182 protein-coding genes and 1 other annotated feature (2 of these 183 running past the window's edge) are annotated in these 230,686 nt (G+C 63.4%); of the genes, 107 read left to right on the forward strand and 75 right to left on the reverse strand.

Features of this window, described 5'->3' with window-relative positions; translation table 11 throughout:
* The 5 genes from M1P90_RS26870 to M1P90_RS26890 form a co-directional block, all read left to right on the forward strand.
* A protein-coding gene (locus tag M1P90_RS26870) for a CehA/McbA family metallohydrolase (RefSeq protein ID WP_483698695.1) crosses the window boundary here: on the forward strand, positions 1-45 show its 3' end. It extends 993 nt beyond the left edge of the window; 45 of the gene's 1,038 nt are visible here — the last part of the coding sequence; its start codon lies beyond the left edge, outside the window; it ends in the stop codon at positions 43-45.
* Between the two features lie 237 nt (positions 46-282).
* The gene (locus M1P90_RS26875) at positions 283-627 is read left to right on the forward strand and encodes a hypothetical protein (protein WP_483698696.1); all 345 of its coding nucleotides are present in this window, start codon (positions 283-285) and stop codon (positions 625-627) included.
* Between the two features lie 15 nt (positions 628-642).
* A complete protein-coding gene (locus M1P90_RS26880) occupies positions 643-1,725 on the forward strand; it encodes a M20 family metallopeptidase (RefSeq protein WP_483698697.1) in 1,083 nt (360 codons plus the stop codon).
* Positions 1,726-2,063: 338 nt separating this feature from the next.
* Positions 2,064-2,480: a hypothetical protein gene (locus M1P90_RS26885; protein ID WP_483698699.1), complete on the forward strand. Its 417-nt coding sequence runs from the start codon at positions 2,064-2,066 to the stop codon at positions 2,478-2,480.
* A 304-nt stretch (positions 2,481-2,784) separates the two neighbouring features.
* Positions 2,785-3,723 (forward strand): DMT family transporter, encoded by a 939-nt coding sequence (locus M1P90_RS26890; RefSeq protein WP_483698700.1) that lies wholly within the window; start codon positions 2,785-2,787, stop codon positions 3,721-3,723.
* Between the two features lie 108 nt (positions 3,724-3,831).
* Here M1P90_RS26890 and M1P90_RS26895 read toward each other — a convergent pair whose 3' ends face one another.
* Positions 3,832-4,743, reverse strand: a complete 912-nt coding sequence (locus M1P90_RS26895; protein ID WP_483698701.1) for a GNAT family N-acetyltransferase — start codon at positions 4,741-4,743, stop codon at positions 3,832-3,834.
* A gap of 246 nt (positions 4,744-4,989) precedes the next feature.
* On the opposite strand from M1P90_RS26895, the gene M1P90_RS26900 reads away from it, so the two are divergent.
* The 4 genes from M1P90_RS26900 (at position 4,990) to M1P90_RS26915 (ending at position 10,937) form a co-directional block, all read left to right on the forward strand.
* Entirely contained in the window at positions 4,990-6,546 is a 1,557-nt protein-coding gene (locus M1P90_RS26900; RefSeq protein ID WP_483698702.1) for a hypothetical protein, read from the forward strand.
* Between the two features lie 244 nt (positions 6,547-6,790).
* Positions 6,791-8,209: an FAD-binding oxidoreductase gene (locus M1P90_RS26905; protein WP_483698703.1), complete on the forward strand. Its 1,419-nt coding sequence runs from the start codon at positions 6,791-6,793 to the stop codon at positions 8,207-8,209.
* Positions 8,210-8,463: 254 nt separating this feature from the next.
* Positions 8,464-8,796, forward strand: a complete 333-nt coding sequence (locus M1P90_RS26910) for a hypothetical protein (RefSeq protein ID WP_483698704.1) — start codon at positions 8,464-8,466, stop codon at positions 8,794-8,796.
* Between the two features lie 95 nt (positions 8,797-8,891).
* A complete protein-coding gene (locus tag M1P90_RS26915) occupies positions 8,892-10,937 on the forward strand; it encodes a monovalent cation:proton antiporter family protein (protein WP_483698705.1) in 2,046 nt (681 codons plus the stop codon).
* A gap of 245 nt (positions 10,938-11,182) precedes the next feature.
* On the opposite strand, the gene M1P90_RS26920 is transcribed toward M1P90_RS26915, so the two are convergent.
* Positions 11,183-12,127 carry an NAD-dependent epimerase/dehydratase family protein gene (locus M1P90_RS26920; RefSeq protein WP_483698706.1) on the reverse strand — a complete coding sequence of 315 codons (945 nt, stop codon included), beginning with the start codon at positions 12,125-12,127 and terminating at the stop codon, positions 11,183-11,185.
* A 205-nt stretch (positions 12,128-12,332) separates the two neighbouring features.
* On the opposite strand from M1P90_RS26920, the gene M1P90_RS26925 reads away from it, so the two are divergent.
* The gene (locus M1P90_RS26925) at positions 12,333-14,789 is read left to right on the forward strand and encodes a GcvT family protein (protein ID WP_483698708.1); all 2,457 of its coding nucleotides are present in this window, start codon (positions 12,333-12,335) and stop codon (positions 14,787-14,789) included.
* Between the two features lie 327 nt (positions 14,790-15,116).
* Here the strand turns inward: M1P90_RS26925 and M1P90_RS26930 are convergent, their stop codons facing one another.
* The 3 genes from M1P90_RS26930 to M1P90_RS26940 form a co-directional block, all read right to left on the reverse strand.
* Complete coding sequence (locus tag M1P90_RS26930) at positions 15,117-16,463, reverse strand: MATE family efflux transporter (RefSeq protein WP_483698709.1); 1,347 nt, start codon at positions 16,461-16,463, stop codon at positions 15,117-15,119.
* Positions 16,464-16,681: 218 nt separating this feature from the next.
* Positions 16,682-18,046, reverse strand: coding sequence for a cytochrome P450 (locus tag M1P90_RS26935; RefSeq protein ID WP_483698711.1), 1,365 nt, complete (start codon positions 18,044-18,046; stop codon positions 16,682-16,684).
* Positions 18,043-18,669 (reverse strand): TetR/AcrR family transcriptional regulator, encoded by a 627-nt coding sequence (locus M1P90_RS26940; RefSeq protein WP_483698712.1) that lies wholly within the window; start codon positions 18,667-18,669, stop codon positions 18,043-18,045. The genes M1P90_RS26935 and M1P90_RS26940 overlap by 4 nt, the downstream gene beginning before the upstream one ends.
* Positions 18,670-18,879: 210 nt before the next feature.
* Between M1P90_RS26940 and M1P90_RS26945 the strand changes: the two genes are divergently transcribed.
* The 4 genes from M1P90_RS26945 to M1P90_RS26960 all read left to right on the forward strand — a co-directional run bounded on the left by M1P90_RS26945 (position 18,880) and on the right by M1P90_RS26960 (position 22,057).
* The gene (locus tag M1P90_RS26945) at positions 18,880-20,166 is read left to right on the forward strand and encodes an MFS transporter (RefSeq protein ID WP_483698713.1); all 1,287 of its coding nucleotides are present in this window, start codon (positions 18,880-18,882) and stop codon (positions 20,164-20,166) included.
* A 193-nt stretch (positions 20,167-20,359) separates the two neighbouring features.
* Positions 20,360-20,620, forward strand: coding sequence for a glutaredoxin family protein (locus tag M1P90_RS26950; RefSeq protein WP_483698714.1), 261 nt, complete (start codon positions 20,360-20,362; stop codon positions 20,618-20,620).
* On the forward strand, positions 20,617-21,186 hold the full coding sequence (locus tag M1P90_RS26955) for a TlpA family protein disulfide reductase (protein ID WP_483698715.1): 570 nt from the start codon (positions 20,617-20,619) through the stop codon (positions 21,184-21,186). Before M1P90_RS26950 ends, M1P90_RS26955 begins: the two co-directional genes overlap by 4 nt.
* Position 21,187: 1 nt before the next feature.
* A complete protein-coding gene (locus M1P90_RS26960) occupies positions 21,188-22,057 on the forward strand; it encodes a DUF2085 domain-containing protein (RefSeq protein WP_483698716.1) in 870 nt (289 codons plus the stop codon).
* A 275-nt stretch (positions 22,058-22,332) separates the two neighbouring features.
* Here M1P90_RS26960 and M1P90_RS26965 read toward each other — a convergent pair whose 3' ends face one another.
* From M1P90_RS26965 to M1P90_RS26980, 4 genes are all read right to left on the reverse strand, one after another.
* Positions 22,333-22,773, reverse strand: a complete 441-nt coding sequence (locus M1P90_RS26965; protein WP_483698717.1) for an RrF2 family transcriptional regulator — start codon at positions 22,771-22,773, stop codon at positions 22,333-22,335.
* Positions 22,774-22,808: 35 nt separating this feature from the next.
* Entirely contained in the window at positions 22,809-23,189 is a 381-nt protein-coding gene (locus tag M1P90_RS26970; RefSeq protein WP_483698718.1) for a response regulator, read from the reverse strand.
* Positions 23,190-23,586: 397 nt separating this feature from the next.
* A complete protein-coding gene (locus M1P90_RS26975; protein ID WP_483698719.1) occupies positions 23,587-24,852 on the reverse strand; it encodes a Glu/Leu/Phe/Val family dehydrogenase in 1,266 nt (421 codons plus the stop codon).
* Positions 24,853-24,988: 136 nt separating this feature from the next.
* A complete protein-coding gene (locus M1P90_RS26980; RefSeq protein WP_483698720.1) occupies positions 24,989-25,636 on the reverse strand; it encodes a GNAT family N-acetyltransferase in 648 nt (215 codons plus the stop codon).
* A gap of 218 nt (positions 25,637-25,854) precedes the next feature.
* Between M1P90_RS26980 and M1P90_RS26985 the strand changes: the two genes are divergently transcribed.
* Complete coding sequence (locus M1P90_RS26985; RefSeq protein ID WP_483698721.1) at positions 25,855-26,712, forward strand: DUF5656 family protein; 858 nt, start codon at positions 25,855-25,857, stop codon at positions 26,710-26,712.
* Positions 26,713-26,882: 170 nt separating this feature from the next.
* Here the strand turns inward: M1P90_RS26985 and M1P90_RS26990 are convergent, their stop codons facing one another.
* From M1P90_RS26990 to ileS, 6 genes are all read right to left on the reverse strand, one after another.
* On the reverse strand, positions 26,883-28,151 hold the full coding sequence (locus M1P90_RS26990) for an MFS transporter (RefSeq protein WP_483698722.1): 1,269 nt from the start codon (positions 28,149-28,151) through the stop codon (positions 26,883-26,885).
* 121 nt (positions 28,152-28,272) lie between these two features.
* Entirely contained in the window at positions 28,273-29,139 is an 867-nt protein-coding gene (locus M1P90_RS26995; protein WP_483698723.1) for an FAD binding domain-containing protein, read from the reverse strand.
* Between the two features lie 83 nt (positions 29,140-29,222).
* Complete coding sequence (locus M1P90_RS27000) at positions 29,223-31,586, reverse strand: xanthine dehydrogenase family protein molybdopterin-binding subunit (protein WP_483698724.1); 2,364 nt, start codon at positions 31,584-31,586, stop codon at positions 29,223-29,225.
* Between the two features lie 62 nt (positions 31,587-31,648).
* Positions 31,649-32,263, reverse strand: a complete 615-nt coding sequence (locus M1P90_RS27005) for a (2Fe-2S)-binding protein (protein WP_483698725.1) — start codon at positions 32,261-32,263, stop codon at positions 31,649-31,651.
* Between the two features lie 143 nt (positions 32,264-32,406).
* Positions 32,407-33,219 carry an SRPBCC family protein gene (locus tag M1P90_RS27010; protein WP_483698726.1) on the reverse strand — a complete coding sequence of 271 codons (813 nt, stop codon included), beginning with the start codon at positions 33,217-33,219 and terminating at the stop codon, positions 32,407-32,409.
* A gap of 466 nt (positions 33,220-33,685) precedes the next feature.
* A complete protein-coding gene (ileS, locus tag M1P90_RS27015) occupies positions 33,686-36,949 on the reverse strand; it encodes an isoleucine--tRNA ligase (protein WP_483698727.1) in 3,264 nt (1,087 codons plus the stop codon).
* An 86-nt stretch (positions 36,950-37,035) separates the two neighbouring features.
* Positions 37,036-37,310: a binding site (T-box leader), on the reverse strand.
* 149 nt (positions 37,311-37,459) lie between these two features.
* Here ileS and M1P90_RS27020 point away from each other — a divergent pair.
* The 3 genes from M1P90_RS27020 (at position 37,460) to M1P90_RS27030 (ending at position 41,140) form a co-directional block, all read left to right on the forward strand.
* Positions 37,460-37,954, forward strand: coding sequence for a single-stranded DNA-binding protein (locus M1P90_RS27020; RefSeq protein ID WP_483698728.1), 495 nt, complete (start codon positions 37,460-37,462; stop codon positions 37,952-37,954).
* Positions 37,955-38,247: 293 nt separating this feature from the next.
* On the forward strand, positions 38,248-38,928 hold the full coding sequence (locus M1P90_RS27025) for a response regulator transcription factor (protein ID WP_483698729.1): 681 nt from the start codon (positions 38,248-38,250) through the stop codon (positions 38,926-38,928).
* 49 nt (positions 38,929-38,977) lie between these two features.
* Positions 38,978-41,140 carry an ATP-binding protein gene (locus M1P90_RS27030; RefSeq protein WP_483698730.1) on the forward strand — a complete coding sequence of 721 codons (2,163 nt, stop codon included), beginning with the start codon at positions 38,978-38,980 and terminating at the stop codon, positions 41,138-41,140.
* A gap of 52 nt (positions 41,141-41,192) precedes the next feature.
* Here the strand turns inward: M1P90_RS27030 and rsmA are convergent, their stop codons facing one another.
* From rsmA to M1P90_RS27075, 9 genes are all read right to left on the reverse strand, one after another.
* Positions 41,193-42,074 carry a 16S rRNA (adenine(1518)-N(6)/adenine(1519)-N(6))-dimethyltransferase RsmA gene (gene rsmA, locus M1P90_RS27035; RefSeq protein ID WP_483698731.1) on the reverse strand — a complete coding sequence of 294 codons (882 nt, stop codon included), beginning with the start codon at positions 42,072-42,074 and terminating at the stop codon, positions 41,193-41,195.
* A gap of 12 nt (positions 42,075-42,086) precedes the next feature.
* Positions 42,087-43,862 (reverse strand): GAF domain-containing sensor histidine kinase, encoded by a 1,776-nt coding sequence (locus tag M1P90_RS27040; protein WP_483698732.1) that lies wholly within the window; start codon positions 43,860-43,862, stop codon positions 42,087-42,089.
* Positions 43,859-44,458 (reverse strand): RNA polymerase sigma factor, encoded by a 600-nt coding sequence (locus M1P90_RS27045; protein ID WP_483698733.1) that lies wholly within the window; start codon positions 44,456-44,458, stop codon positions 43,859-43,861. The genes M1P90_RS27040 and M1P90_RS27045 overlap by 4 nt, the downstream gene beginning before the upstream one ends.
* A 92-nt stretch (positions 44,459-44,550) precedes the next feature.
* Positions 44,551-45,480, reverse strand: coding sequence for a malate dehydrogenase (gene mdh / locus M1P90_RS27050; RefSeq protein ID WP_483698734.1), 930 nt, complete (start codon positions 45,478-45,480; stop codon positions 44,551-44,553).
* Positions 45,481-45,625: 145 nt separating this feature from the next.
* Positions 45,626-46,615: an RluA family pseudouridine synthase gene (locus M1P90_RS27055; protein ID WP_483698736.1), complete on the reverse strand. Its 990-nt coding sequence runs from the start codon at positions 46,613-46,615 to the stop codon at positions 45,626-45,628.
* Between the two features lie 9 nt (positions 46,616-46,624).
* Positions 46,625-47,197 carry a signal peptidase II gene (gene lspA / locus M1P90_RS27060; RefSeq protein ID WP_483698737.1) on the reverse strand — a complete coding sequence of 191 codons (573 nt, stop codon included), beginning with the start codon at positions 47,195-47,197 and terminating at the stop codon, positions 46,625-46,627.
* A gap of 36 nt (positions 47,198-47,233) precedes the next feature.
* Entirely contained in the window at positions 47,234-47,590 is a 357-nt protein-coding gene (locus M1P90_RS27065) for a TraR/DksA family transcriptional regulator (protein WP_483698738.1), read from the reverse strand.
* 161 nt (positions 47,591-47,751) lie between these two features.
* Positions 47,752-48,255, reverse strand: coding sequence for a hypothetical protein (locus M1P90_RS27070; protein WP_483698739.1), 504 nt, complete (start codon positions 48,253-48,255; stop codon positions 47,752-47,754).
* Between the two features lie 145 nt (positions 48,256-48,400).
* Positions 48,401-49,027: a hypothetical protein gene (locus M1P90_RS27075; RefSeq protein WP_483698740.1), complete on the reverse strand. Its 627-nt coding sequence runs from the start codon at positions 49,025-49,027 to the stop codon at positions 48,401-48,403.
* Positions 49,028-49,183: 156 nt separating this feature from the next.
* Between M1P90_RS27075 and M1P90_RS27080 the strand changes: the two genes are divergently transcribed.
* Positions 49,184-51,124 (forward strand): hypothetical protein, encoded by a 1,941-nt coding sequence (locus M1P90_RS27080; protein ID WP_483698742.1) that lies wholly within the window; start codon positions 49,184-49,186, stop codon positions 51,122-51,124.
* A 207-nt stretch (positions 51,125-51,331) separates the two neighbouring features.
* Here the strand turns inward: M1P90_RS27080 and M1P90_RS27085 are convergent, their stop codons facing one another.
* The 5 genes from M1P90_RS27085 to M1P90_RS27105 all read right to left on the reverse strand — a co-directional run bounded on the left by M1P90_RS27085 (position 51,332) and on the right by M1P90_RS27105 (position 57,109).
* Positions 51,332-52,426 carry a lysylphosphatidylglycerol synthase transmembrane domain-containing protein gene (locus M1P90_RS27085; protein ID WP_483698743.1) on the reverse strand — a complete coding sequence of 365 codons (1,095 nt, stop codon included), beginning with the start codon at positions 52,424-52,426 and terminating at the stop codon, positions 51,332-51,334.
* Positions 52,423-53,610 carry an MGDG synthase family glycosyltransferase gene (locus tag M1P90_RS27090; RefSeq protein ID WP_483698744.1) on the reverse strand — a complete coding sequence of 396 codons (1,188 nt, stop codon included), beginning with the start codon at positions 53,608-53,610 and terminating at the stop codon, positions 52,423-52,425. Before M1P90_RS27090 ends, M1P90_RS27085 begins: the two co-directional genes overlap by 4 nt.
* Positions 53,611-53,720: 110 nt before the next feature.
* Entirely contained in the window at positions 53,721-54,467 is a 747-nt protein-coding gene (locus tag M1P90_RS27095) for a CehA/McbA family metallohydrolase (RefSeq protein ID WP_483698745.1), read from the reverse strand.
* 463 nt (positions 54,468-54,930) lie between these two features.
* Positions 54,931-55,782, reverse strand: coding sequence for an exonuclease domain-containing protein (locus M1P90_RS27100; RefSeq protein WP_483698746.1), 852 nt, complete (start codon positions 55,780-55,782; stop codon positions 54,931-54,933).
* 76 nt (positions 55,783-55,858) lie between these two features.
* A complete protein-coding gene (locus tag M1P90_RS27105; protein ID WP_483698747.1) occupies positions 55,859-57,109 on the reverse strand; it encodes an SH3 domain-containing protein in 1,251 nt (416 codons plus the stop codon).
* Positions 57,110-57,383: 274 nt separating this feature from the next.
* Here M1P90_RS27105 and accD point away from each other — a divergent pair, with 274 nt between their 5' ends.
* The 10 genes from accD to M1P90_RS27155 all read left to right on the forward strand — a co-directional run bounded on the left by accD (position 57,384) and on the right by M1P90_RS27155 (position 69,342).
* Positions 57,384-58,283 carry an acetyl-CoA carboxylase, carboxyltransferase subunit beta gene (gene accD / locus M1P90_RS27110; protein ID WP_483698748.1) on the forward strand — a complete coding sequence of 300 codons (900 nt, stop codon included), beginning with the start codon at positions 57,384-57,386 and terminating at the stop codon, positions 58,281-58,283.
* Between the two features lie 56 nt (positions 58,284-58,339).
* Positions 58,340-59,203: an acetyl-CoA carboxylase carboxyltransferase subunit alpha gene (locus tag M1P90_RS27115; protein WP_483698749.1), complete on the forward strand. Its 864-nt coding sequence runs from the start codon at positions 58,340-58,342 to the stop codon at positions 59,201-59,203.
* Positions 59,204-59,783: 580 nt separating this feature from the next.
* The gene (locus M1P90_RS27120) at positions 59,784-61,856 is read left to right on the forward strand and encodes a PrkA family serine protein kinase (RefSeq protein WP_483698750.1); all 2,073 of its coding nucleotides are present in this window, start codon (positions 59,784-59,786) and stop codon (positions 61,854-61,856) included.
* A 93-nt stretch (positions 61,857-61,949) separates the two neighbouring features.
* Positions 61,950-63,059: a DUF444 family protein gene (locus M1P90_RS27125; protein WP_483698751.1), complete on the forward strand. Its 1,110-nt coding sequence runs from the start codon at positions 61,950-61,952 to the stop codon at positions 63,057-63,059.
* Positions 63,060-63,108: 49 nt separating this feature from the next.
* Positions 63,109-64,605 carry a SpoVR family protein gene (locus M1P90_RS27130; RefSeq protein WP_483698752.1) on the forward strand — a complete coding sequence of 499 codons (1,497 nt, stop codon included), beginning with the start codon at positions 63,109-63,111 and terminating at the stop codon, positions 64,603-64,605.
* A gap of 76 nt (positions 64,606-64,681) precedes the next feature.
* Positions 64,682-65,176: a hypothetical protein gene (locus tag M1P90_RS27135; RefSeq protein ID WP_483698753.1), complete on the forward strand. Its 495-nt coding sequence runs from the start codon at positions 64,682-64,684 to the stop codon at positions 65,174-65,176.
* Between the two features lie 199 nt (positions 65,177-65,375).
* Positions 65,376-66,881 (forward strand): serine/threonine-protein kinase, encoded by a 1,506-nt coding sequence (locus M1P90_RS27140; RefSeq protein WP_483698754.1) that lies wholly within the window; start codon positions 65,376-65,378, stop codon positions 66,879-66,881.
* An 85-nt stretch (positions 66,882-66,966) separates the two neighbouring features.
* Positions 66,967-67,314 (forward strand): DUF5335 family protein, encoded by a 348-nt coding sequence (locus tag M1P90_RS27145; protein WP_483698756.1) that lies wholly within the window; start codon positions 66,967-66,969, stop codon positions 67,312-67,314.
* A 238-nt stretch (positions 67,315-67,552) separates the two neighbouring features.
* Positions 67,553-68,443, forward strand: a complete 891-nt coding sequence (prmC, locus tag M1P90_RS27150; protein ID WP_483698757.1) for a peptide chain release factor N(5)-glutamine methyltransferase — start codon at positions 67,553-67,555, stop codon at positions 68,441-68,443.
* 11 nt (positions 68,444-68,454) lie between these two features.
* On the forward strand, positions 68,455-69,342 hold the full coding sequence (locus tag M1P90_RS27155; RefSeq protein ID WP_483698758.1) for a Cof-type HAD-IIB family hydrolase: 888 nt from the start codon (positions 68,455-68,457) through the stop codon (positions 69,340-69,342).
* A 135-nt stretch (positions 69,343-69,477) separates the two neighbouring features.
* Here M1P90_RS27155 and rpmB read toward each other — a convergent pair whose 3' ends face one another.
* Positions 69,478-69,663: a 50S ribosomal protein L28 gene (rpmB, locus tag M1P90_RS27160; protein WP_483698759.1), complete on the reverse strand. Its 186-nt coding sequence runs from the start codon at positions 69,661-69,663 to the stop codon at positions 69,478-69,480.
* A 113-nt stretch (positions 69,664-69,776) separates the two neighbouring features.
* On the opposite strand from rpmB, the gene M1P90_RS27165 reads away from it, so the two are divergent.
* The 7 genes from M1P90_RS27165 (at position 69,777) to M1P90_RS27195 (ending at position 79,906) form a co-directional block, all read left to right on the forward strand.
* The gene (locus tag M1P90_RS27165) at positions 69,777-70,151 is read left to right on the forward strand and encodes an Asp23/Gls24 family envelope stress response protein (RefSeq protein WP_483698760.1); all 375 of its coding nucleotides are present in this window, start codon (positions 69,777-69,779) and stop codon (positions 70,149-70,151) included.
* 82 nt (positions 70,152-70,233) lie between these two features.
* Positions 70,234-71,856, forward strand: coding sequence for a DAK2 domain-containing protein (locus tag M1P90_RS27170; protein WP_483698761.1), 1,623 nt, complete (start codon positions 70,234-70,236; stop codon positions 71,854-71,856).
* Positions 71,857-71,941: 85 nt separating this feature from the next.
* Complete coding sequence (locus M1P90_RS27175; RefSeq protein ID WP_483698762.1) at positions 71,942-72,790, forward strand: DegV family protein; 849 nt, start codon at positions 71,942-71,944, stop codon at positions 72,788-72,790.
* A 22-nt stretch (positions 72,791-72,812) separates the two neighbouring features.
* Positions 72,813-73,649, forward strand: coding sequence for a DegV family protein (locus M1P90_RS27180; protein WP_483698763.1), 837 nt, complete (start codon positions 72,813-72,815; stop codon positions 73,647-73,649).
* A gap of 136 nt (positions 73,650-73,785) precedes the next feature.
* Complete coding sequence (gene recG, locus M1P90_RS27185) at positions 73,786-76,302, forward strand: ATP-dependent DNA helicase RecG (protein ID WP_483698764.1); 2,517 nt, start codon at positions 73,786-73,788, stop codon at positions 76,300-76,302.
* A 321-nt stretch (positions 76,303-76,623) separates the two neighbouring features.
* Positions 76,624-78,900, forward strand: coding sequence for an ATP-binding protein (locus M1P90_RS27190; protein WP_483698765.1), 2,277 nt, complete (start codon positions 76,624-76,626; stop codon positions 78,898-78,900).
* A gap of 151 nt (positions 78,901-79,051) precedes the next feature.
* On the forward strand, positions 79,052-79,906 hold the full coding sequence (locus tag M1P90_RS27195; RefSeq protein WP_483698766.1) for a DUF7282 domain-containing protein: 855 nt from the start codon (positions 79,052-79,054) through the stop codon (positions 79,904-79,906).
* 294 nt (positions 79,907-80,200) lie between these two features.
* Here M1P90_RS27195 and M1P90_RS27200 read toward each other — a convergent pair whose 3' ends face one another.
* The 4 genes from M1P90_RS27200 to M1P90_RS27215 form a co-directional block, all read right to left on the reverse strand.
* Entirely contained in the window at positions 80,201-81,478 is a 1,278-nt protein-coding gene (locus tag M1P90_RS27200; protein WP_483698767.1) for a glycosyltransferase family 4 protein, read from the reverse strand.
* A gap of 9 nt (positions 81,479-81,487) precedes the next feature.
* The gene (locus tag M1P90_RS27205) at positions 81,488-83,188 is read right to left on the reverse strand and encodes a S8 family serine peptidase (protein WP_483698768.1); all 1,701 of its coding nucleotides are present in this window, start codon (positions 83,186-83,188) and stop codon (positions 81,488-81,490) included.
* A gap of 123 nt (positions 83,189-83,311) precedes the next feature.
* Positions 83,312-84,514 (reverse strand): glycosyltransferase, encoded by a 1,203-nt coding sequence (locus M1P90_RS27210; RefSeq protein WP_483698769.1) that lies wholly within the window; start codon positions 84,512-84,514, stop codon positions 83,312-83,314.
* The gene (locus tag M1P90_RS27215) at positions 84,511-84,753 is read right to left on the reverse strand and encodes a cyclic-di-AMP receptor (RefSeq protein ID WP_483698770.1); all 243 of its coding nucleotides are present in this window, start codon (positions 84,751-84,753) and stop codon (positions 84,511-84,513) included. The genes M1P90_RS27210 and M1P90_RS27215 overlap by 4 nt, the downstream gene beginning before the upstream one ends.
* 200 nt (positions 84,754-84,953) lie before the next feature.
* Here M1P90_RS27215 and M1P90_RS27220 point away from each other — a divergent pair, with 200 nt between their 5' ends.
* Positions 84,954-88,727, forward strand: a complete 3,774-nt coding sequence (locus tag M1P90_RS27220) for a BTAD domain-containing putative transcriptional regulator (protein ID WP_483698771.1) — start codon at positions 84,954-84,956, stop codon at positions 88,725-88,727.
* Between the two features lie 452 nt (positions 88,728-89,179).
* Positions 89,180-91,246: a ribosomal protection-like ABC-F family protein gene (gene abc-f, locus M1P90_RS27225; RefSeq protein WP_483698772.1), complete on the forward strand. Its 2,067-nt coding sequence runs from the start codon at positions 89,180-89,182 to the stop codon at positions 91,244-91,246.
* A 79-nt stretch (positions 91,247-91,325) separates the two neighbouring features.
* Here the strand turns inward: abc-f and M1P90_RS27230 are convergent, their stop codons facing one another.
* Complete coding sequence (locus M1P90_RS27230; RefSeq protein WP_483698773.1) at positions 91,326-91,751, reverse strand: DUF6069 family protein; 426 nt, start codon at positions 91,749-91,751, stop codon at positions 91,326-91,328.
* Between the two features lie 894 nt (positions 91,752-92,645).
* On the opposite strand from M1P90_RS27230, the gene M1P90_RS27235 reads away from it, so the two are divergent.
* Positions 92,646-95,771, forward strand: a complete 3,126-nt coding sequence (locus M1P90_RS27235; protein WP_483698774.1) for a GAF domain-containing protein — start codon at positions 92,646-92,648, stop codon at positions 95,769-95,771.
* Between the two features lie 87 nt (positions 95,772-95,858).
* On the opposite strand, the gene M1P90_RS27240 is transcribed toward M1P90_RS27235, so the two are convergent.
* Positions 95,859-96,641 carry an HAD-IIA family hydrolase gene (locus M1P90_RS27240; RefSeq protein WP_483698775.1) on the reverse strand — a complete coding sequence of 261 codons (783 nt, stop codon included), beginning with the start codon at positions 96,639-96,641 and terminating at the stop codon, positions 95,859-95,861.
* A gap of 839 nt (positions 96,642-97,480) precedes the next feature.
* Between M1P90_RS27240 and M1P90_RS27245 the strand changes: the two genes are divergently transcribed.
* Positions 97,481-98,716 carry a DEAD/DEAH box helicase gene (locus M1P90_RS27245; protein WP_483698776.1) on the forward strand — a complete coding sequence of 412 codons (1,236 nt, stop codon included), beginning with the start codon at positions 97,481-97,483 and terminating at the stop codon, positions 98,714-98,716.
* A gap of 180 nt (positions 98,717-98,896) precedes the next feature.
* On the opposite strand, the gene M1P90_RS27250 is transcribed toward M1P90_RS27245, so the two are convergent.
* On the reverse strand, positions 98,897-100,576 hold the full coding sequence (locus M1P90_RS27250) for a long-chain-fatty-acid--CoA ligase (RefSeq protein ID WP_483698777.1): 1,680 nt from the start codon (positions 100,574-100,576) through the stop codon (positions 98,897-98,899).
* A gap of 338 nt (positions 100,577-100,914) precedes the next feature.
* Here M1P90_RS27250 and M1P90_RS27255 point away from each other — a divergent pair, with 338 nt between their 5' ends.
* Together M1P90_RS27255 and M1P90_RS27260 are read left to right on the forward strand one after the other, a co-directional pair.
* Positions 100,915-101,679 (forward strand): SAM-dependent methyltransferase, encoded by a 765-nt coding sequence (locus M1P90_RS27255; protein ID WP_483698778.1) that lies wholly within the window; start codon positions 100,915-100,917, stop codon positions 101,677-101,679.
* Positions 101,680-101,681: 2 nt separating this feature from the next.
* Positions 101,682-102,578, forward strand: coding sequence for an STAS domain-containing protein (locus M1P90_RS27260; protein WP_483698779.1), 897 nt, complete (start codon positions 101,682-101,684; stop codon positions 102,576-102,578).
* 126 nt (positions 102,579-102,704) lie between these two features.
* Here M1P90_RS27260 and M1P90_RS27265 read toward each other — a convergent pair whose 3' ends face one another.
* On the reverse strand, positions 102,705-104,108 hold the full coding sequence (locus tag M1P90_RS27265; protein WP_483698780.1) for a cystathionine beta-synthase: 1,404 nt from the start codon (positions 104,106-104,108) through the stop codon (positions 102,705-102,707).
* A 345-nt stretch (positions 104,109-104,453) separates the two neighbouring features.
* Here M1P90_RS27265 and M1P90_RS27270 point away from each other — a divergent pair, with 345 nt between their 5' ends.
* The 6 genes from M1P90_RS27270 to M1P90_RS27295 all read left to right on the forward strand — a co-directional run bounded on the left by M1P90_RS27270 (position 104,454) and on the right by M1P90_RS27295 (position 109,854).
* Positions 104,454-105,815 carry a tetratricopeptide repeat protein gene (locus tag M1P90_RS27270; RefSeq protein WP_483698781.1) on the forward strand — a complete coding sequence of 454 codons (1,362 nt, stop codon included), beginning with the start codon at positions 104,454-104,456 and terminating at the stop codon, positions 105,813-105,815.
* A 109-nt stretch (positions 105,816-105,924) separates the two neighbouring features.
* A complete protein-coding gene (locus tag M1P90_RS27275) occupies positions 105,925-107,055 on the forward strand; it encodes a hypothetical protein (RefSeq protein WP_483698782.1) in 1,131 nt (376 codons plus the stop codon).
* A 17-nt stretch (positions 107,056-107,072) separates the two neighbouring features.
* Positions 107,073-107,513: a universal stress protein gene (locus M1P90_RS27280; protein ID WP_483698784.1), complete on the forward strand. Its 441-nt coding sequence runs from the start codon at positions 107,073-107,075 to the stop codon at positions 107,511-107,513.
* A 10-nt stretch (positions 107,514-107,523) separates the two neighbouring features.
* Positions 107,524-108,372, forward strand: a complete 849-nt coding sequence (locus M1P90_RS27285) for an alpha/beta fold hydrolase (RefSeq protein WP_483698785.1) — start codon at positions 107,524-107,526, stop codon at positions 108,370-108,372.
* A gap of 241 nt (positions 108,373-108,613) precedes the next feature.
* A complete protein-coding gene (locus M1P90_RS27290) occupies positions 108,614-109,423 on the forward strand; it encodes an alpha/beta fold hydrolase (protein WP_483698786.1) in 810 nt (269 codons plus the stop codon).
* Complete coding sequence (locus M1P90_RS27295; protein ID WP_483698788.1) at positions 109,420-109,854, forward strand: ACT domain-containing protein; 435 nt, start codon at positions 109,420-109,422, stop codon at positions 109,852-109,854. The genes M1P90_RS27290 and M1P90_RS27295 overlap by 4 nt, the downstream gene beginning before the upstream one ends.
* Positions 109,855-109,980: 126 nt before the next feature.
* Here the strand turns inward: M1P90_RS27295 and M1P90_RS27300 are convergent, their stop codons facing one another.
* Both M1P90_RS27300 and M1P90_RS27305 read right to left on the reverse strand, forming a co-directional pair.
* Positions 109,981-111,375 carry a hypothetical protein gene (locus M1P90_RS27300; RefSeq protein WP_483698790.1) on the reverse strand — a complete coding sequence of 465 codons (1,395 nt, stop codon included), beginning with the start codon at positions 111,373-111,375 and terminating at the stop codon, positions 109,981-109,983.
* A gap of 118 nt (positions 111,376-111,493) precedes the next feature.
* Positions 111,494-111,787 (reverse strand): hypothetical protein, encoded by a 294-nt coding sequence (locus M1P90_RS27305; RefSeq protein ID WP_483698791.1) that lies wholly within the window; start codon positions 111,785-111,787, stop codon positions 111,494-111,496.
* 272 nt (positions 111,788-112,059) lie between these two features.
* On the opposite strand from M1P90_RS27305, the gene M1P90_RS27310 reads away from it, so the two are divergent.
* The gene (locus M1P90_RS27310; RefSeq protein WP_483698792.1) at positions 112,060-113,331 is read left to right on the forward strand and encodes a hypothetical protein; all 1,272 of its coding nucleotides are present in this window, start codon (positions 112,060-112,062) and stop codon (positions 113,329-113,331) included.
* Positions 113,332-113,473: 142 nt separating this feature from the next.
* On the opposite strand, the gene pdeM is transcribed toward M1P90_RS27310, so the two are convergent.
* The 5 genes from pdeM to M1P90_RS27335 all read right to left on the reverse strand — a co-directional run bounded on the left by pdeM (position 113,474) and on the right by M1P90_RS27335 (position 121,269).
* Positions 113,474-114,130: a ligase-associated DNA damage response endonuclease PdeM gene (gene pdeM, locus M1P90_RS27315; RefSeq protein ID WP_483698794.1), complete on the reverse strand. Its 657-nt coding sequence runs from the start codon at positions 114,128-114,130 to the stop codon at positions 113,474-113,476.
* Between the two features lie 203 nt (positions 114,131-114,333).
* A complete protein-coding gene (locus M1P90_RS27320) occupies positions 114,334-116,847 on the reverse strand; it encodes a ligase-associated DNA damage response DEXH box helicase (RefSeq protein WP_483698795.1) in 2,514 nt (837 codons plus the stop codon).
* A gap of 49 nt (positions 116,848-116,896) precedes the next feature.
* Entirely contained in the window at positions 116,897-117,877 is a 981-nt protein-coding gene (locus M1P90_RS27325) for an IS110 family RNA-guided transposase (protein WP_483698797.1), read from the reverse strand.
* 471 nt (positions 117,878-118,348) lie between these two features.
* Positions 118,349-120,130, reverse strand: a complete 1,782-nt coding sequence (locus M1P90_RS27330) for an ATP-dependent DNA ligase (RefSeq protein ID WP_483698799.1) — start codon at positions 120,128-120,130, stop codon at positions 118,349-118,351.
* Positions 120,127-121,269, reverse strand: coding sequence for a ligase-associated DNA damage response exonuclease (locus M1P90_RS27335; RefSeq protein WP_483698800.1), 1,143 nt, complete (start codon positions 121,267-121,269; stop codon positions 120,127-120,129). Before M1P90_RS27335 ends, M1P90_RS27330 begins: the two co-directional genes overlap by 4 nt.
* Positions 121,270-121,459: 190 nt before the next feature.
* Here M1P90_RS27335 and M1P90_RS27340 point away from each other — a divergent pair, with 190 nt between their 5' ends.
* The 10 genes from M1P90_RS27340 to M1P90_RS27385 all read left to right on the forward strand — a co-directional run bounded on the left by M1P90_RS27340 (position 121,460) and on the right by M1P90_RS27385 (position 132,814).
* Entirely contained in the window at positions 121,460-121,777 is a 318-nt protein-coding gene (locus tag M1P90_RS27340; RefSeq protein ID WP_483698802.1) for a lycopene cyclase domain-containing protein, read from the forward strand.
* Between the two features lie 140 nt (positions 121,778-121,917).
* Positions 121,918-122,247 (forward strand): hypothetical protein, encoded by a 330-nt coding sequence (locus tag M1P90_RS27345; RefSeq protein ID WP_483698804.1) that lies wholly within the window; start codon positions 121,918-121,920, stop codon positions 122,245-122,247.
* An 80-nt stretch (positions 122,248-122,327) separates the two neighbouring features.
* Positions 122,328-123,374, forward strand: a complete 1,047-nt coding sequence (ruvB, locus tag M1P90_RS27350; protein ID WP_483698805.1) for a Holliday junction branch migration DNA helicase RuvB — start codon at positions 122,328-122,330, stop codon at positions 123,372-123,374.
* A 213-nt stretch (positions 123,375-123,587) separates the two neighbouring features.
* Complete coding sequence (locus M1P90_RS27355; protein WP_483698807.1) at positions 123,588-125,420, forward strand: histidine kinase N-terminal 7TM domain-containing protein; 1,833 nt, start codon at positions 123,588-123,590, stop codon at positions 125,418-125,420.
* A 375-nt stretch (positions 125,421-125,795) separates the two neighbouring features.
* A complete protein-coding gene (gene polX / locus M1P90_RS27360) occupies positions 125,796-127,550 on the forward strand; it encodes a DNA polymerase/3'-5' exonuclease PolX (RefSeq protein ID WP_483698809.1) in 1,755 nt (584 codons plus the stop codon).
* Positions 127,551-127,698: 148 nt separating this feature from the next.
* Positions 127,699-128,118, forward strand: a complete 420-nt coding sequence (locus M1P90_RS27365) for an HIT family protein (protein WP_483698810.1) — start codon at positions 127,699-127,701, stop codon at positions 128,116-128,118.
* Positions 128,119-128,152: 34 nt separating this feature from the next.
* The gene (locus tag M1P90_RS27370) at positions 128,153-129,172 is read left to right on the forward strand and encodes an LGFP repeat-containing protein (protein ID WP_483698811.1); all 1,020 of its coding nucleotides are present in this window, start codon (positions 128,153-128,155) and stop codon (positions 129,170-129,172) included.
* Positions 129,173-129,228: 56 nt separating this feature from the next.
* Positions 129,229-129,660: a hypothetical protein gene (locus tag M1P90_RS27375; protein ID WP_483698813.1), complete on the forward strand. Its 432-nt coding sequence runs from the start codon at positions 129,229-129,231 to the stop codon at positions 129,658-129,660.
* 275 nt (positions 129,661-129,935) lie between these two features.
* Positions 129,936-130,925: a ribose-phosphate diphosphokinase gene (locus M1P90_RS27380; RefSeq protein WP_483698815.1), complete on the forward strand. Its 990-nt coding sequence runs from the start codon at positions 129,936-129,938 to the stop codon at positions 130,923-130,925.
* Positions 130,926-131,221: 296 nt separating this feature from the next.
* Positions 131,222-132,814, forward strand: coding sequence for a helix-turn-helix domain-containing protein (locus M1P90_RS27385; protein WP_483698817.1), 1,593 nt, complete (start codon positions 131,222-131,224; stop codon positions 132,812-132,814).
* A gap of 159 nt (positions 132,815-132,973) precedes the next feature.
* Here the strand turns inward: M1P90_RS27385 and pheT are convergent, their stop codons facing one another.
* The 7 genes from pheT to infC form a co-directional block, all read right to left on the reverse strand.
* Positions 132,974-135,508 (reverse strand): phenylalanine--tRNA ligase subunit beta, encoded by a 2,535-nt coding sequence (gene pheT / locus M1P90_RS27390; RefSeq protein WP_483698818.1) that lies wholly within the window; start codon positions 135,506-135,508, stop codon positions 132,974-132,976.
* Positions 135,509-135,541: 33 nt separating this feature from the next.
* Positions 135,542-137,446 (reverse strand): glycosyltransferase family 39 protein, encoded by a 1,905-nt coding sequence (locus M1P90_RS27395; protein ID WP_483698821.1) that lies wholly within the window; start codon positions 137,444-137,446, stop codon positions 135,542-135,544.
* A gap of 50 nt (positions 137,447-137,496) precedes the next feature.
* Positions 137,497-138,543, reverse strand: a complete 1,047-nt coding sequence (gene pheS, locus M1P90_RS27400; protein WP_483698823.1) for a phenylalanine--tRNA ligase subunit alpha — start codon at positions 138,541-138,543, stop codon at positions 137,497-137,499.
* A 443-nt stretch (positions 138,544-138,986) separates the two neighbouring features.
* Positions 138,987-139,775, reverse strand: a complete 789-nt coding sequence (locus M1P90_RS27405) for a TrmH family RNA methyltransferase (RefSeq protein ID WP_483698825.1) — start codon at positions 139,773-139,775, stop codon at positions 138,987-138,989.
* Positions 139,772-140,125: a 50S ribosomal protein L20 gene (gene rplT / locus M1P90_RS27410; RefSeq protein ID WP_483698827.1), complete on the reverse strand. Its 354-nt coding sequence runs from the start codon at positions 140,123-140,125 to the stop codon at positions 139,772-139,774. The genes M1P90_RS27405 and rplT overlap by 4 nt, the downstream gene beginning before the upstream one ends.
* A 73-nt stretch (positions 140,126-140,198) precedes the next feature.
* Positions 140,199-140,411 carry a 50S ribosomal protein L35 gene (gene rpmI, locus M1P90_RS27415; RefSeq protein WP_483698828.1) on the reverse strand — a complete coding sequence of 71 codons (213 nt, stop codon included), beginning with the start codon at positions 140,409-140,411 and terminating at the stop codon, positions 140,199-140,201.
* Positions 140,412-140,414: 3 nt separating this feature from the next.
* Complete coding sequence (infC, locus tag M1P90_RS27420) at positions 140,415-141,041, reverse strand: translation initiation factor IF-3 (RefSeq protein ID WP_483698830.1); 627 nt, start codon at positions 141,039-141,041, stop codon at positions 140,415-140,417.
* A gap of 303 nt (positions 141,042-141,344) precedes the next feature.
* On the opposite strand from infC, the gene groES reads away from it, so the two are divergent.
* Positions 141,345-141,650: a co-chaperone GroES gene (gene groES / locus M1P90_RS27425; protein WP_483698832.1), complete on the forward strand. Its 306-nt coding sequence runs from the start codon at positions 141,345-141,347 to the stop codon at positions 141,648-141,650.
* A 93-nt stretch (positions 141,651-141,743) separates the two neighbouring features.
* Entirely contained in the window at positions 141,744-143,375 is a 1,632-nt protein-coding gene (groL, locus tag M1P90_RS27430) for a chaperonin GroEL (RefSeq protein ID WP_483698833.1), read from the forward strand.
* 32 nt (positions 143,376-143,407) lie between these two features.
* On the opposite strand, the gene M1P90_RS27435 is transcribed toward groL, so the two are convergent.
* Positions 143,408-143,701 (reverse strand): hypothetical protein, encoded by a 294-nt coding sequence (locus tag M1P90_RS27435; protein WP_483698834.1) that lies wholly within the window; start codon positions 143,699-143,701, stop codon positions 143,408-143,410.
* A 246-nt stretch (positions 143,702-143,947) separates the two neighbouring features.
* Between M1P90_RS27435 and M1P90_RS27440 the strand changes: the two genes are divergently transcribed.
* The 7 genes from M1P90_RS27440 (at position 143,948) to M1P90_RS27470 (ending at position 151,116) form a co-directional block, all read left to right on the forward strand.
* Positions 143,948-144,946, forward strand: a complete 999-nt coding sequence (locus M1P90_RS27440; protein WP_483698835.1) for a Gfo/Idh/MocA family protein — start codon at positions 143,948-143,950, stop codon at positions 144,944-144,946.
* 85 nt (positions 144,947-145,031) lie between these two features.
* Positions 145,032-145,865 carry a sugar phosphate isomerase/epimerase family protein gene (locus tag M1P90_RS27445; RefSeq protein WP_483698836.1) on the forward strand — a complete coding sequence of 278 codons (834 nt, stop codon included), beginning with the start codon at positions 145,032-145,034 and terminating at the stop codon, positions 145,863-145,865.
* Between the two features lie 222 nt (positions 145,866-146,087).
* Positions 146,088-147,032 carry a class I SAM-dependent methyltransferase gene (locus M1P90_RS27450; protein WP_483698837.1) on the forward strand — a complete coding sequence of 315 codons (945 nt, stop codon included), beginning with the start codon at positions 146,088-146,090 and terminating at the stop codon, positions 147,030-147,032.
* A gap of 158 nt (positions 147,033-147,190) precedes the next feature.
* Entirely contained in the window at positions 147,191-147,697 is a 507-nt protein-coding gene (locus tag M1P90_RS27455; RefSeq protein ID WP_483698839.1) for a 3-isopropylmalate dehydratase small subunit, read from the forward strand.
* Positions 147,698-147,706: 9 nt separating this feature from the next.
* Positions 147,707-148,585, forward strand: coding sequence for a sulfotransferase domain-containing protein (locus tag M1P90_RS27460; protein ID WP_483698840.1), 879 nt, complete (start codon positions 147,707-147,709; stop codon positions 148,583-148,585).
* On the forward strand, positions 148,569-149,816 hold the full coding sequence (locus M1P90_RS27465) for a class I SAM-dependent RNA methyltransferase (RefSeq protein WP_483698841.1): 1,248 nt from the start codon (positions 148,569-148,571) through the stop codon (positions 149,814-149,816). Before M1P90_RS27460 ends, M1P90_RS27465 begins: the two co-directional genes overlap by 17 nt.
* A gap of 529 nt (positions 149,817-150,345) precedes the next feature.
* Positions 150,346-151,116, forward strand: a complete 771-nt coding sequence (locus tag M1P90_RS27470; RefSeq protein WP_483698842.1) for a PadR family transcriptional regulator — start codon at positions 150,346-150,348, stop codon at positions 151,114-151,116.
* Positions 151,117-151,269: 153 nt separating this feature from the next.
* Here M1P90_RS27470 and M1P90_RS27475 read toward each other — a convergent pair whose 3' ends face one another.
* Entirely contained in the window at positions 151,270-152,781 is a 1,512-nt protein-coding gene (locus tag M1P90_RS27475) for a phenylacetate--CoA ligase family protein (RefSeq protein ID WP_483698843.1), read from the reverse strand.
* A gap of 367 nt (positions 152,782-153,148) precedes the next feature.
* Here M1P90_RS27475 and M1P90_RS27480 point away from each other — a divergent pair, with 367 nt between their 5' ends.
* Positions 153,149-153,451, forward strand: a complete 303-nt coding sequence (locus M1P90_RS27480) for a hypothetical protein (RefSeq protein WP_483698844.1) — start codon at positions 153,149-153,151, stop codon at positions 153,449-153,451.
* A 77-nt stretch (positions 153,452-153,528) separates the two neighbouring features.
* Here the strand turns inward: M1P90_RS27480 and M1P90_RS27485 are convergent, their stop codons facing one another.
* Positions 153,529-155,709, reverse strand: a complete 2,181-nt coding sequence (locus M1P90_RS27485; RefSeq protein ID WP_483698845.1) for a heavy metal translocating P-type ATPase — start codon at positions 155,707-155,709, stop codon at positions 153,529-153,531.
* 475 nt (positions 155,710-156,184) lie between these two features.
* On the opposite strand from M1P90_RS27485, the gene M1P90_RS27490 reads away from it, so the two are divergent.
* The 3 genes from M1P90_RS27490 to M1P90_RS27500 all read left to right on the forward strand — a co-directional run bounded on the left by M1P90_RS27490 (position 156,185) and on the right by M1P90_RS27500 (position 158,264).
* On the forward strand, positions 156,185-157,186 hold the full coding sequence (locus tag M1P90_RS27490; protein ID WP_483698846.1) for a sensor histidine kinase: 1,002 nt from the start codon (positions 156,185-156,187) through the stop codon (positions 157,184-157,186).
* Positions 157,179-157,823: a response regulator gene (locus M1P90_RS27495; RefSeq protein ID WP_483698847.1), complete on the forward strand. Its 645-nt coding sequence runs from the start codon at positions 157,179-157,181 to the stop codon at positions 157,821-157,823. Before M1P90_RS27490 ends, M1P90_RS27495 begins: the two co-directional genes overlap by 8 nt.
* A gap of 174 nt (positions 157,824-157,997) precedes the next feature.
* The gene (locus M1P90_RS27500; RefSeq protein ID WP_483698849.1) at positions 157,998-158,264 is read left to right on the forward strand and encodes a hypothetical protein; all 267 of its coding nucleotides are present in this window, start codon (positions 157,998-158,000) and stop codon (positions 158,262-158,264) included.
* Here the strand turns inward: M1P90_RS27500 and M1P90_RS27505 are convergent.
* The 10 genes from M1P90_RS27505 to topA all read right to left on the reverse strand — a co-directional run bounded on the left by M1P90_RS27505 (position 158,261) and on the right by topA (position 171,819).
* On the reverse strand, positions 158,261-159,250 hold the full coding sequence (locus tag M1P90_RS27505) for a phosphoribulokinase (protein WP_483698851.1): 990 nt from the start codon (positions 159,248-159,250) through the stop codon (positions 158,261-158,263). The two genes, M1P90_RS27500 and M1P90_RS27505, sit on opposite strands and share 4 nt — an antisense overlap.
* 151 nt (positions 159,251-159,401) lie before the next feature.
* Entirely contained in the window at positions 159,402-160,301 is a 900-nt protein-coding gene (cbbX, locus tag M1P90_RS27510) for a CbbX protein (RefSeq protein ID WP_483698853.1), read from the reverse strand.
* A gap of 86 nt (positions 160,302-160,387) precedes the next feature.
* Entirely contained in the window at positions 160,388-160,813 is a 426-nt protein-coding gene (locus M1P90_RS27515; RefSeq protein WP_483698855.1) for a RuBisCO small subunit-like domain-containing protein, read from the reverse strand.
* An 83-nt stretch (positions 160,814-160,896) separates the two neighbouring features.
* A complete protein-coding gene (locus M1P90_RS27520) occupies positions 160,897-162,348 on the reverse strand; it encodes a form I ribulose bisphosphate carboxylase large subunit (RefSeq protein ID WP_483698856.1) in 1,452 nt (483 codons plus the stop codon).
* A gap of 196 nt (positions 162,349-162,544) precedes the next feature.
* Positions 162,545-164,404 carry a protein O-mannosyl-transferase family gene (locus M1P90_RS27525; protein ID WP_483698858.1) on the reverse strand — a complete coding sequence of 620 codons (1,860 nt, stop codon included), beginning with the start codon at positions 164,402-164,404 and terminating at the stop codon, positions 162,545-162,547.
* The gene (locus M1P90_RS27530; RefSeq protein ID WP_483698859.1) at positions 164,401-166,428 is read right to left on the reverse strand and encodes a hypothetical protein; all 2,028 of its coding nucleotides are present in this window, start codon (positions 166,426-166,428) and stop codon (positions 164,401-164,403) included. The genes M1P90_RS27525 and M1P90_RS27530 overlap by 4 nt, the downstream gene beginning before the upstream one ends.
* A gap of 124 nt (positions 166,429-166,552) precedes the next feature.
* Positions 166,553-166,720 (reverse strand): Sec-independent protein translocase subunit TatA/TatB, encoded by a 168-nt coding sequence (locus M1P90_RS27535; protein ID WP_483698860.1) that lies wholly within the window; start codon positions 166,718-166,720, stop codon positions 166,553-166,555.
* A gap of 100 nt (positions 166,721-166,820) precedes the next feature.
* On the reverse strand, positions 166,821-168,248 hold the full coding sequence (pyk, locus tag M1P90_RS27540) for a pyruvate kinase (RefSeq protein ID WP_483698861.1): 1,428 nt from the start codon (positions 168,246-168,248) through the stop codon (positions 166,821-166,823).
* A gap of 291 nt (positions 168,249-168,539) precedes the next feature.
* A complete protein-coding gene (locus tag M1P90_RS27545; RefSeq protein WP_483698862.1) occupies positions 168,540-169,184 on the reverse strand; it encodes a helix-hairpin-helix domain-containing protein in 645 nt (214 codons plus the stop codon).
* A gap of 154 nt (positions 169,185-169,338) precedes the next feature.
* On the reverse strand, positions 169,339-171,819 hold the full coding sequence (topA, locus tag M1P90_RS27550) for a type I DNA topoisomerase (RefSeq protein ID WP_483698863.1): 2,481 nt from the start codon (positions 171,817-171,819) through the stop codon (positions 169,339-169,341).
* A 493-nt stretch (positions 171,820-172,312) separates the two neighbouring features.
* Between topA and M1P90_RS27555 the strand changes: the two genes are divergently transcribed.
* From M1P90_RS27555 to M1P90_RS27600, 10 genes are all read left to right on the forward strand, one after another.
* Positions 172,313-172,828, forward strand: a complete 516-nt coding sequence (locus M1P90_RS27555) for a TadE family protein (protein ID WP_483698864.1) — start codon at positions 172,313-172,315, stop codon at positions 172,826-172,828.
* Positions 172,829-172,836: 8 nt separating this feature from the next.
* Entirely contained in the window at positions 172,837-173,625 is a 789-nt protein-coding gene (locus tag M1P90_RS27560; RefSeq protein WP_483698865.1) for a TadE/TadG family type IV pilus assembly protein, read from the forward strand.
* A gap of 67 nt (positions 173,626-173,692) precedes the next feature.
* A complete protein-coding gene (locus tag M1P90_RS27565; RefSeq protein WP_483698867.1) occupies positions 173,693-176,239 on the forward strand; it encodes a pilus assembly protein TadG-related protein in 2,547 nt (848 codons plus the stop codon).
* Positions 176,240-176,352: 113 nt separating this feature from the next.
* Complete coding sequence (locus tag M1P90_RS27570; protein WP_483698868.1) at positions 176,353-178,767, forward strand: Kelch repeat-containing protein; 2,415 nt, start codon at positions 176,353-176,355, stop codon at positions 178,765-178,767.
* A gap of 172 nt (positions 178,768-178,939) precedes the next feature.
* Entirely contained in the window at positions 178,940-180,001 is a 1,062-nt protein-coding gene (cpaB, locus tag M1P90_RS27575) for a Flp pilus assembly protein CpaB (RefSeq protein WP_483698869.1), read from the forward strand.
* Positions 180,002-180,027: 26 nt separating this feature from the next.
* Positions 180,028-181,296 carry a CpaE/TadZ family protein gene (locus tag M1P90_RS27580; protein WP_483698870.1) on the forward strand — a complete coding sequence of 423 codons (1,269 nt, stop codon included), beginning with the start codon at positions 180,028-180,030 and terminating at the stop codon, positions 181,294-181,296.
* 48 nt (positions 181,297-181,344) lie between these two features.
* Positions 181,345-182,745: a TadA family conjugal transfer-associated ATPase gene (locus M1P90_RS27585; RefSeq protein WP_483698871.1), complete on the forward strand. Its 1,401-nt coding sequence runs from the start codon at positions 181,345-181,347 to the stop codon at positions 182,743-182,745.
* Positions 182,746-182,829: 84 nt separating this feature from the next.
* A complete protein-coding gene (locus M1P90_RS27590; RefSeq protein ID WP_483698872.1) occupies positions 182,830-183,801 on the forward strand; it encodes a type II secretion system F family protein in 972 nt (323 codons plus the stop codon).
* An 8-nt stretch (positions 183,802-183,809) separates the two neighbouring features.
* Positions 183,810-184,733, forward strand: a complete 924-nt coding sequence (locus tag M1P90_RS27595; protein ID WP_483698874.1) for a type II secretion system F family protein — start codon at positions 183,810-183,812, stop codon at positions 184,731-184,733.
* 80 nt (positions 184,734-184,813) lie between these two features.
* Positions 184,814-185,191: a DUF192 domain-containing protein gene (locus tag M1P90_RS27600; protein WP_483698876.1), complete on the forward strand. Its 378-nt coding sequence runs from the start codon at positions 184,814-184,816 to the stop codon at positions 185,189-185,191.
* Positions 185,192-185,299: 108 nt separating this feature from the next.
* On the opposite strand, the gene M1P90_RS27605 is transcribed toward M1P90_RS27600, so the two are convergent.
* Together M1P90_RS27605 and M1P90_RS27610 are read right to left on the reverse strand one after the other, a co-directional pair.
* On the reverse strand, positions 185,300-186,274 hold the full coding sequence (locus tag M1P90_RS27605) for a stage II sporulation protein M (RefSeq protein ID WP_483698878.1): 975 nt from the start codon (positions 186,272-186,274) through the stop codon (positions 185,300-185,302).
* A gap of 18 nt (positions 186,275-186,292) precedes the next feature.
* On the reverse strand, positions 186,293-186,874 hold the full coding sequence (locus tag M1P90_RS27610; protein ID WP_483698880.1) for a thymidine kinase: 582 nt from the start codon (positions 186,872-186,874) through the stop codon (positions 186,293-186,295).
* A 351-nt stretch (positions 186,875-187,225) separates the two neighbouring features.
* Here M1P90_RS27610 and M1P90_RS27615 point away from each other — a divergent pair, with 351 nt between their 5' ends.
* The 13 genes from M1P90_RS27615 (at position 187,226) to xylA (ending at position 204,478) form a co-directional block, all read left to right on the forward strand.
* Entirely contained in the window at positions 187,226-188,239 is a 1,014-nt protein-coding gene (locus M1P90_RS27615; RefSeq protein ID WP_483698882.1) for a LacI family DNA-binding transcriptional regulator, read from the forward strand.
* Positions 188,240-188,419: 180 nt separating this feature from the next.
* Positions 188,420-189,763, forward strand: a complete 1,344-nt coding sequence (locus tag M1P90_RS27620) for an ABC transporter substrate-binding protein (protein ID WP_483698883.1) — start codon at positions 188,420-188,422, stop codon at positions 189,761-189,763.
* A 66-nt stretch (positions 189,764-189,829) separates the two neighbouring features.
* Positions 189,830-190,777, forward strand: a complete 948-nt coding sequence (locus M1P90_RS27625; RefSeq protein WP_483698884.1) for a carbohydrate ABC transporter permease — start codon at positions 189,830-189,832, stop codon at positions 190,775-190,777.
* Between the two features lie 9 nt (positions 190,778-190,786).
* The gene (locus M1P90_RS27630; protein WP_483698886.1) at positions 190,787-191,626 is read left to right on the forward strand and encodes a carbohydrate ABC transporter permease; all 840 of its coding nucleotides are present in this window, start codon (positions 190,787-190,789) and stop codon (positions 191,624-191,626) included.
* 232 nt (positions 191,627-191,858) lie between these two features.
* Complete coding sequence (locus tag M1P90_RS27635; protein ID WP_483698887.1) at positions 191,859-192,116, forward strand: GlsB/YeaQ/YmgE family stress response membrane protein; 258 nt, start codon at positions 191,859-191,861, stop codon at positions 192,114-192,116.
* A 368-nt stretch (positions 192,117-192,484) separates the two neighbouring features.
* Positions 192,485-194,014 carry a replication-associated recombination protein A gene (locus M1P90_RS27640; protein ID WP_483698888.1) on the forward strand — a complete coding sequence of 510 codons (1,530 nt, stop codon included), beginning with the start codon at positions 192,485-192,487 and terminating at the stop codon, positions 194,012-194,014.
* 128 nt (positions 194,015-194,142) lie between these two features.
* A complete protein-coding gene (locus tag M1P90_RS27645; protein ID WP_483698889.1) occupies positions 194,143-195,420 on the forward strand; it encodes a threonine/serine exporter family protein in 1,278 nt (425 codons plus the stop codon).
* Positions 195,421-195,915: 495 nt separating this feature from the next.
* Entirely contained in the window at positions 195,916-196,962 is a 1,047-nt protein-coding gene (locus tag M1P90_RS27650; protein ID WP_483698890.1) for a LacI family DNA-binding transcriptional regulator, read from the forward strand.
* A 226-nt stretch (positions 196,963-197,188) separates the two neighbouring features.
* On the forward strand, positions 197,189-198,658 hold the full coding sequence (locus tag M1P90_RS27655; RefSeq protein ID WP_483698891.1) for an extracellular solute-binding protein: 1,470 nt from the start codon (positions 197,189-197,191) through the stop codon (positions 198,656-198,658).
* Between the two features lie 111 nt (positions 198,659-198,769).
* Positions 198,770-199,702 carry a carbohydrate ABC transporter permease gene (locus tag M1P90_RS27660; RefSeq protein WP_483698892.1) on the forward strand — a complete coding sequence of 311 codons (933 nt, stop codon included), beginning with the start codon at positions 198,770-198,772 and terminating at the stop codon, positions 199,700-199,702.
* Positions 199,703-199,716: 14 nt separating this feature from the next.
* Positions 199,717-200,574, forward strand: coding sequence for a carbohydrate ABC transporter permease (locus M1P90_RS27665; RefSeq protein WP_483698893.1), 858 nt, complete (start codon positions 199,717-199,719; stop codon positions 200,572-200,574).
* A gap of 188 nt (positions 200,575-200,762) precedes the next feature.
* Entirely contained in the window at positions 200,763-203,132 is a 2,370-nt protein-coding gene (locus M1P90_RS27670) for a glycoside hydrolase family 3 N-terminal domain-containing protein (protein WP_483698894.1), read from the forward strand.
* Positions 203,133-203,308: 176 nt separating this feature from the next.
* Positions 203,309-204,478 (forward strand): xylose isomerase, encoded by a 1,170-nt coding sequence (xylA, locus tag M1P90_RS27675; protein ID WP_483698896.1) that lies wholly within the window; start codon positions 203,309-203,311, stop codon positions 204,476-204,478.
* A gap of 164 nt (positions 204,479-204,642) precedes the next feature.
* Here xylA and M1P90_RS27680 read toward each other — a convergent pair whose 3' ends face one another.
* Positions 204,643-205,125 carry a hypothetical protein gene (locus tag M1P90_RS27680; RefSeq protein ID WP_483698897.1) on the reverse strand — a complete coding sequence of 161 codons (483 nt, stop codon included), beginning with the start codon at positions 205,123-205,125 and terminating at the stop codon, positions 204,643-204,645.
* A 304-nt stretch (positions 205,126-205,429) separates the two neighbouring features.
* Between M1P90_RS27680 and M1P90_RS27685 the strand changes: the two genes are divergently transcribed.
* From M1P90_RS27685 to M1P90_RS27695, 3 genes are all read left to right on the forward strand, one after another.
* The gene (locus tag M1P90_RS27685) at positions 205,430-206,590 is read left to right on the forward strand and encodes an NAD(P)/FAD-dependent oxidoreductase (protein WP_483698898.1); all 1,161 of its coding nucleotides are present in this window, start codon (positions 205,430-205,432) and stop codon (positions 206,588-206,590) included.
* Positions 206,591-206,594: 4 nt separating this feature from the next.
* A complete protein-coding gene (locus M1P90_RS27690) occupies positions 206,595-207,521 on the forward strand; it encodes a hypothetical protein (RefSeq protein WP_483698899.1) in 927 nt (308 codons plus the stop codon).
* 327 nt (positions 207,522-207,848) lie between these two features.
* Positions 207,849-210,851 (forward strand): tetratricopeptide repeat protein, encoded by a 3,003-nt coding sequence (locus tag M1P90_RS27695; protein ID WP_483698900.1) that lies wholly within the window; start codon positions 207,849-207,851, stop codon positions 210,849-210,851.
* Between the two features lie 3 nt (positions 210,852-210,854).
* On the opposite strand, the gene plsY is transcribed toward M1P90_RS27695, so the two are convergent.
* Complete coding sequence (gene plsY / locus M1P90_RS27700) at positions 210,855-211,475, reverse strand: glycerol-3-phosphate 1-O-acyltransferase PlsY (RefSeq protein ID WP_483698901.1); 621 nt, start codon at positions 211,473-211,475, stop codon at positions 210,855-210,857.
* 26 nt (positions 211,476-211,501) lie between these two features.
* Positions 211,502-212,551: a ketopantoate reductase family protein gene (locus tag M1P90_RS27705; protein WP_483698903.1), complete on the reverse strand. Its 1,050-nt coding sequence runs from the start codon at positions 212,549-212,551 to the stop codon at positions 211,502-211,504.
* Positions 212,552-212,874: 323 nt separating this feature from the next.
* Between M1P90_RS27705 and M1P90_RS27710 the strand changes: the two genes are divergently transcribed.
* Positions 212,875-214,968, forward strand: coding sequence for a S8 family serine peptidase (locus M1P90_RS27710; protein ID WP_483698905.1), 2,094 nt, complete (start codon positions 212,875-212,877; stop codon positions 214,966-214,968).
* 314 nt (positions 214,969-215,282) lie between these two features.
* The gene (locus tag M1P90_RS27715; RefSeq protein ID WP_483698906.1) at positions 215,283-216,299 is read left to right on the forward strand and encodes a hypothetical protein; all 1,017 of its coding nucleotides are present in this window, start codon (positions 215,283-215,285) and stop codon (positions 216,297-216,299) included.
* A 132-nt stretch (positions 216,300-216,431) separates the two neighbouring features.
* Here M1P90_RS27715 and M1P90_RS27720 read toward each other — a convergent pair whose 3' ends face one another.
* The 3 genes from M1P90_RS27720 to M1P90_RS27730 form a co-directional block, all read right to left on the reverse strand.
* The gene (locus M1P90_RS27720; protein WP_483698907.1) at positions 216,432-216,836 is read right to left on the reverse strand and encodes a DUF1801 domain-containing protein; all 405 of its coding nucleotides are present in this window, start codon (positions 216,834-216,836) and stop codon (positions 216,432-216,434) included.
* Positions 216,837-216,956: 120 nt separating this feature from the next.
* Positions 216,957-217,649 carry a J domain-containing protein gene (locus tag M1P90_RS27725; protein ID WP_483698908.1) on the reverse strand — a complete coding sequence of 231 codons (693 nt, stop codon included), beginning with the start codon at positions 217,647-217,649 and terminating at the stop codon, positions 216,957-216,959.
* A gap of 215 nt (positions 217,650-217,864) precedes the next feature.
* Positions 217,865-218,455, reverse strand: a complete 591-nt coding sequence (locus M1P90_RS27730; protein ID WP_483698909.1) for a sigma-70 RNA polymerase sigma factor region 4 domain-containing protein — start codon at positions 218,453-218,455, stop codon at positions 217,865-217,867.
* Positions 218,456-218,643: 188 nt separating this feature from the next.
* Between M1P90_RS27730 and M1P90_RS27735 the strand changes: the two genes are divergently transcribed.
* The 3 genes from M1P90_RS27735 to M1P90_RS27745 all read left to right on the forward strand — a co-directional run bounded on the left by M1P90_RS27735 (position 218,644) and on the right by M1P90_RS27745 (position 225,141).
* Positions 218,644-219,792, forward strand: a complete 1,149-nt coding sequence (locus M1P90_RS27735) for an ATP-binding protein (RefSeq protein WP_483698910.1) — start codon at positions 218,644-218,646, stop codon at positions 219,790-219,792.
* Between the two features lie 3 nt (positions 219,793-219,795).
* Positions 219,796-222,603, forward strand: coding sequence for an AAA family ATPase (locus tag M1P90_RS27740; RefSeq protein WP_483698911.1), 2,808 nt, complete (start codon positions 219,796-219,798; stop codon positions 222,601-222,603).
* 135 nt (positions 222,604-222,738) lie between these two features.
* Positions 222,739-225,141 carry a GMC oxidoreductase gene (locus M1P90_RS27745; protein ID WP_483698912.1) on the forward strand — a complete coding sequence of 801 codons (2,403 nt, stop codon included), beginning with the start codon at positions 222,739-222,741 and terminating at the stop codon, positions 225,139-225,141.
* 437 nt (positions 225,142-225,578) lie between these two features.
* On the opposite strand, the gene M1P90_RS27750 is transcribed toward M1P90_RS27745, so the two are convergent.
* Entirely contained in the window at positions 225,579-226,928 is a 1,350-nt protein-coding gene (locus M1P90_RS27750; protein WP_483698913.1) for a phosphoribosylamine--glycine ligase, read from the reverse strand.
* Between the two features lie 281 nt (positions 226,929-227,209).
* Here M1P90_RS27750 and M1P90_RS27755 point away from each other — a divergent pair, with 281 nt between their 5' ends.
* Positions 227,210-228,253 carry a M42 family metallopeptidase gene (locus M1P90_RS27755; protein WP_483698914.1) on the forward strand — a complete coding sequence of 348 codons (1,044 nt, stop codon included), beginning with the start codon at positions 227,210-227,212 and terminating at the stop codon, positions 228,251-228,253.
* A gap of 241 nt (positions 228,254-228,494) precedes the next feature.
* Here the strand turns inward: M1P90_RS27755 and M1P90_RS27760 are convergent, their stop codons facing one another.
* A complete protein-coding gene (locus M1P90_RS27760) occupies positions 228,495-228,644 on the reverse strand; it encodes a hypothetical protein (RefSeq protein WP_483698915.1) in 150 nt (49 codons plus the stop codon).
* A 47-nt stretch (positions 228,645-228,691) separates the two neighbouring features.
* Here M1P90_RS27760 and M1P90_RS27765 point away from each other — a divergent pair, with 47 nt between their 5' ends.
* The 3 genes from M1P90_RS27765 to M1P90_RS27775 all read left to right on the forward strand — a co-directional run.
* Positions 228,692-229,171 (forward strand): MarR family winged helix-turn-helix transcriptional regulator, encoded by a 480-nt coding sequence (locus M1P90_RS27765; protein ID WP_483698916.1) that lies wholly within the window; start codon positions 228,692-228,694, stop codon positions 229,169-229,171.
* Complete coding sequence (locus tag M1P90_RS27770) at positions 229,128-230,429, forward strand: MFS transporter (RefSeq protein WP_483698918.1); 1,302 nt, start codon at positions 229,128-229,130, stop codon at positions 230,427-230,429. Before M1P90_RS27765 ends, M1P90_RS27770 begins: the two co-directional genes overlap by 44 nt.
* Before the next feature lie 181 nt (positions 230,430-230,610).
* On the forward strand, positions 230,611-230,686 hold the 5' portion of the coding sequence (locus tag M1P90_RS27775) for an ABC transporter ATP-binding protein (RefSeq protein ID WP_483698919.1). Its footprint extends 1,724 nt past the window's final position; the window shows 76 of its 1,800 coding nt (coding positions 1-76); it begins with the start codon at positions 230,611-230,613; the stop codon falls past the right edge of the window.

The following is a 230,686-nucleotide window of genomic DNA, read 5'->3' on the forward strand; positions in this document are numbered from 1 at the left end:
GGCCGGCAGTGGCTGTTCAGCAACCCAATCTATGTGGAGAAATGAGGCCAGGAGTCAGGAGACAGGAGTCAGAATAGGATTCCCATTCCGAGGTCTTCGCGAAAAATTATAATCAGCTCCCCTGTGTGTATTTTTCCGCGCGTAGCGTGGAAAAATACACAATAATAATAAAATACCTTGCTGCCGCAGGCTAAAGGCCATAAACCGCGTCAGGCCTGGCCTGAGGTGACACAAAAACACTAACCCACGTAATCGACGCCGATTGCAACAGCGGAGCAGCTGATGGACAACGAACGTCCCCGCGCACGCCGGCCGCGCTCCATGCGCGCCGCGATGGTGTTCGCAAGCATTGTGCTGATGGGCAGTCTGGGGCTGTGCATGGCTGGTGGCATGGCCCTGCGCCTGCGCAGCGCGCCGCTGCCAAACATCGCCCGCCAGCTTGGCCCGGTGCGCGTGGTGGCGCACGAAACCGTGCTGCCGCAGTGCGCGTTCGGCATGCCCTGCGCCTCGCCGCTGCGCTCGTTCCGCCCAGCCGAGCAGCGCTACTATGTCGTGTGGCTGATGGTGCGCTGGCCCGGCTCGCCGCCGCTAATACACCGGCTGCTGGCCCAGCCACTTCGTAGCTGAGAGAAAGATAGCCCCATGAGTGATGCCTCGCTTCGCGATGACCTTGTTCGCCTGACCTCGGAGCTGATCGCCATCCCTTCCACCGACGACCGGCCCGACCAGCTGCAGGCGGTAATCGACTATGCCGAGCGCTACGCGCAGGCGCTGCCGGGCGTGTTTGTGCACCGCGTCGAGCACGAAGGCAAGCCCAGCCTGATCGCTACACTGCGCGACACGCGCGCGCCGAAATTTATGTTCAACGCACACCTCGACGTCGTGGCCGCGCGGCCCGAGCAGTTCACGCCCACCGTGCGCGAGGGCCGCATCTATGGGCGCGCCAGCCAGGACATGAAAGGCTCGGGCGCGGTGCTGCTGCGCCTGATGCGCGACCTGGCCGCCCAGCCCGCGCCGCCCGATGTGGGCTTTATGTTTGTGAGCGACGAAGAAATTGGCGGCGAGCGCGGCACCGGCTACCTGGCCGAGCAGGGCTGGAGCTGCCAGTTCTTCCTGGCTGCCGAGCCAACCGACATGCAAATTTGCTATGCGCAGAAGGGCGTGCTGTGGGTCGAAGCGACGCTGGCAGGCAAGCCCGCGCACGGCTCGCGCCCGTGGGATGGCACGAATGCGATTGCCGCGCTGCGCGACGGGCTGGTTGCGCTGGAGCAGCGTTTCCCCACACCCGACGAGCCGGCCTGGCTTACGACGGTGGTGCCAACCGTGGTGCAGGGCGGCGCAACCAGCAACCGTCTGCCTGAAGACGTACATATTATCTTCGATGTGCGCCACGTGCCCGACGAGCAGCCCGACCAGATTATTGCCGCCATGCAGGAGTGCTTCGCCGGCCCGGTGAAACTGGTGCGTGGCGGCTCGCCGCTCAACACCGACCCGGCCGACGGCTTTGTGCAGCAGCTCGCCGCCGCATACGAAGCCGTGGCCGGCCAGCCTGCGCAGCTCTACCGCGAGCACTTCGCCTCGGATGCACGTTTCTACAGCGACTTGCAAATCCCAGCGGTGTGCTTTGGGCCGGTGGGCGCGGGGCTGCACTCCGATGAAGAATGGGTGTCGATCGACAGCCTGGTGGAGCTGTACAATGTGCTGGCGCGCTTTGTGGCAGGTTAAACGAGTTTGCAGGTTGCAAGTTTTGAATGTTGAATGTTGAGTTTTGAGTTTGCACCAACCTACAACCGCGTAGGGGCTTTGGGATTATGCCTGCAACCGGTCAGCTGCAACCTTGTAGGGGTTTAGGGTCTGGGGTTTTGGGATTAGACCTGTAACCTACAACCTGCCAACCTGTAACCTGCAACTCTCTGTGGCGAACTTTTCGGTCGTCGCCGTTTAACCTGCGAACCTGTGAACCTGCAAACCTGCAACACATTGGAACCTGCGCCGCCCGCGCTGCGTCTGATTGCATAGGCGCGCAAGCGCCGTGATATTCGTACATAAAGGAACAGAGCACTATGCAATCGCAAACGTCCGCCACGCGCCCGCTGGGCATACAGATCGTTCTTGAGGCGCTGGCCGGCTGCGCGGCTGGGATTGTGTGCGGCGCGGCGCTGGGCTTTGTCGCCGCGCGCCTGTTTGCGGGCGGCAGCGGCGGCTGGGGCGACCTGATCGGCGCGGTGCTTGGCTCGATTGTGGGCTACACCCTCGGCGCATCGCTGGGCGTGTGGGCGGCAGGCCGGCGCCTCGGCGGGCGCTCGACTTACTGGCTGAGCCTGCTTGGCAGCATTGCTGGCGCTGCAATTGTGTTGCTGCTGGCCGAGCCGCTCCAATTGAACGCAACGCCCCTGCTGCTGCAAACTGCCCTCGCGCTAATCGTCCCGCTCGCCGCCGCGCTAACCATGAACATGGCCCCGGCGCGGCCTTCGCGCTGATTGCGCAACGCGCGACTTGTGGTATCATACGGCACGGCGCGCACCGAGCACGCCATGCCGTTTTTGATAGAGATAGCGATCATGCCGCACACACACTGCAGCATTCTGCCCCCTCCGGCCGCCCGCTAACTGGCGGGCAGGTTTCCCGTTGCCGCTTCAGGCCCTCCCCGGCCTGCGTTTGGCGTTCCCGCGATCCTGCCTTTTGTTCGCCCTGTTGCTGAAACGAACCGGGCTCTGGCCGCGCCTCTGTGCGCCGGCCCTGCGCTGCTACGCGCACGCCCCGAACAAAAAGGATCGAACTTCCATGCAAGGTAATCAAGCGTCTCGCGGGCTGATTCTGATTCTGCTCGCCGCGATTATGTGGGGCACCGTCGGTGTCGCCACCAAATATATCTACCAGGTGTCGGGCACGAACGCGCTCTCGATTGGCTTTTTCCGCCTGCTGATCGCCACGCCGGTGCTGGTGGCATTCTGCTGGTTCACGCTCGGGCGGCGCGCCTTCCAAATCGCCCGCCGCGACCTGTTCTTTATGATCATCCTGGGCGGCGCGATGGCGCAGTACCAGGTGTGCTACTTTGCGGCGATTGCGCGCGTTGGCGTGGCGATTGCCGTGCTGATCACGCTTTGTACCGCGCCAGTGATGGTGGCGCTGTTTAGTGCGGTTATGCTGCGCGAGCGGCTAAGCGGGCCGGTGTGGCTGGCGCTGGGCGCGGCGCTGCTCGGCACGCTGTTGCTGATTTTGAGCGGCGGCGGCACGAATGTGGCGATTGTGCCGGGGCAAACGCTTGTTGGTGTGCTGCTCGCGCTGGCCTCGGCGCTGGGCTATTCCACCATTGCGCTGTGCACGCGCACGCTGGCGGGGCGCTACCATCCGCTCCAGCCGATTACGGTGGGCTTTGCGGCTGGCGCGCTGATGCTGCTGCCCTTTGCGCTAGCCAGCGGGCTGGTCGTTTCTTACCCGCTGGGCGGCTGGCTGGCGCTGCTGCACCTGGGGCTGGTGCCAACCGCGCTCGCGTATGCGTTTTTCTTCGCCGGCATGCGCCACACGCCCGCCACCGTCGCCACGATTGCCACGCTGATCGAGCCGCTAACCTCGACCGGGCTGGCGTGGATTTTGTTTGGCGAGCAGCTTGGCGCGCTGAGCATCCTGGGCGGGCTGATGCTGCTCGGCGCGATTGGCTTGCTGTACCTGGCTTCGGCGCGGCGCACGCCAATTGCCGCGCAGCCCGTGCCGGCCGATTAGCGAGCGCGTTCTTGCTGCGACGACAGACGAAAGACGAAGGACGAATGGCCAGGCTGTGCTTCGTCCTTCGTCTTTCGTCATAACCCGCAACGGATTTCCAAAGCGCAGTTAGCGCACAGGCGCAACCCGCCGCCAGCCACGGCGCGAGCGCACCAGCGGGTGCCAGCCGCAGCGCTCGTAGAAGCGCCCCGCGCCGGCTGCCTCGTCGTCGGCGGCGACGGACAGCACCACGCGATTGCAGCCCGCCAGCCGCAACCAGGCGACCGCCTGCTGCATGAGCCACATCCCCACGCCACGATTCCGCCATTCCGCATCGACCGCAAACTCAGACAATTGCGCCCAGCCCTGCAAGGCTGGCAGCGCGCCGCCCTGCGTCATGTCGGCAATGCACTCGCACGCGCCAATTGCCTGGCCGGCCAGCACCGCGGTGAAGCGCACGCCAAACACGCCAGCGCTGCGCTGCACGTCGAGATCGCGCAGCGGCGGTGCCAGGCGCGCTGGCAGGTCGCCCAACCAGCCGCCAAACACCGCTTCGTCCTGCGCCGGGTCGGGCTGGTAGCCTGCCGCCGCCAGCAGCGCCGCAAGGTGCGGCCAGGTGTCGGGAATGCCCGCAAACGGCCCCAGCAGTGCGCCGCCTTCGAGCCAGACCGCCGAAGGCTGCCATACGCCGATCTGCTGCTCCGCAACCGTGAGCAGGCGCTTGGCAGCCTCGGAATTGGCTGGCAGGCTGTACAGCCAGTTGATCTCGGCGGCGGCGCGATATGCTTGCCCAACCTCGGCAGCCTCGCCGTAGCGCAGCAGGTGTGCCGCCGCCACCAGCCGCCCGCCCTCCAGCGCGCACAGGGTCGCGCGCTCGCGCACCCACGGGTCGACAACATATTCGCCGGGGTTGCGCACCAGCAGCGCGGCCAGCACTGGCGCGGGCACGGCCCAGCCGGGCGCAAGCGCGCCCAGATGCAGATTGACCAGGCTGGTGAGCTGGGGCAGGTGTTCGTCCCGAAAGCGCTCGATCACGATCATGGCGGCTTGCTCCATATCTGTGACAGCGGACAGCCTACTATACCAGTATTCAGAAGTCAGGTTTCAGAAATCAGCATAAGCGCGACGTGCCAAAGCCTGCTCAACCATTCCGGCAGCGCCAGCGCATCTCGGTCGTTGGGCTGATTTTTGCGCACCATGCAACGAAATGCTCCTGCCGATTCGTTGATGAAACAGAGTGCCGCCGCTGGTGCTGGCACACTGAATATTTGAAAGGTTCTCTTTTCGATGAATAGATCACGTTTGCTTGTGGCCTTGCTCTGCACCGTGGCCTTGCTGCTGACAAGCTGCGGCCTTGTGCCGGGCTCGGCTGCGCCAACTGCTGCGCCCGCCCCAAGCGAATCTCCGGCTCCTACAGCTGCGCCGGTCCCAAGCGAAGCGCCCGCGCCAACGCCGCCGCCACTGCCGATGCCCAGCCCGGAAGATACCGTGCGCGCGTTTCTTGGCAGCTTTGTGGGCGTCGCTGGCGCGGCCGACCCGGCATTGTTCCTGACGGCCAATCTGCGCGGCCAGATCCACCCCGACTACCCGCTGAACTACCTGATGGGTATGCAGAACCTGTTCTCGGCTTTCGAGATTCAGAGCAGTGACGGCGGCCCCGAGCGCGTGAATGTGCATGCCACCCTTACGTTCGGCCAGCCGCTGCCGTACACATTCGAACTCATTCAGGAAGATGGCCGCTGGGCGATCGACCGCATTGTGCTGCCGCCCAGCCCTGCGACGCCCACGGATGTGCCCGGCTCGGACACTGGCAGCGGCATCTACTACATCGCCCCGGGCGGCGAAACAATCATGCGCGTGCAGCCCGACGGCAGCGGCATGGAGGAAGCCTTCACCGGCCTGAACCATATTCTGGGTGGCCCGCTCACCTACCTTGGCCCGATTGCCGCCCACCCCATGCAGGTCATGATCGCGGGCGCGGGCACGCACTACGCGGCGATTTCTGGCGGCGTCAGCATCGACATGGGCGCGTTTGCTGCCCCGCCGCGCTGGAGCGCCGACGGCTGGCGCGCGGTTGGCGCCCTTCCCGCCGACACTGGTTTAGCTGGCACAATCGTAATGTTCGACCTGCGCAGCCAACAGCGCAGCGAGCTGCCAATCAGTGGCCGGCCCGACTGGTTCCCCGACGGTCAGCGGCTGGTGTATGTGCGCTGCGGCCCTGAAGATGTGGAGAAGGGCTGCAATGTGTGGACCTACGACCTGGCGAGCGGCGCAAGCGCGCAGATTTCCAGGCTGGTGAGCACGGTCGATGACCGCTGGTATGTGCAGGAAGCGCATGTGCTGCCCGATGGCAACACCGTTATTTTCTACGGCAACCACACCACCGAAGTGGGCGCGAGCGGCAATGGCTTGCAGTGGTGGGCCATCCCGGCCAGCGGCGGCGATGCGCAACTCTTCAGCGAATCGTATGGCAATGGCGTGAACGAAGTCCAGTTTTCGCCCAACGGCGCGCAGCTGGCCTATATCACGCGCGCGCACGTGAGCGCCTGCGCCAGCAGTGGCGACCTGCTGGTGCGCGATTCGAGCCCGGCCGGCGACCCGGCACGCGGCGCGCACCCGGCCCTGCCCGGCGTGGACGAAGCGAATGAGCGCTATGCCATGGCGCGGGGCCTGAGCTGGGACCCGGCCGGCAGTGCGCAGATTGTGTTCGGCAGCCAATCGTACCGCTGCACCGACAATGGCCGCGAAATGGACCCGGCGGCGCTCTACCTGTGGGATAGTGCAGCATCTGACGCGGCCCCGCGCATGCTGGCTGAAGGTACTTTCCCGGTGTGGATTCCCTAAGCGACTAGTCACAGAACCGCATTACAACGCAGCAACCGGGCGCTGGCACGCGTTGGCGCTCGGTTGCTTTTGTTTCTCGCCACAATTCTGCCGTTCTGCGAAACAATTGCCGAAATCGTGAAACCTCGCGCCGTCCTTATTCGCCATATAGATGTGAACTCGAAAACTTCGGCGGGCTGGCTGCTGAACCAACGCAGCCAGCGCTATTTCCATCACAGTAAATATATACAGGGAGTGACATACAATGGCTATGCCTTACACAACTGCGCCTAACGAAACTATTATCGACGAGTTGGCGCTTGCGGCGCTGCACATTGCCTTGCCCGGGCGCGTGTATACCCCGGCCCACGAACACTATGCTGCTTCGGTTGCCGGCTTTGGCCTGGCCGACGCGATCACGCCCGACGTGGTTGTTATGGCCGAATCGGCTGCGGACGTTGTGGCGGCGGTGAACTTCGCGCGTGTGCAGGGCCTGCCGGTTGGCGTGCATGCTACCGGCCATAACTTCGGCGCGTCCTTCGAGGGCGGGCTGCGGGTCAACACCAGCCGCATGCAGGGCTTCGCAATCGACCCGGCTGCGCAGACGGCCCGTGTCGAGGCGGGCGTGCGCTGGGGCGCGGTGGTGCAAGCCGCCCACCAGCACGGCCTGGCCCCGCTGAACGGCTCGTCGCCGCTGGTGGGCGTGGTTGGCTACAGCCTGTTTGGCGGCTTTGGCTGGCTGCTGCGCAAGTTTGGCGCGGCCGTCGATAGCGTGACCGCCGTGGAGCTGGTAACCGCCGACGGCCAGCAGCTGCGCGCCAGCGCCGACGAGCATGCCGACCTGTTCTGGGCGCTGCGTGGCGCAAGCGGCAACTTTGGCATTGTCACCGCGCTGGAGTTCAAGCTCCACCCGGTCAGCCACATCTATGGCGGCGCGCTGTTCTTCCCGGTCGAGCAGGCGCGCGACGTGTTCGACGCCTATCGCACCCTCACCGAAACCGCGCCCGATGAGCTGACGACCTCGATTGTGATGGCGCGCGTGCCGCCGCTGCCCGAGCTGCCGCCTTTCCTGCGTGGCCGGGCGATCATCACCGTGCGCGGCGCGTTTGTGGGCGGGCCAGAAGAAGGCGCGCGCCTGATGCAGCCGCTGCGCAACGTCGAGGGTCTGCTTGCCGACACCTTCCAGATGATGCCCTACAGCCAGAGCGCAAGCATTTCGAACGACCCAACCACGCCAACGCCCGTGTGGCGGCGCACTGCAATGCTGCGCGATATTTCGCCCGAGCTGGTTGAAACCCTGATCGCGGCGAATGGCGCCGACAGCGCGACCCCGGTGACGGTGCTGGAAATTCGCCACCTCGGCGGCGCGATGACACGCGTGCCCGACGACGCGGCCTCGTTCAGCCAGCGCCACGCGCCCTTCCTGATGCAAACGCTGTGCGTGATGATGTCGCCCGAGCACGCGGTTGTGGCGAAGCACAACACTCAGCGTGTGAATGAGGCGATTCAGCCCTTCACCACCGGCGGCGTGCTGCCAAGCTGGCTGGGCGATGGCGACCACGGCGCCGAGCGCGTGCGCGCGGGTTTCTCGCCCGAACACTACGCGCGCCTGGCCGAGCTGAAGCGCCGCTACGACCCGGAGAATATGTTCTGCCAGAACCACAACGTGCCGCCGAAGGCGTAGGCCGGAATTCTTGAGCCACGGAGAACACAGAGGCCACTGAGTTTATATCAGTATGCAATCGGCAGGATGCAGTCGGCGTCTGTAGCTCAATCGGCTGACCGTCTACTACAACGAAAATGATTTGTACGGCGGGCATGGGGCGCAAGCTCCATGCCCGCTTCTTTTTGCTCTTGCAAACTTACCCAACATCGGCTATACTGTTGTTGGGTAAGTTTTAACCATTGATTGAGAGCACTGGAGCTATCACCACCGCAATGTCGGCAAAAACACCAAGTGTCGAAGCGGGCGCGCTGCACCTGCACGGCGCAGACGCGATTGCGCTCGGCAGCCCGGAATGGTTTGCCTGGCTGGCCGAAGACGCACACCACAGTTTTCATTTCGTTGGCGCGGCGGGTGGCTTTACCGCCCGCAAGGAACGCAAGCAGCGCGGACAGTGGTACTGGGTGGCCTACCGCCAGGCCCACTGCAGGCTGCACAAGCTCTACCTCGGCAAAACCGAAACGCTGAGCGAAGCGCACTTGCACGCCGCCGACCTCGCGCTGGGCGCGGCCTGCGCGCCGCCCGCCGAAGCCGAGGGCAGCCCGTAGCAGTTTGCAGCGGGCAGACCGCGCTCACGCCTAAACCCCACGAATGACGCGCCAGCGAGCGCACCTGAATACGAGCAAACACAAGGAGGGGGAGCATGCATCATAACCTCGCATTACTCACCAATATCACCGCCGCGCTGCTCGCGGCCTTTGCCGGCGGCTACCTTGCGCGCAAGCTGGGCCTGCCCTCGCTGGTGGGCTACCTGCTGGGCGGCCTGGCGATTGGCCCGTTCACGCCCGGCTTTATTGGCGACAGCGAAGACATCAGCCAGCTTGCCGAGATGGGCGTGATCTTCATGATGTTTGGCGTCGGCCTGCATTTCTCGCTGAAAGACCTGTGGAACGTGCGGCGGATCGCCATCCCCGGCGCGCTGCTGCAAATGCTGATCGCCACTGGCCTCGGGCTGGGGCTGGCGCTGCTGTGGGGCTGGTCGCTTGGCGCGGGGCTGGTGCTGGGCCTGGCAGTCTCGATCGCCAGCACCGTCGTGCTGCTGCGCGGGCTGGTCGACCAGGGCCTGCTGAATAGCTCGCACGGCCAGGTTGCGGTGGGCTGGCTGGTGCTGGAAGACCTGGCGACGATTGCGATTCTGGTGCTGCTGCCAGCCTTGCTGGGCGGCGGCGCGGGCAACCCCTGGCTGAATGCTGGCTGGGCCATTCTGCAAACGGCCTTGTTCGTCGGCCTGATGCTGCTCATCGGCGCGAAGCTCATGCCCTGGCTGCTGATGCGGATTGCGCACACCCGCTCGCGCGAGCTGTTCATTCTGGCGGTGGTGGCGCTGGCGCTTGGCACCGCCCTGGCCGCGACTGAGTTCTTTGGCGTGTCGCTGGCGCTGGGCGCGTTTCTGGCCGGCATGGTGATTGGCGAGTCGGAAGTAAGCCACCAGGTTGGCGCGGAAGTGATCCCTTTCCGCGATATTTTTGCGGTGCTGTTCTTTGTGTCGGTGGGCATGCTGGTGAACCCGGCCGCGCTGTGGGCGAATATCGGGCAGGTGCTGGCGCTCACGGCGCTGATTGTGGTGGGCAAGGCGCTGTTCACGCTGCTGCTGGGCTTCGTGCTGCCCGCGCCCGCGCATACCATGCTGGTGGTGGCGGCTGGCCTGAGCCAGATCGGTGAGTTCTCGTTTATTGTCGGGCAGTCGGGCGTGGCGCTGGGTGTGCTTTCGCAGGAGCAGTATGGCTTGATCCTCGCGAGCGCGCTGCTGGCGATTGTGCTGAACCCGCTCTTGTTCCGCGCCATCCCCTGGGCCGAGCGCCAGCTTCGGCGCGCGCCAGCCCTGTGGCGGCGGCTCGACCACAGCGTGCCGACGCCCGCGCCAAGCACGCATGGCCTGGAAGATCATGTTGTGGTGGTGGGCTATGGCCGCGTCGGCGAGCATATTGTGCATGTCTTGCAGGAGCTAAAAGTGCCGCATCTGGTGGTCGAGCGCGACGCGGCGCGGGCTGCCGAATTCCAGCGCGCCGGCATGCCCACGCTGTTTGGCGACGCGGCAAATTCCGAGCTGCTGACACACGCTGGGCTGGAGCGCGCCCGTGCCCTGGTGGTGACGACGCCCGACGAGGCGGCGGCCGAGCTGGTGGTGGCGGCTGCCCGCGACCTTGCGCCGCAGCTGCCGATTGTGGCCCGCGCTGCCACGCGCGACGGTGTGCGGCGGCTGGCCGGCCATGGCGCGCAGAATGTGATTCAGCCCGAGCTGGAAGGTGGGCTCGAAGTGCTGCGCCATACGCTGCTGGCGCTTGGCTACCCACAGCTGCACGTCCAGCGCTACGCCGACGCGGTGCGCAACGACGCCTACGACATTACCGTCACCACGCCGGCCGAGCGACAGACGCTCGACGACCTGATGGCGGCGGTGCGCGGCATGGAAATTGTGTGGCACTCGCTGCTGGCGAACAGCCCGCTGGTTGGGCGCACGCTGGCCGAAATCAACCTGCGCGCCCACACCGGCGCTTCGGTGGTGGGGCTCGTGCGCGAAGGGCGCGTGCTGGCCAACCCAAAGTCGAGCACGGTGTTTGCGGCGGGCGATTTGCTCGGCTTGCTGGGCGATGCTGCGCAGGTTGCGGCGGCGACGCAGGTTCTGCTGCCTGCGCCGCCCGCAGCATTCCATCCAGTTGAAAGCGCGCCGCTGGTTGCCCCGGCGTAGTGCGCTTTCAGCGCAGGGGTGAGGGGTTAGGGAATGGGGTTTGTTTCTTCCTGATAACGCACCTGCACAAAATCATCCACAGATGACGCAGATGTCGCAGATTTGGAATGCCGCTTTGACATCTACTCAGGATGTGCATTTAGCGCATCCTGAGTAGGCCGCAGGCCGTATCGAAGGGTGCGCGTGCATAGTATTTACCCCGGGCCGCCTGTTATCTGCGTCATCTGTGGATTATCGATCCCCTTTTACCCCGCCCGTTCCGCGTATGTGCCCGTCAGGCTTGGATGCTTTGGCACCCAGCCAAGCTCGCGCCTGGCTTTGGCGTTGGAAGCGCCACGCACCTCAGTCATCATAAGCGTCACGGCCTCGCCGCCGAGCAGCCGCCCCAGCCAGCGTGGCACGTGCCGGGGTGGCTTCGCGCCAATTGCCCGTGCCAGCTCCGGCAGCCATTCCGCCGCGCGGGCCGGCTCGTCGTCCACAATGTTGTAGATGCCGCGCCGCCCATGTTCCAGCGCGGCCACCGTCGCCTCGGCCGCGTCGGCGATATGGATGAACGACCAGACCCCGCCGCCGTCGCCAATCAGCGGGAACATGCGCTTGCGAATTGCCTCCATGTGTTCGCTGCCCGGCCCGTCGAGCGAGGTGCCCGGCCCGTAGAAGCCACCATAGCGCAGCACAATCCCCTCGGTCCACTCTGCGCCGGTAACGGCATCTTCAAGGTGGCGCAGGGCGGCCAGTCCGTCGCGCACCGCCGCAGGCGGGTTCGGATCGAAGGGTTCGTCTTCGCCCTTAACGAGCGTTCCCACGCGGGCGTAGGGCCAGCCGGCGTAGCTTTGCGCAAGAAAGCGGCGCACGCCGGCCGCACGCGCAGCGGCTAGCAGGTTGTCGGTGCCCTCGGTGCGCAGCCGGTTGGTCTGCGCAAAGGCGCGGTCGAAGTGGCGCATGTCGAGCTGGCCCGCAAGCGCGGTCAGCTCGTGGATGATCGCGTCAGGACGCGCTTCGGCGACGGCGCGCATCACCTGCTCGCGGTCGAGCGCGTCGGCAAGCACCGGCGTCGCGCCCATGGCGCGCAGGGCCTCGCGCTTCGCCTCGGTGCGCGTCATTCCAACCACGCTGTGCCCGGCGGCAACCAGGCGCGGCACAAGCTGTTTCCCAAGCGCGCCCGTGGCGCCGGCAACAAACACATTCATGGTTCGCTCCTTTCAATTGGCTTGCACAATTGACGAGACAGCATGCGCGCCTGTGACATGAAGCAGCGCAATTGGCACTCGGCTGCTGATGATGGGCGCGATGCTCTGTGCACTGGTGGCGTTTTCTAACCAGCCCGGCTGACGCGCCTTTCCGCAAACTTGGTATCATAGGGCCATCGAACGCGGCCACGAAAGGAGCGAACTTGTGGACAATGGAGCGGGCGCGCGGCTTCCCAGCGCGGCGCGGGTAGTCATTATCGGCGGCGGCGTGATCGGCACCAGCGTCGCGTATCATTTGGCGAAGGCTGGCTGGAAGGATGTGGTGCTGCTTGAGCAGCACAGCCTCGCCGCCGGCACAAGCTGGCACGCCGCCGGGCTGATTGGCCGGCTGCGCACCAGCAACAGCATGACCAAAATCAACAAGTACAGCGCCGAGCTGTACGCCGGGCTCGAAGCCGAAACCGGCCACCCGATCGGCTGGAAGCAAGTCGGCAGCCTGATCGTCGGCAAATCGGCCGAGCGCATGACGCAGTTGCGCCGCACCGCCGCCATGGCGGGGATCATGGGCGTGGAAGCGCACCTGATCAGCCCGCGCGAGGCGTATGAGAAATGGCCGCTCCTGCGCATCGACGATGTGCTGGGCGCGGTCTGGCTGCCCAGCGACGGCAAGCTGGTTCCCAAAGAGCTGGCGCTGGCACTGGGAAAAGGTGCTGAGCAGCACGGCGCGCAGGTGCGCGAAAGCGCGCGCGTGCTCGACATCCTGCACCAGAATGGTCGCGCCGTGGGCGTGCGCACTGCGGCGGGCGACATCGCCGCCGACGTGGTGGTGCTGTGCGGCGGCATGTGGTCGCGCCAGCTTGCGCAGCGCTGCGGCGTCAGCCTGCCGCTCTACCCGGTCGAGCATCACTATGTCGTCAGCAAGCCAATCGACGGCGCGTTCGACGAGCTGCCGGTCGGGCGCGACCCCGACCTGTGCATTTATTTCCGTGGCGAAGGCAATGCCGTGATGCTGGGCGCCTTCCAGGCGCGCTCGAAGCCGTGGGATGTGCCGGTGCCCGATGATTTTGCCTTCCAGCTGATTGGCGACGACTGGGAGAAATTCGCCGAGCCGCTGGCGAACGGCCAGTGGCGCATTCCTGCGCTCCACAGCAGCGGCTTCGAGCGCTTTGTAAACGGGCCGGAAAGCTTCACGCCCGACAACAACTTCCTCATGGGCGAAACGCCCGAGCTGCGCGGCCTGTTTGTGGCGGCGGGCTTCAACTCGGTGGGCATCGCCTCGGCCGGCGGCGCGGGGCGCTACCTGGCCGAATGGATCATCGGCGGCCACATGCCAATCGACCTGTGGTCGGTCGATGTACGGCGCTTTGGGGCGTATGCGAACAACACCGCCTTTCTGCGCGAGCGCTCGGCCGAAATTCTGGGCCTGCACTACCAGATGGCCTGGCCCAACCGCGAGTTCGAAACCGCGCGCAACATCCGCCTCAGCCCGCTCCACGAGCGGCTGGCCGCGCAGGGCGCAAGTTTTGGCGTCAAGGCGGGCTGGGAGCGACCCAACTGGTTTGCGCGCGATGGCATGCGCGCTGAGATGGAATATTCGTTTGGCCGCCAGAACTGGTTCGAATGCCACGCCGCCGAGCACCGCGCCGCGCGCGAAGCCGTAGCCGTGTTCGACCAGACTGGCTTTGGCAAGCTGGAACTGCGCGGGCGCGACGCGCTGGCGGTTTTGCAGCGGCTGTGCGGCAATAACATCGACGTGCCGGTCGGCCATGTTGTGTATACCGGCATGTTCAACGCGCGCGGCGGCTTCGAAAGCGACCTGACCGTGATTCGCACTGGCCTTGAGTGCTTCCTGCTAATCACCGGCACCGCCCAGGCCACCCACGACGCCGACTGGATCACGCGCAACCTCGCCCCCAACGAGCACGCCGAGCTGCGCGATGTGACGCTCGCCAGCAGCGTGATTGGCGTGATGGGGCCGCGCTCGCGCGAGCTGCTGGCCCGCCTCGGCCCGGCCGATCTTTCCAGCGTAGCCTTTCCCTTCGGCACCGCGCAGGTAATTGAGCTGGGAATGACAACCGTGCGCGCCGTTCGCATTACCTACGTGGGCGAGCTGGGCTGGGAATTGCACGTGCCAACGCCACAGGCCGCGCCGCTCTACGACGCGCTGATGGCGGCCGGGCGCGATCTGGGCGTGGCGAACGCTGGTCACTATGCGATCAACTCCTTGCGCATGGAGAAGGGCTACCGCGCCTGGGGTGCTGAGATCTCGCCCGACGACACGCCGCTTGAGGCCGGGCTGGGCTTTGCAGTGGCGTGGGACAAGCCGGGCGGTTTTCTTGGCCGCGAGGCGCTGCTGCGCCAGCGCGAAACCGGCCTTGCGCGCATGCTGGCGACCTTTGTGCTGGAAGACCCTGCGCCGGTGCTGTGGGGTGCCGAGCCAATCGAGCGCGACGGCGTGACGGTGGGCTACACGACCTCGGGCAGCTACGCGCACACACTTGGCGCGGCCATTGGCCTGGGCTATGTGAGCAACCCCGCAGGCGTGAATGCCGAATTCGTGCGCGCGGGCAGCTACGCGATTGTGATCGACGGCGAGCGCTACGCGGCGCGTGCCTACCTGCGCCCGCCCTACGACCCGTCGCGTGCGCGCATTCTGGCATGAGGTAAACCTGCAGTGCGTGGTGCGTGGTACGTAGTGCGTAGTGCGTAGTGCGTAGTTGTGAGTGTTGAATGTTGAGTTATCGCAGCGGCAGGTGGCAGATGGCAGGTGGCAGGAAGCAGTGAGCAGTTGGCAGTCGGCACAATGTACGAACATTCAACTCGCAAACCTTCAACTCGCAAACCTTCAACCTGCAACCCCCAACCTGCAACCTCAAACACCTTTGCGTTCTTTGCGCTCTTTGCCGTGCATAATCTGGCAGCCCTTCATCGGGCAACAAAAACGGTGGAGACGAAACCCGCCCCCACCGTTTTCGTTTGTGCTGGCTGTTTACGCGGCCACGCCCTCAGCAACCGTGCGCTGGAAGCGCCGCCACATCAGGAAGGCCATGAACGGCGCGACGGCCAGGAATGCCGCCCACACCGACGCCAGCCCGCCACCAATCGTGTGGATCAGCACATAGCCCAGCGCCACCGAGATCCAGATGCCAATGCCGGTGATCAACAGCGGGAACGTGGTGTTGCCCGAGCCACGCAGCGCGCCCGCCTGCACGAACAGCACGCCCCAGAAAGGCTGGAGCAGCGCCACCACGCGCAGACCGTTTGCGCCCGCATTCACCACTGCCATGTCGCTGGTAAACAGGTGCAGCACCTGCGGCGCAAACACAAACAGCAGCGCCGCGATTGCGCTCATCCACGCCACCGCCCAGGTGGTTGCCACCCGTGCCGCCGCGCCGCCCTCGGCAATCTTGCGCGCGCCAACGCTCTGGCCCACCAGCGCCGTTGCGGCAATGCCAAAGCCAATGCCCGGCAGGAACGAGAGCGAAAGGGCGTTGAACGCCACACGGTGCGCGGCCAGCACCTCGGTGCCAAGATGCGCCACCACCACCGACATCGCCAGGAACGCGCTGGATACCAGCACCTGCTCAAGCGCAGCCGGGATGCCAATGCGCAGCACCTGCATCGCCACCTTGAAGTCGGGCAGCCAGCCGCCCCGGCCACGGATCGTGACGCCGTTGCGACCGCGCCACAATGCTGCCACCAGCAGCACCAGTGCGAGGGTGCGCGCCAGGAAGGTTGCCCAGGCGCTGCCGACCGCGCCCATTTGCGGGAAACCGAAATGGCCGTAGATCATGCCATAGGCCAGGCCGACATTCACCAGATTCGCCAGCGCCGTTACCAGCATGGGGGTGCGCGAATCGCCCGCGCCGCGCAGCACGCCGCCGCCAATAAACAGCGCCACCAGCACCACCACCGTGCCCATCGTGACCTGAAGATATTGCGTGCCAATCTCGGCCACTGCCGGCTCGACGCCAAAGATGCTGATGATCGGCCGCGACAGCAGCAGGCCGCCCAGCGCCAGCGGGATCGAAAACAGCCCGCTCCAAATCAGCGACTGGCGGCCAAGCCGGCCAGCCTGCGCCAGGTCGCTCGCGCCCACGGCCTGCGCCACCAGCACCGAACTGCCGATCGCCAGCGCGCTCAGCGCCGAGATCAGGAAAAACATTACCTGCAGGCCTGTGCCCACACCGGCGATCGCCACTGCGCCCAAACCAGCCACCAGCAGCGTATCGACGATACCAAGCATGGTTTCCAGAAAGTTCTCGCCAATCACCGGCCAGGCCAGCCCAAACACGCGCCGCCGCATTGCGCTCGGTGCAAGGGGTTCACTCGTCATCTCGGGCGACTCTGCCCCACTGTGCATGTTCAATTTCTCTTCCATTGTCGCCACGCTTTGTTCTCCTGTTCCGGCCCATTGCCCTTGCATTCCACGGTCTTTCGCCCGGACATGCTATCCCTTATGGCCCAATTTGCCAACGCCCACATGGGCAAAGTAGCTCAGTCGTTCGACTGATCTTTTTTGAAGGAATGCGTTCTGTTGCGCAAACCCGCTGATTACAACTCACCTTCTCTTTTCACTGCCTTCTGACCCCTGACTCCTGACCCCTGCCGCTCACGCGGCGCAACTCGCATCCGAACTCCCGCCAGCGGCGCGCCGGTCGGGCGGTAGACCTGCACCAGCGGCTGGCCCGGCGCGAGTTCCAGGCGGTAGCGTCGTAGCACGTGCGATGCCAGTGCTTTGATCTCGACCTGCGCGAAATTAATGCCGATGCAGATGCGCGGCCCGCCGCCAAAGCCCACCAGCGCATACGGCGTGCGCTTGTGCTCCTCGCGCGGCGCCGCAAAGCGGTCGGGGTCGAAGCGCGCCGGCTCGGCAAACACGCTTGGCAGCATATGCGACGCCACAATCGAGTACATAGCGTACACGCCGGCCGGCACCTGGTAGCCCGCAAACTCAAACGGCTCCAGCACGCCACGCGGCCCTTCGGCAACGGGCGGGAACAGGCGCTCGGCCTCGCTCAGCGCGTTTTCCAGCACCTTCATGCGCTTGATCTCGTCGAGGGCGGGCTCGTTGCGCGTGCCCAGCAGCGCATCCTGTTCGGCCAGCACGCGCGCCATGTAGTCGGGATGTTGCGCCAGCAGCGCCAGCAGCCACGCGCTCAGGCTGGTCGAGGTTTCGTGGCCGGCGACCAGCAGAATATTCGTGTGCGCGATCAGCTGCGCATCGCTCAGCGCCTGGCCATGCTCGTCGCGCGCCTGCACCAGCAGCCCCAGCACATCGTTGGTTGGTTGGGCGCGGCGCTCGCGGATTTTCGGCAGCAGCATGCCATGCAGTTCGCCCTGAAGCGCCGTCATCCGCTCCATATATTCCTGCTCGCTGGCAACATTCTCGCCCAGCGTCAGCAGCCTGAAAAACAGATCGCGGAACTGATCGACCTCGGGGCCGGTGCGGAAGCCCACCAGCGCCTCGGCCGCCACGTCAAAGGTGATCTTGCGCGCTTCTTCGTAAATATCGACCTCGCCGCGCCCGAGCCAATCGGCCGTGCGCTCGCGAATAATCCGCTGCATCAGCGGCAGGTAGCTGTCCATGTAGCTGATTGCAAAGGCCGGGTTCATCACGCGGCGATGCTCGTCGTGGCGCGGGCCGTCCATCGTCAGCAGCCCGTCGCCATACACGTCGATCACGCCAAGCAGCTGCCCCCAGCCCACCCGGTGCGAAAATTTCTGCCGCTGGCCCGCCAGCATCAAGCGGTTCGCTTCGGGTCCGACCATATAGACCAGGTCGTTGCCATCCATGGTTTTGGTGCGGAAAATCGGGCCGTAGCGTTCGTAGCGCTCAATCATCACCCGCGCATAGCTGGTGGCCATGTCGGCGCTCGGCTCGATTAACGGTATGTCGTGGAAGGGACGCGCGCTCATAGGGTTGCTCCTTTCAGGTGCGCCGCCAGCACGCCGCGCACCGCCCGCTCGACCAGTGGCGCGGCGCATGCCCGCCCGCCGTCGATCCGGTCGGCCATGGTCAGCGCCACCAGGCCGTGCAGCGTGGCCCAGAGGATAATCACCACATTCTCAAGCTCATTCATGCCCGGCGGTGCCACATCGCGCAGCGCGTCGAGCGTAAACGTGTATACGCCGTCGGCTTCAGCCAGCGCGCCTTCGGGCAGCGGCACCTTGCTGTCGGAGCAGAACGGCACGCCGCCCAAGCCGTGCATCACCTGATACATTTCGGGATGCTCCCAGGCGAAATCCCAGTAGGCTTGCGCCAGCGCCAGCACACGCGCCTCGGGGTTGGAGGCGTGTGCGGAAACACGCTGCATGGCTTCCAGCAGCGAAGCGAAGCCCGCGCGCATCAGCTCCAGCAGCATCGCGTCCTTGCTGGCGAAATGCTCGTAGATTGTTGGCGGGCTGTACTCCACGCTGTCGGCCACGCGGCGGATGGTCACGGCCTGCCAGCCTTCTTCGCCGGCAATCGTGCGCGCGGCCTGCAAAATGGCCTGGCGTCGTTCTTCTCGCTCACGCTCGCGGCGTTCTTTTGTGCCCATCGAAACACCTGTGAAATAATCTAACAATGTTAGAAAATATACGCCGATTCGAACGAAGAGTCAAGTTGTATTCGCAGCACTCCGACTTTTGACGGAGCAAGATCAGACTTTCGGCGGAGGGCGCGCAGGCCAATGCCCGCGAAAGGCGCGAGTATAATGCCCCGCACGCGGCGCGCCATTGTTGGCGGCCCCTAGCGGTCGGCGGTGATCATGCGCAACTTTCGCACTGTGTTGCGACCCACCACGCTTGAGCAGCGCAACATCCGCAACGTGCTGATCGACGGCATTGGGGTGGGGATTGTTTCGGGGGTGGCGACGTTTTTGTCGGTGTTTCTGGTGCGTCTGGGCGCATCGTCGTTTCTGGTGGGCCTGCTTACGGCCATGCCCGCGCTCACCGGCATTATTCTGGCGCTTCCGGCGGGCCAGCTGCTCGAACGCCAGCGCAACGTCGTGCCGTGGTACTCGCGCGCGCGGGTGTGGGTGCTCGGTTCCTACGCCATCACTGGCCTGATGCCGTTTCTTTTCCCGCTCGAACTGGTGCCCGTGCCGATCATTGCCATCTGGGCGATTGCGACCGTGCCGCAAACAATTGTGAACGTGGCGTTTACGATTGTGATGGGCGCGGTGGCCGGCCCCGACCGGCGCTACTACCTGATGAGCCGGCGCTGGTCGATCCTGGGCCTGACGACCGCTGGCACGGTTGCGCTGGCCGGCTGGGCGCTCGATCAGGTGGTGTTTCCGCTGAACTACCAGCTGGTGTTTATTGGCTCATTCGCGGGTGGCCTGCTGAGCTTCATCTTCTCCAGCCGTATCGACATCCCCGACAACGACCCGGCCGAAGCCGCCGAGGCCGCTGGTGCGGGCCACAGTCGCCGCGAGCGCCTGCGCGAAGGTTGGGCGGCGCTGCGCGAGAACGCGCTGTTCAGCCGCTTTCTGATCAGCCAGTTTGTGTTCCGCTGCGGAATCACGCTGGCGCTGCCGATCTTCCCGCTCTACTGGGTGCGCGAGCTGAACGCCAGCGACGCCTGGATCGGCCTGATCAACACCGTCAACAGTGGCGTGCTGCTCGGCGCATACTTCATCTGGTCGACCCTGTCGCGGCAGCGCGGAGCGACGCTGGTGCTGCGGGTGTGCGCGTTTGGCCTGGTGCTCTACCCGCTGCTGGCCGGCCTGACGCGCAGCGTCGCGCCGCAGCCGGTGTACGCGGGCATGGGCGGCATCTTCATGGCCGGCATCGACCTGGTGCTGTTCGATATGCTGCTGCGCACCTGCCCGCCGCGCCACACGGCCTCGTATATCGCGCTCTACCAGCTCACCACCTACGTGGCGACGTTTATTTCGCCGCTGGTGGGCACGCTGATTGCCGACACGCTGGGCGCGGCGCCGGCGCTGTTTGTGGCGGCCGGGCTGCGGCTGGTCGGCGCGGCGCTGTTTGTGCTGCTGCGCGTGGGCGAAACGGCGCAGCCGGATGCGGGCGTGGTGCGGCAGGGCGTGTGAACGGCCAGGATTTCGACCACGAAGGCCCGAGAATAATCCACAGATGACGCAGATCACACAGATGCTGTTTGGGAATGCCACCAAGACACCAAGATTCTAAAGCATTCTGAAAACCTTGGTGTCTTGGTGTCTTGGTGGTTATTTACGCTAAACGCAGACGCCGTTCTCCGCGCTGGTCTGGTATAATAGCGCCATGCAAACGCGCCAGATCACCCTCTACAGCCGCCCCGGCTGCCACCTGTGCGAAGACGCCGCCGACCTGCTGGAAGCGCTGGCCCAGCGCTTCGCGCTCGCGGTGCGTGAAGTGAACATCCTGAGCGACATCGATCTGTACGAGCGCTACAAACACAGCATTCCTGTTGTTGCAATTGCGGGCGGCCCAACGCTCTTTGCGCCCATCCGCGCAGCCGAGCTGACGCAGGCGCTGGCGGCCCTGGCGGAGGTTGAAGCATGACCACGCGGCGCAGTTCTTTTCTTGTACTTGTTCTGCTGGCGTTCGCGCTGGCCGCCTGTGGCGGCGACGCAATGCCTGCCCCGGCTGCAAATGCTGGCGCGCAAAGCATCGCCACCGACTCGCGCATCCTGCCCGACAGCGGGCAATCGGCCATTCCCTCGCAGGGCGAAAGCGCGCCCGATTTCAGCTATACTATGCCCGACGGCAGCACGCGCCAGCTCAGCCAGCTGCGCGGCAAAAAAGTGCTGCTGAACTTCTGGGCGACATGGTGCGCGCCCTGCCGCAGCGAGATGCCCGATCTCCAGCATACCCTGGCGAAATACAAAGACGTGGTGGTGCTGGGCGTGAACAAGGCGCAAACGCTCGATCAGCTCGGGCCCTTCGCCAACGAGCTGGGCGTGACCTTCCCGCTGATTGCCAACCCCAAGGGCGATATTGCCGAGCGCTACGCCGCGCAGTTGCTGCCCACCACCTACTTCATCAACAGCGACGGCACGATTGCGCTGCGCAAAACCGGCGTGATGGATGCCACCTTTATCAGCAATCATATCGACGAGCTGAAATAATATGAACGAGCGTACCAGCGACGAAATAATCGAGATGGCTCGCGGCGAAATGACTGCGCGCCGCGTACAGCAGGCCGAAACGCGCGGCCTGCGCGAGCTTCCCTGGCGCTACGCCCTGTTTGGGCTGGCGGGAGTGCTGCTGCTGGGCTTGCTGGCCTGGCCGGGCATGCCGCTGGAATGGAAGATGTACGCAGTGGTGCATGGCGTCTGCGCCCAGGCCCACACGGTCGATATGGCCGGCCTGCGCTTGCCGCTCTGCGCGCGCAACACCGGCATCTACAGCGGCTTCCTGGTCACGGTGCTGTTTCTGCTGGCGCTGGGCCGGGCGCGCGCCGCCAAGCTGCCGCCCATCCCCATTCTCGCCACGCTGATCGCCTTTGTGGTGGTGATGGGCGTCGATGGCTTCAATTCCATGCTGGTCGACCTGTTTATGCCGCACCTGTACACACCGCAGAACGAACTGCGCACACTCACTGGCATGGGCATGGGCGTGGCAATCGCCGTGCTGATGTTCCTGATCATCAATTTGTCGCTGCGCCAGAACCCCGACACGAATCAGCGCATTATGAACGGCTGGCTGGAGCTTGGCGGCGCGCTGCTGCTGAACCTGCTGGTGCTGGCGGCGATGTACGGCAATGTCGCGCTGATGTTCTGGCCGATTGCTATTACGGCATGGCTGGGCATCACCGGCATTCTGTATGCGATTAATGTGCTGCTCACCGCGCTGTTTATGGGCTACGAGGGCCGCGTCACGCGCATGATCCAGCTTGCCAAACCGGCTACCTGGGCGCTTCTGTTCACGCTGGTCGAATTGGGGTCGCTGGCGGCGGCGCGCTTCTGGCTCGAAGCGCAGGGCCTTATTGTGAATTAGGGGATGGGGGAGAGTAGCAGTAGGCAGCGGGCAGGCGGCAGTTTTTTTGGCACATAAGAACGCAGGAGGCACTACAAACTTGGCTTTGTAGTGCCTCCTGCGTGTTTGCTGCTATTTGCCTGACGCAAAAAGGTAAGCTTTCTCTTATTACCTTCGCGCCTTCGCGTCTTCGTCGTAAATAAAATTGCGCTTCGGTCTGGATATGCTTGTGCTTCTTCCGCATTGATATGCGGTTGCGTACAATCGTAAATCCAAAATCGTAAATCTAAAATGCGCTAGATATAATACATGACCTCGCCCGAGCGGCGGCGCTTGTTCTGGCACAGGTCGTCGAGCGACTGGTTGCGCAGGTTGCTTTCCAGCGCCTCGCGCGCGCCCGCCCACACATCCCGCACAATATCCAGATCGAGCGCGTTTTCGGGCTGCAGGCTGTCGCGGCCGGCTTCGGGCGGCAGCAGCGGCCCTTCCAGTGCCACCAGTGCCTCCAGCAGCGAGATTTGCGCGGGCGGGCGGGCCAGGCGGTGGCCACCCTGCGGGCCGCGCACACTTTCGATCAGGCCGGCCTTGCGCAGCAGGATCAAAATCTGGTTCAGGTAATTCTCGTCAATCCCCTGGCGCGCATGAATATCGTGGCTCTGGATCGGCCCTTCGCCGTAGCGCTGCGCCAGATCGAACAAAGCCCGCAAGCCATACTCGCCTTTACTTGAAATTCGCATAATTCGCTCAATTCCACACAGAGCGCAGTGATACCTTACCCCACGCTGCGCGCAAGATTTGGGCCAAGATAGCGCGCCACCGTCGCATAGAGCATATCGAGATCGACCGGCTTCACCAAGTATTCGTTGAAGTCGTGCATTTCCATATGGCGCATTTCTTCCTCGGCCAGCCCGCTGATTGCAATGGCGGGCGTGTCGGCGCAGCCAGGCAGCTTGCGCAATGCGGCCAGCGCGTCGGGGCCATCCAGGTCGGGCAGGTGCATATCGATCATCAGCAGGGCCGGCGGCGATTTTCGGGCCAGCGCCACAGCTTCCGAAGCCAGGCCCGCCACCGCGACCTGATAGCCAAATTCCCCCAGGAAACGCGCAATAAGCTGTTGCATAAGAACGTTGTCATCCACAAGCAGAACATCCACGACGGTACCTCCCCATCTGCGGGTCGCATACGCCGATTGCGTATTACCGTGCGCGAAATACGCTGCACAGTAATACGCAATCGGTGAGGCTATCTACCACGTGAGCCTGATCATGGTATGCTATTGTACCACAGCCAAAGTAAAGCGGTAACGTGTATTTCACATCCCTTGGTGCTGCAAAACGAACACAGCTCGGTTGAAGTTCGTTTTTCCTGGCTGAGACGAAGGACGAATGGGCAATCTGGCTTCGTCCTTCGTCCTTCATCAAATCAATAGCGGATTTCCAAATTACTCTGGGCAATTCCAGGTGAGGTTTCAGGGTCAGGAAAGGCCTTGTTGGGCATTGCAATCCCCAAACCCTATCCTCCATTTCCTAGCCCCTGCGCGTTCACGCGCACTAGGGGTAAATGCCGCGGGTGGCGTTTGCGTCGGCGACGCGGCGCACCGCCAGCAGGTAGGCCGCCAGCCGCATCGAAATGCGGCGTTGCTCGGCTACGGCGCGCACCTGCTCGAACGAGTTGACCATGATGCGCTCAAGCTTGGCGTTCACATCCATTTCGTCCCAGAAGAACGACTGCAAGCCCTGCACCCACTCGAAGTAGCTCACCGTCACGCCACCGGCGTTGGCCAGAATGTCGGGCACGACGGTGATGCCGCGCTCTTCGAAAATGGCGTCGGCGTCGGGCGTGGTTGGGCCGTTGGCGCCTTCCACAATTACTTTGGCGCGGATGCGTGGCGCATTCAGCTCGGTGAACTGGTTTTCCAGCGCGGCGGGAACAAGCACGTCGCAGGGCAGTTCCAGCAGCTCGGTGTTGGTCAGCTGCTCGACGCCGGGCGCGGTGTAGCCTTCCAGCAGGCGGCGCGGGTGGCGCGCGGCATACTCGCGCATGGCCTTGATATCGAGCCCGCCACGGCGCACATAGCCGCCGGTCGCGTCGCTGACGGCAATCACGCGACAGCCCATCTCGGTCAGCAATTCGGCCGCAACACCGCCCACATTGCCGAAGCCCTGCACCACGACATTAAGCTGCTCGACATTCTGGTTGTTGTTGCGCGCCCACTCGCGCACCATCAGGCTCACGCCGCGCCCGGTGGCGTCGTTGCGGCCCAGCGAGCCGCCGACCTGCACCGGCTTGCCAGTGATAACGGCGTTGACGGTGTGGCCCTGATGCATCGAGATCGTGTCCATGATCCAGGCCATGATCTGCGGGGTGGTGTTCACATCGGGCGCGGGGATGTCTTTGTCGGGGCCGATCAGAATGCTAATCTCGGTGGCGAAGCGGCGGGTCAGCCGCTCCAGCTCGCCCAACGAGAGATTCGCCGGGTCGACCACGACGCCGCCTTTCGCGCCGCCATAGGGAATATTCACCAGCGCGCACTTCCATGTCATCCACATGGCCAGCGCGCGTACTTCGTCAATATCGACATTGGGGTGGTAGCGAATGCCGCCCTTGACAGGGCCGCGCCCGAGGTTGTGCTGCACGCGGTAGCCGGTGAAGACTTTGGTCGAGCCGTTGTCGAATTTCACTGGGAAGTTGACGGTAAGCTCGCGCTGGGGAACGCGCAAGATCTCGCGTACATCGTCGGGCAAGTCGAGCAGATCGGCTGCTTTGTCGAACTGCTGCTGCGCGATACGGAAGGGGTTTTCGCGCTCAGACGTCATTGTCGTCGCCTCCTAATGAATTGATAGTTTTGTTTGCACATAGCCCAAGCGCCCGTTGCTGTGCGGCTTCATCGCCGCCGGGCGCTTGCGCGCTACCCGAGTACAGTAGCACACATTGCCTTGCCGCGCAATGCTGCTACATCCCCAGATCCTTGCGCATCAGCAGCCATACGCGCTGTCGCAAAATCCAGCCGGCCATGAGCGAGCGGCGCGTGCGCCATTTGGTGAAGCCAGTGCGATGGTAGAGGTCGATTGCGCCGCGATTGCGGGCGCTGACGTAGAGGGCCAGGTAGCGCTTGCGGCGGATGCGCGCTTCTTCTTCGGCGCGCGCCAGCATGGCCTGGGCCACGCCGCGCCGCCGGTAGGCGCTCAGCACCGCCACGTCGGTGATATAGCCCTCGGCGCGGTCGATCTGGTGGTCGAGCAGCGAAAGCGCGAAGATCGAGCGCATGGCGCGCCAGGTGCCAAGCACCTGATGAAATGCCATTTCGGCCGCGCCAGTGTTGTCGCCACCCATCTCCCAGGTGCGCAGTGTGATCGTCCCAATCACCTGCTCGCCGGCCTCGGCCACGAACATGCCGCGCAGCGCGCTTGTGCCCTGCCGCCGCCAGGCTTCGGCCATGGCCTCCAGCCCGCGCGCCGCGCCATTCGTGCCAAAGGCAGCCCCGAATTTATCGGCAAAGGCTTCGCGGTGGAGGTTGAGCACCGGGTAGATATCGCGCATCTGGGCGGGCCGAATACTGAGCTGCAGCGGCTCGGTGGATTGCGGAGAGGAAACCAGCATGGATGGTGCGCTTTGTTGCCTGAGCTGCTGCGTGAACTACCAGGAACAGCAGGAACCCGGGCGCAAATATGGGCTATCGTGCATAGCGGTGCCATTCTAACACCCTCACAGGGGCGGCGCAACCGTGCGCAAGGTTGACATCCCCGGCAAGTGCGGCTAGAATCCCAGGCCGGCTGGCAATCGCGTGCCGGGCACGCGTCGCAAGGAGAACAAGCACGGTGAGCCCTTCCGCAACACCCCGCTACGACCGCATTGTGTCACTGGTTTTGCTGGTGCTGGTTGGTCTGGCGGTTGTGTTCCTGATCGATATTAACCCGAATAATTTTCGCGCGCGCCTGGGCGGCGACCTGCCGCTGATCACGCTTTCGTGGGTGCTGGTGGCGTCGCTGGTGGTGATTACCAGCACCGGGGCCGACCTGTTTATTCGCAGCCACCCGCAGATGCAGAACCGCGCGCTGCCAAGCCTGAACCTGGGCGTGGCGCGGCTGGAGCTTGCGCCGGGCTTCTGGATTCTGCCCTCGTTTGCAATCGTCGCGCCCTTCGCGTTTTTCCGCCTGTTCAGCCCGCTGCTCGAAATGACGGCGGCGATCATTGCGCTGGCCGCCACGGGAGGCTTGCTGCTGGCTGCCCTGCTGGGCCAGCACTACGCCCTCGACCGGCGGCCCGAGGTGCGCCACACTGCCCGCCTGATCCTCCAGACCATCACGCTGCTGCTGGCGTTTACGCTGTTCAGTGCCACCTACTACGCGCGCCTGCGCTTTCTGTACTCGGGCGTGCTGATTGGGGCCACTGCCGCGCTGCTGGCCTATGCGCTGATGCAGTGGGCACCGCCGCGCAAGGGCTTGTTTGTGCTGGCGGGCATGATAGGCATCGCGCTGGCCGAGGCGACCTGGGCGCTGAATTACTGGGCGGCCTCGTTTTTGCTCGGCGGCGCGCTGCTGCTGGTGCTGTTCTATGTGGCGATTGGCCTGGTGCAGCACCACCTGGAAGGCACACTTTCGCAGCGCGTGTTCTGGGAATATGGCCTGCTCGGTAGTGGCCTGCTGGCGGCCGTGGTGGTTGCGACCTTCCGCTAGTTCGCAAGGGTCTTATTTTAACCACGAAGACACGAAGACGCGAATATGTGAAGTACTGGACGCAGATGCACGCGGACTACGCAGATAGGGGCATTTGTCCGCATTCGTCAGCGTAGCTCCGCGTTCAATTTCTAGCGATCTCATTTTGTCTGTGGCCCGCATATAGACGCTTATTCCTGCGCGCCAAGCGCATTTCGTGCCGGCAAAGTCACGCGCCAGTGCAGCGCGATTAACCCCACCCCGCCAATCACCAGCAGCGCCACGAACAAGGCATTATAGCCAACTGCCGCCGCAAAACTGCCGGCCAGTAGCGGCCCCAGCGTCGCAACCGGCGCGAGCGTGGTGTTTGCCACGCCAATGTAGGTTGGGCGCTCGGCCGGCGTGCTGAAGCTCAGCACCACCGTGTAGCCCGAAATCTGGTAGCCGGCCTGCGCCGCGCCAACCAGCGCAAAAATCACGTAGAACCAGATGGCAGTTGGCGCGAGCACCGTCAGCAGGAGCGCCGCGAGACCCAGCGCGGTCGCCAATTCCAGCACCTGCTTGTGGCCCCAGCGGTCGCCCAGCGCGCCCAGCCCAATATGCCCGATCGCCTGCGAGGCCAGCAGCACGGCGGTAAACACGCCAACCTCGGCATTCCCGATGCCAAAGCGCTCCAGCGCCGCTGCCGTAACGAAGCTGTGGCCGAGCAGCCCGAGCGCAATCGCCGCGCGGCAGAACAGGTAGCTGCGAAAGGGCGGGTTGTTGCGCAGCAGCGGGCCTAGCCCGCGCAAAAAGGCGCGCATCGGCTGGCGCGGCTGTACCGGCTGCGGCGGCTCGACCGTCAGCCCCAGAAAGGTGTAGGAAAGCATCATTGCGGCGAAGCAAATGAGTGAGAGCGTGCCAATGCTCTGCGGGAATGGCTGCGTCGCCAGGATCTCGCCCGCAATTGCTGCGCTGGCAATGCCCAGCACCGCGCCCAGGCCATTCTGCAAGCCGAAAAACGTGCCCCAGCGCCGCTCGGGGATGATGCGCGCAATGAAATCCTGCCACGCCGTCGCGGTAAAGCCACCGCTGAATGACTGAAATGCGTACAGCACAAAGAAGATCGTCAGCAGCGTGGCGGGCGCAAGGCCGGGCCTGAGCAGCAGCACCGCGCCGAGCACCAGAAACGGCAGGCGCTCGCCCAGGGTTGCCGCCATGACCAGTGGCTTGCGGCGCGGCATGCTCGCGACCAGCGGGGCCATAAAGAGCGTGGGCAGCACCCAGCCGGCCTGCGTCAGCGTGGGCAGCAGGCCCTGCACCCAGCGCTCGCTCGACAGGCGCGCGATAAATAATGGCAGCACGGTCAGGCGCGAAACCAGGCTGATCCCAAACACAAACGCCATGCCATCCAGCACATTCACCACGAAGTTGCGGTTGGCATAGCGTTTGAGAATTGTGTCGGCAGAGACGTTTTCCATACGGCTTCTTTGCTGTTCAGGTTGATGTCGAGGCGCTATCTTACCACGCTTTGCATGCCTGCCCGCGCCAACGAAGAAGCCCCCGTTCCCTGCGCAGGGAACGGGGGCTGCCGCAAAATCGCTAGCCGCGTGCGCGTGCAATCGCCTTGGCGAGCGCCCGCTTGGTGTACACCTTCACCATGGCGCGGCGATACTCCTCCGAGGCGTGGATGTCGCCCAGGTAGTCCATATCTTCGCCGGCCTTGTCGGCCGCCGCCGCGACGGCTGCGTCGTCGCCGTTGCTGCCCACCACCGCGCTCTCGGTGTCGCTCTGGCGGGTCGCCTTCGGGCCAGCGCCCGTCACGGCCACACGCGCCTCGGCCACATTGCCGTCGCCGCCGAGCTTGACATAGGCGGCCAAGCCGACGATGGCGTAGCGCGAAGCCGGCTGGCGCATTTTCTCATACGCCGCGCCTTCGCCCGCGCCGAGCGTCGGGAAGGTCACGCTGGTGATGATTTCGTTCGGCTCGATTGCGGTGGTCAACATCTCGACGAACATGTCGTCGGCGTTGATTGTGCGCTCGCCGCCCGGCCCCTTCACCGTGATGGTGGAACCGAGCGCCAGCGCCAGCGCCGGCAGGTCGGCTGCCGGGTCGGCGTGCGCGAGCGAGCCGCCGATCGTGCCACGGTTGCGTACCTGCGTGTCGCCAATCTGCGCCACGCACTCGACCAGCACGCCGCACGCGCTTTGCACGGCATCGTTCGAAGCCACTGCGTGGTAGGTCGCGCCGCCGCCCACCGTGACATTGCCGTTCACCGACACGCCCTTGATGCCGTCGATCTTGCTGACATCGATCAGCACGGTCGGGGCCGTCAGGCGCAGCTTCATGGCCGGCAGCAGCGAGTGGCCGCCCGCAATCAGCTTGGCGTCTTCGCCATGCTCTTGTAGCAAGCTCACTGCTTCGTCGACCGTCGTGGGCGAGAAATATTGGAACTCGCTCGGGATCATACTATTCTCCTCGAAAGTTTTGAGTTTTGAGTGCAGAGTTTTAAGTTGCGCCAGAAGTCAACTCAAACTTCAAAACTCAAAACTTAGCCTTTACTATTCATCGCCCGCCACACGCGCTCCGCCGTCGCCGGCATTTGCATGTGCTTCACGCCAAACGGTTGCAGCGCGTCGATCACCGCGTTCATAATCGCCTGCGCGCTGCCGATGGTGCCGGCCTCGCCCGCGCCCTTCACGCCCATCGGGTTGACGGGGCTGGGCGTTACGGTGCGATCCAGCTCGTAGTTGGGCAGCATGGCCGCGTTCGGAACGGCGTAGTCCATCAGCGTGCCGCTGACGAGCTGGCCGTTTTCGTCGTACACGCCATTTTCATAGAGTGCCTGCGCGATGCCCTGGGCAATACCGCCGTGGAGCTGGCCGTCGATGATCAGCGGGTTGATCGGGTTGCCGACATCGTCGACGCCGACGTAGCGCTTGATTTCGACCATGCCCGTCGCGCCATCGACCTCGACAATCGCGATGTGCGTGCCGAAGGGGAAGGTGCAGTTCGGCGGATCGTAGTAGGTCGTCTCGTCCAGGAAGGGCTCGACGCCTTCGGGCAGGCTGTAGGCCACAGAAGCTTGCAGCGCAATTTCACCCAGCGTCTTGGCCTGGTCGGGCGAACCCTTCACATAGGCCTTGCCGTCGGCATACTCGATATCGGCCGGGTTGGCTTCAAGCATGTGCGCGGCGATCTTCTTGGCCTTTTCCTTGATCTTGGCAACACTCTTGTACATGGCCGTGCCACCCACCGTCAGCGAGCGGCTGCCGTAGGTGCCGTAGCCGAAGGGCGTGCCGGCGGTGTCGGAGTGCTCGATCAGCACGCTCTCGTAGGGCACGCCCAGCTCGTCGGCCACAATCTGCGCGAAGGTGGTTTCGACGCCCTGGCCGTGCGGCAGCGCGCCCGTGGTAACAACGACCTGGCCGGTCAGGTGCACGCGGATGTTCGCGCTTTCCCACAGGCCCGCGCCCCACCCTTCGCCGGGGAGACCGATCCAGGCGCTGGGCGCAACGCCGCAGATCTCGACGTAGGAGCTGATGCCCAGGCCCAGGTATTTGCCGTTCTTGCGCGCCTCGGCCTGCTCATTGCGGAAGTCGGCGTAGCCCGCCATCTGCAGCGCGCGGTCGAGCGCCGGCTCGTAGTTGCCGCTGTCGTAGGGCAGCAGGCCCATGCCATTGTCGTAGGGAAAATCGCCGGGCTGAATAAAGTTCTTGCGTCGCACCTCGGCCGGGTCCATGCCGATCTCGGCGGCAAAGCGGTCGACCATGCGCTCGATCAGGTACGACGCTTCGGGGCGGCCCGCGCCGCGATAGGCATCGACCATGGCGGTGTTGGTGTAGACGCCATAGACCTTGCAGTAGGCCGCCGGGATCTTATACACACCGGTGGTGATGCGGCCATACAGCGTGGTGGGGATGCCCGGGGCAATCGTGCTCAGGTACGCGCCCAGGTTCGCCCAAGTCTCGATCCGCAGGCCGGTGATCGTGCCATCCTTGTTGCCGGCAATCTCCGCATCGGTGATGTGGTCGCGGCCGTGGGTGGACGAGCGATAGTTCTCCGAGCGATCCTCGACGAACTTGATTGGCACGCCGAGCTTGCGCGATGCCCACATGGTAAACACCATATCGGCGTAGCAGAAGATCTTCTGGCCGAAGCCGCCGCCCACGTTCGGGGCGATGCAGCGCAGCTTGGTTTCGGGGATGCCGAACACAAAGGCTGTGAGCAGCAGGCGCATGACGTGCGGGGCCTGCGAGGTCATCCACACCGTAAACTCGCCAGTCGCTTCGTCGTAGCGGGCAAGCGAGCCGCGCGTTTCCATCGGCGTGGGGATCAGGCGCTGGTTGATGATCTGCTCTTTGACGGTCACTTCGGCGCTGCTGAACGCGGCGTCGGCCTTGCCCTTGTCGCCGCAGTCCCAGGTCATGCAGATGTTGTTGGGCGCATTGTCGTGCAGCTGCGGCGCGCCGGCCTCGGTGGCCTTTTTCGCGTCGACCACCACCGGCAGCGGCTCATAATCGACCTCAATCAGGTCGAGCGCGTCGCGGGCGATGTAGCGATTTTCCGCCACCACCATGGCAATGCCGTCGCCGGCAAACAGCGCCTTGCCGGGCGAAATCGCGCGCGGCGTGTTGGCGTTGTTCTGCACGCGGCCAGCCTGCCATGCGCAGGGCAGCGGGTTAATGTCCATCATGTCTTCGCCGGTGAACACGGCGATGACGCCGGGGAGCGCCTTGGCCTTCGAGGTGTCGATGCTGTTGAGTTTGGCGTGGGCGTAGGGGCTGCGCAGAATCGCTGCGTGGGCCATCCCCTGGAGCTTGATATCGTCGAGGAAGTTGCCCTTCCCGGTGATGAGCTTGGGGTCTTCGCGCCGTTTGAGCGCCTGACCAACCATCTTGGTTACCGTGGTCATACCTGCTCCTTCCAGCACTGCATTGTGAAGCGGCGGGGCACGGAGCGCCGCCACCTGGCCTGTTACGAACCGGCGACCGGGGCTTCGTCGGAGCCAACAACGGTTTCAGGCGAACGCTCGCCACCCTTGTCGCTCGCAACGTCTTCGATATACTCTTCGCCCGGGCTGTCGCCGCTGGTTTGGGCCGTGGGGTCCTGGCCCTTTTCGCCGCTGCCGCCCATCTTGCCGGCCGCATACTGCACAGCCTTGACAATGTTCTGGTAGCCGGTGCAGCGGCACAGGTTACCTTCCAGGCCGTGGCGAATTTCGTCTTCGGTGGGGTTGGGGTTTTGCTGGAGCAGGTCGTAGGCCGACATAATCATGCCGGGGGTGCAGAAGCCGCACTGCAGGCCGTGCTTCTCCCAGAAGCCTTCCTGAAGCGCATGGAGCTGGCCGTTTTTCGCCAGTCCTTCGATGGTTGTTATCTGCGCGCCATCGGCCTGAACGGCCAGCATGGTGCACGATTTGACGCTTTCGCCATTCACATGAACGACGCACGCGCCACACTGGCTGGTGTCGCAGCCAATATGCGTGCCGGTGAGGTTGAGCTGTTCGCGCAGATAGTGGACAAGCAGTGTACGTGGCTCGACATCGCTCTGGTAGGTCCGCCCATTGACCGTGACTGAGATCGTACTCACGTCATATTCCTCCTGATAACTCCCAGGATCCATTCCAACGCCGGCGTATGTATGGAAACAGCAAATGAGCTATGGGTGAGCCGAGGCTCCTTTCTAGCCAGGCTGGCTAAGAACGAGATGCACAAATCGTTTGGGGCGGCGCGCTACTTGCGGCCAGCGCGGCCAAACAATATGCCAAGCAAGAAGGCGATGACCACCCACGGCACCCACGGCCGCTCCTGAAGCGCATCCTCAACCATGCCGCGCACAATCGACTCAGGCTTGAGCTGCTCGTCGGAAGGCACTACAACCGTGCGCCGCTCGAAGCTGGGCGGGGCGGCTTTGGCAGGCGCTGCAGGTGTTTCGGTGGTGGTGGGTGTGCTAGCCTCGGGCGCAGCTGCGGGCGCGGCCTGCTCGGCTTCGGCAACGGCGCTGGGCGCGCTGCTGGCGGCCGGCGCGGAAGCAGCGGTGGCGGGTTCGGGCGCGGGCGCTGCGTCGGCCGGCGCAGGGGCAGCCGCTTCGGCGGGTGGTGCATTGCGCTGCTTGATCTGCTCGGCAAGCGCCTTGAGCGACTGATTGATCAGCTGCTTCGACGCGCCCTCGATCAGGCGCTGGCCAACACTTGCCAGCGTGCCGCCGATCTGGGCATCGCCGCCGTAATTCAGCAGCGTTTTGCCGTCTTCCAGCTCTTCCAGATCGACTGTGCCAGTGCCATCGACCACGCCATTGGCGCTGCGGCCGGCGGCAACCAGCTTGTAGTGGCGGGGCGGCTCAATATCTTCGAGCCGAATTTTTCCGCTGTAGGTACCTTTGATCGACTGAATGCCGATCTTGACGGTGCCTTCGTATTCGTTGTCTCCGACCTGTTCCAGGCGCTCGCAGCCGGGAACAATGCGCGCCAGCACTTCCATGTTGTTGAGGGCTTCCCAAACCTGGTCGCGTGGCGCATCAATCGTTGATTTGCCGGATATCTTCAAGCACTGCTCCTTTCAGAACGATGATGCGATCCATAAGTTAAGTTTATAGATACACGAAGTTACAAAGGCGCCGAAAGCGTGTGCGCAGTGTGGAATGGCGCTTGCTGAAAAAGGCACAAACACAACTAGGGCTGAGAGGTGCTGCGTGAATGCAAACCTTTCAGACCCGCGACATGGCCCGGCTTCGGCACAGCCCCGCCAAACCTTTCGCGGATGCGATGGGGTGTGGGCCGTGGCTTGGCTCGGTGGTTGTTTGTGTAGAGACGCTACTATGCTATGCGCTGCGATGCCAGAAATGGGTTGGTATGAGTGCTTGGCCCTGAGTGGCGTGCATGGTACCTACAGCCCTGCGTTTTGTCAAGCGCGGCGCATGGAGTCAGTAATTCTGCTGGGTATGACCAAAGACGAAGGACGAAGGACGAAACGCATCTTGGTCATTCGTCCTTCGTTCTTCGTCCGAGCTGCGCTAGTCGTCCTTGCTGATGCCGAGCGTCAGCGCCTGCCCGTCGAGATCGAGCGTGGCGACATGCGCACCCGCCGCCGGCTGGCCCTGCTCCAGCGAGTTCGCCAGCGTTTCGGTGCGCAGGTACGCGCCCCAGGCCGCCAGCGTCGCGGCCAGCGCGGCGTCGGCGCCCGCCACCGTCACGGCGATGCGGTCGGAGATCGCCAGCCCAGCGGCCTTGCGCGCATCCTGGATGCTGCGCACCAACTCACGCGCCTGGCCCTCGGCGCGCAGCTCGGGCGTCAGCGCCGTGTCGAGCGCCACCAGCACGCCATTGTGCTCGGCCACCGCGTAGCCCTCGGGCGAAGAGCTTTCGACCAGCACGGCCTCGGGCGCAAGCTGCAGCGTTTCGCCGTTCACGGCGAGCGCCAGCGGCTGGCCCGCTTCCAGCGTGTGCGCGGCTGCGCGCGCCGCCTCGCCCGCCAGCTCGCGCAGCGCCTGGGTGAGCGCTGGCACCAGCTTACCGTACTGCTTGCCAACCACGCGCAGGTTCGGCTTGAAGCGATACTCGACCAGATCGGTCGCCGCGTCGAGGTAGCGCACCTCCTTGACGTTCAGCTCGTCGCGCAGCTCGCTTTCGAAGCGCTGCAGCCCGGCCACGGCACTGGCCGGCACGCGCACCCACAGCGCGCCCAGCGGCTGGCGCACCTTCACGCCCGCGCTGCGCCGCGCCGCCCGCCCCAGGCTGATGGCCTCCAGCAGCGTCGCCGTGTCGGCCAGCAGCGCCGGGTCGATCAGCGCAGTGTCGGCCTGCGGCCACGCGGCCAGGTGCACGCTCAGCGCCACGCCTTCGGTCTGCTGCGCCACCAGGTTCTGGTAAAGCGCCTCGCTCAGGAATGGCATGAACGGCGCGAGCAGGCGCGTCACCGTCGTCAGGCAGGTGTAGAGCGTGCTGTAGGCTGCCTGCTTGTCGGCGTCGCTGTCGGCCTTCCAGAAGCGGCGGCGATTGCGGCGCACATACCAGTTCGAAAGGTCGTCGACAAACGCCTCGATCGCCTTGGCCGGCGCGTGGATGTCGTAGTCGTCGAGTGAGGCCGTCACCTCCTGCACCAGCGCGTTGAGTCGCGCCAGCGCCCAGCGGTCGATCGGCTGCAGCTCGGCTGGTGTGCTGCTGTTGGCGGGCGTCCAGCCATCGAGCTTGGCGTAGGTCACAAAGAAGCTGTAGGTGTTCCACAGCGTCAGTATGAACTGCCGCAGCATCTCATTCACCTGCTCGGGCCCGAAGCGGCGCGCGTTATAGGGCGGCGCGCTGGCGAACATATACCAGCGTACCGCGTCGGCGCCAAACTCGTCGATCAGCTCGAACGGGTTGACGACATTGCCGCGCGATTTCGACATTTTCTCGCCCTTGGCGTCGAGGATGTGGCCCAGGCAGATCACGTTTTTGAAGGCTGGCCGATCGAACAGAAGCGTGCTGACGGCGTGCAGCGTGTAGAACCAGCCACGCGTCTGGTCGATCGCTTCCGAGATATAGTCGGCCTGCCCGGCGATTTCGAACAGCTCCTTGTTCTCGAATGGGTAGTGCCACTGCGCCACCGGCATCGAGCCGCTGTCGAACCAGGCATCTGCCACGTCGGGGATGCGCCGCATCGCGCCATGCCCGTCGGGCGCTTCCCACGTCAGCTCGTCCACAAACGGCCGGTGCAGATCAAGGTCTTTCAGGCTGCGCCCGACCTTCTGCTCAAGCTCGGCCACCGAGCCGATGCACTCCATGTGCTTGCCGTCTTCCGAGACCCAGATCGGCAGCGGCGTGCCCCAGAAGCGCTCGCGCGAGATCGCCCAGTCGATGTTGTTGGCCAGCCAGTTGCCGAAGCGCCCGTTCTTGATGTGCTCGGGCACCCAGTGCACTTCCTGGTTGTGCGCCACCAGCCGCTCTTTTTTGGCGGTGGTGCGGATGTACCACGAGGGCTTGGCATAGTACAGCAGCGGGTTCTTGCAGCGCCAGCAGAACGGGTAGGAGTGCTTCACCCGCGCGCTGCGGAACAAAAGCCCGCGCTCCTTCAGGTTGCGCGTGATCACCGGGTCGGCCTGCTTGAAGAACATACCGCCGAAGCCCAGCGCGTCGTAGGCCGGGTAGGCATGCCCGCTCAGATCGACCGAGAACAGCGTGGGCAGGTTGTATTTGCGGCCGACCTCAAGGTCGCCATAGGCCGGCGCGATATGCACGATGCCGGTGCCATCTTCCAGCGACACAAAGTCGTCGGCGATTGCCATGTAGGCGCGCTCAAGGTCGGGCTTGTCGCCCGCGCCGGGCACGCCGTCGTACAGGCGCTGGTAGCGCACGCCCCACAGCGCGTCGCCCTTGAAGCGGTCGAGCACGGTGTAGTTGCCCTCGCCCAGCACCTGATCGGCCAGCGCCTCGGCCAGCACCAGCCGTTCGGGCGAAGCATGTGCGCCCGACGCTGTGTCTGTTTCGCCACTGGCAGCCGGCGAATTTTTCGCCCCAACAAATTCCACCAGCACATAGTCGGCGTCGGGCTTGAGCGCGACGGCTACGTTTGCCGGCAAGGTCCAGGGCGTGGTCGTCCAGGCCAGAAAGGCCGCGCCCGCCAGCGCCGCGTCGTGCGGGTGCCCGCTCGGCTCGTGGCGGAAGCGGATCCACACGCTTGGGTCATCGACATTATCTTCAAAGCCCAGCGCAACCTCGGCATCGGCCAGGGTCGTGCCGCAGCGCGGGCAATGCATGGTGACCTTATAGTCGCGGAACAGCAGGTCTTTGTCCCAGAACTGGCGCAAGATCCACCACAGCGACTCGATGTAGCTGTTGTCGTAGGTGGTGTATGGGTTGTCCAGATCGAGCCAGAACGCGATCCGATCGGTCAGCCGCTCGAACTCGTCGACATAGCGGTTGACGCTTTCCTTACACTTCGCGTTGAACTCCTTGATGCCATACTTCTCGATGTCGGGCTTGCCGCTGAAGCCCAGCTCCTTCTCCACCTCGACCTCGACCGGCAGTCCGTGCGTATCCCAGCCGCCACGCGCACCGATCACATAGCGCCCGCGCATGCGCTGGTAGCGCACGATCAGGTCTTTGGTGACACGCGCCTCAACGTGGTGCACGCCCGGCCGGCCATTCGCCGTGGGCGGCCCTTCGAAGAAGATAAACGGGCGCGCGCGATCCCCGGCCGCCAGCGCCTGCTTGACGATATTCTGCTCGGCCCACCATTGTGCAACTGTTTGCTCAAGCTTGGGAAAAGCCAGCTTGGCGTCGACATCTTGAAATGGCATAGTTCCTCCAGCGGGGCGCAGGTAGCGAACTGTTCGCCACTCGTCGCCCTGATCCGTTCTACGGACAACAAAAAACCCCGTCCCTGTACAGGGACGAGGCATCATCTACCCCGCGGTACCACCCCGCTTGGCGCATATGCGCCCGCTTCGTGAAGGTGCTAACACACCTCCGCCCGGGTAACGTCGGGCGAGACCGGAAACCTTTACTCTGCGCCGGGTGACTGCGAGATAGCAACGCCCGGTGCGGTTCGAGGCTCGGCTCGGGAGGGATTTTTGCTGGCCCGCCAGGCACGCCTTTCACCAACCGCGTGCTCGCTGAACTGCGCTACAACCAGCTACTTGTCTCCGTCAGTGCCTGTTGCTCATATTGTACCATATTCGCGCAAGCCGCGTGCAAGGGCCAAAAGTCGGAGTTTGGTTTTCTTCCCGCGCCAAAAATGCTTGACACTTCAAGAACAAATGTGCTATAGTGCGGGCAGAGCAGCTACCGGCATTGAGAGGAGCACAGCAATGAGCAAAGATTTGAACAAAGTGCAACTTACCGGCCGATTAGGTGCCGACCCCGAGCTGCGCCAAACGCCCCAGGGCCATGCCGTCACGACATTTCGCGTTGCGTCCAACCGCTCGTGGCGCACTGCCGAAGGCGAAGCGCATGAAGACACCGAGTGGTTTCGCGTGGTGGCGTGGAACAAGCTCGCCGATATTTGCGCGCAATGGATGATGAAAGGCTCGCGCGTGTATGTCGAAGGCCGCCTGCAAACCCGACAGTGGGAAGATCAGGATGGGCAAACGCGCTACCTCAGCGAAGTGATCGCCAATGACATCATCATCCTCGATGCCCGGCGCGATCAATTGGCAGCGCCTGCCGAGCCAGTTGGGGCAAGCGCCGCACCTGCCGCTACAGTTCCTGCCGCCGCTGCCCCTGCCCGCCCGGCGCGCGCCGCAAAAGTCGCTGCCCTGCCGCGCGGCACCAACACCTTCGACGAAGAAGATTTGCCGTTTTAGCTCTGCATATATTGCGCTTTGGGATGCATGCCCAGTTTTCAGGCTGGCAGGCATCTCTTTTTATGTTGGCGCACATCATAGTGGCGCTACCTGTTGTAGTGTGAGCAAACTTTTAACAGAAACACAACCAAAATCGGGTATGATGAGGCGTAACTTTTTCATCATCGCAGCAGTTTATATGATTAGAGATATTTTGAACAAGCCACCGTGCATCAGACAAAGAACACACAACAGCATGGCCCTAGGCCACTGCTGTGGTTGCTGCTGATACGCGCTACAAGGAGAGCCCGCAGATGCATATTTTAGTTGCTGACGATGATCTGCCCAGTGTGAAATTGACTTCATTCCTGCTTGAAGAGGCCGGCTATCGCGTTTTCAAGGCATACGACGGCCCCAGCATTTTACAGGTTATCGAACAATATAACCCTGATCTTGTTCTTCTTGATGTTTCCATGCCCAAGTCGAACGGCTTTGATATCTGCCGCCAGATCCGCCGCACCTCGGACGTTCCGATTATTTTTCTTTCGGCGCGCTCGCAGCTGCAAGATCGCGTCATGGGCTTGCAGATCGGCGGCGACGATTACCTCGTGAAGCCGTTTGAGCCTTCCGAACTGCTCGCGCGCGTTGAAGCGGTGCTGCGCCGCCGCAACAGCGACATGCTGAACCCGTCGGCGCGGCTGAGCCAGGGTGGCATCACGCTCGACCCAGTTGAGCACAAAGTGCTGTTTGAAGACGGCCGCACGATTGAGTTGACGCCACTAGAATTTCGTTTGCTGTACTACCTCATGAAAAATGCCGGCCGGGTGCTCAACACCAGCCAGATTCTTAGCAAGGTTTGGGGCTACGATTACGAAGGCGAAAGCAACCTGGTGGCGGTGTATATTCGCCGCCTGCGCACCAAGATCGAAAAGGACGCCGAGCATCCGCACCACGTACTGACGGTTCGCAATCTTGGGTATAAATTCGAAGTCTAGCGACGCACTTGTTCAACGTAAGGACTAGGTGAGGAGAGCAGCGGCAAGTATGGCAGCCGGCGAAGCAATAACTACCCGCACGAAGCATTGGGCCGCGCTTGAGCGGCGCGATCTGCTACGTGCCGCTGCTCCACTTTTGAGTTTTACATACGCCTGGTGGCTTTTGAATATGCCACTCGCGCCAGTTATCGGTGGGTTTCTCGTCCTCTATGGTACTGCTCAGCTCAGCCTAATCTTCATCCGCCGACGCCCTCGCTCCACGGTCTATACATCGACCCTTCCTACAACCTCCTGGTTAGCGGTTGGCATTGATTTGCTTTTTGCAATGCTGCTGCTCAGTCAGGCACAAACCCTCGGGCCTGCCATCTACCCACTGTACATCTTGCTTGCGATCCGCGCGCTTGCCAGCTTTCGGCGCCTGCCGCTTGCTATGATTTTGCCGTTTCTTTTTGGGCCAATCTATATCTATGTGGCGTCGGTTGGCGGGGGCTACGCATCGCTCGATCCAATGTCGGAATGGGCTTTGCTGGCAAACAGTCTTGGTATTGGCGTCATTGCTATCTGGGCGATGTCGTTTCAGCAGCGCGTGAATACCACCCTTCGGCACGAACTGCGGGCCGAGCGCATGGGCCGCGAAGCGCGGATTGGCGACCTCGAACGGAGCGCAAACGATCTGCGCGCACGCATGCGTCAGCTCCACGCGCTTGAAGAAGGTTTGCGCGTTATCACCAGCACGCTGAGCCTCGACGAAGTGCTGAGCCAGATTGTCGATAGCACGGTGCAAATGCTTGGCACGAGTCGTATCCACGGAATAGTGCTGTCGCTGCAGCAAGGCACCGGCTATGAACACCGCACGTTTATGCTGGACGAACTGCGCGGCGATGCATGGGCAAGCTCGCTGACTCGCCGCGCAATTATGCAGGAAGTTCCAATCATTATTACCAACGCGGCGCAGGATGCTGAGCTTGCCGATACCATTCCGCAGGGCATGGTCTCGGTGCTGTGTGTGCCGCTGTTTGTTGGCGATGGTCCAGCGCAAGGCGCGCTTACGGTTGTCAGTCGTAGTTTGGCTGCCTATTCGAGCAGCGACGCCCGCCACCTGACCGCGCTTTCGATGCAGGCGGGTATTGCAATAAATAATGCCGAATTGCACAGCCGACTGCGCCAGCAGCAGCAGCTGTTGCACGCAGTAGTGCGCGATATCAACGACGGGCTGGTTGTTCTCGATGAATCCTCGCAGGTCGTGGTTACCAACCCACTCGGTCAGGCGATGCTTGAGGATGCGGTTCGCGGGCCGGCTTTGACGCGGCAGCTTGACGCAATGGCTGCGCGCCTGCGTGCCGAGCATAAACCAACTCTGATGAGCAACCTGCATTTTCGTCAAGAAGAAGATGAGATCGGCCAATACTACCAGGCATACGCCTCGCAGGTGCGCTACAACGACACCGATGCTCCGTTGGTAGCGATTGTGCTGCATGACATTACCGAGCAGAAAATCGAAGAAAAATCGCGCAGCGAGTTTATTTCAATGGTGGCGCACGAACTGCGCAATCCTCTTAATTCACTGAATGGCTTTATTAAAGTTGTGCTGCGCGGGCAGGCTGGCGCGCTCACCGCCTTGCAGAATGAGTTTCTGACAATTGCTGACGGCCAGGTTGAGTTGCTGAAAAGTCGTATTTCTGAATTCCTCGAATATAATCGCGTGGAAGCAGGCCGATTGGTGCTCGACCCGAAACTGAATGATTTATCGCTTCTGGTTACTGCTACAGCCACGCGCTTGAGCCTTCAGGCAGAGCAAAATGGTCTCAAGCTGGTCAATGATGTCAGTACCCACCTGCCAGAGTTTGTGTTTGACAGCGAGCGTATTGGGCAGGTGTTGAATAATTTGATCGAAAATGCAATTAAGGCTACGCCTCCGGGCGGCGCAATTACCCTTTTCTCAGAGCTGCAGGCCGATGAGGTGGTAATGCACGTCTGTGATACGGGCGTAGGCATTCCGAAAGAAGAGCAGGCGAAGATCTTCCAGCGCTTCTACCGGGCGCACAACCGCTCGTCGAGCAAGGGCAACCATCTTGGGCTGGGTTTGACGATCTGCCAGCAAATTGTTGAGGGCCATCAGGGGCGAATGTGGGTGGAGAGCGAAGAAGGCGAGGGAAGCTGCTTTAGTTTTGCGCTGCCACTGGCTCAACAGGAGATCTCGATCAACAACTAAACTTTTTGCTGCTCGGTCCCCAACTATGCTGTGAAGCATGGCTGGGGATTTTTTATGTCTTTCGGTTGCTCGGGTTTGGGTCAAAGCCAAATGCTTGGTATAGCTTGGCCCATTCATCAAGCGTCAGAGTTTCTGCACGGCGGCCCGCGTCGATTTGGGCTGCCGCAAGCGCAGCAAGCGCCTGTTCTTTGGGTATCTGAACACCTAGAGATGCCAGGCCGGACGGGAGCGCATTCCCAAGCTTTTTTCGCGCTTGCAGAAAGCCAGCCTTGATCAGGCGCATCAGTGCTTCGGGTGGCACGCTCACTCGCGGGCCGGCATGGATGCGCAGCCGCAAAATCGCTGAGTCGACGGCGGGGGCGGGGAAGAAGCTGCTGGCTGGCACACGCGCCACGATCTCGGGCTGGGCGTAGAGCTGCACCGAGTGTGCCAGCACGCTGTAATCGCCCGGCCCTGCGCAGATGCGCACGGCCACCTCCCACTGCACCAGCACGACAATTGTTGCGGGTTTGTGCGGTGCCTCGAGAAAGTGGCGCAGCGCGGCTGATGTGATCTGGTAGGGCAGATTTGCGACGACTTTGTACGCTTCGTCTTCGCCAATTAGTGCGCTGAATGGCGTGCGCAGAATGTCGCCCTGCACCAGCGTGAAATGCGGCTCGGCTGCCAATTCTTCCGCGAGGCGCTCGGCCAGTCGGCGGTCGAGCTCAACGCTCACCACGCGGCTAGCCTGCTGGAGAAGCTCCCAGGTGAGGACGCCGAGGCCAGGGCCAACCTCAACCACGGTATCGTTTGGTGCAAGCTCGGCAGCGGAAACGATTGCGGCGAGCGCGTGAGCGTCGATCAGGAAGTTCTGACCCATGTCGCGCGAGGGCCGGACGCCAAGGGCGCGCAGCGCTGCATGAACACGCGAAGGCTGAATGTAGGGATTTGTCATTGGCGAGAAAATTTACGCAAGCGGGACGGTTACGCGCACGGTTGTGCCTTGCCCGGGCGCAGACATGAGTTCGGCAGCTCCGCCGATCAGTTTTGCGCGCTCTTCGATATTCAGCAGGCCAAACGAGCCACGCTTCTCATACGACTCGAGCACTTTCTGAAGATCGAAACCGCTGCCATTGTCCTGAATCGTGACTTCAAGCGCGGTTGGTGTTTCTTTCAGCCGAACCCAGATCTGCGACGCCTTGGCGTATTTCAGCGCATTGTTGATGGCTTCCTGAATAATGTTGAACAAAGTTCCTTCAAGCTTGGTGTCAAGATCGACGGTGATTTCGTTCGACTCCAGTGAGATCGTCGTGGTGGGGTTCTGGAAACGCTCAAGATACTGTCGCAGCGTGACATCAAGGCCCTGTGTTTCGAGCGCGAGCGGCCGCAGCTCGAAGAGCATGGTGCGCACTTCATGGGTGGTACGCTTCGCAAGGCCGCCAAGCTTGTCGAGCTCGGTGAGCACACGCTTGGGGTCGCGCTCCAGCAGGCGCTTGATGAATTCGACATTCATGGTAATGGCGGCAAGCGCCTGAGCCGGGCCGTCGTGGAGGTCGCGCGCGAGCTGGTGGCGCACTTCTTCTTCTTTCGAAAGGAGCTTGGTGCGCTCCTGGCGCAGATCGTACACAAGCTGCGCATTGTGAAGCGCAATAATGGCATAGTTCGCCAGCGCCGTGAGCATGCCAAGCTGCTCCTGGTTGAATGCGCGCGGCTGGTCGCTGGCGATGACGAGTAAGCCATAGGTGCGCAGCGCGGCGCGCAATGGGACGAGGCAAGCCGATTGGCATGCGGCCAGCGCAGTGATCGGTGCAGCCTCGGGCTCGCGGCCGATTGTTTCGGTGATTGAGGCGTCGGATGCGCGTAATGCCTGGCCGATGGTGCCAGTGCCAAGCTGAATGCGCTTCTGCCGGTCGGTTTCGCCAATTCCGTAGGCGGCGGCGATATACAGCTCGTCGGTTTGGCCGGTGGAAAGCAGCACCAGCCCGCAGGTGTGTGGCACCAGCTTGCGACTCTCGGCAAGGGTTGTGTCAAGCACACTCTGGTAGTTCATGGTCGTCGAGAGCGTGTAGGCGACTTCATAGAGCGAGCGCATCTGGTCGCGGTAGGCGTTCGCTTCTGCCAGCGAATGCTGTTGCTTCTGCTCGGCCAGCTCGACGCTCAGGCGGTTGTTCTGCGTCCAGCGCTCGGCCAGGCCACTGGTAAGCCAGGGAATGCATACCAGCGCGACTGCGCGCAGCAGCAAGCCCACCAGCACCACAATCTCGGTTGGCGCGGGGCCGTTGTTTGGCCCAATGCGCGACAGCAGGTAGGCGATGACATACACGCCAGCCGCGAACAAGCCGGCCAGGAAGCTGCCGCGCGGCGAGAGGCGGAAGGCCGCGCTGACCAGCGGGAGCAGGTAGAGCGGATAGTAGAGATCGCGTGGGTCGTGGCTGAAGTAGGTAAACAGCGAAATAAAAAGAATGTCGACAATAAAGGCATTATTGAGCACGCCGGTAAACGCCGGTACCAGCAGCGCAACCGTCATTATCAGGTTGAAGATGCCATACACCCAGACGAGCAGCAGAAGCGGTGGCATGCCTGGCATGGGCGGCCAGATTGGCTGCCCAACCAGTAGCCAGCCAATCAGCAGGAGCAGGCCGAAAACGCCCCAGCGGGCAGTGATGTAGAAACGATCACCGCCGAGCAATTGCCAGCGTATGTTTGTCGCTTGTTTCGGTGTTGGGCTGGTGGTTGCGCTCATAGTTGATCTGGCTGAATAGCCCCGCCGCCATAGCGACGCTGGAGCTGATCCTTGACGAGTTTGCGGGCGTGGTACAGCCGCGATTTGACGGTACCTTCCGGGCAATCGAGAATCGCCGCGATCTCTGGGATCGAATAATCTTCCAGATAGTGTAGCACCAAAACCGCGCGATGGTTAGGCGGCAGGTCGTCGAGTACGGCACGAAGAATCGCCTGGAGTTCGTGTTGCTCGGCAATTTGTTCGGGCGAGCGCCGTGCTGGCGCAAACAAACGCTCGGCAAGCGCGTGGAATGGTTCGGTCCACAATCGCCGCCGCCGCGCGCAATTATACGAAAGATTGGCGGCGACGCGGTAGAGCCAGGGCAAAAGCGGCTGTGAGCCATCGAGTGAGCCTGCGTTTGCATGCAGGCGGTAGAACGTGTCTTGCAGCACTTCTTCGGCGGTTTCGGCCTCGCGGGTAATGCCGAGCGCGAGCTGGTACACTTGCCGCTGATAGCGCACGAAGAGAACCTCCAGCGCATCGCGGTGCCCTTCGGCAATGCCCCGCAGGAGTGTTTCGTCGTCGCTGGATGTGGAATACCGCCCTGTCGCCTTCATCGTGCGTCGCGATCAGGTCGCCGCAGCTTCCTGTGTGCGAAGCGCTGGGCGCGCATGCTAAAATGGTGCGCGCCCAGCACTTCGCAGCCGAACTACATGGCTTTCAGCGCCTCGATAGAAGATTTTACCACGTCGGCGCTCTTCTTTACCAATGCCATCTCATCGTCGTTGAGCGGCAGTTCCAGCACCTTCTCCACGCCGCCCGCGCCAAGCACGCATGGCACGCCGAAGTACATATCGTTCAGGCCATACTCGCCCTCAAGAAAGGCGGCGCAGGGCAGCACGCGCTTTTTGTCGCGCAGCACTGCTTCGACCATCTGAACGGTGGCTGAGCTAGGTGCGTAGTAAGCGCTGCCGGTCTTCAGCAGGTTGACGATCTCGCCGCCGCCTTTGCGCGCCCGGTCGACGATTGCGTTCAGGCGCTCGTCGCCAATGAACTCGCTGACGGGAATGCCGCCAATGGTGGTGAAGCGCGGCAGCGGCACCATTTCGTCGCCGTGGCCGCCCATGAGCATGGCCTGAACATCTTCCACCGAAACGCCCGCTTCCATCGCAATGAACGTGCGGTAGCGCGCGCTGTCGAGCACGCCGGCCTGGCCGATCACGCGATTTTTGGGGAAGCCGCTGACCTGCCTGGCCAGGTAGGCCATGGTGTCGAGCGGGTTGTTCACCATAATGATCACGGCATTGGGCGAAAGTGGCGCGGCCTTCGAGATGCAGTCGCGGGTGATGTTGGCGTTGATCTTGATCAGGTCTTCGCGGCTCATGCCGGGCTTGCGTGGCGCGCCCGAGGTCACCACAATCACATCCGAGTTGGCAGTGTCGGCGTAGTCGTTCGTGCCTTTGACATGCAGGTCGAACCCTTCGATCGGGCCGGACTCAAGCAGGTCGAGCCCTTTGCCCTGCGGCACGCCTTCGACAATGTCGACAAGAACGATATCGCCCAGCTCTTTGGCGGCGATCCAGTGCGCGGCGGTGGAACCAACGAAACCAGCGCCGACGATAGTAATTTTCGGTCGCATGCGCTTCTCCTTAATCTACGATACGAATGGCCTGTTTGAATCGAACCATGGCCCCGTATCGCTTTAGTTACATCAGCGCCCTTAGTATAGCACCAGTCGCCGCCCTCACTGTCAGCATTCTTTGTGCCAGCGCGCACAAACCCGCCTAGCGCGTGCTGCTGGCCCGCGCGCGCAATGCCTCGAGCGCGGCCTGAAGATCATCCGGCAGCGGCGATTGAAACTCGACGCGCTCGCCAGTCGAAGGCAAGGCAAAGCCCAGCCGGTAGGCATGCAGAAACTGGCGCGCCAGCCCGAATGTCGCGCGGGGCTTACGCGGGCCGTACAGCGGGTCGCCCAGCAGCGGCCGGCTTTTGTGGCTGAAATGCACGCGGATCTGGTGGGTGCGGCCGGTTTCCAGGCGCGCCTCGATTAGCGTGTAGTCACCAAGTTCTTCGATTACCTGCCAGTGTGTGCGGGCGACGCGGCCATTTGCCACAATCGCCTGGCGCAGCCGGTCGGTGGGGTGGCGGCCAATCGGCGCGTCGATCACGCCGCTTGGCTCTTTGAAGCGCCCTTCGACGACGGCCAGATAGGCTTTGAGCATGGTGCGGGCCAGCTGCTGGGCCTGAATGGCGTGGCGCGCCGGGTCGTTGCGCGTGACAACCAGCAAGCCCGAGGTGTCGCGGTCGAGCCGGTGCACAATGCCGGGCCGCAGATCGCTGCCGACGGTAATGTCGGGGTAGCGGGCCAGCAGGGCATTGACGAGCGTGCCGTCGAGGTGGCCGGGCGCGGGATGAACGACCATGCCGGCTGGCTTGTCGATCACCACAACGTCGGCGTCTTCGTAGACGACCGTGAGCGGAATGTCTTGCGCTACAAGGTCGGTTGGGCGGGCGAGCGGGCGGCGCACCAGCACCATGTCGCCGGCACGCAGCTGTGCGCTTGGGCGCGCGTCAGCGCCATTCAGGGTGATATGGCCGTCTTCGAGCAGCTGGTGCGCGTAGCTGCGCGAAAGGTCGGGCACGTTCGCGGCCACGTAGCGATCGATGCGGGTGCCAGCGTCGGCAGGTTCGACCAGCAAACGAATCTCGGGGTTTTCAGAAGGATTCAGCAGCGCCAGGTCGCGTATCTCGGCTTCGCCCTCGTCATCGGCCATGGTGGCTTCCTACCCTTGCTCCCGCCGGTCGCCGCGATGCTGCCACTGATCATTGCTGAGCAGGTCGCCAAGCAGGGCATCGTCGCCGGGGGGAGCGACGCCATTGTGCCCCTCGCCAAAGAGCAGCAGATAGCCGGCGAGCATAATCACGCCCACGGTGATGGCGCTATCGGCCAGATTGAAGATGCCAGGGAACCAGCTGACATGCACGAAATCGACCACATAGCGGTAGCGAATGCGGTCGATGATATTGCCGATTGCACCGCCAACGATCAGGCCGATGCAGATTTGAACCCAGGGCTGGGCGTGAGGCAGCTGGAAGCGATAAAACAGCAATGCGCCGACGCTGATCAGGATCGAGGTGATGGTGAAGAAGCCTGGAATATTCTGGAACATGCCGAAGGCAACGCCAGTGTTTTGCACATACGTGAAGCTGAGCCACGAGCCGAGCAACGGGCGCGAGGTGCCCGGCGTGGGGCCGAGGGTTCGCACGATCCAGGCTTTTGTGATCTGGTCAAGAATGATAACAACGACGACCACGGCAAGAGGGATCGCCCACCGCCGCCGAAACTCCTCGCGCACGTCGATCTCCCATTCACCCTTACAAAATGCGGCGCGCTAACGCTCGCGCTCGACCTCGGCCTGGCAGGTAATGCAGTAGGTTGCGTAGGGCAATGCTTCCAGCCGCTCGGGGTTGATTGGCTTGCCACAGCGTTCGCAGGTGCCATAGGTGCCGGCGTCGATGCGCTCAAGCGCAGCGCCAACCTGGGCTAGCAGATCGTTTGCGTTATTGCGCAGCGCTGCGTTGCGCTCGCGATTCATCACGTCGGTGGCGTCGTCGGCGAGGTGATTGCCAATGCCCGCATCATCTGAGGGCTGCTGATCTTCAGCATCTAGCGCAACAATATCGCCCTGCAAGCGTTCGCGCTCGGCTTCGAGGCGGCTGCGCATTGCGGTAAATTCGTGCTTTGCCATGCTTATGTCTTCTTTCTATCCCACGCCGCAACCGGCAGCATTGCTAGGAAGCGCACGTGGACGGCAAAATTATACCATACTGTGAAGTTTGGCCGGGCGAACCACGCACAAACCGGCTGCGCGCCCGCAGGCGCGCAGCCGGAAAAAAGCCCATGCCGGTTCTAGCGTGTCACGCGCGGCGCGTACATGAGCTCGATGATGCGGGAAATGCCATAGGCCAGCAGCATGTAGATGGCGATCGCAATCAGCGAGGCCCATTCAAACACGCTTGCGCCAAGCGATGGCTCGCCAAAGATGCCCAGGAATGGCATCACAAAGGGCTGGCTGAGCCCATAGATCAGGCGGATGAAACCGCTTGCCTCGCTGGCGCCCAGCGCAAGAAAGACAAAGCGCATGAGCAGCATGACGTTGATCACGCCCACAACGAAGTAGACAATCTGCTTGATGCGCGCAATCCGGGCCGTTTCGACCGAGGCCGCGCTTGGTACGCGCACATGCTCGGAGCGAACGACGCGCTCGCCTTCCGGGCCGGCAATTTGCTCGCTGTAGATTTCGCGGGTGGGGGTTGCATTCATGTCGGCATCCTCCGACACCACCGTGCGCCGAAGCTCCTGCCGCTGTGGCGCGGCGGAGGTATAGGGTGTTGTTGTATGTTCAGTGGTCATAGAAATACCTCCCTGGTGTTTCTGGCGTTGCCGCCGTTCTGCCTGGCTGTATTGCAAGGCGCGTGCCATGCGCGATTTAGGTGATTGCAACGCAAAAAAAAAGCCCGCCGCCTAAAGGCGACGGGCCGAAGGAGTCAGAAGCCAATTACGCAGTATCGACCGAGCGGTAGCCGCCCAGCCCGCCCGGCGTGAAGGCCTCGCCCAGCGAGTGCAGCAGCGCGGCGACGATCCCCAGCTCTTCGCGCAGGGCATCGCGCAGGCCGTTGATTGTGCGATCTTCCCACAGATCGGCCAGATCGGTGACGTTGGTGCCAACCAGTTGCACATACGAAAGGGTTGGGCGCTCGCCACTGGTGCGGTAGCCACGGCGCACTTCGACGGCAATATATTCTGCCGGCGTCGGCAGGTCGGGCGCGGCGCGGCGCAGCGCGGCACGAACCGCTGCCGTGAACGCTCGCGTCAGGTCGATGTCGGTGCGGTCGCTCTGGTTGCGCACATCGACAGTGTACGTCCAGGCCAGCTCAAGCAGGCCGGGTGCGGTGTCGCGGCCTTCGGAATGCAGCTGGTGCGCCGCCGTCCAGGTAAAACTCAGCTCGACCCAGGGCGGCGAAATGCCGTCGGTCAGCGGCTCGGGGTGCTCGGGAAAAAGCTCGACACGATACACGCGTTCGAGCAAATCGGGGTGCACGCTTTCCGCGATCAGGTGATCGTGCAGGCCGGCCAGCAGCCACGCATCTTCCAGCCCCGAGGCAAGTTCTTCGTAGGTTATCACGATTGCCCTCTTATTGCTACGCCTGCTGCGTATTGTACCGCTATGCGCGCCTGCCAGCAACAAGCAAATAGCGCGCTGGTTGCGTGGAAGGAGTTGTTCGGGTAGGATAACGCTCGCTCCCGGCTTGGAATGGACAAGGCGCGTTGCAGCGCGGCGATGGCACACAACCCGGCACAACCTCAGAGCAGCGCGCACCTGGCCTGGCGGGCCGGGCTGCCAGCGCGTGCCCGCTGGGCGGCGGCCTGCTTTGCGCTGGCAGTGGTTGTGCTGCTGGCCGCCGACACTCTGCTGCTGAACCTGCATTCCCCGCGCTACACCCTCGACGTCGGCACTTACCGCGCTGGCTATTTCTTTAATGGCATGTATGAACCTGAAAGCGGCGGTGATGGCACCAGCTACCGCTGGACCAGCCCGCGCACAGTTCTGCTGCTCGAACAGGCACGCCTCACCCCCGGCGCGCTGCTGGTGCTGGCGCTGGGCGGCCGGCCCGCGCCGGTGGATGTGCAGCTAACACTCGACGACCAGCCCTGGCTCATCTTCCCCGCCGATGCGCAGGCGCGCACCTACACCTTTGTGCTGCCGCCCACAGCCGCGCACACGCTGCGCCTGGGCATCACGAGCGCGACCTTCACGCCCGGCGGTGATGATACGCGCCAGCTTGGTATCAAGATCGAGCGCGTGGCGCTGGAAACGCCTGGCGCGGGCCTGCGCCTGCCGCCATTGCCCACGCTGCTGGCGCAAATCGGGCTGCTTGGCGCAATTCTGCTCCTGTTGCTGCGGCTCGGCTGGGGCTGGCGCGTCGCCGCCGCCACGCTGACGCTGAGCGCGTGCATTCTGGCCGGCCTGCTCGCTGCCGACGTGTTTTCGGCCTACCCGTTTGCGGTGCGCCTGCTGGGCGCGGCGGCTGTGCTGCTGCTTGTGACGCTGCTGGGCCTGCCGCTGGCCCTGCGCTTGAGCGATTGGGTTGGCGGCGCGGGCGAAATGACGCTGCTCTGGTCGCTGATGCTGCTGGCCTGTGCGGTGCGCTTTGCTGGCGCGCTCAACCCAACCTTTGGCGGGCAGGATCAGTTTCTGCACCTCAAGCTGCTGCGCGAAGTGACCGAAGGCCAGCTGATCCACGCGATTGTGGCGAGCGAATTTGGCGGCGGGCTGGCGCTCTACCCGCCCACCACCTACCTCGCGCTGGCGCCCGGGCGGCTGCTGATCTTCGGTCCGGTGGCGCTGCTGCAAGGCGGCCTGGCGCTGCTCGACGGCTTTCAGGCGCTGCTGGTGGCCTTGCTGGCGCGGCGGCTGGGCGGCAGCCGCCAGGCAGGGCGCATGGCACTGGTGCTCTATGCCGGCAGCCAGACGGCCTTCACGGCGATGAGCTATGGCTTTGCGGCGCAGGTATTTGGGCAGTGCCTGGTTGCACCCGTGGCGCTGGCGCTCATGGCCAACGAGCCGCCACTTTCGCGGCGGGCCTGGCTGGCGGCATCGCTGATTCTGCTGCTTGCCGTTGCTTCGCATGTGGGCGTTGCGCTGCTGGCCTCGGTATGGGTCGGCATTGCCCTGCTGCTGATGCTGGGTCGGCCGCACCGCAACATGCTGTGGGGCTTTGGTGTGCTCGTGGCGTGCGCGGTGTTCGCCTTCCTCACGCTCTACATCGATGGCATTGGCATTATGCTGGGCAATTTTGGGCGCGTGGGCACGGGTGGCGGTTCCGGCCCGCTGCCGGGCGCAACGCCGCTGCTGTGGGTGGGCTTCGTTACGGCCTACAGCCCGCTTGGGGTGATGTTGCTGCCGTTCGGCCTCTGGCGCATCGGGCGGGCGCGCGAATGGCCGCAGGCGCGGCTGGTTGCGCTGGCGTGGCTGGCAACGACCTTGCTGTTTCTGGCGGTGGATCTGCTGCTGGCCTTGCAGGTGCGCTATTTCTATTTCTTCCTGCCGCTGGCGCTGGCGGCAATGGCGCTGGCGCTGGGCACGCTGGCCGAACGGGGGCGCTGGTGGGCGCGAATAGCGTGGGCGCTGGCGGCAGTTGTTGCGCTGCAAGGCACGGTGCTGTGGCTCGCCGCAACATTTGGCGATGGCAAGCTCTCGCTCACCCCGCTGACGCATTAGCACAAACAACTATAGCCGAAAAACACAGGACGAATGACCGGATTACGCTTGGTCCTTCGTCCTGTGTTTACCCCCGACCACCAACTCCTGCGCTGAAAGCGCGCTAGTGCAATTTCAAACGATCCATGCGGATTTCGGTTGCGCTCATTCAGTATCAGTGTGCGCCTCAACACAATCGTAAATCCAAAATCGTAAATCGAAAATGCGCTAGGGCGTTGGTTCTTTGCTGTAATCGCCTGCGGCTGATTGCTCGGCACCAACGGGCGTGCCGTGGTGCATCAGCCACGCATAGGCGAGCGCAACGGCGGGCAGCAGCAGCCAGAAGTTCAGCAGGCGGAAAATCACCGCTGCGGGCACCGCGGCCGGCCCGACCGCCAGGAAACCCAGCACCGCCGCCAGAATCGTTTCGATCGTGCCGCCGCCGCCCGGCAGAACATTGAACAGGCTGGTGACCAGCGCCGCGCCAAAGGCGGCCAGCACCACTGCAAACGAGGTTTGTACGCCCAGGCTCAGCAAGATCAGCAGCATTGCCAGGCTGTGGCCACACAGCGCCGTGAGCTGAATGAGCACCAGCAGGGCCAGCGTTTTGCGGTTGGCGATGATCAGCGCGCGACCAGCGGCAATGCGCTCGGCCGCCTGCTCGGCCCAGGCGCGGTTGCTGGGGCGGCGGCGCACGGCGGCAACCACCCGGTTCGCCGTGTGCAGCAGCCGGGTCATCGTGCCGACGTGGCCGGTCAGCGCAAGCGCCACGCCCACCAGCACGCCAATAATCACCAGGCCGATCAGCAGCGGCATCACAAACGTCGTGCCCGAAACGTCGTTGCTGGTTGCGTAGTGAACCAGATAGAGCAGACTGAAAACGGCGATCAGCACCATTGCGCTGGAGTAGCTGATCAGCTCCAGCGTCGCCACCAGCGCGGTTTGCTCGGTGGAAACGCCGCGCCGCCGGAATGTTCCCATGAGGAAGGCGTAGCTGGCGACCCCGCCCGCCGGCATCGACTGGCTGATCATAATAGCGACCAGCGCCGTCATCCAGGCGCGGAAGGTGCCGATATGGTGGCCCTGCGGGCGCAGGGCAACGCGGAAAACCTGCCCGCTCACCAGGTAGCTCGCCAGGATCACAGCCAGCGCGGCCAGCAGCCAGCGCGGCTGGGCATTCAGCGCCAGGCTCAGCGCTTCGAGCAGCCATGCGCGCTTCAGAATGACAAGTACCACAATGGCCGCGCTCATCAGCAGGCCAAGCAGCACGCGCCACGAAAGATGCGATTGCGCTTTTGTCGGAGGTTGTTCGGCAATATTCATAATGATGAGACGCTGGCACCCTGCCGAAAAGTTGCACGGGCACGTGGCCACGCGCCAGCGCGGGCGTGTTGCAGGTCGGTCAGGGTTTGGGCGGCGACGGCCTGTGCCGCGGCAGGGCGGCCAGCGGCGCGGGCAGCATTGGCCATTGCGGCGCGGCGCGGCTGGTTGTTCAGCAGCGCCACTGCGTCGTTTGCCAGCTCGGCCGGGTTTTCATAGCCGTTCCCCGCGCCCGATGCGACAATGTGGCCAACATTCCATTTTTCCTGCCCCGGCACTGGCAGCGGCACGAACATTGGCACGCCGCGCGCCAGCACTTCGCTGACGGTCAGGCCGCCGGCCTTTCCAATCACCAGTTCACTCGCGGCGATCAGTGGATCGAGGCTGGGCTGTGGCCCAAGCAGGCGCAGCGCAGCGCCGGCTTCCAGCTCAAGGTCGGCAAGCTGCGTGGCCAGCTCGCGGCTGCGGCCCACGGTGATCACGAGCGTGGCGGGCATGCGGCGGGCAAGCAGCTCGCGCGCAATGGCGCGCACCCGCGCCGCCGGCAAGCCGCTGCCAATCAGTGTCACAATTGGCTGCCAGGGTGGGATGCCCAGCGCGCGCTTGGCGGCCAGCCGGTCGGCAGGTTCGCGCAGCGCAGGATCGACGGGCAGGCCGCTGACGCTCACGCGCGCGGCTGGGATGCCGGCGGCGATCAGCTCGGCGCGCACGCCTGCGGTTGGCGCGTAGTAGCGGTCGGCCCCCGGCACGGCCCAAAAGGCGTGGGCGTGGTAGTCGGTCAGCACGCAGGCCATTGGCGGCAGCCCAAAGCGCTGAAGCGGGGCCAGCGCCTCGACGGGCAGGAAATGCGTGCAGATAATTGCGTCGGGCTGGGTGCGCTCGATCAGCGCGGGCAGGTCGCGCATGCCAAAGGCCGTGTACTGATCGTGAATCGCGGCGAACATGCCGGTTGGGTCGGGCATCCTGTCGGTGTAGGAGTAAAAGCCGCTCCACAGGCCGGGAATGCGATCGGCCAGGCTCAGGTACGAGGAGCGGTAGAAGCGGCGGAAGATTGGCCGCGTATAGTCGAGCGTGTCTTCGACCTGCGTCGTTACACCAGGGATTTGCTCAAACGCCCGCGCGATTGCTGCTGCTGCGCGCTGATGTCCCATCCCGACCGAGGCGTGTAATAAAAGAATGTGTGCCATAGGTCTATTCCTTCGCGAACGTGCGGAGCGTTTACCATCACTTCTGCAAGTCGCAATCCAAGAATCGGCCATGTTTGTGAGTCTTTAATGAAGGCTGGATGAGTGCTTGCCTAGCCGTTGAACCAGGCCGCTGCACTGCTCAGGCCCGCGCCGTCGAGTGTCAGGCGCAGCAGGCCACGCACGCCGCGCTGGCGCACCCATGCGCGCCCAAGGTCGAGGTACTGGCGCGCGCTCCAGTAGCCGCCAGCCCAGCGCACGTCGCCCCGCACAATTGCGTGGTACAAATCGCTGGCGCTGCTGCCCGGGAAGAGCGTGTAGGCCTGCCCGATTGTGGCGAGCGAGTGTGCGTCGCTGCCGCCAATTGTGGGCAGCCCAAGTTCCGCCGCAACCAGCTGGGCCGCGCAGTTGCACCCGCGCTGCGACCAGATCACGCCGGCGTTGAGTGCCTCGATGCCGTCGAGCGGCCATTCCGCGCCGTAGCGCGCGCGCAGGCCATGCGCCCCAAGCGAGGGTACGCTGCGGTCGTAGGGGTGGGCGGCAACGCACAGCCCGCCCTGCGCGTGCACCGCTGCGATGGTTTCGGCGGCGGGGCGACCGGCTGGCAACTCGTTTTCGATGAACAGTGCCAGCAGGTGGCCTTCAGCTGTGCTCACTTCCTCGCCTTTCACCACCTCGATGCCGTATTCCGGTGCGAGGGCGGCGGCTTCGTGCGCGCCCGCCATGGTGTCGTGGTCGGTGATGGCGATCAGCCGCAGGCCGCTGGCGGCTGCGTGGGCCAGAATGGCGCGCACATCGGCGGTGCCGTCGCTGTGGGTCGAGTGAATGTGCAGATCGGCTTTGCTCAAAAGTTGATTCATCAGTGCCTCGCTTGCTGTGGCGAAGGGCGCACGAAACCCACCCGCTGGCGCACATCGCCCGGAACACATGCTTCGTGGCCGTAGTTGCTTCGCTTCGCTGCGGCATCCATGGTCTTGGACGCCACCATTTTCGATTAGTTGCTCATCCTTTTGGCCGGGCCGTGTCGCCCATTTGGGTGATTGGCGGCGCTGTGGCGAGCATGGTGAGTATGGTGGAGGAATATTGCGCGGACGCTAGGCGCGTGTTGTTCAGGGGTGATCGCGAGGTTAAAGCTTGGTGATTCTGGGGCTTGTGGCGCAGCGGCTCATGAGCAAGGGCAACGACTACAGCTTGGTTGGGGTTCGTTTCTGCTTGCTGGAGACGAAGCGCGAGGTGATCGTTCGTCTTTCGTCGGTGGTCATAGCCAGAGACGGATGTTCAAAGACTGTTCTGGCTTCTGCCGACTGCATCCTGCCTGCTGTTTTAGGCATCCGTCCAGTCGTCGGGTGTGGGCGGCGCTTCGTCGGTCAGCTCAAGCACGTCGAGCTTGTGCGCCACAAAGGCGCGCAGATCGTGGCGGAAGTAGCAGTACGATTGCAGAAACAGCGTGTTGCCCTGCCGGAATAGCTCGATCGGGCGAATGACGCGCTCGGTTGGCTCGGGCAGGGCGCGCGAGCTGTAGCGCACACGCAGCATGCGGCCGTCGCGCAACGCGGCGTGAACGAGCGGGTCGACATTGGGGGTGGCTTCGCCGTGGGCAAAACCGCGCGCGTAGCTGAGCAATTCGCCCAGGGTCGTGACACCAAGCGCGGCCAGCTGTTCGGCCATTGCGGCAAACACTGCGCGCAGCGCCACCACGTCGTCCATGGCGCGGTGCGAGGGTGGGTCGGCGCCGAGAGTGAGCGCCAGGGCGCGCAGGCTGTGCGAAGAGCGGCGCGGGTAGAGGCGGCGCGCGATTGCCAGCGTGTCGATCACCGGCATGTCGAATGGCGGCAGACCAGCACGCAGTAGTTCGCTCCGCAGGAATTCACTATCGAACAAAGCGTTGTGCGCCACCAGCGCTGAGCCAGCGCACAGCTCGCGCAGCATGCCCGCCATTTCGGCAAAGCGCGGCGCACCGTTCAGCTGTTCCGCGCTGATCTGGTTGACCTGAAAGGAACGTTCGCTAAGCGGGCGCTCGGGATCGATCAGCGTGGTGTAGCGCAAATCTTCCGCGCCGTCGCGCATGCGCAGCAGGGCAACTTCGCACACGCGGTCGCCGCGATACGGGTAGAGGCCAGTGGTCTCGAAGTCGAAGAACACGAGTGGGGCGGTGCGCAGGGGCAGATCGAGCATAGATTTCGTATCGATTCGCGCAGAGCGCACAGCGCGCAGCCAGCCGGGCCAGCCACGCGCTGTGCCTCAAGGGAAACTATTTTGCTACCGGCACCTTGGCCTTGGTGGCGTCGTCGAGCGTCAGGAGCGTGACGCTAACCCAGCCGCTGACCTGGCGCTCGTTGGTGATATGGTACCACGTGCCGTCGGCAGTTTTTTCGATCAGCGTCACGGTTTCGTTGGCGTTGATCTGGTCGAGCACCTGGCCGCTAATCGGTCGCTCGCGCACATTCCCGCCATTGAAAACCTTGGCAGTAAGACCGGTTGCTGCCGGGCCAGCCGCTGGCGTTGGTGCGCCTGCGCCGGTAACGGGAACCTGCGCAATCGTGGCGTCGTCGACCGTCAGCAGCGTAACGCTCACCCAGCCGGTCACCTGGCGCTCGTTGGTGATCTTGTACCACGTGCCGGCGGCGTTCTTCTCAAGCAGCTCAACCGTTTCGTTGGCGTTGATCTGATCGAGCACCTTGCCGTTCACGGGCTGGTCGCGCACGTTGCCACCATTAAATACCTTGGCGCTGAGCTTGGGCGCGGGCGCTGCGCTTGGCTCGGGCACGGGCGTTGCCGTGGCGGCGGCTGTTGTTGGCGCGGCGGGCGCTTTGGTGGGCGTGGGCGCGACGGTTGGCGCAGCCACAACTTTGTCGCGGTAGAAGTCGTTGGTGTAGATCGCCGGGATCGACAGCGCGGCCGCGTCGGACGTGACCGACTGGTTATTCGCGCTGGCGCTCAGCACCACGGTATGATCCTGATCGCGGCGGGGCAGGGGCGCAGTGGCAGCGCGCTCAATCACGATCCGAATCTGGCCGCCACTGACCTGCGCCCGGTTCGATTGCGGGTTGAACCACGGGAAGTCGGCGTCGCCTTCCTGCATATTCGCAGTCACCTCGGTGCCATCGGGCAGGTTGGTTTTCGCGTCCACCACAATGCGCGCGGCAGAGGCGAGGGTTGCTGAAACATCGGTGATGGCGGCGGGTGGCGGCGGCGGGATAATCACTTCGCTGGGGGTGTTGAAGAATGCCTGCCATACCACAAAACCTGCAACAATCAGCGCCACCGGCACCAGAATCAGCAGCAGCTTTACGCCAGCGGGCGCGGCGCGCAGGCGCTCCCCAAAGGTTTGCTGCTCCTGAACAGGCATCGACGTGTAATCGAGTGCCGGGCCTAACTCAGGCGGGGGCTGCACATCGTTGCGGGCTGCGCGCCGCCGTATCAGCACCGGGATCGCAATCAGCGCCAGCAGAACCAGCACGACCACTGCGATGACGATGGGATTCTGAAGTGCATCGAGCATTGCTCGGGTTTCCTTTCCGTCGTAGCGCAGCACGAAAAGCATAATGGCGCGCTCGATTATTGCCCGTATCATATGACAACTTTTGGCAAGACGCAAGCATATCTATGCCAGATATGCGGGGTGAATTGTAAGGTAGTGTTGGCGAGCGCGTGTACAATGCGGCTGCAAATCTTCTGGCGCGTGCGCGGGCCGGGTGGGAAATGAGCACCCGGCTGCGATTGCGGAAAGCGGGTGTGGTATAATGCGCAGCGCATATGAAGGCCAGGAGAAGAGCATGAAAGAGTGGTTTCGCCGCCAACCAAAGCATTTTACCCCCGGCGCGCGCGACAATGGTCAGCAGATCCCCGATAACATGTGGGTCAAGTGCCCATCGTGCGGCGAGCTGAACTACGCCAAGCAGCTAAACGACAACCTGAAGGTCTGCAAGTGTGGCTACCATATGCGCCTCGGCGCCCGCGAGTGGCTGGGTCTTCTCGATGCTGACACTTTTGTTGAAGACGATGCCGACCTGGCCCCATGCGATCCACTCGATTTCGTTTCCACCAAAGACATATACGTTCAAAAGCTGGCCGAAAATCAGGATCGCACCGGCCTGCACGATGCGCTGGTCAGTGGCCACGGCACGCTCGAAGGGAACCCGCTGCATGTGGCGGTTTCGGAGTTCACCTTTATTGGTGGCTCCATGGGCAGCGTGTATGGCGAGCGCCTTGCCCGCGCCGCCGAGCGCGCCGCCGAAAACGCCTCGGCGCTGCTCACCATCACTGCGACCGGCGGCGCACGCCAGCATGAAGGCGTGCTTTCGCTGATGCAGATGGCAAAAACCAATATGGCGCTGACGCGCCTGGCCGCTGCCGGGCAGCCGCATATTGCTCTGCTGGTCGACCCGTGCTATGCGGGCGTGGTTGCCTCGTACGCCTCGGTCGCCGATATCATCATTGCCGAGCCGGGCGCGCGAATTGGCTTTGCGGGCCAGCGCGTGATCGAGCAGACCATTCGCCAGAAGCTGCCAGCGCACTTCCAGACTGCCGAATTTATGGTCGAGCACGGCATGATCGACATGGTTGTGCCGCGCGCCGAGCTGCGCATCACGCTTGCCCGCCTGTTGCGGCTCTACGCCGGCAAAGCCCGCGAGGGCGACGAAACCCCAACGAATTCAATGATGCTCAATGCCTGATATTGCTGCGCGCCGGGCCACGCCCTTGCCCGGTGTGCGATGGGCACGAAAGAACCATGACAACAGCGCTCACCCCCTGGGATAAAGTTCAGCTTGCGCGGCATCCCCACCGCCCGCACACGCTCGATTATGTGCGAAGCTGCTGCGATGAATTTGTCGAGCTGCACGGCGACCGCCGCTACGGCGACGATGCGGCGATTATTGGCGGCATGGCCCGCTTCGACGGCCGCACCGTGATGATCGTCGGCCACCAGAAGGGCCGCGACGCGCGCGAAAATGTCAAGCGCAATTTTGGGATGCCGCGCCCCGAAGGCTACCGCAAAGCCCTGCGCCTGTTCCGCCACGCCGAAAAATTTGGCTTCCCGGTGCTGTGCTTTATCGACACCCCTGGCGCCGACCCGGGCGTGCAATCGGAGGAGCGCGGGCAGGGCAATGCGATTGCCGAGAATATTCTGGTGATGGCAAGCCTGAAGGTGCCAATTGTCGCCGTGGTGATTGGCGAAGGCGGCTCGGGCGGCGCGCTCGCGATTGGCGTTGCCGATCGTCTGCTGATGCTGGAGCACTCTGTCTACTCGGTGGCCTCGCCCGAAGGCACCGCTGCCATCCTCTGGCGCGACGCGGCCAAAGCGCCCGACGCGGCCAAGGCCATGAAGATTACCGCGCAAGACCTGGCCGCGCTGCGTATCGCCGACGGCATCATTGCCGAACCCGAGGGCGGCGCGCATCTCGACGCGCCGGTCGTGCTGGCGGCGGTGGGCGAGGCGCTGCGCGCGCAGCTGGCCGAGCTCTGCCAGCTCGACACGCAAACCCTGCTCGATCAGCGCTATGCGAAATACCGCGCGATTGGCAGCTTTCAGGAAGCCCAGCACCACATGCTGAATGGCAATTCTGCCGAGCCGCTCACGCCGCTGCCCTTTTAAGCAGTTTCCCTACACATACTCGTAACCGGCCTCGTGCACCATTGCGCGGGGCCGGTTCTTTGTGCCTGGGCGCATCCCGTGGCGCGCTGCTGCGTAGAAGTAATTAGGATTTGCGCTGCCCTGAAGCGTGCGGCGTAGCGCCGCAAAAACTGCTCAGGGAGCGATCAATCAAAAATGCGCGGCGCAACGTTTATTTGGGTAAATCGGCTAAACGGGGCGCACTTTGCTTGGTAAATTAGTACTGATGTACGCCAAACCCTTGACGCTGCTATCTAAGGTTGCTATAATACGCCCACCTGGCCTACCAGGCCTCCCTCAATTTGCTCCCTGAGACCTAAAGTTGTATAGCAACGTCGTGACTAGACGAACGCGCCCGAGCGAGCCAGCTCAACGACATGGGCGCCGGCATCCTGGTATCGCAACTCAACCTGTCTCGACACCGACTACTGCACCTTAGCAAGACCGCCTCAACATATCGCACATGCAACTGCATCGCTGTGCGTGGGGGCGGTCGTTCGTGATTCAGCGCCACGGTCGTACGATCGGCGGCGGTGAATGGTCACAATCAGGAGGATCACAGATGACAACGCAAATCGGAACGTCGCTTCTGCAACTCGTCAGCGAGATGCAGGATCGCAAAAAATTCCAGGAACTCAACTGGACGGGCACGTTCAGTGAGTATCTGGATGTCATTGCGCAGAACCCGATGGTGTCGCGGAATGCGTTCCAGCGCATCTACGACATGATCATGTCGTATGGCACCGAGGAGTTTATCGACGCTAAGAAGCGCCTGATTCGCTACAAATTCTTTAGCGATCTGTCGTTCGACCAGAACGATGCGATCTTTGGCCTTGAGATCCCGCTGATGCGTCTGGTGAACTTCTTCAAGGCCGCCGCGCAGGGCTATGGCACTGAAAAGCGCGTGCTGCTGCTCCACGGCCCGGTCGGCTCCTCGAAATCGACAATTGTGCGCCGCCTGAAGAAGGGCCTTGAGCACTACTCGCGCACCGACGATGGCGCGCTCTACACCTTCGACTGGTACCTGGGCGAGGAAGACGACTTCGACCCGGCGCAGCTCAAGGAAGCCGACTGGCAATCGTGCCCCATGCACGAAGACCCGCTGCACCTCATCCCGCCCGAGCTGCGCGAGCGCTTTGTGGGCGAGTTCAACAGCGGGCGCGGCGAGAAAGAGCGCATTCGCATCATTGGCGAGCTGTGCCCCTCGTGCCGCTACAACTTCCGCGAGCAGATGCTGCGCTACGGCGGCGACTGGAGCAATGTCATCCGCCGCATTCGGGTGCGCCGCCTGGTCTTCTCCGAGCAGGATCGCGTCGGCATCGGCACCTTCCAGCCCAAGGATGAGAAAAACCAGGACTCGACCGAGCTGACCGGCGATATCAACTACCGCAAGATCGCAATCTACGGCTCGGACAGCGACCCGCGCGCGTTTAACTTCGATGGCGAGTTTAACATCGCCAACCGCGGCGTGATCGAGTTCATCGAAATGCTCAAGCTCGACGTCGCCTTCCTGTACGACCTGCTGGGCGCCAGCCAGGAGCACAAGATCAAATCCAAGAAGTTCGCGCAGACCGACATCGACGAAGTGATTATCGGCCACACCAACGAGCCGGAATACCGCCGCCTTGAGAACAACGAGTTCATGGAGGCGCTGAAAGACCGCACGGTGCGTATCGATATTCCCTACATCACCCGCCTGCGCGATGAGATCAAGATCTACGAGCGCGACTTCAACCGCCGCAATGTGCGCGTGCATATCGCCCCGCATACGCTGGAAGTGGCCGCGATGTGGGCAGTGCTGACGCGCCTGGAAGAGCCGAAAAAGCCCAACCTGACCTTGCTGCAGAAGCTCAAGCTCTACAACGGCAAAACGCTGCCCGGCTTCACCGAAGACAATATCAAAGAGCTGCGCAAGGAAACCATGCGCGAAGGCATGGAGGGCATCTCGCCGCGCTATATTCAGGACAAGATCTCGAACGCGCTGGTGAACTTCCAGGAAGATGGCTATATCAACCCTTTCATGGTGCTGAACGAGCTTGAAGGCGGCCTGAAGAACCACGCGCTAATCAACGCCGAAGAAGACCGCAAGCGCTACAAAGACCTGCTCTCGGTGGTGAAGGAAGAATACACCGAGATCGTCAAGAACGAAGTGCAGCGCGCCATTTCCGCTGATGAGGAAGCGATCAAGCGGCTGTGTGGCAACTACATCGACAACATCAAGGCCTACACACAGCGCGAGCGCGTGCGCAACAAGTTCACCGGCCAGTTCGAAGACCCCGACGAGCGGCTGATGCGCTCGATCGAAGAAAAGATCGACATCCCCGAATCGCGCAAGGACGACTTCCGCCGCGAGATCATGAACTACATCGGCGCGCTGGCAATTGAAGGCCGCTCGTTCGACTACAAGACCAACGAGCGCCTGCACAAAGCGCTGGAGCTGAAGCTGTTCGAGGACCAGAAGGACTCGATCAAGCTCACCTCGCTCGTCTCACGCGTGATCGACAAAGACACGCAGGAGAAGATCGACGTGGTGAAGGCCCGCCTGATCCGCGACTTCGGCTACAACGAGCAGAGCGCCACCGACGTACTGAACTATGTGGCCAGCATCTTCGCCCGCGGTGATACGAAGAATTAAGTTTTGAGTGTTGAATGTTGAGTTTTGAGTGTGGCGATATCCTCGCAACTCAAAACTCAACATTCAAAACTTAAAATTCCCGAAGGGAACTCTATGTCCATCCGACGCGTCGAGCGCGATCTGGGCCGCTTCCGCCAGATTGTGCGAGGGAAAATCAAAAAAGATCTGCGCAAATACATGTCGCAGGGCGAGATGATCGGCCGCCAGGGGCGCAAGTATGTGTCCATCCCGCTGCCGCAGATCGACCTGCCCCAGTTTCGCTATGGCTCGAAGCAGGGTGGTGGCGTTGGGCAGGGCGATGGCGATGTGGGCGACCCGATTGGGCAGGGCGACCCGCAGCAGGGCCAGGGCGAGGCCGGCTCCGACCCCGGGCAGCATGTCATCGAGGTCGATGTGACGCTGGAGGAGCTGGCCGCCATTCTTGGCGAAGAGCTGCAGCTGCCGAACATCGAGCCGCGCGGCAAGAAAAACATCATCTCGAAGAAAGACAAGTATTCGGGCATTCGCCGCGTCGGCCCCGACTCGCTGCGCCACTTCAAGCGCACCTACCGCGAGGCGCTGCGCCGCCAGATTTCTTCGGGCGAGTATAACGCTTCGAACCCGGTGGTTGTGCCCATCCGCGAGGATATGCGCTACCGCTCGTGGAAAGAAACGCAGATGCCCGAGTCGAACGCCGTGATCATCTACATGATGGATGTGTCCGGCTCGATGGGCACCGAGCAGAAAGAGCTGGTGCGCATTACGGCGTTCTGGATCGAAACGTGGCTGCGCTCGCAGTACAAAGAGATCGAGATCCGCTATATCGTCCACGACGCCGCTGCGAAAGAGGTCGATCAGAACACGTTCTACCACATTCGCGAGGGCGGCGGCACCAAGATTTCGTCGGCCTACCGGCTGTGCAACAAGATGATCGAGGAGCGCTACCAGCCCGACGAGTGGAATATCTATCCCTTCCACTTCTCCGACGGCGACAACTGGGGCGGCGGCGACACGCGCGAGTGCGTTGAGCTGCTGCGCTCGCACCTGCTGCCCAAGGCCAACCAGTTCTGCTACGGGCAGGTGCGCTCGCTCTACGGCTCGGGCCGCTTTGCGCACGACCTGGAAGAGTACCTCGGCAAGGAAGAAACGCTGGTCATCTCCGAAATTGCCGACCGCGACGACATCTATGATGCGATCAAGGATTTTCTTGGCAAAGGAAAGTAGAACAGCTGTAGCCGCGCGGTATATCGCGCGGCTACAGCTGTAAAATATTATGAAAAAAACGAGCCTTCCACCCGAACTCCAGTCTGCCTGGGAAGAGATCGAGGACCACGCCAAGAACTACGGTCTCGATTTCTACCCGATCATCTACGAGGTGCTCGATTACCGCACGCTCTACGAGACGGCAGCGCTCGGCGGCTTCCCCACGCGCTACCCGCACTGGCGCTTCGGCATGGAGTACGACCAGCTGATCAAGGGGCATGTCTGGCTTGGCTCGACGATCTACGAGATGGTGATCAACACCAATCCCTCGTATGCGTACCTGCTCGAAGGCAACGAGATGGTGACGCAGAAGATGGTGATGGCGCATGTCGCCGGCCACGTCGATTTCTTCAAGAACAATATGTGGTTCTCGCACACGAACCGCAAAATGCTTGACGAAATGGCCAATCATGCCGCGCGCATCCAGCGCATTGTCGACCGCCAGGGCTACGAGGTGGTGGAAGATTTCATCGACACCTGTCTCTCGCTCGACAACCTGATCGACTACCACGCGCCCTATATCAAACGCCCGGAGGCGCAAACAACGCGCTCGGTGGTCGAACAGGACGAGCCCGATGTGGTCGAGGGCCTGAAGGTCGATCGCTCGTACATGAAGGGTTTCATCAACCCGCCCGAGTTCCTTGAGCAGCAGCGCAAGCGCCTGGAAGAAGATCGCGCCCGCCAGCGCCGCTTCCCCGAAAGCCCGCAGAAAGACGTCTTGCTGTTCCTGATGAACTACGCGCCGCTGGACCGCTGGCAGCACACCATTCTTGAGATCATCCGCGACGAGGCGTACTATTTCGCGCCGCAAGGCATGACAAAAATCCTCAACGAGGGGTGGGCCAGCTTCTGGCACTCCGAGATCATGACCAAGAAGGCGCTCAAGGATGGCGAGGTGATCGACTTTGCCGACCATCATTCGGGCGTGGTGGCGACGCAGCCGGGCCGGCTCAACCCCTACAAGCTCGGCATCGAGCTGCTGCGCGATGTGGAAGAGCGCTGGAACAAGGGCAAGTTCGGCAAGGAGTACGAAGAGTGCGAAGACATTGCCGAGAAGCGTAACTGGGATAAGCAGCTTGGCCTGGGCCGCCAGAAGGTCTTCGAGATCCGCAAGATGCACAACGACGTAACCTTTATCGACGCCTTTCTGACGCCCGAGTTCTGCCTGGAGCAAAAGCTCTTTTCGTTCCGCTACAACCGCGACACCGACCTGTATGAGATCGCGTCGCGCGAGTTTCAGGAGATCAAGCAGAAGCTGCTGTTCCGCCTTACGAACTTCGGCCAGCCGTTCATCTATGTCGAAGAAGGCAACTACAACAATCGCGGCGAAATGTACCTGCGCCACCGCCACGAGGGCGTCGACCTGAAAATGGACTACGCCCGCGATACCCTGCGCAACCTGCAAAAAATCTGGTCGCGCCCGGTGCATATCGAAACCGTGGTGGACGACAAGAAGCGCCTGATCTCGTTCGACGGCAAGGATTTTGGCGAGCGCAAGATCGACTAATGCTGATCCACGTGGGATCGGTTCCCCAACCCATATGCCGGCAGCTTTCACCCTGCCCGGCCAGGAGCAGACCACCATGGCACTTGGAAAACTGCTGATTGAGCAATTGCGCGATACCGAGCAGCCGGCCACGCAGCCGCTGACGGTTGCGCACGGCGCACAAAGCGCCGAGCTGTCGTTTTTCGACCGCGACCGCTATAGCGTGACGCTGCGTGAGCTGGCGGCTGGCGCGGGTGGCGCGGCCCCGGCCGATTCGCGCGCCTTTCTGAGCGCGGCTGCGGCGGCGGTTGCGCGGCGGCTGAGCTTTCTGGAAGAGCCGCTGGCGGTGTGGGAGCTGGATGGCGGCGAGGGCATGGCCCAGCTGCGCTCGTCGCCGCCGCAGCGCGAAGGCGAGGAAGTGTCGTACTGGGAAGTGACGCTGTGGGCTGCCCCGGCGCGCGCGCAGGCCGCCCGCTACCGCTGGCAGCCCGGCATGGCCGAGCGCGAGGTGCTGGCCTACCCGGCGACGTTCGCGCTGCTCGGGCGCATTGCCGATGGCCTGGCTGCCGCGCTGGAAGAGCCGGGCGAGTAAACACGCCTTTGCGGAACGCGCCCCTGCCGCCGTAGAACATTCTATGGCGGCAGGGGCGTTTTTGCTTACAAAATTGTGATGTGTGGGTGATATCGCGCCGAACGGACGTTTATTAGGGTATAGTTTGTGCTACATCGACGAAAATACTGCGTAGAGATAAGCAAACCGGTGAGCAAAAGCCAATCATAAGGTTGTGTGCATGAGGGATTTGACGAACACCCCGCTTGGGCAATATCAACTGGTGGAAGTGGTGGGGCGCGGCGGCATGGCGACCGTCTACAAAGCCTACCAGCCCGCGCTCAACCGCTTCGTGGCGGTGAAGGTGCTCCACGCGCACCACGACCCGCAGTTCGCCGCGCGCTTCCGCCGCGAGGCGCAGACGATTGCCCAGCTTCAACACCCCAATATCCTGCCGATCTATGATTATGGCGAAGAAGGCGACCTGCTGTACTTTGTGGTGCAGTATATCGAAGGCGGGGCGACACTTGCCGATCTGCTGGGCCAGCCGAGCGAGCCCGGCGTCGCGCTGCAGATGATACGGCAGGTGCTGGGCGCGCTGGAATACGCGCACCGCTTTGGCATTGTGCATCGCGATATCAAGCCCGGCAACATTCTGCTGCCCACGCCCGACTGGCCGATGCTGGCCGATTTCGGCATTGCCAAGCTGCTGCACGAAAACGAGCAGCTGACAATGACCGGCTTTATTATCGGCACGGCCGCCTACATGTCGCCCGAGCAGGCCTCGGGCCAGCCGCTCGACGGCCGCACCGACCTGTATGCGCTGGGCATTGTGCTGTACGAGCTGCTAACGGGCCGACTGCCCTTCCAGGCCGATACGCCAATGGCGATGCTTGCCAAGCATGTGTACGACCCGCCGCCGCCGCCGCGCAGTCTCAACCCGACGCTGAGCCCCGCGCTCGAAGCGGTGGTGCTGCGCGCCATCGCAAAAGAAGCGACTGATCGCTACCAGACTGCTGCGGAGATGGCGGCTGCGCTGGAAAGCGCGCTGATGCAGCCCAACCGCCCACTTCCATCAACTCAGGCCACGCGCATGTACCAGGCCGGGCTGGCGGCATTTCAGGCTGGCCAGTGGGCAGCAGCGATCGATCAGCTCAACCAGGTTGCCAGCATCGACCCGCACTACGAAGATGTGACGACTTTACTCGAAAGTGCGCGCCAGTCGCTGGCGGGCGGCGCGACCAATCCGCCTGTTCCGGCCACACCAGTCGCGCCAGTCGCGCCAGTTGCGCCCGCCACATATTCCACCCAGATGTTCAGCGACGCGACCGCCTGGCAGCACGAAAGCCCGACCGTGGTGAACCCGCCCGGCGTCGGGCCAGCGCACAATCCGCGCCCAGCTGCGCCCGCGCTCGTGCAAGCCAGCCCGGCGACCATTCGCCTGGCGCAGCCGCAAACCCGTAAGGCGGTGGTTGGCGTGCTGTTTGCGCTGCTGTTGATGGCTGGCGTGGGCAGCATGTGGCAGCGTTCGCGCGCGGCCCTGGCCGATAGCCCCGCCACGCCCACGGTGGCAGCCACTGCCGCGCCGCAGCCAACCCTGCCACCCAAGCCGAGCCCTGCCCCTCAGCCAACCGTGCCGCCCAAGCCCACTGCCGTGCCTGCGGCAGCACCAGCGCCCGCGCCCAAGCCGCCAGCGGGCAAGCCACCCAAGCCCGATAAGCCCAAGCCGCCAAAGAAAAAGAAATAATGCTGGCCCGGGAATTGCGGTAGAACCATAAAACGCAGCAGATTGTCCGCCTGCCCGTGGACGTAACGATACAAGGAGCAATGCTGTGAGTTCACGTGAACTTGTGCGCCAGGAATGGGTGAAGCTGCTGGATGCATTCAGCCGCGATTTTGCTGGCACGATGGCCCGGCTGGAGGTGGTTGGTACGGGTGGGGCGCAGCACGTTATCGTCGACCATATGCCCTTTGCCGGCATGACTGCCGATCTGAAAGATGGCGAAGATAGCGTAGTGGTGTCGTTTGCGCAGGGCGATGATGGCGTGTTCGACCACACCGTGACGGACGTGCAGAATGTGTCGATCGACGAAGTGAATGGCCGCGTCGCGCGCGTTGAGATCGCATCGGGTGACGGCACGACCACAGTGTTCTCGCTGCACGACGATAGCGGGAAGTAACCCTCTATTCGGGTGAATACGTTCCGCTTGTATGGGCTGCGTAACAACAATGCAGGGCGTAGTTCGTAGTGCGTAATGCTCAGTGGAAGAGATTCGAGATTACTGAGTATAGTGATAAAACTCGGTGACCTCGGTGTTCTCTGTGGCTAATCCTTCCGTACATTGTTGGAGGCAGCAGCCGGGCCGCGCAGGCTCGGCTGTTTGCATGGCGGGGGCAAAAGTTCGGTATACTACGGGCGTGAACGAAACACCTGCCACGATTGCTGCCGCGCTGGCGCAGGCCGCCGAGCGCTTGCGCGCCACCAGCCCAACATCCCGGCTCGACGCGGAGCTGCTGCTGGCGCATGTGCTGGGCTGGGGCCGCGCCCGCCTGCTGGCCGAAGGCCGCGCACCGCTCGCTGCTGCGCAAGGGGCCGCCTTTGCCGCGCTGGTTGGGCGCCGCGCCACGCTTGAGCCAGTTGCCTACCTTGTTGGCCACCGCGAGTTCTACGGGCTGGATTTCCTGGTCGACGCGCGTGTGCTGGTGCCCCGCCCCGAAACCGAGCTGCTGGTTGATCTGGCAATTACCAGAAGCAGGAGCCAGGAACCGAAAACCGGCGACGAGTCCGCCGAAGATCGGTTCTTGATTGCCGACATTGGCACGGGCAGCGGCTGCATTGCGATCGCGCTGGCGGTGAACCTGCCGGGCGCGCAGATCGTCGCCGTCGACCGCTCGCGGGATGCGCTGGATGTGGCGCGCACGAATGCCGAGCGCCACGGCGTGGCGGGGCGCGTTGCCCTGCGCGAAGGCGACCTGCTCGCGCCGCTTGTTGAGCGGGTGGATATTCTGGTGAGCAACCCGCCCTACACGATCCTGCATGAGATCGACGAAGGCGTCCGACGGTACGAGCCGCACGCCGCGCTTGACGGCGGCGCTGATGGTCTCGATCTGTACCGCCGCTTGCTGGCCGGCGCGCCTGCGGTGCTGCGCCCGGGTGGCGCGGTGCTGCTGGAAATTGGCGCGACGCAGGGGCCAGCCGTGGCGGCGCTGGCGCGGCAATATTTCCCACAGGCGCAGGTTGCCGTTCACCAGGACCTGGCCGGCCTCGACCGCGTTGTTGCCGTCGAAACGAAACCCCCGACCTTATAGCAGAGGAATTCATGCCATACAAACTACTCGCGCTCGACCTCGACGGCACCGTTGTGCAGCCCGACCTGAGCATTTCGCCGGCGGTGCTCCAGGCGATTGCGGCGGCGCAGGCGCGTGGCGTGCATGTCACGATTGCGACCGGGCGCATGTTTGGTGCGACGCTGCCGTTTGCAGAAAAAATCGGCATTTCCGGCCCGCTGATCTGCTTCCAGGGCGGATTGATCCGCGACTCGCGCGATGGCGCGGTGCTGTTTCACGAGCCGGTGCCGGCAGCGCTGGCTGGCGAGGCGATCGAGCTGCTGCTGGAGCGCAACATCTTTGCAATCGCGTATATCGACGAACGGCTGTGGATCGCCAGCCCGCGCCCCGAGCTGGACTTGTACCTGGGCTGGCACCCCGAGCGCCCCGATGTGGTGGTCGATCCTAACCTGGCGAACACAATTGCCAGCGCAGCGAGCGCGCGCCTGCTCAGCCAGGGCCACGCATCGCACACGCCCGACCTCGCGACAATGGTGGTTGCGCACCCGCCCACGAAAATCCTGTTTGTTGCCGAGCCGCCGGTGGTCGAGCGCGAGTGCGCGCGGCTGGGCGAACACTTCGCCGGGCGCTTGCTGGCGTTTCGCTCGCACGCAATGTTTGGCGAGCTGACGCACCCGAACGTCAGCAAGGGCGCGGCGCTGGCGCAACTGGCCGAGCAAATGGGCATTGCCCGCGAGGATGTGATTGCAATCGGCGACCACGAGAACGATGTGCCAATGCTGGAGTGGGCCGGCCTGGGGCTGGCGATGGGCAACGCCATTCCTGAGGCGCGCGCCGCCGCCAATCAGGTCATCCCGAGCGTGCAGGACGATGGCGTGGCCTGGGCGATCGAGCGCTTCGTGCTCGGCGACGAGGGTTAAAATACGTGGAAATTGGGTATTGCGCGGCGTGATCGCTTCCGCTATAATGCCCACGCTCTGGCGGGCTGGCGAAGAAGAAACGCGGGCATGAAAAAACCGGCACCGCAGAGGTGCCGGCCTTCCGCAAAACGAAAGTTACTTCGTCTTGCTTACCGTTCGCAAACACTGGGTGCAAAGTTTCACCTGCACCGACACGCCACCATCGAGCGTGAGTGTTGTCTTCTGAATGTTAGGCCGCCACATACGGCGGGTGTGCCGCTTGGAGAAGCTAACATTGTTGCCAAAGGTCGGCTTCTTGCCGCACAGCTGACAGGTTGCCATGTCGAATAACCTCCTCGGCGTGGCCGAGCGTGCTAGAAATGTTGTGAAACACTAAGGGCAAAATATACCACAAGCCGGCCAGCTTGGCAAACATTGCTGTTGAGGGTAGAGGAATGAGTCAGCAAAATCGGCCGCCGAACCAGCGCCAGCTGCCCGAAGGGCGCATCGAGGTCGCGCCGCGCGCGATTGCGTCGATTGTCGCCAGTGCGGTTGGGCAGTCGTATGGCGTGGTGGGAATGGCGCCGCACACGTTTCGCGAAGGCGTGGCGCAGGTGCTGCACCAGCGCGATGCCCACCGTGGCGTGGATGTGCGAATTGGCGATGATTGGGTCGAGATTGACCTGTATATCATTGTGGGCTATGGCATGCGCATTGCCGAGGTGGCCCGCAATGTGCAGGAAAATGTGCGCTACGCTGTCGAGCGGGCGCTGGGCATGCCGGTGGCGCGCGTGAATGTGCGCGTGCAGGGCCTGAAGAATGAGTTTTGAGTTTTGAATGGTGAGTTTTGAATGGTGAGTTTTGAATGAGCAGAAATCCCAGCTCGACATTCAAAATTTTGTGGAGATAGGGTTGGACAACACGCTTGCATCGCAGACATGGGATGGCCCGCAGTTGCTGGCCGCGCTTCAGGCGTCGGCGCACTGGCTGGAACAGCACGCCGCCGAGGTCAATGCGCTGAATGTTTTCCCAGTGCCCGATGGCGACACCGGCACGAATATGTCGCTCACGCTGACGGGCGCGACCAAAGACGTTGCGCCCGAGCCGAGCGCGGCGGCAGTGGCCGAGCGCGTGAAGTACTGGGCGATGATGCGCGGGCGCGGCAACTCGGGCATTATTCTTTCGCAGGTGCTGCGCGGGCTGGCGCAAGGGCTGGAAGGCCACGCACGCATGGGCGCGCCCGAGCTGGCCGCCGCTCTGGGGCAGGCCAGCGCCGCCGCCTACCGCGCCGTGCTCAAGCCGGTGGAAGGCACCATGCTCACCGTGATGCGCGAGGCCAGCGAGGCAGCTACGGCGGCGCTGGCCGAGCCGCACGCCACGCTGGAGAGCGTGCTGGCGGCCACGGTGGCGGGCGCGCGCGCCTCGGTTGATCGCACGCCGACGCTGCTGAAAAACCTGCGCGAAGCCGGCGTGGTCGATTCGGGCGGCGAAGGGCTATTTCTGATTTTCGATGGCATGCTGCGCCATGCGCGCGGCGAGTCGGTCGAGTACCATGCGGCCGCGCCCGCGCCGGCCATGTCGTTTGACGACATTCACGGCCCCGACGATTTCGGCTACTGCACCAACTTCATTCTGCGCGGGCGCGGCATGCCCTACGACGACATTCGCGCGACGCTGGCGGGCATGGGCCAGTCGGCGGTGATTGTGGGCGACGACGAGCTGATCAAAGTGCATGTCCACCTGCTGCGGCCCGGCGAGGCGCTGAACTACGCAATAAATTTTGGCGCGCTGGAACAGATCGAAATCACCAATATGGACGTTCAGCGCGAGCAGCTGCACCAGAAGGCCGACCTTGCGCCCGACGCGCCCGCCGTCGATACGGCAGTGGGCGTGGTGGCGGTGGCGCCCGGCCCGGGCTTTGCGGCGCTGTTCCGCGATTTGCAGGCCGGCGCGGTGGTGGGCGGCGGGCAAACCATGAACCCCAGCACCGAAGATTTGCTGGCCGCGATCGAGCAGTTGCCGCAGCAGGACGTGATTGTGCTGCCGAACAACGGCAACGTGATCATGGCGGCGCGGCAAACGGCCAGCCTGAGCAAAAAACGCATCGAGGTGCTGCCCACCAAAACTGCGCCGCAGGGCATGGCCGCGCTGCTCAGCTTCAACTACCAGAACGACCTGGCGACGAATGTGCGCGCCATGAGCGGCGCGATGGGGCAGATCGCCACCGCCGAGGTGACCACCGCCGTGCGTGACGCTGCCGTGGATGGCGTGACCGTGCGCGCCGGGCAGACGATTGGGCTGCTGAACGGCGACCTCGTGACGGCGGCCGACGAGCCGCAGGCCGTGATCGACGACCTGCTGGCGCGCATGGGCCTGGACGACTGCGAAATTCTGACCGTATATTACGGCGCAGACACCAGCCCCGAGGCGGCCGCCGCGCTTGGCGAGCGCATCGCGGAGCGCTTCCCGGATATCGACGTTGAGGTTCAGAATGGCGGGCAGCCGCTGTATACCTATATTCTTTCGGCCGAATAGCGCGCAGCGGCGGCCGGATTGCGGTACAATATCATTTCTGCGTTCTACTGCATTGTTCTATTTCTGTGTGGAGGGAGGCCAGCGCATGGCCGGTATTAAAATCGTCACCGACAGCACCGCCGACATCCCCCTGGGCCTGGCGCATGAGCTTGGCATCGAGGTGGTGCCGATGTATCTGCACGTCGGCGAGCAGACCTTCCGGGCTGGTCTGGATATTACCAACGACCAATTTTACCAGTGGATGCAGGATGGGCGTATCAAAGCCACCACCTCGTCCCCGCCGCCGATCATGTACGAGCAGCTCTACCGGCGGCTGACGCCCGACTACGACTATATTTTCTCGCTGCACCTGTCGGGCCGGCTTGGCTCGACATGCCGCGCCGCGCAGCAGGCCCGCGCGCGCCTGCCCGCATCGGCCACGCGCATCGAAGTGATCGACACCAAGCTGGCCTCCATGGGTCTGGGCCTGGTGGTGACGCATGCGGCGCGCGCGGTACGCGATGGCGCAACACCCGCCGAGGTTGCGCAGCTGATCAACAACCTGAACCAGCACTGCCATGTCGTCTTTTTCGTGGATACAATCGAGTATCTTGAGCACACTGGCCGCCTTTCGCTGGCAACCTCGGTGCTTGGCTCGATGCAGCGCATCAAGCCGCTGATGCTGCTCGACGAAGGCGAGATCGTGCCCTACGAGCGCACCCGCACGCGCGCCAAAGCCATCGAGGGGCTGTATACCTTTATTGAAGATTTCCCGCATGTGCAGGAAGTGATCGCGCTCTACTCGACCACGCCGGAAGATGTCGAGAAGCTGCTGGAGAAGGTCGACCCGATCTTCCCGCGCGATCAGGTGCAGATCATGCAGTTTGGCCCGAGCATTGGCGCGCACCTGGGGCCGGGTGCGATGGGGGTGGCGGTGTTCGAGGGAATGGAGTAAGTAGCCGATTCGCGAGGTCGTTTTGATCAAAATCGTTGTCGATAGCACCGCCGACCTACCCCACGAAATCTACAAAGAATATGACATTACGGTCGTGCCGGTGCTGGCACAGTTTGGCTCCGAGACGCTGCGCGATGATGTTGATTTCACGCGCGACGACTTCTACCGCCGGCTGGTGGACGAGCCCGAGCCGCCCAAGACATCCGCGCCGACGCCGGGCATGTACGAGCACTGGTTTCGTGCGCTGACCGAGGCCGGCCACGAGGTGCTGTCGATCAGTCTGGCTGGCAACCTGAGCGGCACCTTCAACGCCGCGCGCCAGGCCGCATCGCTGATCGAACATGGCCGGGTACACTGCGTCGATGGCATGAATGTCTCCATCCCGCTGGGCTTCCTGACGCTGAAAGCTGCACAGGCTGTGCGCGACGGCGCGACGATTGAGGAAGCTGCCGCACTGGTCGAGCAGCGGCGCGACCGGGGCGTGCTGCTGGTGGCCTTCGAGACTCTGCGCTACCTTGAGAAGGGCGGGCGGATCGGGCGTATGCGCGCGCTGCTCGGTACCGTGCTGAGCGTCAAGCCAATTATGGAAGTGAAACTGGGCGAAGTGCTGCCGGTGGAGCAGGTGCGCACCTGGAAGCGCGTGCCGCCGCGCATGGTCGAGCTGGCGCAGGCGCGCGGCGCATACGACGAACTGGCCGCGCTCTACACCACCGAGCGCGCCACTGCCGAGCAAATGGCCGACCAGCTTGCCGCTGCGGGCCTGATGCCACGCGAACGAATCCTTATTCAGCAGGCTGGCGGTGTGCTGGGGGCGCACGCCGGGCCGGGCGCGGTGGGCATTGGCGGGCTGCTGAAGTAGCGCGGGTGAGCGGGTTGCAAGTTGGCAGGTTGCAGGTTGCGGGTTCAATCCCAAAACCCCAGACCCGAAACCCTTTTGCGTTGCGTGTTTCCGTAGAGGCGAAGCTTGTTTTCGCCAATCGTAAACTATACGGGTTATGGACGGCAAAGATCAGATCATTGAGCTAGGCAAAATTCTCCGCGCCGAGCAAGAGCAGGGCTACGCCGACACGGCCGCGCCGGGCGGGATGGAGCGCTACCTGACCGCCTGGCGGCTGGCTGCCAACGGCGCGCTGAGCCACCCCCCGGTGCAGCAGACACTGGAGCTGCTGGCGGGCTATAGCGTCTTCGACGCGATTACGCGGAAGACGCGCATCGACATCGCAATCGACGCGCTGCGGGCGTTGTTCCGCCCGGCCGCGCCCGCGCCCGCCAAGCCAGCCGTGCCCGCCGCCAAATTGCGCCCGCAGCCCGCCACCGAAAAACCTGCCCCGCCGCTCACCCTCGAAACCGCAATCGACCAGCTGCCGGGCATTGGCAAGGTCACTGCGCAATCGTTCAAGCGCCTGGGTGTGCGCACCGTGAACGACATGCTCTACCACTTCCCGCACCGCTACGACGACTTCACCTCGCAAAAGCAGATCGCCGACCTCGAAATTGGCTCGACCGAGACGGTGGTGGCCTCGGTGGTCGACATTCGCACCTTTGGCACGCGCAGCGGCATGAGCGGCATTGAGCTGCTGGTGGGCGACCAGAGCGGCAATCTGAAGGTCGTGTTTTTCCGCCAGCCGTGGCTCGCCAAGCAGTTCGTGATCGGCGCGCAGATTGTGCTGAGCGGCAAGATCGACTCGTTCCAGGGCCTGCGCCAGATGACCGGGCCGGACTGGGAGCCGTACAGCGACGACGAGCTGATCCACACCGGCCGGCTGGTGCCGGTGCACCCGCTCACCAAGGGCCTGTACGAACGCAATGCCCGCAGCATCATCAAGCGCGTGGTCGACCGCGCCGCGCCGCTGGTGCAGGATTACCTGCCCGCGAAGGTGCGCGACCACGCCGGCCTGATGCCGCTGGCCGATGCGCTGGTGCAGATCCACTTCCCCAACGACAAAGAGCACCTCGAACGCGCCCGCCGCCGGATCGGCTTCGACGAGTTTCTGTTCATTCAGCTTGGCGTGCTGCAACGCAAGCTGCTCTGGCAGGGCGAACATGGCTATGCTATGCCCTTCAATCAGGACGTGCACGAAGAACTGCTGTCGAAGCTGCCCTTCGACCTGACCGGGGCGCAGGTGCGCGCGCTGGAAGAGATTTTTGCCGACATGCAGCGCCCGGTGCCGATGGCGCGCCTGCTTCAGGGCGACGTTGGCAGTGGCAAAACGGCAGTCGCCGCCGCCACCGCGCTGCAGGCGATTGCAAACGGCTTCCAGGCCGCAATCATGGCCCCAACCGAAATTTTGGCCGAGCAGCACTACAAAGGCTTGAAAGCGCTGCTGGGTCAGGTTCGCGTGCCGCGCCAGATGCAGGAAGCCACTGCGCCCGCCGCCGACCCCAAGGCAGCCGCCCACCAGACTGAGCTGGACGAGCTGAAGCGCATGCTTGGCATGGTGCCGGAAGACGACCTCGACGGCGCGGGCGTGCGCGTGGCGCTGCTGACCGGCAGCCTGGGCGCGAAAGAGCGCCGCCGCGTGCTCGAGGGCATTGCCAAGGGCGATGTTGACCTGGTGGTGGGTACGCACGCCTTGATCACCGAAAGCGTGCAGTATGCGCAGCTTGGCCTGGTGGTGGTGGACGAACAGCACCGCTTTGGCGTCGAGCAGCGCCAGCGCCTGAAGGACAAGGGCTTCAACCCGCATATGCTGGTGATGACGGCCACGCCCATTCCGCGCACGCTCACCATGACGATTTATGGCGACCTCGACACCTCGGTGCTGGACGAGCTGCCGCCCGGCCGGCAGGAGATCAAAACGCGCTGGATCGTTTCGGCTGAGCGCGACAAGGCATACAAGCATATGCGCCGCGAAATCAGCCGCGGGCGGCAGGCGTATGTCGTCTGCCCGCTGGTCGATGAGAGCGAGAAGGTCGACCTGCCCTCGGCCGAGGAGATGTACGCCAAGCTGCAGGGCGAAACCTTCCCCGACCTGCGCGTCACGCTTATCCACGGCAAAATGCAACCGCGTGATAAGGATGAAGCGATGGTCTCGTTCCGCAACCACGAGTACGATATCATGGTCGCAACGGCGGTGATTGAAGTGGGCATCGACGTGCCGAACTCCACGACGATGGTGATTGAGGGTGCCGACCGCTTTGGCCTGGCGCAGCTGCACCAGTTTCGCGGGCGGGTTGGGCGCGGCATGCACCAGAGCTACTGCATCCTGGTGAGTGATAAAGAAAATGAAGTCACCAAGCAGCGGCTTGAGGCCATGGAGCAAACCCGCGATGGCTTCAAGCTGGCTGAGATCGACCTGCAACTGCGCGGGCCGGGCGAGTTCTTTGGCACGCGCCAGAGCGGCACGCCCGATCTGAAAGTCGCGCAGCTGGCCGACACGCGCCTGCTCCATGCTGCCAACCTTGAAGCGCAGAAAATCCTGGCCGAAGACCCGCAGCTTGCCCGCCCCGAGCATACGCTGCTCAAAGGCAAGGTCGAGCAATTCTGGGCCGACGCGGCCAAGGCGGGATAAAGCGTAGTGCGTGGTGCGTAGCGTCGCTCCTGAGCTTGATAGCCGCAAACAGAACAGTTGAGCCACAGAGTGCACCGAGAGCACGGAGCCTTACAGCCCGATGCTATCAGACCGATTGTCTTGCTCTCCTGAAAAGGCTTTGGAATGCCACAAACCTCCTGACCCCTGCCTCCTGTCTCCTGTCCTGCGTTTCGTTGTCTCACCTCAACGCTTCGTTGTGTCTTCTTCACGAATGCCCCGCGCTGCTTCCTCTACCATAACGGGGGCCGCCCCGCTTGGGTGCGTGGCCTTGTGACGCTGCACACTCAGAGCGGGGTTTATATGCAAGAACAACGGGAGCAGCCGCTGCACCAGCGACCGGGCGACGGGCTGGCCCGGCAGGCATCTGGCGCGGAGGCGAAATTCCAGTCGCTGCTCGAATCGGCCCCCGACGCGATTGTGATTGTCGATCGGGGTGGCACAATCGTGATTGTCAACCATCAGGCCGAAGTCTTGTTCGGCTATGGGCGCGACGAACTGCTGGGCCAGCCGGTCGAGCTGCTGCTGCCCGAACGTGTGCGCGACACGCATGTGCATCACCGTGAGCACTACGCCGCTGCGCCGCGCACCCGCCCGCTCGGCAATGGCTACACGCTGCGCGGCCAGCGCAAAGACGGCAGCCAGTTCCCCGCCGAGGTCAGCCTGAGCCCCTACCACGACGAGCAGGGCATGCTCGTCACCAGCGTCATTCGCGACATCAGCGAGCGCGTGCGCGCCGAAGACGAACTGCGCCGCCAGACACAGCTGGTGCAGCTGCTGCAAGCCGTGGCGGTGGTGGCGAACGAGGCCAGCGCGGTCGATGAAGCATTGCAGCGCGCGCTCGATCAGGTGTGCGCATTCACGGGCTGGCCGCTCGGGCATGTCTGCGTGCCCGAGGGCTGCAACGACTGTTTTACGCCGACGGGCATCTGGCATTTCGAAGAGCCTGAGCGTTTCGCGCCATTCATTCAGCAGACCGAGGGCCTGCGCTTTGCAGAGGGCAAAGGCCTGGTTGGCACCGTGCTGGCCAGCCGGCAGCCGATCTGGCGCGAGCAGCTTGGCAGCGACCCGCTCTTTCTGCGCGCAGAGTCGGCGCGGGCGTGCGGCCTGCGCGCAGGCCTGGCCTTCCCGGTGCTGGTGGGCAGCGAAGTTGTCGCCGTGCTGGAATTCTACACCCCTGCTGAAAGTGCGCCCGACGCGGCGCTGCTGGAGGTACTGGCGAACATTGGCGCGCAGCTTGGCCGCGTGGTCGAGCGCACCCGCTCGGCGGCGGAGCTGGAGCGACGGGTGCAGCGCCGCACCGCGCACCTCAACGCGCTGCTGGAGCTGAGCAAGGAGCTGCTGCCCACCCGCGAGCTCGATACACTGTTGCAGCGCGCAATGAGCAACGCCCTGGCACTGGTGCCAGAAGCCAACTGCGGCGCGATCTACCTCTACGAAGCGGCGAACAACCGGCTGGCCCTGCGCGCCAGCTCGGGTTTTAGCCAGCTGCCCGCCACCAGCGTGCCCGCCAGCCTCGGCCCGCTGGGCGTGGCGTTTAGCACCCGGCAGGCGCAATCGGCCAGCACAAGCGCGGAATTTACCGCCCTGACACCGGGCCTGAGCGACGAGCAGCGCGCTCAATTGCTGCGCGCGCTCGACCTGCGGGCGCTGCCAAGCGGTGCGCTGCTGCTGCCGCTGGTGGCGCATGATCAGGCGGTGGGCGTGCTTTTGCTGCTGCGCAAAACCGGCAGCGGGGCATTCGCCGCCGAAGCGCGCGCCACGCTGGCAGGGCTGGCCAGCCTGACGGCCGCTGCCATTCTGGAAGAAGGCAGCTCGCGCCGCGCCGCCACGCTTTCGAGCCAGCTCGCCAGCCTGGAAGAACAGCAGCGCGCCCTGACCGAGCGGCTCAGCTCGGCCGAATCGGCGATTTTGCAGGCGGCGCGGCTGGCGGCGGTGGGCGAGCTGGCGGCGGCAATCGCCCATGAGATCAACAACCCGCTGTACGCCGCCCGCAACTGCCTCTACCTGCTCGAAAACGAGCTCGCCGACCTCAAACACAGCTCGGAATACCTGGGCATTGCGCGCGAACAGCTCACGCGCATTGCGGGCATCATCCAGCGCATGCGCGATTTCTACCGGCCCGCGCGCGGCGACCTCGCGCCCGCCAATCTCAACCAGCTGATCGAAGACACGCTGGCGCTGGCGCAGCTGAACACGCGCAACGTGGCGATTGAGATCATCTTCACGCCCGACCACGCGCTGCCACAGGTGCTGTGCAACGCCGACCAGCTGCGCCAGGTGTTTCTCAACCTAGTGCTGAACGCAATCGACGCAATGGCCGAGGGCGGCACGCTGACGGTGCGCACCACGGCGGGCCAGAATGTGGCGCTGGTGGAGATCGCGGATACCGGCGTCGGCATCCCGGCCGACATTCGTGAGCACCTGTTCGAGCCGTTCTTCACCAACAAGCCCAACGGCACCGGGCTGGGCCTGTCGATCAGCGCACATATTGTGACGCAGCACAACGGCCAGATCGAGGTCGAAAGCAGCGTGGGCGCGGGCAGCACCTTCCGCGTCGTGCTACCATACGAGCCCTGAGCAGGGGTCAGAAGGCACAAGTCAGAAGTCAGCATTTCTGAAACCAGAATTTCTACAGATTCAAATTTGCGCCTCCTTACGAATACTGTGTATCGCGGAATGAACCGCAGCGGCGGCCCGACCGCCGACCGACAAGTAAGGAGGCTGTTCAATGGTGCGGCACATTCGTTTCCTGCGTTTTGCGCTTGCGCTGGTGGCGCTGATGGCCTTGATGGCAGTTGCGCCGCTGGTTGGCGCGGCACCGCGCGCGGCGGAAACCAAAAATGTGACGGTGAAAGATTTCGAGTTCGCGCCCAAGGAACTGACGGTCAATGTGGGCGACACGGTGGCCTGGTCGAACGAAGGCCCGGCCCGCCCGCACACCGTCACCGCCAACGACGGCTCCTTCGACTCGGACAAGCTGGATGTCGGGCAGGGCTTTTCGTTCACGTTCACCAAGGCCGGCACGTTCACCTATGCGTGTAAGTTCCACGACGTGATGCAGGGAACCATTACCGTGCAGGATGCTGCCGCGCCCGCGCCCGCCGCAGCCGCGCCGGCCCAGCAATCGGGCGGCTCGGTGGATGTGAGCGATCAGGCGGTTGCGAATAGCGCGATCACGGTGGCGAATGTGAACGCAGCCCAGGACGGCTGGATTGTGGCGCACCTCGACGAGGGCGGCAAGCCGGGCAAGGTGCTGGGGCAGACGGCGGTAAAGGCCGGCGATAACAAGAATGTGTCGATTGCGCTGAGCGAGGCCGTGCCGGTGGGCGGCAAGCTGTGGCCGATGCTCCATGTCGACGCGGGCACGATTGGCACCTACGAGTTCCCCGGCGCCGACACGCCAGTGAAGGACGCATCGGGCAATATTGTGATGAAGCAGATCACGGTGACGGCGGCCAGCGCGGCTCCGGCGGCGCTGCCACGCACGGGTGGCTCGGACGACGCGACCCCGGCGCTGCTGCTGGGCGCGCTGGCGCTGCTGGTGGCTGGCGCGGCGCTTACGCTTCGCCGACGGCGCGCATAATTTCGCACACGCACGGAAACGCCGGCCATCGCAATTACGCGATCGGCCGGCGTATTTTATTATCCGCAGATTACACAGATTTCACAGATGCTGTGGCTTGCAATTGTACACTTTCGTATTCTGACGCCGTGCTATTGCCTGCGGCAGCAATGCATTCCGGATCATTGTTGTGTGTAATTTTCCGCGCCTAGCGCGGGAAATTACACACAAAGACAGAGGAAAACACTGTTGGTATAAAAAACTATATCTGCGTAATCTGTGTAATCTGTGGATTATTGGCCTGATGAAGTTGCGCTAGATGTTGAGCAGAACCGCGCGGTACAGCGCCTCAACCCGTGGGATGACCGCGTCAATCGCGAAGCGCTGCTCGATGGCGTGGCGCGCGCCAGCGCCCAGTGCCCGCCGCTCGGCGGGTGAAGCGAGCAGGGCGGCGAGCCGCCGCGCAAAGCCAGGGACGCCCGCCTCAAGCGCGCCGCTCACGCCATCTGCAATGATGTCGGGCGTGCCTCCTGTGGGCATGGCCAGCACCGCCGCGCCGCACGCGCCCGCCTCAAGCGGCACGCGGCTGAGCGGCTCGCCCCAGGCCGAGGGAAAAAGGAGCAGCTCGCAGCCGGCCATGAGCCGCAGCACCTCGTCGTGCTCGACCCAGTCGAGGGCGCGCACGGTGACGCCCAGCGCGCCAAGCTCGTGCAGCAGCATGGGGCGCAGCGGGCCATCGCCAGCGAGCACCAGCTCGGGCAGGGCGGCCGCACGGCGTTGGCCTTGCAATGCGCGAAAGATTTCCGGCAGCAGTTGCGCTCCTTTATTCTGCTCCAGCTTGCCAACAAACATCAGGTAGGGCGTGCCGGGTGGCACGCTGGTTTGGGGTGTGGCCAGGGCGGCATCCACGGCGGCCAGATCGACCATGTTCGGGAGGACGTGCAGCCGCGCAGCGGGGACGATTGGCGCGAGGCGCGCGGCCATGTAGGCGCTGACGGCGATCACCGCGCTGGCCTGGCGCAGGGCCTGCTGGCGGCGGCGCAGGTGGGCGAGCATGTAGGGAATGGCGGCGAGCGCCGGCACGCCACGCGCCACCCCCAGCCGCACCGGCAGGTCGGTTGCGAGCGAGGCCCAGTTCTGGCCGGGGTAGGGCAGGCGGTTGGCGTGCAGGCCGGTGCTGAAATAATCCCACGGCCAGTGGTCGCGCACGGTGATGAGCACGGGCGCGCCAAGCTGCTGGCCGGCCAGCACCGCCGCCGCCGAGCTTTGGACGTGCTGGGCGTGGATGATGGTTGGCTGGCCGGGCTGCCCCTGCGCGGCAATGGCACCGGCCAGGCGCGGCCAGAAGCGCTCGTAGCGGAAGTAGTTCTGCACAAAGGGCAGGCCCGGCGCGCGGTAAGGCACGCGCACCGTCGGCACACCCAATACGTCTTCGCGCGTGGGCGCGCCTGCGCCGCGCTGCGGCACAATCGCGGTGACGTGGTGGCCACGCGCGATCAGGGCGCGCGCGAGGGTGTGGGCGCTCCAGCCCGCGCCACCGCAGCGCGGCGGGAAAACGTCGCTTGGCAGCAGGATGTGCAGCGGCTGGCTCATAAACCTCGGCTAGCTGAATGCGGCAACGAGCGGCGTGTAGAACAGCTCGCGCTCTTCGACGGTGATTTCCAGCGCTTGCGTGTCGGGCGAACCGACGCTATTGCTGGCGCGCACGGTGAACTGCCAGCTGCCTGCATCAGCGGGCACACCGCTGATCAGCCCGCCCGCGCTGAGCGACAAGCCCGGCGGCAGCTGGCCCGAGCTGATCTCAAACGCGGGCTTGGGCGCGCCGCTGGCTGCGAACTGAAACGTATAGGGCAGCTTGCGCACGCCCACTGGTGGCTGGCCGCTGGTGAACAGCGGTGGCGACTTGAGTGCGGCCAGCGCTTTGGCAGCGTTCAGGATGCCCGTGCCGCAGTTGCCGCTGCCCTGCGCGCAGCCGCTTGGAAAGGGCGTGACGTTGTCCGTTAGCAGTTTCTTCACCTGCGCCGGCGTGAGCGAGGGATCGACCGAAAGCAGCAGCGAGGCGACGCCCGCCACGTGCGGCGCGGCCATGCTGGTGCCCTGGTAGTAGCCATAGGTGCTGGTGCCGGGCGTCGTCGCACCGCTGTTCAGGGTCGAAAGCACGCCGTTCGGGTCGTTTTCGAACCCCTGCTCGCCGCCCGGCGCGCTGAGCGCGACCTCGGGGCCATAGTTGCTATAGCTGGCGAGCTGGCCCTGGCGGCTGGTTGCACCCACCGCGATGACATTATCGCAGTTGGCGGGCGTGGCGCTGCTGGCGGGCGTGGCAGAATTGCCCGCCGCCACAACCACAACAGTGCCGAGCGCGACCGCATCGTTGATTGCGCTCTGGTAGCTCAGCGGGCAGGCCGCGCTGCCGCCCAGGCTCATGTTGATCACGCGGGCGGGGTGGGCGTTGAGCGGCACGCCAATCACCGGAATGCCCGCCGCCCAGCGGATGGCGTCGGCAATATCGGAAACATAGCCGCCGCACTTGCCAAGCGCGCGCAGGCTGAGAATTTTCGATTGCTGGTTGATTCCGGCCACGCCAATGCCATTGTTGGTGGCGGCGGCGATTGTGCCAGCCACATGCGTGCCATGCCAGCTGCTGGAATAGCCGAAGCCGCCGCACTCGCCAAACTCGGTCCAGTCGCCCGGATCACTCGGGTCGGCGTCGCGCCCGTTGCCATCATTCCCAACAAAGGAGTCGTTGATAAAATCGTAGCCCAGGCCACTCACCAGCCGGCCCGCCAGGTCGGGGTGGTCGGGGCGAATGCCGGTATCGATCACGGCGATGGTCAGGTTCGGGTCGCCGGTGGTATATTCCCACGCCGCCTCGATATTTGCGCCGCCCGAGCTGGGCGGGCCGAAATCCCACTGCTGGCCGTAGAGCGGGTCGTTCGGCCCACCCATTGGCACGTTGAGGTAGTCGGGCTCGGCGTACAGCACATTCGGGCTGGCGCTAAGGCGGGCGGCAATTGCGCGTGCCTGTGCGTCGGGAACGGCGGATGGCAGGCGCAGCACGTGTGCCTCGCCCGACATAGCGCGAGCATAGGTAAGCTGCACGCCCGCCTCCATGCTGAGCGCCTGGAGCTGGGCTGGGCGCTGGGCGGCATCGCGGGCGGCCAGGTCGGCGGTGGGGCGCAGGGCAATAATAATCTGATTGGATTGCCCTGGCGCGGGCCGCGCGGCTGGTTGCGCGGCGGCCGGGGTGGCGAGCAGCAGCAATGCGAATGCTACAACACAAAGCATAAAACGGGGACGATGCATGAATAATTCTCCTTGGCGGTGCTTGGATGGGCCGCAGGCCGTGTGTGGCACTGGGGCGTTATTGAATCAACGTTTGCCGAGGGGTGCTTTTACAAAGGTCTGGCAAAATTGTAGCAGAGATGGTTAGATAATGTCCTCCATTATGGCATCAAGCGCGGCGCAGTGTTGTGCCCACGAGTAGCGCGCCGCCACGCGCTCGCGCGCCCGCGCGCCCATGGCCTGCGCGGCGGCAGGGTCGCGCAGCGCCCGCGCAATCGCGCCGGCCAGCCCGGCGATGTCGCCTTCGGTGTAGAGCAGCCCTTCCTGCCCGTCGCGAATGATGGTGTTCAGCGGGGGCATGTTTGTCGTAACCACCGGCAAGCCAGCGGCCATATACTCATACACCTTCAGCGGCGACCAGAAGAAACCAGCGGCGCACAGGGCCGGGTGCGGCGCGGTGTTGAAAGGCGCAACGCCTAATGTCGCGCTGGCCAGCAGGGCCGGCACGGCATCGTGATCGACCGCGCCAGTAAAGGTGAAACGGCCCGGCCAGGCCGCCGCCATGCGCTCGGCTGGCGCGCGCTCGGGGCCGTCGCCCACCAGCAGAAAATGAAGATCGTGGCCGAGCGCCAGCAGCATGGCGGCGGCCTTGACGAAATCGAGCACACCGTGCCAGGCGCGAAACGAGCCGAGGAAGACGATGGTGGGGATTGGGGGTTGGGGACTAGGGTTTGGGGTTTGGGAGTCGATAACGCTGGTCCCAGAACCCAGACCGCAGACCCCACTCGCAAAGCGCTCGACATTCGCGCCCCACGGAAGTTCCACGATCTTGGCACGCGGGATTGCAGCCGGCACGGTGGTGTGCAGGGGCGTGACGATCCGGCTGGCCCAGCGGCATTGCGCCACCGCCCAGCGCTGCATCGGCCCGCCCAGCGCGTCGTCGATTCGGCGCTTGCGCACGGCTGGCGGGTCGACGATCAGCGCATTCACTTCCAGAATGCTTGGCAGCCCGAGCCGGCGCGCAGCGATCATGCCGCCGCCCGCGAAGTTATAGTAGCGCTCCATGATCAGGTCGGGCTGCACGGCGCGCGCCAGTCGCATGATCAGCGGCGCGGCCAGCAGCGAGGCGCTTTTCGGAAGGTCGATATGGTGCAGAACGAAGTTGGAATAGTGTGCGGAAACCGGACGTGCCAGCGCCGCCAGGCCGCCCCGGCCTGCGCCGGAGCTTGCGACGACATGGAGGGTATGGCCACGTTCGGCTAAACCGTGGGCAACTTCGAATGTATGCGTGGAGCCACCAAGCACGCCAGGGACGGGGATGCCGCTGGCCACATACAGGATGTTCAAATTCGCTCGTAGCGCTCCAGATCCAGCGTGATCACCAGCGAGCCCGGGGCGGCGCGGCTGGCGAGCGCAACGGCCTGATCGACCGCGCCGTCTTCGACGCCAACCAGCAGGGTGGTGTTGCCCTTGCGCAGAAACCCGCCCGTCGAGGCCAGGCGCGTGACGCGGAAACCCTGCTCCACAAGAGCATCGACGGCCGAGTCGGCGGCGCTGTATTCCGTAACAAAGACCAGTAGCTTCATGCCTGCTCCTCATTTCAGTAAACCTGGGGCATTATAAAGCGCCCGGATGCGGAAGTCAACCAATCGGGCGTTGACATGTGCGGTTGCGCCCGATACAATAATACGCGCGCACAACGTTCAATAAAGAGTATGCTGATCTGCACCCTGGTGGCGCAGCGGCATTTCGTTTGCCAGTGGCAGCAGGGGCATGGGCATTTGTGATGAACGAGCCTGCCATTCGGATTGCATTATTCGGTGCGCTTGAAATTACCCATGCGGGTGGGCCGCCGCAGCGGCCACCTACGCAGCGTGTGCTTGCGCTGCTGGGCTACCTGATCGCGCACCATCATGTGCCGCAAAGTCGCGACAAGCTGGTCGATATACTCTGGCCGGAATTGCTGCCGCGCCAGGGCCGCCGCATGCTTTCCGATACCCTCTGGCGCGCGCGCCGCCTGCTGACCCCGCCCGGCCAGGATGATACGCCGGCCTTTGTGCTGGGCGGCGACACGGTCACGTTCCGCCCGGACGAGTCCTTCTGGATCGACACGCTGGCCTTCGAGCAGGGCGCGCAAACGCCCTTCGCCGAGCCCGCGCCCGTGCGCGCTGCCGTCGAATTGTATCGCGGCGATTTTCTGGAAGATTGCTACGACGATTGGGCGCTCTATGAGCGCGAGCGGCTGCGCGAACGCTACCTGAGCGCGCTGCAGTTCCTCCTCACCTACGACCAGGATCGCCAGGCCTACGATCAGGCGCTGCAAAGCGCCCTGCGCCTGGTGCGCGCCGACCCGCTGCGCGAAGAAGCGCACCGCGCCCTGATGCGGGTGTACTACCTGCTGGGCCGCGAAGCCGACGCGCTGCGCGCCTACGAGCAGTGCCGCGCCGCCCTCGACGCCGAGCTTGGCGTCGAGCCCGAGCCCGAGACACAAAGCCTCTACGAAGAGCTATTGGCGCTCCAGCAGCGCCGCGCAACCGTTAAGACGCCGAGTGCTGGCGCGAGTGGCGGGCACTTCGCGATCTCGAATGATGTGCCGTTTGTGGGCCGGCAGGATGCGCGCGCCGAGCTGATGGACGCCGTCGAGCAGGCGCTGGTTGGCGCGGGCGGGCTGGTGCTGCTGGCGGGCGTGGCCGGGCAGGGCAAAAGCCGCCTGCTGCGCGAAGTGGCGGCCGGCGCTTCCTGGCGCGGCGCGCAGATAAGCTGGGGCCGTGGCCGCGAAGATGCCCAGGCGCTGCCCTTCGGCCCGCTGCGCGAGCTGCTCGCGGCGGCGCTGACACCGGCCCGCGCGCGCGAGCTTGCCGAGCTGCTGCCGCCCGCCACGCTTGGCGCGCTGCTGCCGCTGCTGCCCGAGCTGCCCGAGCTGCTGCCACAGGCCACGGTGCTGTCGGTTGCGCCGGGCCAGCATCCCGTCAGCACGCTCCATGCCGCCATCGCCGCCGTGCTGGTGGCGCTCGGCCAGCTCGCCCCCCAGGTGATGATCCTGGAAGACCTGCACTGGTGCGACCCGGCGACGCTGGAGGCGCTCGCTGCAATACTGCCCGCGCTGCGCGATGCCCGCGTGCTGCTTGCCACCAGCGGCCGCGCCGACGAGTTTCCGCGCCGTCCGGTGGTGTGGAACGCGCTTCTGCAGATCGACCGCGCCGGGCTGCTGCGCCGCGTGGAACTGCAGGGCCTGAGCGTGAACGAGTGCGCCGACCTGGTGCGCCGCGCGCTCAAGATGCAGCAGCCCGCGCCGCGCTTCAGCGCGCGCCTGTCCGAGGCCACCGGCGGCAACCCATTCTTCCTGCTCGAAACGCTGCGCGCGCTCACCGAGCAGGGCAAGCTCACCCGCGACGCTCAGGGCGTCTGGCACACGGCCTGGGATGGCCCCGACGCCGATTATCGCGAGCTGGCACTGCCCGCCGCCCTGCACGACGCAATCGACGACCGCCTGCGCGACCTGCCAGCGGTTGAGCGCGCCACCCTGGCGGCGGCGGCCGTGCTGGGCCAGAACTTCACGCCTACCACGCTGGCGCGCATGGCCGATGGCGCGCTGCCGCCGCCCGAGCTGCTGCGCCGCCAGTTTCTGGTCGAAGACACCGCTGGCTACCGTTTCGGCCACGACACGCTGCGCGAGGTGGTGTACAACGACCTCGATGCGCCAACGCGCCGGGCGCTGCACCTGCGTGCCGCCGAGGTGCTTGAGCAGGAACACTACGCCCGTGTCGAGGCGCTGGCCCAGCACCTGTACCTGGCCGGTGCCTGGGAAAAGGCGCTGCCGCACCTGATTCAGGCTGGCGAGCACGCTCACGCCGTGTGCGCCTACCGCGACGCCCTGCAAAATTACGACCACGCGCTGGAAGCCTACACCAGCGCCGGGGCGCAAAGCCCAGGCACGCTGTGGGAAATTCATCTCCACCGCGCCGAGCTGGCGACGCTGCTGGGCGAGTACACCAACGCAATTCTGGCCTACGAGGCGGTGCTAAAGCTGGCCGAGCGCGACGCGCGCGCCAGCGACGCAGGCGTGCGCCACGGCGGCCGGCGCAGCGCCCAGATTCAAGCGCTCAACGGCCTGTGCTTTGTTGCCGGCCACACCAACGATTACCAGCTTGCCCACCGCGCCAGCCGCCGCGCCATGACGCTGGCTGCCGAAAGCCCGCGCCTGCTCGACCGCGCCGAGGCCTTCTATCAGGCTGGCGTGGTGAGCCTGCGCCGCGATGACTACGGCGAGGCGATTGCGCTGCTGGAGCAGGCCCGCGCGCTCTACGAAGCGCTGGACGACCAGCCCGGCCTGGCGCGCTGCTGGTACCGCATGGGCTTCGCTACCCTGCGCACGCAGGGCGCAACGGCCGAGGCCATGGCGCTGCTGGAACAGGCCCGCGCCACCTACCAGCGCCTGGGCGCGCAGTACGAAGAGCACGACTGCACCGTTGCGCTGGCAAATGTGTCGCTGTGGCGCGGCGCGCTGCCCGAGGCTGTGCGGCTGGCAGAAATCAGCATTCCGTTCTTTCGCGCTGGCGCAATCCGCGACAAAGTCTCCGAAGCGCAGATCGCGCGCGCCGAGGCGCTGCGGCGCATGGGCCGGCTCGACGAGGCACTGCTGGCGGTGGAAGAAGTGTACCAGACGCATGTCGAGCTGGGGCGCACCGCCGCCGCGCAGTACGACTCAATCGTGCTTGGGGCGATCATGCGCGATCAGGGTCGCCACGCCGAGGCGCAGCGCTGGCTGGCCGCCGCCTACGCCAGCGACGACCGCCTGAACAAGACGCGCGCGCTGCTGGCGATGGCCGATCTGAGCCTGAAGCTGGGCGATCTCCATGCCGCCTGGGCGCAGATCTCCGAGGCGCTGCTGCTGATCGAGTGGCTGCGCGCCCCGGCCCAGCGCGGCATTGCCCTGCGCCTGCTCGGCCAGGCGCGCGCCGCCGACCGCGCCAACACGCTGCCCGCCCCCACCGACGAAAGCCCCAGCGCCGTGCGCTGCTTCGCGGAAAGCGCGCGCCTGCTCCAGCAGGCCAACTACGAAAGCGAGCTCAGCGTGGTCTATGCCGCGCACGGCGCATATTTGCTCGATGCGCGCCGCCCCGCCGAGGCGCGCGCCATGCTGCTGCAGGCCCAGGCGCTTGCGCAGCAGTGCGGGCTGGCAACGCTGCTCGGCCAGCTCCAGCCGCTTCTGCTGCGCGCAATCGAGGCATCGGCCCAGCCCGCGCCCGGGCAGGTGCGTGTGCGGCTGGCCCGCCAGGGCACGCCACGCGGCCGCCCGCTACGCGCCGACGAGTTTGCCGACGTGGTGTGGACGCTGGAAAGCGCCGAAGATCAGGAAACCCGCTCGCGCGATGGCAAGGCTGCCGAGCGGCAGGCGCGCATCCGCCGCCTCTGCGCCGAGGCGCTGGCGCAGGGTGCCGAGCCCACCGTTGGCGACCTCGCGGCGGCGCTGGGCGTCACTGGCCGCACCGTCGACCGCGACATCGCCGCGCTGCGCGCCGCCGGCGAGGTCGTTCTGACGCGCGGGGCGGGGGCGTAGGGCGGTTGCAGGTTTGCAGGTTTGCAGGCCGGGGCGTATTGCATACGCCTGTTTACAGGTTTACAGGTTGCAGGCCGGGGCGTATTGCATACGCCTGTTTACAGGTTTGCAGCCCGGGGCGTATTGCATACGCCTGTTTACAGGTTGCAGGTTTGTGCAACTCAAAACTCAACATTCAACATTCAAAACGTACAACCTGCAAACTCGTTCGCTCCTTCTCCCGCCCGATTGACAGCCCTCGGCGCGCGTGGTATTCTTGCGCGGTATTGACGTATTCGCAGGAGGTTTCGCCGTGTTCGTGTTGGAGCTTGCCATTCGTATCAGCGAGGTTGGCTAGCTAAACATAGGATACGTGCGCCCTTTTTCTGTCGATAGAATATAAAAGCTTTGCTTTTTCAGCCGTGGGCGCAGGCGCTGCTCCACGGCTTTCGTATATCTAGGAGTCCGTCACCATGTCAATTCTTAATATCAGCGGGCTGGGCAAATACTACGGCGCCGAGCTGATCTTTTCCGACATTGGCTTTCAGGTCGCGCGCGGCGACAAGGTCGCGCTGGTGGGCGTGAACGGCGCGGGCAAAAGCACCCTGATGAAAATCATTGCCGGCGTGGAAGACGCCAGCAGCGGCGTGCACCACCTCGCGCGCGGCCACACGCTCGCCTACCTTGCGCAAGAAGCGCAGTTTTCGGGCGAGCGCACCCTGATGCAGGAAATGTACGCCGCGCTTGCGCAATTGCTCGAACTGCAGACCGAGATCACCGCGCTGGAGCACGCCCTGGCCGACACCGACGCGCCCGACTGGGAGCAGCGCATGGAGCGCTATGGCGAGCTGACGCACCGCTTCGAGCATGCTGGCGGCTACGAGATCGAATACCGCATCGACCGCACTTTGCAGGGTTTGGGCTTTACGCTCGCGCAGTACGACCAGCCGGTTGGGCAGTTTAGCGGCGGGCAGAAAACCCGTGCCGCGCTCGCCGCGGCGCTGCTGGCCGACCCCGATCTGCTGCTGCTCGACGAGCCCACCAACCACCTTGATCTGGCCGCGCTCGAGTGGCTGGAGCGCTTTCTCAAAGATTGGGACGGCACGCTGATCGTGATCTCGCACGACCGCTATTTTCTCGATAAGGTCACCAACCGCACGATTGAGATCGCCAATGGCCGCGTCGACGGCGATTACCCGGCCGCCTACAACAAATACCTTGAGCTCAAGGCCGAAAAGCTCGAACTGCAGCTCAAGCAGTTCCAGGCCCAGCAGGACTATATTGCCAAAACCGAAGAGTTCATTCGCCGCTTCAAGGCCGGCCAGCGCACCAAAGAAGCGCGTGGCCGCGAGAAGATTCTCAACCGCCTGAAGTATGGCTACCAGGGCGCCAACAACCAGTGGATCGATAACCGCATCGACGCGCCGCAGCAGCAGAAAAAGCTCGCCATCAACATGAACACCCAGGTGCGCAGTGGCGACATGGTGCTGCGCCTGGAGAAGTTGCAGGTTGGCTTTCTGCCGCCCGCCGAAAACGGCCAGCCGCCCGCGCCCGAGCGTGCCACCGTGCTGATCAAATGCCCGAACCTCGAAATGGGGCGCGGCCAGCGCGTGGCGCTGATGGGCCCGAACGGCAGCGGCAAAACCACCCTGCTGCGCACCATCGTTGGCGACCACCCGGCGGTGCGCGGGCAGGTGCGCCTGGGCCACAAAGTCGCGATCAACTACTACGCGCAGGCCCACGAAGGCTTGCAGATGGACGCAACCGTGTTCGACGAGATCCGCCGCATCAAGCCGCTGATCAAGGAAACCGAGGCGCGCACGCTGCTGGGGCGCTTTCTGTTCAGCGGCGACGATGTGTTCAAGCGCGTGGGCGATCTTTCGGGCGGCGAACGCAGCCGCGTGGCGCTGGCCCAGCTGACGCTGATGGCCGGTAACCTGCTGGTGCTCGACGAGCCAACCAACCACCTCGACATCAACGCGCGCGAGGCGCTGGAAGTGGTGCTGAACGAGTACAACGGCTCGATCCTGTTTGTGTCGCACGACCGCTATTTCATCGACGCGGTGGCCGACACGATCTGGATGGTGCAGGACGCCACGGTGCAAGCCTTCGCTGGCACCTACAGCGAGTTTGTCGAGGCGCGCGACGCCCGCGAGCGTGCGGCCACCGAGCCAAAAGCCGAGCAGAACGGGAAGGGAAAAACAGCGCCTGCGCCCAGCAATGGCAAAACCGCCCCGGCAGCGCCCGCGCCAACCCCAAGCCCCGCCGCCGCGCCCGTGGTGGCTGCCCCGGCGAATGGCATTGCTAGCCCAATCGACCGGAATGCCGAGCGCGAGCAGCGCAAACGCCAGCGCCGCCTTGCCGCGCTGGAAGGCGAGATCGCCATGCTCGAAGAAGAGCTGAAGAAGATTGGCGACGAAATGACCGCCGCCAGCGTCGCGTCCGACGGCAAGCGCGTGAAGGCGCTTGAGCTGCAGTACGCCGACGTGCAGGAAATGCTCAACACCCGCTACGAGGAATGGTCGGCGGCGGCGGGCTAGGGCGTGAGCGTTTGGGCAAAAAGAGAGTCGGGAGCGGATAGCTGCCCCGACTCTCTTTTTTGCGCCGATGCGAATCAGCCTACTTGCGCAGCACACCGACGATCACACCCGCCGCGACCACGTGCATCAGGCTTAGCACCAGCTTATTCGCCAGCGCGACCGGCAGCAGCAGCGGGCCAGCCAGCGAGAGCAGCAGCACCACCACGGCAATGATTGTGAACCAGCGAAAGGGCTGCGCCGTCACCCGGCCAAGCAGCCACAACAGCGCAGCTCCCGCGAGTGCCGGCACAACGCTCATCACAATCACCGGCCCGGCGCTCAGCGGCACCACCGGCGCTTCTGGCCCGCCCATCTGAATATTCAGCGGCAGGTTAGCTACCCCCGCAAGCAGCCAGATCAGCAGGTTCACTACGGCGGCGATTCCTGCGGCCGCGAGTGCCAGCAGCCAAAGCCGGCCAGCCGGCACACGCTCTGCCGAAGTGGGCAGTGAAGTTGCCTTTGTCATACCATTCTCCCTTCTCACTCAGCGCGCGATGCGTGATACCAAAACATGCTATCGCCGCGCCACAGGAAAACTATATGCCGAAGGCGTTGCGCGCGGCAGTGCCAAAAGGCACATTCTGTGTGGTCACATGGGCACAATCGTGCGAGCCACGCTGCCGACGCGCAGGAAATACTCAACACCCGCTACGACGAGTGCCCGGCTGCGGCGGGCTGATTGTTCGCCAGTACAGGGCGCGCAGGGTTAGGTACATACCTGGCCCTGCATTTTTGTGTGCCCGGCAATCGCAAAACGGCCGCATGCAAGCGCGAACCCACACGGATAAGGTATTTTTCTCCGCGTTTATCTGCGTTCATCTGCATCCAATAGCTATGTTTTTCTGCTTGCAGATTCAGTACAGTTGTACTTTGTCTTCATGTGGCCGTACCATGTCTTTGTGCAAGTGTACTGCGCTTTCGTGCGGGCGTGCTGCGTGTTTGTGCGGGCGTGCTGCGTGTTGGTGCGGGCGTGCTGCGTGTTGGTGCGGGCGTGCTGCGTGTTGGTGCGGGCGTGCTGCGTGTTCGTGCGGGCGTGCTGCGTGTTTGTGCGGGCGTGCTGTGTCTTTGTGCGGGCGTGCGGCGTGTTTGTGCGGGCGTATGCGTGTTCGTGCGGGCGTGCGGCGTGTTCGTGCGGGCGTATGCGATACGCCCTTTCATCGCGCTCCCGTCACCCTGCCACCCTGCCACCCTGCCACCCTGTCATCTTGTCATCTTGTCACCCTGCCACCCTGCCGCCCGCTGACAACTTGCTCTCAACGCGCATTCTGGCGCACCTTTCGCCGCAACCTGAGCGTTTACACCTGTAGTGGCCGTTCGTCTGCGCGGCCCCGCTGATGCATGTGGTAGAGGCCCGCACAACATGGCACGACGCCCCCGCACTTCTTCCCTGATTGCCCGCCGCGCCTGGGTGGCCGCGCTGCTTGTGGCCCTGCTGCTGCTTGGCGGGCTGGCCGGCATCGCCTACTGGGCCTTTGTGGTGCTCGACGCGCTGCTGCCGCCGCTGATTGGCGCGCAGCAGTGGCTGGGCGTGCAGAACGTCGCGCTTGGCCTTGCGCTCGACCTTGCGCCCTACGCGGGCGGCCTCTTGCTGGCGCTGATTGTGCTGGCATGGCTGCTGGCCCGCTGGGTTGCGCGCCCGCTGCGCCAGCTGCTCGCCGCCGCCGCCGAGCTGAGCAGCAACCCCGACGCGGTGCTGCCCGTGCGCGCCCCCGGCGAGGTTGGCGCGCTGGCGCGCAGCTTTGGCGAGCTGACACGCGGCTTCGAGATCGCCGCCTATGAGCTGCGCAGCCAGAACCAGGTCCTAGCCCAGCATGTCCGCCAGCTCGAAGGCCTGTTGCGCGTTGCCCGCGAGCTCAACGCCTCGCTCGACGCCGACCTGCTGGTGCGGCGTTTTGCTGCTGCCCTGCGCGAAACCTTCGACTACGAGCATGTGGGCGTGGCGCTGCTGGCCGGCGAATCGCTGCTGCACCACTTCAGCAGCACTACCGGCGAGCATATGTTTGCCCCGCCGCTGCGCGCCCCGCTGCTCGACACCAACGCCGTCGGGCGGGTGGCGCTCACTGGCGCGCCGATCTGCGTGGACGACATGCAGTTCGAGCCGGCGCTGGACGCCTCGCCGGGGCTGGCCGCGCTGCGCTCCGAGCTGGCCGTGCCGGTGAGCTACGCCGGCCAGTTGCGCGCCGTGATTGTGGTGCAGAACAGCCAGCCCTACGCCTTTAGCGAAGATGATCAGCAGCAGCTTGAACTGCTGGCGACGCCACTCGGCATCGCGCTTACCAACGCCGGTTTGTTCCAAAGCGAGCAGTTGCGCCGCCAGCTTGCCGAAGCGATCTACCGCGTCTCGCAGACGCTTAGCGCCGCGCTTGCGCCGTCGGGCGTGCCCGAACTTATTCTCGACCAGCTCGCCCAGGTGCTGCCCTACGACCGCAGCGCCCTGCTGCTGCTGGAAGGCGACCACCTCAGCATTGCGGCCACGCGCGGCTACAGCGCGGCCCTTGCCGCCGAGCGGGTGCGCCTGCTGATCGAAGACACGCCGCTGATTGCGCAGGTGGCCGAAAACGAGCGCCCGATCATCGTCGACGACGTGCGCCACGACTCGCGCTACCGCCCGATTCTGGGGCTGGCCGCCGACGACGCGCCGGTACGTAGCTGGCTGGGCGTGCCGCTGGTGGGGCAGGGGCGCATCTACGGCATTCTGACGCTGGAAAGCGAGCTGGCGAACCGCTACGGCGACGAAGAACTGCGCGCAATTGCCGCGCTTGGCAACCAGGCGGCCATTGCCATGGAAAACGCGCGCCTCTACGCCGAAGCCCAGGAGCGCACGCTCCAGCTCGAAGTCGTCACCCGCGTGACGCAGGAAGTGAGCACCCGCGATGTCAGCCGTGAGCTGCCGGGCATTTTGCGCACAATCATTCACCAGATTCGGCGCGTGGTGCCCTGCGACTATGCCGCGCTGGCGCTTTATAATGAGGAAGACGACACCTTCTTTTTCGAGACGGTGTACGACTTTGGCGTGCGCGACTGGGCCGAGCTGCCGCCCGGCAAGCGCGAGCCGGCCGAGGGCACGCCCTGGCAGACGGCCTGCCGCACCGGCACGGCGCTGGTGCAGAGCGAGCTGGTGCGCAGCGCCTTTGTGTACGATCGCGGGCTGGCGGCTGGTGGCCTGCGCTCGGGCGTGGTGATGCCGATTGTCGGGGCCAGCCGCGCGCTCGGCACGCTCGATTTCGCCAGCCGCGAGGCGGCCGCCTACGGCCAGCTGCAGGTTGCCACGCTGCGCGAGCTTTCGCACTACCTGGGCACCGCGCTGCACAACGCCCGCCTGTCGCAAGAGCGCGAAGAAACCGCCGCCAAGCTTGCCCGCACCCAGGAGCACCTCAACCTTGTGGATAAGGTGCGCGCAGTCGGCCAGCTCGCATCGGGCGTCGCACACGACTTCAACAACCTGCTGGCGGGCATTCTCGGCAACGCGCAGCTGCTTCTGTTCGAGGCGCAGGGCGATGACCAGCGCGACATGCTGCGGGTGATCGAGCGGGCGGCCAAGGATGGCGCGGAGACGGTGCGGCGCTTGCAGGGCTTTGCGCGCATGGAGCACGATTCGCCCATGACCGAGGTGCGGCTCGACATGCTGGCCCGCGACGCAATCGACATCACGCGGCCGCGCTGGCGCGACGTGGCGCAGAGTCGCGGCGCGTCGATCGAGATCGTCAAGCAGCTCCAGCCGGTCACGCCGCTGGCGGGCCGCCCCGCCGAGCTGCGCGAGGTGCTGACGAATATCATCATCAACGCGGTGGATGCGATGCCCAAGGGCGGCAAGCTCACCGTCGCCACCTACGACGAGATGATCGGCGGCCCTGGCAGCGGCGACGTGGTGGTGGAAGTGGCCGACACCGGCACCGGCATGCCAACCGATGTACAGGAGCGCATTTTCGATCCCTTCTTCAGCACCAAGGGCGAGGGCGGCACTGGCCTGGGTCTGGCCGTGTCGCTCGGCATTGTGCAGAGCCACGGCGGCGCAATCGAGGTCGAAAGCGCGCCGAACGCGGGCACGCGCTTTGTGATTCGCCTGCCGGTGCGCACCGCCGACCAGCCCGGCAAGGCCGGCAAAGCGCGCCGCGTGCAGAATGTGCAGCCCGGCCATATTCTGTTTGTGGAAAGCGAGCAGATGATCCGCGAGGCGACCGTGCGCCTGCTGACGCGCTGGGGCCATAAAGTCGCCGCCGCCGAAAACGGGGCCGAGGCGCTGGCGCAGTTCCTGCCCGACACCTTCGACCTTGTTATTTCCGACCTGGGCATGACCGACATGAATGGCTGGGAGCTGCTTGGGCAGATCAAGGCCCGCGACCCGCGCGTGCCAACCGTGCTGATCACCGGCTGGGGCCGTTCGGTCAGCGACGAAGATGCGCGCGCGGCTGGTGTCGATTTCCTGATCGAGAAGCCTTTCGACCAGGACGATTTGCGCGACATTCTGGCCGAGGCGCTAGGGTAAGTGCGGGTTCGCAGGTTGCAGGTTGGAATGTTGCAGGTTGCGAATTTCAGCCGGAGCGCGTCGCATACGCCTGTGCGTTGCAAGTGATTAGCGCAGTCCCGCGTCGTCCAGCAGGCCGTCGATATGCTCCAGCACCAGCGTCGGCGCGAGGCCCGAAGCCGCCAGCCGCGCGCGGTCGGCGTCGCCGGTAAGCACCAGGCAGGTTGCCATGCCCGCGTCAATGCCCATCTGGATGTCGGTTTCCAGCCGGTCGCCCACCATCATGCAGCGCGCAGGCGGCAACCCAAGCATCTCGGTAATCGTCGCAACCATGATTGGCGAGGGCTTGCCAACGACCGGGTCGCAGCGCACGCCGGTGCACGCCTCGATCGCCGCAATCATCGCCGCGCAGTCGGGCTCGCCGCCGCCCGGCACCGGGCAGTAGCGGTCGGGGTTGGTCGCCACCAGTCGTGCCCCGGCGCGAATTGCGTCGAAAGAAATCTGCAGCTTGCGGTAATCGAAGGTGCGGTCGAACGACGCGACCACAATATCGATGGCGCCAGCTTCTTCGCTAAGCTCGAAGCCCGCCGCGCGCAAATCACTCTTCAGCGGCTCCTCGCCCACCACAAACAGCCGCGCCGCCGGGGCTTCGCGCAAGAGCCACTGCACCAGCACAAACGACGAATTCACAATATCCTCGACCGGCGTGGGAATGCCCAGGCGCGTGAGCTTGGCGGCATACTGCTCGCGTGTTTTAGTCGGGTTGTTGGAAAGAAAGATCGTGCGCCGGCCAGCCACCCGCAGCGCCGCGACCGTCTCGGCTGCGCCGGGCAGCGGCTGATCACCCAGGTAGATTGTGCCGTCCTGATCGAAAATATAAGCGTCGTACATTGTTTTCTCGCTAATAAAGCTTTGACGAAGGACGAAAGGCGAATGACGAAGGACAACCTGCAAACAGGCGTATGCAATACGCCCCGGCCTGCAACTCCGTGTTTCTGTGCCTCCGTGGTAATATTCCTTCCCTGCCCCTACAGTAACCTGCAACCTGAAAACCTGCAAACGGGCGTATGCAATACGCCACGGCGACAACCCAAAAACCTGCAAACGGGCGTATGCAATACGCCACGGCGACAACCTAAAACCTGCAAACTGGCGTATGCAATACGCCACGGCGACAACCTAAAACCTGCAAACAGGCGTATGCAATACGCCACGGCGATAACCTAAAACCTGCAAACTGGCGTATGCAATACGCCACGGCGATAACCTAAAACCTGCAACTTGCAAGGGTGTGACGGAAAGTTCTGCACACAGCTTGTTTGACGCACTGCCCGGCCGTAAACGACCGGTCTGATCGTACAAAGCCTCTGCGAGGCTGGCGAGCAGCAGCCCTGCAAGGGCTTGGTCGCTTCAGCCCGACCGTTCACGGTCGGGTGAGCTGGTGAATGGAGCGTGGCGGCTTGTTTCCAGCGGCTTCAGCCCGCCCTGCAGAAATATCCGTCACACCCAACTTGCACCCAAAATCGCCAAATCTGCCATTTCTGTGGTATACTACCGCCCGCTGCCCATGCGCTCTGGGTGTTTTCGCTCGGCAGCACTGAATGATACGCTTACCGTTTCCCCCCAGAGGTTACGCACCGTAAGCACGGAGTTTTGTGGCTGTGCCGGCTGCGTAGACGTTTGTGCGCCTCTCTCACATCACCCAGGACTCCCCGAAACAAGGATATATTTTGAACTTCGACCAATTGAACCTCGACCCGCGCCTGATGGAAGGCGTGCGGTCGGCTGGCTATGCCACGCCCACGCCCATCCAGGCGGCTGCCATCCCGCCCGCGCTTGCCGGCCACGACCTGATCGGCACCGCGCAGACCGGCACGGGCAAGACGGCGGCCTTTGTGCTACCGATCCTGCAGCGGCTGCTGAGCGGCCCGCGCCGCCGCGCCCGCGCCCTGATCGTCACCCCCACGCGTGAGCTGGCCGAGCAGATCAACACCACCATTCGCGCGCTTGGCAGCGCCAGCGGCGTGCGCAGCGCCACAATCTATGGTGGTGTGCCAATGCAGCCGCAAGAGCGCGCGCTGCGCGATGGCGTGGAAATTCTGGTGGCCTGCCCCGGCCGCCTGCTCGACCATATCGACCAGGGCAATGCGCGCCTGGACGGCATTGAGGTGCTGGTGCTCGACGAGGCCGACCGCATGTTCGACATGGGCTTTCTGCCGGCGGTGCGCCGCATTCTGAAGCAGGTGCCCGCCAAGCGGCAGACCATGCTCTTCTCGGCGACCTTCCCGCCCGAGATCGAGCAGCTGGCTGCGCAGGCCTTGCGCAACCCGCAGCGCGTGGCCGTAGGCCTGACGCAGCCTGCCGCAACCGTCACGCACGCGCTGTACCCAGTGCCGCAGCACCTGAAAACCGGCCTGACGCTGGAGCTGCTGAAGCACACCGACACGCGCTCGGTGCTGATCTTCACGCGCACGCGCCACCGCGCCTCGCGAGTGGCCCGCCAGCTTGAGCGCGCCGGCTACCGCGTCACCTCGCTGCACAGCGACCGCACGCAGAACCAGCGCCAGGCCGCGCTGGATGGCTTCCGCAACGGCACCTACCAGGTAATGGTTGCGACCGACATTGCGGCGCGCGGCATCGATGTGGCAAGCATTTCGCACGTCATCAACTACGACATTCCCGACACCGCCGACGCCTACATTCACCGCATTGGCCGCACCGGCCGTGCCGAGCGCGAAGGCGATGCCTTTACCCTCATCACGCCCGAGGACGACGCGACGGTGAAGATGATCGAGCGGGCGGTTGGGCAGCGCATCCCGCGCGAAACAATCGCCGGTTTCGACTACAACGCGCCGGTTCCCGCGAACACGCAGTTCGGCGGGCGCGGGCAGCAGTCTAGCGGTCGTGGGCAAGCGCAGCCGGCCGGCAGCCGTGGCGGGTCGCAGCAGCGCCGCTTCTCGCGCTAATCGGAAGAGAAAGACCGTAACCACCAAGACACGAAGGCACCAAGGTTTGAAAATCAAAGCGCGCGTCTGGCAAACAATACGCTAGATCTTGGTGTCTTGGTGGTAAATTTCAACGGTCTTTAGCTAACAATATAAACCAAAATTGGCGGCGCAGAAGGTTTCTTCTGCACCGCCGTTTTGCTATTCAACCTCGCGCTCGCGCAAATTTTCGGTCAGCGCGCGGCGCAGCACCTTGCCGATAAACGAGCGCGGCAGCGCCTCGCGGAACTCGACCGCGCCAGGCAGCTTGTAGGCGCTCAGCCGCTCGCGCAGAAACTGGATGATCTCTTCGGCGGTGGCGCTTTCGCCGCGTCGCAGCACCACAAAGGCGCGCAGGTCGGTGCCGCCGCCTGTGCGCGGCACGCCCGCCACGGCAGCGTCCAACACTTTGGGGTGCTCATACAGCACCTCTTCGATGTCGCGCGGGTAGATGTTGTAGCGCCCGGCCACAATCATCTCCTTCTTGCGCTCGATCACCTGAAAGAAACCATCTTCTTCCATGCGCGCCAGGTCGCCGGTGCGCAGCCAGCCGCCCGGCGCAAAGGCCTCGGCCGTCTCGGCGGGGCGGTTCCAGTAGCCCTGCATCAGCTGCGGGCCGCGCACCAGCAGCTCGCCAATCGCGCCCGGCGGCAGGTCGGCGCCGGTATTTGTGTCCACGATGCGTGCCTCGGTGCCGGGCAGCGGCAGGCCAATAAAGCCAGGCCGGTGCGCGCCGCTCAGCGGGTTCACATGCGTGACTGGGCCAGCCTCGCTCAGGCCGTAGCCCTCGACCAGCCGCGCCCGCGTGATCCGCTCAAAGCTTTCCTGCACTTCCACCGGCAGTGGGGCCGCGCCGCTCAGGCAGGCGCGCAGCGAAGCCAGCCCATAGCGCCGCGCATCTTTCACGTCGGTGATGGCGGCATACATGGGCGGCACGCCCGGAAAGAGCGTTGGGCGATCGCGGCGGATGGCGTGCAGCACGTTCTGCGTCTCGAAGGTCGGCAGCAGGATCATGGCGGCGGCGAGCTGCACCGCGAAGTTCATGCACGATGTCATGCCATAGGCGTGCGAGAAGGGCAGCGCGCACAGCACACGCTCGCGCCCGCGCTGGAGCTCGGGCACCCAGGCGGTGGTTTGCAGGGCATTCGCCACCAGGCTGCGGTGCGTGTGGACCACGCCTTTCGCCTCGCCGGTGGTGCCGCCAGTGTACAGAATTACTGCTGGCGCGGCGGGATCTAGGGCGGGCAGCGGTGTTTCGGTCGGCGCGGTGTCAAGCATGCGGGCCAGCCACAAGGAGCGTTTCGCCTCTGAATCGGGCACGCGGTGGCCTTCGCGCTCCTGCCGCAGCAGCGTAAACAGCTGGCGCTGGCCGGAAGGTAAATATTCCTTGATGTTGGTATAAATCACGCGCTTCAGCGGCGCAAGCTGGCGCGCCTCCGCGATCAGCGGGTAGAACATGCTCAGCGCAATGATCGTGCTGGCCTGCGCGTCGGCGAGCTGGCGCACCAGGCCACTGGCCTCGAACAGCGGGTTTGCCAGCACCACCGTCGCGCCTGCGCGCAGCGCGCCATAGTAGCAGATCACCGCCTGCGGCACGTTCGGCAGCACCAGCGCCACACGCTCGCCGCGCCCGATGCCGGCCTGCAACAGCGCCTGCGCGCAGCGTGTGGCCAGCTCGTCGAGCTCGGCATAGCTCAGTTCTGCGCCATAAAAAAGGATGGCGGGCGCTTGCGGGAAATCGCGCGCGGCGGCGGCCAGCAGATCGGGCAGGGCCAGCGGCGGCACGGCAATGTCGTGCGGCACGCCAGGATCGTAGTGCGCCAGCCAGGGAAATTCGCTCACAGGCCACCTGCACTTTGCTTGGAATATTGAAAGAGTCGCCGATAGAAACAGTGATATTGTAGCAGATCGGCTATGGCAGTGCTTGAATGAAACTATGGTATCATTACGGCGTTCTGAAAACATCGCCGATCTGCCAGCTACATCAGGACCGATGACCTATCTCGGTTCGCCGGCTGATCGGGTACGATAGCAACGGAACATCCCCACCAGGCCGTGGGAAGCCTGGGTGCTTTTCCCCTTTTTGTGGACCATAGCGTATTCTTTGCGCCTAACCAGGCGTGGGGTGGCTGTGTTCTGCCTGCATCGCGTTTTGACGCAACGAGAAGAGGAGATTGGACATGCAAATCGACACAAGCAAACCGAGCGTGAGTCGTATCTACGACTATGTGCTGGGTGGGCATCACAATTTCGATGTTGATCGCGCAGCAGCCGAGAACATCCTGAAATTTCTCCCTTCCTACCCAACCTGGGCGCGCCTGAACCGCTGGTTTCTCCAGATGGTCGCTACGCAGTGGGCCGAAGCTGGCCACTCGCTGGTGCTGGATATTGGCTCGGGCCTGCCCACGGCCGGGCATTTTCACAGCGCCCTGCCCAATGCACGCGTGCTCTACACCGACAACGACCCGATGACAGTGGCCTACGCGAACGAGGTGCTGGGCAACAATCCGCAGGTGAAGTTTCTGCTGGCCGATGCAAATGAACCGTCGGCAATTCTGGCCGCTGCCGATCAGTTTCTGCAGTCGCGGCAGGTTGCGATTGGCGTGATCGGCATTTCGTACTTCCTCACCGATGCGCAGCTGAAAAACCTCATGCAGGCCCTGTACGACTGGGCTGCGCCCGGCAGCGTGCTGGCGCTTTCGTACATTTATGTGGATCGCAATCACCCTGATTTTGCGACTATGTCTGCGAAATATAAGGGTTTTTCGGGCAGCCAGACGTATATGCGCGACTCAGACGAAATTGCGCAGCTCTGCGCGCCCTGGGTCGTTCGCGATAACCGCCCACTGGCCGAGATGCTGGGCGTTGAACACGTCGTTGGCGAAAACGAGCGCATGGGTATGGATGTTGAGATGTTCGGTGCTTTGATGGAACGCGTGAATTAAGCATGAGCGATACTTTTCTTGCTTCGTTGCGGCCCGCGCTTGAAGTGAGTGTGGCCGACGCGCTCAAGCGCAAGGCGATCAGCAACCGCGGCAGCTTCGCGCCGTTTCGCGTGCCGGCAACCGCGCAGACACTGGTCGCTCACCTGCTGCGCGCCGAAGGGCCGGCTAGCGCCCAGGCGGCGCGCGCGCTCGGCACCGAGCTGGGGCACGCCGGCCTGGGCTTGCCTGCCCTGCACGAAGCCCAGAACGCGGTGCTTGGGCTGATTGCGCGCAGCGAAGGCGCAACGCCCGAAACCCTCGATCACGCCACTGGCTATTTCCGCACCGTGGTGGAGGCGCTGGTGGCAGCCGACGCCGCCGAGCTGGCGCGCCAGCGCTCGGAGATGGAGCGCGCCTACATCAACGCGACCATCGAGCAGCGCGAGCAGGAAGCCATGCTGCGCAGCACCATCCGCGAGCTGTCGACGCCGATCATTCCTGTCTACGAGGGAATTCTGGTGCTGCCTCTGGTTGGCTCGATCGACAGCCGGCGCGCAACCGAGGTCACCGAGCGCCTGCTTGAGGCGATTGCCAGCTACCAGGCCGATCTGGTGATTATTGACATCACCGGCGTGCCGATTATTGACACCAGCACGGCCAATCACCTGCTGATGACAACGCGCGCGGCCAGCCTGCTTGGCTCGCAGGCGATTCTGGTGGGGATTGGCGCAGAGATTGCCCAGACGATTGTGCAGATCGGGATCGAGCTGCGCGGCCTGGTGACGCTGGCGAACCTGCAGGCCGGCATCGCCTATGCGCTGGCGCAGCGTGGCATGGCGATTCAGCCGCTGGCCGCGCCTGCCGAAACCCGCGCGAACAGCCGCGCAGTCGGCAGCGCGAAAAAAATATCGCTGATTTAGGTGGCCAAGCGAGCGGGGCTGGCAGCAGAAACGCTGCCAGCCCCGCTTTTGTGTGTAGCTCGGACGAATGACCAAAGCGCGCTTCGTCCTTCGTCCTTCGTTATAACCCCTTGCGCTGCACGCGCGCTAGCGCCCGCGGCTCGCCAGAAAGTCGATCACGTCGATTTTGGTGACGATGCCGGTCACGCGCCCATCATCCACTACCACGGCTGCCTGGCTGCGCCCAAACACCGGCGTCAGCTCCTCCAGCGGCATTGCCGGGTCGATGGTGGCGACCTCGTGGGCGTGCAGGTCGGCAATGGTGTGATCCATCGCGCCGCCAGCCAGCAGGTAGTCGAGCAGGTCGCCCTCGCCGATCAGGCCGTGCAGCCCGCCAGCCTCGTCGATCACCGGCAGCTGCGAAATGCCGTGTGCTTTCATCATGCGAATGGCCGCCTCGACATTGGTGTCGTGCCCGGCCGAGATCAGCTCACGCGGGCGCGAGGCCAGCAGATCGCCAACCGTGGCCGGCTCGAGGAAGCCGTTTTCGCGCATCCAGTTGTCGTCGAAAATTTTCGAAAGGTAGCGCGAGCCGCTGTCGGGCAGCAGCACCACCACCAGGTCGTCTTCGCTCAGGCCCGCGCCCGCGCCGCGCAGCCACTTCACCGCGCCGGCCACCGCCAGCCCGCACGAGCCGCCGCAGAACAGCCCTTCTTCGCGCACCAGCCGGCGCGTCATCGTAAATGATTCGCGGTCGTTCACCTGCACCACGTCGTCGATCATGTCGAAATCGAGCGTGCTGGGCAGGAAATCTTCGCCAACTCCCTCGACCTTGTAGGAATGCGCCGGGCCAAGCTCGCGCGTCTGGAAATAGTGCTGCAGCAGCGAGCCAAGCGGATCGACGCCAACGACCTTGATCGCCGGGTTCTGCTCTTTCAGGTAGCGCGCGGTGCCGCTGATCGTGCCGCCCGTGCCCATGCCTGCAATAAACGCCTTGATGCGCCCGCCGGTTTGCCGCCACAGCTCGGGGCCGGTGCTGCGGTAGTGTGCCTCGGGGTTGGCGGGGTTCCAGTACTGGCCGGCCAGAATGGCGTTGGGCGTTTCTTCGGAAAGGCGGCGCGAGACCGAATAATACGAGCGCGGATCATCTGGCTCGACGGCGGTGGGCGTGATCACGACGCGCGCGCCAAATGCGCGCAGCTGGCGAATTTTCTCATCGCTCATTTTGTCGGGCATCACAAACACGCACTTGTAGCCTTTAATCGCCGCCGCGATTGCCAGCCCAACGCCGGTATTGCCACTGGTGCCTTCCACAATTGTGCCGCCGGGCCTGAGCCGGCCTTCGCGCTCGGCGGCCTCGATCATGGCCAGGCCAATGCGATCTTTCACGCTGCCGCCCGGGTTCATAAACTCGGCCTTTGCCAGCAGCGTTGGGCGAATTCCGCGCGCAACCTTGTTCAAGCGCACCAACGGCGTGTTGCCAATTGTCTCCAGAATAGAATCGTGAATATCTACGGTGCCGATCTGCTCAGGTGAATCGACCACTGCCATGCCTCGCCTCCTTGTTATGATATGTACTCTACGATGAGCATGCGCTTCATTGCGCAAAAGCGCCCGCATGGTACCACGAATTGGGCGTCGGCGATAGCTTGCCGCTGCGCGCGAAACATGATCCCAAAGCCAATTGTAAGCCATTACACTTTCGCAAGTCATGGGCGCGCTCGATCCCTTGCTGGCGCGCAAGTGTGAAATATGACTGTTGACCGTAAAACAGGGGTGTGGTAGAATAGCCGCGATTGACCGCATTCTGCTGTGAAACAGCACCGTGCACTTTTCCCGGATACGTGATCGCACCATGGCGGCCCGGCTGCGGGACGCACAAGGAAGGAGCTTCGCATGGCGGAGTCCGATACGATCCTACAGCTTGGGATCGAGGCCGCGCGCGAGGGTAACCGCGAGGAAGCGCGCAATTTATTCGGCCTGCTGACGCGCCAGGAGCCTAGCAATGTGCAAGCCTGGCTGTGGCTGGCTGGTGTCGCCGATGGGCCCGATCAGCGCCGCGCCGCCCTGGAGCGCGTGGTCGAGCTCGACCCAAGCAACGAGATGGCGGTAAAGGGTTTACAGGCCATGGGCGTCAAGCCGACGACCAAGCTGGCCGATGCCGATGCCTCTGCGCCCACGATTGCTGCCCCCGTGTCATCCGCCAGCGCGCCCCCGCCGCCGCCCGCCCGCGAGATGACCGACGAAGAACGCTATGCGGCCGAGCTGGATTCGGCTTTTGACGATTACGATGCGCTGCCCCGCAGCGAAGTTCCCGCCCGCGACCCGGTTGGCGACGCCGATGCAATCGACGCCGCTGCCATGGGCGATCGCCCGCGCTCGACGCCGCGCGGCACCGCCCGCGAACGCAGCGCTGCCCGCCGTGGCGCAACGCCGATCCGCTCGGATGACGACGACGATTACGATCTGCGCTCGGCTGGCGTGCGGCGCAGTGGCCCCAGCCCCTTGTTGCTGGGCCTGCTGGGCCTGATCGTCGCCGTGCTGGCGTGCGTGGTGATCTACTCGTTCTTCCTGCGCGGGCGCGGCCCGCAGGTTGCCGTGGACGCAACCAACACCGCCGCGACGGCGATGGCAGGTGGCCTGAACCCAACCGCGCCGCTGCCCGGCGACGGCACCGTGCCGATTACCAGCACTGCCGATATTGGCGCGACGCCAGCGATTACCAGTACAGGAACTACCACCACGACCGTGCCAGTCGCCAGCAATGGCGAGCCGACTGCCGCGCCGGCTGCACAGCCCGCTGGTGGCAACGTGCCCGCGCCAGCCGCAAACCCGAACCTCCAGGCGGTTGGGATAGGCGAGCAGCTTCAGGCGAACGGCTGGACCTATACCTACCCTGACCCGAACTATGTCGTTGTGCTGGGCAAGCAGGTTGGCAGCTTCACCGCCAATGGCACCTATGTCCACGTGCTGGCCTATGTAGCGAACAACACCGGCACCGACCAGCCGTTGCCAGCGAACTTCTTCGCGCTGAAAGACGCGCAGGGGAATGTGTACCCCGCCCAGGCGCAGACGTCGAGTGCGTTTGTGCAGCGCGGCGTGAACGCCGATGTAGGTATGGAAGACGCGGTGCCGGCGAATGGCGTGCTTACCAGCATCTACCTGGTGTTTGATGTAACGCCGGGCGCACAGAACCTGACACTCTTTGCCGCCGGCAACAACGGCCAGGGCTGGCAGGTGCTCAGCGCCGTGCCCTAGCGTGGCGCGCGCGAAGTGATGCGCCCCATCAGGAGCCGGGAATCAGGCCGCTGGCAGCTCGGTGCCGGGTCTGCTTCCTGGCTTCTGGCTTTGTTGGACGTGAGGGTTTGTGACAGACAGCTCATCGCAACCAGATGCCCTTTCGCCCGAGCGGGTGGCGGCGCTGCTCCAGCGGGCCATGCGCGCGCGCCAGAATGGCGATGCCCAGGCGGCGCGGGCATTGTTGCGCGCGCTGGCCGCCCAGCGCCCCGATCTGCCGCAGGTGTGGCTTGCGCTGGCAACCGCCGCCGAAACGCGCGCCGAGCAGCGCCAGGCGCTTGAGCGCGTGATCGCGCTCGACCCGCAGAACCCGCTGGCGCAGCGCGGCCTGGCCCGTATGCGCGGCCTGACCCCGCCGGCCACGCCGATTCCCGCTCCTGTGCCCGAAGAAGCTGCGCCTGCTCCCGACCCGCCGCTTGCGCCGGGCGTTGGCGCGGCACCCGCGCTGAAGCCCACTACGCTCACGCCCGAGGAGCGCGCCCGTTCCATTCGCTGGCCGCTGTATGTGGTGGTTGGCGTGGCGGCGCTGCTGGTGCTGCTGGCTGCGTGGTGGCTGCGTGGCAGCGCGAATGCGCCCGAGCCGGGCCCTGCGCCCACAGCCGCGCTCCCCGGCGCAGCCCTCGATGTTCCCACCATCGGCCTCGCGCTTGAGGAAACCAGCCCGGCTGGCGCAACGCCCGCGCCGGAGGCGACGCCCGCACCCGCTGCGCCGAGCAGTGCGCCGCAGCCCTCCAGCATCCCATCAACTCCGGCCCCGCCCACGCTCACGCCAACCATCCCGGCGCTGGCAGTCGGTCAGGTGGTAGAAAGCGGCAGCTGGCATGTCGCGCTGCTGCGGCCCAACGACGCAATTGTGCTCGACGGCAGCATTGACACGCTGCAGCCACAGGGGCGCTTTGTGCTGGCGCTGCTGGCTGTCGGCAACGACGGCACGGCGGCGGCGCGCATTCCCGCCGATCTTGTCGCGGTGGTCGACCAGAATGGCACGCGCTACCCGGCGCTGCCGGCCGCCTCGGCTGCTTACCTCACCACGTATGGGCGCGGCCAGCGCGGCGACCTGAGCCTGGAAGACGAGCTGCCCGCCGACCGCAGCAACAAAAGCGTGCCGTTTCTGTTCGATGTGCCAGCCACCGCGCGCGGCCTGACCGTGATGGTGCAGGGCGCGCCGCTGGGCTGGCCGATCAGCGAGCCGGGCGGTTGATGCTATAATGCACTGCTATGGACGATTACGTGGTGCCTGACAGCCCAAACTACATCGAGCCGCCCTGGCCGGGACCGATCCGCGTGATGGTGTGCGTGGGCTACAACCCCGTCTCGCAGCGCCTGATCCAGCGCGCCAGCTTCCTTGCGCGGGCGCTTGGCGGCGAATTGCTGGCGGTGCATTTCCAAAGCGCCGAAAGCGATGTTCCCGGCTACCAGACCATGCTGCAGCGCAATCTTGATTTTGCGCGCGGCCAGGGCGCGCAGGTGCAGATCGAGCGCGGCGGCGATGTTGCCCAGGCGATTGCCCACTTCGCGCAGGCCAACCGCGTGACGCATATTGTGATGGGCGAGTCGGCGCGCAGCCGCCTAGAAGAAGTGCGGCGCGGCTCGCTGGTGCGGCAGGTGCTTGGCGCCAGCCGCGGCATCGACGTGTATATCGTGGCCGACCCGGCCTGAGGTGCCGCGCATGTCAGCTTTCCGCAAGCGCCCTCCTGCGCATGGCGCGCCCACCCCCACCGAGCACTTCTGCGAAACGACCCAGATGCGCTACCTGGCCGCAGGCGAGCGCGGCCCGGCCGTGCTGCTGCTCCACGGCTGGAGCTCCTTCAAGGAAATCTGGTGGTCGGCGCTGCAAGCCCTCGCCCCGCATGTGCGCGCCTTCGCGCCCGACATGCCCGGCCACGGCGGCACACCCCTGCTCGGCACCGTGCAGATGCACCAGGTGGCGGCGCGCGCGGCCCGATTCGCCCAGGCGCGTGGCCTTGAGCGTGTGGTGCTGGTCGGCCACTCAATGGGGGGAAATATAGCGGTGGAGCTGGCCCTGGCGCAGCCGGCACTGGTCGAACGCCTGCTCCTGGCCGACCCCGCCGCCCGCCCCGATGCCATGCCCGCTTTCACGCGCTCGTACCTGGCCCCGATTGGTGGCTGGCTGACCCTGCGCGCAAGCATGGCGCTGGCCCGTCCGCTCGACCGGGTGGCGCGGCGCGTTCCGCATGCGCACGGCGGCGGTTTGGTGCGCCCGGCGCTGCGGCGGGCCGCCTACATGGCCCAGCACGACGCCGACGCCCTGCACGCCCTGCTCGACGGTCTGTTCGCCAACCCGCTCGGAGAGCGCATCCGCCAGCTGCGCGTGCCCACGCTGGTCGTCAGCGGCGAGTTCGACCCGCTGGTGCCGCCGCCGCTTTCGCAAGAGGTGGCGCGGCTCATCCCCGGCGCGCACTACGAAGTGATACGCGGCGCGGCCCACAACCCAATGGACGAGCGCCCGGCCGAATTTGCGCGCGTGCTGCTCGATTTCATTAAACCATTCAAATAAGAACGTTAGGAACGTTTACCACAGAGACACAGAGGCACGGAGAGCTTTGGAATGCTTTAAAACTTGGTGTCTTGGTGTCTTGGTGGTTATTTGAAACGTTAGGAACGTTTACCACAGAGACACAGAGGCACGGAGAGCTTTAGAATGCTTTAAAACTTGGTGTCTTGGTGTCTTGGTGGTTATTTGAACGGTATTGTGGCTAAACCTGCTCTTCGCTTGACCGCAACAACAAGTAGGCGCTATGGAATTCCCGCGAACAGCCGTCACCGTGCCGGGCGCGCCGCCAGTGCGCCTGAGCGTGATCGACATCGGCCCGACCGACACGAGCGCGCCGGGGCGCGGCACGATTGTGTGCGTGCATGGCGCGGGCGGCCAGGCCGAACAGTGGAAATTCCAGATCGCGCATTTCAGCCGCCACTACCGCGTGATCGCGGCCGACCTGCGCGGCCACGGCCAGTCCGACCAGCCGAACTCGGCGTATGCGCTGGCCGAGTTTCTGTGGGATTTCGCGCAGACGCTGGAGCAGTTGCACGTGGACGCGCCCTTTGTGCTGATGGCGCACTCGTTTGGCGGCCCGATTGCGCTCACGTACGCGGCCGCGCAGCCGCAACAGATCAGCAAGCTGGTGCTGGTGGCTACCGCGCCCGAAATTCACCTCAACTACTTCTACGAGCTGGTGCTGAAGCTGCCGCTGCCGCTGCGTCTGCTGGAGCGCCTGCGCCCCGCGCTGATGCCAAGCCTGTTCGCGCCGCTGTTTGTGCTGCGGCGCGTGCTGAATGGTACCTTGTTCCCCTGGCGCGGCTGGGGTTTGCTGCCCGGCATTCACACGCCCACGCTGATCGTCGGCGGCCAGTTCGATTTCCTGGTGCCGCCCTCGGTGCTGCAGCGCACGCGCGCCGAGCTGCCGAACGCGCGCTTCGAGCTGATTCGCTACGCGCGCCACCTGCCGCACCTTGAGCGCCCCGACGCCGTGAATCGCCATATCGAGGGCTTTGTTGAGCGGCGGCGCAGCTGGCGCGGCGAGCAGGAAGACATGGAGGAAGGCGAATGAGCGACCCTCGCGTGCCGGCGATTTTGCGCGGGCGGCCCTGGCGCGTGCGGCCCGAGCATTTCGCGCTGGTGGGCTTGCCGCCCACGGCGTATGGCGCGGCGGCGGGGCTGCTGGCCGAGCTGCGCGCGCCCTTTGCGCAGCTTGTTGCCGAGCCAGATGTGCTGACGCTGCTGCTGCCCGCCGAGGCGTGGCAGGCGCACAGCGCCGCCTTTCCGCCCGCGCAGTGCGAGCAGCCTTTCCGCATCATCTCGTTCGACGTGGACCTGCCCGCCGATCTGGTGGGATTTCTGGCGGCGGCGAGCGCCGCGCTGGCCGGGGCGGGCGTGCCAATTCTGGCGGTGTGCGGCTACAGCAAAGATCACATCGCCGTGCGTGAGCAGCACCTCGGCGCGGCGCTCGCCGCCCTGGAGGCATTGGCGGGAGCAGCGTAAAACCCGAACTCAACATTTTGATTAACCACCAAGACACCAAGGCACCAAGAGCGTAAACTTTCAGCGCCTTGGTGTCTTGGTGTCTTGGTGGTAAACGTTCTTTTATCCCGTATTTCATCCGCTACACTAATTCCCTGCCAGCGGCAGGTAGGTTCGCTCGATTGGCAGGCCGGCCAGCTCGCGGTACACAAGGTAGGCCGGGCGCACCAGCTCAGGCTCGCCATTGGTAGCGTAGCACGCGCCGCCCTCGCACGCGCCCGTGGTGAACGGAATGCGCACCACGCCCCACATCTGCGCGTTCGGGCCGTCGGCGGGCGGGAAATCCTCGTACTTGAACCAGAACACATTCGCCACATCGCCGCGCGCCGCCAGCGAGGTATACACCTCGCGCATGAAGTCGGCCTGGTTCGAGGCGGCCAGCGTGCCGCGATTTTTGTAGAAGGCGATATTGTAGCCGATCTCGGTGATCCAGAACGGCCGCCCCTGGTCGCCCATATTCCACAGAATGGTGCGTATCTGGTTCAGGCGCGGCGCCATCTTCAGGTAGACATCCTCGTACACGCCCTGAATGCTCATGGTGATTTCTTCGGGGTAGGGGTGGAAGCCGACGCCTTCGAGCGGGTAGGTGCCGCGCCAGGGCGGCAGGTTGTTCTGGTTGTTCTTGAAGTCGGTGAAGCCGCTGGCGTACATCTCCTGAAGATACTGCTCGTCGGTGTAGGTGAACGTTTCGGGCTGGTTTGCGTTGCGACGCGCGCTGGTGCCTTTGGGGTGCAGCCCGCCCAGGATAATCTGCGTGTCGCTTGGGCACAGCGCGGCGGGCTGGCTGCCGTCGGTGTTCTTGCAGACGCGATAGAACTTGGCGTGCATGCGCGCAACGTATTGCGGGTTCAGGCCGGCGTAGTCGATGCCAGCGGGCAGGCCGGTGCCATCGCCAAGCAGGCGGTTCATTTCGTTGAACAGCTCAAAGGCGTGTACACGGCCAGCGCCGGGCGTGCTGCCGCTGTAGTGGCCGGCCACGCGCAGCGCTTCGTTCAGCCAGTCGAGCATGTACTGGTTGAGCGAGTAGCCAAATTTTTGGTCGAACAGGTCCGCAGCGTCGAGGTTGAGCTTGTAGGGGTAATACATGCCATCTTTGAAGCGCGCGATGCTGTTGGTGGTGAGCAGCCCCAGCACTTTCAGGCCGTAGCGCGGCGCAACCGTGCCGATGAAGTAGTCGTACTTGGCGAAGTTGACGTGGCCGTCGCCATCGGCAATGAACTCCAGCCGCACCCAGCGCACACCGGCATTTGCCAGCAGCCGGCCCATGGCATCCTGCGCGACGTAGTTGGGCTGGTTTGGGAAATCGGGGTTGCTGTTGAACTCGTAGAAGGGGTCGCGCACCACCATGCCCATAAACTCAGGGTTGGTGGCACCGGGCATTGCTGTTTCTGGCATAGGGCGTGTTTCGGCATGGGGCGCGGCGGTGGGCAGCAGCGCGCCAAGCGCGAGCGCCAGCACCACGGCGGCATAGATGCGAACCATTCTCTCTTCCCTCTCCGGGCAGGCCGCGCCTGCTTCTGGCTGTAAGACGTGCGGGAATAGTATATGGTCGCAGCGCCGCTGGCGGAATGACGCCCAGCTTACAAAGATTGAGATCCGATTACAGGTCGTCTTCGTCCTCGGGGTCGGGGTCGGGCCCGGCAATGGCATTGATGCGCCGGCGCAGGCCCATGGCAAAGCCAAAGGCCACAGCACTTGCCATAAACACCATCACCACGCCAATGATTGGGCCAACCATGCCGCGCGTTGTGGGGCCGGGCGCCGGCTGCGCTGTAGCTGGCGTAGCGCTGCCTGCGGGCGTGGGCGTGGCTGCCTGCACCAGTGGCGCGCGCGCGGGCGCGGCCAGCGCATCGCTGGCATGGGGCGCGACGGCAAGCGCAAATAACATCGCCATCCATACCCACCATTGTCGTTGAAGCATTGTTTTTATCGCTTTTTGACAGAGCTGTCATCAAGCCGTCATGTACCGCACTAGGTCGTTAAACAACCCCGGGAATATGATTGCCTGACCAAAAGATGAGATTTTGCTGAGAACGTTCGGTAAACGCCGCTATTGTAGCAGAAATGCTGCCCGGCTTTGCGCACCGCCCGTTTCGTGTGTTTGCGGCCGTTTCACAGCACAATCGTCGCTTCATATTCGCCGGAATTGACAGAGGAGTATGGACTATGCGACATTTGCGTTCGCGTTGGTTCGCGGTGGGGTTTGCGCTTGCGGTAGCGCTGGTGTTAGGCGTGTATGTTCAGCAGTCGTCGGCGGCCGCAATCTACATTCTGCGCGGCTCCACAAGCGCGGCGTGCGACCGTACCGGCCAGAATGCCACCGCCGATTACCAGGATGGCATGTTTGGCTCGGAGCTGCACGGTTTCTGGGATCAGGAGCCGATCACGGTCAGCTTCAGCTTCCCCGATGGCCAGATCTTTAGCCCCGACGCGGCCTTTCTGCTCGATGGCGTGGTGAACCTGCCCACCAACTACATCACCGACTACCGCGCCGACGTGGCGGGCGACCTGTATTTCGAGTACCCGATCAGCAACAAATGGCCGTATGGCTGCTACCAGATGACGGCCTACGGCAACCATAGCGGCCAGACGGCGGTTGGCTTCTTTGTGGTGGCTCCACGCCCGCAGGCGCAGCCCGGCGCGAGCCCGGCGCGGCTGGCGGTGTGGCGCAATGGCACCTTCGAGGCCTCGGCCGAGCACGACGGGCTGGCGAACATCCACGGCACCGGCTTCTACCCGAATGAGCAGGTAGGCATGTGGATCACGCAGCCCGATGGCTCGGTGATCGGCTACCCGACCCAGATCGCCAGCGATGCGGGCAACATTGAGTCGACCTTCCAGTTCACCAGCGCGCATCAGACTGGCAAATACACCTTTACCGCCTATGGCCTGACCAGCGGCTACCAGGTGTTTGCGCCCTTCCAGCTGAGCGGTCGCCAGTCGGTGCCGAGCGGTTGGGCGACCTTGCGCGTGGCCTACCCGGCCTCGGCCAGCACCAGCCAGAACGGCGCGGATATCGCGGTTTCGGGCACGCTGTACCAGCCGAACGAGCCGGTGGGCATCTGGATCACGCTGCCCGACGGGGGCGTGCGCGGCCTGCCGACGCAGCTGGCCGACGGCAATGGCGATTTCTATGCGGTGCTGGCGATCGACGAGCGCCTGCCGGTGGGCGAGTACAAGCTCACGGCCAGCGGCGTAAATAGCGGGCGACTGGTGATCACCAGCTTCTCGGTGAGCGGCGGCTCGTTTATTGGCACCGCGCCAGGTGCACCCGAAGAGCCCGATACGCCGCTGGTGGAAGGCAGCAACCTGGGCGATGGCACGCTGGGCGGCCCCACCAACCTCGACGAGTCGTTTGGCGTGGCCGGGCCGGAGATTACGCCGCCCGATGCGCCCGGCTGCAGTGACCCGGCCAGCCTGTGGACGCAGAACTGCTAGGCGAAAACAGCAGAACTGCGGAACCACAGAACCGAGAACTGAGAGCTGCGGAACCACAGAACCGAGAACTGAGAGCTGCGGAACTGACAGGGCTTAGCTTACGCACTACGCACGACGCACTACAAGGCGTTGTGCGTAGTTTTTACTGCACCTGCAGCACCGCGTCGTCGGCCAGCACAAACACGCGGTCGGCTGGCGCGGGCGCAATTGGCGCGCCGCCGGTGAAGCTGCCAAATGCTGGCAGCACGCCCACTTCGGCGCCAAACCAGAAGCAGGGCAGGCGCAGCTGCTGGCGGCCAGCGCCGCGCAATCGCGCCGCCGGGTGGAGATGCCCGGCCAGCACGTAGCCGCCCGGCGCGGGCTGCGGGTAGTGGCGCAGCACAAAGGGCGCATCAGGCAGCGGCTCGTCGGCGCAGGCGAAGCCCCACTCGGCGGGCGGGTCGCCCGCGCCGCGATCGTGGTTGCCGCGCACCAGCGTGACATCGAGCGCGGGGTGGCGGGCGCGCCACTCGGCCACGCGCGCGAAGGTGGCGGCTTCGCGGCCGGCGCGGGCATGCAGCAGATCGCCCAGCAGCAGCAGCCGCGCCGCGCCCGTGCGCAGCAGGGCGCGCTCCAGACGCGCCAGGTCGTCGCTGGCAGCGCCGTGTGGGATGCCCAGCCCGGCGGCGCGGAAGGTGGCATCCTTGCCCCAGTGCAGGTCGGCCACGATCAGGGCGGTGCGGCGCGGCCAGAAGATTACGCGCTCGGGCAGGAGCTGCACTTCTTCGCCGGCAAGCTCGATTGTGAGGTCAGTGTTCATTGACGAATGACGAATGACGAACGACGACGGAATTATTCACCGCAAAGGACGCAAAGAGCGCGAAGGTTTGGATGGACGAAGGGCGATGGGCGACGGACGAACGACAAGAATATTTACCACGGAGGCACGGAGACACGGAGATTTGAGCTTATAAAATGAGACAAACTCAACATTCAACACTCAAAATTCAACATTCCACGCGCTCACCCTGCGGCTTTTTCCAGCGCAAGCTGCATGCGCAGCACGCGGTCGGCCAGCTTCTCGGAGCTTACCGCCTCGCGCATGTGGTCGACCAGCAGCGGGAAGGCCAGCGGCGTGATGCGTGGCACATCCACCACGGTGATGCGCCCGGCGGCGATGCGCTCAAGCGCGTGACCCAGGCGGCTCCGTTCGAGCTGGCGATCAAGCACTTCGCGCTGCGCCTGCACCAGCAGCATGTTCGCCGGGTCGTACTGCGCGAACACATCGTAGATCAGCCCGCTCGACGCCTGTACCTGGCGCATGCTTTTTTCGCCCGGCCGCCCCTGAATGATCAGCCCAGCCACGCGCGCAATCTCGCGGAACTGGCGGCGCGCCATTTCGGTGGCGTTCAGGCTCGCCAGAATATCCTCGGCGAGGTTGGCGGGGCTGAGCAGCGCGGCGAAATCGGCGGCGGGCGGCGGCTCGGGCGCAAGCAGCTCGAAGCCATAGTCGTTGGTGGCGATGGTGAACGAGATCGGCGCGAGGCGCGACAGGCGGTAGGCCAGCAGCGCAGCCAGCCCCTCGTTCGCCAGCCGCCCGGCGAAGGGGTAGACGAACAGGTGGTGGCCTTCGCGGGTGCGGGCGCGCTCGATCAGCAGTTCGTCGTGCGCGGGAATGCGCGACCACTTCATTTGCAGGCGCAGGATCGGCGCGAGCGCGCGCATCTCGGGCCCTTCCAGCTCGCCATTGCGGGCTTGCTCCAGCCGCTCGCGCACGGCGTCGGCCAGCTCGGATGAGAGGGGCATGCGGCTGCCGCTCCAGCGCGGCACGGCCTGCGTCCGCTCGCTGGCCTTGCGCACCCAGGCCGTCAGGTCGCGCAGGCGCACAAATTCCAGCGTTTTCCCGCCGAACAGAAAGCGGTCGCCGGGCTTGAGCCGCGCCACAAACGACTCCTCAATCGTGCCGAGGGCCGGGCCGCGCAGGTATTGTACTTTGAGCGTTGCATCGCCGGTAATCGTGCCGACGGCCATGCGGTGGCGGCGCGCAATCGTGTCGTTTTCGACGCGATACACGCCATCCTGCTCGGTGATGCGCGCATACTCGGGGTAGGCGTGCAGGGCTGGCCCGCCGCGTGCCGCGAAATCGAGCGCCCACGCCCACTCGGCGTCGCTCAGGTCGCGGTAGGCGTAGGTGCTGCGAACCTCGCGCAGCAGCTCGTTGGGGCGAAAGCCGCCGCCCAGCGCGACCGTGACGAGGTGCTGCACCAGCACATCCAGCGGCGCTTCGATTGGCGGGCGCGCTTCGATCCGGCCTGCGGCGATTGCGTCGCGCGCGGCGGCGATTTCCAGCAGCTCGAAGACGTTCGTGGGCGCAAACACCAGGCGGCTGGCTGCGCCGGGGCGGTGCCCGCTGCGGCCAGCGCGCTGCATCAGGCGGGCCACGCCTTTCGGGCTGCCGATCTGCACCACCACATCGACCGGCGCGAAATCCACGCCCAGGTCGAGGCTGGAAGTGCTGACCACGCAGCGCAGCCGGCCCTCGCGCAGCGCGCCTTCCACCCACTCGCGCGCCGCACGGTCGATTGAGCCGTGGTGCAGGGCAATTTCGCCGGCCCAGTCGGGGCGGGCGTCGAGCAGCGCGCCATACCACAATTCGCTCTGGGCGCGGGTGTTGGTGAAAACCAGCGCGCTGGTGCCGCTCTCGACCGCTTCGGCCACCGGCTCGGCCAGCGAAAGGCCGAGGTGCCCGGCCCACGGGAAGCGCTCGATCACGGGCGGAATGATCGTGTCGATCTGGATGGATTTTGGCTCCTGGCCGCGGATGAGGCGAGCAGTTGGCAGTTGGCAGTTGGCAGTTGGCAGTGCCGCGCTTGCTTGAAGATCACTTTTTGGCGTTTGGCCCACCAGCGCGGCCAGCGCCACGTCGAGGTTGCCCATGGTGGCGGAAAGGCCCCAGATGCGCAGGCCGGGCCGCCAGCCGCGCAGCCGCGCCAGCGCCAGCTCGGTCTGCACGCCCCGCTTGCTGGCCATCAGCTCGTGCCACTCGTCCACAATCACGGCGCGCAGGTCGGCAAAACGCGCCGCCGCGTCGGGGTAGGAAAGCAGCAGCGACAGGCTTTCGGGCGTGGTGACCAGCGCGGTCGGCAGGCGCTGGCGCTGGCGTGCCTTCACCGATGCGGATGTGTCGCCCGTGCGGATTTCGACCGTCCAGTTGAGGCCCAGTGCGTCGAGCGGGGCGCGCAGCGCGGCGGCGGTGTCGGCGGCGAGCGCCCGCAGCGGCGTGATCCACAACACGCGCAGGGGCGAAGCACCCTTCACGCCGTCCTGACGGGAAGAAGCATGCTTCGCCCTTTCGAGCAACGGCCCGAACCACGCCGCGTAGGTTTTGCCTGTGCCGGTCGAGGCGTGCACCAGCCCGCTCGCGCCGCCGAGGTAGGCTTCCCACACCTCCTGCTGAAAGGCAAAGGGCTGCCAGCCGCGCTGGGCAAACCAGCGCAGAGCGGGGGCGAGGTCGGCGTTTTCGGGTGTTGTGCTCATGCTTGCCTATGCGACGAATAACGGCCGGAAAAATTTAACCACAGAGATATTACGTTGAAGAACGGGTCGGGCCAAGGACTTTGTTTGGGTCAAAGGGCGTTTTATGCTTGAGTACACCATAGACCACGTGCAACAACTTGCGCATCACCGCACCGATGATCACACCCTTGGCTTTGCCGCGCGCTGCCAGCCGTTCCGCAAACGCCTTGAACCCTTCGCATCGTCGCATCGCCACAATTGCCGGCCAGTACAGCGCCGCTCGCACGCTCGCCTTGCCCACTTTCGAGAGGTGTGTTCGCCGCCGCACACTCGTTCCCGATTCGTGCTGCGCCGGTGTTACTCCCGCGTCTGCCGCCAGCGCCTTGGCCGATGTATACGCGTCGATATCGCAGAACTCCCCCAGCAACTTAGCGGCAGTGATTGTACCTATTCCGACAATCGCCGTGAGAAGCGCAGCTTGCTCGCCCAGGTCACGCTCGTCTTTGAGATGCTGTTTGAGTTGTGCCTCGACGCTTGTGATCTGCTCCTCTACGCTTGCCAGAACCGTTTCAAGCGACGTGCGCACCACCGTGTCGCTGGTATCGCCCAAGCGATTGGACAGTTGCGTGCGCGTTTGGAGCAAGTCGTCGCGATGGCGTGTGAGCGCACGCAAGCGGCGCTGGGCGGCAGAGGGTGGTGTCCAGGCTTCGGGCTGGCATTGCAAGCAGAACAACGCAATGATGCGGCTATCCTGTTTGTCGGTCTTGGTGCGCATCATCTGGCTTTGGGCAAAACCCTTGATACGGGCAGGGTTAACCACACTGACGATGTGCTGAGCATCGGCGAGGAAGGCAGCCAGCGCTTCCCAATAGACATTGGTTGCCTCCATACAGGCATGCACGTGCTCAATGTGCTGGGAGCGAAGCCACTGCTGGAGCTGCTCAAAACCAGCGGAGGTGTTCGGAAACTGCTTGTGGCGACGGTCGCCACCCTCACGCAGCAGGGTGACATCGAAGGTGAGTTTGGCGAGGTCAATGCCGAGAATGTGCATGATAGCTCTCCAAAGGACAAGAAAAGGAGCTTGTTTCGGACCAGTCTTGAGGCTACGTGCTCGTGGGCACTGGGATCTTACACGGTCTTGTGAAACAAGCGATACGATGCATCGAAAGCCATTCTCTGTGACAGCGTCGAGCGCATCGGTCTTTTGCGGCCTTGAGATGCATCAAGGCATAGGATAGCAGAGCCAAGCCACTTCTGCGAGCCTTCATTGGTCTTTTGTTGACCCGCCCCACTTGGCGGCTTTTTAGACAAGACACGGAGGCACGGAGGTTTCGGGTTGCAGGTTGAAGGTTTCAGGTTTGAATGTTGCAGTTTGACGACCGACGACCGACGACCGACGACTGGGAAAATTTAACCACAGAGACACGGAGGTTTTGAGTTGCGAGCTTGATGTATGGGCAAAGGCCAACCTGCAACTTGCAAACGTGCAACCTTGTTCATTACCTTTTTCAACACTCAACGTTTACTCCGGCGGCAGCAGGGCGCGAATTGTGTCGAGCGAGTCAGCCTCGGCGATGGGCTTGTCGGTGCGCCAGCGCAGCATGCGTGGGAAGCGCACGGCAATGCCCGACTTGTGGCGCGACGAGCGCTGGATCGCTTCGAATGCCAGCTCGAACACCAGCTCGGGCTTGACGGTGCGCACCGGGCCGAATTTCTCGACGGTGTTGCGCCGCACAAAGGCATCGACCTGGCGGATTTCGGCGTCGGTCAGGCCGGAATAGGCTTTTGCAAAGGGAACAAGCTGGCCGTCGTTCCACACGCCAAAGGTGTAGTCGGTGTAGAGGCTGGCGCGCTTGCCCGAGCCGCGCTGCGCGTAGATCAGCACTGCGTCGACGGTGAAGGGGTTGATCTTCCACTTCCACCAGTCGCCGCGCACGCGCCCGACGCGGTAGGCCGAGCTGCGCCGCTTGAGCATCAAACCCTCGGCGCTGAGGTCGCGGCTGCGCTCGCGCGCGGCAGCCAGTTCTTCCCAGCTTGCCGCCTCAACGGTCGGCGACAGGAGCAGATTATGCGCCAAAGCTGCATTGATCGCGCCAAACTCAGAATGGGATACCTGCGCTTCTTTTTCCCCTATCTCTGCGCTTTCTGCGCCGCTGTGGTGAATGTCGTGCACCAGCTTTTCCAGCAGCGCGCGGCGCTCGCTCAACGGGGTTTCGCGCAGGTCGCGGCCCTGCCACTCCAGCAGGTCGTAGGCCATCACAATCACGGGAACCTCGGCCAGCAGCTTTTTGCCAAGCGTTTTGCGGCCAATGCGGCGCTGAAGCTGGGTGAACGGCAGCACGCCGGCCTCGCCCCACGGCAGGATCTCGCCGTCGATGGCGGTGCCGTCGGGCAGGCGCTTGGCCAGCGCGGCCAGCTCGGGGTAGCGGTCGGTCACCAGCTCTTCGCCACGCGACCAGATGAAGCTCTGGCCGGCGCGGCGGATGATCTGCGAGCGAATGCCATCCCACTTCCACTCGGCCTGCCACTCGGCCAGCTCGCCAAGCGTGTCGGGCGCGGCCTCGAGCGGGTGCGCCAGGCAGAAGGGGTAGGGCCGGCTGATGTCGGCGTCGCTGGTTTCTTCGCCCAGCAGATCGGCATAGAAGGCCGCGCCGGGCTGCCACTCGCCCATCAGGCGGTGCGCCACCACCGCATCGTCGATGCCGCTGGCGAGGGCGAGCGCCCGCACTACCAGCCGCTGCGACACGCCCACGCGGAAGCCGCCAGTGATCAGCTTGTTCCACACCAGCCGCTCGCGGCGATCAAGAGCTGCCCAGGTCGCCAGAATCGTCTCGCGCTGGCTGGCCTCGTCCATATCGCGCAGGGGCAGCAGCACATCTTCGATCCACTCATGGAGCGGAAGTTCTTCATTCACCACAGAGGCACTGAGAGCACTGAGGTTTGTTTGGCTTGCGCTTGTGTGTTCCTGACCCTCTGCGTCCTCTGTGTCTCTGTGGTGCAATTCATCTGCGTCGCTGTGGTGAAACTCATCCGGCAGCAGCAGCGCCACGGTTTCGGCGAAATCGCCCACCGCGTCGTAGCTCTCGCCCACCAGCCAGTCGGGCAGGCCGCTGGCCTCGGTGGCCCAGGCGCGCAGGCGGGTGGAGGTCACGGCCTGGCGCGGGCGGCGACCGATCAGGAAGTAGAGCGCCCAGGCGGCATCTTCCGGCGCGGCGGTGGTGAAGTAGCGCGTCAGCGCCTCGACCTTTTCGCCCGTTTTGTTGGTCTCGTCCAGCGCGGCATAGAGCGCGGCAAATGCTTTCATGGCGCGGCCTCCGGGTTGGGCGGCGGAACATCCTGCTCGGCCTCGGCCTGCACCTCTTCCGCGCCGGGGTCGTCGCGCTCGCCCTCAAAGCGTGTCTGCACCACCGACGTTTCCAGCCCCTGCTCGCCCAGCCAGCGCGCCAGCACGGCGCTGTAGCCATGGGTGACCCACACGCGCTCCGCGCCGGTCGCCTTGATCGAATCGAGCAAGCCCGGCCAGTCGGCGTGGTTGGAAAGCGCGAATCCGCGATCGACGGCCTTGCGGCGGCGCGTGCCGCGCAGCTGCATCCAGCCCGACGCGAAGCCGGTCGAGACGCTGCCGAAGCGGCGCATCCAGGGCGTGCCAAGCGCCGAGGGCGGCGCGACGACGAGCGCCTGGCTCCATTCGGCTTTGCGGCCGGCGGCGGCGTAGGTAGTGGCGGGCAGGGCCACACCGCTGGCGCGATATTCGCCCACCAGCCGCTCGACCGCGCCGTGCGTGAAAATCGGGCCGATGCTCGGGTCGACGCCGGCCAGCAGGCGCTGCGACTTGCCAAGCGCATAGGCGAACAGGAGGCTGGCCTTGCCGGCGAGCTGATTCGCGCGCCACCACGCGTTAATCTCATCGAAAATCTCGACCTGCGGGCGCCAGCGATACACCGGCAGCCCAAAGGTCGATTCGGTGATAAAGGTGTTGCAGCGCACCGGCTCGAACGCGGCGCAGGTGGCATCCGCGCCAACCTTGTAGTCGCCCGAAACCACCCAGACCTCGCCGCGATATTCCACACGCACCTGCGCCGAGCCGAGGATGTGGCCGGCCGGGTGGAGCGACACGCGCACGCCGTTGATATCGACTGGCGCGCCATAGGCGGCGGGCTGGATGTCGGCGTGCGCACCCATGCGCGCCCGCAGCACGCGCTCGCCGTCGCTCGCGGCCAGGTAGTGGCGGCTGCCGGGGCGGGCGTGGTCGGCGTGGGCGTGCGTCACCACCGCGCGCTCGACTGGCCGCCACGGGTCGATATGGAAATCGCCGGCGGCGCAGTACAGCCCGGCGTCGGTAAGGGTGATCAGGGTCGGCATAGTGTCCTTTTGCTTGGCCTTGGTGATGGCAGTACGCAGCGCGCCCGCGCGGCGGATGCCTGCGGGAGTGGTATGATGCAATCCGCGCGCCACCGGCTCATCCACCTGCGCGCCCGCATCGTACAGTACCGTAGGGGCGAAATAGAGCAAGGTGCAGAAGTTTGGGCCACAGAGAACACCGAGGGCTCCGAGTTTAACTACCCCACTCCGTGGCCTCTGTGTGCTCTGTGGCTCAACCGTTTTTCTCTTGGCTATAGAAAGAAGCGAGGCCATGTTCGGCTCAAACACCTATATCATCTGGCTGGCGCTGTTTGTTGGCCTGCCGCTGCTCATTCTTGTGGTGGCCGCGCGCCACATGCTGTGGCGGCAGCGCCGCGCCATGGCATGGACGCTGCTGGGCGCGCTGGTGGGCGGCTGGGCCTGGGACGCCGGCATCGTTAAGCTCGGCACCTGGGATTACATCCCTGAGCATATCGTCGGCGCGTGGATCGGCGGGCTGCCGCTGGAAGAATGGCTGTGGATCGTTGGCGTGACGCTCATGTTCGCGGCGGTGACGGTGGTGCTGGAGGAGCGGCGACGGCGGGATTAGCACGCAGCCGGGACGTATGCAATACGCCCTTCGCGGTCTGGGCGTATGCAATACGCCCTTCGCGGTCTGGGCGTATTGCTATACGCCCTTCGATGCTCGCAGCACCAACGTTCAACCTTCTAACATTCCGATGAGGCACTATGGAGCGCTACACCCCAACGCTGATCCTGATCGGCACAGCAATTATTTTTCACGGCATTCTGTGGGCGCGCAACGCGGCATTTCTGTGGTCGCGCCGCCGCACCATCCTGGCGGTGATGCTGATCGCCGAAGTGTGGCAGCTCGTCACCGACCCGATTGGCGCGATCTGGGGCGCGTGGCGCATCAACCAGGCGCAGGTGCTGGGCATCTGGCTGTATGGCGTGGGCATCACGCCAATCGACAACCTGCTGGGCATTGCGCTGGTGAGCAGCGCCGCCGCCTGCGCCGTGCTGGTGTTTGGCTACAGCCCGCGCCGCTGGGTCTGGTAGCTGCCAGCGCAAGCCACCCCAATGCGATGTATGCTATAATGCCAGCGAGTTCGCACACAGGTGCTAAAGGACGCAGCGGCATGAGCGACGATGATCGCATTCTCAACCCCAAACCCGGCGAAGACGATCAGCAGGTAGAAAAAAGCCTGCGCCCCAAGAAGCTTGCCGAGTTCATCGGCCAGGAAAAGATCGTCGAGCAGCTGAAAATCGCGATTGCCGCCGCCAAAGGCCGCGAGGAGCCGCTTGATCATACGCTCTTCTACGGCCCGCCCGGCCTGGGAAAAACCAGTATTGCCGGCGTGCTGGCCAACGAAATGGGCGTGAACATCAAGCTCACCTCTGGCCCGGCGATTGAGCGCGCGGGCGACCTCGCCGCCATTCTCACCAACGTCCAGAAGGACGATGTGCTGTTCATCGACGAAATCCACCGCCTGAACCGCGCCGTGGAAGAGGTGCTGTACCCGGCGATGGAAGATTTCGCGCTGGATATTATGGTGGGCAAGGGGCCGAGCGCGCGCAACCTGCGCCTGAACCTCGCCAAGTTCACCGTGATTGGCGCAACCACCCGTGTGGCGCTGCTCACCTCGCCGTTGCGCGACCGTTTTGGCTCCGTGCACCGCATGGAGTTCTACTCCACCGAGGCGCTCTACGACATTGTGATGCGCTCGGCGCGCATTCTCGGCGTCGAGTCCACGCCCGAAGGTGCGCAGGAAATCGCCCGCCGCGCCCGCGGCACGCCGCGCATCGTCAACCGCCTGCTGCGGCGCGTGCGCGACTATGCGCAGGTGGTCGGCGGCGGCGTGATCACGCTGGAAGTGGCGCGCATCGCGCTGGCGCAGCTCGAAGTCGATGAGCTGGGGCTGGACGAAAACGACCGCCGCCTCTTGCGCGCGATTATCGAGCTGTTCAACGGCGGGCCGGTCGGCCTTTCCACGCTGGCGGCGGCGCTGGCCGAAGAAGTGGATGCGATCGAAGACGTGTACGAGCCATTCCTGTTGCAGCTTGGCTTCTTGCAGCGCACGCCACGCGGTCGGATCGCCACGCGCCGCGCCTACGAGCACCTGGGCGTCCCCTTCGCCGAAAAGCTCGCGCCCGAAAACGGCTCGGAGCAAGGCCGCCTCTGGTAGGGCGGCTGCCCCTGCACCCCGCATGTGCCCTTCCACTATGCCACGTCGGATGAAGAAATCGCAATCGCCAGATGTGTTAACATTTGGTATGATGTTTGCGAATCGCTGATCGCGCTCCAACCGATTTCTTCATGCATAGCAATGCCTCAGGCGCCGCGTGCGCGCCGCGTGCGAACCGGCCCCGACGCCGGAGAATGCTTTGGAGCATGTAGTATGACCTGGCAGTACACGCCATATGCGATCACCCTCATCGTCACCGCGCTCGTCGCGCTGATGCTGGCCGGGGTCGCGTTTCGCCGCCGCCGCACGCTTGGAACGCCCATGTTCATCGGCATGATGCTGGCGGTAGCGGAATGGCTGTTCGGCTACGCGCTTGAGCTGTCGAGCCACAGCCTGGCCGCCATCGTGTTCTGGGCCAGGGTCGAATATCTCGGTATTGTCATCGTTCCCCTCACCGGCTTTCTGCTGCCGCTCATGTACACGCGCCGCCGCCATTGGCTGACGCGCCGCCGCATGCTGCTGCTCTCGGTCATTCCTATGCTGACGCTGACGTTTGTGTGGACCAACGACCTGCATGGGCTGATCTGGCGCGCGGTGCGCGTGGAGCAGTTTGGCGGCCTGCTGGTGATGGATGCCAGCTATGGCCCGTGGTTCCTTGTCCATACCCTGTATTCCTACCTGCTGACTGTGGGCGGCCTGGTGCTGATGGGGCAGGAATTCATGCGCTCGCGGCACCCGTTTCGCGGGCAGGCCGCTGTGCTGGCGCTGAGCTATGTTGCGCCGCTGGCCGGCAGCGCCCTGTACGTCACGCGCCTTTCGCCCTTCCAGCCGCTCGATCTCACGCCCTTCGCCTTTACGCTGGCCGGCGCATTCTGGCTGCTCGGCCTGTTCTATTTCCGCCTGTTCGATATTGGGCCAATCGCCCGCGACGTGGTGATCGAAAGCATGCACGACACGGTGATTGTGCTCGATTCGCAGAACCGGATTGTGGATGCCAACAGCGCCAGCCGTAGCCTGACCGGCCTGTCGCGCGAGAAGGTCATTGGCCTGCCTGCCGGGCAGGTGCTCAGTGGCTGGCCCGCGCTGACGCAGCACTACCGCGACACCCCACAGGCGTCGGCCGAAGTTGCGATTGAGGTCGGCGGCGCGCAGCGCTGGTACGATCTGCAGATCGCGCCGATCTTCGAGCAAAACCAGCACATGCTTGGCCGCATGGTCATCCTGCGCGACATCACGCGCCACAAAGAGCTGGAAAGCGAGCTGTACCAGGCCAAGGAGCGCGCCGAGGCCGCCAGCCGCGCCAAAAGCACCTTCCTCGCCAACATGAGCCACGAGCTGCGCACGCCGCTCACATCCATTCTTGGCTACAGCGAGCTGTTGCAGGCGCAGCTGCAAGACAACGTGCCCGATGATGTGAATGCCGATCTGGGGCGCATCCAGGCCGCCGGCACGCACCTGCTCGACCTGATCAGCGACATTCTCGATTTTTCGAAGATCGAGGCCGGGCGGCTGGAGCTGTACCTCGAAAGCTTCGACCTCATGGGACTGCTCAGCCACGTCACCACCGCCGTGCAGCCGCTGATCAAGCAAAACGCGAATGTTCTGGTCGTCGAATGCCCGCCCAACATTGGCACCATGTACGCCGACGCTACGCGCGTGCGGCAGATTCTGTTCAACCTGCTGAGCAACGCGGCCAAGTTCACCGATCAGGGGCGCATCACGCTGGCGGCGCGGCGCGACGAAGCCGCCGACGGCGCGGCCTGGTTTGAGTTTTCGGTGGCCGATACCGGCATTGGTATGACGCCCGATCAGGTGCAGGGCCTGTTCAAAGAGTTCATGCAGGCCGCGCCCAACACTGCGCGCCTGTATGGCGGCACTGGCCTGGGTCTGGCGCTGAGCAGCCGTTTCTGCCAGATGATGGGCGGCACCATCGAAGCGCGCAGCCAGTTTGGCGAAGGCTCGGTGTTTACCGTGCGGCTGCCGGCGCAGGTAAAAAAAGGCGCAGTGGCCGAAGGAGCGCCCGATCTGGTGCTGCAAACCCAGTAGCGGGCCAGCGTTGGGCGCAGGTGCCCGCGTGGCTGCGCGCCCGGCGCGCGTTTTCACGGTTGCAGGTTGCCAGGTTGCAGGTTGTCAGGTTGCAGGTTGCAGGTTGTCAGGTTGCAGGTTCTCGGTTCCGTGGTTCTCGGTTCTCGGTTCTGTGGTTCTGTGGTTCCCGGTTCTGTGGTTCTCGTGTCCCGGTTCTGTGGTTCCGTGGTTCCGTGGTTCTCGGTTCCGTGGTTCCGTGGTTCCGTGGTTCCGTGGTTCCGTGGTCTCGGTTCCGTGGTTCCGTGGTTCCGTGGTTCTCCCTTCGTCCCTCGCCCTGGCACGGCGCTTGCCTCAGCGTGCTATAATAGGGCATAACGAAAGCATAGACCCAGAATTATGGCCGATACGCTGACCAATCGCGAAATCGCCGACGTTTTCACCGCGATCGCTGACACGATGGAAGTTCTGGGCGAGGATGTCTTCCGCACCCGCGCCTACCGTCGCGCCAGCGATGCTATTGCCGACCTCGCGCTTCCCCTCGCCACGCTCCGCACCCGCGGCGACCTGACCGACGTCCCCGGTATTGGCAAGGCCATTGCCGACAAAATCACCGAACTGCTCGACACCGGCAAGCTCGAATTTTACGAGAAGCTGCGCGCCAAAGTGCCTGAAGGCGTGCTGGCGCTGCTCCGCGTGCCGAACGTTGGGCCGCGCACCGCTGGCCGCCTGTACACCGAGCTGGGCATCAGCAGCGTCGCCGCGCTCAAAGAAGCTGCTGAAGGCGGCAAGCTCAACGGCGTCAAAGGTTTCGGGCCGAAAACTGTTGCCGCCCTGCTGCGCGACATCGCCTCCGCCGAAACTCGCGACCAGCGCACGCTCCTGTTCGACGCGCTGCGCGCCGCCGAGGGCCTGATCGAAACCTTGCGCGCGGCCAGCCCGGCTGTGCAGGAAGCGAGCTACGCCGGCAGTCTGCGCCGTGGCCGCGAAACGATTGGCGACATCGATATTCTTGCCGCCACCAGCGACCCGGCCGCAACCGTGCAGGCCTTCACCACGCTGCCGCTGGTCGCGCGCGTGGAGTCGTCGGGCGCGGAAAAAGCGACTGTGTTTCTGCACAATGGCTTGCAGGCCGACCTGATCGCAATCAACCCGGCGCTGTGGGGCGCGGCTTTGCAGCACTTCACTGGCGGCAAATTGCACAACATCCGCTTTCGCGAAATCGCGCTGGCAAAGGGGCTGAGCTTCAGCGAGCACGGTTTCAAGCGCGTGGCAGACGGCGAAATGCTTGCCAGCGCCACCGAAGAAGATGTGTACGCCGCCGTTGGGCTGCCATGGATCCCGCCCGAAATTCGCGAAAACTCCGGCGAGTTCGAGGCGGCTGCGGCGGGCCGCATTCCGCGCCTGGTCGAGCTGGGCGACATTCGCTCCGACCTGCACATGCACAGCGACTGGAGCGACGGCAAAGCGCCCATCCGCGCCATGGCCGAGGCGGCGCGCGCGCGCGGCTACACGCACATGGCCCTGACCGACCACAGCCTCTTTCTTGGCATTACCAACGGCTTGGATGGCGCGCGCCTGCGCCAGCAGGCCGCCGAGGTCGCTGCGCTGAATGATGAGTACGCGGCGGCGGGCATGAATTTCCGCATCCTTCGTGGCATCGAAGTGGATATCACCGCCGACGGCGGGCTGGCCTTGCCCGACGACGTGCTGGCCGACCTTGATATTGTGGTGGCATCGCCGCACGTCAAGCTCAGCCAGCCGCCCGAGCAGGCCACCGAGCGTATTTTGCGCGCAATTCGTAACCCGCACGTCGACATTATCGGTCACCCAACGGGCCGCCTGATCGGCAGCCGCGCTGGCGCAGAAATCGATATCGACGCGGTTGCACGCGCCGCCGCCGAAACCGGCACTTTGCTCGAGATCAACTCTGGCCCCGAGCGGCTCGATCTCGATGCGCCAAGCGTGCGGCGCGCGCTGGAGCTGGGCGCGAAGCTGACGATTGACAGCGACTCGCATCACCCCGACAATTTGCAGTGGCTGCGTTTGGGCGTGCTGACGGCGCGGCGCGGCTGGGCACGCGCCGAGGACGTGGCGAACACCTGGCCGCTCGACGAACTGCTGGCCTGGATCGCCCGCAAGAACCCGGCATAAACGAGAGGTTGCAACGCCTTGGGGGTTGAATGGTTGCGCGATTTATAATTCACTGATACTGCCATAATTCTTGGTGCCTTGGTGTCTTGGTGGTTACGTTCTGGCAATATCTGAGGCATTTCTTGCTTATGCCGTGACGGAGTGCGCAATGGCTTCGATCTTCTCGAAAATTGTGAGCGGCGACATCCCGGCGATCAAAGTGTATGAAGATGACGCGACGCTGGCGTTTATGGATATTGGCCCGGCCTCGCGCGGCCACACGCTTGTCATTCCCAAAGACGAGCACGCCGATATCTTCAGCATCCCGCCCGAAACACTGGCGGCGGTGATGGGTACCGTCCAGCGCGTGGCCCTGGCGCTGCGCGAGGTGCTGCGGCCCGATGGCATCAACATCATTCAAAACAACGGCGCGGCCGCCGGCCAGACCGTCTTTCATTTACATGTGCATCTGATTCCTCGCTGGGAAGGCGATAATGCCGTGCGGCTGTGGAAGCCGGGCAGCGCCGAGCCGGACGAGTTGCGCCCGCTGGCTGAGCAGATCAGCCAGGCCATTCGCGAAGAACGTTAAACATTGTGCCACCGCATGTGAACAGGGAGGCTGCATGAGCGACGAATCTATCAACGACGCCGACCTACGCAAAGCCATTCGCCAGGCGAATCGCCGGCTTGAGCAGAAATCCGAAGCCGAGCGCCGCACGCTGATCCAGCAGGCCGTTGAGCAGGCGATGAACGAAGAGTTGGCCGAAAAACGCCTGGAAAGCGAGCGCGTCGCCGAAATTGTGAGCGAGGAACTGGCGCGCGACCCGGTGAAAGAAGCCGCCGCCGCCCGCGAACAAGCCCAATCGGCTGTGCTGCTGCTGGTGATGCTCTTGCTTATTCTCTGGCTGATCGCCGCGGCGGTGGGCCGGCCCGATATTCTGCGCTTCACCGAGGGGCCGGGCGCGCTGCCAACCATGGCCCCGCGCCTGGGCGATGGCAGCAGCCCGACCGATGCAGCCGGCGCGTCGGTGGCGAGCGCGCAGCGCAGCGCCGGCACAAATATGCCCGGCGTAGGCAGCCTGGAAGTGCCCAATGCTGCGATCAGCCCGACCTTCCAGGCGTTTTACGATGCTCACGGCGGCGAGCCGGTGTTTGGCCGCCCGATCAGCAACGAAATGACGGTCAACGGCCGCCGCTTCCAGTGGTTCGAGCGCGCGCGGCTGGAGCAGTGGCCCGAGTACAATGGCACCGACTACAGCGTGCAGGGCGGCCTGCTGGGCTACGAGTTCACCAAAGGCCTGAAATTCCCCGAGCAGACCTACTACGTCAGCCAGCCCGACAACCGCTTCTTCCCAGAAACCGGCCACGGCGTCGCCGGGCGCTTCCTTGATTTCTGGAATGCGGTCGATGGCATGCGCGTGCTGGGCTACCCGATCAGCGATCAGGTGCAGGAAAGCCTGCCCGACAAGCAGGTGTACACGGTGCAGTATTTCGAGCGCGGGCGGATCGAGTACCACCCGCAGCAGGCTGGCACGCCCTACGAAATGCAGCTTGGCTTGCTTGGCCGCGCGCTCTTCCTGAAAGAAAGCACGCCCAACATCATCCCGCCGCCGAAGCCCACTGCCGTGCCGATGCCGCAGTAAATTTCCACCCCGCGCCGTGTGAACATCGCACGGCGCGCTATTTTTTGCCGGCTGCTATGCTGAACGACGACGACGCAGTTGACCTGTTTGCCCGCACCCACGCTGTCAGTGCGGCCGCCGCGCGCGAGCTGCTTCGCTCGGTGGCCGAACGCGCTGGCGCGACGCGCTTCTATGTGTTCTGGTCGGGTGGAGGTGGCGGGTCTGCCAGCGGCGGCCGCACTGGTCGCCCGCGCACGCTGCTCGCCTTTCCCTCCGCCGATGCCGCGCTGACCTTTGCCCAGCGCAACCAGCTTGCCGGCCCGGCCGCCCGCCCACGCCTGCGCCAGCTTGCGCTCTTGCACCTGCTGCAAGTGCTGATCGGCGAGCCGGCGATTGTGGCGCTGCTGCTCGTGAGCGACACCGCGCCCGACGATTTGCCGCCCGGCCGCCTGCCCGATGGTCTGCGCCTGGAGCGCGCCGACGTGCTGCGCGAGCTTGGCCTTGTGTAGCGGAGCCATATCAACGCTGGATGGAGAACGCGATCTAACCCACAGATGACGCAGATTCCGCGTTGCGCATCCCAATCCCTAACCCCCATACCCCAACCCCTGCGCGTTCACGCGCACGAGATCGCATTTGACAACACCTCGCTTGTATGGTTCCATGAAGCACCCAAGCGGGGCAGCGTTCTGGCCATGACCGCCAAACCAGGCTCGTCCGGTGTGGCGTGCGCGTGATTCGGCCATGGAACGCGGTACAGACACCAACCTATTCCGGAGACAGCATGAGCAGCCGCTTCGACGAACTTCGCATTTTTACCGGGAATGCCAACCCCGACCTCGCCCTCTCGATCTGTGATCGCCTCGGCATCCCCAAGGGTGACATGATCGTCACCTCATTCTCGAACGAGAACATTTTTGTCCGCATCAACGAGAGCATCCGCGAAAAAGACGTGTTTGTGGTGCAGTCGCTGGGCCTGCCGCTGAGCGACCGGATCATGGAATTGCTGATCATGCTCGACGCGTGCAAGCGCGCCGCGGCTGGTCGCATCACCGCCGTGATCCCGTACTACGCCTATGGCCGCACCGACAAGCGCGACCAGCCGCGCGTGCCAATCACGGCGCGCCTGCTGGCCGACATGATCCAGGTGGCAGGCGCGCACCAGGTGATGACGCTCGATCTGCATGCCGGCCAGATTCAGGGCTTCTTCAACGTGCCGGTCGATGAGCTGAGCGCGGTGCACCTGCTGGTGCGCCACTTTGTCGAGCGCAACTGGAACGACATGGTCGTGGTGTCGCCCGACCTGGGCTTTGCCAAGCGCGCCCGCAATTTTGCCGAGCAGCTTGGCGCGCCGCTGGCAATTGTTGAGAAACGCCGCATTCAGCAGCTTAACAATGGCGACGAGCCGCAATCGCGGGTGGAGGCGCGCACCCTGATTGGCGATGTGGCCGGCAAACGCTGCATCCTGGTGGACGACGAAATTCTGACCGGCGGCTCGATGATCGAGGCCGCCGATCTGCTGATGGCGCATGGCGCGCGCGAGGTGTATGCCGCCGCCGTGCACGCCGTGCTGGCCGGCAACGCGCTGGAGCGCCTGTCGCACAGCGCGATCTGCGAGCTGGTGACGACCGATAGCCTGGCGCAGCCGGGCGCGGCCAACTCGTCGTTTCTGCGCGTGCTCTCGGTTGCGCCGCTGCTGGCCGAAGTGATTCAGCGCATCCACAGCGGCGTGTCGATCGATACGATTTTCCGGCGGCGCAACCCGGCCTTTTAGCGCGGCGCGACTGGCGTGATGGGCATGGGGCCGGGCGCGACGCCAGCTTCGATTGTTCATAGCATTTTCTAAAACCGATATTCTTTACAGAAGGATGTATAGAACGTTTACCACCAAGACACCAAGACACCAAGATACGAAGGGTTTGAGTATACTCTTGGTGCCTTGGTGTCTTGGTGGTTATTTGGAAGGTATTGTTTCTATTTCCTGAGCTCATTTTGACGACTGACCACCGACGACGTCTACGTGGTCGGTCGTCGGCCGTCGGTTGTCGCTCGTTGAAGACGCATACGCCTATGGAATTTCCCCGCCTTAGCAGCGCCGAGCTGGTGACAAACTTCGGCAACGACCAAGCTGCGCTGCGGCGCTACCGCATCCTAGCGGCGCTGCTGCGCGAGGGCCGGCCAGTGGGCGAGGTTGCCCGCACCTTTGGCATCAGCCGCGAAAGCATTCGCCGCCTGCGCCAGAGCTTTGCCCGCGAGGGCATGGCCGGGCTGCAAAGCCGCAAGCGCGGGGGCGGCCACCTCGCCAGCGAAAGCCCGCTGATTGTCGCCATTCGCCAGGAGCTGCGCGGCGAGCCGGGCATGGCCGCGCCCCAGCTGTGGCGGCGCGTGCAGGCGCACCTGCGCGAACAGGGCGAACAGGCGCCGCGCAGCACCTTCTACCGCTTGCTCGCCCAGCTCCGCAGCGACGACGACGCGGACGACGCCGCGCGCGCGCCCATTCGCATGCTGCGCGACGCCCTCGACGACCTGATCGAAGACCCGCCGCTGGCGCTTGGGCGCGGCGAGCTGGCCACGCTGCTGCTGCCCGACGAGCGCGACCCGCTGCTGCGCGGGCGGCGCATGCGCGAGGCGCTGCGCGCGGCAATTGCGCACCTGCGCCCGGCCGAGGCTGGCCCGGTGCTCGACGACCTGCGCTGGCGGCACTACCTAATCATTGCCGGCGAGTATGAGACGGGCGAGGACCGCGCGACGCTGCAGGACGCGCTGGCACTGAGCACCAGCACCTACAGCCGCGCCAAACGCGAGGCGCTTGAGCGCATGGTGGTGCTGCTGCCCGCCGCGCTGGGCGAGCTTCCCGCCGCAACCCCGCCCGAAACGCTGGTCGCGCCGCCCGCGCCGCCCACCGATTTCGACTACGAGGCCGAGCTTGAGCAGTACATGGCGCGCCTGCGCCGTGGCGGGCTGGCGCTGATCTGGGGGCCGGCGGGCGTGGGGAAGATCGCGCTGGCGGCCACGCTGGCGGCGCGCCTGCAAGCGCGCGGGCAAAAGGTCATCTGGCACACATGCCGCCCGCCCGATATCGAAACGAATGCCGGCCAGCGCCTGCTGCTGACGCTGGCGGCGGGCCTGGCGCTGGAAGGACGCGGTGAGCTGTGGCAGGCGCTGACTGGCAGCGAAGCGCTGCCGCTGACGCAGCGCCTGGGTCTGCTGGAAGCGGGATTGACCGACCGCCGCTGGACGGTGGTTGTGGCCGAAAGCCAGTGGCTGAGCGGCGACGAGGCCAGCCGCGTGCTGGATGTGCTGACGGCAGCGCAGGAGCGCCGCGACATCCGCCTTGGGCTGGTTGGGCGGCACCTGCCCTCGTGGGCCGACGCCGAGCGCTGGCCGGCGCTGCCCTTCCCCAGCGACGCGATTGCGCGGCGCGTGTTCCTGAGCCGCATCGCCGCCGCGCCGGCTGGCGCGCAGCAACCGGCTAAAACCCCATCTGGCGCGCTGCGCGAACGCGTGCGCGAGCTGCTGGCCGCGCTGCCGCCCGAGCTGCTTGGCGAACTGCCACCCGAGCAGCTTGCTAATCTCCTGCTGATTGTGCGCCCGGTCGAAGACCTGGCCGATCAGATTCGCGCCGCGCTGCGCCCGCCCGCCGACGAGACGAACAACGAATGACGAAGGACGAAGATCGCTCGATCTTTCGTCCTTCATCATTTTGTCCAAAACCCCTGCGCTGACAGCGCCTTAGTGCAATTTCAAACGACCGGTGTAGATTTCGGTTGTGCTCATTCAGCATCTGTGTGCGCCTCAGCACAATCGTAAATCAAAAATGCACTAGCCGCGAATTGCCGCCTTCACGTCGTATTCCAGCCCGCGCACAATCTTGGCGCGCACTTTGTTCACGTCGGCGTCGCTGAGCGTGCGATTGGCCGCGCGGAAGGTCAGCCGGTAGGCCAGGCTGCGCTTGCCCTCGCCCACCTGCGGCCCAGCGTACACATCGAACAGCTCCAGCGCCTCCAGGTCGCCGCCAGCATATTTGCGAATCGCCGCCGCCACCTGCTCGGCTGGCACATCCAGGCCCACCACCATCGCCAGGTCCTGCGTCGTCGCGGGGAAGCGCGAGATCGCCTTGTAGACGGTCGGCTGCGCCAGCGCAATCAAGCGCTCAAGATCAAGCTCGGCCGCCAGCACGCGCGGCAAATCGATCTCCAGGCGCTCGCGGGCGGCGGGGTGCAGCTCGCCCAGCACGCCCAGCGACTCGCCAGGGGCGTCGCTGGCCTGCTTGCCCTTGCCGGTTGGGCGCAGCTCCAGCCGCGCGGCGCGGCCCGGGTGGAAGCGCGGGTCGTTGGTGAGTGGCGCGAAACGCACCTGCTCGGTCAGGTTCAGGCGCGCCAGCAGCGTTTCGACAATGCCCTTGAGGTCGAAGAAATCCATCAGCTCGGGCTTGGGCGCGTGCCACGAGCGCTGCTCGCGCTCACCGGCCAGCGCCAGCGTCAGCACGCGCGGCTGGTCGGGCAGCACCTGGCTGTCGTGCTTCAGGTAGATGCGGCCAATCTCGAACAGGAGCACGCGCTCTTTTTCGCGCAGGTTGTTTGCCAGCGCCTCCAGCAGTGTCGGCAGGCCCGAGCGGCGCAGGTATTCGCGCTCAGGCGTGATTGGGTTGGCGAGCTTGAGGAACTGCGCAGCCTCGGCGCCCGCCGGGTCGAGCTTCGCCACCGCCGCCATGTTCGTCAGCGAATAGGTGATCGCCTCGTCCAGCCCCGCGCCCACCAGCACGTCGCGCACCTTTTCCTCCAGCTCCAGCGATGGGTTGGCAGCCTGTTCGGGCAGGTCGTCGGCCAGGTGTGTGGTGGGAATACGGTCGTAGCCATACATACGCGCCACTTCCTCGCACAGATCGGCCAGAATGGTCACGTCCTGCCGGAAGCTCGGCACCGTCACGCGCACCGCCGCGCCATCACCCACCACCTCGCAGCCAAAGCCAAGCGGGCGCAGCAGCGCGGCAATGTCGTCGGCGCTGAGCGTGATGCCCAGAATGCGCGCAACCTCGCGCGGCGTCAGGTCGAGCACGGGCGATGCCCAGGGCCGCGCATACTCGTCGATCTGGCCCTGCGCGATCGTGCCGCCCGCCACCTGCTGCATAAGCTGGAGCGCCCGCCGCTGCGCCAGTGGCGCGATCTCGATATCCACGCCGCGCTCAAAGCGCCGCGACGCCTCGGAGGGCAGCTTGAAGCCGCGCGCCATTTTGCGGATGATCGTCGGCTCCCAGTTCGCCGCCTCGATCAGCACGCGCGTGGTCGTTTCGCTCACTTCGGTGGCCGCGCCGCCCATCACGCCCGCCACGCCGCCGTTCGGGCCGGCTGCGTCGCACACCAGCAGTGCGGGCAGGTTGGTGCCCGGCACCGGGTAGACCTCGTGCTGCTTGCCATCCAGCGTGGTGATGCGCTCGCCCGGTTTCGCCTGACGGATGATCAAGTGCTGATCGGCAACTTTGTCGAAGTCGTAGGTGTGGTTCGGCTGGCCCAGCTCGAGCATCACGTAGTTCGACACGTCGACGATGTTGTAGATCGGGCGCATGCCGGCCAGCGTCAGGCGGCGCTGCATCCACAGCGGCGATGGGCCGATTGTCACGCCTTCGATCAGCGTGGCGCTGAAGCGCGGGCACAGGTCGGGTTCCTCAACGCTGATCTGCACGCGCCCGTCGATACTTGGGCCAGTCGCTTCATACTGCATGTCGGGAATGTGCAGCTCCGCGCCGGTCAGGGCGGCGATCTCGCGCGCCGCGCCGAGGATCGAAAGCGCGCGCGCCGTGTTGGGCAGAATGTCGATCTCGATCACTTCGTCGCCCAGGTAGTCGCGCAGCGGCGTGCCAACCGGCGCGTCGTCGGGCAGGATGATAATGCCTTCGTGCTCGTCGGACATGCCCAGCTCTTTTTCTGAGCAAAGCATGGCGTCGGACATCACGCCGCGCACCGGCCGGCCCTTGAGCTTGACCTTGACCTGACCCTCGGCGTGGCCGTCGTACAGCTCGGCGCCTTCCTTGGCGTACACGCCCTTAAGCGGGTGCGGCAGCCGGCCCAGCCCACGATACTGGAACAGGTTTGGCGCGCCAGTGACGACGGTGTGCGGCTCGGCCGCGCCATAGTCGACATCCGCGAGCACCAGGCGGTCGGCGTTGGGGTGCTGGCGCACTTCCAGAATATTGCCCACCAGAATCTTGTCGGGGTCCCAGGGCAGCTCCGCGCCGGGCACGCCAACCCGCGTGATCTCGGCCACTTCCAGCCCCGAGAGCGTCAGCTTTTCGGCCAGCTGCTCGGTGGGCATGGAAATATCGACAAACTCTTTCAGCCACGAAAGCGGTAGTTTCATACGTCCTCCTGTTGCGGCAAGCAGGCCCGCCGCCTACTCAACCCGCAGTTTTGTCACCAGATGGTGATCGCCTTGCAGCCGGCCGCCCTGGCTAAACACCCCGGCGCGGTCGCCAGTCGCTTGGTCGAACAGCCCGATGCGCAAGCGATAGTCGCCGGGCGGCAGGCCCGCTGGAATGTTGAGCGTGTGCGTGTCGCGCACCCAGTCGCCCGCCACCCACTGTGTCATCGGGAAAGCGCCGCCCAATGGTGGGCTATTGTCTTCGGCCACGATTTCGTCGTTTGCGTCGACAAGATGCACAAACACGATCCAGTCACGATCCTGCCGGCCGCGCGCGTGCCACATCAGCGTGAGCGTCGCCGGCTGGCCTGCGTGGAGCGGCTGCGCAGCCTGCCAGCCAAGCAGCTCCACGCCGGGGTCGCCATCTTTGCCCAGCCGCGCATAGGTTGGCTCGCCACGCTGCGCCTGCGCGGCATTTTCAGGCAATGTGTAAAGGGTATATGCCGGGCGGATCGCGCCGAATGGCAGCCAGAGCGCGATGCAGAGCCAGCAACCAAAAACCAGGAACTGCAAAATGTTCTGCCATCTGCCGCTTTCTGCGCTTTGTTCGCCGTTCAGCCAGGATGCAAGACCGAGCGCCAGCAGGATCGCAATCGCAGGCAGCGCGGGGAAGATCAGCCGCCCCTGCCACGCTACCAGCCCGGCCGTCAGCGCAAAACTCAGCACCCACACGAGCGCGAGAAGCGGTAATGCCATAATCGGCCATAATCGCGCCAGACGAAGGGCGAGGGACCGAGAACGAAGGGTTGCTTCTTCGTCGTTCGTCTTTCGTCGTTGGTCGAAATACCGTGCCCACCCCACCAGCGCCGCCGCTTCAAGCAGCGTGAAAAACGCAATCACCCACGCCGGCGCGGGCACATTCATCCAGCCAAAGCGCGCCCAGAACGAATTATGCAGCTGCGCCAGCGCGCCAAGCCATGCGGCCGGGCTGCGTGGATCAAACGCCTGCGTGGTGAATTCGGACTGAAACAGCGCCAGCCCGAATGGGTCGCCATACAGCTGCACATTGCGCCAGAACCACCAGCCGCTTACCAGCAGCGCCGCCGCGCCACAGGCCGCCAGCGCGCCGAATGCCCGCGTCGTGCCGGTTCGCCAGCCCGCCAGCAGCACCGCGCCAGCGCCAATCGGCACCAGCAGCACCGCGCTTTGTTTGGTGAGCAGCGCCAGCCCAAGCAGCGCGCCCATCGCCAGCGCATAGCCGAACAGTCCGCCCGCCGCGCGCCGCCGCAGCGCCAGCCACAGTACCGCCGCGCTCAGGGCCGCCAGCAGCGCGTCGTTCGTTACCAGCGCGCTGGTGAACAGAAACTGCGGGTTGAAGGCCACCAGCGCGGCCGCCAGCAGCGCGATTTGCGATTTTCGATTTTCGATTTTCGATTGAGCATTCGGTTCCAATCGTAAATCGTCAATCGTAAATCGTAAATCTAGCGCCCGCGCTGCGCCATACGTCAGCACCACCGTCGCCGCGCCGCACAGCACCGACACAAGCCGCATCAGGTGCCAGGCCAGCGTCGCGCCGCCCCAGGGCCAGAACTCGCGGCTACCGTGCGCGACGGCATTGACTTCGCTGCCGCCCGCCCAGGTGAAGCGCGCATTGCCCGGCTGATCGAGCGCGCGCTCGTCGTGCGGCAGCCAGGCCGCCAGCGGCGCGGCCAGCGCGTAGGCCAGCGGCGGCTGGTGCCCTTCGCCCGGAACCTCGCCCGCCCGCTGGTCGGGCAGCCGCGCCTCGCGCGCCAGGAAGAACGCAAACGCCGCGTGCCCCGGCTCGTCTGGCCCTTCGCCCAGCGGCACAAGCGCGCTGTAGAGCGCGGCCAGCACCACAAACGCTACGACGAGCAGCGCGAATGTTGAGTTTTGAATGCTGAGTCTTGAATTATTCATTGCTGGCCTATCGTCACAATTCAAAACTCAAAACTTAAAACTCAAAACTTCTAGCCAAACTGCTGCAAGAAGCGCTCGTCGCCGCTGAAGAACCAGCGGATGTCGTCGATGCCATATTTCAGGATGCCAATGCGCTCGGGGCCGAAGCCGCCCGCGAAGCCGCTGAACTCGGCCGGGTCGTAGCCGCCGTTGCGCAGCACGTTCGGGTGCACCATGCCGCAGCCGCCGATCTCCAGCCAGCCCGTGTACTTGCAGATCCGGCAGCCCTCGCCCTTGCAGAGGAAGCAGGTCACATCCAGCTCGGCGCTTGGCTCGGTGAACGGGAAGTAGCTCGGGCGCAGGCGCACGCTGGTGCCTTTGCCGAAAAGCCGCTCGGCCATGCCGTGGAGCGTGCCCTTCAGGTCGCCCATCGTCACATTGCGCCCCACCATCAGGAATTCGAACTGGTGGAACATCATCTCCGAGCGCGCAGTCACCTGCTCCATGCGGTAGCACTTGCCGGGCAGCAGCACGCGCACCGGCTCGGGCGCGTAGCGGCGCATGGCGTGGATCTGGCCGGGCGAGGTGTGCGTGCGCAGCACCACCGGCGGCGAGCCGGCCGGCGTATCCAGGTAGAACGTATCCTGCATGTCGCGCGCCGGGTGGTCGGGCGGGAAGTTCAGCAGCCCGAAGTTGAACTCGTCGGTCTCGACCTCGGGGCTGTCCCACACCTGGAAGCCCATCTCGGCGAAGGTCTCGATCACATTGCGAATGACGATCGTGCTCGGGTGCAGCCGCCCCACCGACGGCGCGCGGCCGGGCATGGTCACGTCGATCTGGTCGGCTTCCAGCTCGTCCATCTGCGCGGCGCGCTTCAGGCTGGCCTCGGCCGCGCCAAACGACTCTTCGAGGTGCTGGCGCACGGCGTTGAATTTTGCGCCAACATCGCGGCGCTGCTCGGGCGGCACGCTGCCCAGGCCCTTGCTCATGCGCGTCAGCGCACCCTGCTTTCCCAGGTAGGCGCTCTTCCACTCGTTCAGCTCGGCGCTGTTGGCGGCGCCAGTGAGCGCTCGCAGCGCCTGGGCTTCCAGCTCGGTCAGCTCGTCGATCATTGCCATACTGTATCCTCCTGTCCCGGTGGCCGGAGCTGCCGGAAAACAAAAAGCCACGCACTCGCCAGGGACGAGGCGTGACCCGTGGTACCACCCTGTTTCGGCCTGCCACGCAGCGCGCGGCCAAGCCCTTGGGCCCGATATCGGCGGGCGACCGGAGGCGACTACTTGCTCGGAGTTATGAGGGCTGAGCGTTGAGTTTTGAATTACCGTGCGTAACTCAAAACTTACAATTCAACATTCACAACTCGGAAGGGTTCACCGCTCGGCTCGGAAGGGAACTTCGGCGAGGTTTCACGGCGGTGGCTCACAGCCTCTGGCCACCACTCTCTGATCGTTGCCGCCCGCGTACTCGCTTCGTCACAGCCTTTATATACGTTTTACGTGTTGAGTGCTAAATGTCGAATGAGCCTGATAGCTCAACATTCAAAATCGAGCACTCAAAACTTCTAGCTTCGCCCCAGCATCCGCTGGCGCTGGGCCTCGAAAAGAATGATACTGCCCGCAACGGCCGCATTCAGCGACTCAGCGCGCCCGCGCATTGGGATGCCAACCAGCTTGCGCGCCAGCGCCCGCGCGTCGTCGCTCAGGCCGTGCGCCTCGTTGCCAATGATCAGCGCCGCCGGCTGCCGCCAGTCGGCCGCGTAGTAGGGCATATTCGCCCCTGCGTCGGCCGCATACACATGATCCACGAATTCCAGGCGCTCGCCAACCTGCTCCCAGCTGAGATCCTGCTCCATCGCCAGGCGGAAGTGCGCGCCCATTGCGGCCCGCACAACCTTGGGACTGAACAGGTCGGCCGCGCCTTTCAGACACAGCAGCTCGGCCACGACCACAGCCTCGGCGCTGCGCAGCAGCGTGCCCAGGTTGCCGGGGTCCTGAATCGCGTCAAGCACCAGCACGATGCCGGGCGTTCCCGGCTCGACCTGCGGCCAGCGCGCCAGCGCCACCACGCCCTGCGGCTGCACCGTATCGGCGGCGGCGGCCACGACCGCTGGAGTGGCGGGCTGTGCCCAGCGCTGGCCTTCGAGCTGCTGAAGCAGCGCGCGGCCGGCCTCGGTTTGCTCAAGCTGCTCGGACGCATACAGCGCCAGCTCGGGCGGGCCAGCATGAGCCAGCGCATCGGCCACTAGCCGCACCCCTTCAAGCACAAACAACCGCTCGCGGCGCCGATCCTTGCGGTCGGCGGCCAGCGAGCGGAAGTGTTTTACGTGGGGGTTAGCCAGGCTTTCGATCATCCCGCGCGCTGGATCTGCTCCACAATGCTGGTAAAGCCAGCCGGGTCGCGCACGGCCATGTCGGCCAGGATCTTGCGATCAATATTGATGCCGGCGAGCTTCATGCCGTTGATCAGGCGGCTATAGGAAATGCCGTTCAGGCGCGCAGCCGCGTTGATGCGGATGATCCACAGGCGGCGGAAATCGCGCTTCTTGTTGCGGCGGTCGCGGTAGGCGTACGACAGCGCCTTGAGCACCGTCTGCCGCGCGACGCGAATGCGCCGGCTGCGGCTGCCCTGGTAGCCGGAAGCTTCTTTCAGCAGTTTGTTGTGGCGCTTGCGCACCATTACGCCACGTTTGACACGAGCCATGGTTTGGTTTTCTCTTTCGTTACTTACGTGCCGTTTCGCAGATAACGCTCGACGGCGAACGGGTTACTGTGGCCTAGCGGCCGTGTTTTGCGCCATAGGGCAGCGCGTGCGTGAGCTTGCGCTTGTTGCCCTTGAACAGCGGTTTCAGCTTATCGAGCTGCTGCAGCAGGCGGCCGGCTTTGCGGCGGCGGAAGTGGCCCTTGCGCCCCTGCGACTGCACAAGCTTGCCGGTGCCAGTGAAGCGGAAGCGCTTCGCGGCGCCCTTGTGCGTTTTCATCTTCGGCATGAACTATTCCTCTTCGTCTGTATCGTCCGTGTCGTCGTCGATATCTTCGTCGTCGTCAAGGTCGTCGTCGGGCTCGGATGGCGCTGGCGCGGCTGGCGTACCAGCCCCCGGCGCCTGTGCTGCGCGCTGAGCCTGAGCGAGTTGCTTGTCGCGCTGGGCCTTGGCCTTGGCGTTCGGCGCCAGCAACAACGAGAGCGCGCGACCTTCCATCAGGGGTTTTTGCTCGACTGTCGCGACATCGCGCAGTTCTTCAGCCATCTGCTCGAGCATCTCGCGCCCGATATCAGGATGAAAGATCTCGCGACCGCGGAACCGCACCGTAAATTTGACTTTGTCGCCGCCAAGCAAGAACTTCCGCGCCTGCTTGGCCTTTACCTCAAGATCGTGATCATCGGTTTTTGGCTTCAGGCGGACTTCTTTAAGCTCGGCTTGTTTTTGATTCTTGCGCGCCTCGCGGTCCTTCTTGGTCTGCTCGTAGCGGAACTTTCCATAGTCCACAATACGGCATACCGGTGGAACTGCGTTTGGCGCAACTTCCATCAAATCCAGCCCGCGTTGCTCGGCTAGCATCAGCGCTTCACGCAGCGCGACAATCCCAAGCTGGGCACCTTCTTCATCGATCAGGCGCACCTGCGGGGCACGAATGCGGTTATTTACGCGAAACCGATCTCTAATAGCGGGGCTCCTTCTGGTTACCTTGAAACACAACAAACGCGCCCGCCACCGGGTAGGGGGCGAGGGCAGGCCGTAGTATAGCATCCCGATGCTGTTTCGTCAACCTTTGCAGACTCGGGCGAAGAGTGCTAAAATCCCCCTTGACAAAATTTCAGCCATTGGGTAGTATAGTGGCGCTTAGCACTCTCCACCTGTGAGTGCTAAGCGCCGATAGTTTTCTGTGGCAAGCAAACACGCAAGCCTAAGGAGGTATAGCGAATGGCAGCCGATTTTCGCATTCGGCCGCTGGGCGACCGGGTTGTGGTCAAGCCAGCGGAGCGCGAGGAAAAGACCAAGGGCGGCATCTTCCTGCCCGACACCGCCAGCAAAGAGCGCCCCATGGAAGGCACCATCCTGGCCGTGGGTGAGGGCCGGCTGGACGACAATGGCAAGCGCGTGCCGATGAACGTGCAGAGTGGCGACAAGGTTCTGTTCGCCAAGTACAGCGGCACCGAGTACAAGATCGACGATGTCGAATACCTGATCCTTAGCGAAAAAGATATTCTGGGCATCATCCAGGAGTAGTCCGAGCTTAGGGGTCAGAAATCAGAATGGTGCGAACAGCGCTCTGACGACTGACGAACGACTTCTTTTGTATTAGGAGGAAATCTAAGGGATATGCCGAAGCAGCTATATTTCAACGAAGAGGCCCGGCGCGCGCTCAAGCGTGGCGTCGATGTCGTGGCCGATGCCGTCAAGACGACGCTTGGCCCGCGCGGCCGCAACGTCGCCATCGACAAGAAGTTCGGCGCGCCGACCGTCACCCACGACGGTGTCACCGTCGCCAAAGAGATCGAGCTCAAGGACCCGTTTGAGAACATGGGTGCCCGCCTGCTCGTCGAGGTCGCTACCAAGACCAACGACGTTGCCGGCGACGGCACCACCACCGCCACCGTGCTGGCCCAGGCCATTGTGACCGAGGGCTTGAAGGTTGTGGCCGCTGGTGCCAACCCCATGCTGATCAAGCGCGGCCTCGACAAGGGCGCCGAAGCGCTGGTCAACGAGCTGAAGAGCCTGGCCAAGCCGGTGCGCGACCGCGCCGACATTGCACACGTTGCCACGATTTCCGCCGCCGACCCTGAGATTGGCGACCTGATCGCCGAGGTGATGGAGAAGGTTGGCAAGGACGGCGTCATTACCGTCGAGGAAAGCAAGGGCATCGCCTTCGAGAAAGAATACACCGAGGGCATGCAGATCGACCGTGGCTACATCTCGGCCTACTTCGCCACCAACCAGGAGCGCATGGAAGCCGAGCTGGACGACCCCTACATCCTGATCACCGACAAGAAAATCTCGGCCATCAACGAGATCCTGCCGGTGCTGGAGAAGGTGCTGCAGGTCACCAAGAACGTCGTGATCATTGCCGAGGACGTCGACGGCGAGGCGCTGGCGACCCTGGTGGTGAACCGCCTGCGCGGCACGATCAACGCCCTGGCCGTGAAGGCCCCGGGCTTTGGCGACCGCCGCAAGGCCATGCTGCAGGACATTGCCATCCTGACCGGCGGCACGGTGATCTCGGAAGAGATTGGCCGCAAGCTCGACAGCGCGACGCTGGAAGACCTGGGCCGCGCCCGCAAGGTGGTGGCTGACAAGGACAACACGACCTTTGTCGAGGGCCACGGCGACGAGACGGGCATCCGCGCCCGCATCGAGCAGATCCGCTCGCAGATCGAGACGACCACCAGCGACTTCGACCGCGAGAAGCTGCAGGAGCGCCTGGCCAAGCTGGCCGGTGGCGTGGCGGTGCTCAAGGTCGGTGGTGCCACCGAGCCCGAGCTGAAGGAAAAGAAGCACCGCGTCGAGGACGCCCTGTCGACGGCGCGCGCTGCCGTTGAGGAAGGTATCGTCCCGGGCGGCGGCGTGGCGCTGATCAACGCGCTCGGTGCGCTCGACGGTGTCAAGACCAACAACGACGACGAGCGCTTTGGCGTGCAGATCCTGCGCCGCGCGCTCGAGGAGCCGATGCGCACCCTGGCCCGCAACGCTGGCGAGGATGGCTCGGTGATCATCGACACCGTGCGCCGCACCCAGAAGGAGAAGGGCTCGTCCTACGGCTACAACGTCCTCAGCGGCGAGTTTGGCGACATGCTCGAGCAGGGCGTGGTCGACCCGGTGAAGGTGACCCGCTCGGCGGTGCAGAACGCGGTTTCGATCGCGGGCCTGCTGCTGACCACCGAGGCGCTGATCACCGACATCCCCGAAGACAAGCCGGCTCCGCCTATGCCGGGCGGCGGCGGGATGGACTTCTAGTTTCGCGCAAGCGAACGATGCCGAGGCGGGGGCTATGTGCCCCCGCCTTTGCTGTTGGCGCGAATGAGCGATATCGAACTTACGCAGTTTGCGTTCATTGGCATCACCCAGCCTTTTACCCGACGCTGTGTTTTCGCCTGCGGCAGCAAGGTAGAAACAATCAATTTTGTGTGCGATTTTTCCGCGCGTAGCGCGGAAAAATCGCACACAAAGAAAAAATTGAGCACCGCAGCCCAAAAGGCGTATGCCCACATCCATCTCATGATGGAGGGGTGATCATTCGCCGCGCCGATGTTTCGTGGCACGCAACCTGCTTTAATAATCATCAGAAATTGATGATCGTGGCGGTCATCGAAAACGGTGAAATTGGCCCCAACCGAAAACCTGCACGCCGCCCTCCTAAACCTCACGGCTGCCGAAAGGCAGCCGTTTCTGCGTGCTACGACGGCAGAATACAGCGGCGGCCGAGCGCGACTGGAGCGCGAATGCAGCTATTTGCAGGCACAAACGACCGGTGCTACAATCCTCGGCGCCTCGCTTTACTGTAAGCTGCTAGCTTGATCGGAGCAACCATGGACCGAGTGCGTCTAGGTATGATTGGCTGTGGCGGAATGGCGCGCCATCACGGGCACATTTTCACCAAAAGTGTCCCCGAGGCCGAGATCGTCGCGTTGGTCGAGCCGGATGCGCGCAACCTCGCGCGCTTTGTTTCCGAGATTTTCCCCAATGGGCCGGCGCCCGCCACCTTCGACGACCACCGCACGATGCTGGCCGAAGTGCCACTCGACGGCGTGGTGATCGTGAGTCCGCACGCATACCACTTTCAGCAGGCGACCGACGCGCTCAACGCCGGCTGCCACGTGCTGCTCGAGAAGCCAATGGTCATTCGCACCGAGGATGCGCAAACGCTGATCGCCCACGCCGAGTCGGTCGATAAGGTTGTCTCGGTCGCGTTCCCCGGCCCGTTCACCTGCGAGTTCCAGTACATCCGCAACCTGATCGCGAGCGGCGAGCTTGGCGAGATCTATATGATCACGGGCGTGTGCGCGCAAGACTGGCTGGCGAATGTCGGCGGCACCTGGCGCACCACGCTGGCGCTTTCTGGCGGCGGCAATTTATACGACAGCGGCGCGCATATGTTCAACGCCATGCTCTACCTGACCGGCCTCGCAGCAACCGAGATTTTCGCGTTTGTCGAAAACAAGGAGCAGGAGGTTGATGTGGTTGGCACGGTGGCGATGCGCTTTACCAAAGGCGCGCTCGGCAGCGCGGCGGTGAGTGGCGCGACCACCGTGTTCGAGCAGGGCATGTACATTCATGGCACCAAGGGCTCGGTGAAATGCAGCATCTACGGTGGCAGCATGGACGTCTGGGTTGGCTCCAAAAAGGTCAAGTACCCGGTTGTGCCAGAAACCACGACCTTGCAGCAAAACTTCATCGACTGCATTCGCGGCCGCGCGACCACGCCCAGCCCGGCCTTGCTCGGCCTGCGGCAGGCACGCCTGATGGACGCGCTCTATGAGTCGGCGCGCACGGGGCGGCCCGTACAGGTGGTGGCCGACGAAGCGTAAGTGTTGAGTGCTACGTTTTGAGTTTTAAGGTGCATCTGCTTCAACTCAAAACTCAACACTGAGAATGTGAAAAGGGGACTTTTCTATGCACGTAGGAATTCTCACCGCTCCACTGCGCACGCGACCGCTGGCCGAGCTAATTCCGTGGGCCGCGCAGCAGGGCATTCGTGCGCTGGAAATAGACGTGCGGCCCGGTTCGCACCTCGACGCGCAGACGGTTAGCGACTCGGCAGTTGACGAATTGCGCGGCCTGCTCGATCAGCATGGGGTCAGCATTTCGAGCCTGGCGTGCTACGCCAATATGACGGGTGTCACCGAGGAGCAGGCGCGCTCGGGGCATGAATCGATTGTGGCCGCGATTGCGCTGGGACAGCGGCTCGGCGTTGACACAGTCTGTACGCTGGCTGGCTTTCCCGCCAGCGGCAAAAACCGCGCCCAAACCATCGCCGCCGATCTGGCGGGGGTATTTCGGCCCTTGCTCGACCTGGCCGGGCAAAGCGGCGTGCGCCTGGCGCTGGAAAACTGGTACGCCACCAACATCCAGCACCTCGACCACTGGCGCGCGGTGTTCGAGCAGCTGCCCGACGCGCACTTCGGCCTGAACTTCGACCCATCGCACCTCGACTGGCAGGGCATCGACGTGAACGCGGCGGTGCATGAGTTCAAAGATCGCATCTTTCACGTGCACGCCAAAGACGTCTCGGTCGACCTGGCCAAGCTCAAGCGCGTTGGCTACAATGGCGACGGCTGGTGGCGCTACACCTTGCCGGGCTATGGCCGCATTCTGTGGGGCGATTTCATCACCACGCTGCGCGATATCGGCTACGACGGCGTGCTGTCGATTGAACACGAAGATCGTGCATTTCCGGCCGAGGAAGGCTTCAGCAAGGCCGCGCGCTACCTGAACAGCCTGGTTTAGCATCGCTCTACGGACGAAAAAGAACCTTTGCCACGAAGACTCGAAGAGTGTAAGAAATCAATCTTCGAGTCTTCGTGCTTTTGTGGCCATTCAAAACTATTGGCTCTCCTGCATGATCAAGAAGGCGATTCGGAAATTGGGGAAGAGTGTCAGCATTGCAATCACCAATCCCTATTCCCTATCCCCCAACCCCCGCGCTGAAAGCGCACCAGTGTGGTGACAATGAGCATTGACGAACTCTACCAGCGCTACCGGGCCAGCGGCTACGCCGCCACTGCTCACGCACAAGCTGTGCACGCCGACGAGTTGTTCTATCTGGCGGTGCTGGCATTTGGCGAAAATGCGCTCGCAGATGCCGCCCGCTTTGCCGCAGCAGCCGCTGCGCGTGAGCCAGATGGTTTGCTCTACGGGGCGGCGGCGACCTACCTTGCGCGGCTGGAACGCGCTGGCAAATCGAGCGTGTATCTTTCGCCGGAAGGATTCGGCGCGTTTGTTCGCGCGGGTGGGAACGTGCCGCTGTACGCAGCCACCAGCGCCGCGCTGCGGAACGTGTACGCCCGCACTGGCGCGCAGCGCCTGCTCGATATTGGCGTGGGCGATGGGCTGGCGCTGCTGCCCGCATTAACTGACGGCATCACAGAACTTGATCTGATCGAGCCTTCGGCTGCGATGCTGGCCAGCACCTGCCAGCAGCTCGACGAGCGTGGGCGGCAGTACCGCGCCTTCAATGGCACCTTGCAGGAGTTTGCCGCGCAAAGCACAGGCAGCTGGGACATTGCCGAGGCAACATTCAGCCTGCAATCGCTCATGCCCGAGGAGCGCGCCCCCATGCTGGCCTGGCTGCGGGCGCGCTGCCAGCGCATGCTGATTGCCGAGTTCGATGCGCCGGAATTTGCCGAGCAGTTCGCGCCCGCGCGGGTTCGCTATGTGGCGGAACACTTCGAGCGAGGGCTGGCCGAATACCCTGAGAACCGCGAGCTTGTGGCGCAGGGCTTCCTGATGCCGGTGATGTTTGGCTACTTCGACCGCACGGCCGCGCGCACAAACTACGAGCAGCCGATTGCCGCGTGGGCCGGGCAGCTGCGCGCTGCGGGCTTTGCGCAAGTGACGACCACCGAGCTGTACCCCTACTGGTGGGCGCCGGCCTACCTGATCGAGGCGTGGTAGAGCTGGCGTATCCACAGATGAGCCACAGAGAGCACGGAGATCACTGGGTAGGGTAATCAGAACTCGGTGTGCTCGGTGTTCTCTGTGGCTTAATCATTCTGTTTTGCTGGCGAATTTGGTGTACAATCTATAATTCGTACAAAAGCGCTGGGAAAGCCATGGTACTGTACGGAAACACGCACCGCGTTGGCGACAACGTAAGCACCAACGAGATTATTGCGCCCGCGCTGCACAGCGCCGACGACCCAGCCGCGCTGGCGGCGCACTGCCTGGAGGCGCGTGACCCGGCGATTGCCGAGGCCGCGCGCGAAGGCGACATACTGCTGGCGGGCAGCAACTTCGGGCGTGGCGATACGCCCGAGCCAGCGGTGCTGGCCCTGCAGGCGGCCGGCTTTGCGGTGGTTGTCGCCGCCAGCGCCGACGCGGCGTTTGTGGCAACGGCCGCCGAATATGGCTTGCCTGTGCTCGAAAGCCCAGCCACCTCGGCTATCGCGGCGGGGCATGTTGTGCGGCTGGACCTCGCTGCTGGCACGATCACCGATCGCGACACCGGCGCGCATTTTTCCACCACCCCCTGCACACCCGAGCTGGTGGCAGCCGTGCGCCGGGCGCAACTGCTCGTGCGCATGCGCCGCGTGGTTGAAGAAGAAGGCTTTGATGGCTGAGCTGCCCGAATGATTGACCCAACTGCAATGCCGCGTGGGCTGCGGCGCGCAATCAAGCCGGCGGTGTATGGCTACCGCAGCCTGACATCCGGCCTGCGTCTGCTGCCCGATTTTTTGATTGTTGGAGCGCAGCGCGCCGGCACGACCTACCTGTACAACAACCTGGCCGCGCACCCGTGCGTAGCCCCGGCGCTGACCAAAGAAGTGCATTTTTTCGATGTGTGGTTTGGGCGCGGGCTCGGCTGGTATCGCCAGTTTTTCCCGCTGCGCGCCCAGCGCGCCCTGTGGCGGCTGCGGGGGCGTCCCCTGCTGGCGGGCGAGGCCAGCCCCTACTACCTGTTTCACCCGCACGCGCCGCGCCGCGCCGCCACAACCCTGCCAAACGCCCGGCTGATTGCCCTGCTGCGCAACCCGGTCGACCGCGCCTTTTCGCACTATAATCACTCGCGGCGGCGCGGCTTCGAGACGCTGCCGTTTGCCGAGGCGCTGGCGCAGGAAGATGCGCGGCTGGATGGCGAGGCTGAGCGCCTTGAGGCCGACGAGCGGGCGATCAGCGACGCGCACCAGAACTTTTCGTACCGAGCGCGCGGCGTGTATGCCGAGCAGCTTGCGCGCTGGCTCGAATACTTCCCGCGCGAGCAATTGCTGGTGCTGCAATCCGAGCGGTTGTACAGCGACCCGGCTGGCGAGCTGGGGCGCGTGTTTGCGTTTCTGGGCTTGCCTGCGTGGCAGCCCAGGCTGCGCCCCTCGCGCGCGCCTGCCTACAGCGGCATGGACGCTGACACGCGCCGCTCGCTGCACGAATTTTTCGCCCCGCACAATGCGCGCCTGTACGAGCTGCTCGGCACGCGCTACGATTGGGATAAGGACGATGACACAGAACGCTAAAACGCTCACACCCAAGCTGTTTCGCCGCCAGGTGATCGACGCGGCGCGCAATGGCGAAACAACCACGCCGGTCTGTCGGCACGCGCCGCCGCTCGATTTCTGTGGCGGCTGCACCTTTCAGGATCGCAGCTATGCCACGCAGGTGGCGGCCAAGCAGGCGGCGCTGCGCGCGCTATGGCAGAACGACCTGCCAGCCGAGCTGATCGAGGGCATCACGGTGGTTGGCTCGCCCGAGCCCTTCGCCTACCGCACGCGCATGGATTATGTTTCGAGTAAGGGGCGCTTTGGGCTGCGGCGGGGCGGCAAATTCAACTATATTGTCGATCTGCACGAATGCCACCTTGTGCCGCCAGCCGCCTTCCAAGTCGCGCGCGCTGTGTATGAGCACGCCACTGCGCTGGGCCTGCCCGACTACAACCTGCGCTCGCACGAAGGCTTTCTGCGCTACCTGGTGATGCGCCGCAGCCCACAGGATACGCTGCTGCTCGCGCTGGTGACGGCCGCGCCCGATCACGAGGGCGAGCGCGCCGCCGCGATGGAGCAGGTGGCCGCGCACGCGCTGGCGCAGCCGGGGGTGGTTGGCTTCCACTGGCTGGTGAACGACGCCGTCACCGATATTTCCTTTGGCGCGCCAATGCGCCACTGGGGCGCTGACCTGCTGGAAATGCAGGTTGGCGAGCGCACGCTGGCAATCGGGCCGAACACGTTTTTCCAGAATAATGTGCACCTGCTGCTGCCGCTGCTGGACGATGTTCGCTCGGCAGTTGGCAGCTCGCAGGCGGCAGGCACGCGCGTGAACGCCGTCGCGGATTTGTATGGCGGGGTGGGGACGATTGCGCTGCACCTGGCCGCGCATGTCGAGCACATTACTTGCGTGGAGTCGTTTGCGGAGAGCGCGGCACTGGGCGCGCGCAATGTGGTGGCGAACGACGCCGGGAATGTGCGCATGGTTGGCATGGATGTGCTGGAGTGGCTGCGCGAGCAGGCGCCGGGCGCGCTCGACGTGGTGGTGGCCGACCCGCCGCGCGCCGGCATGGGGCCGGATGTGTGCCGCGAGCTGCTGCGCCTGCGCCCGCAACGACTGGTGTATGTATCGTGCAATGCGCTGACGCAGCTGGAAGACGCGCGCGTGCTTGCAGAAGGCTATCGCATCACCGCGCTGCGCGGCTACGACATGTTCCCGCAAACGCCGCATATGGAAGCGCTGGCTGTGTTTGAGCGGATTGGCTAGTACAGCTCGGTAGAATTTCGGCCCTGCCTGCTGAGACGAAAGACGAAGGACGAATGACCACGTTGGCTTCGTCCTTCGTCTTTCGTCTGAACCAGCAACGGATTTCCGAAGCGTCGTATAAGCGCCGAGTGCGGCGCAAAAATACGTATTTTTTCCGATGCGCCAGCCCGTGGCTACGTGTATAGTTGAGAGGTCGTGTTCCCAAATCGCGCGCTTGGAGGGTGCAATGTTGCGCATACTGCTCCGTACGATTGTGAACCCCCGCTTATATGCAATCTGGCTGATCTACGCGGTGGGGCTGGTGGCGCTGGCAGTGATGTTCAGAATGATTGGCCTGTAGACTGAATTGTTTCTTGGTTGGCGAAAATCGGGAGTGCCCGCGTGGCGCTCCCGATTTTTTTGTGCGTGAAAATGTGCGTGCCTAAAATTCGTCCCAAAAAAGTCGAAATTCCCTCTTGACGATATATCGTTATCGTGATATAGTCTGACCTATCACGATATATCGATAATTTCTTATGGAGGTAATTCAATGTTTCGACGACGATTTGACCCACGGCGCGGCCCGTGGCAAGGTGAAGAAGAACAGTCCGAGGATTTCCCGTTCGACATGCCGCCGCATATGCGGTTGCGCTGGGCGCGCAAAATGATGCGCGAAGGCGAGTTCCGCCACGGCCATCATGGCCACCCGATGCATTTCGGGCATCGCGGGCCAGGCGCATGGTTCGCCCCCCACGACGGCGAGCCGTTTGACCGCATGTTTGGGCGTGGCCCGCGTGGCGGCGGCCCCGGTGGTCCGGGCGGGCCTGGCGGGCCGTTCGGCGGGCGGCAGCGCCAGCGGCGCGGCGACATCAAGTACGCCCTGCTGGAGCTGCTGGGCGAGCAGCCGCGCCACGGCTATGAGCTGATCAAAGAGCTGGAGCAGCGCTACGGCGGCTTCTACCGCCCCAGCCCCGGCTCGGTCTACCCGACGCTGCAGCTGCTGGAAGACGAGGGCCACCTCACCAGCGAGACGGTCGAGGGCAAGCGCGTGTATACCATCACCGAGTCGGGCCGCCAGCTCCTGGCCGAGCGCCAGCAGAACCAGCCCGAGCAAGGCCCGCCTTTCGGCTTCCGTGGGCCCGGCCCTGAGCTGGAAGGGCTGCGCCAGACTGGCATGAGCCTGATGGCCAGCGTAATGCAGGCCGCGCTTCACGGCACGGCTGAGCAGAAGCAGGCCGTGATGAAGCTGCTCGACGGCACGCGCCGCGAGATTTATGCCATCCTGTCGCGCGACGAAAAGGACGACACGGCGGGCGAGTAGGCCTTTCCCGTGCGTAACCAAGGCCACCGATTGCATTGCAGTCAGTGGCCTTGGTTCATGTTTATGTGTATGCTCGCACAACTACGCACTACGCACTTATATTTGGCTTTATAGTGCGTAGTGCGTAGTTTGTATGTTGAGCGTGATCCTGCGTTATTCGCTTTTGCGCGTGTAGCGGTGCTTGACGCCCAGCGGGAAATAGTCGGGATCGCCGATTGGGCGCAATGCCACGCGCGGTAGCTGGCGCTCGGCCGGCACATAATGCGCGAACTCGCTATTCAGCCGCCGCAGTTGCGCCACAATCGAATCGGCAATAGCCTGGGCCTTGGCCTCGTCGGCAGCCACGCCCGGCGCAAGCTCCACCGTCACCGCCAGGTAGCGGTTGCGATCTTCGTCCTCACGCGATTCCAGCACGAACTTGCCCGTCACCCACTCGCGAATATCGGGCTGCTCCAGGCCAACCGTCACATTTTCGGGGTAGATGTTTGCGCCGAAATACGAAACCGTGAAATCGGAACGACCGAACACAAACACAAACGGCAGCTCGCGCATGCCCCGCCCGCCGTGCGCTTGCAGCTCGGCGCGTGGGTCGAAACCCTGCTCGGCCAGAAACGCCATCATCTCGGCGAAACGCACCACGCCGCCGGTGTCGAGAATGTTGTAGCGCACCAGCGGCGCGCCATTCTCGCCCGAAAACAGCAGCGACGTACCATCCTTCTCAAAGAAGCGGCTGAGTGGATCGTACTGGGCGAGCGTGGGCAGACGCGACTCGCCAAACAGCGCGCGGGCGGCTTCGGGCGTGGCGGCCAGCCAGCGGCGAATGCAAATCGAGAGGGGTGTTTCGTTGGCCAGCACGCCCGCGTCGGCGGTGCCGTAGAGCGATGCAGAGCTATACAATGCGTCGGGCGAGCCGGCGCGCTCGCCCACCAGGCTGCGCCATTCTTCGCTGAACACCTCGCCGGCCATCACAAACTTCACATGCAGCGGCGCCCAGTCGATGCCGCGCGCAATCCCGCCATCGATCACATCCTTTAGGAAGGGCGGGTAGCCCAGCAGCACCACCTGCTCGAATGCTGGCCCCAGCTCCGTCACCACGCGATATATTTCTTCCTTGTTGTTGCCGGGCGTAATCACCGTGATCGGGTAGCCCTTGCTGTTGAGGTAGCGGCAGCAGCTGGCCGTGAACATGCCGCCGACCCACGTTCCCAGCGTGAAGCAAACAACTGCCAGCGTGCGGCGCTCGTCGGCGCGAAAGCTGTCGTGGAAAATCTGCTCAAAGCGCCGCGTGATCTGTAGCTCATCGGCAATTGTGCGCGGCCAGAATGTTGGCTTGCCGGTGGAGCCAGAAGAAACCGCAATGAAATCGCATCCTTCGAGCGTGCCGTCCCGGCAGAGTTGGGCGAGCGGAAAGCGCGATTGATAATTCTTCTTGTTTACAGGTGGAATGCGCGCAAAGTCATCAGCGCTCTGAATCGTGCCGGGATCGATGCCGTTTTCGGCTAAAAACTGCGCGTAGGCGGGCACCGTGGCAGCAACGGTGTGAAACAGATCGAGTGCTGCCTGCTGCGGGTCGGTGTGCCGGTGGCGGCTGAGGACGGCATCAAGCGCGGTTGCCAGGAAATCCTGCCACGCGTCGAGCGCCTGCTGGCTGCGTTCGTTTTCCATCGCGCTTGCCTCCCTGCTCTGTTTTCTGATACGCGGTTTTGCGCATTGGGTCGGTTCCGAACGCCACAATACTACCACAACCGCCGCCCGCACACGAGCCATGCTGTTGCCGCATCATCTCCGGGCGTAAAGAAACAGTCACGCTGGTCGCCACGCACTCCTTTTATTCTGAACACAACCTGGCTTTGTGTGCCACGGAGAGCCCGGCGGGAGGCTGCCGCGCAACCGTGGCTGAGGGAGAACCACAACCTTGAAATACATTCGCATCGCTTCGCTCGTTCTGCTGCTTGGCGCTCTGGCTGCCTGCAGCCCCCTGGCGCGTGGCCCTGAGACCGTCCAGGTCACACTTTCCGAAATGAAGATCGCCATGTCGAAGACGACATTCGAGGTCGGCGTGCCATACCGATTTTCTGTGACGAACGCTGGCAACGTGCCGCACGAAATGATGCTGATGCCGCCAGCAATGGATGGCAAGACAATGAGCACCATGCCAATGGCTCAGCTCGACACCATGGCCCTGACGCATATTCACGACAGCGACCTCGCGCCCGGCGGGAGCTGGATGGTCGAATACACCTTTACCAAGCAACATGCTGGCACGCTGGAAGTGGCGTGCTACCTGCCCGGCCACTACGATGCTGGTATGTCCCAAACTATCACAGTCGAATAAGCAAGCGCCCAACCATCGCGGGGAAGTTCACGTTCTTCCACCCGCGACGGTTGGGTGCTCGCCGTTTCTGCGCGCCGCTACGATGCGGTTTGTGGCACAGCCGATACGTGTGCTGCCGGTGCCGCGCTCAGGTCGAGCCGCCGCAGCAGCTGCGCATTGATCGCCACAATAATTGTGCTGAGCGACATCAGCACCGCGCCGACCCAGGCGGGCAGCACAAAGCCAACCCCGGCAAGCACGCCTGCGGCAAGCGGCAGGGCAATTGCATTGTAGCCCACCGCCCACGCCAGGTTTTGCATCATCTTGCGGTAGCTGGCGCGGCTAAGGGTGATAATGCGCGCGATGTCGCGCGGGTCGTTGCGAACCAGCACAATGCCGGCAGATGCCCGCGCCACATCGGTTCCCGCGCCGATTGCAATGCCAACATCGGCCTGCGCAAGCGCGGGCGCGTCGTTCACGCCGTCGCCAACCATGGCCACGCGCTTGCCCTGCGCCTGAAGTTCTTTCACTTTTGCGGCTTTGTGCTCGGGCAGCACCTGGGCGAAGTAGGTGTCGATCCCAAGTTCGCCAGCAACCCAGCGCGCCACATCCTCGCTGTCGCCTGTGAGCATGGCCACCTCGACGCCTTGCCCGCGCAGCGTGGCAATCGCCTCACGCGACTCGGGGCGGATGACATCGGCCAGCGCAAAGGCGGCCAGCACGCGCGTTTCTTCAACGAGGTACACCACGGTCTGGCCGCGCTTGCCCCATGCGCGGGTTTGTTCGGAAAGATCGGGTGGCAGCTCGATGTTCGCGCTTTCGAGCAGGCGCGGCCCGCCAACCTGGAAGGTGCGCCCACCGATGCTGGCCTGCACGCCCCGGCCCGGCAGCGACTGGAAATCGCGCACGGCGGGCAATGCGTGCGAGCGCGCCTGTGCAGCAGCCACAAGCGCCCGCGCAATGATGTGTTCACTATCGCCTTCGATGGCGGCCGCATTCGCCAGAGCTTCGTCTTCGGGCAAGCCGGCCGTGGCAATGCCGACCAGCCCTTGCTCGCCACGGGTGAGCGTGCCAGTTTTGTCGAACACCACTGTGCTGACCTGGCGCGCATTTTCGAGCGCCAGCCGGTCGCGCACCAGGATGCCATTGCGCGCCGACAAGGTTGTGCTGATGGCGATGACAAGCGGGATGGCAAGGCCGAGTGCGTGCGGGCACGCCACTACCAGCACCGTCACCACGCGCTCAAGCGTGAAGCTGTCGAAGCCGCGCGCCGCCACCCATGCCACCAGCGTCAGAATGGCGACACCAAGCGCCACAAACGTCAGCCAGTAGGCGGCGCGGTCGGCAAGCGCCTGGGCGCGCGAGCGACTGTTCTGCGCTTCTGCCACCAGCCGCATGATCCCGGCCAGCGCGGTTTGCTCGCCCGTTTTCGTCACCCGAACGCGCAACGAGCCGCTGCCATTCACCGTGCCGGCAATCACCTCCGCGCCAGCCTGCTTGCGCACCGGGCGGCTTTCGCCCGTAATCATCGCCTCGTTGACCTGGCTGTCGCCGTCTTCAACCATGCCGTCGGCCGCCACGCTCGCGCCTGGGCGCACCAGCACCAAATCGCCATTGGCAAGCGCGCTGGCCGCAACGGTCTCGGTGCCGCCCTCGACAATGCGCTCGGCGGTGTCGGGCAGCAGCTTGGCAAGCTCGTTCAGCGCACTTTGGGCACTGCCAACGGCGCGCATTTCCATCCAGTGGCCCAGCAGCATAATCGTCACAAGGGTCGCCAGCTCCCAGTAGAAGGGCATGCCTTCCACCAGGCCAAGGCTCACTGCCACGCTGTAGAAATAGGCTGTGCTAATCGCCAGCGCCACCAGCGTCATCATGCCCGGCGCGCGGGCGCGCAGCTCGTCGATTGCGCCGCGCAGGAACACCCAGCCGCCATACCAGTAGATAATGCTGCCCAGCACCAGCTCAAGGTATGCCGAGCCGGGAAACGGCGGCGCGGTGTAGCCAAGCAGCTCTTGAAACAGCTCGGCGTAGATCAGCACGGGCACGGTCAGCGCCAGCGAGATCCAGAATGGGCGGGCGAACATTGCTTCGCTGTGGCCGGCATGCCCGCCGTGGCCGGTGTGACTGGAATGACCGTCGTGGGCGGAATGGTCGCCAGTGGGCTGCATTTCGTGCGCGGTGTGGGCGGAATGGTCGCCAGTGGGCTGCGTATGCTGTTTGTGTGCGTCGTGCTCGTGCATAGCGTCGGCATGCTGCGCATGCGTTTCGTGCTCTGTCATGACTTACCTCTATCGTTATCCCCACCCCCCTATGGGGAGGGGTGGTGTGTGTATAGTAGCCACTATGCCCCGCATTGTCAAGTAAACATTCGGTAAAAAGGCATATAGGGCCGTAAGGTGAATAGCTGCGACGGATTTTTCTGCATACTAATTGTTTCGTGCTGCGCCCGGCCGTAAACGACCCGGCTATAATTACGAAGCCCGCGTGCGCGGGCTGAAACGTGCCCGTTTCAAGCCCCATTGATGGGGCATTGCTTGGTAGCGCGGCGGCTTCAGCCCCGCGCGCCGCAGCAATATCCGCATAGCTCTGGCCGAACCTACGTGGAAGGCCGTTTGCGCGCCCATGCTATACTAAGCGCCAACCCGCTGCCCCGGCTTATAGCGTGCCTTGCTGCGCCCTGCTGCGCACATACCTGGCGGCGAACTGTGCTCGGCTATACTTGCGGCACGCGGCAGTGCCACGCACGGAGCTGCTATGAATGCGACACTCGATGCAGCCTACCAGCGCATATTAAAAGAACTCTGCCGCCGGCTGGGCGCGGCGCGGGCCGAGCTGCATCTGCTGGGCAGCGTGGATATGCCGGCGCGCACAATTGTGCAGGACGATGCGCGCCCGGTCGGCAGCGGCGCGCACGCGATTGCCATCCCCATTCGCGAGGGCGCGCACGAGATCGGGCGGCTGCAGATGGTGTTTGCCAGCAGCGCGCCCCTGCCCGACCCAGCCGAGCAGGAACTGGCGCAAACCATGGTCGAGCTGGCGGCGCTGCTGGTCGAAGAGCACCACCAGCTGAGCTGGGGCGTGCTGCGGCAGGCCAGCCGGCGCATTCTGTCGGTGGCCGAAGAAGAGTGGCAGCGCATCGTGCTCGATATTCACGACGGCCCGGTGCAGAAGCTGTTCGCGCTTTCGTCGCACCTGGCGCTGCTGCAAGCCCAGCTCGACGACACCCCGCCCGAGGCGCGCGCCGTGCTGGAGCCAACCGTCCAGCGCGCAACCATGCTGATCGAAAGCGCGCTGCAAGACATTCGGGTGACGCTCAGCGGCCTGCGCATGGCCGAGTTTCACCGGCGCGCGCTGCCCGAGGTGCTGGAAGAATTGGCGTTTCAGCACGAAACGCTCACCGGCAACCATGTCGCGCTGGAGATCGCGGGTGCCATCCCGCCCGTGAGCCTGCCGGTGAAAATCGCGCTGTACCGCGTGATGCAGGAAGGGCTTTCCAACGCCTACCGCCACGCCGGGGTCGACCGGCACGCGGCGCGGCTGAGCAGCCACGACGGCTGGGTGGAACTGGAAGTGGCCGATCAGGGCCGTGGCTTCGAGCCGCCGCCGCTGGAAGGGCCGGGTGCGACCGAGCGCGAGGAACATATTGGCCTGCGCGGCATGCGCGAGCGCATGCACCTTGTGGGCGGGCAGCTGCGCGTGATCAGCCAGCCCGGCCAGGGCACGCGCGTGATTGTACAGGTGCCGAGCGATGCTTAATGCACAAAAGCGAAAGATTACGATTATTCTGGCCGACGACCATGCGCTGGTGATTGAAGGGCTGCGCGGGCTGCTCAGCCGCGAGCCCGACATGGAGGTGGTGGCGACCGTCACCAGCGGCGAGGCGCTGCTCGACGAGCTGCAATACACCCGGCCCGACGTGGTGGTGCTGGATGTGCAGATGCAGGGCGGCGACGGCTTCTGGTGCCTGGAGGAAATTCGGCGGCAGGGCCTGCCGGTGAAGGTGGTGATGCTGAGCGCCTCGGGCGATGGCGGCGCGCTGCAAGGCGCGTGGGAGCGCCAGGCCGACGGCTATGCGCTGAAGACCGACCCGCCGCGCCAGACGGTGGCGACCATTCGCAACGTGGCGCACGGCCAGCTGGTGTTCCCGCGCGTGATGCGCCAGACCGGCAGCGCGCCCGAGCCGCGCGGCAAGCTGCTGCCCCGCCTCACCGAGCGCGAGCGCGACGTGCTACGGCTGCTCTCCGAGGGGCAAACCAACGCACAGATCGCTGAGCGCCTGTGCGTGCAGGAAAGCACCGCCAAATTCCATGTGCAGAATATTTTGCAGAAGCTGGGCGTGGCGAACCGCACCGAGGCCGCGCAGGTCTACTTTCGCGAAACCAGCGAGAAATAGCGCGTGGGATTTACGATTGGCGATTTGCGATTTGGGATTGGGACGACCGGCGAACGACCAAAGCTAAATAAACCGCAAAGAGCGCAAAGGGCGCGAAGAGTTGCAGGTTGCAGGTTTGAACGTTGCGCGTTGCGCGTTGCAGGTTGCAGGTTTCGAGGTTACAGGTTTACAAGTTTGCAAGTTTACACGTTTGTAGGTTACTGCCAACTGCCAACTGCCGACTGGCTTGGCAAGGTTACTGCCAACTGCCAACTGCCAACTGCCGACTGGCTTGGCAAGGTTACTGCCAACTGCCAACTGCCAACTGCCGACTGGCTTGGCAAGGTTACTGCCAACTGCCTGCTGCCAACTGCCGACTGGCTTGGCAAGGTTACTGCCAACTGCCAACTGCCAACTGCCGACTGGCTACTGTCACCCTTTCACCCCGCCGCCCACGCCTAATTCTCCGCGCCAACGGGCTGTAGCCGGCTAAGTGCGGCCACCGGAGGCGCGAAAGGGAGGCGTCGCACGTCGTTGTATTTGCGCAGCACATGGTAGGTCAGCAGCAGCTGCGTGATCGCCAGCGGGTCGCTGTGGCGAATCTCGGCGCGGTCGTTGTAGTCGCCAAACTCGTCCGACGCGAGCGGATGCAGGTCGGGCAGGTGCCGCCAGATCGCCTGCTCCAGCTCGGCGGCGTGCTCGGGCGTGACATTCCCGTCGATGCGCAGGAAATCTACCGGCTTGCCGTCGGCGCGCCCCAGCTCCAGGCGCACGCCTGAGTCCGGGCTGCTGCCTTCTTCGATCAGGTAGCTCAGGTCGGGGTGCGGTATGGTAGGCCGCAGCGTGAGCTGGGCGTTAAGCTGCGGGCCGGCCTGCTCGGGCGGCACGCCGGCGTCGGCGTGGAAGTGCACCACAATATCGGCGTACTGGCGCTGCGTGCGAATGAAATCGCGCGAATCGGGCTCGCGCTTCTCCAGCTCGGCCAGCACCTCGGCGGCAGTGTAGCCGCGCTTGGTCGTGTCGCGCTTGATCTTCCACACCCGCCGCAAATCCTCGGGCGGGTTAAGGTAAACCTTCACATCATAAAACTGGCGCATGGTCGCGGTCGTGAAGCCCAGCAAGCCCTCCACAATCACGAACTCGCGCGGCTGGATATACTCGGGCCGCACCAGCGAGCCGGTGCTGTGGTCGTAGACCGGCTTGAGGATGGGCTGGCCGTAGTGCAGCCGCTCCAGGTGCAGCTCCAGAATATCGAGGTAGTTGCAGTCGGGGTGCAGCGCGGTGATATTCAGCACCTTGCGTTCGTGCCGGTCGTATTTGTGGTAGTCGTCGGCGCAGACGTGCGTGACGCGGTTGGTGCCGAGCAGCTTCATCAGCCCGCCGGTAATCGTCGTTTTGCCGGCGGCGCTGTCGCCCACAATCCCCAGAATAATCGGTCGCTGTTTCATCGCGTCCTCTCAGAACATACCTGCTACGGCTGGTCCGGCTGGTGCATTTCACGCCGAATAGTGTGATCCACAGATTACGCAGATTACGCAGATTACGCAGATAGGTGTTTCAAAGCTAACGATAATCTGTGTAATCTGTGGACAGTTTTCTCTAAAGATCAATCCCGCCCTGGAACACGCGGCTCTGGCGAATATCGCTTGCGTCGATGCGCGCCAGCTCGCCCGCGTCGATTGTGCCGCCGCGCGCCACCAGACGGCTGGCCTGCCGCAGCTTGATGCGATCCAGCGCGTTGCGCACGCTGCGCGCGTTCGCGAAGTAGGGCTGCTGCATGCGCAGCGCAAGGTATTCGGCAAAGGCGGCGCGCGAGTCCTCGTCGAAGCGGTACATCTGCTGCTCGACCATCAGGCCGGCAATCGCGATCAGCTCGTCGTGCGAATAGTCGGGGAACTCTAGGTGGTGCGCAATGCGCGAGCGAAAGCCGGGGTTCGACTGGAAGAAGGTATCCATGCGGTCTTTATAGCCCGCCAGAATCACCACCAGATCGTCGCGCTGGTTTTCCATCACCTGCAAGAGCATCTCAATCGCTTCCTGGCCGTAGTCGCGCTCGTTTTCGGGCCGGTACAGGTAGTAGGCCTCGTCGATGAACAGCACGCCGCCCATGGCGCGCTTCAGCACTTCCTTGGTTTTCGGCGCGGTATGGCCGACATACTGGCCCACCAGATCGTCGCGCGTGGCGACCACCAGGTGGCCTTTGCGCACGTAGCCCAGGTGGTGCAGAATGGTGGCCATGCGCACGGCCACGGTGGTTTTGCCGGTGCCGGGGTGGCCGGTGAAGCTCATGTGCAGCGAGGGCCGACCGGTCGCCAGCTCGGCCTGCTCGCGCAGCCGCGCCACCAGCAGCAGCGACGCGATCTCGCGAATGCGACGCTTCACCGGCCCCAGCCCCACCAGCTCGCGGTCGAGCGTGTCGAGCACCTGCTGAATGTTCGACTCGCGGTAGGCGGCGTCGAGGTCGATAGTTTCAGTTTCCGGTTCGGTATGGTTCGTCATAATGTTATGCCTGGTATCAGATGGATAACACGTGGCAGGGCGCAATATTTGCCTCTCAACAACCCCCAACTCCCATTCCCTAACCCCTACGAATCCTCGTAGCGCGAACCCGCAGGCTGGTCGGTGGCGTAGGAATGCACCGCGTACTTCAGCTGCCGGTCGGCGTATTCCTGCCGCTCGACGCGGAAGCCAGGCTCGTTGCGCGGGCGGTTGACAATAAAGCTCAGTGCGGTGGTCTGCCGGCCATAGCGGCGGTCGTAGCCAGTGACGCGGACGTAGTGCTGCGGAAAGACCTCGCGGCACTTGTTCAGCTCCATCATAATGCCCGCCGCGTCCCTGATGTCGAACATCGGCATGCCCCACATGTCCCAGTACACATTGCGCGGGTGCGGGTCGTCGGTATACTCGATTGAGACGGGCCAATCGTTGTCGAGGCAGTATTGCACCTGCGCGCGAATCTGGTCGTCGTCGAAATCGGGCAGGTAGGAAAAAGTTCCCTGTGTGACTCGCATAGTCTTCTCCAGAATGCTACGTTTTGAATGCTGAGTGTTAAATTGGGTGACGAGCTCAAAACTCAACATTCAGCACTTACAACTCAATACGTCGGCGTCACCATCACGTCGGGCGTGTCGGTCGATTCGAAGTCGAAGGTCACGTCTTTCCACACTTCCAGCGCTTTGCGCAGCGAGGGCGACCAGCGCGCGGCGCGGGCCAGAATGTCCGGCCCTTCGTTCAGGTAGTCGCGGCCCTCGTTGCGCGCCTGGATCATCGCCTCCACCGCCACGCGGTTGGCGGTTGCGCCCTCGGCAATGCCGTCGGGGTGGCCAATTGTGCCGCCGCCAAACTGTAGAATGCAATCTTCGCCCAGGTAGTGGAGCAGCTGGTGCATCTGGCCGGCGTGAATGCCGCCCGAGGCCACGGGCATCACGCCCGGCATCGAAGCCCAGTTCTGCTCGAAATACAGCCCTTGCAGCGGGTTCGGCTCCAGAATGTTTTCGCGCAGGGTGTTGTAATAACCCTGCACCGCATTCGGGTCGCCTTCGAGCTTGCCCACCACCGTGCCCGCGTGAATATGGTCGACGCCGGCCATGCGCATCCACTTGCAGATCACGCGGAAGTTCACGCCGTGCGTTTTCTGGCGCGTGTAGGTGCTGTGCCCGGCGCGGTGCAGGTGCAGGATCACGCCGTTCTTGCGCGCCCAGCGGGCCATGCTCTGAATCGCGGTGTAGCCAATCGTCAGGTCGATCATAACGATCACGCTGCCAAGCTGCTTGGCGAATTCGGCGCGCTCGTACATTTCTTCCATGGTGCCGGCGGTGACGTTCAGGTAATGGCCCTTCACCTCGCCGGTGGCCGCGCTGGCCTTGTTGACGGCTTCCATGCAGAACAGATAGCGGTCGCGCCAGCGCATAAACGGCTGCGAGTTGATGTTCTCGTCGTCCTTCACGAAATCCAGGCCGCCGCGCAGCGCCTCGTACACCACGCGCCCATAGTTGCGCGCGCTCAGGCCCAGCTTGGGCTTAGTGGTGGCACCCAGCAGCGGGCGGCCGTATTTGTTGAGGTATTCGCGCTCCATCACAATGCCGTGCGCCGGGCCCTGGAAGGTTTTGGTGTAGTGCGGCGGAATGCGCATGTCTTCCAGGCGCAGGCTTTTCAGCGCCTTGAAGCCAAACACATTGCCGATGATCGACGAGGTCAGGTTGGCGATTGAATTTTCTTCGAACAGGTCGAGATCGTAGGCGATGTAGGCGATGTGCTGGTCAGTTCCCGGCACCGGGTCGACGCGGTAGCACTTGGCCTGATAGTGTTCGTGCGCGGTCAGGCGGTCGGTCCACACCACCGTCCATGTCGCGGTCGACGATTCGCCGGCCACGGCTGCTGCCGCCTCAATCGGCTCGACGCCTTCCTGCGGCACAATGCGGAACGCGCACAGGATGTCGGTGTCTTTCGGCTCGTAGTCGGGTTTGTAGTAGCCCATTTCGGCGTAGGGCGTCACGCCCGCCGACCAGCGGCTTTTCTTGGCGACGCCATTGCTTGTGCCTGCCATGCCTGCCCCCTTTGCTCAAAGCGCGCATCAGTTGCGCCGCATCGTGCTGCTGTTTTGGTGTGTTTGGTGGATGCGCAGAGTATATGCGCCCGCGCTCGTGATGAAAATCACCGGAAGGGGAGTTTTGGCACTGCCGGAAGGAGAGGGGCGGTGCCGCATGGCGAGGTGTTTCCCCGCCGAAAGGAGAGGATGGCGGCTATGGCCGGGCGTGCGCGGGAAGATCGGCCAGCGGCGCGACCTCGACCGTGCCAAGCTCGAAGGCGTCTGCACCGCTTTGCAAGGCCACACGCTCAAGTGAGGGGTAGCTGTACCAGCCGAGCAGCACGCGATAGCGCCCGGGCGGCGCGTCGAGGCGCAAGGTTGGGCCGTACAGGCCAGGCTGCAGCGCTCCCGGCTGCCACTGGCTCGTCGGCGGCGCGGGCGCGCGGTCGAACTGCCCCCACACCGCGCCATCCGGCCCGATCAAATGCACGAACAGCGTGTAATCCTGCGCGGGCGCTTGCCACGCCGCCCAGCCGAGCGTGAGCGGCACGATCTCGCCGGGGTGGTAGGGGCCGGGCGGCAATGTGAAGCCAGTGAGCGCCAGCCCATCGGCCCAGCGCATGTTGCTCGGCGTGGCAATCGTGAGCTGCGGCGGCGCGGCGGTTACGCGCCACAGCCGGCCCTCGGGCGACTGGCTCAGGCCCAGGTTTGGCAGTGCCCGCAGCAGAAAAGCCGCCCGCCCCGCGCCCAGCGCCGCGTCGACATCCTGCCGCGCCACGTCTTCGTTCAGGGTGCGCACCTCGATGTCGGGCCGCACGCCCTCGATGGCCTGCAGGTAGCGCAGCGGCTCCACCGCGTCCCAATCGGCCAGCAGCAGCGCGCCGCGTGGTAGGCTTTGCGCGAGGGTTGCGCGGGCGGCGCGCTCGGAAAGCGTGCTGTTTGCGGCGCGAATGGGCGCGAGGTTCTGTGCGAACAGACAGGTTGGCAGCAGAAGCAGTGCCGCACCAGCCAGCGGCGCAAACGACGGGCGTTTTGCCGCGCGGCTTGCCATTTCTGCCAGTAGCATCGCCCCTTCGCCAATCAGCAGCGCCATAATCAGGTGGCCCGAAAGCAGAAAAACCTCGACATCCTGCACAAAAAACAGCACACAGAAGACGAGCGTCATCAGATAGCCAAGCCCCAGCAGCGCCGCCAGCGCGCGGTCGCGCCCGGCCACGCGCACCAGCCCCAGCAGCGCCAGCACAACCCCCAGCGGCGAGAACTGCGGCAGGATCAAGCGCGCCCACAGCTCGCGCAGATGCTCGGCGGCCACGCGCCAGGGTTCGTTCACGCCCAGCCACACGCCCAGCGCATCCGAGCCGGCGATCACGCGCAGCAGCGTGCGCCACGAATCGAGCCAGGCCGGCGCGCGCAGTGGCAGGTACAGGTAGAACAGGCAGCCCGCCAGCAGCGCCGCCAGCGCCAGCACCAATTCGCGCCAGCGCGGCGCTGGGCGTGGTTCCCTTCGCCGCTGCCAGAGCGTAACAAACACAAACACGAGCGCGCCGGGGAACATGAGGATGATCGTGCGGTGGTGCGCCAGGCCCAGCCCGGCCAGCAGGCCCGCCAGCCACAGCGGCCAGCGCCCGGCCCGCCAGCGCAGCAGCGCCAGCAGCAGCAGCGCCTGAAGAAGCGCGGCGAGCGCATAGACCTCGGCAATCGTTGCCTGCGACCAGAAAGTGCGCGAGGCGGCCAGCGCCAGCGCCGCGCCCGCCGCCACCGGCGCGCTCTGCCCGATTGCCTGCGCCACGCGGAACAGCGCGCCAACGGCCAGCGCCGCCGCCGCCGCTGAAAAGAGCGAGATGCGCCAGGCCACGGCGCCGAGCGGCAGCCAGCTCCACAGCCAGCCGAGCAGGGTATACAGCGGGTAGCCGGTGGGATGGGCCACATCAAGGGTGGGCAGCACGCGCTGGAACTCAGCCGTGTCGCCGCTGCCGAGGCCGGGCAGCAAGGTCGCGGCATACAGCACAAACGCGGCTGCGATCAGCCCGGCTGCCAGCCACGTGTTGGTGGAGTTGCGCGCCGTGCCGCTCACGGCGACTGCGGGGAGAGTGTGGTGTGGTTGCGGCCGGGGCGTGGCATGCCGCCCAGCGCCAGCCACACGCCGCGCCCGCCAAACCCAATCAGCGCCAGGGCCGGCAGGCCGAACACGGCCAGCAGCAGCGCCACCGAGCCCGCCGGCATGCCCGACGCAACTGCATACCACTCCCACAGATCGAACAGGTGGTGGTTCGGCACATCCTGCGTCCACAGCCACAGCGCGCGGCGGTTCATGCGCGGCGGCGGGATGGGCAGCGCCTCGCCAAAGGCAAGCGGCTTGCCATCCTGCTCCAGCGACACGCGCTCGATCAGCAGACCCAGGTCTTCGTTACGCGGGTTATCCTGCGTGTCGCGGGTGGGGTTCCAGGTGTCGCTCACCAATTCGAGGCGCATGCCACGCGCCAGCTGCCCGGGCAGCAGCGTAAAATGCAGCGTCCAGCGGATCGGGTCGCCGTCGGTGTTGCTGCGCTCGACATTCGCCAGCGGCTGCCCGTTCAGGCGCAGCTCGAAATTTGCGCGTGGCAAAGGCCAGGGTCGATGATCCGCCACCAGCAGCGTGCCTTCCAGCGGCCCGATTCCCGATGGGTTGAGCTGCCAGGTGGCGTCAGCGTAAGTCCAGCGCGGGAACAGCTCGCCCTTGCTGCGGTCGCCTTCCGAGTAGGAAAAATCCTTTACCAGCAGGGCCGTGCCGGGCGGGCCGCCAGCAGCGCGCCACCAGTACTCGCGCACGCGGCCGAGCCAGATCTGCGGCTGCGCCAGAATAGGGGAGGCGGATGGCTTGAAATAGCGGTCGTTTGGATCGGTATATTGAATATAGGTGTCGAAGCTCAGCAGCAGCGGCAGCAGCTGAATGAGGAAGCTGAGCGCCACCAGCACGCCCGCCGCCCAGCGCCATCCGCGCGCTCGTTCGCCCAGTGCCGCCAGCACGCCCGCCGCCGGCAAGTAGGCGAACGGCACCACAAACACCATGTAGCGCGGCCCCCATGCGCCATCGCCGTGCCAGTAGCCCACATTGCTGTAGAACGCAATGTGGCTGATGAGCATCAGCGCCGCCAGCAGCGACTCGCGCCATTGCTGGCGTGGCCGCGCGCCCAGGCCAATTAGCCCAAGCAGGATACTTGGCGAGTAGATCAGCAAACCCTTGCCGCTGCTGACCGTCAGGCCGTACAGGCCCGTGCGCCAGTTGCCGTGCTGCGCCACCGCCTGCGCGCCAACCGAGCCATAGCCGCTGTTCGTTGGCGCGCCAAACAGAAGGGTGTTGTAGGCCAGCAGGGCTGCCAGTGGCAGCGCCAGGCCCAGCAGGCCAAACAACAAGCGCCCGCCCAAAGCGCGCCCAAAGCCCGGCCAGCCGCCGCGCCAGCACACCGCCAGCGTGTAGACGGCCAGCACCGGCAGCGCCAGCCCAGTCTGGATTTTCGTAGCCAGCGCGCCAACCGCCGCCGCGCCAGCGATCGCCCACCACCAGCGCGATTCGCGGCGCAGGCCGTAGCCGCACAGCACCAGAAACAGGGTCGCCAGCGTTTCCGCGAAGAAGGTGCGGCCATGCGGCCAGGCCAGGCTGGTGAGCCCAAACAGCAGCCCGAGCAGCACGGCAATGCGCGCGCCGAAGCCCATTTCGGCTGCCCACAGCACCAGCAGCCAGGCCGTTGCAGCGGTGGCCAGCGCAGGCAGCAGCAGCACCACAAAACGCATCACCAGCTCGTTGTAGCCAGGAACGAGCTGCGATAATGCGTTGCCCGCCGCAATAAACGGCACCGCCATTATCGATTGGAGCGGGCCGTAGCGGCTGTAGCGCTGGCCATCCACGCCACCAATTGTGGTCATCAGGAAGGGCTCGCTGGGCGGGATGGCGAAGCTGCCGCGCGCCAGCAGCGACTGCCCGACCGCCAGCATGGTTTCTTCGTCGGAGGCATAGGTATGCCCGCTCATCGTCAGCATATAGACGCCAAGCAGCAGGGCAAACAGCGCCAAACCGGCGGCGCGGGCAGCAGGAAGGCTATGGGAGTGGCGGGCGAGCATGACCCTCTTCCTCGTGTAGAGCAAAACAGCAGGGCTATCCTAAACGGATCGGGCAATTTGTCAAGAAAAACGCCACCTTCGGCTGAAACGAAGGTGGCGTCCGCGCACTGGCGTGGGGAGTCTGCTATTCTTTTGTTTCGGAAACCGGCTCGTCGCTGCGATTGATTTCGTGGCGGAATGAGCGGATCGACTGACCGAGCGACTTTCCGAGACCACTCAGGCGCGCCGGGCCAAACAGAATGATCACAATCGCCAGCACAATCAATAGCTCAGGAATCCCAATGTCGGCCATAACGGTGCCTCTTCAGTTCTGCAAAGGGTTTTCGCCCGTGCCCTGAAGATACCACCAAAACATAAGCAGAAAATGAGTGCGCCGTGAGAAGCTCGTAAATCTACTCTTCGATCTGCAATACTTTGACGAAATTGGTCGTGCCGCGCGCCGCAATCGGGTGGCCGCCGGTCATCACAATTGCGTCGCCGGGCTTCACAAAGCCGCGCTTCAGCAGCAGTTCGTTGACGCGCGCGCCCAGCGCATCGAGTCGGTCGACATAATCGCACATGATCGGCGTAATGCCCCACACCAGGTTCAGGCGATGGTACACTGCCTCGGAAGGGGTAAATGCCAGCACGGGCGTGAGCGGGCGCATTTTCGAGACAAGCTGCGCCGAGTTGCCACTCATCGTAAAGGCCACAATCGCGCTGACGGGCAGGGCCTGCACAATCGCGCACGCCGCCGCGCTGATCGCCTCCGACACGCTGGGCTGACGCTTGATCGAAATACTGGGTGTTGCGGTATGGTCGCCATGCCGCCCGCTGGCCTCGGCCACTTCGGCAATGCGCGCCATCATTGTTACCGATTCGATCGGGAACTGGCCATTGGCGGTTTCGCCACTGAGCATCACCGCGTCGGTGCCGTCGATGATTGCGTTTGCCACATCGCTGGCCTCGGCGCGGGTCGGGCGCGGGTTGCGAATCATCGAGTCGAGCATCTGGGTTGCGGTAATTACGGGCACGCCCACGAGGTTGGCCGCCTCGATCAGCTGTTTCTGCACTACCGGCACCTGCTCGGCGGCCATTTCCACGCCCAGGTCGCCGCGCGCCACCATAATGCCATCCGCGATCTCCAGAATCGCCGCCAGGTCTTCCAGCGCCTCGGGCTTTTCGATCTTGGCAATAACGGGTGTGGCTTTGCCCGCCGCCTTGATGCGCGCCTTGACATCCTGCAAATCGGCGGCGCGGCGCACAAACGAAATCGCCACATAGTCAACATGATGCGCCAGGCCGAATTCAAGGTCGGCAATATCTTTTTCGGTCAGGGCCGGCGCGCTGACATTCACGCCCGGCAGGTTGATGCCCTGGTTTTCGCGCAGCTCGCCGCCAAACACCACGGTGGTGTGCACCTCGTCGTCGGTCGCTTCCAGCACGCGCAGCTCAATCAGCCCATCCGAAAGCAAAATGCGGTCGCCGGCACGTACGTCGTGCGGCAGCGCGGTGTAGGTGGTGCTGACGCGCGCGGCCGTACCCTGTTCTTCATGAATCGTGATGTCGAAGCGGTCGCCGGCGTGGAGCAGCACGGGGCCGCCACCTATCAGCTTGCCAGTGCGAATCTTCGGCCCTTGCAGGTCTTGCAGCAGTGCCAAAGGACGATCGGCCTGGCGGGCGGCCTCGCGCAGCATTGTGATGCGCTGGGCGTGGTCGGCATGGCTGCCGTGCGAGAAGTTCAGGCGTGCAACATCCATGCCCGCTGCAATCAGCTTGGCGATCATGTCGGGGGTGCCGCTGGACGGCCCAATCGTGGCGACAATCTTTGTTCGGCGCATAAGTCTCCATCACTTTTGTGGAGTGCGGCGGCGCACCAGGCGGTGTCGGTGATTTGGGAAGATGGCACATTATAGCAGTATTCAGGTCGCAGGAATCAGTAGCGGTGGTTATTCAGAAACAGCAAAGACTGGGGGCAAAATAGTTGAGAAGCGGCTGAGCATGAATCTCAAAAACTTGGTGCTCTCCGTGCTCTCTGTGGCCCAATACTTCTGAACTTCGCTACTGATGCAAACGGCCGCACCGAGCGCAATGGCTGGGTGCGGCCGGGGAAGCGCGTTTCTGCGTGCAGGTCAGGGGCGCGCGCTCAGGCCCGGGGCAAGCTTGGCCAAAAGTGTCGCGCTGATACCCTTGACATTGCCCAATTCTTCAACCGACTTAAACGGCCCGTTGGCGGTGCGGTAGTCGATAATCCGCTGGGCCAGCACCTTGCCAATGCCATCCAGCTGGTCGAGCGCGTCGAGGCTGGCGGTATTGATGTCCAGCAGTGCGTTGCCCGCTGTGCCCGTTTCGCCATCTGCTGCCGGGCCAGCGGGTGCTGGCGCCGGTTCGCCCTGAAATGGCACCTGGATGTGCTGGCCATCGGTGATGCGCTCGGCAAGATTGATCCGCTCGGCATCGGCACCTTCCAGCAACCCTCCCGCTGCCATCACCAAGTCTTTAATGCGCGCCTCGGGCGGGAGCGTATACACATCGGGCGCGCGCACCGCGCCACTGATGTAGGCAACAATATTTGGCGCGGGTGTGGGTGGTGGTGCGACATCTTCTTCGGGCGGTCCAAATGTATCTTCGGCTTCGGCAAAGGGCGCGATTGTTTCCGGCGGCTGGGGCGTGGCTGGCATCACCCAGCGGCTGGCCAGCACCAGCGCGCCAAGCACGAATACGCCGATTGCGATGCGTTTGCTGTGGCGTTGGAAGAAGGTAATGATTGGCTGCATGCAGTGCTCCTGATGTAGTGTTGCGCCTATTATGCCAACAGACCCAACACTCGATCAAGGCCGCGCAGTCCCGTTCTGGCTAGTACTTTTGCGCGCAAAAAAATACCCGCAGCCGTGCGTTTTGGCTGCGGGTACAGGGTGGAATTTCGCGCGCCTACGAGGCTTTGCGCCGTGGCGATGCGGCGGCGGCTGGCTTCTTCGCGCTGCTCTTGGCGGCGGTTTTTGTGCCAGCGCGGCTGTTGGTCTTTGCCGATGCTGCTCGTGCCGTAGTGGTTTTGGCGGCTGTGCTGCGCGCAGGTGCTTTTTTTGGCGCTGCGGCTTTGGCTGGCGCGGCTTTGGCCGGGGCGCTGGCCGCGCCAGCCGCGTCGGGCTTGTAGTTCGCCACCTCGGCCAGGTCGTTAGTCAGGTAGTCGCACTTTGGGTAGCGGTTGCAGCCATAGAACGGCCGGCCAAACTTGCCGCGCCGCTGCATCAGCTCGCCCTGCTGGCACTTCGGGCAGGCCACGCCGGTGGGCTCGGGCAGTGGCACCGGCTTGCCATCCTTGCCGATCCGGCGCGTGTTCGAGCATTCGGGGTAGCCACTGCAGCCCAGGAAGGGGCCGAACCGGCTCTTCTTGATGATCATCGGCTTGCCGCACAGGTTGCACATCACGTCGCTCATTTCCGGCGCGCTGGCGGCGTTGATCACAATCTGGCCGTCTTCGTCGCGGTGGAAGTCGCCGGTGAACTCGCAGTCGGGGTAGCGGTTGCACGCCAGGAACTCGCCGTTCCGCCCGAATTTAATCACCAGCTGGCCCTGCTGGCACTTCGGGCAGGTCAGGTTGGTCGTCACATCCTCACGCTTGACGTTGCGCATATTCTGCTTGGCGGTGGCGAGCGTGCTCTCGAATGGCCCATAGAAATCGCGCAGCACCGGCCCCCAGCGCTTCTCCCCTTCGGCAATATCGTCGAGCTGCTGCTCCATTGATGAGGTGAAGCCATAATCGACAATGCTTGGGAAGTGCTCGACCAGCAGCTCGGTGACGACGCGGCCCAGCGTGGTGGGAATCAGCTTCTTTTCAGCAAGCTCGATGTACTTGCGCTCGACAATCGTCGAAATCGTGGGCGCGTAGGTCGATGGGCGGCCAATGCCCAGGCGCTCCAGCTCTTTCACCAGGCTGGCCTCGGTGAAGCGCGGCAGCGGCTCGGTGAAGTGCTGAATCGGCAGCAATTGCAGCAAATTCAGCGGCTCGCGCTCGGCCAGCGGTGGCAGGCGGCGCTCGCTGTCCTCATCTTCTTCGCCCTCGTCGAGGCTGACGTTATACACCGCCAGAAAGCCCGGGAACTTCAGCACGCTGCCGGTGGCGCGGAAGGTGTATGGGTCGGCGGCTCCGGCGGCAGGCTGCTGGCCGGCGGTAAGCGCGCCAATATCTACCGCGGTGCTGTCGAACAGCGCGGCCTCCATCTGGCTGGCAATGAACCGCTTCCAGATCAGCTCGTACAGGCGGAACTGCTCACGCGACAAAATATCGCGCAGTGCCTCGGGCGTGCGTCGGCTGGACGTTGGGCGGATGGCTTCGTGTGCTTCCTGCGCGCCTTTCGCCTTGGTCTTGTAGATCGGCGGCTTGGCGGGCAGGTAAGGCTCGCCATAGCGCTCCATAATCACGTCGCGCGCTTCTTCCTGCGCATCGCGCGCAATGTTGAAGCTATCGGTACGCATATAGGTGATCAGACCAACCGTGCCTTCGTCGCCACCAATGTCCACGCCTTCATACAGCTGTTGCGCCACAATCATCGTGCGCTTGGCCGAAAAGCCCAGCTTGCGGCCGGCTTCCTGCTGCAGCGTGCTGGTGGTGAAGGGCGGGGCAGGCGTGCGCCGCTTGTCGCGGCGGGTGATCTTGCGCACAATATACTTTGCGCCGTCGAGGTCATCGACAATCGCCTGCGCCGAGTCCTGGTTGCCAACGGCGAACTTGTCGAGCTTTTTGCCGGCACGCTCGATCAGCACGGCGCGAAACATGTCTTTGCGCTCGGGCGCCTGGCCGCGAGCCGGCTGCTTGCTCAGGTCGGCCTCGATCGTCCAGTATTCCTGCGGCACAAACGCTTCGATCTCGCGCTCGCGCTCGACGACCAGGCGCACCGCCACCGATTGCACGCGCCCGGCCGAAAGCCCGCGCATGACCTTTTCCCACAGCAGCGGCGAAAGCTTGTAGCCCACCAGCCGGTCGAGCACGCGGCGGGCCTGCTGCGCATCCACAAGGTTATGGTCGATCTGGCGCGGGTGTGCGATGGCGTGCTGCACGGCGTTGCGGGTGATTTCGCTAAATTCCACGCGATAGATCGGCGTGCCGCGCGGAATGCCGGCCGCCTGGGTGATGTGCCAGGCAATCGCTTCGCCTTCGCGGTCGGGGTCGGTTGCGAGGTAGACGGCGTCGGCCTGGCGAATCGATTTCTTCAGCGACGCGACGACTTTTTCCTTGCCCTTGGCAACCTCGTACACAGGCTTGAAGTCATGCTCGACATCCACGCCAAGGTCGCTCTTTGGCAGGTCGCGCACGTGCCCCATCGAGGCCTCAACACGAAATCCGCGCCCCAGGTATTTTTGTATGGTTTTCGCTTTGGCGGGCGACTCAACGATAACTAGCTTATCGGCCATAATGGCAGAGATCCTTATATAATAGTATGCGCTGCTGGCTGCCTGCGTGGAAACATCGCAGTTTGGCAGCAAGCAGGCAGTGCTTGGGACGGCATGTTCGTAACCGGCAGGCTTGTGTGCAGGCGCGCCGACGCAGGGTGGGTGCCTTGCAGGCGGCTAACGATCGGGTAATAGCATACAAATGCCCAATGTGTGGCTCACTATAGCGACCTGATCCGCCATTGTCAAGTAGTGATACGCAATAACGGCATGTGTGGGTGCTTTGCTGCCAAAGATGAACGGCCAGAGTCGGCACCCTGGCGCAAATGACGAATTTGGCATGGCCATGGGCTAAAACCGTCATCCAAATGTCAGAAATTGGGTGATCAGTACCTTCGTCCTATTGTTGCTTGTGGCTTTGGAATCGTATAATCAGCGCAGATGCCCGCAGTGTCTATAATATCAGGGAACATGGCTGCAGCACAATCGTCAAGAGGCATGGTGTATGGTGGGTGTGTCGAAACAAACGTCGAAACGAACAAAGGGCCAGTCGATGGTCGAAATGGCGCTGTTGCTGCCATTCATCGTCATGATTATTTTCGGCATCATCGATATGGGCTGGTACATCTTCGGGTATGCAACGGTCTATCAGGCGGCGCGTAACGGCGCGGAAAAAGCCGCCGAGATCCCGCCCTTCCCGAACAGAGTCAACCCGCTTGATCGCACCGATAACTGCGTTGCGACCATTCTGGATGCCACGCGCGCCGGCACGCCCGAAGTGATGTTCACCGATATTGCCAGCGGCAATAATGGCAACACTTTTGCGCTGAGCTATCCGTCTGGCAAGCGGCAGTTGGGCGAACCAATCCAGATCGATATGGTTTATAACATTCAGCCGCTTACACCATTCTGGCGATTTATTACTTTCGGCTCGCAGGGAACCATGCGCGTGAAGATGGCGACGCGCCGCTCGATTGAATCGATGGGCGACAACCCGAACTCGCCAAATCAATTTGCCTGCCACGCGTGAGGATCATGATGAAACAACGACGACACCGAACTCACGGCCAGGCGCTGGTCGAGTTTGCCCTCGCGGCCACACTCATTTTCTTTCTGCTCGCCGCCGCCGTCGATGTTGGTTTGATTATGCTCGCACTTCAGGGCTTGCATAACGCCGCCCAGGAGGGTGCTGCCTACGGCAGCCGCTGGCTTGTCACCGATGGGCAGGGTCGGCGTGTGCTCGATACCACCGAGATCAAAAACCATGTGCGATTTGAGTCGGGCGATACCGGCGGCATTGGCTTTGTCAATCTGCTCGATTTGAATGGCGATGGCGTCAACGACCAGAATCAGGCCGGCGTGGTCGATGCGAATATCACCGTAGAGATGCTGGCCGACCCGTCTATGGATGGCGACCCAACGCTCAATGTGGCAACTGGCGCGGCGGAGAATGTCGCCTGCACCGACGCCAGCACGGCCACGACGGCATTGTGCTACATTCGTGTGACGGTGCGTTCGGTTCACCAGATGCTGTTTCCGCTGGCCCCGGCTTTTAGCCGCATTGTTCCGCTGAAATCGGCCTACATCATGCCCATCCGCGACAGTGTGGCGCGCGGCAGCGGCAGTGGCAGTTCGACACAGATCCCGACTTGCACTGTGCCGAACATGATTAACAAGACGGCCAATTCGGCCTATGCGCTATGGTTCCAAGCCAACTTCACTGGCAGCTTCAATAGCACAACGGTTGGCAATGGTACCATTAAGACCCAAAGCCTCACGGCTGGCACGATCACTCGCTGTACCGACTCGATAACCGTTACACCATAAACGCGTAAGCGTTCAAGGGCATCGCACTACAACAATGAAACCCCGAACTACACAGTGGAGGAAGTTTATGAGCGCCCGTTTCATACACACCAAGGCACGCGGCCAAAGCATCCCACTCATTGCTTTGCTGATCGTTGTGCTGGTTGGCGCCGTCGGCCTGGCGGTCGATGTCGGCAACAACTACGCGCAGCAACGCAACACCGTGCGCGCAACCAACGCCGCCGCGCTTGCCGGCATGAATAGCATGATTCAGGGCGGCAGCGACCAGAATATCAAGCAAATCATTCAGCAGTCGTTGCGCTCGAACAATGTCGATGGCGCGTATAACGACATCAATGGCAACGGCACGGCGCAGGGCGATCAGCGTGTTATTAACGCCTACTACCTTGATGCCAAAGCCAACTTCCTGTGCTATGTGGGTTCGTGTGGCAATGTACCGTCTGGCGCAACCTACCTGCAGGTCATTGTGAACGGCGATGTTAACACCTACTTCGCGCGCGTGCTCGACCGCCCAACCCTGCCGGTGAAGGCGCAGGCCTATGCTGCGCGCTGCTCGCCAGTGGAGGGTGTCTACCCACTTGGCGTGCAATCCAGCAGCCTGGATACAAGCGGATTTCTGCCGCCACAAAATCAGGCGGATCTTCCATACTATAAAACATACACCGATCCAAACTACCCTGGTGGCTTAACGCAGCGCCGCGTGTATATCAACGATCAGGCTAACTCGCCCGGTAACTTCAGCTTTTTGCGCTGGCAAGCAGCTTCAAGTGGTGGTAATAATACAGCTACCGTCGATATGTTTACCGGCGCGGGTAACCTGGCCAATGGCTTTGACGAGGGCCTGTACAACAGCAAAACCGATACCTACACCTGGCCCGATGCCAGCTCACAGCCACCGATGGTGAATGGCAAGGTCGTCTACCCCATCAAGCCGCACGAGATCAACGCGGGCGACTGGTTGTATTCCAACACTGGAGTGTCCCTCAGCGGCAACCTCAAAACTGAGATTCAGAAGCATATTACAAATAAAGATGTTCTGATCCTGCCGATTGTGAAGCCTGCTGTTGGCACCGGCGCAAACGCGACATTCCAGCTTGCTGGCCTGGCAGCATTCTATATGGTTGGCATGGGCGGTAATGGCGCAAACACCTATTTCGACTTGGTGTATATCGGCCCGGCTAACTCAATCGCCTGCTTGAGCACACCAGCTGTCACCAGCAATACCCTGGGTATTAATGGTAATGTCTTCCTGAAGCCGCGCTGGGGCCAGCCGCAAACTGGCCAGCCGATCGCCTATGAGATCATCATGGACGTGTCGGGCTCGATGAGCTGGAACTTCCAGGGACAGGGTAACCTGAATGGCACAGGCGCAGTTCGGCAGTGCGAAGCCTTTAATGGCGCAACGCCCCAATCCTGCCCCAGTGGCGGTGGTGATTTCTGGAAAACACAGTCTGAACGGCGCGTGTATGTGCTGAAGCAGGCGCTGGCCGGCTCGGGTGGCTTTATCGATAGCATGCGCGCCAACGATATTATGCGCATTATCTCGTTCAGCACCGACTCGAGCAATAGGGTCAAAGTAGATACAAGCTCGAGTTGGAACACTAACGCAGCTGTGTTAAAGCAGACGGTTATGGATGCTGGTAAGGTCGGTACCAATCAGTACCTGACTTCGGGTGGTACACCGGGACCGTCGGCGCTCAACAAGGCAAGCCAGATCCTGCAGAGCAGCCCACCGCCGCCTGCAGGCAATGGCCAGGCATACAAACATGCGGTTATCTATATGACTGACGGCGTAGCAAATATTTTCCTGGGCGGCCAGACGAACTATGCGCAGGATATTTGCCCTCAGTATGGCGGCGACGGCCGGGCACTCAATTCGCCAAGTTGCCAGTACGACCCGCCGCCCTTATACAAGCCTTCGGCCCTGTACGGCAATCAGCAGCGCCCGATCACGGCAATGATCACGGAAGCTGCTGGTATGAAGTCGCGCATCGATAATCTCCAGCTGTTTGTGCTGGCGCTTGGCCAAGTTGATGTGCTGGGCCTTGATGAGGTGGCTTCCGACCCGAGCCTGGTTTTCCCGGCCCGCGACCCCTCGGTTGTGAGCTTGGTCCTTGACCAGATTCAGGCAAAAGCTGAAGGTCCATGTATCCCCAACTCGGGTGCAAACTGGATCAGCCATGTCGACCAGGCGCACACGGCGAACTTGCCCGCGCTTAGCCTGCCCACCGGCGTGTATGGCTATGTCTACCTGTACGATGCCAGCCATACGCCCTTGAATTTGCCCTGGACCGGCCCGGGCGCCGACCCGCGTGGCACAGTGAAAAATGCGCTGCCTATTACGCAGGACGGTTTAGGCGAGCAGCTTGGCTACAACGTGCCAGTGGCGCAAGGCCTGGCGCCGGGCAACTACTCAATGAGCGGGTATGTCGCCTACAAGGCAGCCGCCCCCGACGGCGATGGTGTGTCGCGCGTGTACAATCAGCTCAAGCCTGGCTTGACCACTGTGCAGGAAGCACCATTCACCATCTCACCATCGGATGTTCTGGGTTCATCTGTTGTGATTGATCCGCTGCGCCTGCAGCTTAAAGAAGATACAACGGTTTGCCCATAGGTGAGTATGTGCGGTTAGGCTAAGCATGAATACCCAAAGCCGAGCCCAGGCGATGCGTCGGTATCATCTGGGCTCGGCTTTCGGCTGGCTGACTCTGTGAAGCGAGGAAGATCATGTTTTTATCTCAACACCTGTCATTTCGCGTCCGCGTGAGTTTGCTCGTCGGGATCTGTGCGCTTGGCATCAGTCTTCTGCCGCCCTCGGCATCCCAGGCTGCCGTCACGCAAAAAACAATTGATAATGCAATCACCGATTTTGCTAAAGGTTCGTTTCAGCGCACGGTGCTAGGCCCACTGCAAAACACTGCGCTTTCGCCAAAAGATGTGTCGGGCGCTATTCAGCTTGGCCCAATTGGTTTGCTAAAAACATGGGTCACTTCGCCATTCAACTTAAAGAAAAATCTCTTTAAAATGGGCGCGACGGCGATCGACAATCGCCTCTTTATTATTGGTGGCATCACTCCAGTAAGTAACTCATCGCAATCGGTTGCCGATGTCTGGTCGGCGGCTGTGTCGCAAACCAATGGCAGCTTCACGGAAGACTGGCAGGCCGAGCCGTCGCTGCCCCCGGTGCAGGGCTCAAATCAGACCGGTTTTACAACACCCGTAGCCGCGATTAACTCACCCGGCGTCACTTCAGTTGCAACTGGCAATGGCGCAGGCTATATTTATGTCATCGGTGGCAATGCCTCGGCTGGTACCTTCGATTTCTCGAGCTACGCGGTGCGGATTGGTGTGGTTGGTACCACTGGGCATATCACGAGCTGGGTGGCCGGCCCATCGCTTCCTTCCCCCGTCGCAAACGATACCCAGAATATCAGCCAGCTTGGCTTGCAGTCACCAGCGGTGACAAGCCTTAAAGTTGGCAATCAGACCTATGTCTATGTTATTGGTGGGCTTAAGCGCTACCGCAGCGGCACCGGCGGCCAGGCGACGACGGTGAGCGAAGGCTCGAAAGACGTTTTCTACGCGCGCGTTGGCTCGGGCGGGCAGCTTGTGAAGCCAAGCACTGGCGCGGCTGGGTGGGACAAGTGGATACCCATCCCGATACCCGGCGCTTCACCAGCCGGTTTGTGGGATGCATCTATCTATTCTGATCACTACCTTGTAAGCACGGGTGACTCAGCCGATATGCTTTATGTCGCAGGCGGGCAGATCACGCCGCAAACGCAGTCAACCCTGCCTTCGTTCAACTCGACCATTTACCGCGCGTTTGTTGCTTCGGATGGCAAACTCACCTGGGATTTTGGCTGGCAAGGTACGCTGCCGCAGACACGCACTGCTTTTAGCGGCGTTACGTTTCACGGCTCGCTGTATGCGGTTGGCGGCCTGCCCAACAATAGTGACCAGCCAGACCGAGGCGTGCTTACCACCTATGTCGAAGATAATATGGAACTCCACCAATTCAATGCCGGCGAAATTCCGCCGGGTGTTGATGGTGGCGGCAGTAATTTCTTGAAGAACGATGCTCTGCCCTTTGCGCGCGCATTTCATGCAACCGCCATTGTTCCTGCCGACGATACAAGCCAGAACACCGCGTTTGTGTATGTGTTCGGCGGGCGAGGCAGCACTGCCGATGGTAATCCCGGCGATGATTTTGGTACTGCCAATGTCATTTTTGGCCGTATCGGCGGCGGCGAAGACGTGAGCACGACCGGCTACGCATCAAGTGGCTGGTACTACTCCAAGCCCTACGATGTCGATTTTGGTGGGACGCAGGTTGCGCAGCTGCAAACGATTCGCTGGTACAGCCAGATCAATCGCACCAATGCAGCTGGCGCGGATATCGCCATTCAGTATCGCATCTCCTCGGGCGACACCTGCGCAACAGCAACGTGGAATGAAAGCAGCTGGCAGTCGGTGAAGGCGACGCAGAGCGATGCATCCCATCAATCGGCCAATGGCGTAAACACTTCGCCGCCAATTAACCTGGCAGCGCGCTGCTTCCAATACCGGGCGAAGCTGGCAACCGATAACTTTCTGGTCACGCCTTCTTTGCTGAATTTGAGTATTGATGTCTTTGTTCCCGGTAATCCCGATATCAACTTCAACGGCATTAGTGTATTGAAGAATGGCACGACACTGACAGGCATTAAGGTTCTGATCCAGAACGTCAATAAGTTCGAGCCAACCTTAGCTGCCGACCTCGATCTCTCAGGGTCATTCTTTGTTGATATGTGTATTTTTGGCCCGGGTGAGACGGTGGTAAAGCCAACCATACCATTCACCAACCAGAATATGCAGTGCAGCGACGCCTATGCCGATATCAATCGCAGCTTTATGGGTGCTAATTCTACCTTCAATGTCACCAAGTGGCTGGCCTCAAAAGGCACAAACCATGATAAGCCAGTTGATATCCTCTCATTCTTCAAAACACCAGGCAATTACTCTGTCATTCTGGTGGCGGACTCGTATAATAATGTGTATGAAGGAACGTTGGGCGGTGAGGGTAATAATATCTCGCAAACCATCACTTTCACCGTGAATAAAACCGGATACATTGCATATGTTCCTCTGGTGAAGCGATAGCTTGCTAAGGATTGTGATCAAGCGATCATTGCATGCGTAGACCAACGGTGCGCACGGAGGCCGACCTTCACGGTTGGCCTCCCAACGCTGTTTCGGTGCATGGCTTGTCAGCCTGTGCTATAATATTTGCTCAGGCATCTGCGGCTGCGCATGCTTCTAAAAGAAAGGTTGAATGCACATGAGGCGTGGAGGCCGGCTTTTTCTGCTTCTCGGACTCCTGATTATTGTCATTGGTGCGCTAGCATATTTTGTGCTTTCGCAGCAGCCTCTGGCAACACAGGATCTCACTCCCCAGCCAACACAAGAATCGAAGCGGAAGATCGTTATCGCTCGGATCGATATACCCAACAACACTGTGATTACTGACACAGTGACATTCCTGACAACGATCGATATTCCGGAAAGCGAGTTTGCCGCAGCGTCAGACCAATTCTTCACGAGCCCGGAAGAACTGCTGTACAAGCAGACCTTGCGTGGCGTTGCGTTCAACGAACGAATTCGTAAGGCCGATGTGACTGAGCCTGGCCTTGCAATCCAAATCCCAACAGCCCAGGCTGGCCAGCCGCGAGTAAAGGCTGTGACGTTCCAGGTGAATAATTTGAGCGGTGTGGCTGATCAGATTCGGCCGGGCGACTTTGTGGATGTTTTGTCGTCATTCATAGTAAGCCGCACCTACCTGCGCCCCGGCTTTAATGATCAGGGTCAGGTGATGATCAAGGAAGAGCCTTTCCAGGGGCAGACGACGAAAACCCTGCTGCAGAATGTGCAAGTCTTGCAGATTCGCAAGCCGGCCCCTGCTCCTGAAGGTACGCCGACTCCTGGTGGCCCTGCCGATGCTGGCCCGCCGCAGACGGATGCCAATGGTCAGCCGGTTGATCCAAATCAAAGCGGCAACCAGGCGGGGAATAACCAGACGCCAAACCCGGCCAACGCAAACACATTCCAAAATGGAAACTGGTTGTTGTTACTCGCCGTGACTGATCAGCAAGCTGAATTGCTGAAGTTCTCGATTGAGCAGGGCACTGGCATTACGCTTGTGCTGCGCGGCAGCGGCGACAGCGCAATTGAAACGACAACTGGCGCGACGCTGGATCTGCTGGTTTCGCAGTATGGCTTGCCCTTGCCGCAGCCTGCAGTGCCAGCGGTTAGCGAACAAAGCGCCCTGACGCCTGTTGCAACAACGACTGCGCCAACATCACCAGCGATCAACACGACACCAACGCCAACACCATAACAACTGAGGATACTGAGGAGAATCGCATGCCAGATCAGTCCGAAATACGTGTTCTGATCGTCGATGATATTGCCGAAACCCGCGATAATCTCGAAAAACTGTTGTTTTTCGAAAAAGATATCAAGGTGGTGGCAAAAGCGGGAACCGGACGCGAGGCCGTTGCGATGGCAAAGCAACATCAGCCCGACGTTGTGCTGATGGATATTAATATGCCCGACATGGATGGTATTGCTGCGACTGAAGCGATTCTCAGCCAGGTGCCAACCGTGCAGGTGATTATGATGAGCGTTCAGGGCGAGCAGGATTATCTGCGCCGCTCGATGCTCGCCGGTGCCCGCGAATTCCTGACCAAGCCAATCAGCGCCGAGGAACTCTACCACGCCATTCGGCACGTGTATCGCCTGCAAACAACGCAGCGCCGCTACACAACCGCCGCGCCGGCCGAGCAGTTCATGGGCGAGGCTAACACCGCGCAAGGGCAGATTATTGCTGTCTTCAGCCCGAAGGGCGGCGCTGGCACGTCGGTTGTGAGCGCAAACCTTGCGGTTGCGCTGCGGCAATTGACGAATAAGAAAGTGGCTTTGGTTGACGGCAATGTCATCTTTGGCGATCTGGGCGTGATCATGAACCTCGTCTCGACCAAGACGATTTCGGACCTGGCAAATCGTATCAGCGAACTCGACCGCGACTTGCTGAATGATGTACTAACTACCCATACATCGCAGGTCAAAGTGCTTCTGGCCCCGCCGAACCCGCAAACTGGTGAACTCGTGACATCGGATCATCTACGCGCGATCCTTGAACTGATGCGTAAAGAGTTCGACTATGTCGTGGTCGATACGCAATCGTCATTTCAGGATCGCGCGCTGGCCGTGCTCGACCTTGCCGACCGGATCGTCACATTGATGACACTTGAGATGCCCTGCATCAAGAATATCAAGCTGTTCCTTGAAGTAGCCGAGCTGCTGGAATATCCTCCGGAAAAAACGCTGCTGGTGTTGAATAAGGCCGATAGCCGGCTTGGCATCCGCGTCGAGAATGTCGAGGAAAATATTCAGCACAAGGTCGCGCTGCAGGTTGGCAATGCCGCACACGAAATGTCGCTTTCGATCAATCAGGGCGTGCCGCTGGTGATTGAAAAGCGCAATCATCAGACGTCGAAAGACATTTTTGCCCTGGCAAACCTGATCAGCAATGCTCGTGGCGGCGCGACGGTGAAGGCGGGTGCTCCCCAGCCCGAACCAAAAGCGCCTGAGAGTCGCGGCCTTTTTGGTCGGCTGCTTACCAAGCGCTAAAACAAGCCCGCATCGTAATAGTCATTTCGTTTGGAGGAGGTTCTTGCTATGTCGTTGCTGAAGCGAATCGGCGGTACGCCCGCGCCCACTGAAAGTGGCGCGTCTGCGATTCGGCCTGGCGCACAACATTTTGAAGGCAATAAAGTAGCCAGTTCAGCCCGCGAACGCGATGATCATGCTTTTGCCGATATTCGTTCGCGCGTGCAAAACAAGCTGATTGGCGAGCTTGACCCAAAGCTTGATCTTGCCAATGCAGCGAAGGTGCGCCAGCAGGTTGAAGATATCTTCAACAGTATTCTCGATAGCGAAAATATCGTGCTCACGCGTACCGAGCGCGCGCGTATGTTCGAAAGCATTGCCGCCGATATTCTTGGCTTTGGCCCGCTCGAAATATTGCTCAACGATACCGAGATCAGCGAAATCATGGTCAATGGGCCGCGCAGCATCTATATTGAGCGCAAGGGCAAGCTCCAGAAAAGCGATGTCATTTTCAATAACGACGAGCACGTGATGCGCGTCATCGACCGCATCATCTCGCCGCTTGGTCGTCGCTGCGACGAGTCATCCCCGATGGTGGATGCGCGCTTACCCGATGGGAGCCGTGTAAATGCGGTTATTCGCCCGATTTCGCTGGTAGGGCCCTGCCTGAGCATTCGTAAGTTCAAGAAGGAAGGTATCACCGTCGAAGATATGATCCGCTTTGGCTCGCTGACGCGCGAGATGGCGGAATTTCTTTCGGCGTGTGTGCGTGGCCGCCTGAATGTTGTGGTGTCGGGCGGCACCGGCTCGGGCAAGACGACGACGCTGAACGCGCTTTCGTCGTTTATTCCCGAAGACGAGCGCATTATTACCGTCGAAAATGCTGCTGAATTGCAGTTGCGCCAGGATCATGTTGTGACGCTCGAGTCGCGCCCACCGAATGTCGAGGGCAAAGGCGAAATCAGCATTCGTGACCTAGTGATTAACTGCTTGCGTATGCGCCCCGAGCGCATTGTAGTGGGCGAGTGCCGTGGCGGCGAGGCGCTGGAAATGCTTCAGGCGATGAATACTGGCCACGATGGCTCGATGACCACGCTGCACGCCAACACCCCACGCGACGCTATTTCCCGTATCGAGACGATGGTGCTGATGGCTGGTATGGATCTGCCGGTGCGCGCCATCCGCGAGCAGATTGCTTCGGCAATCAACGTGATTGTGCAGCAGGCACGCCTCAAAGACGGCAGCCGTAAGATCATCAATATTACTGAAGTGCAGGGCATGGAAGGTGATGTTGTGGTTCTGCAGGACGTGTTCCTGTTCGAGCAGACGGGCCTGGACGAGCGTGGCAAAATCGTCGGCCAGTTGCGGCCGACGGGTATTCGACCCAAGTTCGTCGAGCTTTTCGAAGCCCAGAACATTTACCTGCCGCCGAATATCTTTGGTTATGCTGGCGAGCGCTCATTCTTCTAGATCGGCGCGTAGTGGCTGGCCAAAGACCTGCCGGCTGGAAAGGAATTCGATATGCGTCTTCCGGCGAATCTACCGATAAGCCCAATGATGCTTTTGATCGGCGCTGGCGTGCTGGCGCTGCTGTTTATCGTGATCGGCCTTATGGGCCGCAAGTCGATGGATGGTGCAGGCGGCGGGCGGGCGCTCGATGACCGCCTGAACCAGTTTGCCGGGCGTTCGCAGCGCAACGAGCCAGTCGAGGCTAAGCCACTTGAGAAGATCGATGCGGTGGTGAGCAAGGGCCGGCAGGGCAGCAAGATCGCGCGCGACCTTGCGCGGGCCGACTTGAAGCTGACCGTTACTGAGTTTATTGGGCTTAAAATCCTGGCTGCGCTTGCGGGTGCAGGCCTGGGGGCATATGTTGGCCGCGCAAGTACTGCGGCGATGGTGCTTTCGGCACTTGTTGCCGGCGTACTGCTTTCGTTTGCGCCGAACCTGTATGTAGTGTATGCGTCGCGCAAGCGCATCAAAGCCTTCAACAACCAGTTGGGCGATGGCATCACACTCATGGCGAACTCGCTGCGCAGCGGCTACAGCTTTTTGCAGTCGATGGATCTTGTTTCGCGCGAGGCCCCGCCGCCAATGTCGAATGAATTTCGCCGCGTGGTGCAAGAGATTGGTTTGGGTCTTTCCACAGAAGAAGCGCTTGGTAACCTGTTGCGGCGCGTACCTTCCGATGACCTGGATCTGCTGATCACTGCGGTGAATATTCAGCACGAGGTTGGTGGGAACCTTGCGCAGATTCTTGAGACCATCGGCCACACGATTCGCGAGCGCGTGCGTATCAAGGGTGAAATTCAGGTGCTCACCGCGCAGGGTCGTATTTCGGCCTATGTGATTACCGCGCTGCCGATTGTGCTGGCGATTGGCATTACTGTCATCAACCCCGATTATATGTCGCCCATGTTCAAGTTTGGGCTGCCACCGGATGCCTGGTGCTGCTTGCCGGTGACTGCTTTAGGCATGATCATTATCGGCTTCTTCGTGATTATGAAGATTGTTGATATTGAAGTGTGAGGTAGGCGATGTCGTCACTGATTGTTGTTCTTGGCGTGGTTATGGTGGCGGGCATTGCCCTGGTAATTTTTGGAATGACCCGCCCGGCCCAGACTGATGCGATTGGCGAGCGCCTGAGCCAGTTCACCGAGCGCACGATGACGCTGGATGAACTCGAGCTTCAGCAGCCATTCAGCCAGCGCGTGCTCATTCCCATGGCACGTGCTGTTCTGGCGGTGCTTGGCAAATATGGCCCGAAGCAGAGCGCTGAGCGTTTGAAGCTCAACATCCAGCAGGCGGGCAACCCTGGCAATATTACCCCAATGATGTTCAGTGGCCTGCGCATGGCACTGATGATCATTTTGCTGGTTGCTGGCGGGTTCGTTACATTTAGCCAGGGCATGGAAACCCCCAAAGCCCTGATGTACACGGCAATTATGGCCGTGCTGGGCTACCTGCTGCCAGGTATGTGGCTGGGCCGCAAGATCAAGCAGCGTAAACACAATATTGTGAAGGCGCTTCCTGATGCGCTTGACTTGCTGACGATCAGCGTAGAGGCGGGCCTGGCTTTCGACCTGGCGTTGATGCGTGTGGCCGATAAGTGGGACAATGAGCTTTCGAACGAGTTCAAGCGCGTGCTCACCGATACGCGCCTGGGCCGCGCGCGCCGCGATGCGCTGAAAGATATGGCGCAGCGCACGGGCGTTGAGGATGTGCAGACCTTCACGGCTGCGATCATTCAGGCCGAGCAACTTGGCGTTTCGATCGGCAAGATTTTGCGCATCCAGTCAGACCAGATGCGCATCCGCCGTCGCCAGCGCGCTGAGGAAGCCGCCCACAAAGCGCCAATCAAGATGCTTATTCCAATGGCTTTCTTGATCTTCCCGTCGCTGTTTATCGTTATTCTTGGCCCGGCTGTGCCGCGCCTGATGGGCTCGCTGGGCGGGCTGTAGCGCAAACACTACTTCGTGAATGGTGAGAAGGCAAAGAACACCTGTGGTTCTTTGCCTTTCTTTATGCATAGGAAACGCGTATGCCAGCATCGCCACCAATTGAAATCCGCAACGAAACGCGCGGGCAGGTGCTTGCCAGCGGAGCAGAGCTGGCGCGCTCGTTTATGGCGCGCGGGCGCGGCCTGATGGGGCGCGTCAGCTTGCCAGCCGGCTATGCGCTGATCATCTACCCCGAGTGGAGCATCCATACCTTCTTTATGCGCGTGCCGATTGATGTGCTGTTTGTTGATAAGAAGCATGTGGTGGTTGGCTTGCAGCACGCCATGCCGCCAAGCCGGCCCTTTGCGGGTGTTGCGCCGTGGCGCGGGCAGTATGTGGTTGAGATGCCCGCGGGGGTGCTTGCCGCGACAGGCACGGAGGTGGACGACCAGCTTTCGCTCACACCACCGATTGGATAGTGTAGTATTAAGAAAACGATGCGAAAATCCAGGGAAACATCAGCATTGTAATGGCCAATCCCTATTCCCCATCCCCTAATTCCTAACCCCTGCGCTGAAAGCGCACAGTTAGGCGTAACGCGCCCCGCCGCGTGCCCGCCCCGCCAGCAGCAGGTAGCTGTAGAGCAGAATCCCCGACAGAAGTGAGACGGCGAGCTTCACCCACAGCGGCGCGGCAGAGGGCGACAGAAAGCCTTCGATGGTGCCGGCAACCACCAGAATGGGCACGCAGCCAAGCAGCAGCAGCGCCGCCCGCCGCGTCGCAAGCAGTAGTGCCGCCCGCCGCGTGAGCAGCCCCGGCCGCACCAGCGCCCAGCCAAGCTGCATACCCGCCCCGCCCGCAATAAAAATTGCGCTCAGTTCCAGCGTGCCGTGCGCCGCCACGAAACCCCACAGGTTGCTGGCAAAGCCAAGCGACTGCGCCGCCCCCGCAACGATTCCAAGCATCAGGCCATTCTGCACCAGCACGTAGAGCGTGAACAGGCCCAGCAGCACGCCGCCGGCAAAGGCCAGGATGGTAACGCGGATGTTATTCGTCATAATCATGGATGCGCTAGCCGCGTTGCCATCGTTCAGGTCGTTCCACCATTCGTGTTTGTCGCGAATGTCCTGAATGCGATCTTCGAGGCCGGGAAAGAGCGCCGCGCCAGCCGCCGGGTCGCGGTAGGCGATGCCGAAGCTGGCGACTGCGGGCAGGAAGAACATGAGGAAGGCGGCGAGGGTGTAGGCCCAGGTGGCGCGGAACGTGCGCGGAAAGACTTTGGTGAAGAATTCGACCAGGCCGCGCCGCCGACCGAGCGGGCGCTGATACACCGCACCGTGGGCGCGCGCCACCAGCCCGTTGAGATATTCGGCGACGCGGTGGGAAGGGTAGTCGCGCCGAGCGACGGCCAGATCGGAGGTGGCGCTGCGGTAGAGTTGCCCCAGGCTGCTGAGTTCGTCGGCTGAGAGCGCGGATAGCCCGCCAAGCTGCGAGCGGTCGAGCAGTGTGCTCAGCCGCTCCCAGTTCGGTCGTTTTGCCGCAATGAAGTCTTCCGCAAGCACCACATTCCTCCAGTTTTGTTAGCCGGCCTCGAAGCAGGCCCGGCAGCGCGCCTCGTACAGCTCCAGGCCACCAACCACAATCGTTGGCGCGTCGAAGGGCGCGGGCTTGCCGTCGATCATGCGCTGGGAGCGCGTGGCATAGGCACCGCAGCGCACGCAAATGGCGAACAGTTTGTCGGCTTGCTCGGCCACCGCCAGCAGACGCGACATGGCCGGGAATGGCGCGGCGCGATAATCCTGGTCGAGCCCGGCGATGATCACGCGCAGCCCGCGATCGGCTAGTGTCTGGCATGTTTCCAGAACCGTGTCGGCGTTGTCGTCAAGAAAGTGCAGCTCATCGAGCGCAACTACCTGAACGTCGTCGCGCAGGTAGTCGCGAATTTCGGTGATCGAGTCGATCGGCTGTGCTTCGATGCGCACGCCATTATGGCTGACCAGATTGCCGACGGCGTAGCGCGTGTCGCGGCTGGGCGTGAACGCCTGCAAGCGCTGACGCGCAATCTGCACATGGTTCAGCCGCCGAATCAGCTCTTCCGTCTTGCCACTATACATGCAGCCGCAAATCACCTCGATGCGACCGCCTGAGCCGAGGCGCGTCATAAAACCCTCCTTGTGGCGCGCAGCGTGTCGCGCAGCCCTTCTCATTCTGAGCGCGTATCCTACCATGCCAGAGTAGCAGCGGCAAGCGAAACATGGGATTGACAAATCTTTCCGCATCGTGTATGCTATCGGAAACCGCTTTACTACTCACGACGACAACGCACCACGCCCGTAGCCTATTGGCGCAAGAACAATCGTTTCTTGCCTTTCTGATGGCCTGGGAAGCAAACCGGCGCACCGCTGCGGGCGTGCTGGTCGGTACGACACGCCTGCACAACGATGTGGGAAACACTTTACGCCTGAATGCATTGAAGTGTACAGCAACGCTTCATAGCGGCGGGAGATGCGACGATGACGACGATCGATGAGGTGGCGCGGCTGGCGGGGGTTTCGCCAGCAACGGTCTCGAAAGTGCTGAATAACCGCCCCTATGTCAGCGCCGAAAAGCGCGCCCTGATCGAACGGATTATTGCCGAAACTGGCTTTGTGCCGAGCCAGCGCGCGCGCGGCCTGAGCAAGCGCCGCTCGTTCATCTTCGGCCTGCTCATTCCTTACACCTCCGACCAGATTTTTGCCGACCCGCACTTGCTTGAGTGTATTCGCGGCATTGAAGACGAAGCCAACCGGCACGACTACAACATGCTGCTTTCGACGGCACGCGAGCCGGCCGAGGCGGCCAGCGCCTGTATGCGCCTGCTGCGCAGCGATGTGATCGACGGCGCGATTGTGCTCGAAACGCTTGATCTGCAGCCCTTCGCTGATGTGCTGGGGCAGCAGGAAGCGCCTATGGTCGCGATTGGCTACGCGCAAAGCCTGGCCCTCCACGCAATTCACGCCGACGACTACCACGGCACCCTGGGCGCGATGCAGCACCTGCTGGCGCTCGGCCACCAGCGGATTGGCGTGCTTGGCAGCGCGCTGCGCCCCTTTGCGGTGGAAGAACGCCTGCGCGGGGTCCATGCGGCGCTGGCCGACCATGGCCTGGCGCTGGAAGAAGGTATGCTCGCGCTGGGCGATTTCTCGATTGAAAGCGGCGAGCAGGCCGGCCATGCGCTGCTGACGCATCCCAATCGGCCGAGCGCGATTTTTGCGGTGAACGACCGCATGGCGCTGGGCGTGATGCGCGCCGCCCGCGAGCTTGGCATCAGCGTGCCAAACGAGCTTTCGATCATCGGCTTTGACGATATTCCGATGGCGGAAATGGCACTCCCGCCACTCACCACCGTGCGCCAGCCTGGCTTTGCGCTGGGCGGCGCGGCGGCGCAAGCCTTGTTTGCGCTGCTGGGTGGCGATGCGCCGCCACCCGCGGCCGTCGTGCCAACCAAACTCATTATGCGCGGCACAACCGCGCCGCCGCAGCCCTAGCTCTACCACGCCGGCGATCATTCTGTGCGCTTTGGGGTTTCCCGAAGGCTTATTTCCTTATGCGCAAAAAAGGAGGCCCACCGACAGTTGTGACGAACCTTGAGACCAGCGAGGCACGGTGCCGCGCCCAACGACAATGACGAACGTTACTCAGATTCCTATCGACGAAAGGATGTCTCCATGCAGTTCAAACGATTGCTGAGCGGGTTTGCTCTAATCATGATTGCCGCGATTGTGCTGGCGGCCTGTGGTGTTTCGACCCAGCAGCAGGGTGGCGGCAGCGCCAGCAGCCCCACGGCGGCCCCGGCCGCCAGCAGCGGCGGCGCGGCCAGCGGCAACGCAATCACCATTCGCTGGCGCACGCGCCCTTCCGACGCGGCTGAGCAGGCCGTCTACCAGGCGCTGAACGACGCCGCGAACCAGCAGCTCGCCAGCAAGAATATCAAGGCCGTGTACGATCCCGGCGTCAACCAGGACTACGAGCCCAAGCTGAAGGCTGAGCTTTCGGCAGGCACCGCGCCCGACATCGCCTGGATCCCGGGCGCCTCGGTTGCCGATTATGTCGCGGCCGGGCAGGCGCTCGACATCAAGCCCTTCCTCGACAAAGATACCAGCATCAAGATCGGCGATTTCTACCCGCAGCCAGTGGCCGAGCTGACGCACGACGGCAAAATCTACGGCCTGCCGCGCGATGTCTCGACCATGGTGACCTACTTCAACGCCGACCTGTTCAAAGCGGCTGGCATCCCCAACCCCAAAGAACTGAGCGATCAGGGCAAGTGGAACTGGGACACGCTGCTGGAAAGCGCCAAGAAGCTGACCGACGCCAGCAAGCAGCAGTATGGCCTGGGCTTTGGCAACTGGTGGGGACCGGCCTGGGGCTACTTCACCAACGCGGCCGGCGGCGGCATGTTCAACAAGGAGCGCACCGCCTGCAACCTGGGTTCGGCTGAGTCGGTTGCCGGCGCGAAGTATGCGCAGGACCTCTACACCGAGAAGCTGGTGCCGGCGGGCGATGCCGACGGCGAGGCGCTGTTCAATGCTGGCAAGGTTGGCATGTACTTCAACGGTCGCTGGTTCACCCCCGGCGTGCGCACCAACTCGAAGTTCGCGTGGGACGTGGCGGAAATGCCCGAGGGCAAAGTCAAGAGCACCTGGCTGTTCTGGGGCCCATACATCATCAACGCGAAAACCGCCAACCCCGACGCCGCCTGGGAAGTGATGAAGGCGATCACCGCCGCCGACGCGATGGGCAAAGTGGCCGAGATGGGCACCAACATCCCGTCGCGCAAAGATCAGACCGCCGTCGATGCCTTCCTGAAGTCGAACCCGCCGGCGAACAATCAGGCATTCATCAAAGGCACCGACTACGCCGTGGCCGAGCAGGCGCTCTACACCGGCAACTGGGGCGATTTCAGCGGCAAAGTCCAGTCGCTCTGGGACCAGATGATCGCGGGCAAGATCACGCCGGAAGATTTCGGCAAGCAGGCCTGCGAGCAGACCACTGGGGCCTTTAGCAAATAACGGCGATTGAGCAAGCGAGCGCTGCCGCGGGTGGCGCTCGCTGGCCCACACAATGAGGTACCCGCTATGAGCAAACAGGCGACCCTTTCTTCGCCGGGAATGGCGCAAAAGCGCAGCAGCAAGCAACTGCGCGAAACCATCGACGCCTACACCATGCTGCTGCCCACCATCCTGGGCGTGCTGATCTTTTTTGCGGTGCCGCTCGCGATCTCGCTGTACCTGAGCTTCACCAGCGCGCGCATCAGCACGCCGGTCGCCGAGGCGCGGCTGGTCGGGCTGGAAAACTACGCCGCCGTCTTCAAAGACTCGAATTTCTACCTGGCGATCCGCAATACATTCGTCTTCTCGGCGGCGACGCTGGTGCTTTCCACGGTGCCGGCGCTCATCCTGGCGGTGCTGCTGAACGAAAAGCTGCGCGGTCAGGCCTTCTTCCGCGCCTTGTTTTTCATCCCGGTGGTGGCCTCGGTGGTGGCGGTGTCGCTGCTGTGGCGCTACCTGCTCAATGTCGATTTTGGCTTTGTGAACTACGCCTTCAGCCTGATTGGTCTGCCGCGCATCCCCTGGCTCACCTCGCCCGACTGGGCCTTGCTGAGTGTCATTCTGGTATTTTCGTGGAAGACGATCGGCTACAACATGGTGATCTTTCTGGCCGGCCTGCAAGGCATTTCGCGCCCGCTCTACGAAGCCGCCAGCATCGACGGCGCGACACGCTGGCAGCAGTTCACGCGCATCACTGTGCCGATGCTCTCGCCCACCACATTTTTCATTCTGATCACCACGCTGATTAACTGCCTGCAAATCTTCGATGTGCCGTACGCGCTGGGCTATGGGCGCAGCACCACCATCGGCCCGGCCGACTCGATGCTCACTGTGGTGCCGCTGCTGTACCGCGAGGGCTTTATTTCCGACCACATGGGCTATGCGTCGTCGCTGGCGTGGGTGCTGTTCCTGATGATCATGGCGATCACCTTTATGCAGTTCCGCCTGTCGAACCGCTGGGTCAATTACGAATAGGAGGGCGCAATGACCGGACAAGTTCTCCAGCGGCCATACGAGCGCTGGCTGGCTTACGCCTTTCTGCTCGTCACTGGCCTGATTATGGCCTTTCCGTTCATCTACATGCTTATGTCGTCGCTGAAAAGCTCTTCCGAGGTGGTGCAGGTGCCGCCGCGCCTGTTCCCCGAAAACCTCCAGATTGGCAACTATCTTGAAGTGATCAGCATTGTGCCGCTGGGCACGCAGCTGCTGAATACCGTGATTGTAACCGGCGGCGTGGTGCTTGGCTGGGTGATCACGTCGGTGCTGGCGGGCTATGCCTTTGCGCGCCTGGAATTCCCCGGCCGCGACACGCTGTTCTTTCTGTACCTGGGCACGCTGATGGTGCCCTTTGCCGTCATCATTGTGCCAATGTTCAAGATCATGGTGGCGTTTAGCTGGGTGAACCGGCTCACCGCGCTGATCATACCGTGGATTTTTACAGCCTACGGAACTTTTCTGCTGCGCCAGTTCTTTATGGGCATCCCGAAAGATCTGGAAGAAGCGGCGATGATCGATGGCGCGAGCCGCTGGGGTATTCTGTTCCGCGTGGTGCTGCCTCTGGCGCGGCCAGCCATGGCAACGCTGGCGACCTTTGGCTTTCTGTATGCCTGGAATAGCTTTCTGTGGCCCTTGATCATCATTAGCGACCCCAGCCGCAAGGTAGTGAGCCAGGGCCTGATCGACTTGCAGGCGCTGTATGCCGTGCGCGTGGACCTGATTATGGCCGGCTCGGTGCTGGCGGTGCTGCCCACACTCGCAATCTTTCTGCTCGCGCAGCGCTACTTCATCGAGGGCGTGGCGACGACTGGCCTGGCGGGACGGTAGATGGCGGTCAGGAGACAGGAGACAGGGCGTTCCTGCAGAACTATGCCAAAGTCCCAAAATTCATCCACAGATTACGCAGATAGGGGATCTCTCATCTGTGTAATCTGCGTAATCTGCGGATTGATCTCGTTCTCCTTCCCACGCTGACAGGGCCTGCTTCTGACTCCTGCTAAAGTTCTGCTACAATAGCCAGCGCGAAGCCAGCTTCACCCGAAGCAGAAGGAGGACGCACATGGGAATCATTGCGTGGCTCGTGTTTGGCGCACTGGCTGGCTGGGTAGCCAGCATGATCGCCGGCACCAACGAGCGGCAGGGCTGCCTGTTGAACATCATCGTCGGGATCGTCGGCGCGTTTATCGGCGGGTTTTTGTATAGCCTGGTCACTGGCAGAGATTTTGTGGCAGGGTTCGACATCACCAGCTTTATTGTGGCGGTGGTCGGCGCGGTGATCCTGCTGTTTGTGCTCACGGGTGTGCGGCGGCGGCGCTAGCTGTTTCGGCCCAACAAAACGTACAGCCGCTCGCTTGAGGCGAGCGGCTGTTTTGTTGTCGAGAAGCTGGGCTGCTTGGATGCGGCTGGTTTGTGAGGTCTATCGAGGGCGACCGAGGCGACATATGAGGTTGTTTTACAAGAGGGTTTTTATGAATACCAGCCTGTTTTGTTATGGTGCCCAGCGCTTGTCTGCCATTAGAATACGCCAGCCAGGGGCGAGTCGCAATAGTTCCTAGCTCCTACTTCCTGGTAGTGCATGTGGGTATGTGGGTACCATTGCGGGGATGACCCGGCCCGTAATTTGGCAAGCTAAAGCGGCGATTGTGGTATCATGGCAGGGCGGAGCGACCCGACTGGGAAGAAGATATGCCAAAACCACAGAAAACCCTGTTTGACGACCAGCGCGACGAGGCGCTGCAACGCCATGCCCCACTGGCCGCGCGCATGCGGCCGCGCTCGCTGGAAGAGTTTGTTGGGCAAGAGCAGATTGTGGGCGAGGGCCGGCTGCTGCGCCGCGCGATCGCCAGCGATACCCTGTTCTCGATCATTCTGTGGGGGCCGCCTGGCAGCGGGAAAACGACGCTGGCCCGTATTGTTGCCGAAACGACCAACGCCCACTTCGAGCTGCTGTCGGCGGTGTCGGCCGGCGTGGCCGATCTGCGGCGCGTGGTGAAAGAAGCGCAGGACCGGCTGGGCATGTTCAAGCAGCGCACCGTTCTGTTTATCGACGAGATTCATCGCTTCAATAAGGCCCAGCAGGACGCCGTGCTGCCGTATGTTGAAGATGGCACGGTTATTCTGATCGGCGCGACGACCGAGAACCCCTCGTTCGAGGTGAACTCGGCGCTGCTGTCGCGGGCGCGGGTGTTTGTGCTCGAAGCGCATACCGACGAGCAGATTGGCGTGCTGGTCGACCGGGCGCTCAAGGACGATGAGCGCGGCCTGGCGAGCTACCACGCCATGCTCGCCGCCGACGCGCGCGGCTTCCTGCTGAACATGGCCAATGGCGATGCGCGCACCGCCCTGAACGCGCTTGAGGCGGCCGTGCTGGCCAAGCCACCCGCGCTGGGCGACAAGCGCCTGATCACGGTGGACGATATTCGCGACGCACTGCAAAGCCGTGCCACCCGCTACGACAAGAATGGCGAGCTGCATTACGACGCGATCTCGGCGCTGCACAAGTGCGTGCGCGACAGCGACCCCGACGCGGCGCTGTACTGGCTCGGGCGCATGCTCGACGGCGGCGAAGACCCGATGTACGTAGCGCGGCGAGTGGTGCGCATGGCCGTGGAAGACATTGGCCTGGCCGACCCGCAGGCGCTGCCGCTGACGCTTGCCGCGCAGCAGGCGGTTCATTTCCTCGGCCAGCCCGAAGGCGACCTGGCGCTGGCGCAGGCGGTTGTCTACCTCGCGCAGGCACCCAAGAGTAATGCCGTGTACAAAGCCTATGGCGATGCCCTGCGCGACGTGGCCGAAACGCGCAACGACCCGGTGCCAATGCATTTGCGCAACGCGCCCACCCGCCTGATGAAAGGGCTGGGCTACGGCAAGGGCTACAAGTACGCCCACGACTACGAGGATGCGCAGGTCGATCAGGAGCACTTCCCGCCCAACCTGGCCGGGCGGCGCTACTACGACCCAAGCAATCGCGGCTTTGAGGCGACAGTGCGCGAGCGGCTGGCCTGGCGCGACGAGCGCAAGCCCAGTACCCCGCCAGCGCCAACCATCCCAGCCGCGCCGCCAGCCGTGGTGGGCGGGCGCTCAGCCGCAGCGGGCGATGCGCTCCAGGCGATGGCCGGCGAAGAGTCGCAGGCGGGGCCTGACGACGACGGCGCGCAGGTGCGCCGACCGGCAGCCGCCAAACGCGGCGGCAAAAACGCGCGCGGCGGCGAGTAGCATCCGCGCCAGCAACAAGTGAATTTCAAATCGCAAAGAACACAGCGGCGTGCTCAACACCCGGTGTGTTCTTTTTATGCCAGCGCGGCAGCGCACGGGCGCGGCCCGACTGGCACAAGCTGAAAGCAATGTTGACAGACATCGAAACAAGCACACACGAGCGCCCGCTGCTCACGCGCGACGAGCTGCGCGACGTGCTGACCACCGCCTTGCGCGCCGGCCAGCTCATGCTGGAAAATGGCGCCAACACCTCGCGCGTGGAAGAAACCGTACACCGTCTCGGCACCGCGCTTGGCGCGGAATGGATGGACGTCTATGTCACGCCGCAGGGCATTATTGCCTCGGCGATTTCGCACCATGAGCACCGCACGCGCATTCAGCGCATCATCAAGGGCGGCGTGGACCTGAGCCGCGTCGCGGCGGTGATGGATTTGTCGCGCCGCGCCGAGCATGGTGAGGTCGATCAGCCCGCGGCGCTGGCCCAGCTCGAAACGATTGCCCGCCAGCCGCGCTGCTACGGCGTGCTGATCACGACGCTGGCGGTGGCGCTGGCCTGTTCGGGCTTTGCGGTGCTGTTTGGCGGCGGGCTGTGGGAGTTCGCGGTGGTGTTGCTGGCGGCAGCAATGGGCCAGTACCTGCGCCATTCCATGCTGCACCGCAACTTCGACCGCCTGATGACCACGGCAGTAGTAGCGGTGTTCGCCAGCTCGATCGCGCTGATTGCGGCGGTGACCCTGCCGCACCTGCTGCCAATTCAGGTGAACGAGGCCACGGCGATCACCGCCTCGGTGCTGCTGCTTGTGCCGGGCGTGCTGATGGTCAGCTCGACCGCCGACATGTTTCGCGGCGACATAATTTCGGGCGTGGCGCGCGCCACCGCTGCGCTGCTGTTTGTGATGTCGATTGGCGCGGGCATCTGGGCGACGCTTTTGATTAGCCGGGCGAACGTGGCGCTGGAAGTCACACTCCAGCCGAATTTCGTGGTGGCGCTCGTGATGGCGCTGCTGGCGGCGGGCGGCTTTGCGGTGCTGTTCGACGTGCCCTACCGATCCTTGCCTGCCGCCGCGCTGACGGGCATGCTGGCCTATGGCGTGCGCTGGCTGATCGCGCATTTCGGCGGGCCGAGTGAGGTTGCGTTCTTCTTCGCGGGCATTACCATCGGCTTGATGGCCGAGCTGCTGGCCCGGCGGCTGCGCACCACCAGCTCGCTGTTCGCCATCCCCGGCTACATCCCGCTGGTGCCGGGCGCGGTGGCATTCCGCGCTGTGCTGCATTTTGTCGAAGCGGATTACACCACCGGCCTGGCCGACGCGGTGCGCGCCGCCGTGCTGGTGGTGTCGATTGCGGTGGGGCTGGGCACGGTGAACGCGCTGGCACGCGCGCGCCAGCGGCCGCTGTTTGCGTAGGGTAGGAGTCAGAAGTCAGGAGTCAGAAGTCAGGAGTCAGCAGGCGGCGAAACCTGTAACTTTCCAACCTGTAACCTGCAACCTCATGAGGATCTAGGGTCTGGGGTTTTGGGATTGGGCTTGCAACATTCGAACCTGCAACCTTGAACTTGCCAACCTTCAAACCTCCCACCCTGCAACCTTCGAACCCTCCGCGCTCGGGGCTGCGCATGCGCCCCGGGCTTCTTTTGTGCAAATTGCAATATTGACAGCGCTTACAAACAATGCTATGATGCGCACATCCTGTTGAAAGCGGTTACAAAATAAGTAAGCAATCGAGCACTCGCAGCGCATTCGCATGTAACGAGTTGTGAAAACGCTTACAATCTGTTCCCAAAGTCCTGCTGGAAAGTGCCTCCCGAGCAGCATGATCGCGTGTGCCAAATGCGGTATGATATGACACTCTAATCGTATCGGCAAACAAGCTGCATGTGGCGGCTGCCAGAGGGAAGTAGTATGGCACGGGGCGAAAAGGATCAGGGCGAAGTAACCATTTTCGATGTTGCGCGGGAAGCTGGCGTTTCGTACGCCACCGTTTCGCGCGTTATTAACAACAAAGATCACGTCAAGCCCGACAAGCGCGAGCGCGTGCTGCACGCCATGACGCGTCTGGGCTATGTGGCGAATCAGCAGGCGCGCAGCCTGGCCGGCGGCCGTTCGCGGGTGATTGGGTTGCTGGTGCAAGGGCTGGAAACCGCCTACACCGGCGAGCTGGTGCGCGGGATCGACCTGGAGCTGGAGGCGGCACAGTACGACCTGATGCTCTACACCACCCACCGCCGCGCAAAAGAGTCGGCCTATGTCACGACGATCACGCGGGGCATGGCGGATGGCTTGCTGCTGATTCTGCCGCGCAATCCCGAGGCCTACCTGCAGTCGCTGCTGCGGCGGCGCTTCCCGTATGTGCTGATCGACCACCAGGGGATTGGCGAGGGCGGCGCGGCCGTCGGCGCGACGAACCGGGCGGGCGGCTACACTGCGACGCGCTACCTGATCGAGCTGGGGCATCGGCGCATTGGTATGATCACTGGCGCGCTGGATGTGGGCTGTGCGGTCGATCGGCTGGAAGGCTACCGCGCGGCGCTGGCCGAATTCGGCATTGCGTCCGACCCGGCGCTGGTTGCGCCTGGCGATTTCGCCCGCGCGACGGGTTTCGCCGGGGCGCGCGCGCTGCTCGACCTGCCCGACCCGCCAACGGCGATTTTCGCCTCGAACGATGAGATGGCCTTTGGGGTGATCGATGCCGCGCGCGACCGCGGCCTGCGTATCCCCGGCGATCTGTCGATTATCGGCTTTGACGATATTCCACAATCGGCCAGCGTCTACCCGGCGCTGACGACGGTGCGCCAGCCGCTGGAGCAAATGGGCCGCGTGGCGACGCAAATGCTGCTGCGCCAGATCGGCAACGACCATCAGCCGCCCGAGCGGATTGAGCTGCCAACCGAGCTGATTGTGCGCGAGTCGTGCCGGCCACTGGGGCCATTGGGGAACGACAGCCGTTAGGCTGGCTCTTTCACGGATCGTATTAATTCCTGCGGCTTGCCGCATTCCAATACCTGAACCTGGCGATTCGGTTGCCTGCGCATGCGCAGGTGGGCTTCGTGTTGCCTCGGTTCGGCTCACATTTCAATAGCTATATCGCGCTTTCGCTGCACGTTCCCGGCGGGCCCCCGGTAGCGGCTGGCGGAGTACGCTCGTTATTCCCATCGACTCGCAAAGGAGCAAGGCCATGAAGGCAAGATGGATCCGCGTCTCGCTGTTGTTACTGATTGTGATGGGGCTGCTGGCGGCATGTGGCGGCGCTGCACCGCAAGCCAACGCGCCCACCGCTGCGCCCGCCGCCGCGCCCGCCACGGCTGCCCCCGCCGCTGCCGAGGCTACAAGTGCCCCCGCCGCTGAAGCGCCCACCGCTGCTGCCGCCGAAGCACCCACCGCTGCCGCCGCCGAAGCGCCCACCGAAGTTCCCACCCCCACGCCTGGCCCTTCGACCGTGGGCACCGGCGCGACCAAGATCGTCTGGTGGCACATCAGCACCGGCGTGAAGGATCGGGCGAACTGGGCCAAGCTGGCCAACGACTTCGTGGCGAAGAACCCCGACGTTTCGATTGAAATCACCGTGCTCGAAAACGAGGCATTCAAGTCCAAGCTGGCGACTGCGATGCAGTCGGGCAGCCCGCCCGACATCTTCCAGAGCTGGGGCGGTGGCGTGCTGAAGCAGTATGCCGATGCCGGCCTGGTGCAGGATCTGACGCCCGCGCTCGGCCAGAACGGCTGGGGCGAAAGCTTCAACTCCGGCCCGCTGTCGCTGTACACCTTCGACGGCAAGAGCTTTGGCGTGCCGTGGAACGCCGGTATGGTCGGCTTCTGGTACAACAAGGCGCTGTTCCAGCAGGCTGGCATTGCCCAGCCGCCCGCGACCTGGACCGAATTCATCGACGCGGTGAAGAAGCTCAAGGCCGCCAACATCACGCCGATTGCGCTGGGCGAAAAAGACAAGTGGCCCGGCCACTTCTACTGGGTCTACATGGTCACGCGCATCGGCGGCAAGGAAGCCTTCGAGAAGGCCTACACCCGCCAGGGCAGCTTTGCCGACCCGGCCTTTGTCGAGGCTGGCACCAAGCTCAAGGAACTGGTTGATCTTCAGCCCTTCCAGACTGGCTTCCTGGGCGCGAGCTACGGCGACCACCAGGTGGTGATGGCGAACGGCCAGGCTGCGATGGAGCTGATGGGCCAGTGGGCGCCGGGCGCGGACCGCGGCGTGGCCAAGGATGTCGCAACCTACGACAAGAACCTGGGCTGGTTCCCCTTCCCGACCGTTGAAGGCGGCGCGGGCGACCCATCCGACGCGCTGGGTGGTGGCGACGGCTTTGCAATCGGCAAGAACGCGCCGCCGGCCGCGATTGAGTTCATCCGCTTCCTGACCAGCGCCGAAAACCAGACCAGCATGACCAAGGACGGCCTGATTTCGGTGCCGGTGGTGAAAGGCTCCGAGGCGGCGATGACCGACCCGCTGCTGAAGGAAGTGCAGCAGCGCGCTGGCGCGGCCAAGTACTACCAGCTCTACTACGACCAGTACCTGCCGCCGGCGGTGGGCCAGGCCGTGAACGACTCGACCCAGGGCCTGTTCGCGGGCACCACCTCGCCCGAGGATGTCGCCAAGACGATTGAGGACACGGCCGCGACCGAGCTGCAGCCGTAAGCGCAGTTTGCTCAGGAACCAGGGGCGCGGCCGCATGGCGTGGCCGCGCCGCAATCATAGCCTGTGGCATGGTCGCTACACTGGAGCCGTGCCGCATCAGAAGGAACTGCTATGGCACGCGTCTCCTCGCAGCCAGTCGAGCGCGCGCCGGCGCGACGCCGGCCCCCTCTGCGCCTCGATAAGGTGGCGACGATTGTTTTATTCTTGCTTCCGGCGGGCCTGATCTACACTGGCCTGGTGCTGCTGCCGGTGGTGCAGGCCGTCTACTACAGCCTCTACCGCTGGAATGGCCTCGGCCCACTGCAAAACTTTGTTGGCCTGGGCAACTACGCCCGCGTTTTCAGCGACCGCGTGTTTCTGGGCGCGCTTTCGCACAACCTCCAGCTTGTCGCCCTCTCGCTGCTGATCCAGCTTCCCCTGGCGCTCGGCCTGGCCCTGCTCATCCGCGGCCTGACGCGCGGCCGGGCGTTGCTGCGCACGATCTTCTTTCTGCCGTTTGTGCTTTCCGAAGTCGTTACCGGCGTGATCTGGAACTTCATCTACCGGCCAAGCGGCGGCCTGGTCGAGCAGCTTCTGCATGCAATCGCGCCAAACCTGGGCGACGTTGCGCCGCTGGCCAGCCCGAAAACCGTGCTGTATGCGCTGTTTGTGGTGATCACCTGGAAGTACTTTGGCTACCACATGATCCTGTACATTGCCGGCCTGCAAAACATCCCCGCCGAGCTGGAAGAAGCCGCCGCGATTGACGGCTGCGGGCGCATGCAAACCCTGCGCTACATCACCATCCCGCTGCTGGGCAGCACCATTCGCCTGACGGTCTATCTGTCGGTGCTGGGCTCGCTGCAGTTTTTCGACCTGGTGTGGGTGATGACGACCGGCGGGCCGGTGAGCGCCAGCGACACCATGGCGACCTACCTGTACAAATATGGCTTCCAGCGCTTCCAGCTGGGCTATGGCAGCACCGTGGCCGTGATTATGTTCTTGATCTGTTTTACTTTTTCATTAGTCTACCAGCGCGTTGCGATGCGGCGCGATTTTGAATAGCTGCGGAGGAAGCAATGGCAGCACAACAAATTCGCGCGTCAGCACCGATTTCGCGCACCCTGGTATTGCTGGCACAATACCTCATCGGCGGGATTGTGGCGCTGCTGGTGCTCATCCCGCTGGTCGCCACAGTGATCAACGGTTTTAAAGCGAATGCCGACCTGCTGACCAACCCGTTTGGCCTGCCCGAGCAATGGGTATACTCGAACTACACGAGCGTGCTGCAAAATCCCTCGTTCTGGCGGCAGATGGGCAACAGCACGCTGGTGATGCTGGCGACCGCACTGGGCGTGCTGATTGTGGCGAGCATGGCGGCGTTTGTGTTTGCGCGCTTGCAGTTTCGCGGCCGCGAGATTCTGTTCAACTTCTTCACGCTGGGCCTGCTCTTCCCGATTGCGGTGGCCATTCTGCCGCTGTATATCACGCTGCGCCAGGCCAACCTGGTCGATAGTCTGTGGGGCATTATTCTGCCGCAAATCGCCTTTGGCCTGCCCGGCAACATTCTGATTCTGCGCGGCTTCTTTTCGACCATCCCGCGCGAGCTGGACGAAGCGGCTGCAATCGACGGCTGCTCGCCGGTGGGTTTTTTCTGGCGCGTGCTGCTGCCGCTGATGCGCCCGGCGCTGGCGGCGGTGGCGGTGCTGACAATGGTTGGAAGCTGGAATAATTTCTTCCTGCCCTTGCTGGTGCTGAACAGCGAAAAGCTCTATACGCTGCCGCTGGGCATCATGCAGTTCCAGGGCCAGTTCGGCACCGACTGGGGGCGTGTGCTTTCGTTTGTGTCGCTGGCGCTGGTGCCGACGATTGTCTTCTACCTGCTGGCCGAGCGCCAGATCATCGCGGGCCTGACGGCGGGCGCGGTGAAGGGATAATTCTGCACAGCCCGAGGAAGCCGAAGTTTTACCGTAACCACGAAGACACGAAGGCACGAAGACAGAGAATGGAGCAGAAAACGCCAGGTTCTGCTCATCTCGCTCGGTGTCCTCGGTGCCCTCGGTGGCTCGATTCACGATGCACGCAGTTATAGGCGCACACGACTTCGTGTGTGATGGAAACAATCATGACGACGCTTACCACTGACCACACCGCGCCCTACCGCGATGCCACGCTGCCGGCGGCCGAGCGCGCGCGCGACCTGCTGGCGCGCATGACGCTCGACGAAAAGCTGGCGCAGCTTGGCAGCGCGTGGGTCTACGAGCTGCTGGCCGACGGGCAGCTTGCGCCCGCCAGGGCCGAGGCGATTATGGCGCATGGCATCGGGCAGATTACGCGCATTGGCGGGGCCAGCAGCGTGCGCCCCGACGACTCGGCGCGGCTGGCGAATGCCATCCAGCGCTTTCTGGTGGAAGAAACGCGCCTGGGCATCCCGGCGCTGGTGCATGAGGAATCGTGCAGCGGTTATATGGCGCGTGGCGCAACCTGCTTCCCGCAGATCATTGGCGCGGCCAGCACCTGGCAGCCCGATCTGGTCGAGGCGATGGGCGCGGTGATCCGCACGCAGATGCGCGCGGTCGGTGCGCACCAGGCGCTTGCCCCCGTGCTGGATGTGACGCGCGAGCCGCGCTGGGGCCGCACCGAAGAAACCTTTGGCGAAGACCCCTACCTGGTGTCGAACCTGGGCGCGGCCTTTGTGCGCGGCCTGCAAACTGCCGACGTGGCGCAGGGCATTATTGCCACTGCCAAGCACTTTGTCGGCTATGGCGCGTCGGAAGGGGGCATGAACTGGGCGCCCGCGCACATCCCCGCCCGTGAGCTGCGCGAGGTCTTCCTTTCGCCCTTTGAAGCCGCCATTCGTACCGCCGGCCTCGCCTCGGTGATGAACGCCTACCATGAGCTGGATGGCGTGCCCTGCGGCGGCTCGGCCTGGCTGCTGCGCGACGTGCTGCGCGGCGAGTTCGGCTTCGACGGCCTGGTCGTTTCCGACTACTTCGCGATTCATATGCTCGACCAGTACCACCACGTCGTGGCGGGCAAGGGCGAAGCCGCGCGCCTGGCGCTTGAGGTTGGCATGGATATCGAGCTGCCCGGCACCGACTGCTATGGCGCGCCGCTGCGCGAAGCCATCCAGACCGGTGCGGTGCCGCTTGAGCTGATCGACGAGACGGTTGAGCGCGTGCTGGCGATGAAGTTTCGTATGGGCGTGTTTGAGCAACCGTATGTGGCCGAAGAAGCCGCGCCGGCTGTGTTCGACACGCCCGAGCAGCGCGAGTTGGCCCGCGAGATCGCCCGCCAATCGGTGGTGCTGCTGCGCAACGAGGGCGGGCTGCTGCCCTTGCGCAAAGACCTTGCCTCCATTGCGGTGATTGGCCCGAACGCCGACACGGTGCGTCACCAGCTCAGCGATTATTCCTACCCCGCGCATATCGAAACGTTGCTGGAGCTGCTGGAACAGCCCGGCCAACTGCCGCAAACCCTGCCCGAAAAGGTCGAACTGACCGACATTGGCGTGCAGCTCGTGAGCGTGCTGGATGGTATTCGCGAGCAGGTTGGGCCGAACACACAGCTTCTGTATGCCAAGGGCTGCGACGTGCTCGGCGAATCGCAGGATGGGTTTGCCGAAGCGGTGGCGGCGGCGCGCGCCTCCGAGGTGGCGATTGTGGTGGTGGGTGACAAAGCCGGCCTGACCGATAGCTGCTCCAGCGGCGAATCGCGCGACCGCGCCGAGCTTGGCTTGCCGGGCGTGCAGGAGCAACTGGTGCGCGCCGTGGCCGAAACCGGCACGCCAGTGGTGCTGGTGCTAATGAACGGTCGCCCGCTGACGCTGCCGTGGATCGCCGAGCACATTCCCGCGCTGCTGGAAGTCTGGCTGCCCGGCGAAGAAGGCGGCAACGCCGTAGCCGACGTGCTGTTTGGCGACGCCAACCCCGGCGGCAAGCTGCCAATGAGCTTTCCGCGCAGCATCGGCCAGTTGCCGGTGTTTTACAACCACAAGCCTTCCGGCGGGCGCTCGCACTGGAAGGGCAACTATGTCGAAATGAGCACGAAGCCGCTGTTCCCGTTTGGCTTTGGGCTGAGCTATACCACCTTCGACTACGCGAACCTGCGCCTTAATCGCACGGAGATTGCGCCCGACGGGCAGCTCACCATCAGCATCGATATCACAAACAGCGGCGCGCGCGCAGGCGACGAAGTTGTGCAGCTCTACCTGCACGATGTGCAGGCCAGCGTCACCCGCCCGGTGAAGGAGCTGAAAGGCTTCCAGCGCATCACACTCGCGCCGGGCGAAACGCGCACCGTGCACTTCACGCTCGACGCGCGGCTGCTCGGCTTCTACGACCAGCGCATGGATTTTGTGGTCGAGCCGGGCGTGATCGCCGTGATGGTCGGCAGCTCGTCGGATGATATTCGTGCGCGGAGCGAGTTCACCATCACCGGCGCGACCACTACGATTGGCGAAAAAGTCTTTTTCAGCACCGCAAGCGTGCAATAGTCAGAAAATATGCGCAGTCGCGCAATTTCTGATTCGGACGCCGTGCTTTTTGCCTGCCCTTCGGCAAGCTCAGGAAGTTTGGCAGCAAGGTAATTTTGATCTTTTTTGTGTGCCGTTTTCCGCGCGTAGCGCGGAAAACGGCACACAAAGAAAAAAGAGTATTCTAAGGAGCCAGAATGGATTACACACCAAAAGCCGAGGATAAGTTCACGTTTGGCCTGTGGACGGTGGGCAACCCAGGGCGCGACCCGTTTGGCGAACCGGTGCGCCAGCCGCTCTCCGCCCCCGACATCGTCCACCTGCTCGCTGACGCTGGCGCGTATGGCGTCAACTTCCACGACAACGACCTCGTGCCAATCGACGCCACGCCCGCCGAGCGCGACCGCATTGTGCGCGACTTCAAGGCTGCGTTGCAGGAAACCGGGCTGGTCGTGCCGATGGCGACCACCAACCTGTTCACCGACCCGGCTTTCAAAGATGGCGCATTCACTGCCAACGACCCGGCCGTGCGCGCCTACGCCCTGCAAAAAACCATGCGCGCGATCGACCTGGGCGTGGAGTGCGGCGCAGGCGTGTATGTCTTCTGGGGCGGGCGCGAGGGCGTCGAGACCGACGCCGCCAAGGATCCGCTCGAAGCCACTAAGCGCTTTCGCGAGGCGCTCAACTTCCTGTGCGCCTACAGCAAGGACCAGGGCTACAATCTGAAGTTCGCGCTCGAACCCAAGCCAAACGAGCCACGCGGCGACATCTACCTCGCCACGGTCGGTCACGCGCTGGCGTTCATCCAAACGCTGGACGACCCGGCGATGGTTGGCGTGAACCCCGAGGTTGCGCACGAAACGATGGCCGGGCTGAACTTCCTCCACGGCGTGGCGCAGGCGTGGGACGCCGGCAAGCTGTTCCACATCGACCTGAACGACCAGGCGGTTGGGCGCTACGACCAGGATTTCCGCTTTGGCGCGGTGAACCTGAAGAGCGCGTTCTTTCTGGTGAAGTTCCTAGAAGACGTGGGCTACGCTGGCTCGCGGCACTTCGACGCGCACGCCTACCGCACCGAGGGCGTGGAAGGCGTGAAGGACTTTGCGCGCGGCTGCATGCGCACCTACCTGATCCTGAAGGAAAAGGCGCAGCAGTGGAACGCCGACAGCGAGATTCAGGCGCTGGCGCAGGACGTGCAGATGGCCGAGGGCGGCGCGGCGGTGCCTTCCTGGAGTGGCGGCTACAGCGCGGCGAATGCGTCGGCGCTGAAGGAGCACGCCTTTGATCGCAAGGCGCTTGGCGCGCGCAACCTCGCCTACGAGCGCATCGACCAGCTCACCGTCGATCTGCTGCTTGGCGTGCGGTAGAGGTTCAAAAATCCACAGATTACGCAGATTGCGCAGATTTAAGATACTATAATCTGTGTCATCTGCGTAACCTGCGGATTATTACCCGAACAACAAAGAGACACGAGACCACGACAAAAATCGTGTCTCGTGTCTCTTTTCTTTTGTTTCGGTGACGCGGCTGATTATTCGCCAAACATCTTTCGCCAGGGCGCGAGCAGCGCCTCGTCGATTGGCGTAGCGTCTTCCGCCTCAAGCAGCGCATCGATATCGGGCAGCGCATTGATCGCGTCGGCCAGATGTGTTAGCGCCATATCGAGTGCCAGATCGTGCGCCAGATCGTTTACGGCGTTGTTCACATTGCTGATCAGATCGTCGATTGGCGGCAAAATCAGCTCGGCGGGGCGCTGAGCCTCAGGCCGCCACGCCAGGTCGGCATCGGCGTTATGCGTGTGGATGCACAGCGTGCCCTTCCAGGCGCGTGTCATTAGCCAGTTCAGCGCGGCGCTGATCGTCTCGTCGACAGTGGCGTAGGGGCCAACCCAGGGCTGCGAAATCTTTTCGTTGCTAATCGCCCAGCCCCAGCCAGTCGCGGCGCGAGGATCGGGCGAAATAGTGACGCCAACCTCGGCAAGTGCCGCAAGAACCGCGCTATTGTTCTGGCTCATCGCTTTCCTCCACGCCTGTACTGTATGCCGCACGAATGTTGCCGTTACTGTAGCAAAATTCCCCGCCCGCGCCATCAGGTTCGAGATGGACGCCCGCCCCTTCTGAAGGAGTATTTCGTTCTCCGCCTTGCGTCCGCGCAGCCCCCGGAAGAAGATGCGGCTGCGTATGCCCGTTTGGATGAATAAACGGACGAAACGGGTGAATTTGGGCGAACCGCCGGGCGGCTTTTTGCGCCCCCGATTGCAGGAAGCCGATGCCAGTGCTACAATTCGGGCATTCCGCTCCACACGGAGGCCCAGCAGCATGGCTGATTCAACTGCCCAGGTTGTGATTATTGGCGCCGGCATCATGGGCGCTTCGATTGCATATCACCTCGCCGCGCGCGGCTGCACCAACATCTGCATTCTTGAGCAGGGCGAAACCGAGATCACCGGCTCGACGGCGCGCTCGGCGGCGGGCGTGCGCCACCAGTTTTCCAGCGAAGTCAATATTCGCATGTCGATCTATGGCATCGAGCGGATCAAACACTTTACAGAAGAAGTCGGCGGGCACGCCGAATTTCGCCAGATCGGCTACCTTTTTCTCATCAACAACCCCGCCGATTGGGAAGAATATCAGCGCAGCGTGGCCTTGCAGCGCAGCCTGGGCGTGCGCACCGAGCTGCTCACGCCCGAGGAGGCCGGGCGCTTTGTGCCGGGCACGCGCACCGACGACCTGCTTGGCGCGACCTACGGCCCCGAGGATGGGCATGTCGACCCGTATGGCATTGCGCTGGGCTACCTCAACCGCGCCCGTGCGCTGGGTGCACGCCTGCTGCGCGCCACGCCCGCCACCGGTATCCGCGTGGAAAACGGCCGCGCCACTGCGGTGGAAACGCCCGACGGCGCGATCTTCTGCGATGTGGTGGTGAACGCGGCTGGATCGTGGGCCGGGGAGGTTGGCGCGCTGGCCGGGCTGGACATTCCCGTCAAGCCCTACCGTCGCTGCGTGTTCATGACCGAACCGTTCGCGCACATCCCCGGCCCGGTGCCGCTCACCATCGACGTTGGCACGGGCTTCTACCTGCGTAAAGAGCAGCAGAACGTGCTGTTCGGCCAGTCGAACCCGGCGGAGCCGCCCAGCCATAACCTGCAGCTCGACTGGGACTGGTTCGACACAGTGCTGGAAAACGGCCTGGCGCGCTTCCCAATTCTGGAGCGGGCGGGGCTGGCCGAAAAGCTGTGCTGGGCGGGCTCCTACGAAATCACGCCCGACCACATGCCCATCCTGGGCCGCCACCCGGACCTGGCGAACTACGTCGACGCGAGCGGTTTCAGCGGGCATGGCATTATGCACTCGCCCGCCACCGGCCTGCTGATGGCCGAAGAAATCCTCGACGGGCGCGCCCACAGCATCAACATCGACGAGCTGCGCATCAGCCGTTTTGTGGCCCAGAAGCTGGCCTACGAGCGTAATATCGTGTGAAAGCATGGCCAAAACACTCCGCGAGCTGTTTGTCGACCGTGTTCGGCAGAGCGATATTTTCCGCAAAGTAATCGACGGCCAGGCGCGCCGCCAGGTGATGCTGATCACGGCTGCGGGCGGGCTTGGGAAATCGTGGCTGCTGCGGGTGTTTGCCGCCGAGGCGGCTAGCCGCGGGCTGCCAACCGTGCAGATCGATTTTGCCGATGGGCAGGCGTATGATGCGCTGAGCCTGGCGCTGCGCTGCCGCGACGCATTCGGCACGGAATATTTTGCCGCGCTGATGCGTGCGCTCGACGAGGCGACCACGGCGCGGGTGGCGCTGGCTGCGCAAGGTGGTGGAACGACCGGCCCGATCAATGTCAGCCTTGGCGATGGCAACACGCTCAGCAGCTCGCCCATCACCGTTTCCGACATCGGCACCACCGTGATTCGCGACAACTCCTTTGTGATCCAGACCGACAATCCCCTCGCGCGCCAGGCGCTGGAAGATCGCATCAACGCGGCGTTTTTCGAGTGCCTGACCGAGCTGTGCGGGCGCACGCGCGTGGTCTTTCTGTTCGATACCTACGAGCGCGCTTCGGTGGAAACCGAGCGCTGGGCACCAAGCGCGGCCGACCGCTGGGTGGTGAACCAGCTGCTGGCGCGTATTCGCGATGGCAAGTTGCCAAATGCCGCCGTGGTGCTGGCCGGCCGGCGCGTGCCCGAGTTTGGGATTGAGTGGAACGACGTGCTGGGCCGCGTGTCGCTGGAGCTGCTGGAGTGCAGCTATATCACCGAGTACTTGCGCGAGCGGCGCGGCCTCGCGGGCATCTCCGACGCGCAGGCGCAGGTGCTGTGCCAGGCGGTGGCGGGCAACCCGCAGGTGATGGGCCTGATTGGCGACAACCTTGAGCAGGCCAACAAGCCAGCCATGGCCGACGACGAGTGGTAGGGCGAAGGGCGTATGCAATACACCCAAACGCACTGGCGTATTGCACACCCAAACGCACTGGCGTATTGCATACCCAAACGCACTGGCGTATTGCATACGCCCACTGAGAAAATAATCCACAGATTGCGCAGATTTCGCAGATTATGGATGAGATTGCTGGACAACGAGAACCACGGAACCGGGAACCGCAGAACCAGGAACCAAGCAGTCGGCAGGTGGCAGTTGGCAGTGAGCGGTAAGCTATGCTCTGCAAACTTGCGAACCTGTAACTTTCAAACGTGCAACCTGCAAACTGTAAACTGCGCAGATTATGGACATATCATATCGTTGACAACTCCTGCCACAACTGAAGCGCAACCCGATGCATTGATTGCCGCGACCTTTGAGCGCGTGCTGGCCGAGGCCGGGCCGCGTCAGGCGGCGGTGCTGCGCCGCTGCGCCGTGCCGCACTGGTTCGATGCCGATGTGCTGGCGCTGCTGCGCGAGCGGCCCGACGGCAACGAGCGCGTGCTTGAGCAGCTTGCGGCCTATAGTTTTGTGCGGCCGGTTGGGCCGGGGCGCTACGCCTACCAGGAAGATGTGCGCGCCGCGCTGCTGGTTGCCTGGCGCGCCGAGCAGCCCGCAGAGCTGGCCGAACTGCACCGCCGCCTGTTCGCCCATTTCGCGGCGCGCGTGGCTGCCACCCCCGCCACCGACGTGCAGCTCCCGAACGCGAAAATTACCATGCGGCCAGCGGGCGACTGGGACTTGTGGATGCGTGAAGCCCTCTACCATCAGCTTCATGCCGAACCCGCCGCCGGGCTGGATGCCCTGCGCGCCGCCTTCGATGCCGCCGAGCGCGACTACCGCCTGGGCGACGCCGACGCGCTGCTGCTGACCGCCGCCGACGCCCCGCTCGACGCGGCGGGCGTGCAGTGGCTGCGCTACCTGCGCGCCCGGCTGGCGCGTGCCTCGCTGCGGCTGGACGACGCGGCCAGCCAGCTTGAAGCCCTGCTGAGCGAGGAAATTGCGCCGCCGCTGGCCGCCGCCGCCCGCAAGACCCTGGGCGAAACGCTGGCCGAAACGGGGCAGTGGGTACGCGCAATCGAGCTGTATCGCGAAAGCCTGAACTTCTACCGGGGCGCGGGCGAAAACGCGCTTGCCGCCGATGTGATGCTGCACCTGGGCGACGCCTACCGCGGCATGGGCCAAACCGCTGGCGGCTGGTATGTGCCCGCCTTTGCGAAAAACCCGCTGCTGCGCGGCCTGGGCGAAGCATGGTACTGGCTGCTTGGGCTGCCCTTCCGGCTGGTGGCGATTGTGCTGCGCCGCACCCCCTGGGCCTTGCCACGCCCGCAGCACCTGGCTTCCTACCAGAACTGGCTGATCGCGCGGATTTACCGCACTGCGCAGGACTGGTACGATCAGGCGCGGGCCGCCTACGCGGCACTGGGCGACGAGCGGGGCGTGCTTGCCGCCGAGCAGCAGCAGGCCGAAATTCTGATCCTGTTTGGCTATGCTGCCGACGCGCTGGCGCAGCTCGAAGCGCTGCGCGCCCGCCCAGCCGCGCAGGATATTTATCGCCGGCTGTGGCTCGAAACCTCAAGCGCGGCGGCACTGACCGACCTGGGCGATTTTGCGGGCGCGCAGCGCCTGCTGGCCGAGGTGCTGGCCGGCTTCCGGCAGGTTGGCGATGCGCGTGGCGAGGCGGCGGCGCTGGCGCTGCAAGGGCGCGCGGTTGCGGCTTCTGGCACGCCCGCCGAGGCGCTGGAGCTGTATCGCAGCAGCCTGGTGCGTTTTCGGGCGCTGCGCTACGTGGCGGCGCGCGAGCAGGCGCTTTACGCGCTGCGCGCCTGGCAGCGCACCAGTGGCCCCGGCGCGCTTTCCGACCAAATCAACGCGCTGCTGGACGCCGAGCCCGAAAAGCGCTATGTGGCGCGCTTCCCGCGCAGCCTGCTGCCGCAGATTCAGGCGCTGGTGGTGGGAGCGGTGCCGCTGACGCTCTTGCTGGCGGCGCTGGTTGCTCCAAGCACAGTGGTGCGGCGCATTGGTGGCAGCGCGCTGCTTGAGCAAGCGACCTTTTTCAACCTGTGGAATGTGCTGGCGCTGCTGGTGGCGATGGGCCTGCTGGGCCTGGGCATCTACGCGCTGGTGGGCCTGATGCTGATGTTCTTTATTCGGCTGGAAGCGCTGGAGCGCGAGCAACCCGACTACCTGATCACCAGCGAGCGCGGGATCACACGCTACGACTACCGTGGCGCGCTGGCGCTTGCAATGCGCTGGGACGACATCCGCCGCTGGCTGCGGGTCGACCGGCGGCTGTGGCAGCGCCCGCTGGCCCTGTTCTCGCTGACGCTGCTCGAGGCGGCTGATGGCAGCGACTTGCGGATCGACGGGATCACCGGCTGGTATAGCGGTTTGCAGCGCGACATTGCCCTGCACCTGCGCGATGCTGGCAACCCCGCCCGCGCCGAGGAACGCGGCCTGCGCCTGCTGCCGAGCCTGAGCGGCGCGTCGCTCCTGGTGGGCGTGCTGCTGCTGCTTGTGTGCATCTGGGCCGACAACCGCTGGAGCGAGGCGCTGTTGCAGGCCCTGCCACCCGAGCTGTACGCTTTTGTGAACATGCTGGCGTTTAGCGGGCTGCTGATCCTGCTGCCGCTGAGCTACTGGTTTGTGGCGCATCCGCTGGCGATTCACCGGCAGCTGGCGCTGCGCGAGCGCTGGCCGTGGCTGGTGGGCGCGGCCGGGCTGGGCGCGGTGCTGCTGTATGCCCTTGGCGGCGGCCGGGCGCTGCCGGTTGCGGCGCTGAATATTGGCTTGCTACTGTGGGGTAGCTACGCCCTGGCCGAAGCGGTGTATACGCTCTGGTTCCCGCGCCGGCCTGCGCCTGGTGTGGCGCTGGTTGTTGGCGCGGTGCTGCTTGCTGGTATTGCTTCCTTTCAACCTGTTTCGCAGCTTTACTACACCACGCTCAGCAAAACCTACACGCGCCAGGCCGACTATAGCGCGGCGGCGCAGGCTGGCTCAGATAGCCTGCCCGCGCCCGGCGTGATCCCCGGCCCGCAGGAACACGACGCCGGCACGGCCGCGAGCTGGCAGCAGATTGGCGATGCGCTGTATTTGCAGGGCAACTTTGCCGGCGCGGTGGAGGCCTACACGCGCGCGCTGCGCCTGCTGCCACCGGGAAACCTGAGCGCCGCCGAGCGCGAGCAGGCTGCGGTCATTTTGCTGAACCGCTCGCGCGCTCAGCAGAAACTTGGCTCACCTGGCTCTGCCCCTGCCCCGGCGCCCGGCGCGCAGAACGATGAAGCGGCTGCCTGCCAGCTCGCGCCGCAGCTGTGCAATCGGTAGAAACTAGCGCAGGCGGGTGAAGCGATTTTCGGTGCCGGCGCGCAGGCGCTGAATGTTTTCGCGGTGCAGGTACACCACAAACAGCGCGCTGAACCACACAAATGCGGCGTAGGCCAGCGGCAGCGCGCCCGCCAGGTAGAACAGCGTGCCGGCCACAATCACCACGGCGGCAGCGGTGAGCGAACCGACCGAGGAAATGCGCGTGATCATGAAGGCGACCGCCCACGCCGCAATGCCGATTGGCACGAGCAGGGGCGCGATTGCCAGCAGCACGCCGCCGCTGGTTGCCACGGCCTTGCCGCCCTTGAAGCCGAGGAAGATCGGGAAGGTGTGACCGAGCACCGCCGCCATACCCGTCAGCACAATCACCACAAACTGGCCGGGCAGCAGCCAGCGCGCCGCCAGGGTCGGCAACATCCCTTTCAGCATGTCGAGCACAGCGGCGACCACAAACGGCCCGAAGCCTGCCGAGCGCCACACATTCGCGCCGCCGATGTTGCCGCTGCCGACGGTGCGCAGATCGACGCCGCGCGCGCGCGCCACCAGAAAGCTGAATGGCACCGAGCCGGCCAGGTAGGCGGCAATGATCAGGCCGGCCGCCAGCAGCAGTTGCGAGGTCGCCATCACCGTTCTCCTTCAGGGTTATGCCATTAGCTTTTTGCCCGCCGCGCGACTTCGGCCAGCAGCCGGTCGGGCTGGCGGCGAAATTCGTCCCAGGGCGTTTGCCCGCTGGCGATCGCCTGTAATATTTCCCAGAGCGCGCGATTGACTGGCGCGGCCATGCCAATTGCGGCAGCGGCGCTGGCCACTGCGCCATACAGAAATTCGCCTTCCGAGCGCGAATTGCCACGCGCCAGGTCGAGCTGAAGCGAGGGTGGCTTGCGACCGCGCCCACCCGCCACCACGCGCCGCAGGATCGGGTCGAGCAGCGGCGCGGGAACCGTGCGCATGGCTGTGGCAAGCAGCGCGGCCGGGTAGCGCGGCAGGTTCACCGGCGCAATGCCGAGCCGGCGCATCACGGCCAGGGCCTCGCGAAAAGCGCGCCGCTCCAGCGCCAGCAGGTGGCGGTTGGCATATACCTCGGCCACGCTCATGTCGAGAATGGCGGCGGTGGCATTGCCCAGCATATTCAGCAGCGCCTTCGACCACTTCAGGGCGCGGTAGTCGCTCGCTTCGGTGATGGCGAAGCCAGCCACGCCAAACTGGCTGGCGGCCTGCGTGGCAGCGGCGCGCGCGCCCGGCCCCATGGGCGCAATGCCAATGCCGCCCGCCTTGGTCACCGCAATTCGGCCGGGCGCTTCCACCTCCACCGATGTCGTGATCGCCCCGCTAACCACCCGGTCGGCACCAAACTGCGCGGCTAATAGTTCTTCGTTGCCGATGCCGTTTTGCAGCGTCAGGACGTACAATGGCTGGAGCGCGGCCAGTGTGGGCAGCGCGCCGGGGGTGTCGTAGCCCTTCACGCACAGGATCGCAAACTCGGGTGGCTGGTCGGCTGGCGCAAGCTCGGCGGGGCTGGTGATCGTCGTGATTTGGTCGACAACCTGCACCTGCCCATCGGCGCTGATGCGCAGCCGCTGCTGTGCCAGCGTTTCGGCCAAAGCGGGGCGGGCCAGCAACACGACGCGCTGGCCGGCCTGGGCCAGGCGCCCGGCCACCAGCAGGCCAATTGCGCCAGCGCCAACCACAACGATAGCCATGCGCTTCCTTTCTTTCGGCGGGCGGTGCCCACGCCTTTGCATCGGGCGTGTATAGTACAGCATCTCTTTTGATTGCGCCAGCGTTATACTCTACGGAAGCAGAACACAGGCAGTTTTGTTATAAAATCTTCACTTGCAACCATTCGACGTCGTACAGTAGAATACTATGGTTGCGCGTCGTTCGTTGGGTATTTTAGAGCCAACCATCTGCGCAACCAGAAATTATCACGACATCGTTTATATTTCCTGTGTGAAAATAATTTATTTGGGCTTCCATGAGTGCCTAACGTCCGCCGCCCGTATATGTTCAAAGAAAGAGTTGTATGAAGCGATTTGCTTTGCTGCTGCCGGTTTGTCTGCTCGCCCTTGCAATGCTGCCCGCCGCAGCAGGCGCAGCGCCCCGGCCGCGGCCCGGCACGGTTGCCGGTGAACTCATCCTCAAACTTCAGCCCGGTGCCACGCTAACCGAGGCCGGGCACGCGCTTGGCGCGGATGTCGATCTGCTGAACGCGCTGCTTGGCAGCAGCGGCACAACCGAAGCGCAAGAGCTGGGCGCGCAGAGCAATACCTACCGCGTGCGCGTCGGCGCTGGCACCGACATTGGCCGGCTTGTGGCCGCGCTGTCGCGCCAGCCGGGTGTGGCCTATGCCGAAGCGAACCACCTGCGCACGGCAATGCGCACGCCCAACGACCCGGTGATTACGCAGCAGTGGGCGCTGGCCGATATTCACGCCTACGAAGCGTGGGATATCACTACGGGCGGCAACATCACCATTGCGCTGCTCGATACTGGCGTGTCGCGCTCGCACCCCGATCTGTCGGGCAAGCTGCTGCAGGGCTACGATTTCTATAACAACGACAACGACCCGAGCGACGACGAAGGCCACGGCACCTACACCGCCGGTGTGGCCGCGGCCAGCAGCGACAACGGCACCGGCATTGCTGGCATCTGCTGGGGCTGCAAAATCCTGCCGATCAAGGTGCTGGGCAGCCGCGGCCAGGGCGACGACGCGACCATCGCGCAGGGCGTCCGCTGGGCAGTCGATCAGGGTGCGCGCATTATTAGCATGAGCCTGGGCGGCCCCGACGATACCGAGGTGATGCGCGATGCCGTGCAGTACGCGCGCGACCGCAACGCGCTGGTCATCGCGGCCTCGGGCAATGGCCAGGCCGAAGGCAATGCGCCCAACTACCCGGCCGCCTACCCAAGCGTGCTGGCGGTGTCGGCCACTAACAGCAACGACGGCGTCACTGGCTTTTCCACCACTGGCAGCTTTGTCGATATTGCCGCGCCGGGCGTGGGCCTGTGGAGCACCATCTGGCGGCCCGGCCAGGGCGATAGCTATGGCGTTGAGAATGGCACCTCGGCTTCGTGCCCGCATGTTGCAGGCGCGGCGGCGCTGGCGCTGACCCTGCGCCCCGACCTGAACGTCGACCAGCTGGCTGAGCTGCTGGAGCTTGGCGCCGACGACCAGGGCGCGCCCGGCAAAGACCCCGAATATGGCTATGGCCGGCTCAACCTGCTGCGCACCGTGCAGCTCGCCGCCGACCCGAATATTCTGAACCGCTCGGCCATCCAGGGCGTCGTGACGGGCGGGCAGAGCGGGCAGGTCACGGTGTCGCTGAGCAGCGGCCAGCAAACCCAGCCCGACAGCACCGGCTTTTACCGCTTCGATAACCTGCCGGCTGGCGCGTACACCGTGACGGTGAGCGGGGCGGGCGGTGTGGCGAACGCGCAGCAAGCCTGGCTGACCGGCACACCCCTGAGCGTCGCCACGCTGAACTTCAGCTTTGCGCCCGACGCCTCGCAGTCGTTTGCGACGGTTGGCACGCCCAGCGATGGCGCGGCCTACTTCCCGGAAACCGGCCACACGTTGCGCGGCACCTTCCTGAGCTACTGGAACACCCATGGCGGCCTGCCGATCTTCGGCTACCCCACCAGCGAAGAGTTTACCGAGCGCGGCGAAGATGGGCGCGACTATGTCGTGCAATATTTCGAGCGCCACCGCTTCGAGCTGCACCCCGAAAATGCGCCGCCGTATAACGTGCTGCTCACCCGCCTGGGCGATGCGATCTTGCAGCTTGGCGGGCGCAGCTGGTACGATTTCCCCAAGGCCGCTGCCAAACCCGGCTGTGTGTTCTTCGAGGCGACCGGCCACAGCCTGTGCGAGCCATTCCTGAGCTACTGGCGCACGCATGGCCTCGAGCTGGATGGGCGCAGCGGCAAAACCTATGCCGAAAGCCTTGCGCTGTTTGGCGCGCCACTTTCCGAGCCGCAGGTTGAAACGTTGAGCGACGGCAACCCGTACATTGTGCAGTGGTTCGAGCGTGCGCGCTTTGAAAGCCACGGCGACGCGGGCGTGCTGCTTGGCTTGCTTTCGAACGAGCTGACCACCGCGCGCGGCTGGCGTCGCTAGCACCGTAAACGTTGGGCGGCTCGCGCTTGGGCCGCCCAAGCCAATTCTCACTACGCATTTCTTTTTTGCAATGTCGCCCTCTTTTGAAATCCCGGGCCGCGCCATGGCCGCGCGCTCTGGGCTTGCCTGCGCATATCTTGTTTTCACGCATTGTAGTGATAGCGTTTGTGAACAGGAAGTGGCGCGCTCGAAGCGGTATCGCAGCGGTACTTACGCGACCAGTGGTGGAGGAACTGGCCGAACTGCCCTGTAAAAGTGATGGGGACCGCTGTTTCAATAAAAGAAAACGTATCTGCCCTACATTGAGGAGTTTGATGATGATTCGATCCCGATTTTCAGGCATTGCGGTGCTTGTTGCGATTTTTGCCGCGATGCTGGCGGTGGCACCCTATGGCAGCGCGCAGGCCCAAACCAGCCAGCGCTGCTTTGCTGAAACCAACCAGTGTATTGATGGGCGCATCCGCGAGTTCTGGGAGCAGAATGGCGGGCTGCCGGTGTTTGGTTTGCCGGTGACCCCGCTGCAGGTGGAAACGATTGAAGGCCGCCAGCTGCAGGTGCAGTGGTTCGAGCGCAACCGCCTCGAGCTGCACCCCGAGAATGGCCGCCCCTACGACGTGCTGCTGGGCCGCCTGGGCGCCGACCGCCTGGCGCAGCAGGGCCGCGATCCCTTCACCTTCTCGAAGACGCCTGCGCAGAATGGCTGCCGCTTCTTCTCGGAAACCGGCCACAATGTCTGCGGCGACATCCTGAAGGCGTGGCGCGCCAGCGGGCTTGAGTTCGATGGCAAGAAGGGCAAAACCGAAGCCGAGAACCTGGCGCTGTTTGGCCTGCCGCTGAGCGACCCGGCGATCGAGACGCTGAGCGACGGCAAGCAGTACACGGTGCAGTGGTTCGAGCGCGCGCGCTTTGAGCTGCATCCCGAGAATGCCGCCCCGTATAACGTCCTGCTTGGCCTGCTGGGCAACGAGATCCGCTCGAACACCGCAGCCGCCGCGCCCACGCCTGCGCCCGCCCCGGCCGACCCCTGCGCCGACGTGCCCGACCCAGTCAATGGTCGCATCCGCCCGGCCAAGTGTGTCAAAGCCGGCACGCGCATGTCGATGGATGTGTTTGGCTTCAAGCCGAACGACAAGGTTGGCTACTGGCTGACCGCGCCCGACGGCAGCGTGTTCGGCACCGTGCAGACCGAGGACATCGGCCCGACTGGCGAGGTGAACAACCTGCGCTTCAACACCGATGAAATGCCGGCCGGCCTGTGGTTCTGGGTATTCCAGAGCTCGACCGACAGCAAGCAGACCTCGATCATCTACTTCAAGATCCTGCCGGAGTAGAAGCAATCTGCTGGTACCACGCCTGGGGAAAGGCTGGATACTGAGTGGGGTTCGGGGGCGGCATTGCCGCCCCCGAATTTTCTTTTCTGGCGCTGCGCCCGGCTTGGCCGAAGCGCAGCGCCAGAAACAAAACTAATCAGCTCGGGCGAATGCATCAGCGATCAATTCCTGCAAAACATTTCTGTCCACATCCGCCAGTTTCTTAATATACAAGCATACCTTGGCGGTTTTATATTTGCCAAGTTTCCTGAGCAGCGGGTTCTCGGTGTCGTCGCCCACACCAATATACAGCGTAATATTCTGTTTGCGGGGCGAAAACGCGATCTGCGGCATATCGCCTTCCCGCCCACTTTCATACGCATAGTGATACGAGCCAAAGCCAATAATGGCAGATCCCCACATTTTTGGCTCTTTCTTTGTCACCTGCCGCATCATTTCTATGATCTCAAAACAATCTTTGCGCTTCTGCTCGCCGTCAACAGTGCTCAAAAATTCCTCAACGCTTGCATCGTTCACTTTGGTTTTAATGTCGGCCATTGTTGCCTTCCTTACGCATATTGCAATATAGCGTGAAGCGAGCTTCTGCAAACGGCAGCCACCAAAGGTTTCCAAACTTCACGAACAGTAAAGCGTATTCCGATCAAGCGCAACCTTGCCTTAAAATGTATACAGATCTTCGAAAGTATCCTGGGAAGATCTGTACAGTGATACTTCGCTTCGATCAAGAAGAAACATTTCTGAAAACTTGTTTGAAATAAGAGTAGAATTTTCTTTCATTACAGCCACACATGATTTATATTTGGCCTTTATGGGTGGAAAAGAAGCGTAAGGGATGTGGATTTGCGACACAAAACTGCAATCGTTATCGGTTGGCGTAAACGCGCTGCTATTATAAATATATTCCGGTTGCGTGCTTGCAACAGAAGCATATCTGGATGGCTTAGTTGCTTGGCGAACGAATTGCTCGTGCTCGTCAGTGATCACAAGCAGAATACTGCCAGTTTTATTCCTGAAATATTTAACGGAAAAAGTGATTTCAAAAGTAATGCCAATGCTGTAAATAACCCCGGCACCATGGTACAGCACAATCGCATCAATTGATGCTTCTGGAGCTATTTCGAACCCAAAATGAGCCGCACGAAGCTTATCATATTCCTGGCGACGGGATGCATTTAATAGTATATCACGTGCTTCATTGAGATATTTCATAAATGTAGGGGCCGCAGGATCGCGATTTATATCCGGATGATACTTTTTAACCAGCGCCCGGTACGCATCTTTAATAGATGCCTGCCCTGCGTTGGGATCTACACCGAGAATTTGATAATAATCGCGAAGCGAGGGGGACATAGAACTTCTCTTTCTATTTATCGAAAGATCAGCGATGCGCTGTTATTTAGTGCTCAGGCGATGGGTGTGCGGTAAATTATACCATGTCGTAGCAGCTTGAAATTCTGTGCTGTCACTCCTTTCTGCGCAGGCTTTTCAATGCAAGCAGAAAAGCCTGCGCAGCCGCTACGCTTACTCCCCTGAAGCGATCCGCGCCCTCGCGCCCAGCAGCCAGTCTACGCCGCGTCGTAGCGATTGCGCAGCTCGGGGTTGCGCCGCAGCCGATCCAGCAGGTTGCGCTTGGCGGCATACACCGCGCTGATATCGGGGAACGCGCCCGGGTGCTGCGCCAAAATCTGGCGCGGCGGCACGCCGTTGATAATCGCCTCGCGCAGCACAATCTGCTCCTGCGGCGAGTCCACCAGCGCATCGAGCAGCTTCCACAGCTCTGCATAAGCAATCCGGCTGATCGCTTCTTCGCCCGGGTGGCAGCACGCACCGCCCTCGATCTGGCGCAGCCGTTCCTGGTTGCGCTGCACGCGCGCGCAGTCGATGATCGTGCTGCGCACACACATGCGCAGGTAGGCCATCAGCGCCGCAACCGACGGGAAGGTTACGAACTGCTCGGGCGTAAGCGCGGCCCACGCGCGCGCCAGCGCCTGGTCGGCCAGATCTTCGTTGAAATCGGTGATCGGCACGCTGGCGCGGTAGCGATGCGCCCAGGCGATCATCAGCGGGCGGAAACGTTCGGCAATTTCGCCCCAGGCGTCGGAATTGCGCTCGAAAATCGCCCGGTGGAACGTTTGATAGATAGGATCGCTCTGCATATTCATTAATCTCCATCCGCAGCCTCATTCGGGAAGAATGCGGGCGCGCTATACTCGTGTTGTGACCCTACGATTACGCATCGTACTCCTCCGTCACTCCCAAGTGTCGTATGCCGAACTCCGAATTTCACTCCGATCTTTCGGAGGGGAGGTCGTCTATCATGGTCAGGCCAAAGGAATTTGGGAACATGCTGACTGAGGCGGTGCGCCAGATCGCCATCCACGAACGGAAAGCCATTCAGATCGTGCAGGATGAACTTGGCTACGGGCTGGAGCGCGAAAGCGGCGGCTCGGTGATCGAGTACTGGCGCAAGGGCCACATTCCGCGGCCTGGCGATTTCGAGCAGCTGGCGCGCCTGATTGCTGCGCGCGCCAGGCTGCCACGCGAGTGGATGGAGCGGTTTGCGCACTGTGGCGATGCTGAAAATCCCAGCGCGCTGTGCGATGCCCTGTACCCGCCTGCAGACCGATATGCCCGCCCCGCCACCCCGCCGAAACAGGCGGTGCTGGTTGAGCTGGCGCCGTTTGTGGTTGGCCCGCCGATCACGCATTGCGCGCAGTTCTTTGGGCGCGAAGCCGAGCTGAAGCGAATGTTCGACGGCCTGAGCCGCCTGCCGCTGGCGAACGTCGCAATTGTGGGGGCGCAGCGCAGTGGCAAAACCTCGCTGCTGCATTACATGAAAAACATTACGCGGGCGGCGCCGGGGCTGCTGCGCGCCGGCCAGCGCACCGACTGGCTCAGGAAACCCGAGCAGTACCGTTGGGTGTTTGTCGATTTTCAGGATATTCGGATGTGCCGGCAGGAAAGCCTGCTGCGCTATATCCTGACCGAGCTGGGCTTTCCGATCCCGTCGCCGTGTACACTGATGCATTTTATGGACGCGATGATCGATAACATACGCCAGCCGACGGTAGTGATGTTTGATGAGCTTGAGGCCGCGCTGGCCGCGCCCGAGCTGGATTTGACGTTCTGGTGGAGCTTGCGCTCGCTGGGCGCCAACCAGTCGGCTGGCCTGCTGAGCTTTATCATCGCGTCGAAAGACACACCCGATGTCCAGGCCAGCAGCTACGGCAAGCCGTCGCCCTTCTTCAATATCTTTCAGCGCATGAACCTGGGCCCAATTGCGGTTGCCGCAGCCAACGAGCTGCTCGACCGTTCGCCACGCCCTTTCCCTGCCGCTGAGCGGGCGTGGATCATCGAGCAAAGCGGCTGCTGCCCGGCGCTGCTGCAGATCCTGGCGACTGCCCTGCTGGAAGCGCTGGAATCGGGCGATACAAGCGGCTGGCGCGACGAGGGGTTGCGCCGTGTCGCGCCATATCGCAGCCTGAAAGGGTAAGCCATGACAGCCAGCACCAGCGCCGAGCGCTACCCACTCACGCCGCAACTGCACGCCAACCGCCTGATCGGAAGCGCGCAATTGCTTACATGGGTGCTGTGGCGGCCCCCGGCCTGGCGCGGCTACATTTCACGCATCGACCCGGCGCTGCCGCCCGATTGCCGCTTTGGCGACCTGACGCGCGCCCACTGGCGGCACCCGCTGATGCGGCGCATGCTGTGGGGCTATGTGGTATATGTGCCGCTGGTGCTGCTGGCGAGCCTGCTGGCCCTGCTGGCGTTTGAGCGTACTGGCGTGGTGTTCGCGGTTGGTATGATCGCGCCGCTGCTGGTTTCGCTGATTCTGCTGGTGGTGGGCGGGGCGACGCAAAGCATTGCGGTGGGCCTTGCGCTCAGCGTGCCGGGCGGGCTGGTGTTTGCCCTCGGCTATGCCCTGATTGGCGATCTGGGCTACCCTACCCATATTGACCCACGCACCCTGATGCTGTATGCGCTGATGCTTGGGCTGGGTGGCAGCATTGCCGGCAGCGTTGCCGAACAAACGGTTGCAGCCACGTCGTTTCAGGTGCTGTTGCCGCGCCGCCAGTGGAATGCCTGGGTAAGCGCGCTGATTGGCGGGCTGGTTATTGGCGGCGCGGCAGTATATGCCACCTATACCCTGCTGCGCTTCGCAATTGTTGGCCTGGGCGAAAAGCCAATTGGCGTCAGCCCGCAAAGCCTGCCGATGGCAGGTGGAATTGCGCTGCTGCTGGTGGTGCTGCTGCTGGCCTCGGTTGAGTGGCGGCGCGCGCGCAGTGTGCTGGTGGTGACGGGCGCGATGCTTGGGCTGACGGTGCTGGCCTTTGTTGGGCTGCAAAGGCTGGATCTGTTTCAGGTGGCGTGCGTAGCGTTCACCTGCATGTTTCTGGCGCTGATCAGCATCCCCTATGTGATGGTCGAGCAGCTCGTGGGCCCGCGCCTGGCTGTGCTGGTGAGCACGCTGGGCCTGGGCGGCGGCTTTATTGCCTGGATGATTGCTGCGGCAGAGCTGCCCGCGCTGCGAACGCTTGGGCTCACGCTGGCCTGCCTGCTGGGCGGGCTGGGTTTTATGTGGTGGGGCGAGCTGCTGGTGCACCCGCTGGTCGATCTGTGGGATTTGCTGCTGCTGCGCCTCGACGAGCGCGGCTGGTCGGGCCGGCCACAGCTGCGCAGGCACGCTGCCTTCTGGTTCCCACAGCATAGCCTGCCGTTCGCCAAGCTCGAAGAGCATCTGGTGCTGGTGGCCGAGCGCGACCCGGCCGAAGGCAGCGCGGCGATCGAGCGATTGAGCGCCGGGCATCAGCGCTGGGCCGCGCAGTCCGCCCAGATCGAGCTGTGCGCGCGCGCGCTGGAGCGCTGCCAGACGATCGACGACATTGTGGTGGCGCATCAGGCGCTCGGCGGCGGCGAACTCGACAGCCCGGTGAGCCCGCTGCTGCGCAGATTCTACCGGATTGGGCAAAACACCCGCGCGGCAGTGAACAACAACACGGTGTACCACAAGCGCCTGGTCTTTGGCGTTATCGACGAGCAACTATGCACGCTGCTGAACGAAATGGCGATCACCAGTGGCATGTATGCGCCGCGCTTTCAGCCAATTGCGGCGCAATGGCGGCGCATTGTGCAGGCACAGATTGCCGAGCTGGCGGCCGCAATTGAGTACAGCCAGGAAATCGATAATCCGTATATCTTCAGCGTGCCGCTCACCGACCAGCAGGATATGTTTGTTGGGCGGGTCGATATTGCTGCGCGCATCGAGCAGCTGCTGCTCGACCGTCGGCGGCCGCCACTGCTGCTGTATGGGCAGCGGCGCATGGGCAAGACTTCGCTGCTGCGCAACCTGGGCCGCCTGCTGCCCAGCACTGTGGTGCTGCTGTTTGTGGATGGCGAGGGTATTGCTGGCGCGAGCAACTTCGGCGATTTCCTGTTTGGCGTGATGCAGGCGATGGTACGCTCGGCCGAGCACCACCGTGGGCTGCGGCTGCCGCGCGCCAGCGAGGCGATGTGCCAGGCGCGGCCGTTTGGCTACTTCAACGATTGGCTGGACGAGATCGAAGACGCGATGACGGCGCAGGGCTACAGCGCGGCGCTGCTGGCGCTCGATGAGTTCGAGTCGCTCGATACGATCAGCGACCAGGGGCGCTTCGATGCGCGCGATGTTTTGCGAACGCTGCGCCACCTGGTGCAGCACCGCCCGCGCTTCAAGGTGCTGCTGGCTGGCTCGCACACGCTGGAGGATTTCCGCCACTGGGCGACCTACCTGATCAACATGCAGATCATTAAAATCAGCTACCTGCACGCCAGCGATACGATTGCGCTGATCGAGCGCCCGATCGAGGATTTCCCGCTGTGCTACGAGCCCGCCGCCAGCCAGCTCATCGCCGGCCTGACGCGTGGCCACCCGCACCTGGTGCAGCTGCTGTGCTACGAGGTGGTCGAGCTGAAGAATAGCCGCGCCGTCGATCAGCGCCGGCTGGTGACGCCCGCCGATGTGGAAGATGCGGTGGCCCTGGCGCTCCAGACTGGCGATCTCTTTTTCTCCGATCTGGCGAACCAGGTGGGCAACGCGGGCAGCGAGCTGCTGTATTTCCTGGCCAGGCAGCCCGGCGGCGCCGACCGTGCCACGCTGGCGGCCGCACTGAGCGCGCCGCTCGACGCAACCCTCGATCTGCTGCTGCGTCGCGATATCATCGAGCTGGTGGATGGGCAATACCGCTTCCAGGTCGAGCTGATCCGCCGCTGGTTCGCGCAGTTCGACCGGGTGCCGGCGCTGGAAGAGCGCGCGGTGGCGTAGCGGGTGAGTTTGCAGGTTGCAAGTTTTGAATGTTGAATGTTGAGTTTTGAGTTGCTACGAACCTGCACCCTGCAAACCCCCAAACCTCCGCGTCTCTGTGGTGAATTTCAGGGCGTCAGTCGTTGGTGAGAAGCGATGCAAGAAGAAAAACACTTCGACGCAATTGTGATCGGCTCGGGTTTTGGCGGCGCGGTGATGACCTACCGGCTGGCCGAGGCCGGCTTGCACGTGTGCCTGCTGGAGCGCGGCAAAGCCTACGCGCCTGGCGCCTTCCCGCGCAAGCCGAGCGACATGCAGCACAACTTCTGGGACCCCAAGGCCAATCTGTTTGGGCTGTTCAACATCTGGTCGTTTCGCGGACTCGACGCGGTTGTGTCGAGCGGGCTGGGCGGTGGATCGCTGATCTACGCGAACGTGCTGCTGCGCAAGCATCCCGAAACCTTTGTGCGCGGCAACCCGCTCGACCCCGACGCCGAAGACTGGCCGATCGATTATGGCGACCTGGTGCCGCACTACCGCGCCGTCGAGGCCGTGCTGAAGCCGCGCCGCTATCCTTTCGGCAAGGCGCCCTACGATCGCACCGCCCGAACAAAAGCGCTGTACGAAACGCAGCCAGACTACCCGTGGCAAGCCGCGCCGCTGGCTGTTGTCTTTGCTGGCGACAATGGCGTAGAGCTAACATTCAATGAGCCATTGCCGCCCGACCCGCACAACGTTCATGGCGAGAAAACGCAGCGTTTCGCCTGCTCGCTGTGCGGCGAGTGCGACCTGGGCTGCAACCACGGCAGCAAGAATTCGCTCGATCACACCTTTCTTTCCATGGCAAAACGCCACCAGAAAACCACCATCCGCACGCTCTGCGAGGTGCAGGAATTTGCGCCGCACCCGCGCGGCTATCGTGTTACCTATACAGAGCATTCGCCGGGCTGCACCCCCACCACCCACACCATCAGCGCCAAGCAGCTTGTGCTGGCGGCCGGCACGCTTGGCTCGAACTACCTGCTGCTGAAGAACCGCGCCGCCTTCCCCAAATTGAGCCGCCGCGTCGGGCACCGCTTCTCCACCAACGGCGACATGATCATGTTCATGACTATGCCAGATGCTGCGGCGCAATCCGTTTCGGGCATTGAAGCATTTCAGGGGCCAGTGACAACCAGCACCGCGCGCGTTCCGCCCGACCCTGACGGCGGCTGGCAGCATGAAACGCACCTGCAGGATGCTGGCGCGCCAAATTTCGCCTACTGGATGCTGTTTGTGACCGACATGCTTCGCGCAGGGTGGATCGAACGGTGGCAATTCCTGCGGCTGGTGTGGTTGCAAATGCGCGGCCGCCCCGACCACGATCTGGGTGCTGAGATTGCGGCGCTGTTCCGCCACCCGCGCTTTTCCGAAGGCTTGCTGCCGGTGCTGGCGATGGGCCGGGACACGCCTGATGGCCAGGTGCGGCTGGTTGGTCGCCGCCGGCCTAAACTCAATATCGACTGGAGCATCAAACGCTCGTCGGATTTTTTCAGGCATGCCAGCGCGGCCGGGGAAAAGCTGGCTGCTGTCCTCGGCGCGACGTTCCACGGCAGCTGGCACCACCGCATGAATCGCTCGATCACGGTGCACCCGCTTGGCGGCTGCGTCATGGCGCGCTCGCCCGAGCAGGGCGTGGTCGATGCGTGGGGCGAGGTGTTCAACTACCCGGGCTTCTTTATTGCCGACGGCTCGGTGATGCCCGGCCCGGTTGGCCCGAACCCCGCGCTCACCATCGCGGCGCTGGCGCACCGCTTCGCCGACCGGGTGATTGCCAACCATCGCCAGGGCCGCCCGAAGCACCTGGCCGGGCGCAGTGCAAAAGCAGATCGTCCGACGTGGCCGGTGCAGGTTCGCTTTGCCGAGCGCATGGCCGGCTATGTGGCGCGGGGGCGATTGCCCTTCCACGAGGCATACACAACCGGCCGCAAGGAAGGCATCGACATAGAAATGCGGTTAAAGATATTCATTCCGAGTATGGAAGCATTTCTGGCCGACCCGGAGCATAGCGCCGTGGTCAGCGGAAGTGTGGTTTTTCCCGCTCTGACGTCGCTTTTGTATGAAAAGAACCCTGCGCTCGCCGCTGATCAGGAACTCCGCGTGGAGCGTGGCGTGCTGAACTTGTGGGTGGATAGCGGATCGCCAGCGGAAAAGGAAATGCGCTACTGCCTGTTTCTGCGCGACAGCGCGCAGCGGGCGTTTACGCTGTATGGCGTTAAGATGGTGCCGAACGGAATGCCGCTGGGCGACACAACCACGCTGTTCACACAGCTTTGGGCGGGCTACCACGCGCCGCCGGTTGCACCTTCCGAAGTGCTGGCAAGCGGCATCCTGCACATGAGCCCTGGCGCAGTTGTGGGGCTGCTGGCTTCGCTGCGTGCCCAGGGGTCGGGGCGGGCGTGGCGCGGGCTTGCGCAGTTTGCGGGCTTCTACATGCGCAGCTTGTGGCAGGCGTATGCGCATACTCCCGCAGCGCCGGGCCGCCCGGCAGAAACTACGACGCGCAGAAGCGAGAATTGAGAACCATCGAAGGGCGTATTGCTCTACGCACAGACCGAGAACTGGCGTATTGCAATACGCCCAGACGGAGAACCGCAGAACCGCAGGAGGGTTTAGGGTCTGGGGTTTTGGGATTGGGCGACAACCAGCAACCTGCAACAGGCGTATGCGATAGGCCACGGCTGCAACTCGCAACTTTCAAGCCTGCAACAGGCGTATGCGATAGGCCATGGCTGCAACTCGCAACTTTCAAACCTGCAACAGGCGTATGCGATAGGCCGCGGCTGCAACTCGCAACTTTCAAACCTGCAACAGGCGTATGCGATACGCCGCGGCTGCAACTCGCAACTTTCAAACCTGCAACAGGCGTATGCGATACGCCGCGGCTGCAACTCGCAACCTGTCAACTCAACACTCAACATTCAACATTCAAAACTTTCAAACCTGCAACCCAATACCTACCCGAACTCCTTCGCGGCAATGTCGTCGCGGTAGCTGCGCCCCTCGAATTGGATGCGGTCGGCATTGACGAGAGCAAGGCCGCGCGTGCCGGCCAGCGTCGCGCCGCTTGCCACCACGGTGAGCACCAGCCCGCCAGCCGTGCGGATCTGATTGCTGGCCGGCCCAGCGCCAAAAAAGGGCAAGCTCGTGCCGAGCGAGCTGAACATGCCGCTGCGCTGCATCTGCGGGGTGTAGCGCAGGCTGCTGGTGCCTTCGGTGGCGCTGTGAAAGGCGCGCACGCCCTCGTCAAGCAGCTCCAGCCCGCTCACCGGCCCGCCAACCGCGAAGTGATGCGGATAGCCGCGCGCAAACAGTCCCAAGCCTACGGTAACACTGGGCGACCATGTGGGTGCGGGGCGCTCATGCAGCCGCTGGGCGATCATCGCCTGAATCCAGGGCATCAGGTCGTCTTCCAGGCGCGGCAAAACGACTTGCGCCTCGCCCTCGCTCAGGCTGGCGCGCAGTGCCGTGATGCGCGGCCCCTGCTCGGTCACAATGCAATCCACGCCCAGAAAGCCCCAGAACGGCAAATTATCGTGCGCCATACCTGCGACCGCAGGCAGAATAAGCCGCTCGTGCATGAATGCGCCAAGCTTCTGCGCAAAGCTTGAGCTGCCAGTGTGCGCGCCAACACCGCGTGCCATTGCGCCGCCATCGCCCGGCTCGGCGCGGTCGTACAGGCGCGTGGGCAGCATTGGCACGGCGGTGCGCCCATCGGCAAAGGCCGACATGACCACGCGCGGCCCGCTCAGCGCGGCCTCAATCACTACACCGCCGTTTGCGCCTTCGAGCGTGTGCGCGGCAAACAGCTCGCGCAAGCCCTCCAGCGCGGCGTAGCGCTCGTGGTAGATCGCCTCGCCGGCAGCGGGGCGGTCGGCCTTGATCATGACGGGCAGCGGCTGCGTGGCGAGGTATTTTTCGGCAGTGTCGTGGTTGGTGAAGGCGCGGCCCGGCGCGGTGGGCAGGTTGTGGCGCAGCAGGAATTCCTTGGCCTGGCAGCGGCTGTGCTCCAGCCCGGCCGAGCGCTGCGACGGCCCGCACACGCCAATGTGCAGCGACACCACTTCATCGACCAGGCCGGCATGAAGGGGCTGGCTGCCAGCGGGCACAATCACGTCGATGCCTTCGTCGAAGGCCCAGCGCGCCACCGCAGCCGCGTCGGCCAGCTCGAGCTCGGTGGAAGGCACCAGCGCGCCAGTGCCGCCATTGCCGGGCGCGCAGATCAGCTCGCTCACCAGCGGGCTATTGAAGAGTTTCCAGGCCAGCGCGTGTGCCCGACCGTCGCCGCCCAACAGCAGTATTTTCATAGCGTGCGCCCCGTGTGAATGGGCAATAGAGCATGAGTATATCACAGCGACTGGAGCGCGGGAAAGGAACTTGCCGCTTCTGGCGCGTGCGGGGCTGAAGCCACTGCGCTACTGAACGGCGCCCGCTTCAGCGGGCTATTGAGCCCGCGCAGGCGGGCTTCGCCATATATAGCCCGCTGCTTCAGCTGCGGGCAAGCCTGGCGGGCGGGAAAGGAGCTTGCCGCTTCTGGCGCGCTGGCCTATACTGATGCGGCAAACGCCAGATACGCCGTGAGGAGCCTATGAGCGAGCTGTTTTCTTTCATCAAGGAATTGACCGAGCTGAGCGGACCAGTTGGCCAGGAAGCCGCCGTGCTCGACTATATCGAGCCGATCTGGCAGGCGGCTGGCGCGCACACCGAGCGCACCCGCTTGGGCAATGTCGTTGCGCGCGGGGGCGGGAACGGCCCACGGCTGCTGCTGGCTGCGCACGCCGACGAGCTGTGCTATCTCGTGCGCTCGATCGACGCGGGCGGCTTTCTGTGGCTGGCAAACGGCCAGGCCTGGACGCGCACGACCAGCCTGCGCGAGTGGTTTACCGTGGGCCAGCCGGTGCGCGTGCTGGCGCGGGGCGGCCCCATCCCCGGCGTGATCGCCTCGCCCGCGGGCCACGTTGCCCCGCTTACTATGGCCGAACCAACCCAGCTCACCTGGAACGACTTCTGGGTTGATACCGGGCTGACGCGCGAGGAATTGCTGGAGCGCGGCGTTACGCCCGGCACGCGCGTGATCTGGGATGCGCAAACCAGCCAGCGCGGCCCGCATGTGGTTGGCAAGGCGCTCGACGACCGCGTGCCGCTGGCGGTGATCACCGAGGTGCTGCGGCGCGTGCCGCCCGCCGAGCGCGCATTCGACCTGACGCTGGCGTGTACGGTGCAGGAAGAAATTGGCGTGGTGGGCGCGGCGGCGCTGGCTGCGCGCGAGCAGTTCGACGCCGCGATTGTGGTGGAAATTGGCCTGGCCGGCGACATCCCCGGCGTTGGCGAGAACGCCCTGCCGCTGCGCCTGGGCGGCGGCCCCGGCCTGGTGCATAAAGACGCGCTGGTGCACTACGATCACGCGCTCACCAGTGCGCTGGAGCAGGCCGCCACCCGCGCCGGCATCCCGATTCAGCACGCGGTGTTTGGCTCGTTCGGCAGCGATGGCGTTTCGTTCATGCGCGCCGACATCCCTTCTGCAATGGTGGTTTTTCCGGCGCGCTACACGCACACGCCGTTTGAAACCGGCCACCTGGGCGACATTGCCGCGCTGATCGACTGGCTGGCGGCGTTTGTGCGCGGCGGCTGATTCCTGCGCAGGCACGAAAACACTTGGCTGCAAACTCGGAGGTGGCGCGCCGCTCCCGAGTTTTTTCTTGGCCCGCAGTGTGCTTTTATAGCAGATTGCGAATGATTTGGGCCACAGAGCGCACAGAGTACGAGAAAATCTCGGCCTTTTTGGTCCAATTGATTTGAAAACCGCTTCTGGCAGTGGGCAGCAGGCAGAAGCCAGTCGGCAGTGAGCTTTGGCGCCATATGAATGCCGTAGCTCAATCGTTCAGCACCATGTTGTGAGCGGGTTCTCGCGTTGCGCGCGAGAACCCGCTCACAAAAAAATAATAATCATCTTGCTGCCGCAGGCGAAAAATCCCCAAAGAATCCTTCTTGACATCCCGATATTCATCAAGTATCCTAATCATCAGGTTTCCTGATAATCAAGGAACTTGGCAAAAGCGAGAAAAACTCTATGGATCTGGTTCTTGAAACCACGCAAGATCTCCTGTCGGTATTGCCGTTGCTGAACCGCATTGTTGCGGCCGAAGTGCGGCGCGAAGCTGGCGAAGAAACGACCATGCCGCAGTTTCGCGTGCTGGCACACCTGGCCGCCGCCCCGCTCACACTCAGCGCGCTGGCGAAAAAGCGCCGCGTCAGCCTCCAGTCGATGAGCGAGCTGGCGCAGGCCTTGGTGGCACGCGGCTGGGTGCTGCGCGAGCCCGACCCAAACGACCGTCGGCAGTCGATCTTGCAGCTCACCGAAAGCGGGCGGCTGCACTACGAGCGCGCCCAATCGCAATCGTTGCAGCGGCTGGCACCACTGCTGGCCGAGCTAAGTGAGAACGAACTAACGGCAGTGCGTGTGGCGCTGCCGGCGCTGCGCCGCGTGCTGGCGCAGGAGGAACAACATGCGAGCGACGAACGCTCATCCGTCGATGAATCAACCCGCTAATTCTGCCAATGCAGCGCCAGCGCCAGAAGGCCGGCTCGGCGCATTGGGGCGCGGTTTTCGCGCGCTGTCGGTACGCAACTACCGCTTGTACTGGTTTGGCCAGCTAATCTCGCAAACCGGCAGCTGGATGCAGACCACCGCGCAATCGTGGCTGGTGCTGCAGCTCACCCAGTCGCCGTTTGCGCTGGGCGTCGTGACGGCGCTGCAATTCCTGCCGATCATGCTGCTTTCCCTGCTCGGCGGGGCCATTGGCGACCGCTTGCCCAAGCACCGGCTGATTATTTTCACCCAAACAGCGGCGCTGGTTCAGGCCGTGATCTTTGCCGCGCTGGTGGGAACCGGCGCGATCCAGCTCTGGCATGTCTACATCCTGGCGGCGGCGCAGGGCATCATCACCGCAATCGATAACCCCGTGCGGCAGGCGTTCGCGGTCGAGCTGGTCGGGCGCGACCATCTGGTGAACGCGGTGGCGCTCAACTCTATGCTGTTCAATGGTGCGCGCATTATTGGGCCGGCGCTGGCGGGCCTGATCATTGCCGGGGCGGGCAACCTGCTCACCGGCATCGCGCTGGTGCTGTTCATCAATGCGGTGACGTTTGTGGCAGTGCTGTTTAGCCTGTTTATGATGAACCGCGACGAATTTCTGGCCGCGCCACCACGGCGCGGCGGGCGCATGGGCAGCGACCTGCTCGAAGGGCTGGCGTATGTCTGGCGCACGCCGGCGGTGCTGCTGATTATGATTGTCGTGGCGGCGATTGGCACCTTTGGCTATAACTTCAGCGTGGTGCTGCCGCTGCTTTCGGGCTTTGTGCTGCACACCGATGCGGCCGGCTTTGGCGGGCTTTCGGCCTTTCTGGGCGCGGGCTCGCTGGTGGGCGCGCTGGTGACGGCCTATGCCGGCAAGGTCACGATGCGCCGGCTGATCGTTGGCTCGGCCTGCTTTGGCCTGCTGCTCGGCGCGGTCGCGATCTCCACGAGCTACGCGCTTTCGGGCGCGCTGCTCATCGCCCTGGGCTTCGCGGGCATTCTGTTTTCCACCAGCGCAAACACGCTCTTGCAGCTCACCACGCCCGACGCGCTGCGCGGCCGGGTGATGGGCCTGTATATGCTGCTGTTCGCGGGCAGCACGCCGATCGGCGGTTTGCTGATTGGCACGCTCTCGAACATCATTGGCGTCTCGGAAACGCTGCTGGTGTGCGCGGCGCTGTGTCTGCTGGGCGTGGGCGGCGCGCTGGTGTATCGGCGGCGCACGGCGTAGGGCAAGCAGCAGTTGGCAGGCGGCAGCTCGCAGTACCCTGCCACGTCCCAACATTCAACCTGCAACCTTCAAACCTGTAAACCAAAACCTCCGTGCCTCAGTGGTGAATATTTTGGCCGTTGGTTGTTGGTTGCGGGTTGAATAAAGAGAGCTCGCTGCTTTTGAACTGGAACAGGGGCCTATGGCAACGCTGAGCATCCCCGCGCCACGCGAGCGCGGCATTTTTACCCGATTGTACAGCCTGATTTTGCCCTACC

It is taken from the genome of Kouleothrix sp. 19917 (assembly GCF_057073505.1).

Coding starts and splice junctions, on each gene's coding strand:
- M1P90_RS26875 (WP_483698696.1), top strand. CDS start 283: ATGGACAACGAACGTCCCCGCGCACGCCGGCCGCGCTCCATGCGCGCC.
- M1P90_RS26880 (WP_483698697.1), top strand. CDS start 643: ATGAGTGATGCCTCGCTTCGCGATGACCTTGTTCGCCTGACCTCGGAG.
- M1P90_RS26885 (WP_483698699.1), top strand. CDS start 2,064: ATGCAATCGCAAACGTCCGCCACGCGCCCGCTGGGCATACAGATCGTT.
- M1P90_RS26890 (WP_483698700.1), top strand. CDS start 2,785: ATGCAAGGTAATCAAGCGTCTCGCGGGCTGATTCTGATTCTGCTCGCC.
- M1P90_RS26895 (WP_483698701.1), bottom strand. CDS start 4,743: ATGATCGTGATCGAGCGCTTTCGGGACGAACACCTGCCCCAGCTCACC.
- M1P90_RS26900 (WP_483698702.1), top strand. CDS start 4,990: ATGAATAGATCACGTTTGCTTGTGGCCTTGCTCTGCACCGTGGCCTTG.
- M1P90_RS26905 (WP_483698703.1), top strand. CDS start 6,791: ATGGCTATGCCTTACACAACTGCGCCTAACGAAACTATTATCGACGAG.
- M1P90_RS26910 (WP_483698704.1), top strand. CDS start 8,464: ATGTCGGCAAAAACACCAAGTGTCGAAGCGGGCGCGCTGCACCTGCAC.
- M1P90_RS26915 (WP_483698705.1), top strand. CDS start 8,892: ATGCATCATAACCTCGCATTACTCACCAATATCACCGCCGCGCTGCTC.
- M1P90_RS26920 (WP_483698706.1), bottom strand. CDS start 12,127: ATGAATGTGTTTGTTGCCGGCGCCACGGGCGCGCTTGGGAAACAGCTT.
- M1P90_RS26930 (WP_483698709.1), bottom strand. CDS start 16,463: ATGACGAGTGAACCCCTTGCACCGAGCGCAATGCGGCGGCGCGTGTTT.
- M1P90_RS26935 (WP_483698711.1), bottom strand. CDS start 18,046: ATGAGCGCGCGTCCCTTCCACGACATACCGTTAATCGAGCCGAGCGCC.
- M1P90_RS26940 (WP_483698712.1), bottom strand. CDS start 18,669: ATGGGCACAAAAGAACGCCGCGAGCGTGAGCGAGAAGAACGACGCCAG.
- M1P90_RS26945 (WP_483698713.1), top strand. CDS start 18,880: ATGCGCAACTTTCGCACTGTGTTGCGACCCACCACGCTTGAGCAGCGC.
- M1P90_RS26950 (WP_483698714.1), top strand. CDS start 20,360: ATGCAAACGCGCCAGATCACCCTCTACAGCCGCCCCGGCTGCCACCTG.
- M1P90_RS26955 (WP_483698715.1), top strand. CDS start 20,617: ATGACCACGCGGCGCAGTTCTTTTCTTGTACTTGTTCTGCTGGCGTTC.
- M1P90_RS26960 (WP_483698716.1), top strand. CDS start 21,188: ATGAACGAGCGTACCAGCGACGAAATAATCGAGATGGCTCGCGGCGAA.
- M1P90_RS26965 (WP_483698717.1), bottom strand. CDS start 22,773: ATGCGAATTTCAAGTAAAGGCGAGTATGGCTTGCGGGCTTTGTTCGAT.
- M1P90_RS26975 (WP_483698719.1), bottom strand. CDS start 24,852: ATGACGTCTGAGCGCGAAAACCCCTTCCGTATCGCGCAGCAGCAGTTC.
- M1P90_RS26980 (WP_483698720.1), bottom strand. CDS start 25,636: ATGCTGGTTTCCTCTCCGCAATCCACCGAGCCGCTGCAGCTCAGTATT.
- M1P90_RS26990 (WP_483698722.1), bottom strand. CDS start 28,151: ATGGAAAACGTCTCTGCCGACACAATTCTCAAACGCTATGCCAACCGC.
- M1P90_RS26995 (WP_483698723.1), bottom strand. CDS start 29,139: ATGATCCCGAGCGAGTTCCAATATTTCTCGCCCACGACGGTCGACGAA.
- M1P90_RS27000 (WP_483698724.1), bottom strand. CDS start 31,586: ATGACCACGGTAACCAAGATGGTTGGTCAGGCGCTCAAACGGCGCGAA.
- ileS (WP_483698727.1), bottom strand. CDS start 36,949: ATGCCATTTCAAGATGTCGACGCCAAGCTGGCTTTTCCCAAGCTTGAG.
- M1P90_RS27020 (WP_483698728.1), top strand. CDS start 37,460: ATGAGCAAAGATTTGAACAAAGTGCAACTTACCGGCCGATTAGGTGCC.
- M1P90_RS27025 (WP_483698729.1), top strand. CDS start 38,248: ATGCATATTTTAGTTGCTGACGATGATCTGCCCAGTGTGAAATTGACT.
- M1P90_RS27030 (WP_483698730.1), top strand. CDS start 38,978: ATGGCAGCCGGCGAAGCAATAACTACCCGCACGAAGCATTGGGCCGCG.
- rsmA (WP_483698731.1), bottom strand. CDS start 42,074: ATGACAAATCCCTACATTCAGCCTTCGCGTGTTCATGCAGCGCTGCGC.
- M1P90_RS27040 (WP_483698732.1), bottom strand. CDS start 43,862: ATGAGCGCAACCACCAGCCCAACACCGAAACAAGCGACAAACATACGC.
- M1P90_RS27045 (WP_483698733.1), bottom strand. CDS start 44,458: ATGAAGGCGACAGGGCGGTATTCCACATCCAGCGACGACGAAACACTC.
- mdh (WP_483698734.1), bottom strand. CDS start 45,480: ATGCGACCGAAAATTACTATCGTCGGCGCTGGTTTCGTTGGTTCCACC.
- M1P90_RS27055 (WP_483698736.1), bottom strand. CDS start 46,615: ATGGCCGATGACGAGGGCGAAGCCGAGATACGCGACCTGGCGCTGCTG.
- M1P90_RS27065 (WP_483698738.1), bottom strand. CDS start 47,590: ATGGCAAAGCACGAATTTACCGCAATGCGCAGCCGCCTCGAAGCCGAG.
- M1P90_RS27070 (WP_483698739.1), bottom strand. CDS start 48,255: ATGACCACTGAACATACAACAACACCCTATACCTCCGCCGCGCCACAG.
- M1P90_RS27080 (WP_483698742.1), top strand. CDS start 49,184: ATGGCACACAACCCGGCACAACCTCAGAGCAGCGCGCACCTGGCCTGG.
- M1P90_RS27085 (WP_483698743.1), bottom strand. CDS start 52,426: ATGAATATTGCCGAACAACCTCCGACAAAAGCGCAATCGCATCTTTCG.
- M1P90_RS27090 (WP_483698744.1), bottom strand. CDS start 53,610: ATGGCACACATTCTTTTATTACACGCCTCGGTCGGGATGGGACATCAG.
- M1P90_RS27095 (WP_483698745.1), bottom strand. CDS start 54,467: ATGAATCAACTTTTGAGCAAAGCCGATCTGCACATTCACTCGACCCAC.
- M1P90_RS27100 (WP_483698746.1), bottom strand. CDS start 55,782: ATGCTCGATCTGCCCCTGCGCACCGCCCCACTCGTGTTCTTCGACTTC.
- M1P90_RS27105 (WP_483698747.1), bottom strand. CDS start 57,109: ATGCTCGATGCACTTCAGAATCCCATCGTCATCGCAGTGGTCGTGCTG.
- accD (WP_483698748.1), top strand. CDS start 57,384: ATGAAAGAGTGGTTTCGCCGCCAACCAAAGCATTTTACCCCCGGCGCG.
- M1P90_RS27115 (WP_483698749.1), top strand. CDS start 58,340: ATGACAACAGCGCTCACCCCCTGGGATAAAGTTCAGCTTGCGCGGCAT.
- M1P90_RS27120 (WP_483698750.1), top strand. CDS start 59,784: ATGACAACGCAAATCGGAACGTCGCTTCTGCAACTCGTCAGCGAGATG.
- M1P90_RS27125 (WP_483698751.1), top strand. CDS start 61,950: ATGTCCATCCGACGCGTCGAGCGCGATCTGGGCCGCTTCCGCCAGATT.
- M1P90_RS27130 (WP_483698752.1), top strand. CDS start 63,109: ATGAAAAAAACGAGCCTTCCACCCGAACTCCAGTCTGCCTGGGAAGAG.
- M1P90_RS27135 (WP_483698753.1), top strand. CDS start 64,682: ATGGCACTTGGAAAACTGCTGATTGAGCAATTGCGCGATACCGAGCAG.
- M1P90_RS27140 (WP_483698754.1), top strand. CDS start 65,376: ATGAGGGATTTGACGAACACCCCGCTTGGGCAATATCAACTGGTGGAA.
- M1P90_RS27155 (WP_483698758.1), top strand. CDS start 68,455: ATGCCATACAAACTACTCGCGCTCGACCTCGACGGCACCGTTGTGCAG.
- rpmB (WP_483698759.1), bottom strand. CDS start 69,663: ATGGCAACCTGTCAGCTGTGCGGCAAGAAGCCGACCTTTGGCAACAAT.
- M1P90_RS27165 (WP_483698760.1), top strand. CDS start 69,777: ATGAGTCAGCAAAATCGGCCGCCGAACCAGCGCCAGCTGCCCGAAGGG.
- M1P90_RS27175 (WP_483698762.1), top strand. CDS start 71,942: ATGGCCGGTATTAAAATCGTCACCGACAGCACCGCCGACATCCCCCTG.
- recG (WP_483698764.1), top strand. CDS start 73,786: ATGGACGGCAAAGATCAGATCATTGAGCTAGGCAAAATTCTCCGCGCC.
- M1P90_RS27190 (WP_483698765.1), top strand. CDS start 76,624: ATGCAAGAACAACGGGAGCAGCCGCTGCACCAGCGACCGGGCGACGGG.
- M1P90_RS27195 (WP_483698766.1), top strand. CDS start 79,052: ATGGTGCGGCACATTCGTTTCCTGCGTTTTGCGCTTGCGCTGGTGGCG.
- M1P90_RS27200 (WP_483698767.1), bottom strand. CDS start 81,478: ATGAGCCAGCCGCTGCACATCCTGCTGCCAAGCGACGTTTTCCCGCCG.
- M1P90_RS27205 (WP_483698768.1), bottom strand. CDS start 83,188: ATGCATCGTCCCCGTTTTATGCTTTGTGTTGTAGCATTCGCATTGCTG.
- M1P90_RS27215 (WP_483698770.1), bottom strand. CDS start 84,753: ATGAAGCTACTGGTCTTTGTTACGGAATACAGCGCCGCCGACTCGGCC.
- M1P90_RS27220 (WP_483698771.1), top strand. CDS start 84,954: ATGAACGAGCCTGCCATTCGGATTGCATTATTCGGTGCGCTTGAAATT.
- abc-f (WP_483698772.1), top strand. CDS start 89,180: ATGTCAATTCTTAATATCAGCGGGCTGGGCAAATACTACGGCGCCGAG.
- M1P90_RS27230 (WP_483698773.1), bottom strand. CDS start 91,751: ATGACAAAGGCAACTTCACTGCCCACTTCGGCAGAGCGTGTGCCGGCT.
- M1P90_RS27235 (WP_483698774.1), top strand. CDS start 92,646: ATGGCACGACGCCCCCGCACTTCTTCCCTGATTGCCCGCCGCGCCTGG.
- M1P90_RS27240 (WP_483698775.1), bottom strand. CDS start 96,641: ATGTACGACGCTTATATTTTCGATCAGGACGGCACAATCTACCTGGGT.
- M1P90_RS27255 (WP_483698778.1), top strand. CDS start 100,915: ATGCAAATCGACACAAGCAAACCGAGCGTGAGTCGTATCTACGACTAT.
- M1P90_RS27260 (WP_483698779.1), top strand. CDS start 101,682: ATGAGCGATACTTTTCTTGCTTCGTTGCGGCCCGCGCTTGAAGTGAGT.
- M1P90_RS27265 (WP_483698780.1), bottom strand. CDS start 104,108: ATGGCAGTGGTCGATTCACCTGAGCAGATCGGCACCGTAGATATTCAC.
- M1P90_RS27270 (WP_483698781.1), top strand. CDS start 104,454: ATGGCGGAGTCCGATACGATCCTACAGCTTGGGATCGAGGCCGCGCGC.
- M1P90_RS27280 (WP_483698784.1), top strand. CDS start 107,073: ATGGACGATTACGTGGTGCCTGACAGCCCAAACTACATCGAGCCGCCC.
- M1P90_RS27285 (WP_483698785.1), top strand. CDS start 107,524: ATGTCAGCTTTCCGCAAGCGCCCTCCTGCGCATGGCGCGCCCACCCCC.
- M1P90_RS27290 (WP_483698786.1), top strand. CDS start 108,614: ATGGAATTCCCGCGAACAGCCGTCACCGTGCCGGGCGCGCCGCCAGTG.
- M1P90_RS27295 (WP_483698788.1), top strand. CDS start 109,420: ATGAGCGACCCTCGCGTGCCGGCGATTTTGCGCGGGCGGCCCTGGCGC.
- M1P90_RS27300 (WP_483698790.1), bottom strand. CDS start 111,375: ATGGTTCGCATCTATGCCGCCGTGGTGCTGGCGCTCGCGCTTGGCGCG.
- M1P90_RS27305 (WP_483698791.1), bottom strand. CDS start 111,787: ATGGCGATGTTATTTGCGCTTGCCGTCGCGCCCCATGCCAGCGATGCG.
- M1P90_RS27310 (WP_483698792.1), top strand. CDS start 112,060: ATGCGACATTTGCGTTCGCGTTGGTTCGCGGTGGGGTTTGCGCTTGCG.
- pdeM (WP_483698794.1), bottom strand. CDS start 114,130: ATGAACACTGACCTCACAATCGAGCTTGCCGGCGAAGAAGTGCAGCTC.
- M1P90_RS27320 (WP_483698795.1), bottom strand. CDS start 116,847: ATGAGCACAACACCCGAAAACGCCGACCTCGCCCCCGCTCTGCGCTGG.
- M1P90_RS27325 (WP_483698797.1), bottom strand. CDS start 117,877: ATGCACATTCTCGGCATTGACCTCGCCAAACTCACCTTCGATGTCACC.
- M1P90_RS27330 (WP_483698799.1), bottom strand. CDS start 120,130: ATGAAAGCATTTGCCGCGCTCTATGCCGCGCTGGACGAGACCAACAAA.
- M1P90_RS27340 (WP_483698802.1), top strand. CDS start 121,460: ATGTTCGGCTCAAACACCTATATCATCTGGCTGGCGCTGTTTGTTGGC.
- M1P90_RS27345 (WP_483698804.1), top strand. CDS start 121,918: ATGGAGCGCTACACCCCAACGCTGATCCTGATCGGCACAGCAATTATT.
- ruvB (WP_483698805.1), top strand. CDS start 122,328: ATGAGCGACGATGATCGCATTCTCAACCCCAAACCCGGCGAAGACGAT.
- M1P90_RS27355 (WP_483698807.1), top strand. CDS start 123,588: ATGACCTGGCAGTACACGCCATATGCGATCACCCTCATCGTCACCGCG.
- polX (WP_483698809.1), top strand. CDS start 125,796: ATGGCCGATACGCTGACCAATCGCGAAATCGCCGACGTTTTCACCGCG.
- M1P90_RS27365 (WP_483698810.1), top strand. CDS start 127,699: ATGGCTTCGATCTTCTCGAAAATTGTGAGCGGCGACATCCCGGCGATC.
- M1P90_RS27370 (WP_483698811.1), top strand. CDS start 128,153: ATGAGCGACGAATCTATCAACGACGCCGACCTACGCAAAGCCATTCGC.
- M1P90_RS27375 (WP_483698813.1), top strand. CDS start 129,229: ATGCTGAACGACGACGACGCAGTTGACCTGTTTGCCCGCACCCACGCT.
- M1P90_RS27380 (WP_483698815.1), top strand. CDS start 129,936: ATGAGCAGCCGCTTCGACGAACTTCGCATTTTTACCGGGAATGCCAAC.
- M1P90_RS27385 (WP_483698817.1), top strand. CDS start 131,222: ATGGAATTTCCCCGCCTTAGCAGCGCCGAGCTGGTGACAAACTTCGGC.
- pheT (WP_483698818.1), bottom strand. CDS start 135,508: ATGAAACTACCGCTTTCGTGGCTGAAAGAGTTTGTCGATATTTCCATG.
- M1P90_RS27395 (WP_483698821.1), bottom strand. CDS start 137,446: ATGAATAATTCAAGACTCAGCATTCAAAACTCAACATTCGCGCTGCTC.
- pheS (WP_483698823.1), bottom strand. CDS start 138,543: ATGGCAATGATCGACGAGCTGACCGAGCTGGAAGCCCAGGCGCTGCGA.
- M1P90_RS27405 (WP_483698825.1), bottom strand. CDS start 139,775: ATGATCGAAAGCCTGGCTAACCCCCACGTAAAACACTTCCGCTCGCTG.
- rplT (WP_483698827.1), bottom strand. CDS start 140,125: ATGGCTCGTGTCAAACGTGGCGTAATGGTGCGCAAGCGCCACAACAAA.
- rpmI (WP_483698828.1), bottom strand. CDS start 140,411: ATGCCGAAGATGAAAACGCACAAGGGCGCCGCGAAGCGCTTCCGCTTC.
- groES (WP_483698832.1), top strand. CDS start 141,345: ATGGCAGCCGATTTTCGCATTCGGCCGCTGGGCGACCGGGTTGTGGTC.
- groL (WP_483698833.1), top strand. CDS start 141,744: ATGCCGAAGCAGCTATATTTCAACGAAGAGGCCCGGCGCGCGCTCAAG.
- M1P90_RS27435 (WP_483698834.1), bottom strand. CDS start 143,701: ATGATTATTAAAGCAGGTTGCGTGCCACGAAACATCGGCGCGGCGAAT.
- M1P90_RS27440 (WP_483698835.1), top strand. CDS start 143,948: ATGGACCGAGTGCGTCTAGGTATGATTGGCTGTGGCGGAATGGCGCGC.
- M1P90_RS27445 (WP_483698836.1), top strand. CDS start 145,032: ATGCACGTAGGAATTCTCACCGCTCCACTGCGCACGCGACCGCTGGCC.
- M1P90_RS27450 (WP_483698837.1), top strand. CDS start 146,088: ATGAGCATTGACGAACTCTACCAGCGCTACCGGGCCAGCGGCTACGCC.
- M1P90_RS27455 (WP_483698839.1), top strand. CDS start 147,191: ATGGTACTGTACGGAAACACGCACCGCGTTGGCGACAACGTAAGCACC.
- M1P90_RS27460 (WP_483698840.1), top strand. CDS start 147,707: ATGATTGACCCAACTGCAATGCCGCGTGGGCTGCGGCGCGCAATCAAG.
- M1P90_RS27465 (WP_483698841.1), top strand. CDS start 148,569: ATGACACAGAACGCTAAAACGCTCACACCCAAGCTGTTTCGCCGCCAG.
- M1P90_RS27470 (WP_483698842.1), top strand. CDS start 150,346: ATGTTTCGACGACGATTTGACCCACGGCGCGGCCCGTGGCAAGGTGAA.
- M1P90_RS27475 (WP_483698843.1), bottom strand. CDS start 152,781: ATGGAAAACGAACGCAGCCAGCAGGCGCTCGACGCGTGGCAGGATTTC.
- M1P90_RS27480 (WP_483698844.1), top strand. CDS start 153,149: ATGTCGAAGACGACATTCGAGGTCGGCGTGCCATACCGATTTTCTGTG.
- M1P90_RS27485 (WP_483698845.1), bottom strand. CDS start 155,709: ATGACAGAGCACGAAACGCATGCGCAGCATGCCGACGCTATGCACGAG.
- M1P90_RS27490 (WP_483698846.1), top strand. CDS start 156,185: ATGAATGCGACACTCGATGCAGCCTACCAGCGCATATTAAAAGAACTC.
- M1P90_RS27495 (WP_483698847.1), top strand. CDS start 157,179: ATGCTTAATGCACAAAAGCGAAAGATTACGATTATTCTGGCCGACGAC.
- M1P90_RS27505 (WP_483698851.1), bottom strand. CDS start 159,250: ATGAAACAGCGACCGATTATTCTGGGGATTGTGGGCGACAGCGCCGCC.
- cbbX (WP_483698853.1), bottom strand. CDS start 160,301: ATGACGAACCATACCGAACCGGAAACTGAAACTATCGACCTCGACGCC.
- M1P90_RS27515 (WP_483698855.1), bottom strand. CDS start 160,813: ATGCGAGTCACACAGGGAACTTTTTCCTACCTGCCCGATTTCGACGAC.
- M1P90_RS27520 (WP_483698856.1), bottom strand. CDS start 162,348: ATGGCAGGCACAAGCAATGGCGTCGCCAAGAAAAGCCGCTGGTCGGCG.
- M1P90_RS27530 (WP_483698859.1), bottom strand. CDS start 166,428: ATGCTCGCCCGCCACTCCCATAGCCTTCCTGCTGCCCGCGCCGCCGGT.
- M1P90_RS27535 (WP_483698860.1), bottom strand. CDS start 166,720: ATGGCCGACATTGGGATTCCTGAGCTATTGATTGTGCTGGCGATTGTG.
- pyk (WP_483698861.1), bottom strand. CDS start 168,248: ATGCGCCGAACAAAGATTGTCGCCACGATTGGGCCGTCCAGCGGCACC.
- M1P90_RS27545 (WP_483698862.1), bottom strand. CDS start 169,184: ATGCAGCCAATCATTACCTTCTTCCAACGCCACAGCAAACGCATCGCA.
- topA (WP_483698863.1), bottom strand. CDS start 171,819: ATGGCCGATAAGCTAGTTATCGTTGAGTCGCCCGCCAAAGCGAAAACC.
- M1P90_RS27560 (WP_483698865.1), top strand. CDS start 172,837: ATGAAACAACGACGACACCGAACTCACGGCCAGGCGCTGGTCGAGTTT.
- M1P90_RS27565 (WP_483698867.1), top strand. CDS start 173,693: ATGAGCGCCCGTTTCATACACACCAAGGCACGCGGCCAAAGCATCCCA.
- M1P90_RS27570 (WP_483698868.1), top strand. CDS start 176,353: ATGTTTTTATCTCAACACCTGTCATTTCGCGTCCGCGTGAGTTTGCTC.
- cpaB (WP_483698869.1), top strand. CDS start 178,940: ATGCACATGAGGCGTGGAGGCCGGCTTTTTCTGCTTCTCGGACTCCTG.
- M1P90_RS27580 (WP_483698870.1), top strand. CDS start 180,028: ATGCCAGATCAGTCCGAAATACGTGTTCTGATCGTCGATGATATTGCC.
- M1P90_RS27585 (WP_483698871.1), top strand. CDS start 181,345: ATGTCGTTGCTGAAGCGAATCGGCGGTACGCCCGCGCCCACTGAAAGT.
- M1P90_RS27590 (WP_483698872.1), top strand. CDS start 182,830: ATGATGCTTTTGATCGGCGCTGGCGTGCTGGCGCTGCTGTTTATCGTG.
- M1P90_RS27595 (WP_483698874.1), top strand. CDS start 183,810: ATGTCGTCACTGATTGTTGTTCTTGGCGTGGTTATGGTGGCGGGCATT.
- M1P90_RS27600 (WP_483698876.1), top strand. CDS start 184,814: ATGCCAGCATCGCCACCAATTGAAATCCGCAACGAAACGCGCGGGCAG.
- M1P90_RS27610 (WP_483698880.1), bottom strand. CDS start 186,874: ATGACGCGCCTCGGCTCAGGCGGTCGCATCGAGGTGATTTGCGGCTGC.
- M1P90_RS27615 (WP_483698882.1), top strand. CDS start 187,226: ATGACGACGATCGATGAGGTGGCGCGGCTGGCGGGGGTTTCGCCAGCA.
- M1P90_RS27620 (WP_483698883.1), top strand. CDS start 188,420: ATGCAGTTCAAACGATTGCTGAGCGGGTTTGCTCTAATCATGATTGCC.
- M1P90_RS27625 (WP_483698884.1), top strand. CDS start 189,830: ATGAGCAAACAGGCGACCCTTTCTTCGCCGGGAATGGCGCAAAAGCGC.
- M1P90_RS27630 (WP_483698886.1), top strand. CDS start 190,787: ATGACCGGACAAGTTCTCCAGCGGCCATACGAGCGCTGGCTGGCTTAC.
- M1P90_RS27635 (WP_483698887.1), top strand. CDS start 191,859: ATGGGAATCATTGCGTGGCTCGTGTTTGGCGCACTGGCTGGCTGGGTA.
- M1P90_RS27640 (WP_483698888.1), top strand. CDS start 192,485: ATGCCAAAACCACAGAAAACCCTGTTTGACGACCAGCGCGACGAGGCG.
- M1P90_RS27645 (WP_483698889.1), top strand. CDS start 194,143: ATGTTGACAGACATCGAAACAAGCACACACGAGCGCCCGCTGCTCACG.
- M1P90_RS27650 (WP_483698890.1), top strand. CDS start 195,916: ATGGCACGGGGCGAAAAGGATCAGGGCGAAGTAACCATTTTCGATGTT.
- M1P90_RS27655 (WP_483698891.1), top strand. CDS start 197,189: ATGAAGGCAAGATGGATCCGCGTCTCGCTGTTGTTACTGATTGTGATG.
- M1P90_RS27660 (WP_483698892.1), top strand. CDS start 198,770: ATGGCACGCGTCTCCTCGCAGCCAGTCGAGCGCGCGCCGGCGCGACGC.
- M1P90_RS27665 (WP_483698893.1), top strand. CDS start 199,717: ATGGCAGCACAACAAATTCGCGCGTCAGCACCGATTTCGCGCACCCTG.
- M1P90_RS27670 (WP_483698894.1), top strand. CDS start 200,763: ATGACGACGCTTACCACTGACCACACCGCGCCCTACCGCGATGCCACG.
- xylA (WP_483698896.1), top strand. CDS start 203,309: ATGGATTACACACCAAAAGCCGAGGATAAGTTCACGTTTGGCCTGTGG.
- M1P90_RS27680 (WP_483698897.1), bottom strand. CDS start 205,125: ATGAGCCAGAACAATAGCGCGGTTCTTGCGGCACTTGCCGAGGTTGGC.
- M1P90_RS27685 (WP_483698898.1), top strand. CDS start 205,430: ATGGCTGATTCAACTGCCCAGGTTGTGATTATTGGCGCCGGCATCATG.
- M1P90_RS27690 (WP_483698899.1), top strand. CDS start 206,595: ATGGCCAAAACACTCCGCGAGCTGTTTGTCGACCGTGTTCGGCAGAGC.
- plsY (WP_483698901.1), bottom strand. CDS start 211,475: ATGGCGACCTCGCAACTGCTGCTGGCGGCCGGCCTGATCATTGCCGCC.
- M1P90_RS27705 (WP_483698903.1), bottom strand. CDS start 212,551: ATGGCTATCGTTGTGGTTGGCGCTGGCGCAATTGGCCTGCTGGTGGCC.
- M1P90_RS27710 (WP_483698905.1), top strand. CDS start 212,875: ATGAAGCGATTTGCTTTGCTGCTGCCGGTTTGTCTGCTCGCCCTTGCA.
- M1P90_RS27715 (WP_483698906.1), top strand. CDS start 215,283: ATGATGATTCGATCCCGATTTTCAGGCATTGCGGTGCTTGTTGCGATT.
- M1P90_RS27720 (WP_483698907.1), bottom strand. CDS start 216,836: ATGGCCGACATTAAAACCAAAGTGAACGATGCAAGCGTTGAGGAATTT.
- M1P90_RS27725 (WP_483698908.1), bottom strand. CDS start 217,649: ATGTCCCCCTCGCTTCGCGATTATTATCAAATTCTCGGTGTAGATCCC.
- M1P90_RS27730 (WP_483698909.1), bottom strand. CDS start 218,455: ATGCAGAGCGATCCTATCTATCAAACGTTCCACCGGGCGATTTTCGAG.
- M1P90_RS27735 (WP_483698910.1), top strand. CDS start 218,644: ATGCTGACTGAGGCGGTGCGCCAGATCGCCATCCACGAACGGAAAGCC.
- M1P90_RS27740 (WP_483698911.1), top strand. CDS start 219,796: ATGACAGCCAGCACCAGCGCCGAGCGCTACCCACTCACGCCGCAACTG.
- M1P90_RS27745 (WP_483698912.1), top strand. CDS start 222,739: ATGCAAGAAGAAAAACACTTCGACGCAATTGTGATCGGCTCGGGTTTT.
- M1P90_RS27750 (WP_483698913.1), bottom strand. CDS start 226,928: ATGAAAATACTGCTGTTGGGCGGCGACGGTCGGGCACACGCGCTGGCC.
- M1P90_RS27755 (WP_483698914.1), top strand. CDS start 227,210: ATGAGCGAGCTGTTTTCTTTCATCAAGGAATTGACCGAGCTGAGCGGA.
- M1P90_RS27760 (WP_483698915.1), bottom strand. CDS start 228,644: ATGATTAGGATACTTGATGAATATCGGGATGTCAAGAAGGATTCTTTG.
- M1P90_RS27765 (WP_483698916.1), top strand. CDS start 228,692: ATGGATCTGGTTCTTGAAACCACGCAAGATCTCCTGTCGGTATTGCCG.
- M1P90_RS27770 (WP_483698918.1), top strand. CDS start 229,128: ATGCGAGCGACGAACGCTCATCCGTCGATGAATCAACCCGCTAATTCT.